The organism is Streptomyces griseomycini (assembly GCF_014203535.1).
Lineage (GTDB): Bacteria > Actinomycetota > Actinomycetes > Streptomycetales > Streptomycetaceae > Streptomyces > Streptomyces griseomycini.
Window position 1 is genome coordinate 1 of record NZ_JACHJI010000014.1, and the last position, 199,307, is coordinate 199,307.

The 199,307-nt window shown below is 73.1% G+C and carries 175 protein-coding genes and 7 pseudogenes; 76 read left to right on the forward strand and 106 right to left on the reverse strand.

All coding sequences use genetic code 11. From position 1 onward, the window contains the following. The 5 genes and pseudogenes from FHS37_RS30210 to FHS37_RS30230 all read right to left on the reverse strand — a co-directional run. Positions 1–276, reverse strand: a pseudogene (locus FHS37_RS30210) (ABC transporter permease); the annotation flags it as partial. Further along, on the reverse strand, positions 273–1,790 hold the full coding sequence (locus tag FHS37_RS30215; RefSeq protein ID WP_184827058.1) for a sugar ABC transporter ATP-binding protein: 1,518 nt from the start codon (positions 1,788–1,790) through the stop codon (positions 273–275). The gene FHS37_RS30215 and the pseudogene FHS37_RS30210, both read right to left, overlap by 4 nt. Before the next feature lie 199 nt (positions 1,791–1,989). Beyond that, positions 1,990–3,171, reverse strand: a complete 1,182-nt coding sequence (locus tag FHS37_RS30220; RefSeq protein ID WP_184827364.1) for an ROK family protein — start codon at positions 3,169–3,171, stop codon at positions 1,990–1,992. A gap of 198 nt (positions 3,172–3,369) precedes the next feature. Continuing rightward, positions 3,370–4,047 carry a GntR family transcriptional regulator gene (locus FHS37_RS30225; protein WP_184827060.1) on the reverse strand — a complete coding sequence of 226 codons (678 nt, stop codon included), beginning with the start codon at positions 4,045–4,047 and terminating at the stop codon, positions 3,370–3,372. Positions 4,048–4,227: 180 nt separating this feature from the next. Then, positions 4,228–5,166 (reverse strand): beta-ketoacyl-ACP synthase III, encoded by a 939-nt coding sequence (locus FHS37_RS30230; protein ID WP_184827062.1) that lies wholly within the window; start codon positions 5,164–5,166, stop codon positions 4,228–4,230. 244 nt (positions 5,167–5,410) lie between these two features. Here FHS37_RS30230 and FHS37_RS40010 point away from each other — a divergent pair. The 3 genes and pseudogenes from FHS37_RS40010 to FHS37_RS30245 all read left to right on the forward strand — a co-directional run. Next, a pseudogene (locus tag FHS37_RS40010) lies at positions 5,411–5,656 on the forward strand (2Fe-2S iron-sulfur cluster-binding protein); the annotation flags it as partial. A gap of 22 nt (positions 5,657–5,678) precedes the next feature. After that, the gene (fdhD, locus tag FHS37_RS30240; RefSeq protein ID WP_184827066.1) at positions 5,679–6,530 is read left to right on the forward strand and encodes a formate dehydrogenase accessory sulfurtransferase FdhD; all 852 of its coding nucleotides are present in this window, start codon (positions 5,679–5,681) and stop codon (positions 6,528–6,530) included. A 218-nt stretch (positions 6,531–6,748) separates the two neighbouring features. Further along, positions 6,749–7,984, forward strand: a complete 1,236-nt coding sequence (locus FHS37_RS30245) for a DUF5005 domain-containing protein (RefSeq protein ID WP_184827068.1) — start codon at positions 6,749–6,751, stop codon at positions 7,982–7,984. Here FHS37_RS30245 and FHS37_RS30250 read toward each other — a convergent pair. Beyond that, positions 7,920–8,930 (reverse strand): bile acid:sodium symporter family protein, encoded by a 1,011-nt coding sequence (locus tag FHS37_RS30250; RefSeq protein ID WP_184827366.1) that lies wholly within the window; start codon positions 8,928–8,930, stop codon positions 7,920–7,922. The genes FHS37_RS30245 and FHS37_RS30250 overlap by 65 nt on opposite strands. A 169-nt stretch (positions 8,931–9,099) precedes the next feature. On the opposite strand from FHS37_RS30250, the gene FHS37_RS30255 reads away from it, so the two are divergent. From FHS37_RS30255 to FHS37_RS30265, 3 genes are all read left to right on the forward strand, one after another. Then, the gene (locus tag FHS37_RS30255) at positions 9,100–9,990 is read left to right on the forward strand and encodes a LysR family transcriptional regulator (protein WP_184827070.1); all 891 of its coding nucleotides are present in this window, start codon (positions 9,100–9,102) and stop codon (positions 9,988–9,990) included. Positions 9,991–10,329: 339 nt separating this feature from the next. Further along, a complete protein-coding gene (locus tag FHS37_RS30260; protein WP_184827072.1) occupies positions 10,330–12,156 on the forward strand; it encodes an AMP-dependent synthetase/ligase in 1,827 nt (608 codons plus the stop codon). A 125-nt stretch (positions 12,157–12,281) separates the two neighbouring features. Further along, complete coding sequence (locus FHS37_RS30265; protein ID WP_184827368.1) at positions 12,282–13,073, forward strand: aldo/keto reductase; 792 nt, start codon at positions 12,282–12,284, stop codon at positions 13,071–13,073. A 74-nt stretch (positions 13,074–13,147) separates the two neighbouring features. Here FHS37_RS30265 and FHS37_RS30270 read toward each other — a convergent pair whose 3' ends face one another. From FHS37_RS30270 to FHS37_RS30280, 3 genes are all read right to left on the reverse strand, one after another. After that, positions 13,148–13,849 (reverse strand): SDR family oxidoreductase, encoded by a 702-nt coding sequence (locus tag FHS37_RS30270; RefSeq protein ID WP_184827074.1) that lies wholly within the window; start codon positions 13,847–13,849, stop codon positions 13,148–13,150. Positions 13,850–13,919: 70 nt separating this feature from the next. Continuing rightward, the gene (locus tag FHS37_RS30275) at positions 13,920–14,825 is read right to left on the reverse strand and encodes a class I SAM-dependent methyltransferase (protein WP_184827076.1); all 906 of its coding nucleotides are present in this window, start codon (positions 14,823–14,825) and stop codon (positions 13,920–13,922) included. A 194-nt stretch (positions 14,826–15,019) separates the two neighbouring features. Beyond that, positions 15,020–16,744, reverse strand: coding sequence for a glycoside hydrolase family 6 protein (locus FHS37_RS30280; RefSeq protein ID WP_184827078.1), 1,725 nt, complete (start codon positions 16,742–16,744; stop codon positions 15,020–15,022). 565 nt (positions 16,745–17,309) lie between these two features. Here FHS37_RS30280 and FHS37_RS30285 point away from each other — a divergent pair. The 4 genes from FHS37_RS30285 to FHS37_RS30300 all read left to right on the forward strand — a co-directional run bounded on the left by FHS37_RS30285 (position 17,310) and on the right by FHS37_RS30300 (position 24,472). Beyond that, positions 17,310–20,225 carry a glycoside hydrolase family 48 protein gene (locus FHS37_RS30285; RefSeq protein WP_184827080.1) on the forward strand — a complete coding sequence of 972 codons (2,916 nt, stop codon included), beginning with the start codon at positions 17,310–17,312 and terminating at the stop codon, positions 20,223–20,225. 141 nt (positions 20,226–20,366) lie between these two features. Beyond that, positions 20,367–23,036, forward strand: coding sequence for a cellulose binding domain-containing protein (locus FHS37_RS30290; protein WP_184827082.1), 2,670 nt, complete (start codon positions 20,367–20,369; stop codon positions 23,034–23,036). 57 nt (positions 23,037–23,093) lie between these two features. Continuing rightward, positions 23,094–23,663: a chloramphenicol phosphotransferase CPT family protein gene (locus FHS37_RS30295; RefSeq protein WP_184827084.1), complete on the forward strand. Its 570-nt coding sequence runs from the start codon at positions 23,094–23,096 to the stop codon at positions 23,661–23,663. Next, positions 23,660–24,472, forward strand: a complete 813-nt coding sequence (locus FHS37_RS30300; protein WP_375372327.1) for a Type 1 glutamine amidotransferase-like domain-containing protein — start codon at positions 23,660–23,662, stop codon at positions 24,470–24,472. Before FHS37_RS30295 ends, FHS37_RS30300 begins: the two co-directional genes overlap by 4 nt. Here the strand turns inward: FHS37_RS30300 and FHS37_RS30305 are convergent. The 4 genes from FHS37_RS30305 to FHS37_RS30320 all read right to left on the reverse strand — a co-directional run bounded on the left by FHS37_RS30305 (position 24,402) and on the right by FHS37_RS30320 (position 28,599). Further along, positions 24,402–25,376 (reverse strand): S41 family peptidase, encoded by a 975-nt coding sequence (locus FHS37_RS30305; protein ID WP_184827086.1) that lies wholly within the window; start codon positions 25,374–25,376, stop codon positions 24,402–24,404. The genes FHS37_RS30300 and FHS37_RS30305 overlap by 71 nt on opposite strands. A 204-nt stretch (positions 25,377–25,580) precedes the next feature. After that, positions 25,581–27,464, reverse strand: coding sequence for a rhamnogalacturonan lyase (locus tag FHS37_RS30310; RefSeq protein WP_184827088.1), 1,884 nt, complete (start codon positions 27,462–27,464; stop codon positions 25,581–25,583). Between the two features lie 80 nt (positions 27,465–27,544). Next, positions 27,545–28,288: a class I SAM-dependent methyltransferase gene (locus FHS37_RS30315; RefSeq protein ID WP_184827090.1), complete on the reverse strand. Its 744-nt coding sequence runs from the start codon at positions 28,286–28,288 to the stop codon at positions 27,545–27,547. A gap of 5 nt (positions 28,289–28,293) precedes the next feature. Then, positions 28,294–28,599: a 4a-hydroxytetrahydrobiopterin dehydratase gene (locus tag FHS37_RS30320; RefSeq protein ID WP_184827092.1), complete on the reverse strand. Its 306-nt coding sequence runs from the start codon at positions 28,597–28,599 to the stop codon at positions 28,294–28,296. A 141-nt stretch (positions 28,600–28,740) separates the two neighbouring features. On the opposite strand from FHS37_RS30320, the gene FHS37_RS30325 reads away from it, so the two are divergent. After that, positions 28,741–29,562, forward strand: coding sequence for a helix-turn-helix domain-containing protein (locus FHS37_RS30325; RefSeq protein WP_184827094.1), 822 nt, complete (start codon positions 28,741–28,743; stop codon positions 29,560–29,562). Here FHS37_RS30325 and FHS37_RS30330 read toward each other — a convergent pair. Continuing rightward, on the reverse strand, positions 29,544–29,969 hold the full coding sequence (locus FHS37_RS30330) for a hypothetical protein (RefSeq protein WP_184827096.1): 426 nt from the start codon (positions 29,967–29,969) through the stop codon (positions 29,544–29,546). The two genes, FHS37_RS30325 and FHS37_RS30330, sit on opposite strands and share 19 nt — an antisense overlap. 222 nt (positions 29,970–30,191) lie before the next feature. Here FHS37_RS30330 and FHS37_RS30335 point away from each other — a divergent pair, with 222 nt between their 5' ends. Next, positions 30,192–31,055 carry a Sco1979 family transcriptional regulator gene (locus FHS37_RS30335; RefSeq protein ID WP_184827098.1) on the forward strand — a complete coding sequence of 288 codons (864 nt, stop codon included), beginning with the start codon at positions 30,192–30,194 and terminating at the stop codon, positions 31,053–31,055. Positions 31,056–31,170: 115 nt separating this feature from the next. Further along, on the forward strand, positions 31,171–31,986 hold the full coding sequence (locus tag FHS37_RS30340) for an SAM-dependent methyltransferase (protein WP_184827100.1): 816 nt from the start codon (positions 31,171–31,173) through the stop codon (positions 31,984–31,986). Between the two features lie 85 nt (positions 31,987–32,071). Here FHS37_RS30340 and dnaK read toward each other — a convergent pair whose 3' ends face one another. The 7 genes from dnaK to FHS37_RS30375 all read right to left on the reverse strand — a co-directional run bounded on the left by dnaK (position 32,072) and on the right by FHS37_RS30375 (position 41,014). Then, positions 32,072–33,946 (reverse strand): molecular chaperone DnaK, encoded by a 1,875-nt coding sequence (dnaK, locus tag FHS37_RS30345; protein ID WP_184827101.1) that lies wholly within the window; start codon positions 33,944–33,946, stop codon positions 32,072–32,074. A 94-nt stretch (positions 33,947–34,040) separates the two neighbouring features. After that, a complete protein-coding gene (locus tag FHS37_RS30350) occupies positions 34,041–34,811 on the reverse strand; it encodes a glycerophosphodiester phosphodiesterase family protein (RefSeq protein ID WP_184827104.1) in 771 nt (256 codons plus the stop codon). 79 nt (positions 34,812–34,890) lie between these two features. Continuing rightward, a complete protein-coding gene (locus FHS37_RS30355) occupies positions 34,891–35,319 on the reverse strand; it encodes an OsmC family peroxiredoxin (RefSeq protein ID WP_184827106.1) in 429 nt (142 codons plus the stop codon). Between the two features lie 97 nt (positions 35,320–35,416). After that, the gene (locus FHS37_RS30360) at positions 35,417–37,219 is read right to left on the reverse strand and encodes a vWA domain-containing protein (protein ID WP_184827108.1); all 1,803 of its coding nucleotides are present in this window, start codon (positions 37,217–37,219) and stop codon (positions 35,417–35,419) included. After that, positions 37,216–38,277, reverse strand: coding sequence for an ATP-binding protein (locus FHS37_RS30365; protein ID WP_184827110.1), 1,062 nt, complete (start codon positions 38,275–38,277; stop codon positions 37,216–37,218). The genes FHS37_RS30360 and FHS37_RS30365 overlap by 4 nt, the downstream gene beginning before the upstream one ends. A gap of 138 nt (positions 38,278–38,415) precedes the next feature. Continuing rightward, on the reverse strand, positions 38,416–40,500 hold the full coding sequence (locus FHS37_RS30370; RefSeq protein WP_184827112.1) for a phage holin family protein: 2,085 nt from the start codon (positions 40,498–40,500) through the stop codon (positions 38,416–38,418). A 112-nt stretch (positions 40,501–40,612) separates the two neighbouring features. Next, positions 40,613–41,014: a hypothetical protein gene (locus FHS37_RS30375; RefSeq protein WP_184827113.1), complete on the reverse strand. Its 402-nt coding sequence runs from the start codon at positions 41,012–41,014 to the stop codon at positions 40,613–40,615. A gap of 82 nt (positions 41,015–41,096) precedes the next feature. Between FHS37_RS30375 and FHS37_RS30380 the strand changes: the two genes are divergently transcribed. After that, positions 41,097–41,870, forward strand: coding sequence for an MBL fold metallo-hydrolase (locus tag FHS37_RS30380; protein WP_184827115.1), 774 nt, complete (start codon positions 41,097–41,099; stop codon positions 41,868–41,870). Between the two features lie 47 nt (positions 41,871–41,917). Next, positions 41,918–42,541 (forward strand): DedA family protein, encoded by a 624-nt coding sequence (locus FHS37_RS30385; protein WP_184827370.1) that lies wholly within the window; start codon positions 41,918–41,920, stop codon positions 42,539–42,541. Between the two features lie 59 nt (positions 42,542–42,600). Here FHS37_RS30385 and FHS37_RS30390 read toward each other — a convergent pair whose 3' ends face one another. The 6 genes from FHS37_RS30390 to FHS37_RS30415 form a co-directional block, all read right to left on the reverse strand. Then, positions 42,601–43,686, reverse strand: coding sequence for an MBL fold metallo-hydrolase (locus FHS37_RS30390; protein WP_184827117.1), 1,086 nt, complete (start codon positions 43,684–43,686; stop codon positions 42,601–42,603). Then, on the reverse strand, positions 43,683–44,930 hold the full coding sequence (locus FHS37_RS30395; protein ID WP_184827119.1) for an aminotransferase class I/II-fold pyridoxal phosphate-dependent enzyme: 1,248 nt from the start codon (positions 44,928–44,930) through the stop codon (positions 43,683–43,685). The genes FHS37_RS30390 and FHS37_RS30395 overlap by 4 nt, the downstream gene beginning before the upstream one ends. Before the next feature lie 168 nt (positions 44,931–45,098). Next, complete coding sequence (locus FHS37_RS30400; RefSeq protein ID WP_184827121.1) at positions 45,099–45,785, reverse strand: hypothetical protein; 687 nt, start codon at positions 45,783–45,785, stop codon at positions 45,099–45,101. A gap of 211 nt (positions 45,786–45,996) precedes the next feature. Continuing rightward, entirely contained in the window at positions 45,997–46,794 is a 798-nt protein-coding gene (locus FHS37_RS30405) for an RNA polymerase sigma factor SigF (protein WP_184827123.1), read from the reverse strand. 257 nt (positions 46,795–47,051) lie between these two features. After that, the gene (locus FHS37_RS30410; RefSeq protein WP_184827125.1) at positions 47,052–47,465 is read right to left on the reverse strand and encodes a VOC family protein; all 414 of its coding nucleotides are present in this window, start codon (positions 47,463–47,465) and stop codon (positions 47,052–47,054) included. A gap of 10 nt (positions 47,466–47,475) precedes the next feature. Further along, positions 47,476–47,904, reverse strand: a complete 429-nt coding sequence (locus FHS37_RS30415; RefSeq protein ID WP_184827127.1) for a helix-turn-helix transcriptional regulator — start codon at positions 47,902–47,904, stop codon at positions 47,476–47,478. 224 nt (positions 47,905–48,128) lie between these two features. On the opposite strand from FHS37_RS30415, the gene FHS37_RS30420 reads away from it, so the two are divergent. Together FHS37_RS30420 and FHS37_RS30425 are read left to right on the forward strand one after the other, a co-directional pair. Then, on the forward strand, positions 48,129–50,522 hold the full coding sequence (locus FHS37_RS30420) for an ATP-binding cassette domain-containing protein (protein ID WP_184827373.1): 2,394 nt from the start codon (positions 48,129–48,131) through the stop codon (positions 50,520–50,522). A gap of 168 nt (positions 50,523–50,690) precedes the next feature. After that, positions 50,691–51,500 (forward strand): thioesterase family protein, encoded by an 810-nt coding sequence (locus FHS37_RS30425; protein WP_184827129.1) that lies wholly within the window; start codon positions 50,691–50,693, stop codon positions 51,498–51,500. 21 nt (positions 51,501–51,521) lie between these two features. On the opposite strand, the gene FHS37_RS40625 is transcribed toward FHS37_RS30425, so the two are convergent. Continuing rightward, positions 51,522–51,656, reverse strand: coding sequence for a hypothetical protein (locus tag FHS37_RS40625; RefSeq protein ID WP_268254598.1), 135 nt, complete (start codon positions 51,654–51,656; stop codon positions 51,522–51,524). A 157-nt stretch (positions 51,657–51,813) separates the two neighbouring features. Between FHS37_RS40625 and FHS37_RS30430 the strand changes: the two genes are divergently transcribed. From FHS37_RS30430 to FHS37_RS30440, 3 genes are all read left to right on the forward strand, one after another. Next, positions 51,814–52,206: a DUF2795 domain-containing protein gene (locus FHS37_RS30430; protein ID WP_184827131.1), complete on the forward strand. Its 393-nt coding sequence runs from the start codon at positions 51,814–51,816 to the stop codon at positions 52,204–52,206. A 93-nt stretch (positions 52,207–52,299) separates the two neighbouring features. After that, complete coding sequence (locus FHS37_RS30435) at positions 52,300–52,725, forward strand: CBS domain-containing protein (protein WP_184827133.1); 426 nt, start codon at positions 52,300–52,302, stop codon at positions 52,723–52,725. A 20-nt stretch (positions 52,726–52,745) separates the two neighbouring features. Further along, the gene (locus tag FHS37_RS30440; RefSeq protein WP_184827135.1) at positions 52,746–53,288 is read left to right on the forward strand and encodes a type 1 glutamine amidotransferase domain-containing protein; all 543 of its coding nucleotides are present in this window, start codon (positions 52,746–52,748) and stop codon (positions 53,286–53,288) included. A 102-nt stretch (positions 53,289–53,390) separates the two neighbouring features. Here FHS37_RS30440 and FHS37_RS30445 read toward each other — a convergent pair whose 3' ends face one another. Continuing rightward, positions 53,391–53,678 (reverse strand): DUF6158 family protein, encoded by a 288-nt coding sequence (locus FHS37_RS30445; protein WP_184827137.1) that lies wholly within the window; start codon positions 53,676–53,678, stop codon positions 53,391–53,393. A gap of 62 nt (positions 53,679–53,740) precedes the next feature. Between FHS37_RS30445 and FHS37_RS30450 the strand changes: the two genes are divergently transcribed. After that, positions 53,741–54,853 (forward strand): baeRF2 domain-containing protein, encoded by a 1,113-nt coding sequence (locus FHS37_RS30450; protein WP_184827139.1) that lies wholly within the window; start codon positions 53,741–53,743, stop codon positions 54,851–54,853. Between the two features lie 97 nt (positions 54,854–54,950). On the opposite strand, the gene FHS37_RS30455 is transcribed toward FHS37_RS30450, so the two are convergent. Continuing rightward, positions 54,951–56,570, reverse strand: coding sequence for an ABC-F family ATP-binding cassette domain-containing protein (locus FHS37_RS30455; protein WP_184827141.1), 1,620 nt, complete (start codon positions 56,568–56,570; stop codon positions 54,951–54,953). Positions 56,571–56,751: 181 nt separating this feature from the next. On the opposite strand from FHS37_RS30455, the gene FHS37_RS30460 reads away from it, so the two are divergent. Both FHS37_RS30460 and FHS37_RS30465 read left to right on the forward strand, forming a co-directional pair. Then, positions 56,752–57,573, forward strand: a complete 822-nt coding sequence (locus tag FHS37_RS30460; protein ID WP_184827143.1) for a methyltransferase domain-containing protein — start codon at positions 56,752–56,754, stop codon at positions 57,571–57,573. Between the two features lie 42 nt (positions 57,574–57,615). After that, entirely contained in the window at positions 57,616–57,786 is a 171-nt protein-coding gene (locus FHS37_RS30465; RefSeq protein WP_184827145.1) for a hydrophobic protein, read from the forward strand. Between the two features lie 22 nt (positions 57,787–57,808). Here FHS37_RS30465 and FHS37_RS30470 read toward each other — a convergent pair whose 3' ends face one another. From FHS37_RS30470 to FHS37_RS30530, 13 genes are all read right to left on the reverse strand, one after another. After that, entirely contained in the window at positions 57,809–58,126 is a 318-nt protein-coding gene (locus FHS37_RS30470; protein WP_184827375.1) for a gas vesicle protein K, read from the reverse strand. Positions 58,127–58,161: 35 nt separating this feature from the next. Beyond that, positions 58,162–58,350: a gas vesicle protein gene (locus FHS37_RS30475; RefSeq protein ID WP_004981027.1), complete on the reverse strand. Its 189-nt coding sequence runs from the start codon at positions 58,348–58,350 to the stop codon at positions 58,162–58,164. Further along, positions 58,347–59,129, reverse strand: a complete 783-nt coding sequence (locus FHS37_RS30480) for a GvpL/GvpF family gas vesicle protein (protein WP_184827147.1) — start codon at positions 59,127–59,129, stop codon at positions 58,347–58,349. The genes FHS37_RS30475 and FHS37_RS30480 overlap by 4 nt, the downstream gene beginning before the upstream one ends. Next, positions 59,126–59,461: a gas vesicle protein gene (locus FHS37_RS30485; RefSeq protein WP_184827149.1), complete on the reverse strand. Its 336-nt coding sequence runs from the start codon at positions 59,459–59,461 to the stop codon at positions 59,126–59,128. The genes FHS37_RS30480 and FHS37_RS30485 overlap by 4 nt, the downstream gene beginning before the upstream one ends. Next, on the reverse strand, positions 59,458–60,672 hold the full coding sequence (locus FHS37_RS30490; protein WP_184827151.1) for an SRPBCC family protein: 1,215 nt from the start codon (positions 60,670–60,672) through the stop codon (positions 59,458–59,460). Before FHS37_RS30490 ends, FHS37_RS30485 begins: the two co-directional genes overlap by 4 nt. Then, positions 60,669–61,271, reverse strand: coding sequence for a DNA primase (locus tag FHS37_RS30495; RefSeq protein WP_184827152.1), 603 nt, complete (start codon positions 61,269–61,271; stop codon positions 60,669–60,671). The genes FHS37_RS30490 and FHS37_RS30495 overlap by 4 nt, the downstream gene beginning before the upstream one ends. Further along, positions 61,268–61,534, reverse strand: a complete 267-nt coding sequence (locus tag FHS37_RS30500) for a gas vesicle protein GvpG (protein WP_184827154.1) — start codon at positions 61,532–61,534, stop codon at positions 61,268–61,270. Before FHS37_RS30500 ends, FHS37_RS30495 begins: the two co-directional genes overlap by 4 nt. Before the next feature lie 4 nt (positions 61,535–61,538). Next, entirely contained in the window at positions 61,539–62,312 is a 774-nt protein-coding gene (locus tag FHS37_RS30505; RefSeq protein WP_184827156.1) for a GvpL/GvpF family gas vesicle protein, read from the reverse strand. After that, positions 62,309–62,743 carry a gas vesicle structural protein GvpA gene (locus tag FHS37_RS30510; protein WP_184827158.1) on the reverse strand — a complete coding sequence of 145 codons (435 nt, stop codon included), beginning with the start codon at positions 62,741–62,743 and terminating at the stop codon, positions 62,309–62,311. Before FHS37_RS30510 ends, FHS37_RS30505 begins: the two co-directional genes overlap by 4 nt. A gap of 46 nt (positions 62,744–62,789) precedes the next feature. Then, positions 62,790–63,170, reverse strand: coding sequence for a gas vesicle protein GvpO (locus FHS37_RS30515; protein WP_184827160.1), 381 nt, complete (start codon positions 63,168–63,170; stop codon positions 62,790–62,792). 102 nt (positions 63,171–63,272) lie between these two features. Beyond that, on the reverse strand, positions 63,273–64,208 hold the full coding sequence (ligD, locus tag FHS37_RS30520; protein ID WP_184827162.1) for a non-homologous end-joining DNA ligase: 936 nt from the start codon (positions 64,206–64,208) through the stop codon (positions 63,273–63,275). Next, a complete protein-coding gene (locus FHS37_RS30525; RefSeq protein WP_184827164.1) occupies positions 64,205–66,067 on the reverse strand; it encodes a transketolase in 1,863 nt (620 codons plus the stop codon). The genes ligD and FHS37_RS30525 overlap by 4 nt, the downstream gene beginning before the upstream one ends. Then, positions 66,064–67,662, reverse strand: coding sequence for an NAD(P)/FAD-dependent oxidoreductase (locus FHS37_RS30530; protein ID WP_184827166.1), 1,599 nt, complete (start codon positions 67,660–67,662; stop codon positions 66,064–66,066). Before FHS37_RS30530 ends, FHS37_RS30525 begins: the two co-directional genes overlap by 4 nt. 142 nt (positions 67,663–67,804) lie before the next feature. On the opposite strand from FHS37_RS30530, the gene FHS37_RS30535 reads away from it, so the two are divergent. Continuing rightward, positions 67,805–68,767 (forward strand): LLM class F420-dependent oxidoreductase, encoded by a 963-nt coding sequence (locus FHS37_RS30535; protein ID WP_184827168.1) that lies wholly within the window; start codon positions 67,805–67,807, stop codon positions 68,765–68,767. Positions 68,768–68,812: 45 nt separating this feature from the next. Then, on the forward strand, positions 68,813–69,904 hold the full coding sequence (locus FHS37_RS30540; protein ID WP_184827170.1) for an enolase C-terminal domain-like protein: 1,092 nt from the start codon (positions 68,813–68,815) through the stop codon (positions 69,902–69,904). A gap of 94 nt (positions 69,905–69,998) precedes the next feature. On the opposite strand, the gene FHS37_RS30545 is transcribed toward FHS37_RS30540, so the two are convergent. After that, on the reverse strand, positions 69,999–70,490 hold the full coding sequence (locus tag FHS37_RS30545) for a phage holin family protein (protein ID WP_184827172.1): 492 nt from the start codon (positions 70,488–70,490) through the stop codon (positions 69,999–70,001). 108 nt (positions 70,491–70,598) lie between these two features. On the opposite strand from FHS37_RS30545, the gene FHS37_RS30550 reads away from it, so the two are divergent. Beyond that, positions 70,599–70,949, forward strand: coding sequence for a VOC family protein (locus FHS37_RS30550; RefSeq protein WP_184827175.1), 351 nt, complete (start codon positions 70,599–70,601; stop codon positions 70,947–70,949). A gap of 25 nt (positions 70,950–70,974) precedes the next feature. Here FHS37_RS30550 and FHS37_RS30555 read toward each other — a convergent pair whose 3' ends face one another. The 9 genes from FHS37_RS30555 to FHS37_RS30595 form a co-directional block, all read right to left on the reverse strand. Then, complete coding sequence (locus FHS37_RS30555) at positions 70,975–72,942, reverse strand: DUF5107 domain-containing protein (protein ID WP_184827177.1); 1,968 nt, start codon at positions 72,940–72,942, stop codon at positions 70,975–70,977. Positions 72,943–72,982: 40 nt separating this feature from the next. Beyond that, complete coding sequence (locus tag FHS37_RS30560; RefSeq protein WP_184827179.1) at positions 72,983–73,882, reverse strand: arginase family protein; 900 nt, start codon at positions 73,880–73,882, stop codon at positions 72,983–72,985. Between the two features lie 78 nt (positions 73,883–73,960). After that, positions 73,961–74,515, reverse strand: a complete 555-nt coding sequence (locus FHS37_RS30565) for a GNAT family N-acetyltransferase (protein ID WP_184827182.1) — start codon at positions 74,513–74,515, stop codon at positions 73,961–73,963. Between the two features lie 119 nt (positions 74,516–74,634). Further along, positions 74,635–75,567: a S66 peptidase family protein gene (locus tag FHS37_RS30570; RefSeq protein ID WP_184827184.1), complete on the reverse strand. Its 933-nt coding sequence runs from the start codon at positions 75,565–75,567 to the stop codon at positions 74,635–74,637. Next, a complete protein-coding gene (locus FHS37_RS30575) occupies positions 75,564–77,516 on the reverse strand; it encodes a prolyl oligopeptidase family serine peptidase (RefSeq protein ID WP_184827186.1) in 1,953 nt (650 codons plus the stop codon). Before FHS37_RS30575 ends, FHS37_RS30570 begins: the two co-directional genes overlap by 4 nt. Positions 77,517–77,531: 15 nt before the next feature. Next, on the reverse strand, positions 77,532–78,836 hold the full coding sequence (locus FHS37_RS30580) for a M20/M25/M40 family metallo-hydrolase (RefSeq protein WP_184827187.1): 1,305 nt from the start codon (positions 78,834–78,836) through the stop codon (positions 77,532–77,534). Further along, positions 78,829–79,662, reverse strand: a complete 834-nt coding sequence (locus FHS37_RS30585; RefSeq protein WP_184827190.1) for a M55 family metallopeptidase — start codon at positions 79,660–79,662, stop codon at positions 78,829–78,831. Before FHS37_RS30585 ends, FHS37_RS30580 begins: the two co-directional genes overlap by 8 nt. A 338-nt stretch (positions 79,663–80,000) precedes the next feature. Next, positions 80,001–82,454 (reverse strand): MFS transporter, encoded by a 2,454-nt coding sequence (locus FHS37_RS30590; protein ID WP_184827192.1) that lies wholly within the window; start codon positions 82,452–82,454, stop codon positions 80,001–80,003. A 155-nt stretch (positions 82,455–82,609) separates the two neighbouring features. Continuing rightward, positions 82,610–83,053, reverse strand: coding sequence for an SRPBCC family protein (locus tag FHS37_RS30595; protein ID WP_184827377.1), 444 nt, complete (start codon positions 83,051–83,053; stop codon positions 82,610–82,612). A 170-nt stretch (positions 83,054–83,223) separates the two neighbouring features. Between FHS37_RS30595 and FHS37_RS30600 the strand changes: the two genes are divergently transcribed. The 4 genes from FHS37_RS30600 (at position 83,224) to FHS37_RS30615 (ending at position 87,035) form a co-directional block, all read left to right on the forward strand. Beyond that, positions 83,224–84,261: an Rv2578c family radical SAM protein gene (locus FHS37_RS30600; RefSeq protein ID WP_184827194.1), complete on the forward strand. Its 1,038-nt coding sequence runs from the start codon at positions 83,224–83,226 to the stop codon at positions 84,259–84,261. Positions 84,262–84,398: 137 nt separating this feature from the next. Further along, positions 84,399–85,997 carry an alpha/beta hydrolase gene (locus tag FHS37_RS30605; protein WP_184827196.1) on the forward strand — a complete coding sequence of 533 codons (1,599 nt, stop codon included), beginning with the start codon at positions 84,399–84,401 and terminating at the stop codon, positions 85,995–85,997. A gap of 56 nt (positions 85,998–86,053) precedes the next feature. Beyond that, positions 86,054–86,452 carry a RidA family protein gene (locus FHS37_RS30610; RefSeq protein WP_184827199.1) on the forward strand — a complete coding sequence of 133 codons (399 nt, stop codon included), beginning with the start codon at positions 86,054–86,056 and terminating at the stop codon, positions 86,450–86,452. Positions 86,453–86,492: 40 nt separating this feature from the next. Then, the gene (locus tag FHS37_RS30615) at positions 86,493–87,035 is read left to right on the forward strand and encodes a GNAT family N-acetyltransferase (protein WP_184827201.1); all 543 of its coding nucleotides are present in this window, start codon (positions 86,493–86,495) and stop codon (positions 87,033–87,035) included. Between the two features lie 5 nt (positions 87,036–87,040). On the opposite strand, the gene FHS37_RS30620 is transcribed toward FHS37_RS30615, so the two are convergent. Next, positions 87,041–87,646, reverse strand: coding sequence for an adenylosuccinate lyase (locus tag FHS37_RS30620; protein ID WP_184827203.1), 606 nt, complete (start codon positions 87,644–87,646; stop codon positions 87,041–87,043). 440 nt (positions 87,647–88,086) lie between these two features. Between FHS37_RS30620 and FHS37_RS30625 the strand changes: the two genes are divergently transcribed. The 9 genes from FHS37_RS30625 to pssA all read left to right on the forward strand — a co-directional run bounded on the left by FHS37_RS30625 (position 88,087) and on the right by pssA (position 99,015). Then, the gene (locus FHS37_RS30625) at positions 88,087–89,892 is read left to right on the forward strand and encodes a 3-hydroxyacyl-CoA dehydrogenase family protein (protein WP_184827205.1); all 1,806 of its coding nucleotides are present in this window, start codon (positions 88,087–88,089) and stop codon (positions 89,890–89,892) included. A gap of 163 nt (positions 89,893–90,055) precedes the next feature. Beyond that, on the forward strand, positions 90,056–90,868 hold the full coding sequence (locus FHS37_RS30630) for a TetR family transcriptional regulator (RefSeq protein ID WP_184827207.1): 813 nt from the start codon (positions 90,056–90,058) through the stop codon (positions 90,866–90,868). Between the two features lie 405 nt (positions 90,869–91,273). Next, entirely contained in the window at positions 91,274–92,617 is a 1,344-nt protein-coding gene (ccrA, locus tag FHS37_RS30635) for a crotonyl-CoA carboxylase/reductase (protein ID WP_184827209.1), read from the forward strand. An 18-nt stretch (positions 92,618–92,635) separates the two neighbouring features. Further along, positions 92,636–94,663, forward strand: a complete 2,028-nt coding sequence (locus FHS37_RS30640) for an ethylmalonyl-CoA mutase (protein WP_184827211.1) — start codon at positions 92,636–92,638, stop codon at positions 94,661–94,663. Next, the gene (locus tag FHS37_RS30645; protein ID WP_184827214.1) at positions 94,660–95,619 is read left to right on the forward strand and encodes an HpcH/HpaI aldolase/citrate lyase family protein; all 960 of its coding nucleotides are present in this window, start codon (positions 94,660–94,662) and stop codon (positions 95,617–95,619) included. The genes FHS37_RS30640 and FHS37_RS30645 overlap by 4 nt, the downstream gene beginning before the upstream one ends. 5 nt (positions 95,620–95,624) lie before the next feature. Next, positions 95,625–96,137, forward strand: a complete 513-nt coding sequence (locus FHS37_RS30650) for a MaoC family dehydratase (protein ID WP_184827216.1) — start codon at positions 95,625–95,627, stop codon at positions 96,135–96,137. A 3-nt stretch (positions 96,138–96,140) separates the two neighbouring features. Then, positions 96,141–97,346, forward strand: coding sequence for an acyl-CoA dehydrogenase family protein (locus FHS37_RS30655; RefSeq protein ID WP_184827218.1), 1,206 nt, complete (start codon positions 96,141–96,143; stop codon positions 97,344–97,346). Positions 97,347–97,517: 171 nt separating this feature from the next. Then, on the forward strand, positions 97,518–98,174 hold the full coding sequence (locus tag FHS37_RS30660; protein ID WP_184827220.1) for a phosphatidylserine decarboxylase: 657 nt from the start codon (positions 97,518–97,520) through the stop codon (positions 98,172–98,174). Between the two features lie 22 nt (positions 98,175–98,196). After that, on the forward strand, positions 98,197–99,015 hold the full coding sequence (pssA, locus tag FHS37_RS30665) for a CDP-diacylglycerol--serine O-phosphatidyltransferase (RefSeq protein WP_184827379.1): 819 nt from the start codon (positions 98,197–98,199) through the stop codon (positions 99,013–99,015). A gap of 250 nt (positions 99,016–99,265) precedes the next feature. On the opposite strand, the gene FHS37_RS30670 is transcribed toward pssA, so the two are convergent. Next, the gene (locus tag FHS37_RS30670) at positions 99,266–100,441 is read right to left on the reverse strand and encodes a glycerate kinase (protein ID WP_184827222.1); all 1,176 of its coding nucleotides are present in this window, start codon (positions 100,439–100,441) and stop codon (positions 99,266–99,268) included. Positions 100,442–100,601: 160 nt separating this feature from the next. Between FHS37_RS30670 and FHS37_RS30675 the strand changes: the two genes are divergently transcribed. From FHS37_RS30675 to FHS37_RS30685, 3 genes are all read left to right on the forward strand, one after another. Continuing rightward, positions 100,602–101,675, forward strand: coding sequence for an ADP-ribosylglycohydrolase family protein (locus FHS37_RS30675; RefSeq protein WP_184827224.1), 1,074 nt, complete (start codon positions 100,602–100,604; stop codon positions 101,673–101,675). Between the two features lie 124 nt (positions 101,676–101,799). After that, a complete protein-coding gene (locus tag FHS37_RS30680) occupies positions 101,800–102,303 on the forward strand; it encodes an NUDIX domain-containing protein (RefSeq protein WP_184827226.1) in 504 nt (167 codons plus the stop codon). Between the two features lie 68 nt (positions 102,304–102,371). Continuing rightward, the gene (locus tag FHS37_RS30685) at positions 102,372–103,109 is read left to right on the forward strand and encodes an SIR2 family NAD-dependent protein deacylase (RefSeq protein ID WP_184827228.1); all 738 of its coding nucleotides are present in this window, start codon (positions 102,372–102,374) and stop codon (positions 103,107–103,109) included. Positions 103,110–103,187: 78 nt separating this feature from the next. Here the strand turns inward: FHS37_RS30685 and FHS37_RS30690 are convergent, their stop codons facing one another. From FHS37_RS30690 to FHS37_RS30700, 3 genes are all read right to left on the reverse strand, one after another. Beyond that, on the reverse strand, positions 103,188–103,670 hold the full coding sequence (locus FHS37_RS30690; protein WP_184827230.1) for a methylated-DNA--[protein]-cysteine S-methyltransferase: 483 nt from the start codon (positions 103,668–103,670) through the stop codon (positions 103,188–103,190). Between the two features lie 31 nt (positions 103,671–103,701). After that, positions 103,702–105,171: a DNA-3-methyladenine glycosylase 2 family protein gene (locus tag FHS37_RS30695; RefSeq protein ID WP_184827381.1), complete on the reverse strand. Its 1,470-nt coding sequence runs from the start codon at positions 105,169–105,171 to the stop codon at positions 103,702–103,704. 62 nt (positions 105,172–105,233) lie between these two features. Beyond that, on the reverse strand, positions 105,234–107,192 hold the full coding sequence (locus FHS37_RS30700; protein ID WP_184827232.1) for a heavy metal translocating P-type ATPase: 1,959 nt from the start codon (positions 107,190–107,192) through the stop codon (positions 105,234–105,236). Positions 107,193–107,226: 34 nt separating this feature from the next. Between FHS37_RS30700 and FHS37_RS30705 the strand changes: the two genes are divergently transcribed. Next, complete coding sequence (locus FHS37_RS30705; RefSeq protein ID WP_184827234.1) at positions 107,227–107,589, forward strand: ArsR/SmtB family transcription factor; 363 nt, start codon at positions 107,227–107,229, stop codon at positions 107,587–107,589. A gap of 33 nt (positions 107,590–107,622) precedes the next feature. On the opposite strand, the gene FHS37_RS30710 is transcribed toward FHS37_RS30705, so the two are convergent. The 3 genes from FHS37_RS30710 to FHS37_RS30720 all read right to left on the reverse strand — a co-directional run bounded on the left by FHS37_RS30710 (position 107,623) and on the right by FHS37_RS30720 (position 113,184). Next, a complete protein-coding gene (locus FHS37_RS30710; RefSeq protein ID WP_184827236.1) occupies positions 107,623–111,552 on the reverse strand; it encodes a glycoside hydrolase family 2 TIM barrel-domain containing protein in 3,930 nt (1,309 codons plus the stop codon). 416 nt (positions 111,553–111,968) lie between these two features. Further along, positions 111,969–112,412: a DUF3093 domain-containing protein gene (locus FHS37_RS30715; protein ID WP_184827238.1), complete on the reverse strand. Its 444-nt coding sequence runs from the start codon at positions 112,410–112,412 to the stop codon at positions 111,969–111,971. Positions 112,413–112,524: 112 nt separating this feature from the next. After that, complete coding sequence (locus tag FHS37_RS30720) at positions 112,525–113,184, reverse strand: ScbR family autoregulator-binding transcription factor (RefSeq protein WP_184827240.1); 660 nt, start codon at positions 113,182–113,184, stop codon at positions 112,525–112,527. A gap of 569 nt (positions 113,185–113,753) precedes the next feature. Between FHS37_RS30720 and FHS37_RS30725 the strand changes: the two genes are divergently transcribed. Next, complete coding sequence (locus FHS37_RS30725) at positions 113,754–114,434, forward strand: HAD family hydrolase (RefSeq protein WP_184827242.1); 681 nt, start codon at positions 113,754–113,756, stop codon at positions 114,432–114,434. Between the two features lie 203 nt (positions 114,435–114,637). Here the strand turns inward: FHS37_RS30725 and dhaL are convergent, their stop codons facing one another. From dhaL to ssuE, 4 genes are all read right to left on the reverse strand, one after another. Continuing rightward, on the reverse strand, positions 114,638–115,300 hold the full coding sequence (gene dhaL, locus FHS37_RS30730; RefSeq protein ID WP_229890042.1) for a dihydroxyacetone kinase subunit DhaL: 663 nt from the start codon (positions 115,298–115,300) through the stop codon (positions 114,638–114,640). 115 nt (positions 115,301–115,415) lie between these two features. Beyond that, positions 115,416–116,414, reverse strand: a complete 999-nt coding sequence (locus FHS37_RS30735) for a dihydroxyacetone kinase subunit DhaK (RefSeq protein ID WP_184827246.1) — start codon at positions 116,412–116,414, stop codon at positions 115,416–115,418. A gap of 152 nt (positions 116,415–116,566) precedes the next feature. Continuing rightward, a complete protein-coding gene (locus FHS37_RS30740) occupies positions 116,567–117,358 on the reverse strand; it encodes a sulfite exporter TauE/SafE family protein (RefSeq protein WP_184827248.1) in 792 nt (263 codons plus the stop codon). A gap of 132 nt (positions 117,359–117,490) precedes the next feature. Next, positions 117,491–118,057 carry an NADPH-dependent FMN reductase gene (ssuE, locus tag FHS37_RS30745; RefSeq protein ID WP_184827251.1) on the reverse strand — a complete coding sequence of 189 codons (567 nt, stop codon included), beginning with the start codon at positions 118,055–118,057 and terminating at the stop codon, positions 117,491–117,493. 918 nt (positions 118,058–118,975) lie between these two features. Here ssuE and FHS37_RS30750 point away from each other — a divergent pair. From FHS37_RS30750 to FHS37_RS30785, 9 genes are all read left to right on the forward strand, one after another. After that, on the forward strand, positions 118,976–120,205 hold the full coding sequence (locus tag FHS37_RS30750; protein WP_184827253.1) for an acyl-CoA dehydrogenase family protein: 1,230 nt from the start codon (positions 118,976–118,978) through the stop codon (positions 120,203–120,205). Positions 120,206–120,753: 548 nt separating this feature from the next. Continuing rightward, the gene (locus tag FHS37_RS30755; protein WP_184827255.1) at positions 120,754–121,797 is read left to right on the forward strand and encodes an ABC transporter substrate-binding protein; all 1,044 of its coding nucleotides are present in this window, start codon (positions 120,754–120,756) and stop codon (positions 121,795–121,797) included. Between the two features lie 4 nt (positions 121,798–121,801). After that, positions 121,802–122,638 carry an ABC transporter ATP-binding protein gene (locus FHS37_RS30760; protein WP_184827257.1) on the forward strand — a complete coding sequence of 279 codons (837 nt, stop codon included), beginning with the start codon at positions 121,802–121,804 and terminating at the stop codon, positions 122,636–122,638. Beyond that, positions 122,635–123,585 (forward strand): ABC transporter permease, encoded by a 951-nt coding sequence (locus FHS37_RS30765; RefSeq protein ID WP_184827259.1) that lies wholly within the window; start codon positions 122,635–122,637, stop codon positions 123,583–123,585. Before FHS37_RS30760 ends, FHS37_RS30765 begins: the two co-directional genes overlap by 4 nt. 131 nt (positions 123,586–123,716) lie before the next feature. Further along, positions 123,717–125,072: an LLM class flavin-dependent oxidoreductase gene (locus FHS37_RS30770; protein WP_184827261.1), complete on the forward strand. Its 1,356-nt coding sequence runs from the start codon at positions 123,717–123,719 to the stop codon at positions 125,070–125,072. Between the two features lie 174 nt (positions 125,073–125,246). After that, positions 125,247–126,146, forward strand: a complete 900-nt coding sequence (locus tag FHS37_RS30775) for a TauD/TfdA dioxygenase family protein (protein ID WP_184827263.1) — start codon at positions 125,247–125,249, stop codon at positions 126,144–126,146. Between the two features lie 93 nt (positions 126,147–126,239). Next, the gene (locus FHS37_RS30780) at positions 126,240–126,698 is read left to right on the forward strand and encodes an RrF2 family transcriptional regulator (protein WP_184827265.1); all 459 of its coding nucleotides are present in this window, start codon (positions 126,240–126,242) and stop codon (positions 126,696–126,698) included. Between the two features lie 141 nt (positions 126,699–126,839). Further along, positions 126,840–126,941 (forward strand): putative leader peptide, encoded by a 102-nt coding sequence (locus tag FHS37_RS40890; protein ID WP_311136959.1) that lies wholly within the window; start codon positions 126,840–126,842, stop codon positions 126,939–126,941. 170 nt (positions 126,942–127,111) lie between these two features. Next, positions 127,112–128,218, forward strand: a complete 1,107-nt coding sequence (locus FHS37_RS30785) for an ABC transporter substrate-binding protein (RefSeq protein ID WP_184827267.1) — start codon at positions 127,112–127,114, stop codon at positions 128,216–128,218. Positions 128,219–128,248: 30 nt separating this feature from the next. Here the strand turns inward: FHS37_RS30785 and FHS37_RS30790 are convergent, their stop codons facing one another. The 11 genes from FHS37_RS30790 to FHS37_RS30840 form a co-directional block, all read right to left on the reverse strand. Beyond that, positions 128,249–128,758, reverse strand: a complete 510-nt coding sequence (locus FHS37_RS30790; RefSeq protein WP_184827269.1) for an O-acetyl-ADP-ribose deacetylase — start codon at positions 128,756–128,758, stop codon at positions 128,249–128,251. Continuing rightward, the gene (locus FHS37_RS30795) at positions 128,755–130,164 is read right to left on the reverse strand and encodes a phytoene desaturase family protein (protein WP_184827271.1); all 1,410 of its coding nucleotides are present in this window, start codon (positions 130,162–130,164) and stop codon (positions 128,755–128,757) included. The genes FHS37_RS30790 and FHS37_RS30795 overlap by 4 nt, the downstream gene beginning before the upstream one ends. A 78-nt stretch (positions 130,165–130,242) precedes the next feature. After that, positions 130,243–131,088 carry an inositol monophosphatase family protein gene (locus FHS37_RS30800; RefSeq protein ID WP_184827273.1) on the reverse strand — a complete coding sequence of 282 codons (846 nt, stop codon included), beginning with the start codon at positions 131,086–131,088 and terminating at the stop codon, positions 130,243–130,245. Positions 131,089–131,188: 100 nt separating this feature from the next. Further along, positions 131,189–133,018 carry a gamma-glutamyltransferase family protein gene (locus FHS37_RS30805; RefSeq protein WP_184827275.1) on the reverse strand — a complete coding sequence of 610 codons (1,830 nt, stop codon included), beginning with the start codon at positions 133,016–133,018 and terminating at the stop codon, positions 131,189–131,191. Between the two features lie 175 nt (positions 133,019–133,193). Next, positions 133,194–133,868, reverse strand: a complete 675-nt coding sequence (locus tag FHS37_RS30810) for an N-acetylmannosamine-6-phosphate 2-epimerase (protein WP_184827277.1) — start codon at positions 133,866–133,868, stop codon at positions 133,194–133,196. After that, complete coding sequence (locus FHS37_RS30815; RefSeq protein WP_184827280.1) at positions 133,865–134,911, reverse strand: ROK family protein; 1,047 nt, start codon at positions 134,909–134,911, stop codon at positions 133,865–133,867. Before FHS37_RS30815 ends, FHS37_RS30810 begins: the two co-directional genes overlap by 4 nt. Then, on the reverse strand, positions 134,908–135,867 hold the full coding sequence (locus FHS37_RS30820; RefSeq protein WP_184827282.1) for a dihydrodipicolinate synthase family protein: 960 nt from the start codon (positions 135,865–135,867) through the stop codon (positions 134,908–134,910). The genes FHS37_RS30815 and FHS37_RS30820 overlap by 4 nt, the downstream gene beginning before the upstream one ends. Positions 135,868–135,961: 94 nt before the next feature. Beyond that, the gene (locus FHS37_RS30825) at positions 135,962–137,446 is read right to left on the reverse strand and encodes an exo-alpha-sialidase (protein WP_184827284.1); all 1,485 of its coding nucleotides are present in this window, start codon (positions 137,444–137,446) and stop codon (positions 135,962–135,964) included. Next, positions 137,436–138,488, reverse strand: a complete 1,053-nt coding sequence (locus FHS37_RS30830) for an acetylxylan esterase (protein ID WP_184827286.1) — start codon at positions 138,486–138,488, stop codon at positions 137,436–137,438. Before FHS37_RS30830 ends, FHS37_RS30825 begins: the two co-directional genes overlap by 11 nt. Before the next feature lie 224 nt (positions 138,489–138,712). Beyond that, positions 138,713–139,432 (reverse strand): FadR/GntR family transcriptional regulator, encoded by a 720-nt coding sequence (locus FHS37_RS30835; RefSeq protein ID WP_184827288.1) that lies wholly within the window; start codon positions 139,430–139,432, stop codon positions 138,713–138,715. 88 nt (positions 139,433–139,520) lie between these two features. Next, a complete protein-coding gene (locus tag FHS37_RS30840) occupies positions 139,521–139,709 on the reverse strand; it encodes a hypothetical protein (RefSeq protein ID WP_184827393.1) in 189 nt (62 codons plus the stop codon). Between FHS37_RS30840 and FHS37_RS30845 the strand changes: the two genes are divergently transcribed. From FHS37_RS30845 to FHS37_RS30880, 8 genes are all read left to right on the forward strand, one after another. Then, positions 139,669–141,222: an ABC transporter substrate-binding protein gene (locus tag FHS37_RS30845; RefSeq protein ID WP_184827383.1), complete on the forward strand. Its 1,554-nt coding sequence runs from the start codon at positions 139,669–139,671 to the stop codon at positions 141,220–141,222. The two genes, FHS37_RS30840 and FHS37_RS30845, sit on opposite strands and share 41 nt — an antisense overlap. Positions 141,223–141,302: 80 nt before the next feature. Beyond that, on the forward strand, positions 141,303–142,253 hold the full coding sequence (locus tag FHS37_RS30850) for an ABC transporter permease (RefSeq protein WP_184827290.1): 951 nt from the start codon (positions 141,303–141,305) through the stop codon (positions 142,251–142,253). Further along, positions 142,253–144,226, forward strand: coding sequence for a dipeptide/oligopeptide/nickel ABC transporter permease/ATP-binding protein (locus tag FHS37_RS30855; RefSeq protein WP_184827292.1), 1,974 nt, complete (start codon positions 142,253–142,255; stop codon positions 144,224–144,226). Before FHS37_RS30850 ends, FHS37_RS30855 begins: the two co-directional genes overlap by 1 nt. Continuing rightward, on the forward strand, positions 144,223–145,281 hold the full coding sequence (locus tag FHS37_RS30860) for an oligopeptide/dipeptide ABC transporter ATP-binding protein (protein ID WP_184827294.1): 1,059 nt from the start codon (positions 144,223–144,225) through the stop codon (positions 145,279–145,281). Before FHS37_RS30855 ends, FHS37_RS30860 begins: the two co-directional genes overlap by 4 nt. A 155-nt stretch (positions 145,282–145,436) precedes the next feature. After that, positions 145,437–145,622: a hypothetical protein gene (locus FHS37_RS30865; protein ID WP_184827296.1), complete on the forward strand. Its 186-nt coding sequence runs from the start codon at positions 145,437–145,439 to the stop codon at positions 145,620–145,622. An 86-nt stretch (positions 145,623–145,708) separates the two neighbouring features. Beyond that, positions 145,709–146,773, forward strand: coding sequence for a lipoate-protein ligase LplAB (lplAB, locus tag FHS37_RS30870; protein WP_184827298.1), 1,065 nt, complete (start codon positions 145,709–145,711; stop codon positions 146,771–146,773). A gap of 2,051 nt (positions 146,774–148,824) precedes the next feature. After that, on the forward strand, positions 148,825–149,493 hold the full coding sequence (locus FHS37_RS30875) for a hypothetical protein (protein ID WP_184827300.1): 669 nt from the start codon (positions 148,825–148,827) through the stop codon (positions 149,491–149,493). Positions 149,494–149,874: 381 nt separating this feature from the next. Further along, entirely contained in the window at positions 149,875–150,762 is an 888-nt protein-coding gene (locus FHS37_RS30880) for a CAP domain-containing protein (protein ID WP_184827302.1), read from the forward strand. A gap of 10 nt (positions 150,763–150,772) precedes the next feature. Here FHS37_RS30880 and FHS37_RS30885 read toward each other — a convergent pair whose 3' ends face one another. From FHS37_RS30885 to FHS37_RS30925, 9 genes are all read right to left on the reverse strand, one after another. Beyond that, complete coding sequence (locus FHS37_RS30885; protein ID WP_184827304.1) at positions 150,773–152,293, reverse strand: NCS1 family nucleobase:cation symporter-1; 1,521 nt, start codon at positions 152,291–152,293, stop codon at positions 150,773–150,775. A 27-nt stretch (positions 152,294–152,320) separates the two neighbouring features. Then, on the reverse strand, positions 152,321–153,322 hold the full coding sequence (locus tag FHS37_RS30890) for a TIGR03842 family LLM class F420-dependent oxidoreductase (protein WP_184827306.1): 1,002 nt from the start codon (positions 153,320–153,322) through the stop codon (positions 152,321–152,323). Between the two features lie 11 nt (positions 153,323–153,333). After that, entirely contained in the window at positions 153,334–154,737 is a 1,404-nt protein-coding gene (gene hydA, locus FHS37_RS30895) for a dihydropyrimidinase (RefSeq protein WP_184827308.1), read from the reverse strand. Positions 154,738–154,768: 31 nt separating this feature from the next. Beyond that, positions 154,769–155,611, reverse strand: coding sequence for a nitrilase-related carbon-nitrogen hydrolase (locus FHS37_RS30900; RefSeq protein ID WP_184827310.1), 843 nt, complete (start codon positions 155,609–155,611; stop codon positions 154,769–154,771). A 155-nt stretch (positions 155,612–155,766) separates the two neighbouring features. Then, positions 155,767–157,326 carry a PucR family transcriptional regulator gene (locus tag FHS37_RS30905; protein ID WP_184827312.1) on the reverse strand — a complete coding sequence of 520 codons (1,560 nt, stop codon included), beginning with the start codon at positions 157,324–157,326 and terminating at the stop codon, positions 155,767–155,769. A gap of 27 nt (positions 157,327–157,353) precedes the next feature. Next, a complete protein-coding gene (locus FHS37_RS30910) occupies positions 157,354–158,640 on the reverse strand; it encodes an aspartate aminotransferase family protein (protein ID WP_184827314.1) in 1,287 nt (428 codons plus the stop codon). Beyond that, on the reverse strand, positions 158,637–159,479 hold the full coding sequence (locus FHS37_RS30915; protein WP_184827316.1) for a nitrilase-related carbon-nitrogen hydrolase: 843 nt from the start codon (positions 159,477–159,479) through the stop codon (positions 158,637–158,639). The genes FHS37_RS30910 and FHS37_RS30915 overlap by 4 nt, the downstream gene beginning before the upstream one ends. A gap of 191 nt (positions 159,480–159,670) precedes the next feature. Next, complete coding sequence (locus FHS37_RS30920) at positions 159,671–161,161, reverse strand: hypothetical protein (protein ID WP_184827318.1); 1,491 nt, start codon at positions 161,159–161,161, stop codon at positions 159,671–159,673. A gap of 114 nt (positions 161,162–161,275) precedes the next feature. Then, positions 161,276–161,545 (reverse strand): helix-turn-helix domain-containing protein, encoded by a 270-nt coding sequence (locus FHS37_RS30925; protein WP_184827320.1) that lies wholly within the window; start codon positions 161,543–161,545, stop codon positions 161,276–161,278. Positions 161,546–161,578: 33 nt separating this feature from the next. On the opposite strand from FHS37_RS30925, the gene map reads away from it, so the two are divergent. The 7 genes from map to FHS37_RS30960 all read left to right on the forward strand — a co-directional run bounded on the left by map (position 161,579) and on the right by FHS37_RS30960 (position 170,321). Beyond that, on the forward strand, positions 161,579–162,355 hold the full coding sequence (map, locus tag FHS37_RS30930; RefSeq protein ID WP_184827321.1) for a type I methionyl aminopeptidase: 777 nt from the start codon (positions 161,579–161,581) through the stop codon (positions 162,353–162,355). Positions 162,356–163,114: 759 nt separating this feature from the next. Continuing rightward, positions 163,115–163,225 carry a keywimysin-related RiPP gene (locus FHS37_RS30935; RefSeq protein WP_107102704.1) on the forward strand — a complete coding sequence of 37 codons (111 nt, stop codon included), beginning with the start codon at positions 163,115–163,117 and terminating at the stop codon, positions 163,223–163,225. A 25-nt stretch (positions 163,226–163,250) separates the two neighbouring features. Beyond that, complete coding sequence (locus FHS37_RS30940) at positions 163,251–165,101, forward strand: lasso peptide isopeptide bond-forming cyclase (RefSeq protein WP_184827323.1); 1,851 nt, start codon at positions 163,251–163,253, stop codon at positions 165,099–165,101. A gap of 48 nt (positions 165,102–165,149) precedes the next feature. Beyond that, the gene (locus FHS37_RS30945) at positions 165,150–165,404 is read left to right on the forward strand and encodes a lasso peptide biosynthesis PqqD family chaperone (RefSeq protein ID WP_159536602.1); all 255 of its coding nucleotides are present in this window, start codon (positions 165,150–165,152) and stop codon (positions 165,402–165,404) included. After that, on the forward strand, positions 165,401–165,826 hold the full coding sequence (locus tag FHS37_RS30950; protein ID WP_184827325.1) for a lasso peptide biosynthesis B2 protein: 426 nt from the start codon (positions 165,401–165,403) through the stop codon (positions 165,824–165,826). The genes FHS37_RS30945 and FHS37_RS30950 overlap by 4 nt, the downstream gene beginning before the upstream one ends. After that, complete coding sequence (locus FHS37_RS30955; RefSeq protein WP_184827327.1) at positions 165,823–167,658, forward strand: ABC transporter ATP-binding protein; 1,836 nt, start codon at positions 165,823–165,825, stop codon at positions 167,656–167,658. The genes FHS37_RS30950 and FHS37_RS30955 overlap by 4 nt, the downstream gene beginning before the upstream one ends. A 137-nt stretch (positions 167,659–167,795) precedes the next feature. Then, positions 167,796–170,321 (forward strand): ATP-dependent Clp protease ATP-binding subunit, encoded by a 2,526-nt coding sequence (locus FHS37_RS30960; protein ID WP_184827385.1) that lies wholly within the window; start codon positions 167,796–167,798, stop codon positions 170,319–170,321. Between the two features lie 84 nt (positions 170,322–170,405). Here the strand turns inward: FHS37_RS30960 and ggt are convergent, their stop codons facing one another. After that, on the reverse strand, positions 170,406–172,214 hold the full coding sequence (gene ggt / locus FHS37_RS30965) for a gamma-glutamyltransferase (RefSeq protein WP_184827329.1): 1,809 nt from the start codon (positions 172,212–172,214) through the stop codon (positions 170,406–170,408). 152 nt (positions 172,215–172,366) lie between these two features. On the opposite strand from ggt, the gene FHS37_RS30970 reads away from it, so the two are divergent. Continuing rightward, a complete protein-coding gene (locus FHS37_RS30970; protein ID WP_184827331.1) occupies positions 172,367–173,122 on the forward strand; it encodes a hypothetical protein in 756 nt (251 codons plus the stop codon). A 551-nt stretch (positions 173,123–173,673) separates the two neighbouring features. On the opposite strand, the gene FHS37_RS30975 is transcribed toward FHS37_RS30970, so the two are convergent. From FHS37_RS30975 to FHS37_RS30995, 5 genes and pseudogenes are all read right to left on the reverse strand, one after another. After that, complete coding sequence (locus tag FHS37_RS30975; protein ID WP_184827333.1) at positions 173,674–174,081, reverse strand: DUF6278 family protein; 408 nt, start codon at positions 174,079–174,081, stop codon at positions 173,674–173,676. A gap of 82 nt (positions 174,082–174,163) precedes the next feature. Beyond that, a complete protein-coding gene (locus FHS37_RS30980; protein ID WP_184827335.1) occupies positions 174,164–174,943 on the reverse strand; it encodes an exodeoxyribonuclease III in 780 nt (259 codons plus the stop codon). Positions 174,944–175,007: 64 nt separating this feature from the next. After that, positions 175,008–175,643 carry an MBL fold metallo-hydrolase gene (locus tag FHS37_RS30985; RefSeq protein WP_184827337.1) on the reverse strand — a complete coding sequence of 212 codons (636 nt, stop codon included), beginning with the start codon at positions 175,641–175,643 and terminating at the stop codon, positions 175,008–175,010. A gap of 67 nt (positions 175,644–175,710) precedes the next feature. Then, positions 175,711–177,009, reverse strand: a complete 1,299-nt coding sequence (pcaDC, locus tag FHS37_RS30990) for a bifunctional 3-oxoadipate enol-lactonase/4-carboxymuconolactone decarboxylase PcaDC (protein ID WP_184827339.1) — start codon at positions 177,007–177,009, stop codon at positions 175,711–175,713. Positions 177,010–177,041: 32 nt separating this feature from the next. Next, a pseudogene (locus FHS37_RS30995) lies at positions 177,042–177,296 on the reverse strand (transposase); the annotation flags it as partial. Between the two features lie 40 nt (positions 177,297–177,336). Between FHS37_RS30995 and FHS37_RS31000 the strand changes: the two are divergent. Further along, entirely contained in the window at positions 177,337–177,525 is a 189-nt protein-coding gene (locus tag FHS37_RS31000) for a hypothetical protein (RefSeq protein ID WP_221500547.1), read from the forward strand. A 138-nt stretch (positions 177,526–177,663) separates the two neighbouring features. After that, positions 177,664–178,233: a DUF6328 family protein gene (locus FHS37_RS31005; protein ID WP_184827341.1), complete on the forward strand. Its 570-nt coding sequence runs from the start codon at positions 177,664–177,666 to the stop codon at positions 178,231–178,233. Positions 178,234–178,521: 288 nt separating this feature from the next. On the opposite strand, the gene FHS37_RS31010 is transcribed toward FHS37_RS31005, so the two are convergent. The 14 genes and pseudogenes from FHS37_RS31010 to FHS37_RS31080 all read right to left on the reverse strand — a co-directional run bounded on the left by FHS37_RS31010 (position 178,522) and on the right by FHS37_RS31080 (position 191,355). Beyond that, positions 178,522–179,214 (reverse strand): SDR family NAD(P)-dependent oxidoreductase, encoded by a 693-nt coding sequence (locus FHS37_RS31010; protein WP_184827343.1) that lies wholly within the window; start codon positions 179,212–179,214, stop codon positions 178,522–178,524. 130 nt (positions 179,215–179,344) lie between these two features. Further along, positions 179,345–179,668 carry a putative quinol monooxygenase gene (locus FHS37_RS31015; RefSeq protein WP_087788960.1) on the reverse strand — a complete coding sequence of 108 codons (324 nt, stop codon included), beginning with the start codon at positions 179,666–179,668 and terminating at the stop codon, positions 179,345–179,347. 66 nt (positions 179,669–179,734) lie between these two features. After that, positions 179,735–180,559: an alpha/beta fold hydrolase gene (locus FHS37_RS31020; RefSeq protein WP_184827345.1), complete on the reverse strand. Its 825-nt coding sequence runs from the start codon at positions 180,557–180,559 to the stop codon at positions 179,735–179,737. A 160-nt stretch (positions 180,560–180,719) separates the two neighbouring features. Then, a complete protein-coding gene (locus tag FHS37_RS31025) occupies positions 180,720–183,479 on the reverse strand; it encodes an ATP-binding protein (protein WP_229890039.1) in 2,760 nt (919 codons plus the stop codon). 174 nt (positions 183,480–183,653) lie between these two features. Next, complete coding sequence (locus FHS37_RS41165; protein ID WP_184827349.1) at positions 183,654–183,953, reverse strand: hypothetical protein; 300 nt, start codon at positions 183,951–183,953, stop codon at positions 183,654–183,656. 66 nt (positions 183,954–184,019) lie between these two features. Then, positions 184,020–185,261 (reverse strand): low temperature requirement protein A, encoded by a 1,242-nt coding sequence (locus FHS37_RS40020; RefSeq protein WP_184827387.1) that lies wholly within the window; start codon positions 185,259–185,261, stop codon positions 184,020–184,022. Beyond that, on the reverse strand, positions 185,258–185,551 hold the full coding sequence (locus FHS37_RS40025) for a putative antibiotic biosynthesis monooxygenase (protein WP_229890040.1): 294 nt from the start codon (positions 185,549–185,551) through the stop codon (positions 185,258–185,260). Before FHS37_RS40025 ends, FHS37_RS40020 begins: the two co-directional genes overlap by 4 nt. Before the next feature lie 79 nt (positions 185,552–185,630). Then, positions 185,631–186,137, reverse strand: a pseudogene (locus FHS37_RS41170) (SDR family NAD(P)-dependent oxidoreductase); the annotation flags it as partial. A gap of 7 nt (positions 186,138–186,144) precedes the next feature. Next, positions 186,145–187,602: an aldehyde dehydrogenase family protein gene (locus FHS37_RS31050; RefSeq protein ID WP_184827351.1), complete on the reverse strand. Its 1,458-nt coding sequence runs from the start codon at positions 187,600–187,602 to the stop codon at positions 186,145–186,147. Positions 187,603–187,762: 160 nt separating this feature from the next. Beyond that, positions 187,763–188,170 carry a hypothetical protein gene (locus FHS37_RS31055; protein WP_229890041.1) on the reverse strand — a complete coding sequence of 136 codons (408 nt, stop codon included), beginning with the start codon at positions 188,168–188,170 and terminating at the stop codon, positions 187,763–187,765. Next, a pseudogene (locus tag FHS37_RS31060) lies at positions 188,167–189,020 on the reverse strand (IS5 family transposase). Before FHS37_RS31060 ends, FHS37_RS31055 begins: the two are co-directional and overlap by 4 nt. Before the next feature lie 101 nt (positions 189,021–189,121). Continuing rightward, positions 189,122–189,517: an STAS domain-containing protein gene (locus tag FHS37_RS31065; RefSeq protein ID WP_184827352.1), complete on the reverse strand. Its 396-nt coding sequence runs from the start codon at positions 189,515–189,517 to the stop codon at positions 189,122–189,124. Between the two features lie 530 nt (positions 189,518–190,047). Then, a pseudogene (locus tag FHS37_RS31070) lies at positions 190,048–190,251 on the reverse strand (four-helix bundle copper-binding protein); the annotation flags it as partial. Positions 190,252–190,884: 633 nt separating this feature from the next. Then, positions 190,885–191,355, reverse strand: coding sequence for a nuclear transport factor 2 family protein (locus tag FHS37_RS31080; RefSeq protein WP_184827356.1), 471 nt, complete (start codon positions 191,353–191,355; stop codon positions 190,885–190,887). 161 nt (positions 191,356–191,516) lie between these two features. On the opposite strand from FHS37_RS31080, the gene FHS37_RS31085 reads away from it, so the two are divergent. Further along, positions 191,517–191,960 (forward strand): Rrf2 family transcriptional regulator, encoded by a 444-nt coding sequence (locus FHS37_RS31085; RefSeq protein ID WP_184827358.1) that lies wholly within the window; start codon positions 191,517–191,519, stop codon positions 191,958–191,960. A gap of 348 nt (positions 191,961–192,308) precedes the next feature. On the opposite strand, the pseudogene FHS37_RS31090 reads toward FHS37_RS31085, so the two are convergent. After that, positions 192,309–192,968, reverse strand: a pseudogene (locus FHS37_RS31090) (monooxygenase); the annotation flags it as partial. On the opposite strand from FHS37_RS31090, the gene FHS37_RS41175 reads away from it, so the two are divergent. The 4 genes from FHS37_RS41175 to FHS37_RS31110 all read left to right on the forward strand — a co-directional run. Then, positions 192,954–193,604, forward strand: coding sequence for an RHS repeat-associated core domain-containing protein (locus tag FHS37_RS41175; protein ID WP_375372328.1), 651 nt, complete (start codon positions 192,954–192,956; stop codon positions 193,602–193,604). The pseudogene FHS37_RS31090 and the gene FHS37_RS41175 sit on opposite strands and share 15 nt — an antisense overlap. 592 nt (positions 193,605–194,196) lie before the next feature. Further along, positions 194,197–194,784, forward strand: coding sequence for an RNA polymerase sigma factor (locus FHS37_RS31100; protein ID WP_184827360.1), 588 nt, complete (start codon positions 194,197–194,199; stop codon positions 194,782–194,784). A 5-nt stretch (positions 194,785–194,789) separates the two neighbouring features. Beyond that, positions 194,790–195,155 (forward strand): hypothetical protein, encoded by a 366-nt coding sequence (locus tag FHS37_RS31105; RefSeq protein ID WP_184827391.1) that lies wholly within the window; start codon positions 194,790–194,792, stop codon positions 195,153–195,155. Positions 195,156–195,582: 427 nt separating this feature from the next. Continuing rightward, a partial coding sequence (locus tag FHS37_RS31110; RefSeq protein WP_184827362.1) for a type I polyketide synthase occupies positions 195,583–199,307 on the forward strand: 3,725 nt, incomplete at its 3' end.

Below are 199,307 nucleotides of genomic sequence, written 5' to 3' on the forward strand. Positions count from 1 at the left end.
CGACAGGTCGATGCCGCCGGAGACGATGACGAAGGTCATGCCGACGGTGACGACACCGATCACGGACGCCTGCGTGAGGACGAGCTGCAGGTTGCGGGTGTCGAGGAACTCGTCCGGTTTGGTGATGCCGCCGATGAGGACCAGCACGGCGAGCACGCCGAGCAGCGACAGGGTGCGGACGTCGGCGCGGAACAACACGGCGCGCCGGGCGGGTGTTCCGCCGGCCGGCGGCACCTTGTCGGTGCCGTCCCGCGGCGGGGAGACGGGCTGCGTCATGACGCCGGGCTTCCTTCCATGACGAGGTCGAGTACACGGTGTTCGTCGAGCTCGCGGGCGGGCGCCGTGTGGACGACCCGGCCCTCGCGCAGCACCAGGACGCGGTCGGCGAGGCCGAGCACCTCGGGCACCTCGCTGGAGACCAGCAGCACGGCGAGGCCTTCGTCCGCCAGCCGGCGGACGACCGCGTACAGTTCGGCGCGGGCGCCGACGTCGACGCCGCGCGTGGGTTCGTCGAGGAGCAGGACCCGGCAGCCCCGCAGCAGCCAGCGCGCGAGCACGGCCTTCTGCTGGTTGCCGCCGGACAGGGTGCGTACGGGCACGTCCGGGTTGTCGGGCCTGAGTGACAGCTCGCGGGTCGCCGCGTGTGCCGCCCCCAGTTCGGCACCGCGGTCGAGCCAGCCGCCCCGCGAGAAGCGGGACATGGAGGAGACCGACACGTTGCGGGTGACGGACTCCAGCATGAGCAGGGCCTGCGCCTTGCGTTCCTCGGGGGCGAGCCCGAGCCCGGCCCGTACGGCCGCCCGCACGCTGCCCGGCTTCAGGGGGCGCCCGTCGACGAGGACCCGGCCGGTGTCCGGCCTGCGGGCGCCGTAGATCGTCTCGAGGATCTCCGAGCGCCCGGAGCCGACGAGTCCGGCGAGCCCGACGATCTCGCCGGGCCGCACCTGGAGGTCGAGGGGGGCGAACTCGCCCTGACGGGACAGTCCTTCGACGGTGAGCACCGGTTCGGCCTCCGGTGCGGAGACGGGCCGCTCGGGGAAGACGTACTCGACGTTGCGTCCCGTCATCAGCGCCACGACCTCGCGGGTCGGTGTCGACTCCGCGGGCAGCCCGCCGGCCACGGCCCGGCCGTCCTTCAGCACCGTCACCCGGTCGCCGATGCGCCGGATCTCCTCGAGCCGGTGCGAGATGTAGACGACGGCCACCCCCTCCGCGGTGAGGTCCGCGACGATGCGGAAGAGGTTGTCGACCTCGTCCGGGTCGAGCGCGGCGGACGGCTCGTCCATCACGATCAGCCGGACCTCGTGGGACAGCGCCCGGGCCATCGACACGATCTGCTGCTGCGCCGCCGACAACTCCCCGACCGGGCGGGCCGGGTCGATCTCCGGGTGCCCGAGTCGCTTCAGCAACTGAGCGGTCGAGGCCCGCGCGGCCCTCCCCCGGACGACGAAGCCGGCGGACGTGGGTTCGTGTCCGAGGAAGACGTTCTCGGCGACCGACAGGTGTTCCACCAGGTCGAGTTCCTGGTAGATGGTGGCGATCCCGAGGCGCATGGCGGCGATCGGCGAGCGCAGGGTGACCGCTTCCCCGCGCCAGCGGATGGTGCCGGTGTCGGGCTGGTGGGCGCCGGCCAGCACCTTGATCAGGGTGGACTTGCCGGCGCCGTTCTGGCCGAGCAGGCAGTGGACTTCGCCGGCCTGGACGTCGAGGTCGACGCCGTCCAGGGCCCGGACTCCGGGGAACGACTTGGTGATGCCGGTCATGCTGAGCAGCGGTGGTTCTGGTGCCATGCGGATTCCCCTCGGCGGGCATGCAGGCCGGATGCAGGGTGATCCCCTTGCGGGGCAAGCGTTTTCAGGCAGGGCAGGGCAGGACGGGGCGCGGTGCCGGTGAGCTGTTCGGGTGCGGTGGGGCCGGTGCGTCGGAGGAGCGGTGGGGCTGTGCGCGGCGGGACGGGCGGGTGCTTGCGCGGACGGGACGGGTGGTCGCTTACGCGGGTGAGAACAGGTGGTCGCTGATGAGCCGGGCCGCGCCGATGACACCGGCGGTGGGGCCCAGCTCTCCCAGGACGATGGGGAGGTTGCCGGTCGCCAGGGGCAGCGACTGGCGGTAGACCTGGGTGCGGATCGCGGCGAGCAGGGTGTGGCCGAGGCCGGTCACCCCGCCGCCGATCACCACCAGGCCGGGGTTGAAGAAGCTGACCAGGCCGGCGATGACCTGGCCGGTGCGGGTGCCGCCCTCGCGGATCAGGTCGAGGGCGGTCGCGTCCCCCGTGGCGGCCGCCGCGGCGACGTCGGCGGCGCTGAGCGTGCCGTTCGCCTCCAGGCGGCTCGCGAGTTCGGCGGAGAGCCCCTGCTGGGCGGCCTCCGTGGCGTCCCGGGCGAGGGCCGCGCCGGAGAAGTGGGCCTCCAGGCAGCCCCGGTTGCCGCAGGCGCACGGGCGGCCGTCGGGCACGGCCTGGATGTGCCCGATGTCGCCGGCGCTGCCCGTCGTACCGCGGTAGACCTCACCGCCGACGACGATGCCGCAGCCGATGCCGGTCCCGATCTTGACGCAGAGGAAGTCGGCGACGGTGCGGGCGACGCCCGCGTGCTGCTCGCCCATCGCCATCAGGTTCACGTCGTTGTCGACCATGACCGGGCAGCCCAGTTCCTGGCTGAGCGCCTCCCGCACCGGGAAGCCGTCCCAGCCGGGCATGATCGGCGGGGCCACCGGGACGCCCTCGGGGAAGCGGACCGGGCCGGGGACGCCGATGCCGGCGCCGTCGAAGCCCTCCGCGACACCGGAGGCCTTCAGCTTGGCGGCCATGGCCAGTGCTTGTTCGAAGACCGCGACGGGTCCCTCGCGGACGTCCATGGGCTGGTTGAGGTGCCCGAGGATCTCCAGCTCGGCGTTGGTCACGGCGACGTCGATCGACGTGGCACCGATGTCGACGCCGAGGAAGCGCAGGTGCGGGTTGAGCCGGATGTTGTGGGAGCGCCGGCCGCCGCGCGAAGCGGCGAGTCCGTCGGCCACGACCAGTTCCGTCTCCAGCAGCCGGTCCACCTCCACGGCCAGCTTCGACCGCGAGAGGTCGACCTGGTCGCCCAGCTGGGCGCGGGAGTTGGGGCCGCCGTCGCGCAACAGCCTGAGCAGCCGGGCCTGGTGGGCGTTCGCGGGTCGCGCCGTCATACGTCTCACGGGCCCCTCCCTGCCTCGATCGGCCTGTGCGCGCCGGATCCCGGTCACGTCCGTGGCGTGCTTTCGGAGGGGAACGTAGCAGTGCCCGCCCGGAGTGGGAAGAAGTCGCGCAGGAATTGCCCCTCACTTTCCCCACTCACAGGACAAAGGTGTTCCGGAGGGTGCCCGGCGCCCTCGCCCGGACGCCCCCTAGGACTCCGCCCGTGCGTGGTGCGAACGCCGGGTGTGCTCGGTGTGCTCGCGCATGAGCCGGGTGGCCAGCTGCTCGTCGTGGTCCGCGATCGCGGCGATCAGATCGCGGTGCTCGGCCCAGGACTGTGCGCCGCGCCGCCGGGCGACCGGTGCGTAGTACCAGCGCACGCGCCGGTCGACCTGGGCGGCGAGCCCGGCGAGCACGGTGTTGCCGGCCAGCTCCATGATCGCGGCGTGGAAGCGGGCGTCGAGGGCGACGGCGGCGTCCACGTCGCCGGAGGCGACGGCCCCGAGGCCCTGCGCCAGGATCTCCTCCAGGCTCTCGACGCCCGCGCTGTCGGCGTTGAGCGCGGCGAGCCGGGCGGCCTCGGCCTCCAGCAGCGTACGGACGGTGAGGAGCTGGTCGGCCTCCTCCTCCGTCGGCTCGTGCACGAACGCGCCCTGCGCCGGCCGCAGGTCGACCCAGCCCTCGGTGTTCAGCCGCTGCAGCGCCTCGCGCACCGGCTGGCGGGAGACCCCGAGGTGGCCGGCGAGTTCGCTCTCGACGAGGTGCTGGCCGGGCTGGAGGGCGCGGGTGGTGATGAGTTCGAGCAGCGCCTCGTAGACGCGGTCGCGCAGCGGGCCGGGCCGTTCGAGTCTGGGCACCGCCCCCTGGGGCAGTCCTGGCGACAGCATCGCGGTCCCCCTCCTCGGCAGGGCGGCCGTGCACCGCCGCAGGGCCGGTGTCACCGCGCGCCGGTGACGATTGTCTTTCGTCTACAGTCTACGGCGCACCGGGGAGGGGAAGGGGAGCGGAGAGTCGGCCTCGTCGCACCGGCACGACCCGCCGCACCCGCACGGGGGACGCGGGGACGCTCAGGGGCAGCGCACGACCTGCCCCGCGTAGGACAGGTTCCCGCCGAAGCCGAACAGCAGGACCGGGTCGCCGGTCGACACCGCGCCCCGCTCGACGAGCTTGGAGAAGGCGAGCGGGATGCTCGCGGCCGAGGTGTTGCCGGACTCGGTGACGTCGCGGGCGACGACGGCGTTGACGGCGCCGATCCTGCGCGCGAGGGGTTCGATGATCCGCAGGTTGGCCTGGTGCAGCACGACGGCCGCGAGGTCCTCGGGCGCCAGCCCCGCCTTCTCGCAGGCCTGGCGCGCGAGGGAGGGCAGCCGCGTGGTCGCCCAGCGGTAGACGCTCTGTCCCTCCTGGGCGAACCGCGGCGGCGTCCCCTCGATCCGCACCGCGTGCCCCATCTCGGGCACCGACCCCCACAGCACCGGACCGATCCCGTTCTCCCCGGCGGCCTCCACCACGGCCGCGCCCGCCCCGTCGCCGACGAGCACGCAGGTGGAGCGGTCGGTCCAGTCGGTCACCTCGGACATCTTGTCGGCGCCGACGACCAGGGCCCGGCCCGCGGAACCGGCCCGCACGGCGTGGTCCGCGGTGGCCAGGGCGTGGGTGAACCCGGCGCACACCACGTTGACGTCCATCGCGGCGGGCGCGGGGACGCCGAGGCGTGCGGCCACCCGGGCGGCCATGTTGGGCGAGCGGTCGATCGCGGTGGACGTGGCGACCAGGACCAGGTCGATGTCGGCGGGCGTCCGGCCGGCCGCCGCGAGCGCCTTGGCGGCGGCGTGCGCGGCCAGTTCGTCGACCGGCTCGTCGGGGCCCGCGATGTGACGGGTGCGGATGCCCACCCGGCTCGTGATCCACTCGTCGCTGGTGTCCACCATGCCTGCCAGGTCCTCGTTGGTGAGCACCCCGGCAGGCTGGTAGTGGCCGACGGCGGCGATGCGCGAGCCGATCATGGGTGGTTCCCCTCGTGGGTCGGGTGCGGGATGCACCAGTCTGATCAGTGACTCACGGGTACGAGGGCAGGTGAAGCGACAGGAAACGGGTGCCGGGCTTGTCGGCTTCCGCCTTCCCCCGCCCTCCCCGGCTCCTCCCCTGCGCGCGGACCCTTGTCACCCCGCTCTCCATACTGTCGACAACATCTCGTCGACATCGTCCGGGCGTCCGGGCGTCCGGCCCCCCGGCACCCGGCGTCCCGGGTGCCCGACGGGCGCGCTGTCGTCCCAGTCGGAGTACGGCATGCGGGCGGCCGGCACCCGGGACGGGTCGCAGCGGACGGAGGCGACGACCGGGTGCGCCCACCGCGGCGTGGGCTGCGACGTCATCCCGCACGTGCAGGACAATGAGATCGTGAAGGTCACCTCGCCGCACGACAACCCGGTGACCCACGGCAACCTGTGCGTCAAGGGCCGCTTCGGCTCCCAGCGCGTACAGAACCGGGACTGAACCGATCGGAACTGATGGGGACATGGGACGAGTCACGGAACGACGCAAGGTGCTCCGGATCCGGGACGGCGCGGTGTCCAGCCGCCCGGACACGCTCGTCGCCGAGGAACCCCTGGAGATCCGGCTGAACGGCAGACCGCTGGCGGTCACCATGCGCACGCCGGGCGACGACTTCGCCCTGGCCGTCGGCTTCCTGGTGAGCGAGGGGGTCCTGGCCACCGCGTCCGACCTGCAGAACATCGTCTACTGCGCCGGGGCGACCGGCGAGGGGGGCTCCAACACCTACAACGTGGTGGACGTGCGGACCTCCCCGGACGTGGTGGTCCCGGACATCACGCTCGAGCGCAACGTGTACACCACCTCGTCCTGCGGTCTGTGCGGCAAGGCCAGTCTGGACGCGGTGCGCACCACGACCCGCCATCCCCTCGCCGACACTCCCCCGCTGCGCCTGACCCCGGAGCTGCTGGCGGGCCTGCCCGACCGGCTGCGCGCGGCCCAGCGGGTCTTCGACCGCACCGGCGGTCTGCACGCGGCGGCCCTGTTCGACGAGGACGGCGAGCTGCTGGACGTACGGGAGGACGTGGGCCGGCACAACGCGGTGGACAAGGTCGTCGGCCGGGCCCTGCAGGGCGGGGGGCTCCCGCTGTCCCGGGCGGTCCTGCTGGTCTCCGGCCGGGCCTCCTTCGAGCTGGCGCAGAAGGCGGTGATGGCCGGCGTCCCGGTCCTGGCGGCGGTCTCCGCACCGTCCTCGCTGGCCGTGGACCTGGCCGTGGAGACGGGCCTGACGCTGGTGGGCTTCCTGCGGGGCGGTTCCATGAACGTGTACGCGGGTGAGGACCGCATCGCCCTGCGGGCCGCGGCCGCCCGGGACTGACCGGTCCGCCGCGACACGCCGGCGGGGCCCCCGCCGGCGGGGAGCGCCCCCTGCGCCGCGGGGTCCCGCCTCAGGACCGGCGGGCCGACGACCGCCCTGCTTCCCTGAGCCGCACCGGCACCCTCGAACCGCGCACCAGGACCCCTGGCCGTACCGAGGCCCCTGGCCTACCGACGCCCCATGGACCGGAGCCACATCGGCCACTAACGTCCCGGAGCGTGCCCGACGACGCCGCACGAGCACGACAGCGCACGGGGACCGGGATCGCGGTGGTGCTGGCCCTGGTCCTCGGAGTCCTGCTGGTCACCGGCCTGCCGGAGGACGGCGACCGGCGGCCGGACGGCGGCGCCTGCCCACCGCGCACCGTCGCCTCCTGGTCCGCCGACTCCGCCCTCACCGCCGAGTTCGCCCGCTACGGCGACGACGCCGGCCGCGCCGACGACTGGACCGGCGGTGACGGCACCCACTCGGTGCGGCTGCCCGACGGCCGGCTGTTGTGGCTGTTCTCCGACACCTACCTGGGCCGGGTGCACCGCCCGCCCAACCCGGTCGGCGAGTCCTCCGCCTGGCGGGACGCCACCGCCCCGCTGGTGCGCAACTCTGCGGTGCTGATGCGCGACGGCCGCCTGGAGCGCACCCTCCCCGCCCCGCTCTTCCCCGACCCCGCCCCGAACCAGTGGCGCTGGCCGGTGGGCGCCCGGGTCGAGCCCCGCTCCCCCGGCTCCGCCGAACAGGTCGTCCGGGTCCTGCTGTGGGTGCGCGCCGCCGGGCAGTCCCCGTGGATCTACGGCGTGCCCGACGCCACCGAGGTCGCCACGCTCTCGCTTCCCGACCTGCGCCTGGAGTCGGTCGTGACGGTGCTCGACCAGCGGCAGGTCCCCGATCCGTCACGGCGGGTGCTGTTCGGCACGACGCTGGTCGAGGAGGACGGCTGGACGTACGTCTTCGGCGGCGACGACGGCCGCCCCGCCTCCCGTCCGGCCTCGTACGCCTACGTGGCGCGCGTCCCGGAGGGCGGGCTGGCGGACCCGGCCGCCTGGGAGTACTGGAACGGTTCGGCGTGGCAGACCCGGGCCCGCCCGCATCCGGTGCTCGGCGACGGACGGCGAAAGGGCGTGGGCAGCGCGTTCTCCGTGGTGCGGGCGGACGGGACGTACGTGCTGTTCACGATGGCCGCGGGCGCCGGGGGACTGACCACGGTGGCGGCGTACTGGGCCTGCTCCCCGACCGGGCCGTGGCACGGGCCGGCGAAGGAGTTCCGCCCCGCGCTGCCGCAGGCCGGCACCGCCGCCTACAACCCGCAGGCGCACCCGGAGCTGAGCGGCGACGGGCGGCTGGTGCTCAGCTACGACGTGAACTGGCTGGAGACGGCCGGGGCCGCGGTGATGCTCAGCCGGAACGTGTCCCTGTACCGGCCTCGGTTCGTGACGATCCGGCTCGGTCCGCCCCGCTGACCTCGACGGGGTCGTGGGAGCGGCGCTTGGCGATCACCGCGCACACCATCAGCTGCATCTGGTGGAAGAGCATCAGCGGCAGCACGGCCAGCGAGGCCTGCGCCCCGAACAGCACGCTCGCCATGGGCAGCCCGGCGGCCAGCGACTTCTTCGAGCCGGCGAACTGGATCGCGATCCGGTCCTCCCGGCCGAACCGCAGCGCCTTGGCGCCGTACCAGGTCAGCAGCAGCATCACGGCGAGCAGCACGGCCTCGACGGCGAGCAGCCCGCCGAGCCGGGCCGGGCTCACCTGCCCCCAGATGCCCTGGACCATGCCCTGGCTGAACGCGGTGTAGACGACGAGCAGGATCGAGCCCCGGTCGACCAGTCCGAGCACCTTCCGGTGGCGGGCGACGAAGGCCCCGACCCAGCGGCGCAGCACCTGTCCGGCGACGAACGGCACCAGCAGCTGCGACACGATCTTCACCACCGAGTCGGCGGAGAACCCGCCCGCGCCGCCGCCGAGCAGGGTCGCCGCGAGCAGCGGGGTGACCACGACGCCGGCCAGCGAGGAGAAGGAGCCTGCGCAGATCGCGGCGGGCACGTTGCCGCGGGCGATCGAGGTGAAGGCGATCGACGACTGGATGGTGGAGGGGACCAGGGTGAGGAAGAGCAGGCCCTGGTACAGGGGGTCGGTCAGGAACACCGGGACGAGTCCGCGGGCGGCCAGGCCCAGCACCGGGAAGACGACGAACGTGCAGGCCAGGACGGTGACGTGGAGGCGCCAGTGCTTCAGGCCGTCCAGGGCCTCACGGGTGGACAGCCGGGCTCCGTAGAGGAAGAAGAGGAAGGCGATCGCGGCCGTGGAGGCGCCCGAGGCGACGTCCGCGCCGGTGCCGCGGGCCGGGAGCAGCGCGGCGAGGCCCACCGTCCCGAGCAGGAGCAGGATGTACGGGTCGATCGGCATCCAGGCCGGCCGTCGCAGGCGTGTCACGGTGCTCCACTTGCTCGGTTCGCTCGGTCGTGCGGGGACGAGACGCCCCCTCCCCATCCTGCTCCTTCCCGTCGTGATCGGGAATCCGGTACACCGCTCTCACTGTCATCACGATCCGTGATGACCGCGGTAGCCTGCCGGGATGACCGGGACGTACGACCCGACACATCTGCGGACCTTCCTGTCCGTGGCGCAGACGCTGAGCTTCACGCAGGCGGCGCGGCGGCTCGGGCTGCGCCAGTCGACCGTCAGCCAGCACGTGCGGCGGCTGGAGGACGCGACCGGGCGGCAGCTGTTCACCCGGGACACGCACGCGGTGGAGCTGACCGAGGACGGCGAGGCGATGCTCGGCTTCGCGCGGCGGATCCTGGCCGCGCACGAGCAGGCGACGCGGTTCTTCACCGGCACCCGGCCGCACGGGCGGCTGCGGTTCGGCGCGTCGGAGGACTTCGTGCTGACCCGGCTGCCGGAGATCCTCGAGCGGTTCCGGCACGAGCACCCGGAGGTCGACCTGGAGCTGACGGTCGAGCTGTCGGGCACGCTGCACGAGCAGCTCGCCGCGGGGAAGCTGGACCTGGTGCTGGCCAAACGGCGGCCCGAGGACCCGCGCGCCGCTCCGCACCGGCTGGTCTGGCACGACGAGCTGGTGTGGATCGGCGCACCGGGGCTGCGTCTGGACCCGAACCGCCCGGTGCCGCTGATCGTCTACCCCCCGCCGGGCATCACCCGGGCCCTGGCCCTGCGGGCGCTGGAGCGGCAGGGCAGACGGTGGCGCGTCGTGTGCACCAGCGGCAGCCTCAGCGGCCTGCTCGCGGCGGCCCGCGCCGGACTGGGGGTGATGGTGCACGCGCGCGGGCTGATCCCGCCGGGGCTGGTGCGGGTGCCGGAGCGGGCGGGCCTGCCGGAGCCGGGCGAGGTGGACTTCGTGGTGGCGCACGGCCGGGTCCGCCCCTCCGCGCAGGGGGCGGCCGACGCCCTGACGGCGGCGATCCTGGCGGGCGGCGACCGGCTGCACCGCAGCGGGCGGGGGTGACGCTTTCGCCCGCGCGTGCGCTGGGACCAGGGGGACCGGTACCGCGCCCCAAGGGGCGGTCATGGGGTCGTACAGATTCCGTGGAGATTACGGCGCCGAAACTTACTCCGCCGTCAGGTTTCTGTCCGACCCTTCCCCATGTGAGCGCATTTTCCTCCGCTGACCAGCACGGACCGGGGTCCCGCCCGGTTCTCGTCCCCTCTCCCGCACCCCGGCCCGGTGGGGTAGCTTTCACGGCGCTGTGCGGGAGGTCACCCTCCCGGACCAGTCCGGCCGGTCCGACCGGGCCGACCGGGCCGACCAGTCCGAGCGCCGAGAAGCGGGGAACGGGGAGCGGGATTGCGCGAGATCACCAGTCCTCCGCCGGCCCTGGCGCCCCCGGTCGGCGGTCTGGCCGACGTGGTCTTCCAGTACGCCGAGGAGGACCCGTCGTACGTCGCGCTGGGCCGCAAGGACGACACCGGCCGGTGGCGGGACGTGACCAGCGCCGAGTTCCGCGACGAGGTGCTCGCCCTCGCCAAGGGCCTGCTCGCGGGCGGGGTCCGCTTCGGCGACCGGGTCGCGATCATGTCCCGCACCCGGTACGAGTGGACGCTCTTCGACTTCGCGCTGTGGACGATCGGCGCGCAGGTCGTGCCGGTGTACCCCACGTCCTCCGCCGAGCAGTGCTCCTGGATGCTGCACGACGCCGAGGTGACGGCCGCGGTCGTGGAGCACGAGGACCACGCGATGACGATCGCCACCGTCATCGACCGGCTGCCGCGGATGCGCCGGCTGTGGCAGCTCGACGCGGGCGCGGTGCAGGAGCTGTACGACGCGGGCGCGCACCTCGACGACGAGGTGGTGCACCGGCACCGGCGGGCGGTCACCCCCGACTCGGTGGCGACGGTCATCTACACCTCGGGCACCACGGGCCGTCCCAAGGGCTGCGTCCTCACGCACGGCAACTTCATGCACGAGGCGGACACCGTCGTCGCGCGCTGGGAGCCGGTGTTCCGCTCCGGGAAGGACGACCGGGCGGCGACGCTGCTGTTCCTGCCGCTCGCGCACGTCTTCGGGCGGATGGTGCAGGTCGCCGGGGTCCGGGGCAAGGTGAAGTTCGGCCATCAGCCGCGGCTGGACGCGGCGGCCCTGATGCCCGACCTGGCCGCGTTCCGGCCGACGTTCATCCTGGCCGTGCCGTACATCTTCGAGAAGGTGTTCCACGCGGCGCGGCGCAGGGCGGAGCTGGAGGGCCGCGCGGGGCCGTTCGAGAGGGCCGTCGAGGTGGCCGTCAGGTACGCGGAGGCCGTCGAGGCGAAGGCCTGGGGCACCGGGCCCGGCCCGTCCGCGGCCCTGCGGGTGCAGCACCAGCTCTTCGACAAGCTCGTCTACTCCAGGATCCGCACCGCGATGGGCGGCCGGATCCGGCACGCCATGTCGGGCGGCTCGGCGATGGACCGCCGGCTCGGGCTGTTCTTCGCGGGCGCAGGCGTCCACGTCTACGAGGGGTACGGCCTCACGGAGTCGACGGCGGCCGCCACCGCCAACCCGCCCGAGCGCACCCGGTACGGCACGGTCGGCCTGCCCGTTCCCGGGGTCACCGTGCACATCGCCGAGGACGGGGAGATCTGGCTGCGGGGCGGCACCGTCTTCCAGGGCTACCTCAACAACCCCGAGGCGACCGGCGAGACCCTGCACGACGGCTGGCTGGCCACCGGCGACCTCGGTTCCCTGGACGGGGACGGCTATCTGACCATCACCGGCCGCAAGAAGGAGGTCCTGGTCACCTCGGGCGGCAAGAGCGTCTCGCCGGGGCTGCTGGAGGAGCGGGTGCGGGACCACCCGCTGGTCAGCCAGTGCATCGTCGTCGGCAACGACCGCCCGTACGTCGCCGCCCTGGTCACACTGGACCCGGAGGCGGTCGAGCACTGGCTGACCATGCGCCGCAAGCCGAAGCCGACACCGGCCGAGCTGGTGCGGGACCCGGACCTGGAGGCGGAGGTGCGGCGGGCGGTGGTCGCGGCCAACACCCTCGTCTCGCAGGCCGAGTCGATCCGCACCTTCCGGATCCTGGCGCAGCCGTTCACCGAGGAGCACGGGCTGCTCACGCCGTCGCTGAAGCTGAAGCGGAGGGCGATCGAGAGGGCGTACGCGGAAGAGGTCGACGCACTCTACCCCGCGTGAATTCTCCCGTCAGGAATGCATCACGGGCCGTGATCGTTGACCATGGGAGTATCACCTGACCACAACCTAAGGATCGAGAGCTCGTGAGCAAGGTCCCCCCGATCATCCTGAACAACGGCGTCGAGATGCCCCAGCTGGGCTTCGGCGTCTGGCAGGTGCCGGACGACGAGGCCGAGACGGCCGTCGCGACGGCGCTGGAGGCGGGCTACCGCAGCATCGACACCGCGGCGATCTACGGCAACGAGGAGGGCACCGGCAAGGCCATCGCGCGGTCGGGCGTCCCCCGCGAGGACCTCTTCGTCACCACCAAGCTCTGGAACAGCGACCAGGGGTACGACGCGACGCTGCGCGCCTTCGACGCCTCCGTGTCGAAGCTGGGCCTGGACTACGTGGACCTGTACCTCATCCACTGGCCGACCCCCGAGCGGGGCCTGTACGTGGACACGTACAAGGCGTTCGAGAAGCTGCACGCCGACGGCCGGATCCGCGCGATCGGCGTGTCCAACTTCCTCCCCGAGCACCTGGAGCGCCTGATCGCCGAGACGTCGGTGGTCCCGGCGGTCAACCAGATCGAGCTGCACCCGCACCTGCAGCAGCACGCCGCGCGCGAGTACCACGCCGAGCAGGGCATCGCCACCGAGGCCTGGTCGCCGCTGGGCCAGGGCAAGGGCCTGCTGGAGGTCCCGGCGATCGTGGCCATCGCGCAGAAGCACGGCCGCACCCCGGCCCAGGTCGTCCTGCGCTGGCACATCCAGCTGGGCAACGTCGTCATCCCGAAGTCGGTGACGCCGTCCCGGATCGAGGAGAACATCGACGTCTTCGGCTTCAGCCTGGACGCCGAGGACCTCGCGGCGATCAGCGCCCTGAACGAGGACCGGCGGCTGGGTCCGGACCCCGCGGAGTTCAACGGGGCCTGACGTCCCGCGCCCGGCGGCCCCCCGCGCCCTTCGGCAGGGTGCGGGGAGGCCTCCGGGCGCCTGTGTGCGGTCGGTCAGTTGGGCTGGCCGACGGGCCGGACGACCACGGTGTTGACGTCCACGCCGGCCGGCTGCCCCAGGGCCCACACGACCGAGTCGGCGATCTGGTCGGCGGTGAGCAGGTGGCCGGGCGGGAGGCTGCCGTAGGTGTCCCAGAACGGGGTCTCCACCCGACCGGGCGCGATCAGGGTCACGCCCACGCCCCACTCGGTGACCTGCCGCCGGGTGTTCTCGGCGAGCCCGGTCACCGCCCACTTGGTCGCGCCGTAGAGGTTGCCGGGGCCCGGTACGAACCCGGCGACGCTCCCCACCAGCACGATCCGTCCCCGGGTCTCCTTCAGGGCCTCGATCGAGGCCCTGACCAGCAGGGCGGGACCGAGGACGTTGGTCAGCACCATCTCGGTCCACCCGGCGGGGTCGCCCTCGGCGACCGAATCGTGGGTGGCGAAACCGGCGTTGGCGACGACGGTGTCCAGCCGGCCGAACTCCGCCAGCACGGTGTCGACCGCCGACCGCACGTCGTCGTACACCGCCGCGTTCCCGGGGAGCGTCAACAGCCCTTCGGGTTCGCCCAGTTCCTTCGCGAAGCCGCGCAGCCGCCCGGCACCGCGCCCGGTGACGGCCACCCGCTGCCCCGCGTCCAGCAACCGCCGCGCGACGGCGGCCCCGATGCCGCTGCCCCCGCCGGTGATGAGCGCGACCTGAGAGTCGGTCATGGTTACCCCCTGGTGTCGTTGTCCGCCGGGGAGTCCATCACTTGGAGAGCTCTCGAAGTCAAGGGCGTGGTCACACGGGCCGTACCGCCGTGTGGACCGTGTGGGCGGCCAGGACGAACACGTCCGGGCGGTGGTGCAGGCTCGCCTCGTCGCCGGGGTCGAGGAGGCGGTCGAGGGTGGCGCGGTCCTCGGCGTCCAGCCTCTCGGCCATGGCCTCGCGGATGCGCCCGAGGGAGGTGACGACGTAGGCGCGGGCGCGGTCCGTGGCCGGTGCGGGGAGGTCGAGGAGGAAGGTGCGCGAGCGGGGGCGGCGCAGGCCGGCCGAGGCCAGCAGGGCCGGCCAGTCCTCGGTGTGCGCCACCGAGCCCGGCAGTTCGGCGCGCATCCGGGCGAACCACTCCTCCTCCACCGCGTCGAGGCGCGCCTGGAGTCCGGGCCGGCCGAAACCGATGTCGCGGGGCAGGAACCGGGCGGGCAGGCCGCCCTCCAACACCGCCAGCGTGCCCCCGGGTGCGAGCCGTGCGGCGAGCGCGGCGAGCGCGGCGCTCTGGTCGCCGAGGTGGTGCACGCTGCGGCTGGCCCACAGCAGGTCGGCCGGGTAGTCCAACGCGTCGAGCACCTCGGGCAGTTCACCGGCGAGGGTGCCGAAGCGGTCGGCGAAGCCCAGGCGGGCGGCCCGGGCGCCGGCCCGCTCCAGCAGTGGTGCGGAGCCGTCGACGGCCACGATCCGCGCGCCCGGGAAGGTCTCGGCGAGGAGGCCGGAGATGACGCCGGGCCCGCTGCCCGCGTCGACGACGAGTCCGGGCTCGGTGACCTCCTTCGCCAGCCAGTTCAGGGCCTGCTCGTACAGCGGGGCGAAGAGTTCCGCCTGGGATTCGAGCAGGGGGGCCATCTCGGCCCAGTCGATGTCGGTGTGGTCGTGGTGGTGCCCGGGACCGTGGTCGCCGTCGTGGTGGTGCTCGTGGTGGTGCGTCATGGTGGTCAGCCTCTCCGCTCGGATGCCGCCAAGGGTGCTCCGACGCACCGGACGGGAGCAACACGTGTTGCCGCTCCCGCAAAAAGGTTCTTCGCGGGAGCGGCCGTGCTGTCGCGGAGGGAGGGAAGGGCGTGTGCGGCCGCCGGGACCGGACCTGGCGGGCCCGGCCCCGGCGGCTCAGCGGAGCCGGCCGGTCAGGACAGCGGCGGGTACGCGTTCTTCATCAGCTCCTGGAACTGGGCGGAGAACCAGTGCCCGGAGATGGGGGCGTCGGGCAGCGCCCCCGACATGTTGTTGTCGTTCCGCGGGTTGCCGGTGTACGTCGGGTCGCACATCCGGTCGAAGCCCTTGCCCTCGTCGTTGTCGATGACCTTGCTCGCCCCGTCGGACTCGCCCGGGGGCTTCATCCACACGTAGGCGTCGATCCCGGGCTCCGGCGAGGCCTGCGGCCGCTCGCCGAGACCCGCGCCCTTCTGGTTGCACCAGTTGCCCGTGTTGAACCGCCGGTCGTAGCGGCCGCCGTCGACGTAGGTGTCCACGCTGGTCGTGGCGCCGGGCCCGGTGGGCCGGTTCGCCCCGCCCCAGCCGTTGCGGGAGGTGTCGATCAGCATGCCGATCTTCGAGTCGAAACCGAGCGAGACCAGCTTCTCGCGCAGGGCCTGGGCGTACGACAGCTCGTCGACGTAGCGGTTCCAGCTGACCCACTTCGACTCGCGCACCGACTTGCCGGCCACGGTCTGGTCGACCGAGAAGTGGTCCTCCTTCAGCGCGCTGTAGTTGGCGGTGTTGGCGATGAAGCCGTGCACGTCGGCCACGGTCGCGCCCTCGGCGGTGGCGGCCTGCTTGAACATCTCCGCCGAGGCGCCGAAGTTGTCGTCCCAGCCGAGCCAGCCGTGGTGTCCGGCGTCCACGTAGTTGTAGACGTTGGGCACGTCGCCGAGCTTGTTCAGGGCGTAGCCGACGCCCTTGACGTAGTTGCCGTTGGCCTTCATCACGTCGCAGTTCGGCGTGGCGGTGGGCCGCGGGGAGACGTTGGTGACCAGGTTCGGCAGGGAGTCGATCTCGACCGTGGTGACGATCCTCAGCGGGGCGTACTTCGGGTCGGCGAGGATGGTCTTGATCGGGTCGATGTACTGGGTCTTGTACTTGTCGATCTCCGTCGGGCCGAGTTCGCCGTTGGAGGCGAGCGCGGCGCAGTCGCGGCCGGGCAGGTTGTAGATGACCAGCTGGACGACGAGTTCGCCGGAGCCCTTCTGCTTCAGGGCCTCGTCCAGGTGGTCGCGCAGGCCCATGCCGCCGTTGACCCCGTTGATGGCGGCGGTGCGGTCCAGCCAGACGCCGGTGGGCTGGTTGGCGATGCGGCTGCCGCCCGGCTCGGCGGCGGCCTTGGCGGACCACTCGGGGTTCACGTACACCTTGGCGCCGTCGTAGGGGTTGTCGACCCGGTTGCCGGGCGGCGGGTCGGTCGGGTCCGGCGGCGGGTCGGTGGGGCCGCCGCCGGAGTCGACGTTGCAGGTCACGCCGTCGAGGGTGAAGGTGGCGGGGATCGCGTTGGTGCCGCTGTAGGTGCCCTGGAAGCCGAAGGTGGCCGAACCGCCGGTGGCCAGCGCGCCGTTGTAGGACTCGTTGGCGGCGGTGACGTTCGCGCCGGACTGGGTGACCTTGGCGTTCCAGCCGCTGGTGATCTTCTGGTTGCCGGCGTACGACCACTTCACCGCCCACGACGACTTGGCGGCGCCGTTGTTGGTGACCGTCACGGACGCGGTGAAGCCGGTGTTCCACTGGTTCTGCACCTTGTAGTCCACGGTGCAGGGGACGGCGGCCGCGCCGACGTCGCCGGGGACGACGGCGAACGCCGTTCCCGTGGCGCCGGCGACCAGCGCCATGGCGGCGAGGAGCGCGGTTCTGGTGCGACTCATGAGTGCGGGTTTCCTATCCGTAGGGGAGCTGTCCTTCGAGGCCGCGCGGGTGACCGCGCGGCCCGGTGCCGTACGGGTGGGAGTGCCGTCGTGACCCGGTTCGGGACGGGCCCGTGGCGCCGCCCGGGGAGTTCTCGGGCAGCGCGGACGACGTGGGGTCCCACGGAAGTGCGCCGGCCCCGCGCCCGGGGTGCGGGTGGTGCCGTCGAGCCGGATCGCCGCCGTCCCGGCGCCGCCCACGGAAGGGGGCGTGGCGGAGGGCTCCGCCGTGCGCGGGGGTGGCTAAAAGTACTGAACGCGGGGGGTGGCGCATGAGCGACTCCTTGCAGTTCGGACGCGCCGTGACGGACGCGCCGACTGGTGGAACCGCTCCCACTGGTGCCCATGAAGCTAGCGCCAAGTGACGGCGAAGAACAGAGGGTGTTGCTGACTTTCCCTCAAGTCGTCCCGTCGAATGTTTTCGACTCCTCACAAGCCTTGACCGCACCCCACCCCGTCCCCACTATGGGAGCGCTCCCACTGGTTCAAGCCTTGACCTCTCCGAGTCGCAGGAGGAACCAGCACCATGCATCCCCCACCCAGAAGACGCAGAGGCGTCCGGCGGTTGTGGACGTCCGCCGCGGCGGCCCTCGCGCTTCCGCTGACGATGCTCTCCTCAGGTTCAACTCCCGCTCAGGCGGCAGCTGTCCAGTGCAGCGTCGACTACAAGGCGAACGACTGGGGCTCCGGCTTCACCGCGGACCTGACCCTCACCAACCGCGGCACCGACACCATCGACGGCTGGACGCTGACGTACGACTACGCGGGCAACCAGAAGCTCGTGAACGGCTGGAACGGCAGCTGGTCGCAGTCCGGGAAGACCGTGACCGTGAAGAACGCCGGGTACAACGCCCGGATCGCCGCCGGCGCCGCCGTCACGACCGGCGCCCAGTTCTCCTACAGCGGCAGCAACGCCGCGCCCACGTCCTTCGCGATCAACGGCACCACCTGCACCGGCGCCCATCAGCCGCCGATCACCGTGCTGACCAGCCCCGAGGCCGGCGCCGTCTACACCCAGGGGGAGACCGTCCCGCTCGCGGCGACCGCGGCGGCCGCCGACGACGCCACGATCACCAAGGTGGAGTTCTACGACGACACCGAACTGCTGGGCACGGACACGAGCGCGCCGTTCACCCTTTCGGTCGCTGGTTTGACCGTGGGCAGTCATTCGCTGGTGGCGAAGGCCCACGACAGCATGGGCGCCTCCGCGACCTCGACCCCGGTCGGCATCACGGTCGCCTCGGGCCCCACCGTGGTGGCCAACCCCGCCCAGCTGGGCGTCCAGCAGGGCGAGTCGGGCACGTACGAGGTGAAGCTGTCGAAGCAGCCGAGCGCGAACGTGACCGTCACCACGGCCCGGGCGAGCGGCAACTCGGGGCTGTCGGTCACCGGTGGCGCCTCGCTCACCTTCACGCCGTCGAACTGGGACACCGCGCAGAAGGTGACCATCAGCGCCGACGACTCCGGCACCGGTTCGGCGGTCTTCGAGTCGACGGCACCGGGGCACGGCAAGGCCGCGGTCACGGTGACGCAGCTGGGCGCGCAGAAGGCGTACGACGCGCGCTTCCTGGAGCTCTACGGCAAGATCACCGATCCGGCGAACGGCTACTTCTCGCCCGAGGGCATTCCCTACCACTCGGTCGAGACGCTGATCGTCGAGGCGCCGGACCACGGCCACGAGACCACCTCGGAGGCGTACAGCTACCTGCTGTGGCTGCAGGCCATGTACGGCAAGGTGACCGGTGACTGGTCGAAGTTCAACGGGGCCTGGGAGATCATGGAGAAGTACATGATCCCGACCCGCGCGGACCAGCCGACCAACTCCTTCTACAACGCCTCCAAGCCGGCGACGTACGCGCCCGAGCACGACACCCCGAACGAGTACCCGTCCGCGCTCGACCCGGGCGTCTCGGTCGGCCCCGACCCGATCGCGGCCGAGCTGAGGTCCGCCTACGGCACGGACGACGTCTACGGCATGCACTGGATCCAGGACGTCGACAACGTCTACGGCTACGGCAACTCGCCCGGCAAGTGCGAGGCGGGCCCGTCGGACACCGGACCGTCGTACATCAACACCTTCCAGCGCGGCCCGCAGGAGTCGGTGTGGGAGACCGTCCCGCAGCCCACCTGCGACGCCTTCAAGTACGGCGGGAAGAACGGCTACCTGGACCTGTTCACCAAGGACGCGTCCTACGCCAAGCAGTGGAAGTTCACCAACGCCCCGGACGCCGACGCGCGCGCCGTGCAGGCCGCGTACTGGGCGGACAAGTGGGCCAAGGAGCAGGGCAAGGGCTCCGACGTCTCCGCGACCGTCGCCAAGGCCGCGAAGATGGGTGACTACCTGCGCTACGCCATGTTCGACAAGTACTTCAAGAAGATCGGCAACTGCACCAGCCCCTCCTGCCCGGCCGGCACCGGCAAGGACTCCTCGCACTACCTGCTGTCCTGGTACTACGCCTGGGGCGGGGCCACCGACTCCTCGGCGGGCTGGGCCTGGCGCATCGGCTCCAGCCACGCGCACGGCGGCTACCAGAACCCGCTCGCCGCGTACGCGCTGAGCAGCTACGCGCCGCTGAAGCCGAAGTCGGCGACCGGCGCGGACGACTGGGCCAAGTCGATGCAGCGGCAGCTGGAGTTCTACCGCTGGCTGCAGTCCGACGAGGGCGGCATCGCGGGCGGCGCGACCAACAGCTGGGCGGGACGGTACACGACCCCGCCGGCCGGCACGCCGACCTTCTACGGCATGCACTACGACGAGAAGCCGGTCTACCACGACCCGCCGTCGAACCAGTGGTTCGGCTTCCAGGCGTGGTCGATGGAGCGGGTCGCCGAGCTGTACCAGCAGACCGGCAACGCGCTCGCCAAGTCGGTCCTCGACAAGTGGGTGGACTGGGCCCTGTCCGAGACCACGGTCAACCCGGACGGCACCTTCCGGATCCCGTCGACGCTCCGCTGGTCGGGCAAGCCCGACACGTGGAACGCCGCGAACCCCGGCGCCAACAGCGGCCTGCACGTCGACGTCGTCGACTACACCAACGACGTGGGCGTCGCGGCGGCGTACGCCAAGACCCTGACGTACTACGCCGACCGCTCCGGCGACACCGAGGCCGCCGCCACCGCGAAGAAGCTCCTCGACGGCATGTGGGCCAACCACCAGGACGACCTGGGCATCGCCGTCCCGGAGACCCGCGCCGACTACGAGCGCTTCGACGACCCGGTGTACGTCCCGAGCGGCTGGACCGGCACCATGCCCAACGGCGACGCGATCAACTCGTCGTCGACGTTCGACTCGATCCGCTCCTTCTACCAGGACGACCCGGCCTGGTCGAAGATCGAGTCCTACCTGGCGGGCGGCGCCGCGCCCACCTTCACGTACCACCGGTTCTGGGCCCAGGCGGACATCGCCACGGCCATGGGCGCGTACGCGGAGCTCCTCGAATAGCCCCCGCCAACGCTCCGCGTACCGGCCCCGGCACCTGACGCCGGGGCCACCCGGCCGGGCGGCCCCCAGCGCACGGGGGGCCGCCCGGCCCTCGCACGCTCCCCGCCCCTGCCCTCCCCCACCATGAGGAAGGAACGCCCCGTGCGAAGAACCCGCACCCTCACGGTCGTGCTCGCGCTGGCGGCCGGTCTGCTCGCGGGCGGCCCGCCCGCCCTCGCGGCCGCGGACGCCCCGGAGCCGGCCGGCGCCGCCCTCGCCGCCGACACCTACACCTGGAAGAACGCCCGCATCGACGGCGGCGGCTTCGTCCCCGGCATCGTCTTCAACCGCAGCGAGAAGGACCTGGCCTACGCCCGCACCGACATCGGCGGCGCCTACCGCTGGCAGGAGGCGACGAAGACCTGGACCCCGCTGCTGGACTCGGTGGGCTGGGACGACTGGGGACACACCGGCGTGGTGAGCCTCGCCTCCGACCCGGTCGACCCCGACCGGGTGTACGCGGCGGTCGGCACGTACACCAACGACTGGGACCCGGGCGACGGCGCGGTGCTGCGCTCCGCCGACCGGGGCGCCACCTGGAAGAAGGCCGACCTGCCGTTCAAGCTGGGCGGCAACATGCCGGGCCGGGGCATGGGGGAACGCCTGGCCGTCGACCCGCACCGCAACAGCGTGCTGTACCTGGGCGCGCCCAGCGGGAAGGGGCTGTGGCGGTCGACCGACTCGGGGGCGAGTTGGTCCCAGGTGACGGACTTCCCCAACGTCGGGAACTACGCGCAGGACCCGAGCGACGCCTCCGGGTACGCCAGTGACAACCAGGGGATCGTCTGGGTCACCTTCGACGAGTCGACGGGCACCCCCGGCAGCGCGACGAAGACGGTCTACGTCGGTGTCGCCGACAAGGACAACGCCGTGTACCGGTCCACGGACGCGGGCGCGACCTGGGAGCGCCTGCCCGGACAGCCGACGGGGTACCTGGCCCACAAGGGCGTCCTCGACGCCGAGAACGGCCACCTCTACCTCGCCTACAGCGACACCGGCGGCCCGTACGACGGCGGCAGGGGCCGCCTGTACCGGTACACCACGGCGACCGGCACCTGGACGGACATCAGCCCCGTCGCCGAGGCCGACACGTACTACGGCTTCAGCGGTCTGACGGTGGACCGGCAGGACCCGGGCACGGTGATGGCCACCGCCTACAGCTCCTGGTGGCCGGACACCCAGATCTTCCGCTCCACGGACAGCGGCGCGACCTGGACCAAGGCGTGGGACTACACGTCGTACCCGAACCGCGAGAACCGTTACACCATGGACGTCTCGTCCGTGCCGTGGCTCACCTGGGGCGCCGACCCCGCCCCGCCCGAGCAGACCCCGAAGCTCGGCTGGATGACCGAGGCGCTGGAGATCGACCCCTTCGACTCGGACCGCATGATGTACGGCACGGGCGCGACGATCTACGGCACCGAGAACCTCACGAACTGGGACTCCGGCTCGAAGTTCGCCATCACGCCCATGGTGCGCGGCCTGGAGGAGACGGCCGTCAACGACCTCGCCTCTCCCCCGTCGGGCGCGCCGCTGCTCAGCGCGCTCGGTGACATCGGCGGCTTCCGGCACACGGACCTGACGAAGGTCCCGTCGATGATGTTCACCCGGCCGAACTTCACCTCGACGACGAGCCTGGACTTCGCCGAGTCGAACCCGGACACGGTGGTCCGGGCCGGCAACGTGGACTCCGGCCCGCACATCGCGTTCTCCACCGACAACGGCGCCAACTGGTTCGCGGGGACGGACCCCTCGGGCGTCAGCGGGGGCGGGACGGTCGCGGCGGCGGCCGACGGCAGCCGGTTCGTGTGGAGCCCCCAGGGCACCGGCGTGCACCACACGACCGGGTTCGGCACGTCCTGGTCGAAGTCGGCCGGCATCCCGGACGGAGCGGTCGTGGAGTCGGACCGGGTGGACCCGGAGACCTTCTACGGCTTCAAGTCCGGGAAGCTCTACGTCAGTACGGACGGCGGGGCGACCTTCGAGGAGTCGTCCGCGACCGGGCTGCCCGGCGGCGACAGCGTGCGGTTCAAGGCACTGCCGGGCGCGAAGGGCGACGTCTGGCTGGCGGGAGGGTCGAGCGACGGGGCGTACGGCCTGTGGCACTCCACGGACGCCGGGGCGACGTTCACCAGGCTGGAGAACGTGGAGGAGGCCGACACCGTCGGCTTCGGCAAGGCGGCGCCCGGGGCCTCGTACCAGACCCTCTACACCAGCGCGAAGATCGACGGGGTGCGCGGCATCTTCCGCTCCACGGACCGCGGCGCCACCTGGACTCGCATCAACGACGACGCCCACCAGTGGGGCTGGACCGGCGCGGCGATCACCGGTGACCCGCGGGTGTACGGCCGGGTGTACGTGGCGACCAACGGACGCGGCGTCGTCTACGGCGACACCTCGGACACCGGGGGCGGGGACGACGGCGGCACGGACCCGGATCCGCAGCCCTCGGGTGCCTGCGCGGTGACGTACACGATCACCAACCAGTGGTCCGACGGCTTCCAGGCCGAGGTCCGGGTGACGAACACGGGCGCCGAAGCCTGGAACGGCTGGACGCTGAACTGGTCCTTCGCGGACGGGCAGAGGATCTCCCAGCTCTGGAACGGAGCCCACACGCAGTCGGGTCCGTCGGTGGCGGTGCGCAACACCGACTGGAACGGCACCGTGGCGGCGGGCTCGTCGGCCGGCTTCGGCTTCACGGCGAGCCGGTCGGCGGCGAACACCGAACCGACGGCCTTCGAGCTGGGTGGGCGGACCTGCACGGTGAGCTGAGGACCGCCGGTGGGGGATGATGACCGGGCCCCCACCGGCGACAGCGAAGGAGCCCCGATGCACGGACGGATCATCTTCCTGAACGGGACGTCCAGTTCGGGGAAGTCCAGCATCGCGAGGGAACTGCTGCAGGTGCTGGACGAGCCGTACTTCCACATGCCCGTGGACGCCTTCCACGCGATGCGGTCGCGCCGGGAGATCGACGCGGACGAGCTCCCCGGCGTGCTGCACCGCACGTGGAAGGGGTTCCACCGGGCGGTCGCCGGCATGGCCGCGGCGGGGAACAACGTGGTGGTGGACCACGTGCTGAGCGAGGAGTGGCGGCTGACGGACTGCCTCGGGCTGTTCGACCCGCGGGAGGTCGTCCTGGTCGGCGTGCGGTGCTCGCCGGAGGAGTTGGAGCGGCGCGAGCGGGCGCGGGGCGACCGCCCGGCGGGCCTCGCGGCCCGGCAGTTCGAGCGGGTCCACGCGCACGGCCTGTACGACGTCGAGTGCGACACGACCACGACCAGTGCCGCGGACTGCGCCCGCCGGATCAGCGCCTTCCTGCCTCACCGCCCCTCCCCCACCGCCTTCGAGCGGCTCGGCCGGAAGGTGGTCCCCGCCCCGGAGGGGGCGGGCCGGTGACCCGGGACACCGCCGTTCCCGCTCGCCGGGTGGCGCTCCTCGGGGGCGGCTTCTCCACCGACGACGACGGACTGCTGGACGACTGGCTGCTCGGTCACGCACGCACGTCGCGTCCCAAGGTGTGCTTCGTCCCCACGGCCGGCGGTGACGCCCCCGCGTACGTCGAGCGGTTCCTGGAGGCGTTCCGGCCGCGCGACTGCGAGCCGTCCGTCCTGCCGCTGTTCCGGCGCGAGCTCGACGACGCGGCGCTGCGGGCCTTCCTGCTCTCCCGGGACGTCGTGTACGTCGGCGGCGGCAACACCGCCAACCTGCTGGCGGTCTGGCGCACCCACGGCGTCGACCGGCTGCTGCACGAGGCGTACGACCGCGGGACGCTGCTGTGCGGGATCAGCGCCGGCGCCAACTGCTGGGGCGAGGGCTCGCACACCGACTCCTTCGGCCCGCTGACGTACCTGCGGGACGGGCTGGGGCTGCTGCCCGGGTCGGTGTGCCCGCACTACGACAGCGAACCCGGCCGCCGGGCCTCCTACCGGGCGGCCGTGGCGAGCGGCGCGCTGTCCGCCGGGTGGGCGGTGGAGGACGGTGCGGGGGCCCTCTTCACGGACGGCCGGCTCACCGAGTCCGTGACCCGCAGGCCGGACGCCCGCCTGTACCGGGTACAGGCGGGCGAGGGGGGGCGAGACCACCGAACGGGCGGTGCCGTGCCGTCCGCTCAGGGCGTGAACACCGTCGAGCTCCTCACCCTGCCCCGCGCCCGGGGGCAGCACCCGAAGCCGCCGGCGACGATCGTCGTCCCTGCTCCGCGGTGAGGTCGGTCCGGCTGTCCACGAGCCGCGTGCGCAGGTGCTCCAGTGCCGCTTTCAGCTCCTCCCCGGCCGCGACGGCCAGGTCCGGTTCGACTCCGACGCCTTCCCAGTTGGTGCCGGTGACCGGGTTGACCGAGCGGGCGGTGGGAACGGTCACGGTGACGTGCGGGGCGACCGGAATACGGGTCGTGGGGTGGGCGCCGCCCCGGGTGGTCCGGCCGATCAGGGTGGCGCGCCCCTGCGCCTTCAGGTTGTACGCCAGTTCCTCCCCGCCCGAGAAGGTGAGGTCACCGGTCAGCACGGCGACCGGGCGATCGAGGTAGCGCGGGGCGGCGAGGTGCCCAAGGGTCCAGTACTGGCGGGTGGAGTCGGTGGCCCGCTCGTAGATGTCGTTGAGGTGCACCCCGTCATCGGCGAAGAAGTAGCTGCACCACAGCTGCACACCCTCCGGTGCGCCGCCCCGGCACTGCCTCAGGTCGATGACCAGTGCCTCGGTGGGAGCGAGCAGTTGCATGGCGGCGGCGATCGCGGGACCGCCCAGGTCGGCGGGGGCGATCATGCGCAGGTCGAGGTAACCGATGTGGTCGTCGAGCTGCTCCACCCGCCGGATGCCGTAGTTGTTCTCCCGGGCGTACCGCGCGAAGCGGGCGCGGGCGACGTCCTCCGGTTCCTCGTCCATCGGCTGCGGCTCCTCGGTCCACAACAGCCGCAGGTGCTTGTCCGCGCAGGCCTTCTGGAGGTCGTCCGTGACCCGCTCGCACAGCTCACGCACCTCCAGGCCGCGGTACGCGCCTTCGGCCAGCCGGCGCCTGATCGCCGCGTCGATGGTGGCCGCCCTCTCGGGGAACACGTAACCGGTGGTGATCCGGGCCAGCGCGGCCTCGAGTATCTCGTGATGGGTCGTCATACGCGTGATGGTAGGTCCGGGGCGAGCGGCTGCCCGGTGTTTTCCACGGTCGCGACCGTCTCTCCCCCGCCTTTGCCGACGGGCCGCCGAGCCGACAGCCGTACGACCGGCGGCTCCTGCCGGAGCCGGCAGGGGCGCGCCGGGAACAGGCCGTGGTTCCCGGCGCGCCCCATGGACGTCACACGGTTCCTCCCCTGCCGGGCGTCAGGGCGTGAACACCACCGGCCTCGGCGGTGTCGGCATGTCGGCGCCGATGAAGAAGCCGGTGTGCGGGGGCTGGTTGTAACCGGTGTTCTGCCAGGCCAGGGACGTGCGGTACAGGGTGTCGTGCAGCAGCGTCGTGATCCTGGTGTCCGTGTCGTGCGGGGTGGAGTAGATGCGCAGCGCCCTGTTGTCACCGGTGCGCCAGACGACCTCCTCGCGCCAGTCGCCGAGGATGTCGCCGGACAGGGCGGGCGTGGACTTGGTGCCGTTGTTGGGCGAGACGCCGGAGCCGGTCAGCAGGCGGGTGTCGGAGGACGTGCCGTACTTGTCGATGCGGGTGCCGTCGAGGAGTTCGCGCACGGGGTCGCCGTCCCACCAGGCGAGGAAGTTGGCGGAGGACGGCTTGCGGCCCTTGGGGGCGCCGCCCTCGTCGCGGACGGAGCCGTCGGACGAGGACCACATCTCCGGGCCCGAGCTGCCCGGCCAGACGTCCGCGGCGACGCCGCGGCCGTTGTCGCAGCAGGCGCCGAGCTTCCAGCGGACCGCGCCGTTCGCGGGGTCGACGTAGAGGGCGGCGGGCTGGCTGGTGGACTCGGAGACCTTGTAGTACTCCAGGCCGGAGGTGGACGGGTCGAGGTCGCCGAGGTGCTGGGCGTCACCGTGGCCGGTCCTCGTGGTCCACAGGGCGTCGCCGTCGTCGTCGACGGCCATCGCCCCGTAGACGATCTCGTCCCGGCCGTCGTTGTCGACGTCCCCGACGGAGAGGCTGTGGGAGCCCTGGCCGTCGTAGCCCTTGCCCTTGTCGGTGGAGGAGTCGGTGTCGAAGGTCCAGCGGCGGGTGAAGGAGCCGTTCCGCCAGTCCCAGGCGGCGATCACCGTGCGGGTGTAGTAGCCGCGGGCCATGATCAGGGAGGGGCGGGCGCCGTCCAGGTAGGCGGTGCCCGCGAGGAAGCGGTCGACGCGGTTGCCGTAGGAGTCGCCCCAGGAGGAGACGGTGCCGCGGGCCGGGACGTAGTCGACGGTGCCCATCGCCCTGCCGGTCCGCCCGTCGAACATGGTGAGGTACTCGGGGCCGGACAGGACGTAGCCCGAGGAGTTGCGGTGGTCGGCGGAAGGGCTGCCGATGACGGCGCCGGTGCCGTCCTTGGTGCCGTCGGCGGTCTTCACGGCGACCTCGGCCCTGCCGTCGCCGTCGTAGTCGTACGCCTGGAACTGCGTGTAGTGCGCGCCCGAGCGGATGTTGCGGCCCAGGTCGATGCGCCACAGCCGGGTGCCGTCGAGCTTGACGCCGTCGACGACGGTGTTGCCGGTGTAGCCGGACTGGGAGTTGTCCTTGGCGTTGGTGGGCTGCCACTTCAGCACGAAGTCCAGGGCGCCGTCGCCGTCCAGGTCGGCGACCGAGGCGTCGTTGGCCTCGTAGGTGTAGGAGACGCCGTCGGGGGTGGTGCCGCCGGCGGGCGGGGACAGGGGCACGTCCTTGTAGCCGGTGCGGAACTGGACGGCGTGGACCGAGTCGCCCTGCTCGACGCCGTTCACGACGGCGCGGACCGTGTAGTCGGCGTGGGCGGGGCCGCCGGAGTGGAAGAAGGTGGTGGAGCGGGTGACCGGATTGGAGTTGACCTTCGTGCCGGCCCGGTAGACGTTGAAGGAGACGTCGTCCGGGTCGGTGCCCAGCCAGCGCCAGCTGACCAGGTTGCCGCTGCCGGTGTGGACGCTGACGACGCCCCGGTCGAGCTTCTCGACCTGCCGCGCGGTGGCGGCTTCGGCGGGGTCGCCGGACAGCGCCGTCAGACCGGCGCCGGCCAGCGTCGCCGCGGCGAGCGCCGCCGGGAGCGCCGCGGGGAGGAAGCCACGGCGTCTGCGGTGCCTGTGGGGGTGGGTCACGGGGCGGACCTCCTGCGAGGACGGATGGGTTCCGTCCCTCGGTCGCCACCGGTGCGCTCCGGGTTGCCGCTGTGTTCGGGTCACAGCGGCTTCCGGAAGGCCCTGAGGGTGAACACGGGGTCCGGGCGGGGCCGGTCCTGGTCGGGAAGCTCGGCCAGCCGGGCGGCGAAGCGTTCGGCGATCGGTTCGCCGGGGGGCAGGGTGACGAACCAGCCGCGGCGCAGGTCGGCGATGGTGCGGCGGGGGCTGCGGCCCTGCCCGTGCCCCCGGAAGCGGGCCTGCCCGGCCGGGAGCAGGCCGTGCTCGGCGGCGCGGGCCGCGACGGCGTCGGCGGCGTCGGGCACCGGGCTGCGCGGGCGGGCGGCGAGGACGGCGTCGATGTCGCTGCCGACGTTGTGGGAGGCGCCCTTGTCGACGGTGGTGACGTAGACCCCGCCGGGCCGCAGGACGCGGGCGCACTCGCCGACGACGGCCCGCACGTCCTCGGGGCCGGGCAGGAGGTGCAGCAGCCACACGCTGACCACGGCGTCGAACCGGGCGTCGGCGAACGGCAGCCGGCGGCTGTCGGCGCGGACCACGGCACCGGGCAGACGGACGGCGGCCATGCGGGTCATCGCCGGGGCGAGGTCGGCGCCGGTCACCCGCAGGCCGCCGCGGGCGGCGGCGAACCGCCGGGTCACGATGCCGGTGCCGCAGGCCACGTCCAGCAGGTCACGCGCCTGCTCCGGCACCAGGTCCAGTACGGCCGCCGCGGCGGCGCCGGCGCGTGGCTCACCGCCGCGCAGGGCGTCGTAGTGTGCCGCTTCCTCGTCGTAGTCCAGCACGCGCCTCAGTGTGCACCGTGTCCGGGGGCCAGGTCCTCCACCTTGCGGGCGAGCTCGATGTCCTTCTCGGTGACGGCACCGCCCGCGCTGTGGGTGTGCACGGACAGCGACACGGTGTCGTACCCGAGGGTGAGGTCGGAGTGGTGGTCGAGCTCCTCCTGCACCTGGGCGATGTGGACGACCATCGCCGTCGCCGCGAAGTGCGACCCCAGCCGGTAGGAGCGGGTGAGGCGGTCCCCGTCGAGCGACCAGCCCGGCAGTTCGGCCAGCCGGTCCTCGACCTCCTTCTGCGACAGCGGTTCGACGGGCATGGGCTGCGCTCCTTCGCCGGTTCGGTCCCCTCGTCGCTCCCGTACGGGGCTCGTCTCTCAGGCTGCCACAGAAGGGCGCCGGGGACCCGGCCAGGAGCGTGCGGCTCCCCGGAACGGCCGTTTCTCGACTACGGTCCGGGCATGACCACTGCCATGTCCTGTACCGCTTCCACCGTCGACGGCGTGGGCCCGCTGCTGCGGGCCTGGCGGGAGCAGCGGCGGGTCAGCCAGCTGGAACTGGCCCTGCGCGCCGACTCCTCCGCCCGGCACATCAGCTTCATCGAGACCGGCCGTTCCCGGCCCAGCGAGGAGATGGTGCTGCGGCTGGCCGAGCACCTGGACGTCCCGGTGCGGGAACGCAACGCGCTGCTGCTGGCGGCGGGTTACGCGCCCCGGTTCCCGCAGACCCCGCTGGACGATCCGGCGCTGAAGGTGCTGCGGGACGGCATCGAGCGGTTGCTCGGGGGCTTCGAGCCGTATCCGGCGCTGGTGGTGGACGCGATGTACGACGTCGTGGCGGCCAACCGGGGTGTCACGATGCTGTTCGACGGGGTGCCCGAGTCGCTGCTGGAGCCGCCGCTGAACGCGGTGCGGCTCACGCTGCACCCGCAGGGGCTGGCGCCGCGCATCCTGAACCTGCGGGAGTGGCGCGGGCACCTGCTGGAGCAGATGGAACGGCAGATCGCGCTGCGCCGGTCCGAGCCGCTGCGGGCGCTGTACGAGGAGGTGGCGGCCTTCCCGGTGCCGGAGTCCGGCGAGGGGATCGGGGAGGAACCGGCGGAGCCGGTGGCGTACTTCGCGCTGCCGATGCTGATCGAGCACGAGGGACGGACGCTGTCGTTCGTGTCGTCGATCTCCACGTTCAACACGCCCATGGACGTGACCGTCGCCGAGCTGGCCGTGGAGACGCTCCTCCCGGCGGACCCGGCGACGGCCAAGTACCTTCAGTCCTGGTTGAGCTGACGTGCCTTCAGCGCCATGTGCTGGAGCAGGGCGAAGCCGGCCACGGTCAGGGCCTGGAGGACCGTCCAGACCGCGCCCGCCGTGGTCGGGGTGAGCCAGAGCGCGAGGGCGGCGAGGCTCACCGCCGTCCAGGCGAGGTTGGCCTCGACGACGATCCGCACGCCGAGGGTCGGCGGGTGCGGCCGGGAGGCCACCAGGCCCACGCCGGCCGCGTACACCGCGAGGAACGCGCCGAGCCCGAGGAGCAGGCCGGAGCCGGCGCCGAGGAAGCGCCCGAGCGGGCCGGAGAGGGCGAGGTAGGCGAGCGCGTTGGCGCCGGTCACCACGGCGTCGAGGGTCAGGAAGCGGCGCAGCGCGGTGTGCGGCTCCGTGGTCCGGGCGAGTGCGGTGAGCTGGGTCGCGGACATGACGAGTAACCCTCCGACGGGATCGGTTGCGGCGGCCGGTGCCGGGTTCCGGGCCGGAGTGCGCCGGCCCGGAACCCGGTGTCCCCACGATCGCCCGGGAGGCGTGGCCCGGTCGATTACCCGCGGGGTAATGCCGCACGGGCCGTTGCCCCGCAACGCGTGAGAGCGGCGGAGGAACATGACAGACTGACCGCAGACCGGGGCGCGTTGGGGAGGCGTGGCGTGAGTGAGCGGCGGGCCGCACCCACCGTGGGCCAGGTGGTGCTGGGAAGGCGGCTGCAGGAGCTGCGGGAGGCGGCGGGCCTCGGACGGGAGGAGGCCGCCCGGATCCTGCGGGTGGCGCCCGCGACCGTCCGCCGGATGGAGACCGCCGAGGTCGCGCTGAAGGTCCCGTACGTCCAGGTCCTGCTGGCCGCGTACGGGGTGCCCGGGGACGAGGCGGAGGCGTTCGTCGCGCTCGTGGAGGAGGCGAACCGGCCGGGCTGGTGGCAGCGGTACCACGACGTGCTGCCGGAGTGGTTCAGCCTGTACGTGAGCCTGGAGGGCGCCGCCCGGATCATCCGGTCCTACGAGCCGCACTTCGTGCCGGGGCTGCTGCAGACCGAGGAGTACGCGCGTGCCGTCCTGGAGGCCGGGACGATCGGGACCGCCGGACCCGCGGCGGTCGAGCGGCACGTGTCGCTGCGCATGGAGCGCCAGCGGCTCCTGGAGCGCCCGGATCCGCCCCACCTGTGGGTGGTCATGGAGGAGACGGTGCTGCGGCGTCCGGTGAGCGTCGACGGCCGGGTGATGCGCGACCAGCTCGACAAGCTCCTGGAGTGGTCCGCGCGGGACCGGATCACGCTCCAGGTCGCCGAGTTCGCCGACGGCCCGCACCCGGGGACGTACGCGCCGTTCTCGCTGTTCCGGTTCGCCGAGCCGGAGCTGCCGGACATGGTGTTCACCGAGTACCTGACGGGCGCCCTGTACCTGGACTCCCGCAAGGAGGTCTCGGCGCACCTGGAGGTCCTGGACCACATGACGGCGCGGGCCGCGTCGACCCAGCGCACGGAGAAACTGCTGCGGGAGCGGCGGGAGAGCCACTGAGCGGGCGGCCCCGCACTCCCCGGCCCGAGTGCGGCGCGCCGTGCACCACCGGGTACGACACGTCCCGCACCACCGAGTACGGCGAGCCTTCGCACCCACCAGGAGGAGACAGCGCATGACCGGACCCGACGCCGCGCACGCCCCCGTCGACACCAGCCGCCCGCACCCGGCCCGCGTCTACGACTGGTGGCTCGGCGGCAAGGACAACTACCCGGTGGACGAGGAGCTGGCGCGGAAGATCCTCGCGGCGGACGACACGGCGGTGCGCGGGGCGCGCGCCAACCGCCGGTTCATGCACCGGGCCGTGCGCACCGTCGCCGAGGCGGGGATACGCCAGTTCCTGGACATCGGCACGGGCATCCCCACGGAGCCCAATCTGCACCAGGTGGCGCAGGGCGTCGCGCCGGAGTCACGCGTGGTGTACGCGGACAACGACCCGATCGTGCTGCGGCACGCCGAGGCGCTGCTGCACGGCACCGCCGAGGGTTCCACGGAGTACGTGCACGCCGACGTCCGGGACGTGGACGCGCTGCTGCGCCGGGCCGGCGAGTCGCTGGACCTGGACCGGCCCGTGGCGCTGTCGCTGGTCGCGCTGACCCACTACCTGGACGACGATCCCGCCGGGGACGACGTGTACGGCCTGCTGGAGCGGTACGTCGCCGCCCTCGCGCCGGGCAGCCACCTGATCCTGTCCCAGGTCACCCCGGACCTGAACCCGGCGGCCGTCGAGCAGGCGGCGAACCTCTTCCGGCGCGGCGGCACCCCCTTCCACCCGCGTTCGCTGGCCGGGTTCTCCCGCTTCTTCACCGGGCTGGAGCTGCTGGGTCCGGGGGTGATCCCGGTGCACGGATGGCGCCCGGAGGAGGAGGACGTGGCGGCCCAGGCGGAGGGAATCGTGCCGGTCTACGCGGGCGTCGCCCGCAAGCCGTGACCGGACGGCCCCGCCCGGGTCGTCCCTGAGCGCCGGGAGCGGCGGGAGCGCCTCCGGGAGTCCGCGGCCCCCCGGAGGCGGCCCGTCAGGCCGCGCCGTTCCGACGGTCCCCGGCGTCCTTGTCGTCGTCGACGATCTCCGCGTCGACGACGCCCTCCTCCTCCTGCGGTGGGGTGTGCTGTGCGGTGCTCTCCGTGGGGGTCTGCTGGGCCTGCGCGTACATCGCCTGGCCCATCTTCTGGCTGACCGTGGCGAGCTTCTCGACGCCGGTCCGCAGCTCGGCCGTGTCGGAGGACTGCCGTTCCAGCAGCTGCTTCAGCTCCGCGACCGCCGACTCGACCTCGGACCGGGTGTCGCCGGGGACCCTGTCGCCGTTCTCCCTCAGGAACTTCTCCGTCTGGTAGACGAGTTGCTCGCCCTGGTTGCGGGTCTCGGCGGCCTCGCGGCGTTCGCGGTCCTCCTCGGCGTACTGCTCGGCCTCGCGCATCATGCGGTCGATGTCGTCCTTGGGCAGCGCCGAGCCGCCGGTGACGGTCATCTTCTGCTCGCGGCCGGTGGCGAGGTCCTTGGCGGAGACGTGCATGATCCCGTTGGCGTCGATGTCGAAGGCCACCTCGATCTGCGGGACGCCGCGCGGGGCGGGCGGCAGGCCGGTGAGGTCGAAGACGCCGAGCTTCTTGTTGTAGGCGGCGATCTCGCGTTCGCCCTGGTAGACCTGGATGCCGACCGAGGGCTGGTTGTCGGTGGCGGTGGTGAAGATCTCCGAACGCCGGGTGGGGATCGTGGTGTTGCGTTCGATCAGCTTGGTCATGATGCCGCCCTTGGTCTCGATGCCCAGGGACAGCGGGGTGACGTCGAGGAGCAGGACGTCCTTCACGTCGCCGCGGAGGACGCCCGCCTGCAGGGCCGCGCCGACGGCGACGACCTCGTCGGGGTTGACGCCCTTGTGCGGGTCCTTGCCGGTGAGTTCGCGGACCAGGTCGGTGACGGCGGGCATCCGGGTGGAGCCGCCGACGAGGATGACGTGGTCGATCGCGGAGAGCTTCACACCGGCGTCCTTGACGGCCTGGTGGAACGGCTTCTTGCAGCGCTCCAGCAGGTCCTCGGTGAGCTCCTGGAACTGGGCGCGGGTGAGCTTCTCGTCCAGGTGCAGGGGCCCTTCGGCGGAGGCCGTGATGTAGGGGAGGTTGATCGTGGTCTCCGACGAGGAGGACAGCTCGATCTTGGCCTTCTCGGCGGCCTCCCGCAGCCGCTGCACGGCCATCTTGTCCTGCGTCAGGTCGATGCCGTACTGGCCCTTGAAACGCTTGGCGAGGTACTCGACGAGGCGCTGGTCCCAGTCGTCGCCGCCGAGGTGGGTGTCGCCGTTGGTGGCCTTCACCTCGATGACGCCCTCGCCCATCTCCAGCAGCGACACGTCGAAGGTGCCGCCGCCCAGGTCGAAGACGAGGACGGTCTGGTCGTTCTCCTTGTCCAGGCCGTAGGCCAGGGCGGCGGCCGTGGGCTCGTTGATGATCCTCAGGACCTTCAGTCCGGCGATCTCCCCGGCCTCCTTGGTGGCCTGCCGCTGGGTGTCGTCGAAGTACGCCGGCACGGTGATCACCGCGTCGGTGACGTCCTCGCCGAGGTAGGACTCCGCGTCCCGCTTCAGCTTCTGCAGCACCCGCGCGGACAGTTCCTGCGCCCGGTAGCGGGTGCCGTCCACCGATCCCTGCTCCGGGAAGCGCCACTGCGCGTCGCCCACGTGGCGCTTGACCGACCGGGCGGTGCGGTCGACGTTCGTCACCGCCTGCCGCTTGGCGACCTCGCCGACCAGCACCTCGCCGTTCTTGGCGAAGGCCACGACCGAGGGGGTGGTCCTGGCGCCCTCCGCGTTGGCGATGACGGTGGGCTCACCGCCCTCCAGCACGGCCACCACCGAGTTCGTGGTCCCCAGGTCGATTCCGACCGCACGTCCCATCGCCGTCCCCTTCCGCCGTTCCGCCAGGGTACCTCTCCGGACTTCCAGCACAAAACTTGAGCGGGCCGTTGTCAATAGTTTGAACGGTCGCTTGTCAACCGGCCAGTCGGCGGAAGCGGCGGGCGCGGGCGGGCCCGGTGGGAGGGGCGGCGCGCAGTTCCACGGCGCGCCGCGGGCGGTCGGTGATCAGCACGTCCACCCGCGGGTCGGTGAGGAAGCCTCGCAGCGCCGCGTCCTCGTTGACCGTCCACACCATGGTGAACAGCCCGCCCCGGGCCGCCTCGCGCAGCACCGTGGCGCGGGCCAGGCGCTGGTGCACGGCGACCCCGTGGGCCCCGCAGGCGCGGACGCGGCGCATCGGCAGCAGTTCGCCGACCCGGGTCGCCACCAGCCGGCCGCGGGCGACCTCCCGGCCGTCCCGGCCGAGCGACAGCGCGGTGCGCACCCGGGGGAAGGCCGCCCTGATCGCGGCGACGGAACGGTCCTCCAGGGTGGTGGCCACGAAGCCGTCCTCGCCGAGCAGGGCGGTCGCGCGGTCGATCAGCTCCCGCTCGTGGCCGGTCTCCTTCAGGTCCAGGTGGCCGACGAGCCTCCCGGCGACCAGCGCCATCACGTCGTCCACGACGGGCACGGGACGGCCGGCGCGCGCGTTCAGCTCCGCGTGGGTGAGCGTGGACAGCAGGGGCCCGGTGCGGCCCACCCGGGGGTCGTGGTGGACGACGAAGACACCGTCCGCGGTGCGCCGGACGTCGAACTCGACGTACTCGGCGCCGGACGCGAGCGCGTCCTCGTACGCCTCCCAGGTGGCCGGGGCGGCGCGTTCGGATCCTCCCCGGTGGGCGGAGACGGCGGGGCGTGGCGTCATGGCGGTCTGCTCCCGGAGGGGACGTGCCGCGGGCCGCCCCGGCTGGAGCGGCCCGCGGTGGCTCGACGCGGCGAGCGGGTCAGGCGAGCTTCGCCGTCAGGGTGATGTTCGTGCCCTTCAGGGCCTGGCTGACCGGGCAGTTCACCTTGGCGTCCTCGGCGGCGGCGGCGAAACCGGCCTCGTCCAGGCCGGGGACGGTGCCCTCGACCGTGAGGTGGATGCCGGTGATGCCCTCACCGGGCACGAAGGTGACGTCGGCGGAGGTGGTCAGCTTGGTCGGCGGGGTGCCGGCCTTGTCGAGGCCGTTGGAGAGGGCCATCGAGAAGCAGCTGGAGTGCGCGGCGGCGATCAGCTCCTCCGGGCTGGTCCTGCCGTTGGCCTCCTCGGCGCGCGACGCCCAGGTGACCGGCTGCTCGCCGATGCTGCCGGAGGAGTCGAAGGTGACGACCCCGCTGCCCTTGAAGAGACTGCCTTCCCAAACGGTGTGTGCGGAGCGCGTGGCTGCCATGACGCATCCTTTCGAAAATGTCCGGCCGTGTGTCCGGCGGTGCTCGGTCCGGGCCCCGTGTCACCGGGTGCCCTCCCCCATCCGATCACATCACGGCTCAACTCACCCGGAAGACGGGCCCTCTCGCGGTGAACGGCAGCCGCGCGCTCTGCGGGACGAGGTACGCGTGCTCGCGCCGGACGCGCAGGACGTCGTCGCACCAGCCGTCGGTGATGACCAGGATCGGCGCGGTGGAGGGGAAGTCGTCGGCGCGCTGGAGGAAGTCGATGCCGGGCTGGAGCACGGTTCCGCCCCGGCCGCGCACCCGCACCCGCCCGGCGATCTCGGTGACCGGCAGGTAGCCGGCGTCGTGGGGTGCCGCGTCGCAGAACACCACGCGGGCGGCGGGTACGTCACGGGCCTCGGCGTAGGAGGCGATGGCGCCGAGCGCCTTGCCGAGCAGGACCCGGTCCATGGAACCGGAGGTGTCCAGCACGACGCCGAAGGTGCAGCGGGCGACCTCCTCGGGCGGGAAGTGGCGCCCCGCGCGCGGGATGCCGGGGGTGGACGCCTGGCGCCGGGAGGGACGCGCGTACGACCGGAGCGGCTCGGGTCGCGGCACGAACTCGTCGAACCAGCGGGCGAGGCGGGCGTCCCAGGGCACCGGGGGGTGGCTGAGCGCGCGGATCTCCTGGACCAGGCCGGCGGGCAGGAAGCCGCGCTCCTGCTGGTCGTGCAGGTCCAGGCCCCGGGCGAGACCGCGGCGGTAGAAGCCGTCGAGGTCGACGTAGTCGCGGGGCGGGCCGAGGGGGCCGCCGAGGACGTCGCCGAGCCCCTTGCCGCGCAGGGTGGAGAAACGCCGCATGCGGCGCAGGTCGCCGGCGATGCGGTCGTAGACCTCCTCGGCGGACAGTCCGGAGAACTCCTTGTCGTACAGCAGGCCCTCGGGCATGGCGCCGACCCGCATCTCCACCAGCCAGCCGTTGATGACGTAGTCGCAGGCGACGTTGAAGAGATACGGGTCGCGTCCGCCGCAGCGGTCGCCGTGGCGCAGGGCCGCGTGCAGCATCTCGTGGGCGAGGACGAACCGCCATTCCTCGTCGTCGAACCGCCGCAACGGGTTGACGTAGATCTCGCCGGCCCCGGCGTCGACGGCGGCGACGGAGATGCCGTGCGCGCGGGCCAGTTCGGCGTCGGCGACGAGGGTGACGCCGGAGGCGACGCCGCCGAGCAGCGGGTAGGACGAGACGAACCAGCCGAGCGCCCGCTCCCAGGGGCGCCGCGGGACCGGCTCGCCGTCCAGGCTGTCGAGACGGCCGCCCGCCATGTCCATCGCGGCGGACACGGTGCGGGTGAGGGCGGTGGCGAACGCCAGCTGGTGGTCCGGCGGCTGCCCGTACCAGCCGTACCACTCCTGGAGGAACAGGTCCGCCTCGCCGCCCGCCGTGCCGCAGCGCTCGTACACGGCCGGGACCCCGTCCCGTCGCCAGCGCGCGGCGAGCCGCTCCTCGTCGCCGTCGGGGTAGGCGGCGGGCAGGTGGTCGGGCGTCCTGCCGACGGGGAAGCCGAGCAGGAAGCGGTTGACGACCACGCATCGGGCGGCGCGCTCGCAGCGGTCCGGCTGCTCGCGCGTGCCCTTGGCGGCCGGGACGTGGCCGAAGCCGAGGTGGAGGACGGCGTGGGCGAGGGCCCACGCCCAGGCGTCCGGGTCGGCCATGCGGTCCGGGTGGACGTGCAGGACGGCCTCGGAGTCGACGCGGACCAGCCCGTCCCGGGGTGCGAGCTCGCAGTTCTCCCGGCGGCAGACGTCGAAGCCGACGGCGGCCAGCGCGGGGTTGGCCCGCACCAGGCGGAGCCCGGCGTCGAACGCCTCCGCCGCGAGGTCCCGCTTCTTCGGCCCCTCGGCGCGGGGGCGGCTCACCGGCGCGCCTCCACCAGCCGGGGCATGTCGCGGGCCGCCTCGACGAGGAACCAGGACGGCAGGACCGGGTTGCCGTCGTGGTCGGAGGCGATGACCGTCTGGGCGACCTCGACGGAGATCTCGGCGAGCTGCACCAGCAGCGACTTGGCGCGGTACGCGGTCTGCCGGCCGTTCGCCGACATGTGCTCCTTGGTCGCCGGGAGTTCCTTGAGGAGGCGTCCGCGGAACGACTCGGCGAGGTAGTAGAGCAGGTCGCGGTCCTCCAGGCGGTGCGGCCAGCGGGCCTCGCCCTTGATGACGGCGTCGATGCCGAAGCGGCTGCGCACGATCTTGACGTAGCCGCAGAAGGCGGTGGCGTGCGCGGGGGTGAGGGTGCCGTGCGCGAGGACCTTCAGGGTGTCCTCGTCGAGGTCGCGGCCGAAGGAGTGCAGCGCGTCGGAGAGCATGTGCCAGGAGCGGGGGGTGGAGAACGGCTCCTCGGTCTTCGGCGGCTTGGACCACAGGTGGTCGGGCCGGTCGGTGAGGTGGTCGGTGATCCACGGGTGGATGCCGTTGTCCGCCGCCCAGGCCAGCCAGTCCCTGGCCGAGACCTCCAGGTGGACGTGGGTGAGGCGGTTGACGAGCGCGGAGGCGATGGGGCGGGCGAGCGCGTTGTCGGTGGCGCGGTTGCCGGCGCCGATGACGAGGGAGCCCTCGGGCAGCTCGTAGTCGCCGATGCGGCGGTCCAGGATGAGCGAGTAGAACGCCTTCTGCACGTCCGGGGTGGCCGCGTTGAGCTCGTCCAGGAAGAGGCAGTAGGGCTCGTCCCGGGCGATCGCCCGGGGCGGGCAGAACACCGAGCGGCCGTCGCGGATCTGCGGCACGCCGATGAGGTCCTCGGGGGCGAGCTGGGTGCCCAGCAGACTCACGCACTCCAGTCCCAGGGACTCGGCGAACTCCCTCACCAGGGAGGACTTTCCGATACCGGGTGCGCCCCAGAGGAAGACCGGCCGCACGGTCGCGAGACCGAGCAGCAGCTCCGGGACGCGGGCGGGGGTGACGGTGACGGCTGCCTGCACGCAGTGGCTCCTGGGGTTCGGGAAGAGGTGGCCGGGACGCGCGGATGTGCGGCGTCCGGTACGCCCAGTCTGGAGGGCGGCGATCACCCGCGCAGCCGAATTTCCGGCGCCCCGGGGCGTCCGGGAGGGACGGGGGGATCAGGCCGCGCGTTCCCCGCGCGACGGCTCCTGGGGTCGTCCCACGCCGCCCGACTCCCTCAGCCAGCGCCGCAGCACGTGGTGGACCTGCTCGGCACCGGTGAGTTCCGCGCCGTCGGCGACCGGTGGGGACAGCTCGAGGGGGGACAGCAGGAAGGGGCGGGACTGGGCGCCGCCGAGGCCGCCGTGGGATCCGATCTGCTCCTCGAACGCGAGGACCTCGCCGTCGGCCGGGTCGTGGAAGGAGTTGACCATGATGTCGGCGGTGTGCGGGAACGTGTGGGTGCGGCGCACGGCGTCCGCGGCGCCGGGGCCGAAGGCCGCCAGGGGCCCGGGGTTGTCGTCCAGCTCCGCCAGCGGGATCTGGGCCCCGTAGGCGCCGAGCACGACCCCGTCGTGGGCCTCGCTGCGCACCAGCAGGAAGCCGATGCCGGGGTGGTTGGCGAGGGTCGGCAGCAGCGCGGGGTGGCGGGCGTCGATCTCCTCCTTGGTCATCCGGTGCAGCACGTCCGGGAAGGACACCAGGCCGAGGTTGCCGGAGGCGAGCACGACGGGTTCCGAGCCGCGGGTGGGCCGGTAGTGCTCGGCCCCCTCCTCGACCGGCCGGCGCAGCGCCGCCCGGACGGCCGCGCGGGCCTCCGCGCCGCTGTGGGTGCGGCGCGCCCGGCGCGGCACGGGCAGTCCGCAGCCGGCCCGCACCAGGTCGCCGAGGGTGAGGCCGTAGCGGGAGCGGAAGGTCTCGCCGGGGCTCTGCCCGTGGTCGGACAGGACGACGATCCGGTAGGGGCGCGGGGCGTGCTCGGTCACCTTCTCGATCAGGGCGAGGGCGCGGTCGAGGCGCTGGAGGACCTTCTCGGCGTCCCGGCTCACCGGTCCCGAGTGGTGGGCGACCTCGTCGTAGGCGACCAGGTCGGCGTAGACGGCGGTGCGGCCGGCGAGCAGGTCGCCCATGACGGCGGCGACGACGACGTCCCGCTCGACGACGGTGGCGAAGGCCCGCACGAACGGGTACAGCCCGCCGCGGGAGACGCGCGGGCGCTGTTTCCCGAACCGGGCCCGGGTGGACTGGCCGATCTCCCGGCCGACCTCGGCGACGAAGGACAGGGCGGTGCGCACGGCGTTGGCGGGGTCGGAGAAGTACGCGAAGTAGCCCGAGCGGGAACGGGCCCCCGGGCCGCGGCGGCGGGTGGCGATGGACAGCACCAGGGCCTGCTCGTCGGCGCCGCCGCCGAAGAGGTTGCCGCGGCTGGCGCCGTCCTCGGCGAGCAGGCCGGCGTGGCCGGAGTACTCGATGGCGCGGGCCTGGAGTTCGGCGGCGCTGGTGGGACGGTTGCAGACCATCACCTCGCGGCGGGCCTTCTCGTACCAGCGGAAGGCGGGCACGTCGTGGTTGCTGCCGTGCAGGATGCCGAGCTGGCTGGCGCCGGTCTGGCTGGACCAGTCGGTGCGCCAGGGGGTGAGCCGGTGGGTGGGGCCGTCGTCGGTGCCGGTGCCGAGCCAGCGGGCGACGGTGGGCATCAGGCCCTTGCCGACGGCGTCCAGCAGGACGTCGTGGCCGACGCCGTCGAGTTGCAGGAAGACGGTGCCGGGCGTGTCCGGGCAGGGCGGGGTGGAGCGCCGTCTGCGGTCGGCGAGGCGGTAGAGGCGGCGGCGGTAGGCGTCGTCGTCGCGTACGGCGAGGGCGGCGCCGGTGGCGGAGGCGACGGCGGACATCACGGCGGCCACCACGACCGCCGTCTCCGGGGCGGCGGCACCGCGTTCGACGGGGTTCAGGTACAGGGCCAGCCACAGCAGCGCGCCGTTGAGGAAGAACACCAGCAGGCCGAGGACGAGCGCCGGCACGAGCAGCAGCAGGCGCACCAGCAGCGGCCAGACGAGGGCGGACAGCAGACCGAAGGCACCGGCGCCGAGGGCGGCGGTGACCGCGATGTCGGTGGCGCTGTCGCCGTCGGCCGAGCGCAGCCGGAAGTCGGGCAGGATCCCGGCGAGCAGCAGCATGGTGAGCGTGGAGACCACCCACACGGCGACGCTCCGCCCGATCTGACTGGCGACCCGTCGCCACCGCCCGCCGCCCACGCCCAGCACACCTCACGTCCCGGCCCGCCGTCGCCGTGACGGACGGGCCCTAGCTCCTACCCACCCTGTCACAACGGCCGGAAGAGGTGTTCCGTCCCCGGCCGCCCGTGCCGTCGGCGTCTCAGCGGCCGTCGTAGCCGGCGGTCGGCATGGACAGCCGGCGGTGCACGCGGGCCTTCATCGCCGCGTCGTACGACGGTTCGGCACGGCCCGCCGTCTCCACGCGCACCCCGCGCCGCGCGCACTCCGCGGCGAACTCCTCGACGGAGGACAGGGCGCGCTCCAGGACCCGTCGGCTGGGCGCCACGAACACGTCCGCGCCGGGCCGTACGCCCTCCCACAGGGCGCCGTGGTCGGGGCGCAGTCCCCGTACGAGCAGTTCCCGGGTCACCACGTAGCCGCGTTCGGCGGCCCAGCGGGCGCACATGGCGTGCTGGCTGCGGGCGTCCACCAGGAAGGGATCGGCGTCCAGTTCCTCCAGCGGTGTCAGACTCGCGATCGCCGTCACCCGGACCGGCCCCATGGCGCCCCCTCACCTCCGGTCTTCGCCGCCGACCCTACTCCTGCGCGTAGGCTTCGGGGAGGCGTGCGAAGGAGGCGGGGCGGTGCCGGTGGAGATCACCTGGTGGGGGCACGCCACCTGCACGGTCGAGGACTCGCGCACCCGCGTGCTCACCGACCCCCTGTTCGCCCGCCGGCTCGCGCACCTGCGGCGCCGGCGCGGTGCGGTGCCGCCGGCCGAGGCCCGGCACGCGGACGTGGCCCTGGTCTCCCATCTGCACGCCGACCACCTGCACCTGCCCTCGCTCGCGCGGCTCGCCCCGGGCACGCGCCTGCTCGTGCCCCGGGGCGCACGACGTGCCGTGCCGGGGCTGCGCCGGCTCACGCACCTCGACGTGAGCGAGGTGGCGCCCGGCGACGTGACGACGGTCGGCGCCCTGGCCGTGCGGGCCGTTCCCGCGCGGCACGACGGGCGGCGGCTGCCGGTCGGACCGCACCGCTCCCCCGCCCTCGGCTACGTCCTGGAGGGCGAGGCGCGCACCTATTTCGCCGGGGACACCGGGCTGTTCGACGCGATGGCCAAGGAGGTCGGGCCGGTCGACGTGGCGCTGCTCCCGGTGGGCGGCTGGGGGCCGTACCTCGGCGAGGGGCACCTGGACGCGGGGCGGGCGGCCGAGGCGCTGGCCCGGCTGGGGGCGCGCAGTGCGGTGCCGGTGCACTACGGCACGTACTGGCCGATCGGGATGGACGCCGTGCGTCCGCACGAGTTCCACGCGCCGGGCGACGAGTTCGTGCGGCTGGCCGCCGCGCGGGTGCCCGGGGCGGCGGTGCACCGGCTCGGACACGGGGAGAGCGTGCGCCCGGAGGTCGCGTGGTGACTCCGTCCGCGGCCCTGGCCCAGGCGGCCGGTGCGCCGTTGTCCGCGGTGGCCGCGCTGGCGGCCGTTCCGGTGACCGTGGTGCCGGAGTCCACCCAGCAGGCGGTCGGGTACCCGTCGCTGTTCCTGCTGGTGCTGATCGGGGCACTGGTGCCGGTGGTGCCGACGGGGGCGCTGGTCAGTTCGGCGGCCGTGGTGGCCGTCCACCAGGCGGCGCCGTTGTCGCTGGCGCTGGTGTTCGTGACGGCGTCGCTGGCCGCGTTCCTCGGGGACGTGGCGCTGTACTGGCTGGGGCGGCGCGGGATGAAGTCGAGGAACGGCTCGCGCTGGCTGGAGGCGATCCGGGCGCGCGCGCCGGAGGACCGGCTGGCGCAGGCGCAGACGAAGCTCGCCGACCACGGGGTGGCGGTGCTGGTGCTGTCCCGGCTGATGCCGGCCGGGCGGCTGCCGGTGATGCTGGCCTGCCTGCTCGCGAAGTGGCCGGTGCGCCGCTTCGTCCGCGGCAATCTGCCGGCCTGTCTGGCCTGGGCGGTGACGTACCAGCTGATCGGCGTCCTGGGCGGCTCGCTGTTCGAGGAGCCGTGGGAGGGCGTGGTCGCGGCGATCGTGCTGACCGTGCTGGTCAGCGCGGTGCCGGGGATGTGGCGGCGGCTGCGGGGGACGGCGCGGTAGCGCGCCGCCCGGTCGCCGCAGGACCGCCGCACCGGCTCACCGGAGGAGCGCGACTCCGGTCACCGGAGGATCCGGGACCCTCCCACCGGGAGGTCCCACAGGCGCTCGCGGGGCAGGCCCGCCTTCTCCCAGGCGGCGCGGACGCGGGTGAGGGGTTCCAGGACCGGTTCGGCGGAGAGGACGAAGGTCGCCCAGTGCATGGGGGCCATGTGGCGTGCGCCCAGGTCCTGCGCGGCGCGCACCGCCTCCTCGGGGTCGCAGTGGACGTCGCTGAGCCACCAGCGGGGGGCGTAGGCGCCGATGGGCAGCAGGGCGAGGTCGATGCCGGGGTGGCGGCGGCCGATCCGGGAGAACCAGTGGCCGTAGCCGGTGTCGCCGGCGAAGTACACGCGCCGCCCGTCGCGGTCGGTGAGCACCCAGCCGCCCCACAGGGAGCGGCAGGTGTCGGTGAGGGTGCGCTTGGACCAGTGGTGGGCCGGTACGAAGTCGAAGCGGACCCCGTCCAGTTCGGCCGCCTCCCACCAGTCCAGCTCGGTGACGCGGGTGAACCTGCGGCGGTGGAACCAGCGGGCGAGCCCGGCCGGTACGAACACCGGGGTGTCGCGCGGGAGCCGGCGCAGGGTGGGGGCGTCGAGGTGGTCGTAGTGGTTGTGGCTGATGACGACCGCGTCGACGCGCGGCAGCGCCTCCCAGGCGACGCCGACGGGGGTGAGGCGGGCCGGGGTGCCGAGGATCCGGCGGGACCAGACCGGGTCGGTGAGCACGGTGAGGCCGCCGATCCGCACGACCCAGCTGGCGTGCCCCGCCCAGGTGACGGCGACCGTGCGGGCGTCGACGCGGGGCAGCGGGCCGGGGGCGTACGGCAGCCCGGGGACGCCGGCGAGGCCCTCGGGCCCCGGTCGTACGGCGCCCTCGCGGGCGAAGCGGGCCAGGGCCTTCAGGCCGGGCAGCGGGGCGGTCAGCCGGTCGTGGAAGGTACGCGGCCACACCCGGCGTTCGGCGAGCGGGCGGGGTTCGGTCGGCGGGGGGCACGGCGACGCGGGAGAAGAGGGGCCGGCCGGATCGCGGTCGTCGGTCTCCGGAGCGGTCGGGCCGGCGGCCGTTCTCGGGGGCGTGCTCGCGGTCGACTCGGACTGCTGCGTCATCGAGGCGGCTCCCATCGCTGAGCGTCGTCGCGGAGATCGTCGAAGACCGACTTCAGGTGGATCAACGCACGGTCCACGTGCGGCAGTTCCAACGGCTCGGGGGCGTCGAGGCATTCCGCGCGCCGTTCGGGGGTGCCGCCGAGCAGGGGCGCGGTGGACAGCCGCACGCGCGGGGCCTCGAGGTCGTCGCCGAAGCGGTGGCCGCCCGGTGCGGGCATGCCGAGCCGGCCGGTGAGGAAGTCCTCCAGTTCCTGGGCGTCGCCGATGTCGTGCGCGGCGAGCGCGGGGGCCAGGGGCGTGAGGTCGACGTACAGGTGCCGTCCGCACTGCGGGGGCCGGGCCACGGCCCCGGCGGCGACGACGGCGTGGTGTGCGGCGGCGGCCACGCGCGCGTGCAGGCGCACGGCGCCGGCGACGCGCGCGGTGACCGGCTCCGGTTCGGACAGCGCGTACACCGCCGCGGCGGCCACGGGGGCGGCGACACGGGCGTCGAGGGCGGTGAGCACGTCCAGCACGCGCGCGTGGAGGGCGTTCCCGTCCTCGCCCGCCGGGAAGCGGGCGACGGCGGCCGGCCAGCCCGGCGGGAGCAGGGCGCCCGCCAGGTCGGTGACGACGGTGACCCGTTCGGGCAGCATCTCGGCGGGGCTGAGCAGCACGGTGTCGTGCGGGTCGTGCAGGGTGTCCCGCCAGGTCTCGTCGCTGACCAGGTGCAGCCCCTGGCCGACGGCGGCCTCGATGGTCTCGTGCAGCAGTTCGGGCGGGGCGACGGTGGCGGTGGGGTCGTCGGCGACGGAGAGCACCAGCAGGCGCGGGTCGCCGCCCTCGGCCCGGAGCCGGCGCACGGTCTCCAGCAGGGCGTACGGATCGGGCACGCCGCCGCTCTCGGCCGGGGTCGGCACGTGGAAGGCGGGTCTGCCGAGCAGGCGGGCGTAGGGGGCCCACCAGGCGGCGCAGGGCCGGGGCACCAGTACGTCGCCGCCGATGGCGGCGGTCAGGGCCACCAGCAGGGCGGGCGCCCCCGGGGCGACGGCCACCCGGTCGGGGGCGGCGGGCAGGCCGCGCCGGTCGCCGTAGCCGCAGGCGGCGTCCAGCAGGGCGGGGCCGCCGCCCACCGGCTCGGCACCGGCGCGGGACGCCGCCGCGGCGAGGACGGCGGACAGCTCGGGCAGGACGGCAAGCCCGTCCTCGGGGATCGGCGGCCCGAAGCGGACGGGGCCGTGGCCTTCCGGGTCCGTCCGCCGCATCCGTACCTCCGCGCAGTCCGTGGTGTCCCGCAGTCCGTGGTGCCGTGTGCCGGTGCCCGCCCGTGCCTCGGCCTGTGAGTACCCGGCGTGCCGCCGGACATGGGCGCCTGCCCGGGTCGTACAGCTCACGGCATGGGGCGCGGCGGCCGGGGAAGGGGCGGCCGGACGTCAGCCGTCCGTGTGGACGGTCCGGCCGCGGTACAGCCGGTGTGCGGCGGCACCGAACGCGCCCGCGATCAGCAGCCCGCCGGCGACCAGGGCGGGCACGGAGTCGGTGAACGCCCCGCCCCCGCCGGCGTGGACGCCCCACTGCACGGTCCCGTCCTCGCAGCGGCCGTCCCTCGCCCCGGCGTCCCCCGGTCCGGCCTCCTCGGCCCCGGTGTGCTCGGGCCCGGTGCCCGCGGGACCGGAGGCGTCCGGTTCGATCGCCTCCGACCGGGATTCCTCCGACCCGAGTTCATCGGACCCGAATTCCTCCGACCCGAATTCCTCCGAGCGGGTTCCCTCCGACCCGGATTCCTCCGAGCGGGTTCCCTCCGCCCCGAAGGTGTCCGCATCCGCTCCCCCGGGCGCGACGGCGTCCGGCGCGGTGTCCTCCGGTTCGGCGGCGTACGGTACGGCGGCACCCGGTTCGGCCCCCCGGGGCTCGTGCTCCTCCCACTCCCGCCCTTCCGGTTCGGGACACGGCGGGGGGGAGGCGGCGCCGGGGCCGGAGCGGGGGGAGGCCGTCCGGGCGACGGTGCCCCCCGGGACTCCGTCGCCCGGACCGGCCTCCGCGGACGCGACCGGTGCGAGCGCGCCGAGGACGGTGCCGGTGACGGCGGCGAGGGACAGGGCACGGACGGTGCGGCGCATGGTGCGGGCTCCTTCGGGCGACGGCGGGGGCACGGCGATCGCGCCCGACGGCCGCGCGGGCGTGACCCACGTCGGCGGGGCACGGGGGTCGCGCCCCACAGCCATCACAGCCCGGCCACCGCCGCACCGCGCGCGGCCGGGCGCCATTGGCGGGACGGGCGCGCCCGAGAGGGTGAAGGACCCCGCCGGGCCGCGCCCCGCCCGGCCGTTCCTACGCGCCGTCGTCCTGCATGACCTGCTCCCGGACCCGGCCGCAGCAGCGGCTGATCAGACGGGAGACGTGCATCTGGGAGATGCCCAGCTCCTCGGCGATGCTGCTCTGGGTCATGTCGCCGAAGAACCGCATGTAGAGGATGGTCCGCTCCCGTTCCGGCAGGGCGGCCAGGCGTTCCCTGACGGCCTCGCGGTCGACCACCGTGTCCAGCGCCGGGTCGGGCGCGCCGAGGGAGTCGCCGAGCGAGTAGCCGTCGTCGCTGCCGGGCAGCTCGGCGTCCAGGGACAGCGCGGTGAAGCTCTCCAGCGCCTCCTGGCCCGTGCGGACGTCCTCCTCGCTCAGGTCGGCGTGCTCGGCGATCTGGGCCACGGTCGGCCGGCGGCCGGAGGTGGTCCGGGACAGGTCCTGCGCGGCGGACCGGACACGGTTGCGCAGGTCCTGCACCCGGCGCGGCACGTGCAGGGTCCACATGTGGTCGCGGAAGTGCCGCTTGATCTCTCCGGTGACGGTCGGCACCGCGTAGCTCTCGAAGGCGTTGCCGAGCCCGGGGTCGTACCGGTCGACGGCCTTGACCAGGCCGAGCGCGGCGACCTGGCGCAGGTCGTCGAAGCTCTCGCCGCGGCTGCGGAACCGCCCGGCGAGGCGGTCGGCCATGGGCAGCCACGCCTCGACGATCTCGTCGCGGAGGGCGTCGCGTTCCGCGCCCGGGGGCAGTGCGGCCAGTCTGCGGAAGGCGTCCGCGGTGTCGGGGGCGTCGTCGTGCGGGTGGTGCCTCGCGCTCGCTCGGGTCGGCATGGTGCGTCGCAACTCCCTCGGAGTGCTCGGGGACGGACGGTCACCGTGGAGAGCGCACCTGCGTTCGGGACGGCCGGGACAGGCGTCCCGGAGCGGGGTGCCGCCGCCCACGGGAGTGCCTGCTGTCCGAAGCACTGGGGGTGCCCCTGCCCGGGCCCTCCGCCCTCAAACCCCGGCGCGGACTTTCCGCCGGTGCCCCGGCCGGCCGTACGACCGCCGCGCCCGGCCCGCACGTCTCAGGTCCGGGCGGGCCGGTGTCAGCCGAGGGACTGGGTGAAGCGCAACAGGTTGCCGGCGGGGTCGCGGAACGCGCAGTCGCGGACGCCGTAGGGCTGGTCCATCGGCTCCTGCAGCACCTCGCCGCCCGCGGCGCTGACGCGCTCGAAGACGGCGTCGCAGTCGTCCGTCGCGAAGATGACGCCGCGCAGCAGGCCCTTGGCCATCAGTTCCGCCATGGTCCGCCGGTCGGCCGGTGAGACGTTGGGGTCGGCCACGGGTGGTTCCAGGACGATGTCCACGTCCGGCTGCGAGGGGGGTCCGACGGTCACCCAGCGCATCCCCTCGAACCCGACGTCGTCGCGTACCTCGAGGCCGAGTACGTCGCGGTAGAAGACGATCGCCTCGTCGTGGTCGTCGACGGCGATGAAGCACTGGGAGAGCCTGATGTCCATGCCGCTCACGTTAGGACCGCGCGGCGCGGCCGGCTTCTCCGTTCCTGACCGGTCGTGTGTGGATCTTGGCCATGCACGCCGGGATGGCGGCGCCGTCGTCGTGGTTCCGGGCCCGGTAGGCGCTCGGGCTCTCGCCGACGAGTTCGGTGAAGCGCGAGCTGAACGACCCCAGCGACGTACAGCCGACCGCCATGCAGACCTCGGTCACCGTGAGGTCGCCGCGCCGCAGCAGCGCCTTGGCCCGCTCGATGCGACGGGTCATCAGGTAGCTGTAGGGCGTCTCGCCGAAGGCGGCGCGGAAGCTGCGGGAGAAGTGGCCCGGCGACATCAGGGCGTCACGCGCCAGCGCCGGGACGTCCAACGGCTCGGTGTAGTCACGGTCCATCCGGTCGCGGGCCCGCCGCAGCCGCACCAGGTCGTCGAGGTCCTGCCGTCTCATCCCGTCAGTTTCCCACGGTGACCGCGGCCGGGGGGCGCGCGTGACCGGACCGCCGGAAGGACCGGGAGACCACCGGGAGGATCAGGAATCGAGAAGCGCGCGTCACCGGGCGGCGGCTAGCGTGACCGCCGTGGACGTCCGGGCGGCCCGTGCCCCGCCCGGGCTTCCCGCGAGGTGAACGAGACGCCCGACGAAGACGGTTCCACCCGACGGATGGGGACATGATGAGCAAGACCACGAGGACGGACACGCAGTCGCCCGCGCCGCATGCGGCCGACAGCCACGATCTGATCCGCGTGCTCGGCGCGCGCGAGAACAATCTCAAGGACGTCAGCGTCGAGATACCGAAGCGTCGGCTGACCGTGTTCACCGGCGTGTCCGGCTCGGGCAAGAGTTCGTTGGTGTTCGACACGATCGCCGCGGAGTCGCAGCGGCTGATCAACGAGACCTACAGCGCCTTCCTGCAGGGCTTCATGCCGACGCTGGCGCGGCCCGAGGTCGACGTGCTCGACGGGCTGACCACCGCGATCACCGTCGACCAGCAGCGGATCGGCTCCGACCCCCGCTCCACGGTCGGCACCGCCACCGACGTCAACGCGATGCTGCGCATCCTCTTCAGCCGGCTCGGAAAGCCGCACATCGGTCCGCCCGCCGCGTACTCCTTCAACGTGGCCTCGGTGAGCGCGAGCGGCGGGTTCACGGTCGACCGCGGTGCCGAGAGGACCAGGACCGAGAAGGTGTCCTTCAGCCGCACCGGCGGCATGTGCACGCGCTGCGAGGGCCGGGGCACGGTCTCCGACATCGACCTCACCCAGCTCTACGACGACTCCAAGTCGCTCTCCGAGGACCCGTTCACCATCCCCACCTACACCGGGGGCGGCTGGGTGGTGCGGGTCATCGCCGAGTCGGGCTTCTTCGACCCGGACAAGCCGATCCGCGAGTACACCGAGAAGGAGCGGTACGACTTCCTCCACCGCGAACCGACCAAGGTGAAGATCAACGGTGTCAACCTCACCTACGAGGGGCTGATCCCGAAGATCCAGAAGTCGTTCCTCTCCAAGGACCGGGAGTCGATGCAGCCGCACATCCGGGCGTTCGTGGACCGGGCGGTGACCTTCACCGCGTGTCCCGGATGCGACGGCACCCGGCTCAGCGAGCTGGCCCGGTCCTCGCGGATCGACGGGGTCAACATCGCCGACGCCTGTGCGATGGAGATCCGCGACCTGGCCGAGTGGGTCCGCGGCCTCGACGAGCCGTCGGTCGCCCCGTTGCTCACCGCGCTGCAGCACGCCCTCGACTCGTTCGTGGAGATCGGCCTCGGCTATCTCTCGCTCGACCGGGCCGCGGGCACGCTCTCCGGCGGGGAGGCGCAGCGCGTGAAGATGATCCGCCACCTCGGTTCCTCCCTCACCGACGTCACCTACGTCTTCGACGAGCCCACGATCGGTCTGCACCCGCACGACATCCAGCGGATGAACGACCTGCTGCTGCGGCTGCGGGACAAGGGCAACACGGTGCTCGTGGTGGAGCACAAGCCGGAGACGATCGCCATCGCCGACCACGTCGTCGACCTCGGCCCGGGCGCCGGTACGGCGGGCGGCACCGTCTGCTTCGAGGGCACCGTCGAGGGGCTGCGGGCCAGTGACACCGTCACCGGCCGCCACCTCGACGACCGGGCCGTGCTCAAGGAGACGGTGCGCAAGCCCACCGGGACGCTTCAGGTCCGCGGTGCGACGGCGAACAACCTGCGCGGCGTCGACGTCGACATCCCGCTCGGCGTGCTCTGCGTCGTCACCGGCGTCGCCGGCTCCGGCAAGAGCTCGCTCGTCCACGGGTCCATCCCGGCCTCGGAGGGGGTGGTGTCGGTGGACCAGGCGCCGATCCGCGGCTCGCGCCGGAGCAACCCGGCGACCTACACCGGCCTGCTCGACCCGATCCGCAAGGCGTTCGCGAAGGCCAACGGCGTGAAGCCGGCGCTGTTCAGCGCCAACTCCGAGGGCGCCTGCCCCACCTGCAACGGCGCCGGCGTCGTCTACACCGACCTGGGGATGATGGCCGGCACCGCCACCACCTGCGAGGAGTGCGAGGGGAAGCGGTTCCAGGCGTCCGTGCTGGAGTACACCCTCGGCGGCAAGGACATCAGCGAGGTGCTGGCGATGCCGGTGACCGAGGCCGAGGAGTTCTTCGGCTCCGGCGAGGCCCGCACCCCGGCCGCCCACCGGATCCTCGACCGGCTCACCGACGTGGGGCTCGGTTACCTCACCCTCGGCCAGCCGCTCACCACGCTGTCCGGCGGCGAGCGGCAGCGGCTCAAGCTGGCGACCCACATGGGCGACAAGGGCGGCGTCTACGTCCTCGACGAGCCGACCACCGGCCTCCACCTCGCCGACGTCGAGCAGCTGCTCGGCCTGCTCGACCGGCTCGTCGACTCCGGCAGGACGGTCATCGTCATCGAGCACCACCAGGCGGTCATGGCGCACGCCGACTGGATCATCGACCTCGGTCCCGGCGCCGGTCACGACGGCGGCCGGATCGTCTTCGAGGGCACGCCCGCCGACCTCGTCGCCGCCCGCTCCACCCTCACCGGCGAGCATCTCGCGGCCTACGTCGGCGCCTGAGGCGGGGCGGTTCCGCTCCTCGTGGGCGGGCCGGTCCGCCAGGGGACCAGGGCGTGGTGGCCGCTGATCACTCCGCGGCCACCGGCTCGGGCATGATGGCCGGATAGATGCCGTGTACATCATCCTGCTCGGCATCCCGTGACCCGCGCGCCCGAGGAGAGACGTCCGTTGAATCCCCGCACCCCGGCCCCCGGCAGCTACTACGAGCGCATCGACGAGCACCGCTTCAAGCCGACGCCCCATGCGGGCGGCGCCTGGAACCAGGACGAGCAGCACTTCAGCCCGCTCGGCGGGCTCGTCGCCCACGTCCTGGACCGCCACCTGGCCGGGCGCGCCGACGAGGGCCTCCTCGTGTCCCGGATCAGCTACGACATCCTGGGGCGGCTCGCGCTGGACGAGTGCGAGGTCCTGGTGGAGACCGTCCGTCCCGGTCGCACCATCGAGCTGCTGGAGGCCGTCGTGCGGATAGCGGGCCGTCCGGTGGTCCGGGCCCGCGCCTGGCTGCTCGCCTCCCTCGACACGGCCGCCGTCGCGGGCGGTGCCGGGGAGCGGCTGCCCCGTCCGGAGACCCTCGCGCCGTGGGCGATGTCCGAGCAGTGGCCCGGTGGCTACATCGCCTCGCTGGACGTCCGCCCGGTCGCGCCGCCCGCGCCCGGCCGCACGACCGCGTGGGTCTCCAGCCGTCTCGACCTGGTCGCCGGTGAGGCAGCCGGCCCGCTCGCGTCCTACCTGGCCCTGGTGGACACGGCCAACGGCATCGCGGTGCGCCGACCGCCCACCGAGTGGATGTTCCCCAACGTCGACCTCACCGTGCACCTGCACCGCCGGCCCGGGGGCGGCTGGACGGGCCTGGACACCACCGTCGTCTTCGGCCCCACCGGCCAGGGCCTCACCAGCACCGTCCTGCACGACCTCGACGGCCCGGTGGGGACCGCCCAGCAGATCCTCACGGTCCGTCCGCAGCCGGGACGGCGGTGAACCGGCCCTGACCTCCTCCGGTCAGGCCGTCGGGGCGCGGCCGGCGGGATCCCCGGCGTCCGGCCGCCGGGGCGGCAGCACCAGGTCCTCGTAGCGTCCCAGCACCAGGACCACGCCGAGCATGAGCAGGGGGACGAGCACGGCGAGCACCACCATGGCCGGACCTTTCCGGGAGCCATGTGGGGGGCGGGTGATCCGGGTCCCCCGCCCCCCGGCGGTCAAACCGGGGCGGTGCCGATCCGCCGCCCCGACCCCGTGTCGGCCTCCGCTGGCCGGGTACGCGGTGCGGACCCCCGAAGGTCTGGAGGGAGACATGCAGCGAGGCAGTGACCGGCTGAGCGTCCACCGCGACGACGAGATGAAGCACGAATTGCAGGGGCTGCTCAGGTCCGGGCACCCCACCCGAACCGAGGAGTGGCACGACCCGGAGCCGTTCGCCGACGACGACCCGGAGGTCGTGCGCGGTCCGGTGACGCCGGGCCGCGGGCCGACGTCGATGGAGTCGGTGCGGCTGGAACTGGCCAGGATCCTGGGCCGCGGGGCCTTCCCCGCGGGTCCGCGTGAGCTGATGCGCACGCTGAACCGGCGGTACGCGCCCGACACGCTGGTCGAGGCGCTGGAGCGGCTGCCGCGCGAGGCCCGCTACCAGAACGTGCAGGAGCTGGCCGAGGCGCTGACCCGGTCCCGGGAGACGGAGAACGCCTAGTCGGCCGTTCGGGGCACCACGTCCGGGCCGCCCCTAGGGGGCGGACCGTCCGCGGTGCCCGTTCGGCCGGGAAGCGGAGAGAAGGCCTCAGTCATGGCCGAGTTCGTCAAGGACGTGATGACTCCGGGCGTGGTCGCCGTGCGCCCGGACGCCTCGCTCGTCGAGGCGGCGCAGCTCATGCGCACCCAGAACATCGGCGACGTGGTGGTGGCCGACGGGCAGCGGGTGGTCGGCGTGCTGACCGACCGCGACATCACGGTCCGGGCGGTCGCGGAGGGCGCGGACCCGCTCGGTGTGAGCGTCGGGTCGGTGTGCACCCCGGATCCGTTGACGCTCGCCCCGGGCGATCCGGTGTCCTCGGCCGTCGCGCTGATGCGTGAGCACGCCGTGCGCCGGATCCCGGTCGTCGAGAACGGTCTGCCCGTCGGGCTGGTGAGCCTCGGCGACCTGGCCCGGGCGCAGGACCCCGGGTCCGCGCTGGCCGGCATCAGCCGCGCGAAGCCGGACGAGAACAGCTGAACGAAAGGACGTGGGACCCCATGCGCATCGCATTCCTGACCGCGCCCGAGGGCGTCGAGCAGGTCGAGCTGACCGAGCCGTGGCAGGCGGCCGTGGACGCCGGTCACGAACCCGTGCTCGTCTCGACGCAGTCGGGCAAGATCCAGGCGTTCGACCACCTCGACAAGGCGGACACCTTCCCCGTGCAGGAGGTCGTCGGCGAGACGTCGGCCGACTCCTTCGGCGGGCTGGTGCTGCCGGGCGGGGTGGCCAACCCGGACTTCCTGCGCACGGACGAGAAGGCCGTGGCGTTCGTGCGGGACTTCTTCGAGCAGGGCCGGCCGGTCGCCGCGATCTGTCACGCCCCCTGGACCCTCGTCGAGGCGGACGTGGTCCGGGGGCGGGTGCTGACCAGCTGGCCGAGCCTGCGGACCGACCTCCGCAACGCCGGTGCCACGTGGGTCGACGAGCAGGTGCAGATCTGCGACCACGGGCCCAACAAGCTGGTCACCAGCCGCAAGCCGGACGATCTCAAGGCGTTCTGCGAGGCGTACCTGGAGGTGTTCGGGTCGGAAGGGGGCTGAGGAGTCCCGGACCGCCTGCTTCGGGCCCGCCTTCGTGCGGGCCCGAAGCAGGCGGCCGGACGGGCGCGGACGCGTTCGGGCGCGCCGCGGACCCGGGTGCGTTCAGGTGCCCGGGGTCGTGGGGGCCGCCGTGTCCGCGCCGCCCCGTTCCCGGGCCCCTTCGCGGGTGCGGCCGGCCGCCACCGGGCGGCGCGGGTTGCGGCGCAGGTACTCGCCCTCCAGCTGCGCCATCCGCTCGTTGTGGGCCCGCAGCGCGTCGTTGGAGCCGTACAGCAGCGTGTCGTGACGCGTGCGGTGGATGGTCTCCAGCTCCTTCATGAGCTGCTGGTCGTCCAGACGGCTCGGCTCGACTCCGGTCATCGTGGTGCCCCGCTCGTCGTGTGCGTTCATGCGGTCCGGGTACCCGCCCGGTCGGCACAAGCACTACCCCGAACGGCAACCGGGAGGGAGCCATGGAACTCGCTTTCCTGCAGCCACTCTACGAACGTCCCGGCCCCTGGGCCTCCGTCTACTTCGACACCTCCCGGCACACGGAGAACACCCCCCACGAGCGGGAGCTGACGGCCCGGGCGATGGCCCGGGAGCTGGCCGACCAGGGCGCGGACGAGGCGACCTGCGACGCGGTGCGACGCGCGCTCGAGGACCTGCGGCACTCCTCCGAACCGCACGGTCGCGCCCTGTTCGCCCAGGGTGGCGAGGTGGTTCTCGACCCGCCCCTGGCCAAAGCCCCGCAGAGCGACTGGGCGGAGTGGGCACCGCTGCCCAGGGTCGCGCCGCTGCTGGAGCTGGCCGGTGAGGATCCCGTGTGCGTGGTGGCCTACGTCGACCGCAAGGGCGCGGACTTCGAGCTGCGCAGCGCGCTCGGCCGGGAGGACGCCGGCGGCGTCACCGGGCGTCAGTGGCCGGTGCACCGGACCAGCTCCGTCGACTGGTCGGAGCGCCACTTCCAGCTGCGGGTGGAGAACACCTGGGAGCACAACGCCGCGGAGATCGCCGACGCGCTCGCCGTGTGCCAGGAGGAGACCGGGGCCGATCTGCTGATCCTCGTCGGTGACGACCGCGAGCAGCGCTCCGTGCACGAGCGGCTGCCGCAGCGGTTGCACGACCTGGTGGTCGAGGCCTCGCGCGGCACCGGCAGCAGGCTGCTCGACGAGGACGTGGAGCGGGCCCGGGCGGAGCACGTCCGCAACCGGGCGGCGGCGGAGCTGGAGCGGTTCCTGGCCGCCCGCACCCCCGACGACGAGGGCCGCGCGGGTGCGGTGGAGGGCGTGCCGGCGCTGGTGGAGGCGGCGCGCGAGCACCGGATCGACGAGCTGCTGATCCGGCCGGACGGGCCGGACGCGCACCGTGAGGTGTGGATCGGTGAGGATCCGGACCAGTTGGCGGTGCGGCGCACCGATCTGAAGATCCTCGGTGAGCAGCAGTCGTGGTCGGCCCGCGCGGACGACGCGCTGATCCGTTCGGCGGTCGCGACGGACGCGCCCGCGCTGTCGGTGACGGCGGCGCCCCAGACGCAGGAGGACGCGCCGGTGGGCGGACTGGGGGCGTTGCTGCGCTGGAAGTGAACCGCGGCGGCGCGTGGGGAAGTCTCCCGGTGCGGGTCACCGGGGGCCTTCGCCCGCCGGCGCCGCCCGCTGCGGCCGCGACCGCGGCCGCGTCGGTCTACCGCGCTCGTTCCACCCGGCGTTCGTCCCACACCGGTTCCGGGGTCTCCCTGACCCTGCCGTCGCTGCCGAAGACCAGGAAGCGGTCGAAGGAGCGGGCGAACCAGCGGTCGTGCGTGACCGCGAGGACCGTGCCCTCGAAGGCTTCCAGGCCCTCCTGCAACGCCTCCGCGGACTCCAGGTCGAGGTTGTCCGTCGGCTCGTCGAGCAGCAGGGCCGTGACGCCCTGGAGCTCCAGCAGCAGGATCTGGAAGCGGGCCTGCTGGCCGCCGGACAGCCGCTCGAAGGTCCGCTCGGCCTGGCCGGTCAGCTCGTAGCGGCGCAGCCGGGACATGGCGGCGCCCCGGTCCTGGGCGTGTTCCTCCCACAGGATGTCCAGGAGCGTGCGGCCCTCCAGTTCGGGGTGCGCGTGCGTCTGTGCGAAGTGTCCGGGGACGACGCGTGCGCCGAGGCGCCACCCGCCCGTGTGGGCCACGTCGTCACCGGCCAGCAGGCGCAGGAAGTGCGACTTGCCGGAGCCGTTGGAGCCGAGCACGGCGACGCGTTCGCCGTAGAACACCTCCAGGTCGAAGGGTTTCATCAGGCCGGTGAGTTCGAGCCGCTCGCAGGTGACCGCGCGCACTCCGGTGCGGCCGCCCTTCAGGCGCATCGTGATGTTCTGCTCGCGCGGCGGCTCCGGCGGGGGTCCCGCCTCCTCGAACTTGCGCAGCCGGGTCTGGGCGGCCTGGTAGCGGGAGGCCATCTCGTGGCTGATCGACGCGGCCTGGCGGAGGTTCAGGACGAGTTTCTTGAGCTGGGCGTGCTTCTCGTCCCAGCGCCTGCGCAGCTCCTCGAAGCGGGCGAAGCGTTCGCGGCGGGCCTCGTGGTACGTGGCGAAGCCGTCGCCGTGCACCCAGGCGTCGGCGCCGGCGGGACCGGGTTCGAGGGAGACGATGCGCCGGGCGGCGCGGGCGAGGAGTTCGCGGTCGTGGGAGACGAGCAGCACGGTCTTGCGGGTACGGTCGAGCTGCTCCTCCAGCCAGCGCTTGCCGGGTACGTCGAGGTAGTTGTCGGGCTCGTCGAGGAGGAGGACCTCGTCGGTGCCGCGCAGCAGGGCCTCGAGGACCAGGCGTTTCTGTTCGCCGCCGGAGAGGGTGCGGACCTGGCGCCACTGCGCCTTCTCGTACGGGACGCCCAGCGCGGCCGTGGTGCACACGTCCCACAGCGTCTCCGCCTCGTAGCCGCGGGCCTCGGCCCAGTCGGCGAGGGCCTGCGCGTAGCGGAGCTGGGCGGCCTCGTCGTCGACTGTCATGACGGCGTGCTCGGCCTCGTCGACGGCGCGGGCCGCCTCGCGGATGCGGGGCGTGGCCACGGAGACGAGGAGGTCGCGCACGGTCGTCTCGTCCCGCACGGAGCCGACGAACTGGCGCATGACGCCGAGGCCGCCGGTGACGGTGACGGATCCGCCGTGCGGCTTCAGCTCGCCGGAGAGGAGGCGGAGCAGGGTCGTCTTGCCCGCGCCGTTCGGGCCGACCAGGGCCGTGACGGTCCCCTCTCCCACCCGGAAGGACACGTCGCCCAGGAGCGCCCTCCCGTCGGGGAGGTAGTACTCCAGGTGCGCGGCTTCCAGGTGACCCATGACAGGAGATTGTGCAGACCGTCGGTGCAGGTCTCAAACGGTTTTCCGGGCACCTCCCGCCCCCGTCCCTTCTCCGCTTCCCGGAGCCGCTGACCATGATGTGAGACACGGATCTCATCATGCGGCCGCATTGCGTACGGTGACGGCCGTCCCGACGAGAAGAGAAGGGGTGGGATCGACCATGCCGGAAGCGCGGGAGACCGCCGTCTACACGCACGGGCACCACGAGTCGGTGCTCCGGTCGCACACCTGGCGGACCGCCGCCAACTCCGCGGCGTACCTCCTGGGGGCGCTGGAGCCCCACATGCGGATCCTGGACATCGGCTGCGGGCCCGGCACCATCACCGCCGACCTGGCCGGGCTCGTTCCCGACGGGCACGTCACCGGTCTCGACCGGGAGCCGGGGATCCTGGAGCGGGCCCGGGCGGTGGCCGGCGAGCGGGAGCTGACGAACGTCGACTTCGCGGTGGGCGACGTGCACGCGCTGGACTTCCCGGACGACACGTTCTGCGTGGTCCACGCCCATCAGGTGCTCCAGCACGTGGGTGATCCGGTCCGGGCGCTGCGGGAGATGAAGCGGGTGACGAAGCCGGGCGGGTTCGTCGCCGTCCGGGACTCGGACTACGCGGCGATGACCTGGTACCCCCCGTCGCCCGGCCTGGACGACTGGCTGGAGCTGTACCGGCGGGTGGCGCGGGCCAACGGGGGCGAGCCGGACGCCGGGCGGCGGCTGAAGTCCTGGGCGCTCGCGGCGGGACTCACGGACGTCACCGCGACCTCGGCGACCTGGACCTTCTCGGCCCCCGGGGAGCGAGCCTGGTGGAGCGGCCTGTGGGCGGACCGCACCGTGGCGTCGGTCTACGCCGACCGGGCCGTCGAGGGCGGCCACGCCACCCGCGAGCAGCTGCGGGCGGTGGCCGGGGCCTGGCGGGAGTGGGGTGGGCGGGAGGACGGCTGGTTCAGCGTGCTGCACGGAGAAATTCTCTGCCGCAAGGAAGCCTGAATCGCAATTTCCGGGCAATCAGGAAGTCAGGAGGTTGACATTATGGTTCCCATTCTGCTCGTTCTGCTCCTGGCCCTGATCCTTTTCGGTGCCGGATTCGCGGTAAAGGTGCTCTGGTGGATCGCCCTGGCCGTTCTGGTCCTGTGGCTGCTGGGATTCTTCATGCGCAGCACGACGGCGAGCGGTGGCCGGGGCCGCTGGTACCGGTGGTGAGGTGACGGGAATTCCCCGGGACTCAGTCCCGGGGAAGCAGCGGTCCGAGCGGCCCGAGGTCCAGGTTGAGGTCCTCGGGCCGCAGCCCGTATCGGTCGCGCAGTTCCGCCATCCGGTCCTCGAGCAGCATCAGCGTGAGCCCGACCCGCTCCTCCTGCTCCTCGGTCAGGTCCCCCTCGTCGAACCGGCGCAGCGCCTGGCGCTCCATGAGCTGGCGCAGCAGTTCGACGACCGTGAGCACCAGCTTGACCAGGTCGCGCTCGACCGTGTCCGGCTCCAGGTCGAGCCGCCGGCGCCGGCTGCCGTGCGGTTCGACGGGCGGGGCGTCGTGCGGCTCGATCTGCGGGGCTGTGGGCCGGTCGTCCTGGTGGGCCGTCAACGCGACTCCTCGAAGGGGGAGGGAACCTGCGCGTTCACCGAGCTGATGAGCGCATTGAGGTCGATGCGGACCAGGTCGACGTCCGCGATGCGCAGCGTGATGTCGCCCGTGATGACGACACCGCCGGCCAGAAGCCGGTCGAGCAGGTCCACCAGAGCTATTTCCCGGCGTTCGACGACGGTCACGGCCCCTCCCCCGAGGACGCCGTTTCCTCGCCGGCGAACGAATAGGCGGCCCAGGGACCGGTGAGTTCGACCCGTATTCCGGGAACCCCGTCCTTGGTCCGGTCCACCATTTCCACGAATTCCTCGGATTCCGTGCGCGGCACGAGATAGGCGGCATTGAGCACGTTCCGCCCGGAGGCACCGGACAGCGCGGGGTTCTGCGGTGCGTGCAGCCGGGAATCCTCGGCGCGCGCGGAAAGCGTCTCGTGCAGCCGGGTCGCGAAGGTCTCGGCCCGCTGCCACAGTTCCTCGTGCGTTTTCGTGCGCGTGCGCCGTTGCCGCAGGTAGTCCCGGCCCGACATCGGCTTCCGTTCGGGCACGGCGACGGCCTCCGGCTCCGGTTCCGGCTCGAGGTAGACCTTGACGCCCCACTCCACCCGTCCCGCCAGCCGGTCCAGGGTCCGCAGGAAGCTCTCCTCGCGCGCCTCCATCATCGTCCGCACACCGCTGTCGTCCCGGAACACGGTGCCGAGCCGCAGCGGCAGCGGGGTGGTGACGGTGGTGAGCGCGTCGATCACGCCCTGGTGGGCACGGGCGACCGCGGTCAGCCAGTCGAGGTCCTCCAGATGCGCGCGGAGCGGTTCCTCGGCGAAGTCCGCCTCCGGCACGTGGCTGACCACGGCCACCAGGCCGTGGTGGGGCAGCAGCCGGGGCGGATCGCCTCCGACGCCCGTCAACTGGGCCTGGAGCGGCGTGCCGAAAGGACGGCAGACGGCGTAGACGTACCGCAGTCCGGTCACGGTGCCTCCTCTTGCGCGCGGCGGGGTTCCAGTTCCTCCAGCCGGGCCAGCCGCTCGCGCAACTCGGCGTTCTCCCTGGCCAGTTCGTCCCTACGGGCACGCGAGGACAGGGCCGGGTCGGACTCCCACCAGTCGATCCCCATCTCCTTCGCCTTGTCGACGGAGGCGACGATGAGCCGCAGCTTGATGGTGAGCAGTTCGATGTCGAGCAGGTTGATGCGGATGTCGCCCGCGATGACGACGCCCTTGTCGAGCACCCGTTCCAGGATGTCGGCGAGGTTGGCGCCACCGCCCTGACCGTAGGGCTCGGGCAACCGGCTGGGCGTCGTCATCGGCGGCTCCCGCTCTCCGGGTACTCGTCCTCGTACTCGTCACCCTCGTCGTACTCGGCCTCGTCCTCCTCCTCGGCCTCGGGCTCGTACTCAGCCTCGGCCTCGGGCTCCGTTCCGGGCTCGTCCTCGTACTCGTCGTCGTAGGAGTCCTCGGCCGGCTCCTCACCGGTGTCCTCCTCCGCTTCCTCCTCCTCGTCGTACGCGCCCTCGTCCTCCTCCTCGGCCTCGGGTTCGGTGTCCTCGTCCTCGGCCTCGGGTTCGGTGTCCTCGTCCTCGGCCTCGGGTTCGGTGTCTTCCTCCTCGGCCTCGGGCTCCGTGCCCTCCTCCTCCTCGGCCAGGGCGTCCTCGTGGCTGCGGACCACCTCGCCGTCGCGGATCTCACCGCGCCAGCTGTCCTCGGCCTCGCCCTTCAGGGTGATGAAGCGGGCGAAGTTCTTCAGGTCGAGCCGGGCCCGGCGGCCCTGGGCGCGCCAGATGTTGCCGGTCTTCTCGAAGAGGCCCGTGGGGTAGTACTCGATGACCAGCAGGACCCGGGTGAGGTTGTCGGCGAGGCGGTGGAAGGAGACGACGCCCTTGGTCGTGCCCTTGGCTCCCTCGGAGGACCAGGCGATCCGGTCGTCGGGGATCTGCTCGGTGGTCTTCGCCTTCCAGCTGCGGTTGGACCAGAACACCTTCAGCTGCCAGTCCGAGGTGGTGTCGTCGGCCTTGCCGGCGCTCTTCACCCCCTTGGCGAAGGTGCTGAAGTCCTGGTACTGGGTCCACTGGTCGTAGGCCGTGCGCAGCGGGACCCCGACGTCGATGTGCTCGATGATGACGGTGGGCTTCTTGCCCGCGGAGCGCTTGCGCTTGCCCTTGCCGCCGCCCAGCCCCTTCAACGCGCCGACCACGTTGTCCTTGGCGCGGGAGGCACCGAGCTCGACGGCGGTGCGCAGGGGGCCCTTGCCCTCGGCGATCTTGCGGCCGCCGTCGAGGGCGAGCCTGGCGAGGCCCGGACTGTTGCCCTCGGCCATGTCGTTGAGCTTGTTCGTGGTCTCGCCGAGCTTGCGGCCGACGCCGGTCAGCAGGCGGGTGGCCTGGGCGGCGAGGTAGTCCTGCAGCTCGGCCTTGAGCCGGTCGGCGGCCTCGCTGTGGGCCACGTCGGCGAGCGGATTCCCCTTTTCGCGCGCGCCGTCGCGCGCGGCGGAGGTGGCCGATCCGAGTGTCTCGGTCATCCCTCACCGCCTCCCTTCTGCGTGCGGGAGCGGGTGCCCCGGGACGCGGCGGTCTTCTTGGCGGCCGTCTTCTTGGCCGCGGCCTTCTTCGCCGGGGCGGCCTTCTTCGCCGGGGCGGTCTTCTTCCCGGCGGTCCTCTTGGCGGCCTGCTTCGCCGGGGCCTTCTTGGCGGCCTTCTTCGCCGCCGGCTCCTCGTCCTCCCGCTCGTCCCGCTCGTCCCGCTCGTCCCGCGGTGCGCGGTCCTCCTCCTCGGCGTCCTCGTCGGCGCGCTCCTGCCGGACCGCGCCCGACAGCCGGTCGCGCACCTCGGCGGTACGGCCGTGCAGGCGGTCGGCGAAGGCGTCGAGCTGCCGCTCGACCAGGGCACCGGAGGCCGCCTTGCCGACGCCGCGCAGATCACCGCGCAGCTGGTCGCCCAGCTCCTTGAACTGCGGGTTGTCCCGCAGCTGCTGGGACACCAGGTCCGCGACCATCCGCGGGCTGAGGTTCAGCTTCTTGCCGGCCACCAGGCCGCCGACGGCGAGCGCCATCTTCAGCTTCTTGGTCCGTCCGAGGAGGTATCCGGCCCCGATAGCGAGGCCCAGTCCCGTTCGATTCACTGTCGTGCCGTCCCATCCCCTGTACCCGCGCTCGTGCGCGTCGCGGTCTCCAACCGGTCGAGGAGTTCGTCCTCCTGCCGGTCGAACTCCTCCTCGGTGATCTCTCCGGCCTCCAGCTGCTCCTCCAGCCGTGCCAGTTCGGCACGGATGGTGGCGGGGTCGTAATAGATCCGCTCCGCCTCCTGGAGCACCTGCCGGATGGCCCAGGCGCTGCCGCGCACCGGGGCGAACGGCAGCAGCAGCACCTCCGAGATCAGGCCCATGTCGTCACCCCGCTCCGGTGTCCGCCCCACCGGCCGTGGCGCCCGCCGGCTCGGCCGGACCGGGCTCGACGAAGCTGTACGGCGGCAGCGGGCCGTTCAGGCGCACCTCCAGATGGGGCATGTCCTTGCGGACCTGCTCCACGGCCGCCAGGAACTCCTCCGCCGTCTCGCGCTTGACCAGGTAGGACACATTGGCGAGCCAGCCCGTGGACTCGGGGCCCACGCTCACGGCGTCGGCGGCCGGTGCCAGCGCGCGCTCCAACGCGGCGCCGTCCTCGGCCTCCCTGTCCTTGACCGCGGCGGCGACCATCTCGCCGAGCCGGATCTTGTCCTCGTAACTTCCGCCGCCCGCCTGCCGGTTGGACTCCGCGAGGGCGCGGATCTCCGGGTTTCCGGCCATCACGTGGTGCAGGACGGCTTCCTCGATGTGGTTGGCCTTGACGTTGTACTCGACCCGGCCGTCCAGCGCCCGCAGCCGCTCCCCGTAGTGCTCGGCGCGTTCGGCGAGGACCCCGGTGACGGCGTCGTCGTCCGGGGCGACGCTGCCGAAGCGCATGGGCAGCACGCAGCCGGCCGCGCCGGCCTCACTGAGCACGTTCTGGTGGGCGAGCAGTTCCCTGCGCTTGGGACGCAGCCCCTCGGGGGCGTCGCTGACGACGGCCGCCAGCTCCCCCACCCGCAGGACGCGCACCGGGCGCGGCGGGTCGCCGACGCCCCCCATGCCCTCGGGGAGTGCGGGGTGCGAGGCCGCCGTGATGCCGTAGACGTAGGTGCTCACTCCTGCTCCTCCTTCCGGCGGGCCGACGCGGCCTTGCGGGGCCGCGGACGGGACTCGGCCTCGCGCTCGGAACCGCCGTCACGCCCCTGCTTGAACGCCTCCGAAATGGTCTCGGCGGCACCCGACAGCGCCCCCTTGGACTTGCCGCGGGCGCCGGACTCGGTGACCTCGCCGACGATCTCGGGCAGGCCCGGGCTCTTGCGCGGCCCGGCCTCGAGGTCGAGGCGGTTGCACGCCTCGGCGAAGCGGAGATAGGTGTCGACGCTGGCGACGACGACCCGTACGTCGATCTTGAGGATCTCGATGCCGACCAGGGACACGCGCACGAAGGCGTCGATGACGAGCCCCCTGTCCAGAACAAGCTCAAGCACGTCGTAGAGACCGCTGCTGCCGCCTCCACCTCCGGTCTGCTGTGCCGGTACGACTGTCATTCCGGCAGTCCCTCCTTGTCTGTGGGTGTGGGTCCGGTCGGGCGGCCTACCGGCCGCCGGGCCTGTGTGCGTCGGCCCGTCCCCGCTCGTAGCGGCGGACACGCCGGTAGCCGGTGAGCTGACCGTCGGGGTCCAGCTCCACCTGGTAACTCGCCATCAGGCTCATCGTGTCCGGGACGCGCTCGAGTTCGAGCACCTCGACCTCGAGCGCCCAGCCCTCCTCCGTCTGCTCGAAGGACGACACGGACTCGGCTTCCATACCGGTGAGCTCCGCGAGCTGCCCGCGCGCCTGGCGCAGCACCTCCATGGGGCTCGGCCGCTTGGATCGTCTGGTGTTTTCCGTGCTGTTCGCGGTCTTGTGGGTTTCGGGAGCGTCCTGGGATTCCTGTGAATCCTGTGGCTCTTCGGTGTTCTTTGCGTTCGACATGGCCACCTCCCCCTTCGTGTGGCCGCAAGCCTGTTCGCCAAACCTCCACGGACTCACCCGTTCGCCGCGGTCCGGCTCCGGGACGGGCGCGCGGGCCGCCGTTCAGCCGCGCAGCGCCCGCAGCCGGCGGCGCGCGGGCCCCAGGGCGCGGCCCCGGCTCAGCAGCCCGGCCCACGGGTCGGTGCGCGCCTGTTCGACGGCGTCGGCGACGGTCCAGCGGCGGGCGTGCAGGTCCGGATCGTCCAGCTGGTCCCAGGAGACGGGGGTGGCGACGGGGGCGCCGGGCAGGGCCCGGACGGTGTAGGGGGCGACCGCGGTCTGCGCGTAGGCGTTGCGCTGGATGTCGAGGTACAGCCGGTCGCCGCGGTCCTTCTTGCGGGCGGCGGTGGTGAGCCGGTCGGGGTGGGCGGCGGCGAGGACGTCGGCGACCTCGCGGGCGAAGGCGCGCACGTCGTCGAAGTCGTGGTGGCCGCTCAGCGGCACGATCACGTGCAGGCCGCGGGAGCCGGTGGTCATCAGCGCCGAGGGCAGGTTCAGCTCGTCGAGCAGTTCCCCCAGCAGCCGCGCCGCCTCCCGCACCGCCGCGAAGTCGTCGTCCGGGGGGTCGAGGTCGAACACCAGCCGGTCGGGCCGGTCGACGCCACCGGGGCCGTCGGCACGGGACAGCCAGCGGTGCAGGGTGATGCTCGCCTGGTCGACGAGGTACAGAAGGGTGGCGGTGTCGTCGCACACCGTGTGCCGGACGGTGCCGCCCTCCTTGGCGACCTCGACCCGGGTGATCCACTCCGGGTAGCCGTCCGGCGTGTTCTTCTGCATGAACGTGGGCCCTCCGATGCCGTCCGGGCGCCGGTCCAGCATCAGCGGGCGGCCCCGCAGGTGCGGCAGCATGAACGGGGCGACGGCCCGGTGGTAGTCGGCGAGGTCGCCCTTGGTGTACTCCCCGGCGCCTCCGGCGCCGGGGAAGAGCACCTTGTCCGGCCGGTGGATCTCCACCGTGCGACGGCCGGCCCGCACCGTCCGCGCACCGTCGTCGGTCACGACACGATCGCCTCTCCCACCAGCAGCCGGCCGGCCGCCGCGATCGACTCGGCGTCGATGCCGGCGGCGTGCAGCTGCTCGTCCGGGGAGGCGGAACCCGGCATGTTGCGCACGGCGAGCCGCACCAGGCGCGGGACGGGGCGCCCGTCGGCGAAGGCGTCGAGGACCGCGTCCCCGAGGCCGCCCTCGGGGTGGTGGTCCTCCACGGTCACCAGGCAGCCGGTCTCCTCGGCCGCCGTGCGCAGGGTGTCCCGGTCGACGGGCTTGACCGAGTACAGGTCGATCACCCGCACGGCGATGCCCTCCCCCTCCAGGGCGTCCGCGGCGGCCAGTGCCTCGGGCACGGTGACGCCCGCCGCGACGAGGGTGAGCCGGTCCCGGCCGGAGGAGCGCAGCACCTTGCTGCCGCCGACGGGGAACTCCTCGTCGGGGCCGTAGATCACCGGGCTCTCGCCGCGCGAGGTGCGCAGGTAGCGGATGCCGTCGAGGCCGGCCATCGCGGCGACCAGTCGCGCCGTCTGGTTGGCGTCGCACGGGTACAGCACGGTCGAGCCGTGCACCGCCCGCATCATCGCCAGGTCCTCCAGGCCCATCTGGCTGGGCCCGTCCTGGCCGATCGCGACCCCCGCGTGCGAGCCGACGAGGTTGAGGCCGGAGCCGCTGATCGAGGCCATGCGGACGAAGTCGTGGGCGCGGGTGAGGAAGGCCGCGAAGGTGGAGGCGTACGGCACCCAGCCGCGCGCCGCCATGCCGACCGCCGCGGCGACCATCTGCTGCTCGGCGATGTAGCACTCGAAGTAGCGCTCCGGGTGCTCCTTGGCGAAGAACTCCGCGCGCGTGGAGTCGCCGACCTCTCCGTCGAGGGCGACGACGTCGCCGCGCGCGGCGCCGAGGGCGGCCAGCGCCTCGCCGAAGGCGTTCCGGGTGGCCACCTCCTCCCCCTTGTCCCAGCGGGGGAGTTCGAGGGCGGTGGTGTTCCCGGCGGGCGGCGCCCCCGCCCCGGACGTGCCGGAGCCGGACGGCGCCTGTACGCGGATCCGCAGGTCCCGCGGACCGCCGAGTTCGGCGATCGCGTCCTCGGCCTCCGGCAGCGGCTTGCCGTGCAGGCCCTCGCGGTCCTGGACGGCCTCGACGCCCTTGCCCTTGAGGGTGCGGGCGAGGATCGCGGTGGGCTGGCCCTTGGTGGAGAGGGCCTCCCCGTAGGCGCGGTCGACGGCGTCCACGTCGTGGCCGTCCACCTCGACGGTGTGCCAGCCGAAGGCCTGGAAGCGGCGGGCGTAGGCGTCGAGGTCGTGGCCGTGCCGGGTGGGGCCGCGCTGGCCGAGCCGGTTGACGTCCACGATCGCGGTGAGGTTGTCCAGGTGCTCGTACGCGGCCTGCTCGGCGGCCTCCCAGACCGATCCCTCGGCCAGCTCGCTGTCGCCGCACAGCACCCACACCCGGTGGTCGGCGCTCTCCGGCCGCTTCCCGGCCAGCGCGATGCCGACGCCGACCGGGAGGCCCTGGCCGAGCGAACCGGTGGCCGTCTCGACCCACGGCAGCCGCCGGGGCGTGGGGTGCCCTTCGAGACGGCTGCCGTTCTTGCGGAAGGTGAGCAGTTCCTCGTCGCCGATGGCGCCGACCGCCTTGTAGACCGCGTACATCAGGGGCGAGGCGTGGCCCTTGGAGAGGATGAAGCGGTCGTTGCCCGGGTGGTCGGGGTGGTCGAAGTCGTAGCGGAGGTGGCGGGCGAACAGGACGGCCATCAGGTCCGCCGCCGACATCGACGACGTGGGGTGCCCGGAGCCCGCGGCGGCCGCGGCACGGACGCTGTCCACGCGCAACTGCTGTCCGAGCTCCACGAGTTCACCTGTGTTCATGAGTCTCCTTCGGCGGGGTCTGCGGGATCGGCGGGGGTGTCGGTGCGCTTGACGGGGCCCGGGGCGGCACCGGAGCCCGGGGGCGGCTGATCGGCGGGCGGCGCGGGAACGGGCCGGCTCTTCGCGGGTTCACCGCCGGGCCGGCTCTTCGCGGGCTCACCGCCCGGCTGGTTCCTCGCGGGCTCACCGCCCGGCTGGTTCCTCGCCGGTTCACCACCGGGTTGGTTCTTCGCGGGTTCGCCACCGAGCCGGCTCTTCACGGGTTCACCGCCGCCCTGTCCCCGCTCCTGCCCGCCCGGTACCCGTGCCAGTTCCGGGGACGCCGTGTCCAGGGGCACCGACCACGACCGTACGAGCCCCAACTGCACGGCCTGGCGCGGCAGTACGGCGTCCAGGAGCCAGTCGGCGGCGACGCGCACCCGGTTGCCCGGCATCGCCGCGAGGTGGTAGCCGCGGGTGACCGCTCCCGCGGCCGGCCCGGACAGGTGCACGCCGAGCGGGTTGGCGGCGGCCTTGACGCCGCCCAGGTCCACCACGAACCCCATGTCCTTGTGACGGTAGGCGCGCCGCTCGCCGTCACCGCACGACGCGGCGACGTTGTGCGCGCAGAGCTTGCCCTGCCGCCAGGCGTGCTGCGCGGTCATCGGGGTGTACTCCCCGGGCTTCTCCAGATCGGGCACCGCGGCCGCGTCACCGCAGGCGAACACCTCCGGCCGGCCCGGCACCTGCAGGTGCGGGTCGACGAGCAGCCGGCCCCGTTCCATGGGCAGCCCGAGGGACTCGGCGAGCGGATCGGGCCGTACGCCGACGCACCACACCAGCGTGCGGGTGTCGACGAACTCCCCGTCGGTCAGCAGCACTCCCTCGTGCGTGGCCTCCTTCACCGAGGTGCCCATGCGGACGTCCACGCCCCGCCCCCGCAGCACCTTGTCGGCGGTGCGCGAGAGCCGTTCGCCCAGCTCGGGCAGGACCCGGTCGGCGACGTCCAGCAGCAGCCAGCGCGGCCGCATACCGGCCCGCAAGGGGTGCCTGCTGACCTGCGCGTCGGTGAACAGCTGTCCGTGCGCGGCGACTTCGGTGCCGGTGTAGCCGGCGCCCACCACGACGAAGGTGCACCGGGCGGCGCAGCTCTCGGGGTCGTCGGCGGCCGCCGCCAGCTCCACCTGCCGGGTCACGTGGTCGCGCAGGTACAGCGCCTCGGGCAGGCTGCGGAAGCCGTGCGCGTGCTCGGCGACGCCGGGGATGGGCAGCAGCTTGTTGACACTGCCGGCCGCGAGCACCAGCCGGTCGTAGGCGAGGGTGCCGCCGTCACCCTCGGGGCCGGTGTAGTGCACGGTCCGCCCGTCGAGGTCGATGCGGTCGGCCTCCCCCAGCACCAGCCGCACGTGCGGCAGGGTGCCGGACAGGGAGATCGTGACCCGGCGCGGTTCCAGGACGCCGGCGGCGACCTGGGGCAGCAGGGGCAGGTACAGGAAGTAGTCGGTCGGGTTCAGCAGGACGATCTCGGCCCGGCCCCGGGCCAGCCGGGACAGGGTCCGGGCCGTGCGGTACCCGGCGAAACCGGCACCGACGATCACTATGCGGGGTCGACTCACGGTTCGCCTCCGGCGCTGTCGCGTACCTCGGGAGACTTCCGCGTCCCCCCGGCCGGGGCCGCCAAACGTCCGCCGGTTGCCGCCCGGCCCCCCGGGTACCCGGGCCCGGACCCGGACCGCCCACGTCACGGAGGCGCCTCCCATGCCCGAGTACGGCTACTTCCTCTCGTGCGAGCAGTACGGTCCCGCCGAGCTGATCGAGCAGGCGCGGATGGCCGAGCAGGCCGGATTCCGGAGCCTGTGGATCTCGGACCACTACCACCCGTGGACCGACGAGCAGGGACAGAGCCCCTTCGTGTGGTCGGTGATCGGCGCGCTGTCCGAGGCGGTGTCCCTGCCGGTGGAGACGGCGGTGACCTGCCCGACCGTGCGGATGCACCCGGCGGTGGTGGCCCAGGCGGCGGCCACGAGCGCGGTGATGTCGCAGGGCCGGTTCCGGCTCGGCGTGGGCACGGGCGAGGCGCTGAACGAGCACATCCTCGGCGACGCCTGGCCGCCCGCGCGCGTGCGGCTGGAGATGCTGGAGGAGGCCATCCGGGTGATGCGCCGGCTGTTCACCGGCGAGGAGGTCAACCACCACGGCACGCACTACACGGTGGAGAACGCCCGGCTGTACACCGTGCCGGACGAGCCCGTCCCGATCGACGTCTCCGGCTTCGGCCCGGCGGCGACCGAGCTCGCGGCCCGGGTCGGCGACGGCTACGTCACGACGATGCCGGACGCCTCGATGGTGGAGCAGTACCGCGAGGGCGGAGGCGGCGGCAAGCCGGTGAGCGGCGGCACCAAGGTCTGCTACGGCACCGACCGGGACGAGTGCGTGCGCACCGTGCACCGCCTGTGGGCGAACGAGCTGCTGCCCGGCGAACTGGGCCAGGTGCTGCCCTCGCCGAAACACTTCGAGCAGGCGCAGTCCCTGGTCACCGAGGACATGGTGGCCGAGAGCCGGGTGTGCGGCGACGACGTGGACGAGCACGTCGCCGAGCTCAAGCAGTTCTCCGACGCCGGCTTCGACCTGGTCTACGTCAACCAGATCGGCCCCGACCTGCGCGGCTTCTTCGACTTCTACCGCACGAAGGTGCTGCCGCAGCTCCAGCAGGCCGGGTGACCCGGACGAAGGGGAGCCGACGACGAGGCGGAGGAGCGGCCGACGATGGAACTGCACCGACCGGGCGTCTCCGTGTACACCGTGCCGACCGACGCACCGGAGGCGGACGGAACGCTGGCCTGGGAGGCCACGACGGTGGTGATCGCCGAGGTGTCGGCGGGCGGCGCGACCGGCACCGGCTGGACGTACGGCCCGCCCGCGGTCGGCGACTTCCTCGCGGGGCACCTCGCCCCGCTGGTGGAGGGCCGGAGCGCGCTGGACATCCCGGCCGTGCACGACGTGATGTGCCGCTCGGTCCGCGACATCGGGCGTCCGGGCATCGCGTCCTGCGCCATCTCGGCGCTGGACATCGCCCTGTGGGACCTCAAGGCACGCCTACTGGAGCTCCCCCTGGTACGGCTGCTGGGGGCGCGCAGGGAACGGGTGCCGGTGTACGGCAGCGGCGGGTTCACGACGTACCACGACACGCACATGGCCGCGCAGCTCAACGGCTGGGTGCACGGGCAGCACATCCCGCGGGTGAAGATCATGGTCGGTGAGGGCTGGGGCCGGGACGTGGCCCGTGATCTGCACCGGGTGCGGGCCGCCCGGCACGTCGTCGGCGAGCACGCCGAGCTCTACGTCGACGCGGGCGGGGCGTACACCCGCAAGCAGGCGGTGCGGGTCGGCCACGCCCTGGCCGAGCAGGGGGTGGGCTGGTTCGAGGAGCCGGTGTCCTCGGACGACCTGACCGGGCTGCGGCTGGTCCGCGACGCGGTGGTGAGCGACGTGGCCGCCGGGGAGTACGGGTTCGACCTGCCGTACTTCGCGCGCATGATCACGGCCGGGGCGGTGGACTGCCTCCAGGTGGACGCGACGCGCTGCGGCGGCGTGACGGAGTTCCTGCGCGCGGCGGCCCTGGCCGAGGCCCACGGCCTGGAGGTCTCCGCGCACTGCGCCCCGCACGTCCACGCGGCGGTCGCGGCGGCCGTCCCGAACCTGCGGCACATCGAGTGGTTCCACGACCACGTCCGCGTCGAGGACATGTTCTTCGACGGCGCCCTGGACCCCGCGGGCGGCACGGTCACGCCCACCCGGGGCCTCGGCCACGGTCTGACGCTGCGCGCGCAGGACGTGGCGGACTACCGGGTGGGCTAGGGTCTCTCGTTCGGATCCGGCCTGATCCAGACGAGAGGCCCCAGGAGGGAAGCGGACCGGGAAGCGTCAGTCGCGGGCTCCGCGCTCCCGGTGGTCACGCCCGCGGTGCTCCGGGGCCGCCACCGCCGTCAGCGCCGTCGTCGTCCGGCCGTCGCTGCGGTACGGCGCCCGTGGCGGGCGGGACGGACGGCATCGGCGGAACGGGCGCCGCGGTGCCGCCGGACGCCGCGCCGGCTCCGGGGACCGCGTGCCGCTGCCCGGGGACGGCGGCCCGCCCCTGGGCGGGCCGGGAGGGCGAGGGCCGGGCGGCGTTCCGCAGGACGAGGGCCAGAACGCCCAGGATCAGGGCCGTGATCAGCGCGGCGGCCCAGTCCGGCAGGACCAGGGCGAGCGCGAGCCCCGCGGCCAGGGCGACGGCCGCGCCCGCGTACAGGGCCACGGCACCGGACGCGGCGTACAACGCGGCCTTGCGGCGCTGCCGGCGCGTCTGTTCGCGCAGCTCGTCGCGTACGGTCTCGCGCGCCACCTGAGCCAGCTCGTCGATCAGGTGCTTGTCCAGATGCTCCAAGTGCTCCAAGCGCTGCATGGCCGCCGGGTACCCGGGGCCCGGGGCGGGTAACGCCGCCGGGTGCGGTGTGTGGAGATCGTCCGGGAGCGGTCCCCGGCCCGGTCCGGCCCAACTAGGCTCGTGTACATGGAGATTCTGGGTGCCACACTGCGCGTCTGCGTCGACGACATCGAGGCCGCCATCCCCTTCTACGAGCGGCTGGCGAACGGCCCGGCCCTCCGGTTCGAGCGGGGCGGCGTCCAGGTCGCCGCGGTGGGCTGCTTCCTGCTGATGAGCGGCCCCGCGACCGAACTGGAGGTGCTGCGCCGGGTCGCGGCGACGATCGCGGTGAAGGACGTGGAGGAGGCCCACCGGGTGCTGACCGAGCTGGGCGCCGACATCGTCGCGGGCCCGGTCCCCACCCCGGCGGGCCGCAACCTGATCGCGCGGCATCCGGACGGGGCGGTCTACGAGTACGTGGACCGCCACCACCCGTAGCCGGTCCGGTCACGATGCGGGCCGGTCACGGTGCGGGCCGCATGCGGAAGTCGTGGCGCTCCGGCAGCGGTTCACCGGTGAGTCCCGCCCACAGCCGTCCGATGGCCTCGTCCCCCTCCCGCAGGTCGGCGACCTCGAAGCCCGCGTCGAACACGGCGCGGGCCTCCTCGCGCCGCCCCTCGGCGAGCAGCAGCCCCGCCTCGATCAGCCGGAACCGTCCGCGCGCCCGGGTCCCGGAGTCCAGTCGCGTCCACACGGACCGCGCGTCCGCCGTGCGCCCCGCGGCGAGCAGCGCCTCGACCGCCTCCCGCCCGAGCGCGGCGGTGGCGGCGGTCCACGAACCGTCCGCGTCGTCGGCCTCGCCGCGCTGCCGCCACAGGTCGTCGAAGGCCTGCGCGTAGCGCTCCGCGGCCCGTTCGTGGTGGCGGGCCTCCTGGTCGGCGACCGCGAGGCAGCGCAGCACCGGCCACGCCGCCGGGGCCTGCCGCAGTCCCCGCTCCCAACTGCGCACCGCCTGGGCGAGGTCACCGGCGTGCCACTGGGCGACGCCGAGGTGGTACTCGGTGAGCGGGGTGGCGGGTGCCGTCTCGAGCATGTCCCGCCAGTGCCGGGCGACCAGCGTCCCGCCCGGCGGCCGACTGTCCGGCGGCTCGGGGAAGGAACCGGCGCGCAGCAGGTGCAGCCAGGGTTCCTGTTCCTCGCCCAGGGTGGTCTCGTCGAAGGGCGTGCCGGGCAGCTTCCAGCCGGCCCGCAGCACTTCCAGCGCGCCCCAGCCGGAACCGGTGGCGAGCCGCTCGCCGGGTCCGGTGTCGGCGCACGGCCGCCAGGCGGTGTGGGCGGCGTCGACGTCGGCACGGGGCAGGACCGCTTCGAGCCGGTCCTCCGCCTCGCGCAGCACACCGGTCCACTCCCCGTCCGGCCGCGTCTCGAAGGGGCCGTACGCCTCCAGCCAGGACACCTCGCTCTCGGCCTCCAGCCGCACGTGTTCCAACTGGGTGCGGGTGAGCCCGGCCTGGATCTCGCAGTAGCCGCCGGTGCCGGGCTCGGTGAGCCACTCCTGCCAGCGCCGTCCGCCGGGTCCCCTCCCCCACACGAACAGCTTCCGGCCGCGCAGCGCGTCGGTCGAGGTCTGCACGAGACCGTGGCCGTCGGCGTCCAGGGCGGCGATCCAGCGCCTGCGCCCCGCGGGCACCTCGTAGAAGTAGTCGGCCGCGTAGGTGCTGTTGGGCGGGTAGGTGCGGTCGGTCCCGTCGTACTCCGGGACGGGCACCCGGCGCAGTCGCCGCTCGTAGCCGAAGTGCCAGGCCTCCTCGGCGGGAGCGAGGACGCGGCACTCCTCGGGGACGGCGGTGTTGGACCACCAGTAGGTCGGCACCGGCTTCTCGTGCGGATTGCGGATCCGGACGCCGGCGTACAGGAAGTCCGAGCCCTCCGGGAGCCACAGGTCGACCTGGAAGGGCAGGTCGCGCAGCCGCTCCCATTCCCACAGGCGCAGCATCTGACCGCCGTCGGGGGCGGGGACGCGGGCGGCGTGCACGGGTGCGCAGGACAGGGTGGTGTGGCCGGTGGCGCCGATGTTCCACTCGATGCCGCCGGAGAACCAGGCGCCGTTGAGGGCGAAGTTGGCGGGCTGGAACACCGGGTTGCGGTAGAGGAGTTCACGACCGGTGGGCTTGTGGACGAGGGAGCCGATCCGGCCGCCGAGGGCGGGCAGCACGGTGGCGCGCAGCCGGTCGTTCTCGATCACGAGGGCGTCGACGGAGCGGGGTTCGCGCCGGCGGTCGTAGCCGTCGCGGACGGGGACGGGCAGCAGACTGTGCAGGGGGGCGTAGCCGATCTGCCGGGCCATGTCGCGCGGCAGGTCCTCCTTGTCGCGGTCCTCGATCCGGTGCGTCTCGTCGAGGGGCCGCAGCGGGGGCAGCGGGTTGTCGGGGCCCAGGGGCGCGGCGGGCAGCGTCAGTACCTCACGTCGGATCGTCGTCACGATCTCCATGGAAGCCGCCGCCGGCCCGCCTGAACAGGGGCGCCACGGGTCAGGATTGCGCAAAGGCGGACACCACCGTGTCGGCGAGGAGCGCGCCGGCCGTCGCGTCCGGGTCGAGGTCGGGGTCGTAGATGGTGACGGTGAGGCCGACGCAGTGCGGTGAGGCGAGCAGCGGGCGCAGCAGGGCGACGAGTTCGTCGGGGTCGAGACCGTCCGGGTCGGGGCTGTCGACGGCGGGCATGACGGACGGGTCGAGAACGTCGGCGTCCAGGTGCACCCAGAAGCCGTCGAGCCGGGGCGCGGCGTACGACAGGGCGGTGGCGCGGGCGAGCGCGTCGGCGCCCCATGCGCGCAGGTCGCCGACGGTGACGACGGGGATCTTCAGGGCGGCGAGTTCGGCGCGCTCCTCCTCGAAGTAGTCGCGGATGCCGAAGAACCGCACGTCCTCGTCGCGCAGGTAGGGCCTGAGCCCCTCCAGGTCGGTGAGGTCCTCCTGGCCTCGTCCGGTGGCCAGTGCGACCTCCTCGCCGCCGGCCGCGCCGACGCGGTCGGAGTTGCCGGGGTGCCGGAAGTCCGGGGAGGCGTCGACCGCGACCAGGCCGTACCGGCCGATGCGGCGCAGGGCGAGCGAGGCGCCGAGCTGGACGGAGCAGTCGCCGCCGAGGACGACGGTCAGGTCACCGGCGCGGACGTGGTGCTCGACGCGGTCGGCGAGCTTGCGGGTGTAGGCGGCGAGGGCGGCCGCGTTGAAGACGCCGTCGCCCTCCTGCCAGTCGCCCCGGTCGTAGCGCGGCGGCACCACCACCCCGCCCTCCGTGGCCTTCAGCCGCTGCACGATCCGCTGCTCGCGCAGTGCGCCGGCGAGCTTGTGGCAGCCGGGCACGGTGCCGGGGGCGGGCGGCCGCAGGCCCAGGTTGGAGGGGGCGTCCACGACGACGATGTTCCGCATGTCGATCATCCTCGCCGACGGCGGTCCCGTCTTCAACGGCGTTGCGCGGTCCGGCGGACGGCACCCGGTCGTGTGCCGTCAGTCCGGGATCGTCATCTCGCTGGTGATCGCCCAGCGTTCGTGGTCGCGCCAGGCCCCGTCGATGAAGAGCATCTTCGGCGAGAAGCCCTCGAGGCGGAACCCGCAGGCGCGGGCCAGGGCGATGGACGCGGCGTTGCCGGGCTGCACGTTGATCTCCAGCCGGTGCAGCCGCATCGGGCCGAAGGCGTGGCGCACGACGAGGCCCAGCCCCTCGCGCATCAGCCCGCGCCCCGCCGCGTGCGCGAAGGCGCCGTAGCCGAGCGCACCGCACAGGAAGCCGCCCTCGACGATGTTGTTGATGTTGATGAACCCGGCGAGGGCGCCGTCCGCCTCCTTCTCGCAGACCAGGAACCCCGCCTTGGTGGGGTCCTCGATCAGCCGCCCCGCGTACGCGGAGTACGCCCCGGCGCTGTCCGGCGGGAACAGCCACGGGTGGTGCAGGTCCTTGCTCTCCCGGACGCGGGCGGTGAACTCGGCGCCGTCCGCGTGGGTGAAGTGGCGTATGCCCACGCGGGGGCCCTCGGCGAGGTAGCGTGAAGCGGTGTGCGGCATCCTGCCACCCTACGACGGGCCCGCCGGACCCGCGCGGGACTCCGGTGTCCCCGCCCCCGCGCGACGCGGCGCGACCGGCGCGGCGCGGCACGGCAACGACCCGGCGCCGTGCGGGCCGTTCAGACCAGCGCCGGCTCGTCCAGCGTGAGCGTCCCCGCGTCCGCGTCGAGTTCCGCCGCGACGCCGAAGGGCACGGTGAGCGCGTCGTCGCAGTGCCCGAACCCGAACTGCTCGGCCACCGGTACGCCGAGGCCGCCGAGCCGGTCGGCGAGCAGCGCCCGCACCCCGTCGTACGGCTCGCACTGTGCCCAGGACCCGAGCAGCAGCCCCGCGACCCCGTCCAGCCAACCGGCCCGCAGCAGCTGGGTGAGGTAGCGGTCCAGCCGGTACGTCTCCTCCCCGACGTCCTCCAGGCACAGCAGCCCGCCCCGCGCGGAGGGTCTGGCGTGCGGGGTGCCGAGGTCGGCGGCGAGGAGGGAGAGGCACCCCCCGAGCGTGACCCCGCGCGCCCGCCCGGGGACGAGCGCGGTGCCGCCGGAGCGGATGGCGCGGACGGTCTCGGGGGCGAAGAGGGTGGCCCTGAGGTGGTCCTGCGCCCGCGCGTTCTTGACGAAGTCGACGCCCGCGGCCATCGGGCCGTGCAGCGTGACCAGGCCGAGCCGGACCGCGAACGCCTCGTGCAGCGCGGTGATGTCGCTGAAGCCGACGAACACCTTCGGTCCGGCCGCCCGCATCGCGGTCCAGTCGAGCAGGTCGACCATGCGCTGCACGCCGTAGCCGCCGCGGGCGCAGACCACCGCGTCGACGGCCGGGTCGCACCACGCGGACTGCAGGTCGGCGGCCCGGTCGGCGTCGGCGCCCGCCAGGTAGCCGAACTCGCCGTGCCGGTCCAGGACGTGGGGTGCCACCACCGGGTCGAGGCCCCAGCCGCGCAGCACGTCGAGCCCGGCCCGGAGCCGCTCCTCGGGCACCGGACCGCTGGGCGCGACGACGGCCACCCGGGCGCCGGGGGCGAGCCGGGCCGGCCGCCGCAGCGGTTCCACCCGGCTCATTCCGCGAGCTCCAGGGTCGGGATCCCGGGCACCTTCAGCCCGAACACCTGGGCGTACAGGGACAGTTCCGCCTCGAGTGCGCGCACCATGGTCTCCGCGCGGCGGAATCCGTGCCCCTCCCCCTCGAAGGTGAGGTAGGCGTGCGGTACCCGCTTGCCGGCCAGCCGGGCCAGGAACCGCTCGCACTGCACGGGCGGGCAGATCACGTCGTCCAGGCCCTGGAGCAGCACGAACGGCGCGGTGAGCCGGTCGGCGTGGGTGCCGGGCGAGCGTTCCTCGTACCGCTCGGGGACCTCGGCGCGCGGACCGATCAGGGTCTCCAGGTACTGGGACTCGAAGTCGTGGGTCTCCCCCGTGCCCCAGCCGGTGAGGTCGAGCACCGGGTAGATGATGGTGCCGCAGGCGTAGACGTCGGTCGTGGTGAGGGAGGCGGCCGTGGTCCATCCGCCGGCGCTGCCGCCCCGGACGGCGAGCCGCTCGCGGTCGGCGGTGCCCTCGTCGGCGAGGGCCAGCGCGACGGCGGCGCAGTCCTCGACGTCGACCACGCCCCACTGCCCGCGCAGCCGGTTGCGGTAGGCGCGCCCGTACCCGGTCGAGCCGCCGTAGTTGACCTCGGCGACGCCGATGCCGCGCGAGGTGAAGTAGGCGATCTCCAGGTCGAGCACGAGCGGGACCCGGCCGGTGGGGCCGCCGTGCGCCCAGATCACGTACGGGGGCTTCTCGTCCGCGGGCCCGGCGTACCCGGGGTTGTGCGGCGGGTAGACGTGGGCGTGGATCTCGCGGCCGTCCGGCCCGGTGAACGTGCGGCTGTGCGGCTCGGGGTAGTACGCGGGGTCCACGGCGTCCTCGTGCGCGGAGCCGATCACCCGGGCCCGGCCCGTCCTGGTGTCCAGCTCCACCACCTCGTGGGCGCTGCGCGGGCCGGCCCCGACGGCGACGACCCGCTCGCCGTGCGCCGCGACGGTGGGCGCGAACTCGGTCCAGGGACCGACGGCGTCGACGACCTCGCCGGTCTCGGGGTCGAGCACGCCGAGGGCGGCGGCGCCCCGGCCGTGCAGGACGGCGATCAGGCCGCCGTCCAGCGGGGCGAACCAGCGGTGCCCCAGTTTCCACAGCGGTCCGCCGAACTCCTCCTCGCGCGGGCAGACCGCCTCCCCGTCCCGGTAGAGGTTCCACCAGCCGGTGCGGTCGCTCGCGTACAGCAGCCGGCCGTCGTGGGTCCAGTCGGCCTGGGCGACGGACTCCTCCGGTCCGCCGGCGACCGTCCGGGCGCCCCGGAGGGTGCCGTCGGGAGCGACGTCGGCGAGGAGCAGTTCGGTGCCGTCCCACGGCATGCGCGGGTGGTCCCAGGCGATCCAGGCGGCGCGCCGCCCGTCCGGCGAGAGGCGCGGCCCGGTGACGAACCGGTGCCGGTCGTCGGTCAGTTCGCGCACGGCGTCCCGGTCCTCGGCGGCGGAGCCGTCCAGCGGTACGGCGGCCAGGACGCGGCGCACGTCGCTGGGGCCGTCCCCGGTGAACTCCTCCAGGACGCACCACACCTCGCCGCGCTCCGGCAGCAGCACCGGCTCGGCCCAGCGCAGTCCCAGCCCGACCGGGGACACCGGGGTGAGCGGGCGCGGTTCACCGCCCGGCCCGTACCGGTACAGGCGCTGGTCGGCGAAGTTCACGAACACCACGAGCGGGCCGTCGTCGCGCACGGTCCCGGCCCAGGGGAGGCCGCCGTACTCGATGACCCGGCTGCGCACGTTCCACGGCGCGGGCAGCACGGACTCCTCCGTGCCGTCGTCGCGCCGCCGCACCAGGGTGCGCCGGCCGCCCTCGGCGGGCCGGGGTTCGGTCCACCACACCTCGTCCCCGACGAAGCCCGCGAACTCCGGGCTGCCGTCGTGCGCCGCGGCGGTGGCCGCGTCGATGGGCGAGGGCCACTCGCCGTACGTCAGGGTCTGCACCGTCTCCCCCACTGCTCAGGCCGTCCGCAGGAACCGGTCGAGGACGCGGACGCCGAAGTGGAGCGCCTCGACCGGGACGCGCTCGTCGACCCCGTGGAACAGGGCCTGGTAGTCGAGGTCCTCCGGCAGCTTCAGCGGCGCGAACCCGTAGCCGGTGATGCCGAGCCGCGAGAACTGCTTCGCGTCGGTGCCGCCGGACATGCAGTACGGCACCACGTGCCCCTCGGGCGCGAACTCCTCCACGGCCGCCCGCATCCGGGCGAACGTCGGCGAGTCCACCGGTGCCTGGAGGGCCACCTCGCGGTGGTGGAACTCCCAGTCCACGTCCGGCCCGGTGAGCCGGTCCAGGGTGGCGCGGAACTCGTCCTCGGCGCCGGCCAGGAAGCGGCCGTCGACGTACGCGACGGCCTGCCCGGGGATCACGTTGACCTTGTAACCGGCGTCCAGCATCGTCGGGTTGGCGCTGTTGCGGACGGTGGCCTCGACGAGCTTCCCGGCGGTGCCGAGCTTGTCCAGCAGCGCGTCCACGTCGGTCAGGTCCGTCTCGATGCCGTACACGGCGGCGAGTTCGGTGAGCGCGGCCCGTACGGTCGGGGTGAGCCGCAGCGGCCAGTCGTGCTCGCCGATGCGGGTGACGGCGGCGGCCAGGCGGGTCACCGCGTTCTCCCGGTTGACCTTGGAGCCGTGCCCGGCCCGGCCGCGCGCGGTGAGCTTCAGCCAGCCCGTGCCGCGCTCGCCGGCCGCGATCGGGTACAGCTGCCGCCCGTCGCCGTCGTGGAAGGTGAACGCGCCCGACTCGCTGACGCCCTCGGTGCAGCCCTCGAAGAGGTGGGCGTGCCGGTCGGCGAGGAACCCGGAGCCGTCCTCGGCGCTGTCCTCCTCGTCGGCGGTGAAGGCGATGACGACGTCCCGCCGGGGCCGCACGCCGTTGCGCGCCCAGTCCCGCACCACGGCGAGGATCATCGCGTCCATGTTCTTCATGTCGACCGCGCCGCGCCCCCAGACGACCCCGTCGCGGACCTCCCCGGAGAACGGGTCGACGCTCCAGTCGGCGGCCTCGGCCGGCACGACGTCCAGGTGGCCGTGGAGGAGCAGCGCGTCGGCCGACGGGTCGCTGCCCTCCAGCCGCGCGACGACGTTGGTCCGGCCCGGGGTGCGTTCGAGGAGCACCGGTTCCAGTCCCGCCTCGGCGAGCCGCGCGGCGGCGTACTCGGCGGCGGGCCGCTCCCGGCAGTCACCGCCGCCCCGGTTGGTGGTGTCGATCCGGATCAGGTCGGACGTGAACGCCACGACCTCGTCCAGGGCCCGCTCGTCAGCCATACTGCTCCTCCACCGCGGCCGAGGCGATCGTGGTGACCGCCTTGAAGGTGCGGATTCCGTCGTACATGGTCGCGCTCGTGTACGCGACCTTCCGCTCACCGGTCCGGGCCACGCCCGGCACGACGGTCGCGGCCATCGCCAGGTGCTCGGCGTCGAACTCCACCGCGACGGTGAACGGCCCGCCGTCGACCGGTTCCCGGCGCACCGCCAGCGCGGCCGCCTCCTTCGCCGCCGCGCGGATGTCGGCGGCCGTCCGGGACGGTGTGCGGCAGACCGCGGCGTACCGCGACACGTGGTCCTTGACGGCGACCTTCAGCGCCTCGGGCGCGTAACCGAGCGCGTCCTCGCACGCGACGTCGTCGCCGGTGACCAGCACCACCGGCACCCCGTACTCGGCGACCACGTGCGCGTTGAGCAGCCCCTCGCTGGCCCGTACGTCGTTCACCCACACGCCGGTGATGGAGTTGGCGAGGAAGGTGTGGGCGAGGACGCCCTCCATGCCCGCGCCGGCGTGGTAGCCGACGAACGCGATGCCGTCGACGTCGCCGTGCTGCACGCCCTCGACCATGGACAGGGACTTGTGCCGCCCGGTGAGCATCTGCGCCCGCTCGTCCAGCTGCTCCAGCAGCAGGTTGCGCATGGTCCAGTGGGCCTCGTTGATCAGCACCTCGTCGGCGCCGCCGTCGAAGAAGCCCTGCACGGCCGCGTTGACGTCCGAGGTGAACATCGACCGGCACCGCTCCCACTGGGGAGTCCCCGGCAGCACGTCGGCCGGCCAGGTGACGCCGGTGGCGCCCTCCATGTCGGCGCTGATGAGGATCTTCATGCGGCACACGCTACGTGGTCCGGCCGAATCCCTGCCAGCCTGCGGATGACTCCCCACTGGTCCAGACCTGTGACGGCCCGGCCCGGCGGGGATCCGGGCCCGTCCACCGTGCACACCCTACGCGGCGCCTCCCGCCACGTACCAGGTGGACGGCGGTTCGACGCGGGCGCCGTCCGGCGACGCCCGGGCCGGGCGGGATCCCGGGGAGCCGACGGGCCGGGTCCCCGGAGCCGGGGAGGTCGGTGTGCAGCGCGTCCGCGTCGGCGGCCGGCGCCCCGGGAACCGCCCGCGGGGCCCGCACCGGCGTGTACGCGTGTGCCCCCGCGCGGGCGGCCGGCTCAGTCCTCGTGCCCCAGCTGGAGGTCGCGTTCCGTACGGCCGCCGCCGGCGACCTGGAGCACGGTCGCGACCGGAGGGTAACCGGCGGCGATGACGGTGTACTCGCCCGAGGAGAGGTCGACGAACCGGAAGGTCCCGTCGGGACCGGTGGTGAGGGTGTCGACGACGTTGCCCGCCGCGTCCAACAGGGTCACGCGCGCCTCCTCCACGGGCCGTCCGCCGCCGGCCCGCACCGTGCCGCGCAGCACCGCGCCGCCGGCGAGCTCGACGTCCTGGCGGGTCTCGCGGGCCGCCTGGACGGTGACGGGGAGGGCGGCCGGGCGGAAGGCGGGCGCGCTCGCGGCGAGGGTGTACTCGCCGGCCACCAGCTCGGTGATGACGTAGCCGCCCTCCCGGCCGCTGCGGGTACTGGCGACGACCTCCCCGTGGACGTTGGTGAGCGTGACGGCGGCGTCCCGCACCGGGGTGCCGTCGGCGGTGAGGACGCTGCCGGCGAGACGGCCCGCGCCGCCGAGGACGACGTCGAGCTCGACGGGCCGCTCGCCGACGGTCACGGAGACCGCCTGCGGCTGGTGGCCGCCCGCGGCGGCGATCAGGACGTACGATCCGGGGCCGGGCGTGGCCAGCGCGTACCGCCCGTCCTCGCCGCTGGCGCCCCGCCCGGTCTGCTGTCCGGTGACGTCGATGAGGGTGAGCGCCGCGCGCGGCACGGCGGTCCCGTCGGGATGCTGCACGGTGCCGCAGACGGGGATGCCGCCGGCGTACGGCGGGCGGGGCGGGGTGGGGGTCCCCCCGCCCGCGGGGCGGGGGACGGACGGTGACCCGTACGCCGTGAGGTGCGGGGCTTCCTGTACCGGGTCGACGGCGGGGGCGTTGTGGGACACCAGTGGTTTCTCCTTGAGGAAGAAGGCGATGAGCAGGCCGAGGACGAGCACCGGCACCAGGTAGAGGAAGATGCGCGGCATGGCGTCGGCGTACGCCCGGATGTAGGCGTCGCGCAGCTCGGGCGGCAGCGCGTGCACGAGCTGCGGGGTGATCGATTCGGCGTCGGGCGGCGCGGCGCCCGCGTGGGCGGGCAGGTGTGCGTCGAGCGCGTCGGTGAGCCGGCCGGCGAAGAGGGTGCCGAAGACGGCGGCGCCGACGCTGCCGCCGATCTGCCGGAAGTAGTTGTTGGCGCTGGTGGCGGTGCCCAGGTCGGAGGGGCGCACGGAGTTCTGCACGGCGAGGACCAGCACCGGCATCACCATGCCGATCCCGGTGCCGAGCACGGCCGTCCAGATGCTGTAGTGCAGTCGCGGCGTGCCGGTCTCGAGGCGGGACAGCAGCCACATGCCGACGACGGAGAGGGCGGAGCCGAGGATGGGGTGGAGCCGGTAGCGGCCGGTGCGGCTGATGAGGTGTCCGGAGACGATCGAGGCGCCGACGATTCCGGCCATCATGGGCAGCATCAGCAGCCCCGACTCGGTGGCGGTGGCCCCGTCGACCATCTGCAGGTACGTCGGCAGGTAGCCGGCCGCGCCGAACAGGGCGACGCCGACCACCAGGCCCACCAGACCGGTGACGTTGAAGACGGAGTCCCGGAACAGCCGGAGCGGGATGAGGGGTTCGACGGCGAAGCGCTCGACGACCAGGAAGAGGACGGTGGCCGCCGCGGCGCCCGCGCCGAGGCCGAGGACGACGCGGGAGTCCCACGCGTACTCGGTGCCGCCCCAACTGGTCAGCAGCACCAGGCAGGTGGAGGCGGCGGCCAGCAGCAGGCAGCCGAGGACGTCGAGACGGGGCCGCGCGGCCGGCTTCGGGAGCTTGAGCACGACGGCGACGACGGCCAGGGTGACGATCCCGAAGGGCACGTTGATGTAGAAGCACCAGCGCCAGGAGAGGTGGTCGGTGAAGTAGCCGCCGAGCAGCGGTCCGGCGACCGACGCGAGGCCGAAGGCGGCGCCGATCAGTCCCATGAAACGGGCGCGCTCCCGCGCGGGCACGATGTCCGCGATGATCGCCTGGACGCCGATCATCAGGCCGCCCGCGCCGACGCCCTGCACCGCGCGGTAGGCGATCAGCTGGTCCATGGTCGACGCGCGGCCGGCCAGCGCGGAGCCGACGACGAAGACGACGATCGCGAACTGGAAGACGCCCTTGCGGCCGAGCAGGTCGCCGAGCTTGCCGTAGATCGGCAGGCCGATGGTGGCGGTGAGCAGGTAGGCGGTGATCGCCCAGGACATCCTGTCCAGCCCGTGCAGCTCACCGACGATCTCCGGGAGCGCGGTGGCGACGATCATCTGCTCCAGGGCGGCGAGCAGCAGCGCCAGCATCAGGGCGAGGAAGACCAGCCGCACGCGGCGGGGACCCAGCCCCGGGCCCGTGACCGGTTCCGGGGCCGGTGGCGGGCCCCCGGCCGGCGGTGCCGTGACCGCCGTGGCCGGTTCGTCCTGCGTCAGAGTGGTCCCGCCCACGTGCCGCTCCCCTCGTCGCACTGCCGCACAATTCCCGCGCGAAGGCGACAACTACGAGCAAGCACGACGAGTTACGGGACGCGGAAGGAACAAGAAGGGATCACCCGAACCGGTGAGAAGCCGACTTCCGCCCGGTTCCCGGGACCTGGCGTGCCCTACTTCTCGACCTCGGCGGCCAGCCGGGCCAGCACGGCGTCGTGGATGCGGGCGAGGCCCTTGGGCGCGAAGGTCTTCTCGAAGAAGCCGCCGATGCCGCCGGCGCCCTGCCAGGTGGTGGTCACGACGACCCGGGACCTGCCCTCGCCGGCCGGGGTGACCCGCCAGGTGGTGACCATGGTGGAGTTGCGGTCCTTCTCGACCAGTTCGCCGTCGCTCGGCTCGGTGACCTCCAGGAGGCAGTCGCGGACGCGCTTGCTGGTGGCCTGGAGCTTCCAGTGGACGAGGGTGCCCTCGCCGTCGCCGCCCTCGCGGACCTCGTACTCGCTGTACTGCTCGGGCAGCACCTTCGCGCGCGTGCCGCTGTAGTCGGCGAGGGCGTCGAACACCGTTTCCGCGTCCGCCGCGACGATCCGCTCCGTAGTGGACTCGACCTGCGCCATCGCTTTCCTCCAGGGCATGGGTTCTCAGGGTCGGGGCAAGCCAACCACCCCTCGTCCGGCCGCCCAAATCGGGGGTCCGTTTGTGATCGGAAGGGTGACCGAAGATGTCGTTCGCACGATCAAGGGAACATTTGTTCTATTCTGTGGCCCAGTGCTACCGAGGAGGCGTCATGCGCTGGGAGAACCTCGCCGCGGGCTCCGAACACAGCCGGGCCGACGCCGCGCTGTTCGGCGCGGAGGCGGTGACCACCCGCACCATCGACACGCCGGAGTTCCGCGGCGTCACCTTCCACGAGATCCGGGCCCGCTCGATCGTCAACCGGGTGCCCGGGGCCTCCCGCATGCCGTTCGAGTGGACGGTCAACCCCTACCGGGGCTGCACGCACGCGTGCGTGTACTGCTTCGCCAGGAAGACGCACGGCTACCTGGACCTCGACACCGGCCTCGGCTTCGACAGCCAGATCGTGGTCAAGGTGAACGCCCCCGAACTGCTGCGCCACCGGCTCGCCTCCCGCCACTGGCAGGGCGAGCACATAGCGATGGGCACGAACGTCGACTGCTACCAGCGCGCGGAGGGCCGCTACCGGCTGATGCCGGGCATCCTCGCCGCCCTGCGCGACCACGCGAACCCCTTCTCGATCCTCACCAAGGGCACCCTGCTCCTGCGCGACCTGGAACTGCTGGAACAGGCCGCCGAGGTGACCGACGTCGGCGTCTCGGTCTCCGTGGGCTTCACCGACGAGCGGCTGTGGCGCACGGTCGAGCCGGGCGCGCCCGCGCCGGAGCGCCGGCTGGAGGTCGTCCGGACGCTCGCCGAGCACGGCCTCGACTGCGGGGTCCTGATGGCGCCGGTGATCCCGTTCCTGAGCGACGGGCCGGACCAACTGCGGGCCACCGTACGGGCGGTCGCCGCCGCCGGCGCCACCTCCGTCACCCCCCTGGTCCTGCATCTGCGGCCCGGCGCCCGCGAGTGGTTCACCTCCTGGCTCGGACAGCACCACCCGTACCTGGTGGACCGCTACGAGCGGCTGTACGCGGAAGGCGCCTACGCCCCGAAGTGGTACCAGCGCCGGATCACCCGTCAGGTCCACGAGCTGGCCCGGGAGTACGGCATCGGTCCCGCGCGCGGGGGGACGCCGCGGCGGACCGGGACGCCCGGTCCGGCCGAGGCCCCGCTGTCCGGGCCGACCCAACTCTCGCTCACCTAGGAGCATTCGAGCGCATTCGGCAGCGCAATCGGGTCAAGAACCGATCGAATGCGTTCGCCCGGTGCCCTCTCCCCGGGACGATGCGGCGTGGACCGCGAGCCTCGCGGTCGCAGCCCCTCCGTCCCCGGGAGGACCCCATGAGGAAACGCGCAGCCGTGCTGTGCGGTGCCGTCGTCGTCATGGCCGCGGGTCTCACGGCCGTGCCCGCCGAGGCGGGCGCTCCGCGGACCGCGGACACCGCTGACACCACGGACGCCTTCCGTGCCGCGGAACCCGTGTGGAAGAAGTGCGCCACCGAGAACCACCCGACCCTGCAGTGCGCGTCCGTCGAGGTGCCGCTCGACCACGCCGACCCCGACGGGCGGAGGATCACGCTCGCGCTGTCCCGTGTCCCGCACACCGCGAAGGAGTACCAGGGTCCCCTGCTGGTGAATCCGGGCGGCCCCGGCGGCAGCGGTCTGCGGCTCGCCGGGTTCGTCGCCGCCTCGCTGCCCGAGAAGGTGGCCGCCCAGTACGACGTCATCGGCTTCGACCCGCGCGGGGTGGGCGCGAGCGAGCCCGCGCTGGACTGCGCGCCGGACCACTTCGCCCCGGTGCGCCCGGACCCGGTGCCGACCTCGCCCGCGGTGGAGCGGGCCAACCTCGCGCGCGTGAAGTCCTTCGCCGAGGCCTGCGGCAGGAAGCACGCGGATCTGCTGCCGCACATCGACACGGTCAGTGCGGCGCGCGACCTGGACGTGATCCGGCGGGCCCTGGGCGCGAAGGAGATCAATTACTTCGGTTACTCCTACGGCACCTACCTGGGCGCCGTCTACGCCAAGCTGTTCCCGGAGCGGGTGCGGCGCCTGGTCCTGGACTCGGTGGTCGACCCCACCGAGGTGTGGTACGACGCCAACCTGAGTCAGGACCGCGCCTTCAACGACCGCCACCGCGCGTTCCTGGCCTGGGTCGCGAAGCACGACGCGCGGTACCGGCTCGGCATCGACCCGGAGGAGGTCGAGGCCGAGTGGTACGCGATGCGCGCGGCCCTGAAGGAGGAGCCGGCCGGCGGCACGGTGGGCCCCGCCGAACTGGAGGACACCTACGTCCCGGCCGGCTACTACAACGGCTACTGGCCCTACCTCGCGGAGGCGTTCGCGGCGTACGTGAACGACGACGACGCCGAGCCGCTGGTCGAGGCGTACGAGGACTTCGGTGCCGTCGACGCCTCCGGCGACAACGGCTACAGCGTCTACACCGCCGTGGAGTGCCGGGACGCCGCCTGGCCGCGCGACTGGCGGCAGTGGCACAAGGACAACTGGGAGACGTACGAGCGGGCGCCGTTCATGACCTGGAACAACGCCTGGTACAACGCGCCGTGCGCGTTCTGGCCGACCGGGTCCCTGCGGCCGGTGCGCATCGTCAACGGCGAGCTGCCGCCGGCGCTGCTGTTCCAGGCGACGCACGACGCGGCGACCCCGTACCGGGGCGCCGTCACCGTCCACCACCTGCTGGCGCGGTCCCGCCTGGTGGTCGAGCAGGGCGGCGGCAACCACGGCGTCACGCTGAGCGGGAACGACTGCCTGGACGAGCACCTGGCGGCCTACCTGAAGGACGGGACCGTGCCGCGCGGCGGTCGCGGTGAGGCCGACGCGGTGTGCGCGGCGCTGCCGGACCCGAAGCCGCCGACGTCGAAGGCGGCACCGCCGACCGCACGCGGCGCGGCCCTGCACGGCCTGCTGGGCTTCCGCGGCTGAGCAGTCGTCCGGCCGTCGGGAGCGGGCGCGTCGGACCCGTGATCCATCATGGGGCCATGAGCGAACCGATCAGGATCCCCGCCCCCGACGGGGTGTTCCCCGCCTCCCAGTACTCCCACGTCGTCACGGGCACCGGCCGGGTGGTCGCCGTCTCCGGCCAGTTGGCCCTCGACGAGGAGGGCAAGGTGGTCGGCGAGGGCGACGCCGGGGCCCAGGCCCGTCAGGTGTTCGAGAATCTGAGGCGCTGTCTGGCAGCCGCCGGTGCGACCTTCGACGACGTCGTGAAGCTCACCTTCTTCGTCACGGACATGGCGCACATGCCCGCCGTCCGCGCCGCCCGCGCCGAGCACATACCCGACGACCGGCTGCCCGCCGCGTCCGCCGTCCAGGTGGCGGCCCTGGTCCGCCCGGAGTTCCTGATGGAGATCGAGGCGCTCGCGGTCGTCCCCGGATAATCCCGGGCCGATCGCGGCCGCGGTCGCCTAGAGTCCCGCCATGAACGGCGACCGTCTCGACATCCGTGCCATGACCGTGGCCGACTGCGACCGCGTGGCGGAGATCCGCGTGCGCGGCTGGCAGCACGCCTATCGCGGGCTCGTCCCGCAGCCGTACCTGGACGGCCTCGACGTGGCGGCGGACGCCGAACGCCACCGTGAACGCCTCCTGAGCGGCGACGGCAGCGCGGTGAACCTGGTCGCCGAGGCCGACGGCGGCGAGCTCGCCGGGTGGGCCGCGTTCGGGCCGTACCGGGACGGCGACACGCGCACCGAGGACGCCGAGCTGTACGCCCTGTACCTGCTCCCCGAGCGCATCGGCCGGGGTGTGGGACGGGCGCTGCTCGGCGAGGCGGTCCGCCGCTGCTCCGCCGCCGGCCACGCCCGCATGTACCTGTGGGTCCTCAGGGGCAACACCCGCGCCCGCCGCTTCTACGCGTGCGCGGGGTTCTGTGCGGACGGCGCCGAGGAGCCCTTCGAGGTGGGCGGGGTCTCGGTGCCCGAGGTGCGGTACGCGAAGGATCTGGCCGCGGTCCGCGGCTGACGGGGCTATCGCCGTCCGGGCGTCCGCCGCCGGGAGGACTTCCGCCCCGGGATCCGGGCCAGCGCGCGTACCGCCGCCTCGGCCAGCGCCGGGTGGGCCAGGGACTCGTTCAGCACCGGTTCGGCGCGGGCGTCGCCGAGCTCGCCCAGTCCCTCCACGCAGGCGAGGGCCACCCGGCGGTACGGGTCGTGCGGGTGCAGACGCCGCTGCAGCGTGGTGATCAGGGCGGGCACGGCCTCGGGGGCGCGGAGCCGGACCAGGAGGCGCACCGGGTGCAGGGCGTAGGCGACCCGCAGTTCGTTGGTGGCGAGGGCGGCGGCGGCCCGGGCGGTGCGCGGGTCGCCGAGGCGGGCGAGGGCGTGGGCGGCGGCCGCGCAGCGGGGCGGGTCGCGGTGGTTGAGGAGGAGCACCAGGGCCTCGAAGGCCCGTCGGTCACCCGCGAGTCCCAGCCGGAACGCGGCCAGTTCCCGGGCCCACAGCGGCTGTCCCGGTTCGGTGAGGACGGCGGCCAGGGTGTCGAGGTCCCCGGTCGCCACGAGACGCTCGTACGTCTCCGACGCGCCCGCCTCCGCCCGTAAGCGTTCCGTGAGCGATCGCAACTCTTCGTCCATGCACCAGAGATTAGGCGTCCGGTGGGCCGCCCGGGACGTACATCACACACACGGGGGCTGGCGCGCTCGTTACCCGCGAGTTAAGCTCAGACGAGCGAGTTACCCACTCGCGCCCCTCCTCACGGCGGTCTGGTGACGCGGCCGCCGGTGGGGGCACCTCCCACGCCCTCGAGGCAGTGGGGGACGCAGTCGGTTCGGTACCGCCGTGTACCGCAGTACGACTCGGTCCCGGGACAGGGCCGGTCGGACCCGCCGTCGTTCCAGGGCGTGTGCACGCCCTCCCCGCTCCCGGCCCCGCCGGGCCCGGGGACCCTCCGACGGCACCGGGCGTGTGCGCTCGCAGCCCGGCAACACCCGCACTTCGCACGCACGCACCCGGTGCGCCCCTCGGCGCACCCGGGTGTGTTTCCCGTCGTCACCCTCATTCCTGGAGTCCCGCGATGGCCACTCCCCTGTCCGACACCCCTCTGTCCCCGCTCCGGACCGTCGCCGTCGTCGGCCTCGGCACGATGGGCACCGGCATCGCCGAGGTCCTGGCCAAGGCCGGCCGCACGGTCGTCGGCATCGACATCATCGAGGCCCAGGCCGCGCAGTGCGTCGCCGCCCTGGAGGCCTCGACCGCCCGTGCCGTGGAGCGCGGGCGGCTGACCGAGCAGGAGCGCGCCGACGCCCTCGCCCGCGTGACCACCTCCACCGACCTCACGGCGGCGGCCGACGCCGATCTGGTGATCGAGGTGGCGCCGGAGTCGTACGAGGTCAAGCAGCAGCTCTTCCGCGAACTGGACGGGATCGTGCGGCCGGAGGCCATCCTGGCGACCGGCACCAACGCCCTGTCCGTCACCCGTCTCGCCGCCGACTCGGCCCGCCCCGAGCGGGTGCTGGGCATGCACTTCTTCAACCCCGCCCCGGCGATGAAGCTGGTGGAGATCGTCTCCTCCGTGCTGACCGCCCCGGCGGCCGTCACCGCGGTCACCGACCTCGCCCTGGACCTCGGCAAGGAGCCCGTCGCGGTCGGCGACCGGCCCGGATTCGTCGCCGACGGGCTGCTGTTCGGCTACCTCAACCAGGCCGCCGCGATGTACGAGGCCAACTACGCCTCCCGCGAGGACATCGACGCCGCGATGCGGCTCGGCTGCGGCCTGCCCATGGGCCCGCTGGCGCTGCTCGACCTGATCGGCATCGACACCGCGCGCACGGTGCTGGAGGCCATGTACGCCGCGTCCCACGACCGGCTGCACGCCCCGGCCCCGATCCTCGGGCAGCTCAGCGAGGCGGGCCTGACGGGCCGCAAGGCGGGGCGCGGCTTCTACACCTACGAGGCACCGGGCAGCGGGACCGTCGTGCGCGACGCCCTGACCCCGCCGGAGGGCGGTTCCCCCACCGCCGGCCGTCCGGTGCGCTCGGTGGGTGTCGCGGGTTCCGGCACCATGGCCTCCGGCATCGCCGAGGTCTTCGCCAAGGCCGGCTACGAGGTGGTCCTGGCCGCCCGCAGCGAGGAGAAGGCGCAGGCGGCCAAGGCCCGCATCGGCAAGTCCCTCGCGCGCTCCGTCGACAAGGGCCGGACGACCGCCGGGGCCGCGGCCGAGACCCTCGAGCGGATCCGCCCGACCGGCACCTACGACGACTTCGCCGACGTCGACCTCGCGGTCGAGGCGATCGCCGAGGACCTGGAGGTCAAGCAGCAGCTGTTCGCGACGCTGGACAAGGTCTGCAAGCCGGGCGCGGTGCTCGCCACCACCACCTCCTCCCTCCCGGTCGTCGCCTGCGCCCGCGCCACCTCGCGCCCGCAGGACGTGATCGGCATGCACTTCTTCAACCCGGCGCCGGCCATGAAGCTGGTCGAGGTCGTGCGCACGGTGCTGACCGCCGACGACGTGCACGCGACGGTGCGCGAGGTCTGCCGGAAGATCCGCAAGCACGCCGTGGACTGCGGTGACCGGGCCGGGTTCATCGTCAACGCGCTGCTGTTCCCGTACCTCAACAACGCGGTCAAGATGGTGCAGGACCACTACGCGTCCCTGGACGACATCGACGCCGCGATGAAGCTGGGCGGCGGCTATCCGATGGGCCCCTTCGAGCTGCTGGACGTCGTCGGGCTGGACGTCTCGCTCGCCATCGAGAAGGTCCTGCACCGCGAGTTCCGCGACCCGGGTCTGGCCCCGGCGCCGCTGCTGGAGCACCTGGTGGCCGCGGGCTGCCTCGGCCGCAAGACCGGCCGTGGCTTCCGCGAATATGCCAAGCGCTGAGCGGCCTCCCGGCGAGCGGTTCCAGGACGGCGTCCAGTGGGGCGGGCTGCTCGATCCCGACCGGCTCCCGCCGTCCGCCCGCACCGGGTCTCCCCCGCCCGCCGGGGGCGGGGGGACCCGTGGTCATGCGCATCGAGCTGCGCACATGCAGTACGTTCGGGGCATGTCCCAGCCCGCCAAGTCCGTACGTACACCCGCCACGACCGAGCCGCCGGAGAGCGCCGCAGGCTCTCGCGCCGCCGCCCAGCGGCTGAAGATGCGCCGGGAACTGGCGGCCGCCGCGATGGAGCTGTTCGCGACCAAGGGGTACGAGGCGACCACCGTCGACGAGATCGCGGCCGCCGCCGGCGTCGCCCGCCGCACCTTCTTCCGCCACTTCCGGTCCAAGGAAGAGGCGATCTTCCCCGACCACGACGACACCCTGGTCCGCGCGGAGGCGGTGCTCAACGCCGCACCCGCGCACGAGCATCCGCTCGACACGGTGTGCCGCGGCATCAAAGAGGTCATGAAGATGTACGCGGCGCGGCCGGAGATCTCGGTCGCCCGCTACAAGCTGACGCGCGAGGTGCCCACCCTGCGCGAGGCGGAGATCGCGTCGGTGGCGCGCTACGAGCGCCTGTTCACCCGCTACCTGCTCGGCCACTTCGACGAGCACGCGCACGACGACGACGCCAACGACGACCCGCTGCTGGCGGAGGTCGCCGCGTCCGCCGTGGTCACCGCCCACAACCACGTGCTGCGGCGCTGGTTGCGGGCCGGCGGCCAGGGGGACGTGGAGGCCCAGCTCGACCACGCCTTCGCGATCGTCCGCAAGACCTTCGGGAGCGGCATCATGGCGGGCCGCCGCACCGCGGCACCGCAGCCGCCCGCGGCCCCGGGGCCGGCGCACGGCGAGGTGCTGGTCACCGTCGCCCGCACCGACGCCCCGCTGGACGAGGTGATGCGGGCCATCGAGCAGGCCCTGAAGGAGCGCTGAACGCACCTTCGGCCCGTGTTCCAGGGCACTTCACCACTGTGATGACGGCCACCCCACCGGGTGGCCGTTTTGCCATGTCAGGGCCCCTTTTCGCACGCCCTCCGCGGCCCGTTCGATCGATCATCGCTCATCTGTTGCGTAAAGATTTCATCTGAGAGCAAGTTCTGGCACGCAGTGCCTTGTCCAATGACACGGCGTGCCATACGTTGAAGGAGTCCGGGCGGCTGTCCCGGCGGGCCCACCGCCCGCACGTCCGGACGCCTGCGTCACAGGCACCCTCCCGCGCACACCAAGCGCTGCCGAAGCACCACCGCCGGACCGACGGCAGACCCCGAACCCTCAGCAGCACACCGACGTAACCCTCAGCGCCCCTCCCTCAGGGCGCTCATCGCCGGAGGCAACACCGTGACCATCAAGGACATCCTGGACGCGATCCAGTCGCCCGACTCCACGTCGGAGGACTTCGCCGCCCTGCCGCTCCCCGAGTCGTACCGCGCGATCACCGTGCACAAGGACGAGACGGAGATGTTCGCGGGCCTCGAGACCCGCGACAAGGACCCGCGCAAGTCGATCCACCTCGACGACGTGCCGCTGCCCGAACTCGGCCCGGGCGAGGCCCTGGTGGCCGTCATGGCCTCCTCGGTCAACTACAACTCGGTGTGGACCTCGATCTTCGAGCCGCTTTCGACGTTCGGCTTCCTGGAGCGCTACGGCCGCACCAGCGAGCTGGCCAAGCGCCACGACCTGCCGTACCACATCATCGGCTCCGACCTCGCGGGCGTCGTGCTGCGCACCGGCCCCGGCGTCAACTCCTGGAGGCCCGGCGACGAGGTCGTCGCGCACTGCCTGTCCGTCGAGCTGGAGTCGTCGGACGGCCACAACGACACGATGCTCGACCCCGAGCAGCGCATCTGGGGCTTCGAGACCAACTTCGGCGGTCTCGCCGAGATCGCGCTGGTCAAGTCCAACCAGCTGATGCCCAAGCCGGACCACCTGAGCTGGGAGGAGGCCGCCGCTCCCGGCCTGGTCAACTCCACCGCCTACCGGCAGCTGGTCTCCCGCAACGGCGCCGGCATGAAGCAGGGCGACAACGTCCTCATCTGGGGCGCGAGCGGCGGACTCGGCTCCTACGCCACCCAGTTCGCGCTGGCCGGCGGCGCCAACCCGATCTGCGTCGTCTCCAGCGAGCAGAAGGCCGCCATCTGCCGGTCGATGGGCGCCGAGGCGATCATCGACCGCAGCGCCGAGGGCTACAAGTTCTGGAAGGACGAGAACACCCAGGACCCGAAGGAGTGGAAGCGCTTCGGCAAGCGCATCCGCGAACTCACCGGCGGCGAGGACATCGACATCGTCTTCGAGCACCCCGGCCGCGAGACCTTCGGCGCCTCGGTCTACGTCACCCGCAAGGGCGGCACCATCACCACCTGTGCCTCGACCTCGGGCTACATGCACCAGTACGACAACCGCTACCTGTGGATGTCGCTGAAGCGCATCATCGGCTCGCACTTCGCCAACTACCGCGAGGCCTGGGAGGCCAACCGGCTCATCGCCAAGGGCAGGATCCACCCGACCCTGTCGAAGGTGTACGCGCTCGAGGACACCGGCCAGGCCGCCTACGACGTGCACCGCAACCTCCACCAGGGCAAGGTCGGCGTGCTCTGCATGGCGCCGGAGGAGGGCCTCGGCGTGCGCGACCACGAGAAGCGCGCGAAGCACATCGACGCCATCAACCGCTTCCGGAACATCTGAGGACACCGGAGGTCACAGATGACTGAGCGTCAGAAGGACCGGCCGTGGCTCATGCGCACGTACGCCGGTCACTCCACGGCCGAGGCGTCCAACGAGCTGTACCGGCGCAACCTCGCCAAGGGCCAGACCGGTCTGTCGGTCGCGTTCGACCTGCCGACGCAGACCGGCTACGACCCCGACCACGTCCTCGCCCGCGGCGAGGTCGGCCGGGTCGGGGTGCCGGTCTCGCACCTCGGTGACATGCGCCGGCTGTTCCAGGACATCCCCCTGGAGCAGATGAACACCTCGATGACGATCAACGCCACCGCCATGTGGCTGCTGGCGCTCTACCAGGTCGTCGCGGAGGAGCAGGGCGCGGACATCACCAAGCTCCAGGGGACGACCCAGAACGACATCGTGAAGGAGTACCTGTCCCGGGGGACCCACGTCTTCCCGCCGGGGCCGTCGCTCCGCCTCACGACGGACATGATCGCGTACACGGTCTCCCACATCCCGAAGTGGAACCCGATCAACATCTGCAGCTACCACCTGCAGGAGGCCGGGGCCACGCCGGTGCAGGAGATCGCGTACGCGATGTCCACCGCCATCGCCGTGCTCGACGCCGTGCGCGACAGCGGCCAGGTGCCGCAGGAGCGCATGGGCGACGTGGTCGGCCGCATCTCCTTCTTCGTCAACGCGGGCGTCCGGTTCGTCGAGGAGATGTGCAAGATGCGGGCGTTCGGCCGCATCTGGGACCAGGTCACCCGCGAGCGGTACGGCATCGAGAACCCCAAGCACCGCCGCTTCCGCTACGGCGTCCAGGTCAACTCCCTCGGTCTGACCGAGGCGCAGCCGGAGAACAACGTCCAGCGGATCGTCCTCGAGATGCTGGCCGTCACCCTCTCCAAGGACGCACGCGCGCGCGCCGTGCAGCTGCCGGCCTGGAACGAGGCCCTGGGCCTGCCCCGCCCCTGGGACCAGCAGTGGTCGCTGCGCATCCAGCAGGTGCTCGCCTACGAGAGCGATCTGCTGGAGTACGACGACATCTTCGAGGGCTCGAAGGTGGTCGAGGCGAAGGTGGAGCAGCTGGTCCGGGACGCGCTCGCGGAGATGGGACGGATCGAGGAGATGGGCGGCGCGATGGCCGCCGTCGAGTCCGGCTACCTCAAGTCGCAGCTGGTCTCCTCGCACGCCGAACGCCGGGCGCGGATCGAGTCCGGCCGGGAGAAGATCGTCGGCGTCAACATCTTCGAGGGCACCGAGCCCAACCCGCTCACCGCCGACCTGGACACCGCGATCCAGACGGTCGACCCGGCGGTCGAGGCCCGTGTCGTCGCGGCGCTGCAGAACTGGCGGGACACCCGCTACCAGCCGCCCTTCAACCACCCGCGCCCCTGCAAGGCGCTGGAGAAGCTGAAGGAGGCCGCGCGCGGCACCGACAACCTCATGGAGGCCACCCTGGAGTGCGCCCGCGCCGGGGTCACGACCGGCGAGTGGGCCGGGGCGCTGCGCGAGGTGTTCGGCGAGTTCCGGGCACCGACCGGTGTCTCCTCCGCCCCGGTGGCGGTGGCCGCCGAGGAGGGCTCGGCCCTGTCCGAGGTGCGCCGCAAGGTGGACCTGACGGCCAGGGACCTGGGCGTCGGCAAACTGCGCTTCCTGGTCGGCAAGCCGGGCCTGGACGGCCACTCCAACGGCGCCGAGCAGATCGCCGTGCGGGCCCGCGACGCCGGGTTCGAGGTGGTCTACCAGGGCATCCGGCTCACCCCGGAGCAGATCGTGGACGCCGCCCTCGCGGAGGACGTGCACGCGGTGGGCCTGTCCATCCTCTCCGGCTCGCACGCCCAGCTGGTGCCGGACGTACTCGAACGGCTCCGTGTGGCCGGTGCCACAGATATACCGGTGATCGCCGGTGGCATCATCCCGAACGGTGACGCCGAACAGCTGCGGGCCGCCGGAGTGGCCGCGGTCTTCACCCCGAAGGACTTCGACATCACCGGGATCATCGGCCGCATCGTCGACGAGATCCGCACAGCGAACAAGCTCGACCCCCTGGAGGTCCCCGCATGACGGTCAACCGCCTTCGCCCCCGGCGTTCCTGCCTGGCGGTGCCGGGCTCGAACCCGCGCTTCCTGGAGAAGGCCCAGGGCCTCCCGGCTGACCAGGTCTTCCTGGACCTGGAGGACGCGTGCGCGCCGCTCGCCAAGCCCGAGGCGCGGCACACCATCGTCAAGTTCCTCAACGAGGGCGACTGGACCGGCAAGACCCGCGTCGTGCGCGTCAACGACTGGACCACCGAGTGGACGTACCGCGACGTCGTCACGGTCGTCGAGGGCGCCGGCCAGAACCTCGACTGCATCATGCTGCCGAAGGTGCAGAACGCCCAGCAGGTCGTCGCCCTGGACCTGCTGCTGACCCAGATCGAGAAGACGATGGGCTTCGAGGTCGGCCGGATCGGCATCGAGGCGCAGATCGAGAACGCGCAGGGCCTGAACAACGTCAACGAGATCGCCCAGGCCTCCCCGCGCATCGAGACCATCATCTTCGGCCCGGCCGACTTCATGGCGTCCATCAACATGAAGTCGCTGGTGGTCGGCGAGCAGCCGCCCGGCTACCCGGCGGACGCCTACCACTACATCCTGATGAAGATCCTGATGGCCGCCCGCGCCAACGACCTCCAGGCGATCGACGGCCCCTACCTGCAGATCCGCAACGTCGACGGCTTCCGCGAGGTGGCCGGCCGCGCCGCCGCGCTCGGTTTCGACGGCAAGTGGGTGCTGCACCCCGGTCAGGTCGACGCCGCCAACGAGGTGTTCTCCCCCTCGCAGGAGGACTACGACCACGCCGAGCTGATCCTGGACGCGTACGACTACTACACGTCCGAGGCGGGCGGCAAGAAGGGCTCGGCGATGCTCGGCGACGAGATGATCGACGAGGCCAGCCGCAAGATGGCCCTGGTCATCTCCGGCAAGGGACGCGCCGCCGGCATGCAGCGCACCAGCAAGTTCGAGATCCCGGAGGGCTGAGCGCGATGCAGTTCGGACGGACCTACGAGGAGTTCGAGGTCGGGGCGACGTACAAGCACTGGCCGGGCAAGACGGTCACCGAGTACGACGACCACCTGTTCTGCCTCCTCACCATGAACCACCACCCGCTCCACATGGACACGAACTATGCGGAGAGGACGACGGACTTCGGCAGGAACGTCGTCGTCGGGAACTACGTCTACTCGCTGCTGCTCGGCATGAGCGTGCCGGACATCTCCGGCAAGGCGATCGCGAACCTGGAGATCGAGTCGCTCAAGCACGTGGCGCCGACCTTCCACGGCGACACGATCTACGGCGAGACGACCGTGCTCGACAAGTGGCCGTCGAAGTCGAAGAACGACCGCGGCATCGTGCACGTCGAGACCAAGGGCTACAAGCAGGACGGCACCCTGGTCTGCGTGTTCCGCCGCAAGGTGATGGTGCCGACCGAGACGTACATCAAGGAGCGCGGCGGCGAGCAGCCGGGCCGCCCCGAGCTGAAGGAACAGGGGAAGTAAGCGATGGCCCGTCTCGCCCAGACCGCCGGTCTGACCGACGTCCAGCAGGAGATCCTCTCCACCGTCCGCGACTTCGTGGACAAGGAGATCATCCCGGTCGCGACCGAGCTGGAGCACCGCGACGAGTACCCGCAGCAGATCGTCGACGGGCTGAGGGAACTCGGCCTGTTCGGTCTGATGATCCCCGAGGAGTACGGGGGCCTGGGCGAGTCGTTGCTCACCTACGCGCTGTGCGTGGAGGAGATCGCCCGCGGGTGGATGTCGGTGTCCGGCATCATCAACACCCACTTCATCGTGGCGTACATGCTCAAGCAGCACGGCACGCAGGAGCAGAAGGACCACTTCCTGCCCCGTATGGCGGCCGGCGACGTCCGCGGCGCCTTCTCGATGTCGGAGCCGGGCCTGGGCTCCGACGTGTCGGCGATCACGTCCAAGGCGGTGCGGGACGGCGACGAGTACGTCCTGACCGGCCAGAAGATGTGGCTGACGAACGGCGGCACGTCGTCCCTGGTGGCCGTCCTGGTCAGGAGTGACGAGGGTCACCCCGAGGGCACCGCCCCGCACAAGTCGATGACGACGTTCCTGGTGGAGAAGGAGCCGGGCTTCGGCGAGGTCCGCCCCGGCCTCACGATCCCCGGCAAGATCGACAAGATGGGCTACAAGGGCGTCGACACCACCGAGCTCATCATGGACGGCCTGCGCGTTCCCGCCGACCGGGTGCTCGGCGGGGTCACCGGCCGAGGTTTTTACCAAATGATGGACGGTGTCGAGGTCGGCCGGGTCAACGTGGCGGCGCGTGGCTGCGGTGTCGCCCAGCGTGCCTTCGAGCTCGGCGTCCGGTACGCCCAGCAGCGTCACACTTTCGGCAGGCCGATCGCCCAGCACCAGGCCATCCAGTTCAAGCTCGCCGAGATGGCTACCAAGGTGGAGGCCGCGCATGCGATGATGGTGAACGCAGCACGCAAAAAGGACTCCGGGGAGCGAAACGACCTCGAAGCAGGGATGGCGAAGTACCTCGCCTCCGAATACTGCAAGGAGGTCGTGGAGGACGCCTTCCGGATCCACGGCGGCTACGGCTTCTCCAAGGAGTACGAGATCGAGCGCCTCTACCGGGAGGCCCCGATGCTGCTGATCGGTGAAGGCACCGCCGAGATCCAGAAAATGATCATCGGTCGGCGACTGCTCGAAGAGTATCGATTCCAGGGCTGACTTGTCCGGATACGGGGTGTTTTCTTGGAGAAGAGGATCACACCCCGTATGCACTCTTCGGTCATCGACTCGGCTGCCTGGCTTACCCAGTTGCGGCCGAGAGCCGCTACGATCGCCGGAAAGCCGCCGTCCCCCGCAAGTGCGCGGCATCATCCGCTACGAAGGTCATCCATGCCCCACAGCCAAACCTCTGCACCTCGCGACAGCCTCGCCGGCGTACGCCTCGCGCGCGGGGCATCGCCGTGGCTCCTGCCGACCGTCGCCACCGCAGCCGTCAGCCTTCTGCGCGCCCGCCGCTCGGGTGCCGCCAAGGCCGTCGCCGTCCCCGCCACCGCCCTGGCGGCGGGGATGCTGTGGTTCTTCCGCGACCCCGAGCGCGAGATCGCCCAGGGCCGGGTCATCTCGCCCGCCGACGGTGTGGTGCAGAGCATCATGCCGTGGAAGGACGGCCGCACCCGCGTCGCGATCTTCATGAGCCCGCTCAACGTCCACGTGAACCGGGCCCCGCTGTCCGGCACGGTGACGTCGGTCGAGCACGTCCCCGGTGGCTTCGTTCCCGCCTTCAACAAGGAGAGCGAGAACAACGAGCGCGTCGTGTGGCACTTCGACACCGAACTCGGCGACATCGAGATGATCCAGATCGCCGGTGCGGTGGCCCGCCGCATCGTCCCCTACGTGCCCCAGGGCACCAAGGTCGAGCAGGGCGAGCGGATCGGTCTCATCCGGTTCGGCTCGCGCGTCGACCTCTACCTGCCCGAGGGCGTGGAGGTCGCCGTCGAGGTCGGTCAGAAGACCGTGGCTGGGGTGACTCGCATTGACCGTGGTTGATCCCGACACGCAGGCGGGCTGGGTGCCCGAGGCCGACGAGGCGGACGACGAGGAGGAGATGCCCCTCTCGCTCCGCCTGTCGATAGCGGACACCCTCACCCTCGGCAACGCCACCTGCGGCTTCATGGCGGTGTACTTCACCACCACCGGCATCCTGATCCCGCACCTGCAGGGCAGCCAGGAGACCGGGATGGCCCGCCACAGCGCGGCCACCGCCGTCATCCTGATGCTGTGCGCGGCGGTCTTCGACCTGTTCGACGGCCTGGTGGCGCGCAAGCTGCGCTCCTCGCCGATGGGCGCGGAGCTGGACAACCTGTCCGACCTGATCAGCTTCGGCCTGGCGCCGGCGTACTTCGTCCTCGTCTACGGCATGGTCGCGGACGACGCGCACCAGAGAGTGGCCGCGGTCGGGGCGATCGTGGTGCTGCTGGCGGTGGTGCTGAGGCTGGCGAGATTCTCCTGCGTCACGGTGAAGGACGGCACCTTCCAGGGCATGCCGTCGCCGTTCGGCGCGCTGACCGTCGTCTCGATCGTGCTGCTGGAGCTCCCGTTCGCGGCGACGCTGCTGGCGATCCTGGGCACGGCGTGGCTGATGGTGAGCCGGGTGGAGTACCCCAAGCCGCGGGGTCGCCTCGCGGTGGCGATGCTCTCCTGGATCGTGCTCAGCATGGGCCTGCTGGCGGCCTGGGCGTTCGACGCCCCGAGCGGTCAGCTGCTGCTGCAGACCGGTTGCGCGCTGCAGCTGGTGATGGGCGCGGTGATCCCGCTGTTCGCCACGGCGCGCCGGGTGAACAACTTCCGCGACAACCGCCGTGAGGCGCGGGCGGCGCAGTTGCCGTAGCGGTGCTCGAACGGGCGGAAGGGCCCGGACCCGACATCGGGTCCGGGCCCTTCGCTTGCCTGCGTGCCCGGTGCCGGTGCGGGCCTCGCCCGCCCGTCACCCGGCCCGGTCGGCTGAAAGGACGCCGTCGGGCCCGACCGGCCCGTCCGGCGGTCGAGGAGCACGCCCGTTCGGGGCCGGGAGCGGGGTCCGGGACGGCAGCCCCGGGGACGGGAAGGGAGAGGGCGGCAGGGCGAAGACCCCTCCCGCCTCAGCCCAGGAAGTCCCGCGCGATCCGCTCGGCCGTACGCTCCAGGATCGGCCCCGCGTCAGCGATGCACTTCGCCACGTCCGGCTCCAGGTCCGTCAGCGCGTACGCCCGCCGGATCCCCGCCCGCCCCAGTTCCTCCGGCGGCAGGGCGAGCCGCCCGCACACCGCGACGACCTCCTTGCCCGCCGCCCGGGCGGCCGCGGCGACGCCCGCCGGCGCCTTGCCGTGCAGGGTCTGCTGGTCCAGGGACCCCTCGCCGGTGATGACGAGATCGGCCCGCTCGAGCGCGGGCGCGAAGCCGAGCACGTCCAGCATGACCGCGATCCCGGGCCGGAAACCGGCCCCGAGCAGCAGCGCGCCGTAGCCGATGCCGCCCGCCGCGCCCGCACCCGACGAGACGGCGTACTCGGCGGCCACCGGCCCGACCGCCCCCTCCAGCACCTTCGCGAAGTGCGTGAGGGCCGCGTCCAGCCGCTCCACGTCCTGGGGGGAGGCGCCCTTCTGCGGGCCGTAGACCGCCGGGGCCCCCTTCGGGCCGGTCAGCGGATTGTCGACGTCGCTCGCGAGGATCAGCTCGACCTCGCCGAGGCGCGGGTCCAGACCGGACAGGTCGGCCGAGGCCAGCTCGGCGAGCCCGCCGCCGCCCGGGGCCACCGGCTCGCCGTCGGCCTTCAGGAACCGGGCGCCCAGCGCCGCCAGCATGCCCGCGCCGCCGTCCGTGGTGGCGCTGCCGCCGACCCCGAAGACGAGGGTGCGCGCGCCCGCGTCCAGCGCGGCCCGCAGCAGCTCACCGGAGCCGTACGTGGACGCCGTGAGCGGCGCGAGGACGCCGTCCGGCAGCCGTTGCAACCCGCTGGCCTCCGCCATCTCCACGACGGCGGTGTCACCGCGCAGCGCGTACGCCGCCGTCACCTCGTCGCCGAGCGGGCCCGCGACCCGCACCTCCCGCCGTTCGAACCCGGCCGCGACGGCCGCGGCCACGGTGCCGTCACCGCCGTCGGCCACCGGCAGCGCCTCGACCACCAGGCCCGGTACGATCCGGCGCAGCCCGGCCGACACCCGGTCGGCGACCTCCACGGCCGTCAGCGACCCCTTGAACTTGTCCGCGGCGACGAGCACCCGCCGTGCCGACTGCGTCGTACGAGTGCCGCCCACTGCAGCGTCCGCCACTTGCATTCCCCTCGTTCTCCGGGCCTCGCGCGTGTCAAGGCCAGTCGCGCCGCTGCGACCTTAACCGGCGGGCGCCGTCGCCGTCATGCCCCGCCCAGCCCGTGGAACGGCCGTGCGCCCGGTGCGGGGACGCGCGGTCGCGCCGGGATTCGGGTACACCGGATCCATGACCGCTGTGGGCACGGAGTCGCGACTGGCCGACCGCATCCTCGGGGGCTGGACCGGCCGGATCGCGGGCAACATGCTCGGCAAGCCGGTGGAGCAGGGCGAGGTGTGGACGCGCGAGCGCATCGACCGCTACCTGCGGCGGGCGAACGCCCTGCCCCTCACCGACTACCTCCCCGAGCCGCTGAGCGAGAGCGAGGGCCTCGAGCTGCGCCCCGAGTGGCGGGCCTGCGTGCGGGGCCGCGTCCGCGGCAGCTGCCGCGACGACGACGTCGACTACGCGATCCTCGGCCTGGACCTGCTGGAGACCCACGGCTTCGGCTTCAGCACCGAGCAGGTGGGCGACCTGTGGCTGCTGCGGCTGCCGTACCTGCAGACCTTCACCGCGGAGCGGGCGGCGTACCGGAACCTCGCGAACGGCCTCAGGCCGCCGCTCACGGCCACCTACGACAACCCCTACCAGGAGTGGATCGGTGCCCTGATCCGGGCCGACATCCACGGCTGGACCTCGCCGGGCGCCCCGCGCCGCGCCGCCTCGCTGGCCCGCCGGGACGCGGTGCTGTCGCACACCGGGAACGGCGTGTACGGCGCGATGTGGGCGGCGGCGCTGATCTCGGCGGCGTTCACGGCGCCCACGGTGCGCCACGCGGTGGACGAGGCGCTGGCGGTGATCCCGGCGAGCAGCCGCCTCGCCCGCACCGTGCGCCGGGTGGCCTCCCTGCACGAGACCGGGCTGGCCTGGGAGGACACGCTCACGACGCTCACCGGGGAGACGGCGGGCCTCGGCTGGATCCACACGGTCCCGAACGCCGCCGTCCTCACCGCCGGGCTGCTGTACGGCGACGGCGACTTCACCCGCACCATCGCCCTGACCGTGCGCGGCGGCCTGGACACCGACTCCAACGGGGCGACGGCGGGCTCGGTGGCGGGCGTCCTGTGCGGCGCCCCGGCCATCCCGGGGCAGTGGAAGGACCCCCTGGCGGACACGGTGCGCAGCGCGGTCTTCGGCTTCGACGGGGTACGGATCAGCGAGCTGGCGGAGCGGACGCTGCGGCTGGCGCAGGCGGAGGTCTGAGGTCCGAGCCCCCCGGCGTGTGCGCCGTCCGGTGCCGGTCACGGGACGGCGCGTGCCGCCGTGCGCCCTGGGTGCCGGGTTCCGTCCCCCCGGCGGCGCCCGGCGCCGCCGTTACCCTTCCCGCATGACCACCACCCAGGACGCCCAGGACTTCGCCGCCTACCTCGCCTCCCTCCCCCGGGTCCTCGCCGGGGCCGCCGTGCTCCTCCGGGACGGAGAGGGGCGGGTGCTGCTCGTCGAGCCGAACTACCGGGAGGGGTGGGCGCTGCCCGGCGGCACGATCGAGTCGGACGACGGGGAGAGCCCGCGCGAGGGCGCCCGGCGCGAGACGGCCGAGGAGATCGGGCTGGACCGGGAGCCGGGCCGGCTGCTGGCGGTGGACTGGGTGCGCGGGCCGGGGCGACCTCCGCTGGTGGCGTACCTGTACGACGGCGGGGTGCTCGGCGAGGAGGACCTCGCGGCGATCCGGCTGCAGGAGTCGGAGCTGCTGTCCTGGCGGCTGGTGCCGCGCGAGGAGCTGACCGAGTACCTTCCGGACTCCCTGGGCCGCCGGGTGCTGGCCGCGCTGGACGTCCTCGCCGACGGCTCGGGCACCGCGGAGCTGGAGGACGGCCACCGGGTGCACTGACCCCGCGTCGGCCCCGTCCGCCGATATCCGCTCGCCGGGCCGGGGCCCGGCGGCCTACCCTCGGCCACATGAGCAAGCCCCTCGTCGCCCTCCTCAGCGGCGCCGGCGTCAGCACGGACTCCGGCATCCCGGACTACCGCGGGCCGAACGGACTGTGGCGCCGCGACCCCGAGGCCGAGAAGCTCGTGACGTACGAGTACTACATGGGCGACCCGGAGATCCGCCGCCGCTCCTGGCGGATGCGGCGCGAGAACCACGCGCTCGCCGCCGAGCCGAACGCCGCGCACCGGGCCGTGGCCGAGCTGGAGCGGTCCGGCGTGCCGGTGCGGGTGATCACGCAGAACGTGGACGGGCTGCACCAGCTCGCCGGGATGCCGGCCCGCAAGGTGATCGAACTGCACGGCACGGCACGGAGCGTGGTGTGCACGAGGTGCAGCGCGCGCAGCCCGATGGAGGACGCCCTCGCCCGCGTCGAGGCCGGCGAGGACGACCCGCCGTGCCGGGACTGCGGCGGCATCCTCAAGTCGGCGACGGTGATGTTCGGTGAGCGGCTGGACCCCGTGGTGCTCGGCGAGGCGCTGGCGATCAGCAAGGCCTGCACCGTGTTCGTCGCCGTCGGCACCAGCCTCCAGGTCCACCCCGCCGCCGGGCTCGCGGGCGTCGCCGCCGACCACGGCGCCCGGCTGATCGTCGTCAACGCCGAGCCGACCCCGTACGACGACCGCGCCGACGAGGTCGTCCGCGAGCCGATCGGCACGGCGCTGCCCGGGCTGCTGCGCCGGCTGGCCGCCGAGGGCGCCTCCTGACCCCGCTCTCCGCGGGGTCCCGGCACCCGGCCGGACGACCGGCGCGTACCCGCCCCGGGGCCCCACGGGCCGGCGGTCTCAGAACAGGGCCGTGCCCCGTTCGAAGTCCAGCAGGCGCCGCTTGCGGTCCAGGCCGCCGCCGTAGCCGGTGAGGCCGCCGGTCGCGCCGACGACGCGGTGGCAGGGGACGACGATGCCGATCGGGTTGCGGCCGTTGGCCAGGCCGACCGCGCGGGAGGCCCTGGGGTTGCCGAGGGCGTCGGCGAGCTGGCCGTAGGAGCGGGTCTCGCCGTAGGGGATGCGCGTCAGCCGGTCCCAGACGCGGCGCTGGAACGGGGTGCCGTGCAGGCGCAGCTCGAGGGTGAACTCCTTCAGCTCGCCCGCGAAGTAGGCCTCCAGTTGTTCCCGCGCCTCGGCGAAGGGGGTGTCGTCGCGGTCGCCGAAGGTCTCCTCCGGGGGGCGGTGGCGCTGGTCGGTCATGTAGAGGCCGCACAGGACGCCGTCGTCGGCGACGAGCGTCAGCGGGCCGTAGGGGCTGTCGGTCACGGTGTGCTGTTTCATCGGCTGGCTCCCTGTGCTCGTACGGGTTTCCTCACACCGGCAGGAAGTTGATCGGGTGGTTGTCCGTCGCCCACAGGTACTGGACCGCGTACGCCCGCCAGGGCCGCCAGGCCGCGGCACGGGCGGTGAGCGCGGCCGGGGTGGACGGCAGGCCCAGTTCCCGGGCGGCGCGGCGGACGCCGAGGTCGGTCGGGAGGAAGGCGTCGGGGTCGCCCAGGGCACGCATGGCGATGACGTCGGCCGTCCAGGGACCGAAGCCGGGGAGGGCGAGGAGCCGCGCGCGGGCCTCGGGCCAGTCGCTCTCGACGCCCAGGTGGAGGTCGCCGTCGGCCAGCCGGCGGACGAGGGTCGTGAAGGTGGCGCGGCGGGTGCGGGGCATGGCCAGGGTCTCGGGGTCCACGGCGGCCAGGGCCCCGGGGGACGGGAACAGGTGGGTGAGGCCGCCCTCGGGGTCGTCCACGGACTCGCCGTGCGCGGTGACCAGGCGGGCCGCGTGGGTGCGGGCGGCGGCCGTGGAGACCTGTTGGCCCAGGACGGCCCGTACGGCGAACTCCGCCTCGTCGACCGTGCGCGGGACGCGGCGGCCGGGTGCCTTGTCGACCAGGGGCGCGAGGACCGGGTCCGTGCGCAGCTGGTCGTCGACCGCGACCGGGTCGGCGTCCAGGTCGAGCAGGCGGCGGCAGCGGCTGATGGCGACGGGGAGGTCGCGCAGGTCGCTGAGGGTGAGGCGGCAGGCGATGTGGTCGGGGCGTGGGGTCAGCGCCACGATGCCGTGCCCGTACGGCAGCCGCAGGGTGCGCCGGTAGGCGCCGTCCCGCCATTCCTCCACCCCGGGTACGGCGGTCGCCGCGAGGTGGCCGAAGAGGTTGTCGGGGTTGAGCGGGGCGCGGAACGGCAGGCGGAGCGACAGCGCGCCGGGCGTGGGGCGGGGGTTCTTCTTCGGCGCGCGGGCGCGCAGGTCGCTCGGGGAGAGCGCGAAGACCTCGCGCACCGTGTCGTTGAAGGTGCGGATGGAGGAGAAGCCGGCCGCGAAGGCGATCTGCGCCATGGGGAGCCCCGTCGTCTCGACGAGCAGGCGCGCGGTCTGGGCGCGCTGGGCGCGGGCGAGTGCGAGGGGACCCGCGCCCAGCTCGGCGAGCAGCTGGCGTTCGACCTGCCGGGTGCTGTAGCCGAGCCGGGTCGCGAGGCCGGGTACGCCCTCGCGGTCCACGACGCCGTCGGCGATCAGCCGCATGGCGCGGGCCACGAGGTCGGCGCGCCGGTTCCACTCCGGCGAGCCGGGGCTGGTGTCGGGGCGGCAGCGCTTGCAGGCCCGGAACCCGGCCTGCTGGCAGGCCGCCGCGCTCGGGTGGAAGACCATGTTCTCCGGCTTCGGCGGCACCACCGGGCAACTGGGCCGGCAGTAGATGCCGGTGGTGAGGACGGCGGTGAAGAACCAGCCGTCGAACCGCGCGTCCTTGGACCGCACGGCGCGCACGCAGCGCTCCGTGTCGGTGTGCATCCCCTTCTGCATGCCTCAAGGATCGGGCACGGGACCGCACCCGGTCCGGCGGGAATCCGACATCAACCCCGCGCGTCCTGCGGCTGCCCGGATCGCCACGCCGACTCGCGCAGCAGCCGCAGCCCGTTCAGGCCGACCAGCACCGTCGAGCCCTCGTGGCCGGCGACGCCGAGCGGGAGCGGGAGGTGGCCGATCAGGTCCCACAGGACGAGGCCGGTGATGGCCGTGCCGGCGATGACGAGGTTCTGCAGCACCAGCCGGCGGGCGGTGCGGGACAGCCGTACGACCGCGGGGACGGCCGCGAGCTCGTCGCGCACGACGACCGCGTCCGCCGTCTCCAGGGCCAGGTCGGAGCCCGCGCGGCCCATGGCGACACCGGCGTGGGCGGCGGCGAGGGCGGGCGCGTCGTTGACGCCGTCGCCGACGAACAGCACCTTGCGGCCGGCCGTCTGGAGGTCGCGTACGGCGTTCACCTTGTCCTCGGGCAGGAGGCCGGCGCGGACGTCGGTGAGGCCGGTCGCGTCGGCCACGCGGGTGGCGGCGTGGGCGTTGTCGCCGGTGAGGAGGACGGGCGCGGTGCCGGTGAGGGCCGTCAGGGCGGCGGTGGCGGCCGGGGCGCCGGTGCGGAGGCGGTCGGTCAGGGCGAGGGTGCCCACGGGGGTGCCGTCGCGGGTGACCCGGACGACGGTCGCGCCGCCCGCCGCTTCCGCCGGCTCCGCGCGCCCCACCGTCACCACGCGTCCGTCCACCGTGGCGGTGACGCCGCGGCCGGGCAGGGCGGTGAAGTCCGCGGCGGGGGCGAGGGGCAGGTCGCGGGCGCGGGCCGCGGCCACCACGGCCCGGGCCAGCGGGTGCTCGCTGGGGTGCTCGGCCGAGGCCGCGAGGGCGAGGAGGGCGTCCTCGTCGAGGCCGGAGCCGGGCAGCGGGCGCACCGCAGTGACCTCGGGGGTGCCCTCGGTGAGCGTGCCGGTCTTGTCGAGGGCCGTCGCGTCGATCTCGCCGAGGCGTTCCATCGCGACGGCCGACTTCACCAGGACGCCGTGCCGGCCGGCGTTGGCGATGGCGGACAGCAGGGGCGGCATGGTGGCGAGGACGACCGCGCACGGCGAGGCGACGATCATGAAGGTCATCGCCCGCAGCAGGGCGTCGGTGAGGTCCTCGCCGAAGGCGAGCGGAACGCCGAACACGGCGAGGGTGGCCACGACCACGCCGACCGCGTACCGCTGCTCGATCTTCTCGATGAAGAGCTGGGTCGGCGCCTTGGTGCGGGAGGCCTCCTCGACCAGGGCGACGATGCGGGCGATCACCGAGTCCTTCGGGTCGCGCTCGACCCGGACGCGCAGGGCGCCGGTGCCGTTGAGGGTGCCGGCGAAGACCTCGTCGCCGGGACGCTTGACGACCGGCAGCGACTCGCCGGTGATGGTGGCCTGGTCGACCTCGCCGACGCCGTCCAGGACCGCGCCGTCGGCGCCGATGCGCTCGCCCGGGCGGACCAGCAGGACGTCGCCGACGGTGAGTTCGGCGGTGGACACGGTCTCCTCGCCGCCCTCGGTCACGCGGGTCGCGGTGGTGGGTGCGAGGTCCAGCAGGCCGCGCACCGAGTCGGCGGTGCGGGCGGTGGCCAGGGCCTCCAGGGCACCGGAGGTGGCGAAGATGACGATGAGGAGGGCGCCGTCGAGCACCTGGCCGATCGCGGCGGCGCCCAGCGCCGCGACGATCATCAGCAGGTCGACGTCGAGGGTCTTCTCGCGCAGTGCGCGGAGCCCCTCGAGGGCCGGTTCCCAACCGCCGGACGCGTAGGCGACGGCGTACAGGGTCCCGCTGATCCAGGGTGGCGCACCGCCGAGATCCGCGGCGAGTCCGGCCAGGAAGGCCACGAGCGCGGCAAGTGCCCACCGGGCTTCGGGGAGGGCGAGGACACGGGTGCGTCGGCGGGCCGCCTCGATGCCGGCGGGCGACGGGGACGCGGGAGCGAGAGTCACGGACACGGGGCCACCATACAGGAACACATGAAGAGTCATTCATTCGTTCATGTGTGATGAGTAGGATGTCCGCATGGGTCATGGAGCCGTCATCCCCGCGCAGGACGACACCGAGCGCGTGCGTCTGGACGCGGACAACGTCGCGAAGGTCGCCACCACGCTCCAGGCCCTGTCCACGCCCTCCCGGCTGCTGATCCTCGCCCGGCTGCGCGAAGGGCCCCTGCCGGCCACGGAGTTGGCGGCGGAGGTGGGCATGGAGCAGTCGGCCTGCTCGCACCAGCTGCGGCTGCTGCGCAACCTGGGCCTGGTGGTGGGCGAACGCCGGGGCCGCAGCGTCGTGTACGCGCTCCACGACCACCATGTCGCCGAGCTGCTCGACCAGGCCGTGTACCACGTGGAGCACCTGCGGCTGGGGATCAGCGACGCCGCCGGGTGAGGCCCCGGCGGCGCCGCTCGCGGACCTCCCGGGTCACTCCCCCGCGGTGGGCCGCCGCGAGAGCTCCGTCGCCCTGCGGACGTCCGCCAGCGGACGCAGCCGGTAGGTGTAGGAGTACGTCCGGTCGGCGAACAGCTTGAACTCGTCGTGGGTGTGGGCGCCCCAGCTGTTGTCGCCGCCCACGCCCATCTGCCGGTGGTTCACCCGCAGCACGACCTCGTCGCGCGGGGTGAGCTGGTAGTCGTGGCGCACCCCGCGGGACAGGTCCTCGGGCGTGAAGCGGGAGGCGTTGACCTCCAGCAGCGGCTCGCCGGAGACGAGCAGGCCGGCCCCGTCGCGGTCGGTGAGGGCGGCCCAGCGGACGTCGGTCTTGTTGCCGTTCTCCTGCGGCCGGATGTACGGCGTCCACTGTTCGGCGACGGTCCCGGAGTAGAGGCCCACGTCGGTCCCGGTGTGGCGATCCCAGTGGTTCTCCTCGGGGCCGCGGCCGTACCAGTGCAGCCGGTCCAGGCCGCGCGGCAGGAACAGCATCGTCCCGACCTCGGGGATGTACGGCAGGTCCGCGGCGCCCGGCCGCAGGGTGTTGTCGACCTTGATCTCGCCGTTGCCGAACACGGTGTACGTGGTGGTGTACGCCGACTGCACGGTGGTCGGCAGGGTGCCGCTGACCTTGATCTCGACGGCCCGGTCGTCCAGGGTCCGCACGGTGACGTCCGTGACCTCGCGCCGGGCGCCCGCGTCGCGCCAGGTCTGGTTGCGGGTGTGCTGGCCGTTGCCGTGGTCGTTGTCGGTGGGCGCCCGCCAGAAGTTGGGCACGGGACCTGAGGTGATCAGCCGCCTGCCCCCGGCCTCGTACGAGGTGATGGTGCCCGTGCGCTTGCCGAAGGTGACCGAGAAGCCCCGGCCCTCGACCTCGACCTCGTCGTCGCCGTCCCGGTGGCGCAGGGACGGCACCCGGTCCAGGGGCACCGGGGTCACGGCGGGGGCGTCCGTGTCGAGGGCGAGCTGCTGCCGGGCGACCTCGAAGCCCGCCTTCGCCCAGGGCGTGTCGTCCTTGGTGGTGAAGGACAGTTCGAGGAAGTACTCGGTGCCCGGCGCCGGATCGTCCGGCAGCCGTACGGGCACGGTGACGTCCTTGCGGGACAGCGGCTCCACGTCCAGCTGGTCCCGGGTGAGCCGCCCGCGCCCCACGGTCCTGCCGTCGGCGACGAGTTCCCAGTGGGCGTCGAACTCGCGGAGGTTGGTGAACAGGTACTCGTTGACGAGGGTGACCGCCCCCGGGCCGCCGGACCGCCGCCTTGCGTCGACCGCCTGGTAGACGCGCTTGACCTCGGCGGCCTTGCCGGTGTGGCCGCGGTCGGCGAGGACGACGCCGTCGGCGACGAAGCAGCCGTCGTTGGGGTTGTCGCCCCAGTCGCCGCCGTACGCGAAGAAGGTCCTCTCCCTCGTCCGCTTCCTCTCCACCTTCACGGTCGCCGCGTCGAACCAGAACCGCACGCCGTCGTCGCCGGGGCCGCGCCCGTCCTCGCCCAGTTCACCGGCGGTCAGGGCACGGGCGTAGACGCGGGCCCGGCGGATGGTGCCGCTGAACTCGCGGACCTGGTTGTCGGCGTCGGTGGCGAGGGCCAGGGAGGCCGTGTTGTTGGCGGGCCGGCGGTCGGTGGTGCGGGTCGCCCGCTGCTCGCCGTCGACGTACAGGGTGAGGGTGCCGGCGTCCGCGTCGAAGACGCCCGCGATGTGGTGCTCGCGGCCGGTCCAGTCCTCGGGCACGGTCCAGGTGGCGGTGATCCACCGGCCGCCGGAGTGGATGAAGAACTCCAGGGTCCGGTCGTTCTGCTTCAGCGCGTACTGGGTGTCGCCCTTGGTGATGATCGGCTGGTGGTAGCCGGTCACGTCCGGGGTGACCCAGGCCTCCAGGGTCAGCGAGCCGGTGAGGTCCAGGCCCTCGTCGCGGGCGAAGACCGTGCCGCCGGACAGGCCCGCGCCGCGCTCGAAGGTGCCGGAGGCGGCGAGGATCTCACCGCGCAGCCCGGCGGGGCCCTCTTCGGTCAGCAGGGTGCGCCGCGGGACGGGCCAGGCCAGCGACTGGTCGGCGAAGTCCCAGATCCAGCCGCCCTGAAGGACGTCGTAGCGGCGGATCAGATCCCAGTACTTGGAGAAGTTGCCGGTCGAGTTCCCCATCGAGTGGGCGTACTCGATCATCACGTACGGCCGGGTGTCGGAGGTGTCCTCGGCCCGCTGCTCGACGCGCTGCGGGGTGTCGTACATCTCGGAGCGGATGTCGCTGATCCCCGGCCGGTCGTCGCCCTCGTACTGGATGACGCGGGTGGGGTCGTAGGAGCGGATCCAGTCGTGCATGGCGGTGAAGGTGCTGCCGCCGCCGGCCTCGTTGCCCAGTGACCAGATGACCACCGAGGCGTGGTTCTTGTCGCGGTGGACCATGTTCTGCGCGCGGGCCACGCACGCCTCGGTCCACTCCGGGTGGTCGCCCGGGTACTCGGAACGGATGCCGTGCGTCTCGAGGTTGGTCTCGTCGACGAGGTAGAAGCCGTACTCGTCGGCGAGTTCGTACCACACCGGGTTGTTCGGGTAGTGCGAGGTACGGACCGAGTTCATGTTCAGCCGCTTGATGAGCGTGATGTCCTCGATCATGTCCTCGCGGGTGAGCGCGGTGCCGCGGGCCGGGTGCATCTCGTGCCGGTTGGTGCCGCGGAAGGAGACGGGCCGGCCGTTGATGCGCATCAGCCCGTCCCGGAGCGCGAACTCGCGCAGGCCGACCCGGTGCGAGAGGGTCTCGACGACCCTGCCCGCCGGGTCGCGGAGCCGGAGCACGGCGGTGTAGAGGTAGGGGTGTTCGGCCGACCACAGCTTCGGCTCGGGGACGGCTCTCGACGCCTCGACGGTCACGTCCTCGCCGGCCGGCACGGAGCCGAGGTCGGCGGTCCGCTCCAGCGGCCGGGCCCAGACGGCGTGCCCGCGGGCGTCGTAGAGCTGGGTCTCGACGGTGTACCGGCCCTCCCCCTCCCCGCCGTAGGCCCGTACCTGGGCCGTGACCTCGAGCGCGGCGGCGGTGTGGCCGTCGCTCAGCGGGGTGTCCAGCTTGAAGTCGCGCAGGTGCACGGCCGGGGTGGAGTACAGGTAGACCGAGCGGAAGATGCCGCTCAGCCGGATCATGTCCTGGTCCTCCAGCCAGTCGCCGTCGGAGTAGCGGTAGACCTCCACGGCGATCTGGTTGGTGCCGGGCTTCAGGTGCTCGGTGATGTCGTACTCGGCGGGGGTGTAGGAGTCCTCGTGGTAGCCCACGAGTTCGCCGTTGATCCACACGTAGTGGGCGGACTTGACACCCTCGAAGTGCAGGAAGGTCCGCCGGCCCGCCCAGTTCCGGGGGACGGTGAAGGTGCGCCGGTACTGGCCCACCGGGTTGTAGCGGGTCGGGGCGGCGGGCGGCTGCGGGTCCTCGCCCCGGCCGTTGGGGCCCCAGTAGGGGTAGGTGATGTTGAGGTAGATCGGCCGGTCGTGGCCGTGGAGCTGCCAGACGGACGGCACCGGGACGGTGTCCCAGGAACCGTCGTCGAGGTCGGTGCGGTGGAAGTCGGGGTCCCGGTCGTCGGGCCGGTCTGCGTGGGCGAACTTCCACCGGCCGTCGAGACTCAGCCGGTACGGCGAACGGGTGCGGTCGGCGGCCAGCGCCTGCTTCAGGTCCGCGTACGGCATGAGGGTGGTGTGCGGGGGCTCGGTGCCGAGCCGGAAGACGGGGATGCGGCCGTTCCACTCCGGGGAGCCGTCGGCGGCGCGCCGGGCGGCGGGCAGCGCCGCGGCCGGGGAGGCGGAGAGGGCGAGGGCGCCGAGGAGGGCCGTTCCCCCCTCCAGCAGACGGCGGCGGCTGACGACCGGCCGTTCGGGGTGTGCGGGACGTGCGGGCTGTGCTGGGCGGTCGGCGGGGGACACGTGCGGGTGCGGCATGACCGTGGCCTTCCTCGGTTCGACAGGGCACTGCACGGACTGAGGGCGAGGGGCGTTGCTGCGGGTGCGTGGGGTGACTCCTGGTGACGGAGCACCTACTGGGCCAGGCACACCCTAGGACTCGAACACAAACGAAGCAATCATCCCGTCGGACTCTGTGCGGTACTGATGGTTCTGCAAGCCGACGGAGCAGTCCGCGGGCACGGTGCGCGCCCGTGCGGCCGGGGCGGCGCACCGGACGCGGTCCGCCGCCCCGCCGGACCGGACGGAGCGAACACCGGGGGTTCGGTCCTCTTCCTCGTCGGTGCCGATCGCGGCGGGGCGTGCGGCGGCGGGAGCGTCTCCCGCGGTTCACCGGCCGCCCGGGGACACCGTCGTGCACGGATCGGCGGCGGCGCCACCGCGGGTCGGTCCGGTCAGCGGCGGGCGAAGGACAGCACGGCGACGAGCGTGGCGGGTTGACGGGTGGAGACGTAGAGGTAGGGCGCCGGGAACTCCGGGTCGTCGATCTCGATGCGCAGGGCCGTCGGGACGTAACTGCGCAGCAGCATCAGCGCGTTCGCGTCCGCCCTCCGGGTACGCCACAGGAGCGCCTCCTCGGCGTCCAGGATCTCGGCCATCCCGAGGGAGGCGAGGGGGAGGCGGGTCGGGCCCGCCGTGAGGTGGCCTCCCGTCACGACGATGCGGGCGGCGCCGTAGGCGTGCAGCCCCAGTGCGGTGAGGGCGGCGACCACCGCCAGTCCGCAGGCGGCGACCGCGGGCCCCCAGGGCAGCAGGACGGCTGCGGCCATCACACCCGGCAGGGCGGCGAGCCAGAACCACGTCCGGGGCACGCCGAGTCGTTCTTCGTACAGACGCATGCCCTCACGATGTCAGCCCCGGCCGGACCGGCCGCCGGAGGGGGCACCATGTCCCGGAAAGGTTCTCCGACTTGCCCGGCGGCGAACACGTCCGCGGGGCGGACGTGCCCCGTCAGGCACGGAACGGAGCCGCGTCCCCCGGCCGCGCGGGGCCCCCCACCCGCACGCGGGCGAGCAGGGCGGCCGGGTCCGGGTCCGCCTGCAGGGACCGCAGCACCAGCGTCCACCACTGTTCCAGCCGCTCCCTCCAGCCCCGCCCGCCCGGCATCTCGTCGGTCAGGGTGCAGAGCCCGAAGAACGCGCTCACGAGCGTCACGGCCGCGGCCGACGGGCCGACTCCTTCCGCGAGTTCGCCCCTCGCGCGGGCCTGGGTGAGGAGCCGGGTGGCGGCCACCGCCCAGGCGTCGAACGGCGTGGGTACGACGGCCTCGATGGTGTGGCGTTCGGCCCACAGCCGTGCGCCGGCGCGCGCCACGACGTCCTCGCTGAGGGACTGCGCGACGCGGAAGCTGAGTCCGACCAGTTTCTCCAGCGGGGGGACACCGGGCGCGGCGTAGGCGGCGGCGAGCTGCGGCCAGGTGGCGAACCGCTCGCGCACCACGGCCAGCGCCAGCTTCTCCTTGCTGGAGTAGTGGAAATAGATCGCCCCGCTGGTTTTCCCCGAGTGATCGCTTATGTCGTTGACGCTCGTTCCCGCATACCCCCGTTCGACGAACAGATGTGCCGCCGATTCCAGCAGCGCTTTGCGGGTCGCACGCGCCCTGTCCTGCATTCCTGTTCCACCTTCGGTCGAACGCGCCAACGCCACGGCGGGAAAGTCCGGGCGCTTCCCCGCGGAGACACGGCCGCGGCGCGCGAAGATCTTATTATTCTTCGGTCATGCGCGGGGGCGGGCGCCTGCGCCCCGTGTGCCGCCCCACCGAGCAGAATCGTTTCGGACGGCGCGACGACTCCGCCCCCGACCGGCGCGGTGACTGATCCGAGTCCCCGCCCACCAGGCCCTTCCAGCGCATTCCGGGAGCCGTGGCCTTTCCCTCCCGCCCCGCGCACAGAATTCAGCCGCCCCCTCCGCATACACCCGAATTGGTGATTGCGGACATCGGAGAGGCGAAATTAACGTAATGGTCACGATGTTTTCGGCTCGGCCGAAAGCGGCGGCCCGCGTCCGCCACGGCGCGCCCACGGCGCGCCCAGCCACGTCCCCGTGGCCGCAGCGGCCGTGCGACATCGCCCGTCCCCGCTCGCCTTCGCCCGCCTCCGCGAGTGGATCACCCGCATCCCGTCACCCGCCTGCGCCCGCGCACCGAACCGGTCGGCGCAGCCATCGAGAACGGCAGGTACATGTCAACTCATCGCATCCTCTCCTGGTCCCCGTCCGCCATCGTCTTCGACTGCGACGGAACCCTGATGGACACGGAACGACACTGGCAGGAGGCCCGGAACATCACCTTCCGGGCATTCGGCCTCAAACCACCGACCGGGTTCGCCGACCGCGCCAAGGGCATGCACTACACCGAGTGCGGCGCGCTCATGGCCGAGGAGACCGGAAAACCGGACCTCGTGGGCGACCTGACCGACGCGCTCCTCGACACCTTCACCGCGCTGGTCGAGCAGGACCCCGTCACCATGCCGGGAGCCGCCGCGCTGGTCCGGCTGGTCGCTCCCCACCGCCCTCTCGCGGTGGCGAGCAACTGCCCTCGGGAGGTGGTGGAGTCGTGCCTCGACCGGGCCGGACTCCTCGGCTGCTTCGGTCACGTCGTGGTCGCCGGCGGGGACGTGCGGCCGAAACCGGAGCCCGACGTCTACCGGGTGGCGGCCCGCCTCTGCGGCGTACCGCCCGAGGAGGCCCTGGCGGTGGAGGACTCGCTCACCGGCATGGAGTCGGCCCGCAGGGCGGGCCTCCGCGTCCTCGGCGTCGGGCCGCGCCCGCCGGACCCGGAGGCGGGGAAGGCCGACCTGTGGGTCGCGAGCCTCGCCGACGGTGAACTGCTGTCGTGGGCCCGGGGCCTGACCGGCGCGTAGGACGCACCGGGCCCCGCACGAGCGGACGCCGTCGGCGGATCCCGCGGGACCGGCGGGACCGGGGCGCGAGCCCGCGGGCCGTGACGCCTTCCGGGAACGTGTCACGGTTCCGGCCGGAGGGCTCACCGGCGCGGGCCGCGGACTCCAAAGCGGCCGGGCCGGACGCGGGCGGGGACGGGAGTCCGGCGTGGACGGGCCGGCGGTCAGCCGGTGGACAGACGGGGCGCCAGGGAGTGCACGGTTCCGGCGGCGGAGTCGAAGAACAGCGCGACGCCCACCGCCCCGGGGTCCGGAATGCCCGTGGCCCGTTCCCCCAGGTAGCTCGCCCGGCCCCTGCGCGCCGTCAGGGACGCGGTGTCCCGCACCCCCCGCCACGCACCGTCCGCCGCCGCTGCCAGGGCCGCCGCGGTCGGCGTGCCCTGTGCCGCCCGCAACGCCGCGGCGGCCGGGGCCAGCGCGTCGACCAGCGTCTTGTCCCCGGGGGAGGCGTCCCCCACCCGGCGGATGGCGGCCAGGCCGCGGGCGGATCCCTCGGCGAGCGCGGCCGTCGTCAGGCCGGGGCCGGAACCGGCGGCCCTGCTCAAGGCCTGGAACAGCAGACCGAACAGGGGCCCGCTGGTGCCACCGATCTCGTCGAGGAAGGCGTCGGCCATGATCCCCAGGGTCTCCGCGGGGCCGGCCGGCGCCTCCCGCCGGTCCAGCAGCAGCCCGGCGGCCCGGACCCCGGCGGCGAGATTGGTCCCGAAGTCGCCGTCCCCCGCCTGCTGGTCGAGCGCGGTCAGTTCGGCCTCGGTGGCGTACACCGAGTCGGCGAAGCGACGTGTCCAGTCGCGGGTCCGCGCGCCGTCGAAAACGTCGGTCGTCACGGGATCGGTCGTCACGGGATCGGTCGTCACGGGATCGGTCGTCACGGGGTCGGTCGTCATGGTGCCGTCCTCCTGCTCCTGCCGCGGGCCGCCGGGAACGGGCCCGTCGGCCCGCTCACCAGCGCAACGCCGGGGTGCGGACCGGCGCGTCGTAGAAATCCAGCACGACCTGGTCGGCGACCATGAGGGTGAGGGAGAAGCCCCGCATGTCGAGCGCAGTGACGTAGTCGCCGACGAGGTGCCGGGCGAGCCGCACCCGCCGGGCGTCGAGGACCCGGCACAGCTCGCCGAAGACGCCGTACAGCTCGAGCGACGTGACCGAACCCAGGCCGTTGACCAGGGCGACGACCGGCTCGCCGGATCCGGGGCGCAGATCGTCCAGCAGCGCGTCCGTCATCTCCTCCACCAGCGCACCCACGCGCCCCTGGCCCCGGGTGCGGCCGGCGCGTTCACCGTGGATCCCGACGCCGTACTCCAGTTCGCCGGACGGCAGCGCGAACGCCGGTTCGCCCGTGGTCGGCGCGTGGTGGGCGGCGGAGGCGACGGCGAGCGTCCGGCACCGGCCTGCCACGGCGGTGCCGAACTCCACCAGCTTGTCGAGCCCCGTTCCGGCGTCCGCGGCGCCGCCCAGGACCTTCTCCACCAGCACGGTGGCGCCCGTGCCGCGGCGTCCGGCGGCGATCTCCTCGGAGTCGGAGGCGAGGTCGTCGTCGACGAGGACCCGCGCGCAGGCGATCCCCTCGTCGGCGAGCCGCTCGGCGGCGATGCCGAAGTTGATCCGGTCCCCCGTGTAGTTCTTGACGATGTGCAGCACGCCTTCCGGCCCCGCCACCGCGCGGGAGGCCCGGAAGACCTGCCGGTTGTGCGGAGAGGTGAAGATCCTGCCGGGACAGGCGGCGTCGAGCATGCCCGCGCCGACGTACCCGGCGTGCAGGGGTTCGTGCCCCGAACCGCCGCCCGAGAGGAGGCCCACCCGCCGGGTCGGCGCGGTGTGCCGGGCGGTGACGTACCCGTCGGCGGCGTCGTACTCCACGAGGTCCGCGTGTGCGCGGGCGAAGCCGGACAGCGCGTCGGGGACGAGTTCGCCGACGCCGTTCTCGAAGTACCCGGTCATGTGCGGCACCCCTTCCGTCCCCGGCGGCGAGGCCGGACGAGCCGGCCTCCGGACGAGATCTCCATGGTCGGGTGACGTCATGCGTACGGCAACTCGCGCAGTGTGCGGCCGGCCCGGCTTCCTTCCGGAATCCGGCGCCGGGGCCCGTTGCGTCATCGCGGTGACGGGAGTGACGGAACGGCGTAGAGCACCCCGAAGACCGCGGCCAGGGCGCCGAGCAGCAGGCGCAGGGCGGTCTCGGGCAGACGGCGCTGCAGGTGCGCCCCGAGGTAGCCGCCGATCAGCCCGCCCGAACCGCAGGCCAGCCCCAGGGACCAGTCGGGGGCGACGTCACCGGAGCCGGTCAGGGACAGCAGCGCGAAGGCCGCCGCACCGGCCACGGAAGTGACGAAGGTGGAGGCCAGGGCCGCCGGGGCGACCTGGCCCACGGGCATGCCTCGGCCGACCAGGACGGGGCCGAGGACGGAGCCGCCGCCGATCCCGTAGACGCCTCCGACGACGCCGACGGCCAGGGCCAGGCCCGTGATGCCGCAGGCCGAGGGATCCGTCACCGGCGCGGGACGGGCGGGCCGTAGGGTGCGGGCGATCAGCCACAGGCCCAGCGGCATCAGCAGACCGGCGACGAGCAGCCGGAAGGCGGTGGGGCCGGGGACGGCGAAGACCCGCACCACCGCGCCGACGGCCACGCCGGGCAGGGTGCCGGCCACCAGACGCCGGGTCAGCGGGCTGTCCAGCAGGCCCGCACGGTGGTGGCGCAGCAGGGCACCGGGCCCGGCCACCACGTTGAACAACAGGTTGGTGGGGGTGACCGCCGGACCGGGCACGCCGAACACGCTCAGCTGGACGGGCAGCAGGAACACCGCGCCCGAGACCCCCACGGGTGTGGTCGCCACCGCGATCACCAGGCCGGCGACCAGCCCGCACAGCTCTGCCGCCCCCGCCACCTCAGCCCTCCGGTCGTCCGGACGTCCACCCGGTGCCGCCCTCGCCCACCGGCACCGTCGGCAGCCCGGTCCCCGGGGGCCGTGCGCTCCGGACGGCCGGAGTCGTTCTCCGCCGGTCGGCGGTGGTCACGGTCACGCCGCCCGTCCGGCGGCCGCCACCGGGGCCGTACGGCCGTCGAGGGCGTCGGAGAACCGGTCGACGACCTGCGCGAGGGCCTCGGCCGCGCCCCGGGCGACGGTCAGGGTGCCGTCGTCGTCCACCGCGATGTCCTTGTCGAGGGTGAACCAGCCCTGGACGATGTGCGCGGCCCCCATGGAACTGAGCACCGGGCGCAGCGCGTAGTCGATCGCCAGGACGTGCGCCGTGGTCCCGCCGGTCGCCAGCGGCAGGACGGTCTTGCCGACCAGCCCGTACTGCGGCAGCAGGTCCAGCAGGGACTTCAACAGCCCCGAGTAGGCGGCCTTGTACACGGGGGTGCCGATCACCACCCCGTCGGCGCGGGCGAACAGTTCGGTCGCCTCGACGATCGCCGGGTGCCGGACGTCGGCGCCGAGCAGTGCCTCGGCGGGTACGGTGCGGACGTCGAGCGGGATCACCTCGTGCCCCTGGGCGGTGAGCCGCCGGTCCAGGTGGCGCAGCAGCCGGGCGGTTCGGGAGGCGGCGGAGGGGCTTCCGGAGACGGACAGGACGGTGGCCATGGCGGATCCTTCGGGAGCGAGGGGTTTTCGTGGGATCGGTGCGGGACGGCGTACCGCGGCGGACTGCGACTGCGCACCCCGCGATGACCACTTGTCGGTCCTGGGCGGCGCAGGGGTACGGCGGAGCAGCTCCCCGGAGCCGAACGTGACGGCGTTTCAGGTGGCCGGAGGTTCCAGGTGGCCGGAACCGGTGGCGAGCAGATGTGGCGACGCCGGGACGTGGGCCCCCGGCGAGGTCGGGCAGCGGTGGAGCCCGTCAGGTCCCGCAGCCCCGTCCGTAGACGGGTTCAGCGCGTGTCCGGCGCGTGCGTACGGCGGTGCCGCGAGGGGGGGACCAGGCCCGCGGCGGGGTCACCGAGGGAGGGGAGGGCCGAACGGACGGCCCGCTGCCGCGTCAGGCGCGACACGCGGCCGACCACACCAGACCGAAGTCGATGTGGTCGCGGGTGACCAGGCGCTGCTCGGCGTTCATGCGGTCAATTGAGCAGCACGCCCGGCCTCTCGTCAACCACGGCCCGCATGCCGGACCGGCGGTCGGCGGTGCTCGGCGGCCACCCTCGCCGACGTCTTCCCTATATTTCCCATCGATTTACTAGGGAAGCGTTGACGACCCGGCCGACGGGTGCGCAGGATGATGCACATGTCCCCCACGCAGCAGCGACTCGTTCGTCGCCGGCATGTCGACTCCTGTCACGTCGTCAGCGCCGCCTGCCCTCGTGGGTGAGGCGTGCGGCCCGCACGTCGCGCACGCCACTCCCCTCCTTCCCCCTCCTCCACATCGCGCGCCCGCGCCGCAGGCTCGGCACGGCTCACCGGCACCGGACCGTCACCGTACGGCGCGTGGGCCACACGTACGCGCCCGGCGGCAGGAGAGTCCCGACACCGCACCCTGCCGACGACCCCGAGGAGACCACGACCATGGGTGTTGCCACCGCGCCGTCCGGCCCCGCGGCGGAACCCGACCGGACCGGGCCCGGCCGCGCGCACTGGCTGCGCGTGGCGCGCGAGACGGCGGACGACCTGGCCACGGACGCGGTCGCCAGGGAGCAGGCGGGCAAGGCCCCGTTCGACGAGGTGTCCCGGCTGCGCGAGTCGGGGCTGCTGACGCTCCTCGTACCGGCGGAACTGGGAGGAGGCGGCGCGGACTGGCCCACGGCGTACGCCGTCGTCCGGGACATCGCCGCGGCCGACGGTGCGATCGGCCAACTGCTGGGCTGCCACTACTTCCTGTCATGGAGTGCCCGGTTCCTCACCGGGTCCCCTGCCGCCGCCCGGCTCCAGCGGGAGTCCGCGACGGAGCAGTGGTGCTGGGGCGGCGGTCTCGCCCGTCAGGAACCGCCCCTGACGCTGGCCAGGACCTCCGCCGGCCATCTGCTCGACGGCCGGCAGAGTTATGCCACCGGGGTCCTGGTCGCCGACCGCCTGGCCGTGCGGGCCGTGCGGGACGACACCGGCGAGCCGCTCGCCGTCATCGTCGATCCCGCCCGTCACGGCGTGGGGGTCGACGGTGACGACGACACCTTCGGCCAGCGCCTCGCGGCCGGCGGCAGCGTGGAGTTCGACCGCGTACCGGTCGCCGCCGACGACGTACTGGGGTCCCTGTCCGTGGACGAGGACGTCCTGTCGCCCCCGGCCGCCCTGGCCTCGCCGATAGGGCGCCTCCTCTCCGTCCAGCTCCGGCTGGGCATGGCCGAGGGAGTGCTCGCCGAGGCCCGTGAGTACAGCAGGGCGGGCCGCTCGCCCCGGCACCCCTCCTGGCAGGCCGGCCCTTCCCCGGACCCGCAGGTGCTGAGCGCCTACGGCGAACTCACCGTCCTGACCCGCTCCGCGTCCGCGCTCGCCGACCAGGCGCAGGAAGCCGTGCGCGGCGGACTGGCGCGAGGCGAGGACCTCACGTACGACGAGTACGCCGAGACCTCGGTCCTCGTGTCCATGGCCGAAGCCGCGGCCACCAGGGCCGTGCAGGAGTCCACCGCCCGCGCCCTCGACGTCATCGGCACCCGTTCCGCTTCCTCACGGCTGGGGTTCGACCGCTTCTGGCGCAATGCCCGGACCCACACCCTGTACGAACCCGTCGCCCACCGGCTCCGCGATGTCGGGGACTACTTCCTCAACGGCACGCACCCTCCGTTCGTCCTGCCCGTCTGACGTTCGTCCGGCCCGTCCGACCGTACGACGCCGCTCGGACTTTCCGACCGAACCGGCATGAGCGCCATTCCCCCCGCCGCACGGCCCCGCATCCGGATGATTGTGAACGCCGCACTTCATCCCCATGTCGAGCGGTTCAGGATATGAGATGTCCGCGCGGAATGCATTGACTCGACCAGGCCCCGCTGCAACCCTTATGAATGTGAGCAATTTCGAGAAACTCGCCGCGCGCCTGCACGTCGACCTTCGACGCCAGGCCAGCGCCATCTGTGCCGTCGGCCGCTGAACGCGCTGACGGGCGTCGCTCTCCCGCTCCGTTCTCCCAGCCGGCCGGCACGGCGGTTCCCGGCGTCGCAGGCCTATTTCCGGCACAGCGGGCCTTTTCCCGGCACAGCGGGCCGATTTCCGGCAGAAACACCTGACCGGCTCTCTTCCCTTTCGGGCTCCGCTTTCCTCGCGCACGGTTTCCGGGCGCTCTCGTCTTTCATTCCCTCTGCCGTTCCCTCTGTCATTCCACCGACCCCATTCGTGCGAACAGGATCTCTCCCATGGCCGCTACGGCATCGACCCGACGCCAGTTCCTCTCCCTGCTCGGTCTCTCCGCGGTGGCCGTGAGCTGCGGCACGACCGCCGGAGCCGCTTCCGGCAAGGGCCAGACCAAGACGCTCCGGTACCAGGGCTGGGCGGGTCAGGTGACCCTGCCGGAACTGGCCGAGGACCTGGGTTATCTGGAGGACGTGAGGCTGGAGTGGGTCGGCAACACCATCAGCGGGCCGCAGGACATCCAGTCCGCGGCCACGGGCCAGGTCGACTTCGGCGGCGCGTTCAACGGCGCGGTCGTCAAACTGGCGGCGAACAAGGCCCCCGTCAAGGCCGTCATCAGCTACTACGGGTCCGACAGGTACGCCTACAACGGCTTCTACGTCCTCGAGGACAGTCCCATCCGCTCGGCCGGGGACCTGATCGGCAAGAAGATCGGGATGAACACGCTCGGAGGCCACTCCGAAGCCATGCTCGACCTCCATCTGCGGCGTGGCGGACTGTCCCGGGCGGAGATCGGCGAAGCCGAGCCCCTCGTGGTTCCACCGGTCAACACCGAGCAGACGCTGCGGCAGGGACAGATCGACGTGGCCGTGCTCAGCGGCATTCTGCGCGACAAGGCACTGGCGGCCGGGGGCATCCGTCCGCTGTTCACCGACTACGAACTGCTCGGCGCGTTCAGCGCGGGCACCTACGTGATGACGGACCGCTTCCTGAGGCGGAACCCGGACACGACCCGGACCTTCGTCACCGCCGTGGGACGGGCCATCGAGTGGTCCCGTTCCACGCCGCGCGAGGAGGTCGTCGCCCGGATGACGGACATCGTGAGGAAGCGCGGCCGCAACGAGGACACCGCGCCCCTGAAGTACTGGCGGTCCTACGGCGTCGCCACCGAGGCGGGCCTGATCACCGGCGAGGAACTCCAGCTGTGGATCGACTGGCTGGCCGACCGCGGTGACATCCGGAAGGGCCAGGTCACGTTGCCGGACCTCTACACGAACGAATTCAACGGCGCCAAGAAGTCCTCCTCCACCGCGAAGGGCGGGAGCTGATCCCATGCCGGAGTCCACCACACCCAAGATCCTGTTCGAGGACGTACGGAAGGAGTTCACCGTCCGGGACCGGGCGGGGACCCGGCAGGCCACCCGGTTCACCGCCCTCGACGGCATCGACCTGGAGATCGCGGCCGGCGAGTTCGTCGTCCTGGTCGGCCCCAGCGGCTGCGGGAAGTCGACGCTGCTGGACCTGCTCGGCGGCCTCACCCGGCCCACCGGCGGACGGATCCTGCTGGACGGCGAACCCGTCACCGGACCGGGCCTGGACCGGAGCATCGTGTTCCAGCAGTACGCGCTGCTGCCGTGGCGCACCGCGCAGGGCAACGTCGAGTTCGGTCTGGAGGCCAGGGGCGTCCCACGACGTCGACGTGCCTCTCGGGCCAGGGAGTTCCTGGACCTGGTCGGCCTCTCCGGCTTCGAGGACCGCCATCCGCACGAACTGTCGGGCGGGATGCGGCAGCGGGTGGCGATCGCCCGCAGCCTCGCCTACGACCCCGACGTGCTCCTGATGGACGAGCCGTTCGCCGCGCTGGACGCCCAGACCCGGGAGTCGCTGCAGGACGAACTGCTCCGCGTCTGGCAGCGCACCGGCAAGACCGTCGTCTTCATCACGCACGGCATCGACGAGGCCGTCCACCTGGGACAGCGCGTCGCCGTCATGACGTCCAGGCCGGGCCGCATCAAGCAGATCGTGCCGGTCGCCCTCGGCTCCCGCACGGCGACGGACGACCTCCGCTCCAGCCCCGAGTTCGCGCGACACCGGCACGAGATCTGGTCACTGCTGCACGACGAGGTGGCCAGGGCCCAGCAGTCGGAGAAGGAGGAGACCGCCGTATGAGTCCCGCAACCGGCACGGCCGCGGAGAAGACCACCGCACCGGGCTCCGTGAACACCGCCGTACCCGCCCCGGCCGCTCCCCCCGCCGCGTCCGCCGGATCCGCGCCGCGTGAGACGGCGCCGGCGGACGTGCGCCGGGTTCCCTCCCGGGCGGCCCGGGTCCGTCCGGCGATCCGCCGACTGCCGTACCTGCTGGTCAAGGGGGCCGCCAAGTCCGTCGCGCTCGTGGCCCTGCTCCTGCTGTGGGAGACCGCACCGCGGCTCGCCCTGGTCGACCGGACGTTCCTGCCGCCGTTCAGCGAGGTCGCCCAGGCCTGGTGGGGGCTGGCAGCCGACGGTCAGCTCGCCGACAACGCGCGTGCCAGCCTGGTGCGTTCGTTCAGCGGGTTCGGGCTCGCCGTGGTCGTCGCCCTGCCGCTCGGCCTGCTGATCGGCTGGTACCGGCCGGTCGCCGACCTCCTCGGACCGCTGCTGGAGGTGTTCCGCAACACCGCCGCCCTGGCCCTGCTGCCGGTGTTCGTGCTGCTGCTGGGCATCGGCGAGACCTCGAAGATCTCCATCGTGGTGTACGCGTGCACCTGGCCGATCCTGCTCAACACCATCAGCGCGGTCCGCACCGTCGATCCGACCCTGCTGAAGCTGGCGAAGTCGATGGGCCTCTCCGCGCCCCGGCTGTTCCAGAAGGTCGTCCTGCCGGCCTCGGTGCCGGTGATGTTCACCGGCATCCGGCTGGCCGGAGCGGTGTCGATCCTGGTGCTGGTCGCCGCCGAGATGATCGGCGCCAAGGCGGGACTCGGCTACCTGATCAACTCCTCGCAGTACAACTTCGCGATCCCCCAGATGTACGCGGGCATCATCACGATCTCCGCCGTCGGCGTGGCCTTCAACCAGTGCCTGGTGGCCGTGGAGCGGCGGCTCAGCTCCTGGCGCGTACCGGCCGGCGGCTGACCCGGCCGACGGCTCGTCCCCTCCCCGTCACCCCGCTCCCCCGTCACCCCGCTCCCCCGTCACCCCGCTCCCCCGTCGCCCCGCTCCCCCGTCACCCCGATCGCCTCACCACCCCGATCCGAGGAACCCCCATGACCGCGACCAGCCCCCGACGCCTGCACCTCAACGCCTTCCTGATGAACGCCGGCCACCACGACGCCGCCTGGCGCCACCCCCGTGCCCAGCCCGAAAGGGTCACCGATCTCCGCTACTTCCAGCAGCTCGCGCAGACCGCCGAGCGCGGTCTGCTCGACTCGGTCTTCCTCGCCGACGGCCTCGCCCTGGGAGGCAGGGTCCGGCACAACGCCCTCGGCGGCTTCGAACCCCTCACCCTGCTGTCCGCCCTGGCCGCGGTCACCGAGCGCGTCGGCCTGATCGCCACCGTCTCCACCACCTTCAACGAGCCCTTCCACACCGCCCGCAAGTTCGCCTCCCTGGACCACATCAGCGGCGGCCGGGCCGGCTGGAACATCGTCACCTCCGGCACCGTGGACGAGGCCCGCAACTTCGGCCGGGACCAGCACCTGGAGCACCGGCTGCGCTACGAGCGGGCACGGGAGTTCCTCGAGGTCGCCACCAAGCTGTGGGACAGCTGGGAGGACGACGCGATCCTGCTCGACCGTGAGCGAGGCGTCTACGCCGACACCGACAAGGTGCGGGAGATCGGCCACCGCGGAGAGCACTTCGGGGTGCGGGGGCCCCTGAACGTCCCCCGTCCCCCACAGGGACACCCCCTGCTGGTGCAGGCCGGTTCGTCGGAGGACGGCAAGGAGTTCGCCGCCCGGTACGCCGAGGCCGTCTTCACCGCCCAGCAGACCCTCGCCGACGGCCAGTCCTTCTACAAGGACCTCAAGTCCCGGCTCGCCCGTCACGGCCGCGCCGAGGACCAGTTGCTGGTGCTTCCCGGCATCGCCCCCGTCATCGGTTCGACGGAGGCGGAGGCCCTGGCGCTGGAACGGGAACTGACGGAACTCCAGGTGCCCGAGTACGGGATCGCCCAGCTGTCCGGGATGCTCGGTACCGATCTGACCGGTCTGCCGCTGGACGGGCCGCTTCCCGAGCTGCCCGGGGAACGGGACATCAACGGCAACAAGAGCCGTTTCACGCTCGTCGCCGAACTCGCCCGCCGCGACGGCCTCACCCTGCGCGAACTCATCGCCCGCCTCGGTGCCGGCCGCGGTCACCGGGTGTTCGCCGGCACCCCCGACCAGGTCGCCGACCAGCTCGAGGAGTGGTTCACCCAGGGCGCCGCCGACGGCTTCACCATCATGCCGCCCCATCTGCCGGGTGGCCTGGAGGACTTCGTCGACCACGTCGTGCCGATCCTGCAGCGGCGCGGCCTGTTCCGCACCGAGTACACCGGGCGCACCCTGCGCGAGCACTACGGCCTGCCCCGCCCCGCCAACCGGCTGGCCCCGGCGGTCGCGGCGGAAGGCAGGCCCGCCTGACCGGGCCGGGCCCCCACGGACGTCCCGGTGGCCGGCGGCCACAGCGCCGCCCGCACCGAGGAGCGCCCGGACCCGCGGGCGCCTCCCGCCCGTCACCTCCCGACGGCTTCCCGACCGATCACCTCTCCACCGATCACCCCTTCACCGATCGCCTCCCGGAAGGAACACCCGCACATGACCACCAGCACCGGCTTCGACATCCGCAGGATCGGCGGCCGCATCGGCGCCGAGGTCCTCGGCGTGGACCTGTCCACCGACCTCGGCCCCGCCGTCGTCACCGAGATCGGCTCCGCGCTCCTGGAACACAAGGCGCTCGTCTTCCGCGACCAGAACCTGGACGACGCGGGCCAGCTCCGCTTCGCCTCCCTCTTCGGTGAGCTGACCACCGCGCACCCGACGGTCCCCTCCGTCGACGGCCAGCCGAACATCCTGCCGGTCGACGGCGACGAGGGGATCCGCGCCAACCACTGGCACACCGACGTCACCTTCGTCCGCACGCCCCCGAAGGCGTCCACGCTGCGCGGCATCGTGATCCCGCCCTACGGCGGCAACACCCTCATCGCCAACGCGGCCGCCGCCTACCGGGACCTGCCCGAGCCGCTGCGCGAGCTGGCCGACCGGCTGTGGGCGGTGCACACCAACGACCACGACTACGCGGCCCCGAGGACCGAGAAGGCGGCCGAACACCGCAGGCGCTTCGTCTCCCGCACGTACCGCACCGCCCACCCGGTCGTGCGCGTCCACCCCGAGACCGGGGAGCGCGGACTGTTCATCGGCGGCTTCGCCCAGAGCATCGTCGGCCTCGGCCCCTCCGACTCCCGCGACCTGCTGCGCGTCCTCCAGTCGTACGTCACCCGCCCGGAGAACATCGTGCGGGTGGCCTGGGCACCGGGCGACCTCGTCCTCTTCGACAACCGCATCACCCAGCACTACGCCCCCGACGACTACGGCGACCTGCCGCGCCTGCTGCACCGGGTGACCGTCGCGGGCGACGTCCCCGCCGGGATCGACGGCACCCTCAGCCACGTCGTCGAGGGCGACGACGCCTCCCACTACACCCCCGCCGCGGCCTGACCGCCGCGGGCCGCCCGGGCAGGGGCGGGTGTCCCTGCCCGGGCGGCCCACCCGCGGCGGACAACGGCGGAAGCCGTACGGGATAATGTGCCCATGCGGATCTCAGCCAGGGCGGACTACGCGGTACGCGCCGCGCTGCAGCTCGCCGCGTCCCGGGAGGACGTGCCGCTGAAGGCCGAGGCCATCGCCGACGCCCAGGACATTCCGCACAAGTTCCTCGAGAGCATCCTGAACGACATGCGCCGGGGCGGTCTCGTGCTCAGCCAGCGCGGCGGCAACGGCGGCTACCGGCTGGCCAGGCCCGCCGAGTCCATCAGCATCGCCGACGTCATCCGCACCGTGGACGGACCGCTGGTCTCGGTGCGCGGCGTCCGCCCCCCGGAGCTGTCCTACACCGGCCCCGCCGAGTCGCTGCTCCCGCTGTGGATCGCGTTGCGGTCCAACGTGCGCGAGATCCTCGAGGGCGTGTCGCTCGCCGACGTCGCATCGGCCCGGCTGCCCGCCGCCGTCTCCGCGTTGACCGACGCCCCGGGAGCCTGGGCAAACCCCTGACCCACCGGCCGACCGCCACCGATCCCACATGGTGAGTAGACGGCATCCACCATGTGAACACCCCCTTGGGACGGGCGCCGTCTTCTGCCACGATCCCTACCAACCAGGTAGGAAAACCAGGGATCTACGGGAGGGGTGGCCGTGGGAACGCTCGACCGCGCAGCCCGGTCCCTGCCCCTCCTGACCTCGCGTCGCCACGTCGACCTCGCCCGTACCTCCAGTGCCATCTGTCGGCCCCTCTGACGCCGCAGGACCCGACGCCCTCCGAACCGGCACCGCCTCCCGCCGCCCCGGCTCCGCCGGCGGCCGAGGAGCGGAGTGCCGGTGCGTGGCCAGAGGCCGTGCGCCCCGCGTCCGCGCACCCTCCCCGATCGCCCGTTCCCTGATCGCCCGTTCCCCGAGAGGACACCTCCGTGTCTGCCGCAAGACCGCTCACCGCCCTGCGTACCCTCGCCGTCACGGCCACGCTCCCCCTCCTGCTCACCGCCTGCGGCTACGGTTCCGCGTCCACCGACGACGACAAGCGGACCGGGGTCGCGGCGGGCGCCGAGAAGCTCTCCGCCGGCGAGGTGCGGATCGGCTACTTCCCCAACCTCACCCACGCCACGGCCCTGGTGGGCGTGCAGGAGGGCCTGTTCCAGAAGGAGCTCGGCGGCACCACGATCAAGGCGTCCACCTTCAACGCGGGCCCCTCCGAGATCGAGGCGCTGAACGCCGGTTCCATCGACATCGGCTGGATCGGGCCCTCCCCCGCCGTCAACGGCTACACCAGGTCGAACGGCAAGAACCTGCGCATCATCGGCGGATCCGCCTCCGGCGGTGTGAAGCTCGTCGTCAACCCGGAGAAGATCAAGTCCCTGGACGACCTCGAGGGCAAGAGGATCGCCACGCCGCAGCTCGGCAACACCCAGGACGTCGCGTTCCTCAACTGGGCCGCGGAGAAGGGCTGGAAGGTCGACGCGCAGAGCGGCAAGGGCGACGTCTCCGTCGTCCGCACCGACAACAAGGTCACCCCGGACGCCTACAAGTCCGGTTCCGTCGACGGCGCGTGGGTACCGGAGCCGACCGCGTCCAAGCTGGTCGCCGAGGGCGCGGAGGTCCTCCTGGACGAGGCCGACCTGTGGCCCGGAAAGAAGTTCGTCATCACGAACGTCATCGTCCGGCAGGCGTTCCTCGAGGAGCACCCGGACGTCGTCGAGGCCGTGCTGCGGGGCTCGGTGAAGACCAACGAGTGGATCAACACCAACCCGGAGGAGGCGAAGGCCTCCGCCAACGAGGCGCTGGAGGAGCTGTCGGGCAAGGCGCTGCCCGCCGAGGTCATCGACCCGGCGTGGAAGTCCATCACCTTCCTCGACGACCCGCTGGCCTCCACCCTCAACTCCCAAGCGGAGCACGCGGTGAAGGCCGGTCTGCTGAAGGAGCCCCGCCTGAAGGGCATCTACGACCTCGCACCGCTCAACAAGGTCCTCGAGGCCGAGGGCAGGGAAGGGGTCGACGACGCCGGCCTCGGCGCCGGGTGACGGCGGCCGGTCCGCCCCACCGCGGTCCCGTCAGCGAAGCCGCGCGGCGAACGCCTCGTACGCCCGCTCGTCGAAGAGCACGAACCTGACCTCCTCGACCGACGTCTCCGCCGCCCGCACCGTCTCCACCGCGATCCGGGCGGCGTCCTCCAGCGGCCAGCCGTAGATGCCGGCGGAGACCGCCGGAAAGGCGACCGTACGTGCGCCCAGTTCGTCCGCCACCCGCAACGACTCCCGGTAGCACGAGGCCAGCAGCTCGGACCGGTCCGCCTCGGGGGTGAAGCGCGGGCCGACGGTGTGGATCACCCAGCGGGCGTCCAGGTCGCCGGCGGTGGTGGCGACGGCCTGCCCGGTGGGCAGGCCTCTGCCGTAGTGGGAGGCGCGGAGCCTGCGGCAGTCCTCCAGGATCGCCGGGCCGCCGCGGCGGTGGATGGCGCCGTCGACGCCGCCTCCGCCGAGCAGGGACGAGTTCGCCGCGTTGACGATCGCGTCGGCGCTCTGGCGGGTGATGTCGCCCCGGACGAGGGTGAGGGTGGTCATGTCTGTCGCAGCCTCCTCCAGACGGCCTTCGCCGCGTTGTGTCCCGACATGCCGTGCACCCCGGGGCCGGGCGGGGTGGCCGAGGAGCAGATGAAGACCGCCGGGTGCGGGGTGGTGTACGGGAACAGGGACAGTCCGGGGCGCAGCAGGAGCTGGAGTCCGGAGGCCGCGCCGGTGGCGATGTCGCCGCCCACGTAGTTGGCGTTGCGGGTGGCGAGCTCGGGCGGTCCCGCGGTGGCGCGGGCCAGGACGCGGTCGCGGAACCCGGGTGCGTAGCGCTCCAGTTGGCGCTCGATCGCGTCGGTGAGGTCACCGGTCCAGCCGTGGGGGACGTGCCCGTAGGCCCAGAAGACGTGCTTGCCCTCCGGGGCCCGGGTGGGGTCGGCGACTCCGGGCTGCACGGTGATGAGGAACGGCGCGTCGGGGGCCCGGCCCTCCCGGGACGCGGCGCGCAGGGCGGCGGAGATCTCGCCGCTGTCCGCGCCGATCTGCACGGTGCCGGCGACGCGGGCCTCGGGCGCGGTCCACGGCACCGGGCCGTCCAGCGCGTAGTCGATCTTGAAGACACCGGGGCCGTACCGGTAGCGCGCGTAGTGGCCGCCGAAGCCGGCGATGCGGGCCAGGGCGGTGGGCGAGGTGTCGAAGACGTAGGCGCGGGCGGGCGGCAGGTCGTCGAGGCGCTTGACCTCGTAGTCGGTGTGGACGCCGCCGCCGAGGTCCTTCAGGTACGCGGCGAGGGCGTCGGAGAGGGCCTGGGAGCCGCCGCGGGCGACGGGCCAGCCGCGGGCGTGCGCGGCGAGGGCGAAGACGAGGCCGACGGCGCCGGTGGCGAGGCCGCCGAGGGGGGCCATCACATGGGCGACGAGCCCCGCGAACAGGGTCCTGGCCCGCTCGTCGCGGAAGCGGCGCATGAGCCAGGTCGACGGCGGCAGGCCGACCAGGCCGAAACGGGCGAGGGTGACCGGGTCGCGGGGCAGCGCGGTCAGGGGCAGCGACATGAAGTCGCGGGCCAGGGTGTCCCACTTGGGCAGGAAGGGTTCGACGAGGCGGCGGTACGGGCCGGCGTCGCGCGGTCCGAAGGAGGCGGCCGTCTCGCCGACCGACCGGGACAGCACGGCCGCCGTGCCGTCCGGGAAGGGGTGCGCCATGGGGAGCTTCGCGTGCAGCCATTCCAGGCCGTAGCGCTCCAGCGGGAGGGCGCGGAACGCGGGTGAGTTGATGCCGAGGGGGTGCGCGGCGGCGCACGGGTCGTGCCGGAAGCCGGGCAGGGTGAGCTCCTCGGTGCGGGCGCCGCCGCCCACGGTGCCCTTCGCCTCGAACAGGGCCACCGAGAAACCGCGTCGGGCCAGCTCCACGGCAGCGGTCAGCCCGTTCGGCCCCGCCCCCACCACGACCGCATCGAGCATCGACGGCACCTTCGGACTCCTTCGTCAGCCGACGGCCACTGGAGGATCAGGATATGCCGGGGCGCTGACGCCGGGAGATCAGGCTCCGTCCGACAGCAGCCCCGCCACCCGGCGCGCCGTGGCCGCGTCGCGGGCCGCGGTGAAGGGGAGGGTGTTGCCGCCCGTGATGCGGAAGGGCTCGCCCGCCCGGGTCAGGTGGGTGCCGCCGGCCTCCTCGACGAGGAGCAGGCCGGCCGCGTGGTCCCAGGCCGCTTCCCAGGAGAAGGCCGTGGCGTCCGACTCGCCGCGGGCGACGGCGAGGTACTCCAGTCCGGCCGAGCCACAGGGGCGGGGCGCCACGCCCTCGGTCCGCAGGCCGAGCAGGGCGCGCTTCTGTTCGTCCGTGGTGTAGTCCGGGTGGGAGGTGGCCACGCGCAGGTCGCGGCCGGGTTCCGGGGAACCGGCGTGGAGCCGCTCGCCGTCGAGGTACGCGCCCCGTCCCCGTACGGCCGTGGCGAATCGGTGACGGGCGGGGGCGAAGGTCCAGGAGGCGTACAGGACTCCGCGTCGGGCGAGGGCGACCAGGGTGCAGAATCCGGTATCGCCGTGCACGAACTGCCGGGTGCCGTCGACGGGATCGACGATCCAGACCGGCGCCTCGCCGCGTATCGCCTCGTACGACGCCGGGTTGGCGTGCACGGCCTCCTCGCCCACCACGACCGAGCCGGGCAGCAGGGCGACGAGCGCCTCCGTGAGGTACAGCTCCGCCTTGCGGTCGGCGTCGGTCACGAGGTCGTGCGGGCCGGCCTTCAGGTCCACCTCGTGTTCGGCGAGTCGGCGCCAGCGCGGCATGATCTCCTGCGCGGCGGCCCTGCGGACGGTCTCCTCCACGTCGGAGGCGTGCCGGGCGAGAAACTCTTCGATGGTTTCGCTGTCCTTGATCATGCCCCCATGAGACCACGTGCCGCTGACAATCCTCACTGATCCGGTGCACTCCGGGTGGAATCGGCATGAAAATGGGGTGCCGTCCCGAGGGGGCGTGGGTTCAGCGGCCCACCGCGTAGCCCTGCATGCCGCGCGGGTTCGCCGCCGCCGAGAGGACGCCCGTCCCCGGGTCCCGGGCGACCGCGCACAGCCGGCCCTCCGACCAGGCGCCGCCGACCGTCACGTCGTGGCCGCGGCGCCGCAGCTCCGCCACCACCGCGGGGTCCGTGCGGGACTCGACGGTGACGCTGCCGGGACGCATGCCGCGCGGGTAGAAGGAGCCGGGGAAGCCGTCGTTGTGCCAGTTCGGCGCGTCGATCGCGCCCTGCAGGTCGAGGCCGCCGCGCACCCGCTCGCGCAGCGCGACCGCGAGGAAGAAGTGCAGTTGCCACTGGTCCTGCTGGTCCCCGCCCGGGGTGCCGAACGCCATCACCGGGACTCCGCCGCGCAGCGCGAGGGACGGCGTGAGGGTCGTCCGGGGGCGGCGGCCCGGGGTGAGCGTGCCCGGCAGGCCCTCCTCCAGCCAGGTCATCTGGAGCCGGGTGCCGAGCGGGAAGCCCAGCTCGGGGACGACGGGGTTGGACTGGAGCCAGCCTCCGCTGGGCGTGGCCGCGATCATGTTGCCCCAGCGGTCCACGACGTCCAGGTGGCAGGTGTCGCCCCGGGTGGAGCCGTCGGCGGAGACGACCGGTTCGCCCGGCACGGGGGACGTCGGCAGCTTGGCGACCGTCGGCTCACCGACGCCCATCGGGTTGGAGCCGGGCTCCTCGGTGGCCACCCCGCGCGCGTGGGCGCTCAGCCGCGGGGTGCGTCCGCCCGGGTTGCCGGGTCGCAGCTCGTGGGAGGCGCGCGGGCCGATCCGGGTCCGCCGCTCGGCGTTGTACTCCGCCGACAGCAGGTCGTCGAGCGGCACCTCGGCCGCGTCGCCGTACCAGGCCTCGCGGTCGGCCATGGCGAGCTTGCAGCCCTCTATCAGCAGGTGGACGTAGTCGGCGGAGCCGTAGGGAGGCAGTTCCGGAGGGAGCAGGGCGAGTTGCTGGAGCAGGACCGGACCCTGGCTCCAGGGGCCGGCCTTGCACACGGTCCAGCCGTCGAAGTCGTACGTCACCGGGGTCTCGTAGGTCGCGGACCAGGCGGCGAGGTCGGCGGCCGTCAGCGTGCCGGTGTGGTGCTCGCCGCTGGTGTCCAGGGTGGGGCGGGCGGCCTGCCGGACCAGGGCCTCGGCGATGAATCCGGTCCGCCACACCTCCCGCGCGGCGTCGATCTGCGCCTCCCTGTCCCCCGCCCCGGCGACCTCGGCCAGCAGCCGCTTCCAGGTGGCGGCGAGGGCGGGGTTGCGGAAGAGCTCGCCGGGGCGCGGCGCCCGGCCGCCGGGCAGGTACACCTCGGCCGAGGAGGTCCACTCCGTCTCGAACAGCTCCCGTACGGTCTCGACGGTCGCGCCGACGTTCTCCACGGGCGCGTGCCCGTGTTCGGCGTAGCCGACGGCGTACTTCAGGACGTCGGCGAGGGACTTGGTTCCGTGGTCGCGCAGCAGGAGCATCCAGGCGTCGAAGGCGCCGGGGACGGCGGCGGCGAGCGGTCCGGTGCCGGGGACGAGGTCCAGGCCGAGCCCCCGGTAGTGGGCGACGGTCGCACCGGCGGGGGCGACGCCCTGCCCGCACAGCACCCGCACCTCGCCGCCGGCCGGGGCGAGGAGGATGGGCACCTCGCCGGCCGGTCCGTTGAGGTGCGGCTCGACGACGTGCAGCACGAAGGCCCCGGCCACGGCCGCGTCGTAGGCGTTGCCGCCGTCCTCCAGCACGGCCATCGCCGACTGCGAGGCCAGCCAGTGGGTGGAGGACACCATGCCGAAGGTGCCCTGGAGGGTGGGGCGGGTGGTGAACCGCATCTCTCACCTCGGTGTTCGCGTACGCCTGCCGGTCCCGCCCGGACCCGCCCCGCTCCGGGGGTCCGGGGAGTTCCGGCTCGACTCCGGTCGGCCTGATCAGGCAGCAGGCTACCGATCCCCCGGACGTCCCCGCGTACGGGGCGACGGGGTTCGACGACGGCCCCGGCGCGGCCCGTCAGGAGGTGAGCCCGGCCACGAACGCCCGGGTCAGCGCGGTCGGTGCCGTGATGGCGGTGCCCACGACGACGCTCAGCGCGCCCGCCGCCAGCGCCTCGGCGGCCTGCTCCGGGGTCGCGATCCGGCCCTCGGCGATCACCGGGGTGGGGATCGCGGCGGCGAGGTCGGCGACGAGGGCCAGGTCCGGGGCGGTCCGGCGGGGGGAACCCGGCACGTAGCCGGACAGCGTCGTCCCCACGAAGTCGGCGCCCTGCCCGGCGGCCGCACGGCCCTCGTCGAAGGTCGACACGTCGGCCATGACCAGGGCGCCCGCCGCGTGGACGGCCTCGACGAGCTCCGCGAAGGTGCTGCCGTCGGGGCGCGGGCGCGCGGTGGCGTCGGCCGCGACGACCGCGGCCCCCGCCTCCACGAGGGCGAGCGCGTGGCGCACGGTCGGGGTGATGTAGACGCCCGTGTCGCCGTCCTTCCACAGGCCGATCACCGGGAGGCCGACGGCCGCGACGGTGGCCGCGACGACCTCCGGTTCGTTGACGCGCACGGCCGCCGCGCCGCCGTCCCGCGCCGCGAGGGCCATGCGGACCAGGGTGTCGGTGTGGCGCATCGGGTCGCCGGGCGGAGCCTGGCAGGACACGATCAGTCGGCCCTTCAGGGAGTCGGCCAGGGGCAGGGTCATCGCGGGGCTCCGGTGGTGTGGGGGTGGTGCAGGGGCAGCGTGCGGGGCAGGGCGGCGGCGCCCAGGACCGCGGCGTCGGCTCCGCCGCGCGGCGGGACGGGGCGCAGTTTCCGCAGCGGGGGCATGAGTTCGGCGGCGAAGGCCGCCTCCAGGGCGTCCGTGTACAGCGCGCCGATGCGGGGCACCCCGCCGCCGACGACGACCCGGTCGGCCCCCAGCGTGTTGGCGAGGCCGCCCAGGGTGCGGCCGACGGCCTCGGCGCCCAGGACGATGGCCGCGGTGGCGTGCGGGTCGCCCTCGGCCGCGCGGGCGGCCACGGTCTCCAGGCGGTCGGCCGGGACTCCGCTCGTCCGCGTGTAGTGGGCGGTGATGCCGGGTCCCGCCGCGATCGCCTCGAGGTGGCCGGTGGCGCCGCAGGTGCAGGGCAGCCCGTCGGCCTCGGGGCTCGGCAGGTGGCCGAGGTGCCCGGCGATGCCGGCCGTGCCGTGCAGCACGCGTCCGGCCGCGGCGACGGCGCCGCCCACACCGGTGCCGACGGCCGCGTAGATCAGCGTGAGGCCGCCGTCGCGGTCCGCGCCGCCGTCGTGGGCGGCCCCACCGTCACGGGCTCCACCGGCGGCCGGCACGGCGGAGCCGGGTCCAGCCCCTCCTCCGCGAGGATCGGACAGTTCGGAAAGTTCCGTGGCCGCGGCGGCGCGTACGTCGTTGTCGCAGGCCACCGGGAGTCCGGTGCGGTCGGCGAGGCCGGCGGCCAGGGCGGTGCCGGCCCAGCCGCGGAGGGTGCCGGTGGCGCTGGTGACGGTCCCGGTGGCGGGGTCGATCACTCCGGCGGCGGCGACGCCGATCGCCGTGGTGCCCGGCGCCCGGACCGCCCGGGCGGCCTCGGCCAGCGCGTCGAGCACCGCCTCGGCGCCCTCGGTCGCCGGGGTGGGCAGCCGGTGCCGGGCCAGGACGGCGCCGTCGCCCGCGACCAGGGCGGCGGCGATCTTCGTGCCGCCCAGGTCGAGGCCGATCACGGGTGCGTGCGGGTGCCGTGCCGTCATCGGACCGGGAGCAGTCCGGCGCCGCGCAGCCGCTCCTCGACGAGGGCGATCGACGCGTCGCTCAGCTGGATCTGCGGGGCGGCGGTGGTGCCGTGCGCGAAGACGCCGAGCAGCCGCAGCGCGTGCTTGAAGGCGCCGATGGCGGAGGAGTTGCGGCCCATCTCGTCCTCGGGGCCGGCGTCGACCATCCCGAACAGCTCGACGAGCCGCTCCTGTTCCTTGACGGCACGGTCGAGGTCGCCGCCGCGCACGGCGTCGTAGAGGCGTACGTATCCGGCGGGGTCGACGTTGCCCAGGCCGGGGACGACGCCGTCGGCGCCCGCCAGCAGGGCGGCGTCCACGGTGAGCTCGGATCCGGTGAGGACGCTGAAGGAGGGGGCCGGGCCGTCGGCGCGGCCGTGGCGGCCGCCGAGTCCGACGATGAGCCGGCGCAGGCCTCCCTCGTCGCCGCTGCTGTCCTTGAGGCCGGCCAGCGTGCCGTCCGCGGCGAGTTCGCGCACCAGGGCGACGGAGAGCTTGCTGTGCACGGAGACCGGGATGTCGTAGGCGTACAGGGGCAGGTCGACGCGGGAGCGGACGGTGCGGAAGTGGCGGGCGATCTCGACGGGGTGGGTCCGGGCGTAGAAGGGCGCGGTCACGACCAGGGCGTCGGCGCCGGCCGCGCGGGCGGCCTCCGCGTGGGCGAGCACGCGGGGGGTGGTCGTGTCGATGGCGCCGGCGAGCACGGGGACGCGGCCGGCGACGGCCTCGACGACCGTCTCCAGGGCGACCGCCCGCTGCCGGTCGGTGAGGAAGGCGACCTCGCTGCTGGAGCCGAGGGCGAACAGGCCGTGGACGCCCCCGCTCACGAGGTGCTCGACGTGCCGGGCGAGCGAGGCGGTGTCGACCTCGCCCGATGTGTCCAGAGGGGTGCAGACGGGCGGCACGACGCCGCGCAGCGGCTGGGACGAGGACATGGGAGGGGCTCCTGGGTTGTGCGGTGAGGCGCGGGTGGTACGGGAAGGGAACGGGCCGCCCCCGCGAGAGGTCACGCGGGCGGCCCGGGTCGGGTCAGGGTGCGGTGACGGTGAGCGTGCCGTCACCGTGGGACCGCTGCCAGCCGCGCACGAGGTACGTGGCGGTCGTCGGCACGGTGCCCGCGGTGGCGTTCGCGGGGACCGTGACGGGGATCCTCATGTTCGCGCCCTGACCGGGCTCGAGCGCGGGCACGGCCACGGCCGGGGCGCTCCAGCCCGGGGGCAGCCCGAGGGAGACCGTGCCGGAGGGCAGGTCCTTGTCGTTCTGGCTGACGACGCGGACGGTGACCTCGGTGGTCCTCCCGGCGGGCAGGGAGGCGGGCGGGGTGACCGTGACGGGCGCGCAGACCCCGCCGAGCCACTGCAGGTCGAAGGAGGAGTAGGTGACGTGCCGGTGGTCGGCGCGTTCCCACAGCAGGCCCACCCGGGGGTTGGGGGCGGTGCCGTCGCCGAGCGGGGTGAGCGTCGAGTAGGCGGCCGAGCCGGCCTCGACGGTCTTGCGCACCGGCCAGTTCTGCCCGTTGTCGCAGGAGAGCCGGACGGTGAGGTTGCTGCGGCTGTCGGTGGTCGCCGTGTTGCTGAACATCAGCCAGGAGGCGCGCGGGTGGGTGGCCGGCACGTCCGGGGCGAAGCGCATGACCGAGCCGTTGTTGGCGGGGTCGGGCAGTTCCTTGTCCTGCTGGAACGGCGTGTAGGTGACGCCGCCGTCGGTGGAGTGGGCCACCGTGCGGTACGGGGCGGAGCGGTTGTTGAGCATGACGCGGCCGTCGGACAGTTCGACGGTCTTGTTCTCGTCGCCGCCGGGACCGACCGGGGTGCCCGTCTTCCAGGTGGCGCCGTGGTCGTCGCTGTAGGCGCTGACCGCGTAGTTGGCGCCGTTGTGGCGGACGGCGTACTGCTGGATCAGGCGGCCCGCGTACTTGCCGTGGCGCAGCTGGACGCCCTCGCCCGAGGAGGCGAACATGCCGGCCCAGGCCGGGTTCTTGATCTCGGCGGTGATCCGCTCGTGCTTCCAGGTCAGGCCGTCGTCGTCGGAGTAGCTGTAGTCGGCCTGCAGGACGTTCGGGTCGCTCTCGTCGTTGCCGGTCGCGGAGCCGAAGAATCCCTGGTTCACGGAGGCCGCGTAGAAGACGAAGATCCGCCCGGTCTCCCGGTCGACGAGGAGACTGGGGTCGCCGTAGCCCTTGGGCGCGGGGTCCTTGCGCACGACCTGCTGCGTCTGCCAGGTGGCGCCGTCGTCGGTGCTGCGCCGCATCACGACCCCGAGGTTGCCGGGCAGGTCGGCGAGGGTGGGGCGGGCGTCGTACGCGGCGATCAGCGTGCCCTTGGTCGTCTTGGTCAGCGCGGGGATGCGGTAGTACGGGGAGCCGGTGCCCGCGGTGGCGATGTCCTGCGAGGTGAGGGTGCCGGGAGCGAAGGCGGCCTGCCGGCCGGCCGTGTGCGCGGCGGGCGTGCCGGCGGCCAGCAGGGCCAGGGCGGCGCCCGCGGTGACGGTGGCCAGGGTGGCTCTACGCTGCATGGACGGGCCTCTTCTCGGGTGGGGTTTCAGGCGAGTCGGGGGTCGTGCGGGGTGGAGGGACCGGGGTCGTCCGGGGAGCGGCGAACAGCTCCCGGACCCAGGCGAGCTGCTCGCGGCGGTGGTGGCCGCCGCCGCCCTCGTGGCCGTTGAACTCGTAGACCCGCAGGTCCTTGGCGCCGCCGTAGCGGTGGTAGGCGGCGAAGCAGGTGGAGGGCGGGCAGATGTCGTCCATCATGGCGATGGAGAACAGCGACGGGGCCGTGGCGCGGGCGGCCAGCAGGGCGGCGTCGACGTAGGACAGGGTGGTGAGGACGGTCTCGGTGCGGTCGCGGTGCAGGCTCAGGTACTCCGCGATCTCGGTGTAGGGGGGCGCGCCGGCGATCAGTGCCCCGCGGCGGATGTCGCACAGGAACGGGGTGTCGGGCATGACGCCCGCCAGGCCCGGGACGAGCCCGGCGACCGCGAGCGAGATGCCGCCGCCCTGGCTGTGTCCGGTCACGACGACCCGGTCCGGGTCGACCGCCGGGTGGGCGCGGGCGGCCTCGACGAAGCGCACGGCGTCGGTGTAGACGCGCCGGTAGTAGTGGTGGTCGGGGCTGTCCACGCCCCGGGTCAGGAAGCCGGGGACGTCGCCGTTCAGGGAGACCGTGTCGGGGGTGTCGCCCCCGGCGGTGGACCAGCCCTGGCCACGGGTGTCCATGACGAGGTGCGCGTGGCCGGCGTTGGCCCAGAGCACCTGCTCGTGCGGCAGGCCGCGGCCGCGGCCGTAGCCGAGGAACTCCACGACGCAGCCGAGCGGGCCCTCGGCCCCGGCGGGCAGGTGCAGCCAGCCCCGGACGGGCTCGCCCGCGAAGCCGGGCACGGCCACGTCGTAGGTCGTGATCTGGGTCAGGCCCGTGTCCACGGGTGTGAAGCGGGGGGTTCCGTCGGCCGCTCGGGCCGTTCGCAGGGTCCGGTCCCAGAACGCGTCGAGGTCGGCGGGTTCGTCGAGGTCGGGCCGGAGGGCGAGGCACTCGGCGAGGGTGAGGTCCGTCAGTGGCATGGAGAGGGCCCCGGTGGGTGAGGCGTGCGCGCGGCGCAGCGCGGTGAGGTCCGGCTTGAGAACAGACGTCTGATGTCTGCTGTCCTGGGACCCTAGGGATCCGGAAGACGCCCGTCAAGTACCCCGCCCCACGGCCCGGCCCCGCCCTCGCGACGGCCGGACCCCCGTACGACACGGCGGAGGCGGCCCCGCACCGGGACCGCCTCCGCCGTGGAAGGACCGGTTCAGCGGCGGGCGCGGGCCTCCGCGATGCGCTGCCGCACCGGCGCGTAGTGGTCGGCCAGCGCGGCCGCGAACTCCACGGGGTCCCGGTCCCGCACGGCGTCCACGATGCGCTGGTGATGGGCGATGGTGGCGGCCTCGTGCTCGTGCGTGAAGACGTCGAGGTGCGGCGCGACGATGACGTAGACGTCCCAGAAGGCCGTGGAGAGCTGCCCGATGAGGTCGTTGCCGAGGGGGGCGAGGAGCAGGGTGTGGAAGGCGCGGTCGGCCTCGACGAAGCCGTGCCCCTCCCCGGCGCCCGCCCTGCGCATCTCGTCGACGAGCGCCGCCAGGCGGCCGATCTGCTCGTCGTCGAGGGACCGCACGAGTCGTTCCGCCATGCCGCGCTCGAACAGCTCGCGCACCTCGATGAGGTCGCTCATCACCTGGAAGTCGTCGTCGGGACTGAGCAGACCGCGGAAGGCCAGGCTCTCCACCAGGGCGGACAGGCTCAGCCGGCCGACATAGGTGCCGTGACCGTGGCGCACCTCGACGATGTCGAGCGCGGTGAGGATCCGGATGGCCTCCCGCACGCTGGAGCGGCTGGCGCCGAGCGCCTCGCACAGGGCGGGCTCGGTCGGCAGCGGGTCCCCGGGGCGCAACTGGTTGCGCAGAATGTACGACTTGATGCCGTCCACGACCTCCTGTCGCAACGGCTGCCGTGCCGTCTTGGGCTCCGGCACGGCATGCCGGATCGCCCTTTGTCCCACCGCCACCTCTTGACCCCTCTCCCTCGTCCGACTACGTTCCCACGCTATCAAGCATCAGACATCAGACGTCTGATGCATCCTCGGCGAGATACGTTCGCGCCGGCCCGTCGCACAGAATCAGCCATTCCGCTTCCTTGCCCGTCACGTCTCCCCGCCAGGAGGGTTCCTTGTCCCCGCGCAGCGCAGCCGGCGTCGACCGCCGCACCTTCATGAGATACACCAGCGCCATCGGTGTGGCGACCGCGATCACCGCGGGACTGTCCGCCTGCGGCGGCCCGGGCAGCACCGGTGACGGCTCCGGCGGTTCCGGCGGCGACACCGGCACCATCGAAGCCGGGCTCTCCTACCCCCTCTCCACGGGCTTCGACCCCATGATCACCTCCGGCGCGACCCCGTTCGCCGCCAACATGCACATCTTCGAGGGCCTGGTGGACCTCGACCCGGCCACGCTCGTCGCCCGGCCGGCGCTGGCCACCGGGATGCCGAAGAAGATCAACGCGACCACCTACCGCGCCACCCTGCGCAAGGGGGCCACCTTCCACGACGGCTCGGCGGTCACGGCGGACGACGTGGTGTTCAGCTTCGAGCGGGTCCTCGACCCGAGGAACGCCTCGCTGATGGCACAGTTCGTGCCGTTCATCGACCGGGTGGAGGCGGTCGACGCGTCGACGGTCGAGTTCAGGCTGAAGCACGCCTTCGCCCTCTTCCCGTCGCGCATATCCGTGGTGCGCATCGTGCCGAAGAAGATCGCCGGCGCCGACGCCAAGGCCTTCGACGCCCAGCCGGTCGGCTCGGGTCCGTACCGCTTCGTCTCGGCGGTCCGCGAGGACAAGATCGTGATGGAGGCGTACGACGAGTACAACGGGCCGCACCCGGCCAGGGCCGAGAAGATGGTCTGGCACCTGATGTCCGACCCGTCGGCCCGGGTCAGCGCGCTCAAGTCCGGCCGGGTGCAGGCCATCGAGGACGTGCCCTACATCGACATCGAGGGCTTCACGGGCAAGGACAAGGTGGAGTCCGTCCAGTCCTTCGGCCTGCTCTTCCTGATGTTCAACTGCAAGGACGAGCGCTTCGCGGACAAGCGGGTGCGCCAGGCCCTGCACTACGCGCTCGACACCGAGAAGCTCATCTCCACGGCCCTGCTGGGCAACGCCGAGCCGGCCACCGGATACGTGCCGGCCACGCACCCCGACTACCGCGAGGCCGCCACCGTGTACGGCCACGACCTCGCCAGGGCCAAGAAGCTGCTCGACGAGGCGGGCGTGGGCAGGCTCTCCTTCACCCTGCTGGTCACGGACACCGGCTGGGTCAAGGACATCGCGCCGCTGATCAAGGAGAGCTGGGCGGCGGCCGGCATCGAGGCCAGGCTGGACATCGCCCAGTCCCCCGCCCAGTACGCCAAGGTCGACAAGGGCGACTTCGAGGTGCTGGCGGCGCCGGGCGACCCGTCCGTCTTCGGCAACGACGCCGACCTGCTGCTGCGCTGGTTCTACTACGGCTTCTGGCCGGAGAAGCGGTACGGCTGGACGGGCGCCCCCGCCTACAAGCAGGTCAGGTCGCTGCTGGACAAGGCCGCTTCGGAGGCCGACGCGGCCAAGCGCAAGGAGCTGTGGGGCCAGGTCACCGACCTGGTCGCCGAGGAGGCGGCCCTGTACCCGGTGCTGCACCGCAAGCTGCCCACCGCCTGGAAGGACGGAGCGCTGCCGGGCTTCAAGCCGCTGCCCACCACCGGCCTGTCCTTCGTCGACGTCGGCCGCGCCTGAGCCCCGTCCGCACAGGCCGTCGGGCCGCCGCCGCGCCACGGGCCGGCGGCGACCCGGCCCCAACCCCTAGGAACCTCACGATGGTTGCATTCCTCCGGCTCGCGCTGCGCCGCGTCGCGATGATGCCGGTGATGGTGCTCGGCATCGCGCTGCTGGTCTTCGTGGTGCTGCAGTTCTCACCGGTCGACCCCGCGTACAACGCGCTCGGGGACAGCGCGAGCCCCGAGGCACGTGCCGCGTTCGCCGAGGCGCACGGTCTCGACGACCCGCTCCCGGTGCGCTACTTCGCCTTCCTGGCCGATCTGGTGCAGGGGGACCTCGGTGTCACCGTGCCGCCCAGCCAGCCCGTCGCCGACCGGATCGCCACCGCGTTCCCGCTCACCCTGCAGCTGACGCTGCTCGGCCTCGCGCTGGCCGTCCTGCTGGCCCTGGTCCTCGGCGTCACCAGCGCCATGTACCGGGACCGCTGGCCCGACCAGGTCTTCCGCGTCCTGTCGATGGCCGGCATCGCCCTGCCCTCGTTCTGGCTCGGTGTGCTGCTCATCCAGCAGTTCGCGCTGAACGTGCCGCTCTTCCCGACGGGCGGCTACGTCAATCCCGCCGACTCCCTCGGCGGCTGGCTGGAGAGCATGACCCTGCCCGCGGTCGCCCTCGCCCTGCCGGTCGCCTCCTCGCTGGCCCGGCTGATCCGCACCGCGATGGTCGCCGAACTCGACCGCGACTACGTGCGCACCGCCCGGGGCAGCGGCCTGCCGCCGTTCCTGATCGTCCGGTCGGTGCTGCGCAACGCCCTGGTCACCCCGCTGACCGTGCTCGGCGTCAAGGTCGGCTACATGCTCAGCGGCGCCGTCGTCATCGAGGCGATCTTCGACCTGCCCGGCATGGGCAAGCTGATCCTCGAGGGCGTCAACGGAGGCGACGTCGGGCTGGTCCAGGGCACGGTGCTCACCATCGCCATCGCCTTCCTCGTGGTCAACGTCGTCGTCGACCTGCTCTACCTGCTCGTCAACCCGCGCATCAGGACGGTGTGATGTTCGCCCCACGCTCCCTCGCCGAGCGGCTGAAGCCCGGCACCCGCCTGCGCCGCCTGCCCGTGACCTCGCGGGTCGCCCTCGGAATCCTCGTCGTCGTCGTGCTCGGCGCGGTCTTCGCACCGCTGCTCACCCAGGACCCGCTCACCACCGGCACCCCCGCCCTGCCGCCGGGCGCCGACCACTGGTTCGGCACCGACCGGGCGGGCCGCGACGTGTTCGCGCGGGTCGTGCACGGTGCGCGCTACTCCCTCGTGATCGGCCTCGGCGCGACGCTGCTCGCGCTGGTGATCGGCTCGGTGCTGGGCGCCCTGGCGGCCACCTCCCGCAGGCTCGCCGACGAGTCGGTGATGCGCACGCTCGACGTCGTCATGTCGTTCCCGCCGATCGCGCTGGCCGCGGTCCTCGTCGCCGTGTTCGGGCCCAGTGTCCCGGTCATCATCTCCACGATCGCCTTCGTCTACTCGCCCTCGCTCGCCCGTGTCGTACGGGCCAACGTGCTGGAACAGTACGGCGAGGACTACGTCGCCGCCGAGCAGGTCGTCGGCGCCCGCCGCCACCACATCGTGGCCCGGCACGTCGCCGTCAACTGCGCGGCGCCGGTGCTGGTGTTCGCGACCGTCATGGTCGCCGACTCGATCATCTTCGAGGCGAGCCTGTCCTTCATCGGCGCCGGCGTGCAGGACCCCGACCCGAGCTGGGGCAGCGTGCTGGCCTACGGCCGGCAGATCCTGCTCTCGGGCGGCTGGTGGGCGACCCTCTTCCCCGGTCTGTGCCTGCTGGTCACGGTGCTCGCGCTGAACGTCCTGTCCGAGGGCATGACGGACGCCGCCGCGTCCCCCGACAAGGCCCGTGCCGGCGACGACTCCGGCGAGAAGGCGGCCGCCGAGGTCGCTCCCGCCGTCGACCGGGCCGAGGTGGACGCCGCGCTCGCCGAGCTGGCCACCCGGCTCGAGGCCACCGAGCCCGCCGTGCCGCCGCTGCCCGACGACGCGCCCGACCTGCTCGTCGTCCGCGACCTGGCGATCCGCTTCCCCGACCGCTACGGCGACATCCGCGTCGTCGACGGCATCTCGTTCACCGTCCGCGAGGGCGAGACCCTCGGCCTGGTCGGCGAGTCGGGCTGCGGCAAGTCGATCACCAGTCTCGCGATCATGGGCCTGCTGGCGCGCAACGCCGAGGCCGAGGGCGAGATCCTCTACCGGGGCCGCGACCTGCTGAAGCTGTCGCCGAAGGAGCGCCGGGCGCTCATGGGCCCTCAGATCGCGATGGTCTACCAGGACGCCATGTCGTCGCTCAACCCGTCGGTGCTGATCGGCACCCAGCTCAAGCGGCTCACCTCGCGCGGCGGCACCCGCACCCCCGCCGAGCTGCTGGAACTGGTCGGCCTGTCCCCCGAGCGCACCCTGCGCAGCTACCCGCACGAGCTCTCCGGCGGCCAGCGCCAGCGCGTGCTCATCGCCATGGCGCTCTCCCGCAGCCCGCGCCTGCTGATCGCCGACGAGCCGACGACCGCGCTCGACGTCACCGTGCAGGCGCAGGTCGTCGAACTGCTGGTGAGGCTGCGCGACGAGCTCGGCTTCGCGATGGTGCTCGTCTCGCACGACCTGGCGCTGGTCGGCGACCTCGCCCACCGGGTCGCGGTGATGTACGCCGGTCAGGTCGCCGAGGCCGGCGCCACCCGCTCCCTGCTGACGGACCCGGCGCACCACTACAGCCGGGGGCTGCTCGGCTCCGTCGTCTCGCTGGAGGCGGGCGCGGAGCGGCTGCACCAGATCCGCGGTGTGGTGCCCGCGCCCAGGGCGTTCGGCGCCGGCTGCCGGTTCGCCTCCCGCTGCGCCGCCGCGACCGGGCTGTGCGCCACCACCCCGCCGCCCGCCGCCGACCGCGCCGGTGCGCAGGACCACCTGTTCGCCTGCCACCACCCCGCGCCCGTGCACCCGTCGGCCAAGTCGCTGGAGGGTGCCCGATGACCGCCCCGAAGGACACCACGATGGACCCGCTGGACACCACGACGGAACCGCTCGTCCGACTCGACCGCGTCCACGTCCGGCACAAGGCGCGCAGCGGCGGCATCCTGCGCCGGGACGCCGTGCACGCCCTGACCGACGCCTCCCTGGAGGTCCGGCGCGGCGAGATCCTCGGCCTGGTCGGCGAGTCGGGCTGCGGCAAGTCCACCCTGGCGCGGGTGGTCACCGGGCTCCGGCGTCCGACCGAGGGCCGGGTGTACTTCAAGGGCCAGGACCTGTGGCGGATGCCGGCCGCGGAACGCCGCAGCCGCTTCGGGGCCGGTGTCGGCGTGGTCTTCCAGGACCCGTCCACCGCGCTGAACCCGCGGCTGCCGGTGCGACGGATCCTGCGCGACCCGCTGGACGTGCACGATCGCGGCACCCGTGCCGAGCGCGAGCGACGCGTCGAGGAGCTCCTGGACCTGGTCGGCCTGCCGGGACACACCCTGGGGGCGCTGCCGGGCCAGCTCTCCGGCGGCCAGCGCCAGCGGGTGGCCATCGCCCGCGCCCTGGCCCTGGAGCCGGAGCTGATCGTCGCCGACGAACCCACCAGCGCCCTGGACGTGTCCGTGCGCGCCCAGATCCTCAACCTCCTGGTGGACCTGCGCGCCCGCCTCGGCCTCGCCATGGTGTTCATCTCCCACGACGTGCAGACCGTGCGTTACCTGTCCGACCGCATCGCCGTGCTGTACCTCGGCCGCGTCGTCGAGGAGGGCGGGGCCGCGCGGGTCACCGGCGACTCCCGGCACCCGTACACCGAGGCGCTGCTGTCGGCCACGCCCAGCCTGCTGGAGCGGCCCGAGCGCATCGTGCTGCACGGCCCGGTGCCCTCGGCGACCAACCCGCCCTCCGGCTGCCCGTTCCGCACCCGCTGCTGGAAGGCGGACGACGCCTGCGCCACCGCGTTCCCGGCCGCCTCGGACGGCCCGGACGGTCACCGCTGGCACTGCGTGCACCCGCAGCCGGGGGCGGACGCCGCCGTGCCGTCCCCGTCCGGAGGCGTCGCACGCGACGACTGACGGACGCCGGGCGGTGCGCCGCTCCGGCGCGCCGCCCGGCGAGCGGGCCGCCGTCCCGCGGTCTCCCGGCGGCCGGACGAATCACCGGGGCCGGAGGCGTTCGATCGGGGCGGGAGGGGAACCCGGGACCGGGTGTGATACGGAGGGAGCCCGAGATGGCGGACGACGACTTCTACACACGTGACCGCCCGGACCACCCGGAACTCCCGGAGGACCGGCCCAGGGGCGGCGGCCCGGAGGACGCACCGGCGCGGAGCGGGAGCCGGCGGGGCAAGCCCGTATGGGCCGTCATCGCGCTCGTCGCCCTCGTGATCATCCTCCTGGCGCTCTTCATGCCCTGAGCGGCCTCCGGCCGTGCCGGGCCACCGCGGGAACACCGCGGCCGCCTCCGCTGTTGACTCCCAGCGGTACAGCGAAAGGCGGGACCGTGCACGGTGAGTACAAGGTTCCCGGCGGCAAGCTCGTCGTCGTGGACGTGGACGTGGAGGACGGCGTGCTGCGCCGCGCGCGCGTGGCGGGCGACTTCTTCCTCGAACCGGACGAGGCGCTGGACGCCGTGAACCGCGCCCTGGACGGCGCCCCCGCCGACACCGACGCCGCCGGGCTCGCCGCACGGATCGACGCGGCCCTGCCCGAGGGGACCGTGATGTACGGGCTGACCTCGGAGGGCGTCGGCGTCGCGGTGCGCCGCGCGCTCGCGCACGCCACCGACTGGACCGACTACGACTGGCAGTTGGTCCACGAGGGCCCGCAGGCCCCGGCGCTGCACATGGCGCTGGACGAGGTGCTCACCGCCGAGGTCGCCGCCGGACGCCGGCCGCCGACGCTCAGGGTGTGGGAGTGGGGCGCCCCGGCGGTGATCATCGGCAGTTTCCAGTCCCTGCGCAACGAGGTCGATCCCGAGGGCGCGAAGCGGCACGGCATCGAGGTCGTGCGCCGCATCTCCGGCGGCGGCGCGATGTTCGTGGAGCCCGGCAACACCATCACGTACTCGCTGTCGGTGCCGGAGGCGCTGGTGCAGGGGCTGTCCTTCCAGGACAGCTACGCCTACCTCGACGAGTGGGTGCTCGGCGCGCTCGGCGACATGGGGATCAGGGCCTGGTACCAGCCGCTGAACGACATCGCCACCGACCAGGGCAAGATCGCAGGCGCCGCCCAGAAGCGGATCGTGGGACCGCACGGCGGCCCCGGCGCCGTGCTGCACCACGTGACCATGGCCTACGACATCGACGCCGACAAGATGGTCGAGGTGCTGCGCATCGGGCGGGAGAAGCTGTCCGACAAGGGCACGAAGAGCGCGAAGAAGCGGGTGGACCCGCTGCGCCGGCAGACCGGTCTGCCGCGCGAGGCCGTCATCGAGCGGATGACCGACTCCTTCCGCGCCCGGTACGGACTGGCCGACGGCAAGGTGACGGACGAGGAGCTGGCCCGCGCCCAGGAGCTCGCACGGACGAAGTTCGCCTCCCCGGAGTGGACCGCCCGCGTGCCGTGACCGTCCGCACCGCACGCCGGCGCGGCCCGGACGGGTACGGCCGGGGACGTGTCGCGGCGGTGCTCCTCGACTGAGCGGAGCCCCCCGGGCGGTCCGGCGACGCGACGTGGTGTCCGTGCGCGGACGACGCCTCGCACGGCCCTGCCGTATCCGCCGTCCCGTTCCGGTGCCGACAGCACTTTCATGGCGCGCAGCAGGGCGTTCGCGGCCTGGAAGCCGCTGGTGGCGGCCCGCTCCATGAGGGCCACCGGCGGGTCGACGCGGACCAGGCCGCCGGCGAGGACGAGGCGGGGGTCCGGTGTCGTCGCCGTCGGACGGTCGCCGAATCCGCCGACGGGGAACAGCGGGCAGTCCGCGTGGAGTTCGTGACGCTCGTCGACCACCTCGGCGTCCGCCGCCTCCGGGCAGACGCGTCGCGTCCCCTGTGCCACCCGGGTGCGCACCCGGTCCGGATCGGCGTCGTCGGGCAGGGCGTGGGCGTGCAGTTCCACGACACAGCCACCGGTCCGCCGCGCCCACGTCCGCGCCTCCTCCTCGTAGCGGCCGAGCACGCTGTTGTTGTCCAGCGGGCCGAATCCGCCGGTGCCCAGGAAGACGGGCCGGTCGGCGTGCAGCGGCCGGCCGAGCCACAGGCGGGAGACCAGGAAGGGGGCGCGCGCTGCGCAGGCGCGCGATCCGTCGGCGCCGCTCCGGCCCCCCAGGTCCGGTGAGGCCGCGACGACGCGCTGCAGGCCCCGGGTGTCCGCGGCGAGCACCACGGCGTCGGCGGCGTGCTCCCCGGCCGTCGCCCCTCCCTCGGTCACGACGGTGAACGCACGGTGCCGCCCGGACGCGACCGCGGTCACGGCGGTACCGGTGTGGACCGTCGCCCCGAGCCCGCGCGGACGGGCGTGCAGGGGGTGCCGCACGGCGGCGTCGAAGGACTTCCGGGGCACGTCGCAGAGCAGCCCCTCGCTGGATCCGAGGAAGTAGACGTGGAACATGAGGGCCGGTTCGGCGGCCGAGAGCTCGGCGGGGTCGGCGAAGAAGCTGCGGGAGAGGACCTCGAAGGCGAGACGGTGGGCGTTCGGCGGGAAGCGGATCCGCCGCAGGAAGGGCGCGGGCGTCGAGGTGGTCGAGCCTGTGGTGGACCCGGGGCACGTCCACGTCGAGGAGCTCGAGGTCTCGACCGCCACGGCGGCGGCCGCCGCGAGCGGCCCCGCCGAGAGGAGGTCGGGCGGCAGGGCACGCACCACGCGCGTGCCGGCGCAGCGCCGCACCAGCACCACCCACGTCGACGCCAGGACGCTCCCGGAGGGGTCGTACCCTCCGTGGAGCCCGGCCCGCCGGGCCAGGGTGGCGGCCCGGTCGCGCCTCCCCGGTGCTCCGGGCCCCCGCGTCCCGTCCGCGCGGAGAACCCCCGGGCACGGGATCGGGACGTCGGTCCCCGGGCAGTACGGTATTCCACGGGCGGCGCGTCCTCGTGCACGTCCCCGTCCACCGGGCCGACGGGACGCCGGACGGCGGAGCGGACCGCCGCACGGCGGGGTGTGCCACGGGCCGGGGGCGGCGGCATCCGCGACCGGGGCGGCCGGAGCACGGCGGACGCGTGCGGAACCGTCCCGGACTCGTCCCCGACGGGGACTGCGGCTTCCGCACCAGGGCGGTGCGGGTCACCGGAGGGGGAATCCGCCCCCGCCGTGCGGCCGTCCCCCCGGCAGCGGGCCGGCCCCGCGGCGTCCGGCGTGCCCCGGGAACGCGCACCGCGCGCAGTCGTGCGGGACCGTGATCCGGTGTCAGCCGCCGGAGGTGCGCCCGGACCCGCGAGCACCCGCCCGGCAGCCGACGCGGGCGCAGTCCGTCTCCCGGAGCGGGTCGGCCGCGTGCCCCGGCGCACCCACCTCACCTGTGCGCGCGGGGGGTTGGGGCGGACGTCCGCCCCGGACGGCGCTCTCCCGTCACCGCCCGCCTACGGAGCGAGTTGGCCCTTCCGCACCACAACGATGCGTGTGACACTGGCGTCCCGTCCGCAGTGCGGACCCCTTCCGCACCGTCCCCCACGAGAAGTCGCCGTGCGCTCCTTTCCCCTGCCGCTCGCCCTGACCGCGCGTCTGTCCCCGGTGGTCGTCCTCGCCACGGCGGGTTGGGCGCTGTCCTCCGGCCCTCTGGCCGCACCGGAGGCCGCCGAGAAGAAGCCCACGGAACGGACGACGGAGAACCGGTCCGCCTCCGCCCCGTCGGCGACGCAGGTGGCGAAGACGTACACCGCCGCGCCCGCGCCGTGCACCGCACTGGCGGAAAAGACCGTCAAGTCCCTCGTGCCGGGCGCCAAGACGGCCGGCAAGGAGATACCGTCCACGGACACCGAGCTGCGCCGCACCTGCTCCTGGAACGCGCTCAAGGGCTACGAGTACCGCTGGCTCGACGTGTCCTTCGAGGTGCTGGAGTCGGACGAGGCGGCGGAGCGGTCGTACGAGGGGCGCCTGGAGGAGAAGAGCGGCGGGGGCGCGGTTCCCGGACTCGGTGACGCCGCGTACTCGGTGGTGAACCTCGCCACCGAGGACAAGCAGCAGACCCGGGAGGGCGTGGTGGTGGCCCGCGCCTCCAACGCGCTGGTGATCGTGACGTACAACGGCAGCGACTTCGAGTCGAAGAAGGCGCCGGGCACGGACGAGATCAACAAGGGCGCCATCAAGGCCGCCAAGGAGGCGGTGGCGGCCCTGGCGGACGGGCGGGACTGAGCCCGTCCGTCCCCTCCGGCACCGGCCGGAATTCGGTATTCCGTGACATCCGTCACGCCGCGTCTCGATCTACGCAAGCCGCTTAGTAGAACCCGCCCCGGTGACATATGGGATTTGTCCGTCTTGCCGTGATCGTGGGGCGGGCCGCGGCGGGCGGCACTCCGACGGGAAGCCGAGAGTCGCGGCTCTTTGGTGGTGCAAAGGGTTCTGACGAATCGGCAGGCACCCCGAAGGACGGGCGACGGCCAGGTCAGCACGGTCTCCCGTTCACCGCAATACCCCCGCAGACCTACGAAGCGCAATAGTGCAAAGGCCCTTTGCGCCCGGCGCCGGAGCATCCGAAGAATGACCAGCCTCCGGACAGCAGGGGTGAGATCACGCATGGGAAAGCACCGCCATCAGCAGAAGTACCGGCGGACGGTCGTCACGGCAGTCGCCTTGGGGGTCATAGGCATCCCCTCTGCCGCCATGGCCTGTGCCGACTGGTCCGACGACGGACAGCGGCAGCACCGGGACACCGCCGCGCCGGCCGCGGCCGAGGACAGGTGGGGCGACGCCGACCGGTACAGCCGGTGGAGCGGCCGGCAGCACGGTGAGCCCGCGGCGGCACCGTCGAGCACGCCGACCGCCACCGCGGACGCCTCGAAGAGCGGCGCACCGGAGCCCGGCAGCGCCGAGCCGTCCTCCGAGCCGTCGCACAAGGAGTCGCACAAGCCGTCGCGCAAGCCGTCGTCCGAGCCGAAGAAGACGGCCCCCGAGGCGTCCGCCTCCAAGCCGGCCACCACGGCTCCGAAGCCCACCACCGCGGCCCCGAAGCCCACAACCGCGGCCCCGAAGCCCACCACCGCCGCCCCGAAGCCCACCACCGCCGCCCCGAGTCCCGCCGAGGCATCCGGCGCCGTCGCCCGGGTCCTGGAACTCGTCAACGCCGAGCGCGGCAAGGCCGGTTGCTCCCCGGTGAAGGTGAACACCGCCCTGACCGAGGCCGCGCAGGACCACAGCGAGGACATGGCGGCGAGCGGCACCATGTCGCACACCGGCTCGGACGGCTCCTCGCCCGCCGACCGCATCACCCGCGCCGGCTACAGCTGGAGCACCTACGGCGAGAACGTCGCCTACGGCTACTCCACCCCCGAGCAGGTGATGCAGGGCTGGATGAACAGCCCCGGCCACAAGAAGAACATCCTCAACTGCGCGTTCGAGGAGATCGGCGTCGGTCTCGCGCAGCCCGGCTCCTACTGGACCCAGGACTTCGGCACGGCCCGGTAGGCCCGTACGCTCACCCGCGCCCGCGACCTGCCATCAGCGCGACGTACACGACCAGCGACGCCGCCAGCCCGACCGCCCAGCCGTAGTCGGCGAGGGGCTCGAGGAAGGGGATCAGCCCGTCCTCGGGGAAGGGTCCCTTGCCCGGGGCCGAGTGCGAGCCGCCCACCGCGAGCACCCCGCCGACCAGGAAGGCGACGACGGCGCGCAGGTTCCAGCCGGACGTGTACCAGTAGCGTCCGCCCGGTGTGTACAGGGCGGGCAGGTCCAGGGCGGTGCGGCGCACGAGCCAGTAGTCGGCGATGAGGATCCCGGCGACGGTGCCCAGCAGCCCGCCGACCAGGCCGAGCCAGGTGAAGATGTACAGCTCGGGTGTCTCGGTGAGCTTCCACGGCATGATCAGCACGCCGACGACGCCGGTGATCAGCGCGCCGGTGCGGAAGCTGATGAGGCGCGGCGCCAGGTTCGCCAGGTCGTACGCCGGTGAGACCACGTTCGCCGCGATGTTCACCGAGATGGTGGCGACGAGCACCGTCACCAGGGCGAAGAGCAGCCCGAAGACGTTGTCGGTCTCGGCGGCCAGCGCCACGGGGTCCCAGATCGGGGCCCCGTGGACCGCCTGCGAGCCGGAGGTGACGAACACCGACAGCAGCGCGAACAGCGTCATGGTGGTGGGCAGCCCGAGCGTCTGCCCCCAGACCTGGGCGCGCTGTCCCGCGCCGAAGCGGGTGAAGTCGGGGATGTTCAGGCTCAGGGTCGACCAGAAGGCGATCATGCCCATGAGGGACGGGAAGAACACCGGCCAGAAGTCGGCGCCCCAGCCGAGCCGCGACGGCTGGTCGAGCAGCGGCCCGAGGCCGCCGGCCTTGTTCGCGATCCAGACCAGCAGCACCAGCGCGCCCACGATGACGAACGGCGCGGCCCAGTTCTCGAACCGGCGCAGTGCCTCCATCCCCCGGTGGATGATGGCCAGTTCCAGCGCCCAGAACAGGACGAAACACACCCAGAGCGTCCACGGCTGGCCGCCGACCTCCGACGCCCCGGCCCAGCCGCCGAACACCTTGTCGAGCAGGACGAAGATCCCCTGACCGCCGATCCAGGTCTGGATGCCGAACCAGGCGCACGCCACCCCGGCCCGGATCATCGCCGGCAGGTTGGCGCCGCGCAGCCCGAAGGAGGCCCGGGCCAGCACCGGGAACGGAATGCCGTACTTGGGGCCGGCGTGACCGGTCAGCAGCATCGGCGCGAGCACGATGACGTTGGCGAGCGCGATGGTGAACACGGCCTGCTTCCAGTCCATGCCCAGCGCGACGAGACCGGAGGCGAGGAGCCAGGAGGGGATGTTGTGCGCCATCCCCACCCACAGGGCCGCGAAGTTGTACGTCGTCCAGCGGCGGCGGGCCAGCGGCACGGGCAGCAGGTCGTCGTTGACGAAGCGGTCGTCGGTGAGGGTGACGCCCGGCGGGAGCTCGACGCGTCCCGCCGGGTCGGGTACGGGTCGGTCGGAGGGCGTCGGCGGGACGGTCGCGGTCATGGGCGTGCCCTTCGGCGGAGGGACCGTTCAGTGGTCGAGTGCCGGGATGATCTCCGCGCCGTACGCGTCGATCGTCGTCTCCTGCGCGTCGTGCATGTCGTACACGGCGAACTGGTCCACACCCAGTTCGCGCAGCGCCTGCAGCTTCTCGATGTGCGCCCCGGCCGGGCCGAGCAGGCAGAACCGGTCGACGATCTCGTCGGGGACGAAGTCCGTGGACGGGTTGCCGGCCCGCCCGTGGTGGCTGTAGTCGTAGCCGTGCCGCTCCTTGATGTACGACGTCAGCGCCTCGGGGACCAGGTCCGAGTGCTCGCCGTAGCGGGCGACCAGGTCGGCGACGTGGTTGCCGACCATGCCGCCGAACCAGCGGCACTGCTCACGGGCGTGCGCCAGGTCGTCACCGACGTACGCCGGGGCGGCGACGCAGACGGTGACGGAGGCGGGGTCGCGCCCCGCCTCCACGGCCGCGGCGCGCACGGCCTTGACCATCCACTCGGTCAGGTACGGGTCGGCGAGCTGGAGGATGAAGCCGTCGGCCTTCCGTCCGGCGAGGGCGAGCGCCTTCGGCCCGTACGCCGCCATCCAGACGGGCAGCTTCCCGTCCCGCACCCACGGGATCCGCAGCGGCTGCCCGCCGACCTCGGTCTCGCGTCCCTCGGCGAGGTCGCGGATCACGTCGATCGCCTCGCCCAGGCGGGCCAGGGTGTTGGGTCTGCGTCCGGCGACGCGCATCGCGGAGTCGCCGCGGCCGATGCCGCAGACGGTGCGGTTGCCGAACATGTCGTTGAGGGTGGCGAAGGTGGAGGCGGTGACCTCCCAGGCGCGGGTGCCGGGGTTGGTGACCATCGGGCCGACCTTCAGCTTCGTGGTGCGGGCCAGGATCTGGCTGTAGATCACGAAGGGTTCCTGCCACAGCACGGTGGAGTCGAAGGTCCAGCCGTGGGTGAAGCCGTTGCGTTCGGCGCGCTTCATCAGGCTGACGACCCGCGAGGCCGGCGGGTCGGTCTGCAGGACGAGTCCGAAGTCCATGGGCGGCGCTCCTAGGTGAGGTACTGGCAGGTGGACCGCGGGGTGTAGGCGCCGTGACCGGCGCGCCCGGTGTACTCCCGCTCGGTGATGACGGGGACTCCGCGCGAGAGGACGGTCTCGACGCGGCCGGTGACCCGCTTGCCCTCGTAGGCCGAGTAGTCGACGTTCATGTGGTGGGTCTCGGCGGACATGACCTGCTCGGCGTGCGGGTCGTAGATCACGACGTCGGCGTCGGCACCCGGCGCGATCGTCCCCTTCTTGGGGTAGAGACCGAACATCCGGGCCGGGGTGGCGCAGGCGATCTCGATCCAGCGGCGGCGGGAGATGTGCCCGTCGAGCACGGCCTGGTGCAGCAGGTCCATGCGGTTCTCCACGCCCGGCAGACCGTTGGGGATCTTGGAGAAGTCGCCCCGGCCCAGCTCCTTCTGGCCGGTGAAGCAGAAGGGGCAGTGGTCGGTGGAGACCACCTGGAGGTCGTTGGTGCGCAGGCCCTTCCACAGGTGCGCCTGGTGTTCGCGCGGCCTCAGCGGCGTGCTGCACACGTACTTGGCGCCCTCGAAGTCCGGCTCGGCGAGGTTGTCGGTGGACAGGAACAGGTACTGCGGGCAGGTCTCGCCGAAGACCGGGAGCCCCTCGTCGCGGGCCCGGGCCAGCTCGGCGACGGCCTCCGTGGCGGAGACGTGCACGACGTACAGCGGGGCGCCGGCGACCTGGGCGAGCCGGATGGCGCGGTGGGTGGCCTCGGCCTCCAGCAGGGTCTTGCGGACCTCGCCGTGATGGCGCGGGTCGGTCTCCCCCCGGGCGAGGGCCTGCTCCACGAGCACGTCGATCGCGATGCCGTTCTCGGCGTGCATCATGATCAGCCCGCCGTTCTCGGCGGAGCGCTGCATGGCGCGCAGGATCTGGCCGTCGTCGGAGTAGAAGACGCCCGGGTAGGCCATGAACTGCTTGAAGGAGGTGACGCCCTCCTCGACCAGCAGGTCCATCTCCTTCAGCGTCTCCTCGTTCACATCGGAGACGATCATGTGGAAGCCGTAGTCGATCGCGCAGTTGCCCTCGGCCTTGGCGTGCCAGGCGTCCAGGCCGGCGCGCAGCGACCGGCCCACGCTCTGCACGGCGAAGTCGACGACGGTGGTGGTGCCGCCCCAGGCGGCGGCCCGGGTGCCCGTCTCGAAGGTGTCGGAGGCGAAGGTGCCGCCGAACGGCAGCTCCATGTGGGTGTGGGCGTCGACCCCGCCCGGAATGACGTACTTCCCGGTGGCGTCGATGGTCCGCCCGGCGGTGAAGGCCTCGGCGGCGGGGGTGCCGGAGGCGGCGAGGGCGGCGATGCGGCCGTCCTCGATCAGGACGTCGGCGTGCATCTCGTCGGCGGCGGTGACGACGAGGCCACCCCGGATGACGGTACGGCTGCTCATGGTGCTCCCTCTCCTCGCGTGCTCGGTGCGGTCAGGGCGCGGTCAGCGGCCCGTAGGCGCCCGGTGCGCGGTCGCGGTAGAACTGCCAGCGGTCGCGGACCTCGCGCAGCTTCGCCGTGTCCAGGTCCCGCACGACCAGTTCGGTCTCCTTGTCGCTCGCCGGCTCGCCGACGAACCGGGCCTCCGGGTCGACGAAGTAGCTCGTGCCGTAGAAGTCGTTGTCGCCGTACTCCTCCACGCCGACCCGGTTGATCGCGCCGACGAAGTACTCGTTGGCGACGGCCGCCGCCGGCTGCTCCAGCTGCCACAGGTAGCCGGAGAGTCCTCGCGAGGTGGCCGACGGGTTGAAGACGATCTCGGCGCCCGCGAGGCCGAGCGCCCGCCAGCCCTCCGGGAAGTGCCGGTCGTAGCAGATGTAGACGCCGATCCGGCCGGCCCTGGTGTCGAAGACGGGCCAGCCGCTGTTGCCGGGCCGGAAGTAGAACTTCTCCCAGAAGCCCTTCACCTGGGGGATGTGCGTCTTGCGGTACTTGCCGAGGTAGGAGCCGTCCGCGTCGATCACGGCGGCCGTGTTGTAGAGGACCCCGGGCTGCTCCTCCTCGTACATCGGCAGCACCAGGACGATGCCCAGCTCCCTGGCGAGGGCCTGGAAGCGCTTGACGACCGGGCCGTCCGGGACGCGTTCGGCGTACGCGTAGAACGCCGGGTCCTGCACCTGGCAGAAGTACGGCCCGTAGAACAGCTCCTGGAAGCAGAGCACGTGAGCGCCCTGGGCGGCGGCGTCGCGGGCGGCCTGCTCGTGGACCTGGATCATCGACTCCTTGTCGCCGGTCCAGGCGGTCTGGAAGACGGCGGCACGGATCACTGGGCTCATCGGGACCTCCGGTCGCTCGGTGTGCGCAGAGCGTAGGGAGCGGACGAGCCCTCTTTGAGGTGCACCGTGTCACGTCTGCGGGGGCGTGACGTGTCACCGTGTCACCCTTCGGTGCGCCCATTCTTCACCGCCGTTGTCGCACGTGGCTTCGGATGTCACTGCTGTTGCGCGTCGTGCGCGAGGAGCGCTATGTGCACCGAGGCGGCCTGCTCGAAGTCGTCGAGGTCCACCCCGAGGCGGGCCTGTATCGCCTCCAGGCGCCGGTACAGCGCGGGCCGGGAGACGTGGTGCAGCTGCGCGGTGCGGGACTTGTTGCGGCCGGTGGCGAGGTAGGTGCGCAGCACGGACAGCAGGTCCTCGTCGGGCTCGCACAGCAGCCCGTCCAGCTCCCGTTCCGCGAAGGACTGCACCTGGGGGTCGTCCCGCAGCAGCCGGATCAGCCCGCGCAGGTGGACGTCCCCGAGGCGGACCACGGCCGGCAGGTCCAGCGCGGCGGCGGAGCCGGCGACGGCGTCCACCACGTGCCGGGCCTCGCGCAGTCCGGCGGGCACGTCGTCGAAGGCGGTGCGCTCGTCGGCCGCCGCCACCACGACCGGGGCCGCCCCCGGCCCGGAGCGCAGCCGGGCCGCGAAGTGCGCGGTGAGTGCCTCGGCGTCCTGGTCCCGGGCGAGGCTGAGCAGCACGGTGGTCACCCCGCCGGCCAGCTCGGCGACGACCCCGGAGAGCCCCAGCAGGCGCAGGACCCGGTCGAGCCGGTGCGCCTCCCGGCCGTGTACGGCGAGGGGCACGAAGGTGCGCCGGTTGACCGGCAGCCCGGCCGCGCGGGCCCGGGGCAGCAGCTGCCGGGCCGGTACGACCCCGCTGACCAGGTCGGTCAGCAGGCTCTGCGCGGACTGCTCCTCCCAGGAACGGGCGGCGCCGCCGAGCATGCGGTGCAGGACGAGGGCCTCGGCGGCGCGGTCGGCGAGCAGCCGTCCGGTGGCCCTGTCGCCGCGGTAGCCGCACAGCACGATCCGGCCCCACCGCTCGCCGCGTCCGCCCAGTTCGGCGCGGATCCAGCCGTCCCCCTCACCGCCGCCGGCCTGGCGGGCGACGCGCTCCCAGTCGCGCAGCACGTCGTCCACGGCCGGCCGCTCCCCCGCCGTGCCGAGGACCCGGTGGGCGAGGTTGGTGACGACGACGGGACAGCCGCTGTGCCGGGCGACCTCGTCGAGCAGGCGCTGCAGCGGGGCGCCCGCGGTGATCAGTGCGGTGAGTTCGCCGCGCACGGCCTCGGAGAGGCTGACGGCGGCGAACTTCCGCCGCACCAGCCGGGACTGGACCTCCTCGGTCAGCTGGGCGAACGGGAACGGCCGGTGGAGCACCACCAGGGGCAGTCCGCAGCGCTCGGCCACGCGCCGCATCACGTCCGGCGGGGACGGGAAGGCGCGGCCCAGCCCGAGGACCAGGGCGGCGGCCTCCGCGCGGTGCAGGGAGCGGACGTACTCGGCCTGCTTGTCCTCGTCGCCGGCGAGCAGCACCCCGGTGGTCAGCACCATCTCGCCGCCGCTGAGCATCACCCCGACGTCGGCCGCCTCCGCGACGTGCACCCAGCGCACCGGCCGGTCCAGCCGGCGCGCGCCGGCCACCACCTCGGGCTCCCCGGCGAGCACCCGCTCCAGCGCGAGGACCTGCCGGACCGACAGCGCCGGCGCCGATGGCTCCCAGGTGGTCATGGCGGGGTCCTTCTGGTCGGTGTGCTGCTACTGGACGCTCCTCAGAGCGCGCTCGAGGATCGCGGCGCCCTCCTCGGCCTCCGCGACGTTGAGGGTGAGCGGCGGGGCGATGCGCAGGGCGCTGGTGTCGTGTCCGCCGCCCTTGCCGATGAGCAGCCCGCCCGCGCGGGCCTCCTCGAGGACGGCGGACACGGCCGCGGGATCGGCCTCGTCGGTGCCGGGCTTCGTCAGTTCGACGCCGATCATCAGTCCGCGCCCGCGCACCTCCCGTACCGCCGGCACCTGGGCGGCGACGGCCCGCAGCCGTTCGATGAGCATGCCGCCGACCCGGCGGGCGTTGCCCTGGAGGTCGTGCTCCAGCAGGTAGGTGAGGTTGGCCAGGCCCGCCGCCATGGTGATCTGGGTGCCGCCGAACGTCGAGATGCTGTTGGCGTCCAGGCAGTTCATGATCTCGGCACGGGCGACGACGCCGCCGATGGACATGCCGTTGCCGATGCCCTTGGCGAAGGTCACGATGTCGGGCGGGCCGCTGCGGCCGTGCGCCTGCCAGCCCCAGAAGTGTTCGCCGGTGCGGCCCCAGCCGGTCTGCACCTCGTCGGCGATCCACAGGACGCCGCGCTCGTGCAGCACCTCGCGGAAGGCCGCGTACAGTCCGTCGGGCGGCGAGGTGAAGCCGCCGACGCCCTGGATCGGCTCGGCGATCAGCGCGGCGGGCGGGCGGGTGTGGCCGAGCAGGTCCTTCAGGTCGTCGACGCAGGCCGCGACGAAGTCGCGGTCGTCGAGGGCGGCGTACGGGCCGCGGGTGCGGACGCCGCCGTGGACGTACAGCGTCTGCAGCGGGGACAGGGAGGTCGGGGACCAGCCGCGGTTGCCGGTGATGCCGACGGCGCTGAAGGAGCGTCCGTGGTAGCTGTTGCGCATCGCCAGGATCGTGTTGCTGCGCCGGTAGGTGGTGGCGAGCAGCAGGGCGGTGTCGTTGGCCTCGGTGCCGGAGGTGGTGAAGAACACCCGGGCGTCCGGGATGCCGCTCAACTGGGCGATGCGCTCCGCGAGTTCCACCATCGGCCGGTTGAGGTAGAGGGTGGAGGAGTGCAGGATCCGCCCGGCCTGCTCGCTGACCGCCTTGGTCACCTCGGGCAGGGCGTGGGCGGTCATGGTGGTGAGGATGCCGCCGAAGAAGTCGAGGTAGCGGTTGCCCCGTGAGTCCCAGACGTGGCGGCCCTCGCCGTGGGTGATCTCGATGGGCTCCTCGTAGTAGAAGGCGAGCCAGTCCGGGAGCACGGAGCGGTGGCGGCCCAGGAGGTCGTCGGTCACGGCTGCACCAGCCCTTCGTAGGCGTCGGGGCGGCGGTCGCGGTAGAAGGCCCACGTCTGCCGCACTTCCTCGATGAGGTCGAAGTCCAGGTCGCGGACCACGAGTTCCTCCTTGGTGTCGCTGGCGACGTCGCCGACGAACTGTCCGCGCGGGTCGACGAAGTACGAGGTCCCGTAGAAGTCGTTGTCCCCGTACTCCTCCCTGCCCACGCGGTTGATCGCGGCGACGAAGTACTCGTTGGCGACGGCCGCCGCCGGCTGCTCCAGCCGCCACAGGTGGGACGACAGGCCGCGGTGCGTGGCGGACGGGTTGTACACCAGCTGGGCTCCGTTGATCCCGAGTTGCCGCCACCCTTCCGGGAAGTGGCGGTCGTAGCAGATGTAGACGCCGACCTTGCCGACGGCGGTGTCGAAGACCGGCCAGCCGAGGTTGCCGGGCCGGAAGTAGAACTTCTCCCAGAAGCCCTTGACCTGCGGGATGTGGTGCTTGCGGTACTTGCCGAGGACGGTGCCGTCGGCGTCGATCACGGCGGCGGTGTTGTAGTAGTAGCCCGACTGCTCGACCTCGAACACCGGCACGACGATCACCATGCCGGTCTCGCGGGCCAGCTCCCGCATCCGGCGGGTGGTCGGGCCGTCGGGCACGGGCTCGGCCCAGCGGTAGTGCTCGGCGTCCTGGACCTGGCAGAAGTAGGGAGAGTTGAAGACTTCCTGGAACCCGATGATCCGTGCGCCCCGCCGGGCCGCCTCGCGGGCGTGCTCCTCGTGCTTCGCCAGCATGGACTCGGTGTCGCCGGTCCAGGTGGCCTGGACCAGGGCGGCACGTACGACGTTGGGCATGAGCTGCTCCTTCGACGCGACGTCAGCGCCTCTACGCCCGTAGAAACGGTCGTAGAGGGACGAACGTAAGCCTCTCGGACGGGCTTGCCAAGACCATCGTCGCCGAGGCCGTGGAGTCGGTCGCGTTTCGCACCCCGGTGGGTGAGTCGCGGGGCAGGTGGGAGGGCGCGCGGCCGCCCGGCCGGGCCCGGTCAGGCGGCGAACCCCGCGACGCGGAGGGCGTGCAGCACGTCCCGGTACCGCTCGTCCGAGACGCCCCGGGCGGCGGCGAGGAGCAGGGGGACGAGCCGCTGCGGATCCACGGCGGCCGTGCGGGCCGCCTCCTGCGGGGTGCGTGCCCGGACGCAGGCGTCGAGCAGCGCGCGCACCGCGCGGTGCCGCTCCTCGGCGGCGAGCGCCAGGACCGCCCGCCCGATCTCGTCGGCCGGCCGGACCACGCCCTGCCGCAGGAGCCGCTCCCCGTCCGCCGCGCGGCCCGCCGCGGTGAGCGCGTCGGCGACGGCGACCAGCCGGCCGGCGGGCAGCGAGGCGGCCTCCCACAGCAGGGTCGCCCAGTCGGCCCCGAGTCCGGCCCGCTCCAGCCCGGCCGCGAGCAGCGGAAGGCGGGCGGCGGGCCAGTGCGCGGCGTCGATCAGCAGGGCGTGCGCCTCCCCGCCGCGCCCCTCGCCGCGCAGCCGCGCGAGTGCCTCCACGACGCGGCCGACCTCGTGCCGGCCGGCCGCGTCGACGGGCGGTTCGGGGCGTGGTCCCACCCGCTGCTCCGTCCCTCCGGCGGCCCCGGCGAACCGGGCTCCGCGCGGGGTGCGGCGCGGGCCGGGGACGGGAAGGGGCAGAGCGTCCGCCGGAGGGGCGACGAGGGGTGCCGGGGGCTCCTCGTCGGCCGTCCCGGCGAAGCGGGCGCCGCCACGACGGCGCTTGCGCGGAGCCCGAGCGGTGACGGGCTGCTCGGCGGCCCCGTCCGGGAACGCCGACGCGACGCGCCGCCCCGGCGCTACCGCACCGCTCCCGCCGACGCCGGGCCCGGCCGGTCCCGCACCGTCGCGGACACCGCCCCGGGCGGGGACCGCACCACCGTCCGACGGCACACCGGGGGCGCCGCCCGGCGCCGTGTCCTCCCGCGGGTGCGGCCGCCGCGGCCCGCCGGACGGGTGACGGGCGGGGGCCGTGTCCCCTGCCCGTCCGTCCAGGCCGGCCAGTCGCGCCCGGAGTTCCGCGCAGCGCGCGGTGGCGCGTTCGTGGTCGTCCCGGGCCCAGGCGAGGTCGACGCGCAGGGCGTCGGCCTGCTCGCGGGTGGTGGCCGAGGCGAGTGCCCGGTCCAGTCCCGCCCGCCGTTCCGCCGCGTGCTTCTGCTCCCGGAGCATGACGTCCAGCCGGTCGCCGACGGCGTCCCGGGCGCCGGGACGGGCGTCGTGGGCGGCGAGGGCCGCGGCCCGCAGGACGCGGGCCCTGCGGGTCTCGGCCTCGGCGGCCGGGCGACCGTGCGCGACGGCCAGGTCCTGGAGCAGTGCCTCCAGCACGTCCCAGGGCGGCAGCTCACGCCCGTCGAGGCAGGCCCGCATGCCGTCGGGGTCCCGTTGCCAGAACACCGCGCACCAGCCGCCGGACCGGTCCAGGCGTGCCAGCAGACCCCGCAGGTAGTCCGTGAACTCCCGGATCTCGTCCGGGAGTCGCTCCATCGCCATAGCCAACTCCCGCCAGAACCGGAGCACTTCGTCCCGTAGACAACACCAGCCGTGTTACGGCGGCGCTACGGGGAGTTTTCCGGCAGGACGCGAGGGGCGCTCCGGCGACCCGTCTCAGGCGGCGACCGGCTCGCCCGGTGCACCGGGCGAGCAGCGCCCCACCAGCTCGTCCATCGACAGGCCGAGCACGTCGGCCAGCGCGGCCACGGTGAAGAACGCCGGGGTCGGGGCCCGCCCGGTCTCGATCTTGCGGAGGGTCTCCGCGGAGATGCCGGCGCTCGCCGCGATCTCGGTCATGCTGCGGCCGCCGCGCGCCTCGCGCAGCAGCCGGCCGAGCCGCTCGCCGCGTTCGCGCTCTTCGGGGGTCAAGGGGGTGCGCACCATGGCACCCATTCTAATACCGGTATAGTAATTGGCATGGTGGAACTGAAGACCGACACATCGATCGACGCCATGCACGAGGCGGGCCAGGTCGTCGCGAGCGCGCTGACGGCCGTGCGGAAGGCCGCCGGCGTGGGCGTCTCCCTGCTGGAGCTGGACGAGGTGGCGCGGGACGTGCTGCGCGCGGCGGGTGCGACCTCGCCCTTCCTGGGCTACCGTCCCTCCTTCGCTCCGACCCCGTTCCCCGCGGTGATCTGCGCCTCCGTGAACGACGCGATCGTGCACGGCATCCCGGACGACTACCGGCTGCGCGACGGGGACCTCGTCTCCGTCGACTGCGGCGCCGAACTGGGCGGCTGGGCCGGAGACTCGGCGATCAGCTTCACCGTGGGCACCGCGCGCCCGGCCGACGTACGGCTGATCGAGACCACCGAGCGGGCGCTCGCGGCGGGGATCGAGGCGGCCGTCGTCGGCAACCGCATCGGCGACATCGCCCATGCGATCGGCACGGTGTGCCGCGCCGCGGGGTACGGCATCATGGACGGCTTCGGGGGCCACGGCATCGGCCGCCGCATGCACGAGGACCCGTCCGTGCCGAACGAGGGCCGGCCGGGCCGGGGCATGCCCCTGCGGCACGGCATGGTCCTCGCCATCGAGCCCATGCTCATCGACGGCGGCACCGACACGTGGTACGCCGCCCCCGACGGCTGGACCCTCCGCACGGACGACGGCTCCCGCGCGGCCCACGCGGAACACACCGTGGCGATCACCCGGGCGGGACCGCGCGTCCTCACGGCCCGCGAGCCCGCCTGAGAACGTCCGCGGCCCTCCGGTCCCCGGTCTCGGGGAACCTCGGCGCGGCAGCCGTTCCGGCGGCGTCGGCGGCGAGCACACGGACCCCCGGCCGGCCGGAACTCCCGGCCCACCGCCACCGCGTGCGCGGCGCGGTCCACGACGCCGGAGGCCTCGCGGCGGGAGTCCTCCCGCGCGGCGCCCGTACGAGGCGTTCGAAGGCCGGGCGCCCCCGCGCACGCGGCTCCGCCGGATCGCCACCCCCGGCCGTCCGCCCCACCGCACTCCGGCACCGGAAGCGCCGGCCGCCGTCGGAGCTCGGCGACGGGGCCGGCGTCGTCGCCACGCGGTGGAGCCGACCGGGCCCGCGCGACTGCGCAGGAGGAAGCGGAAGGGACATGGTGCACGTCGACGGGTCACGGATGCGCCCCGGCGGCTCCCTCCCGCCCGCCGCGGAACGAACGGCGCGACGGCGAGGACGCCCGGGCCGATGCGCACGTGAGAACGTTTCTTCACTCATGCACGCGGGTGGCCGGCGATCACCCGGTCCGCGGCTCCGGACGGAACCGGGCCGACGGTCGACCGGAGCCGTCCGCTATTGACGCACGATCATACTTTTTTGCATCTCCTTGTCAGGCCGCACGGTTCTGCCGCTAGCTGGGTGCCGCGCCGCCCCTCGCCCCGGCTCCCGATGAGCCAGGGGCACGTCCGACGGCCCGCCGGAGACGGCGACGCCGCCGACGGGGGGAGGGGGCACGAACCCAGCACGCGAGGAGAGTCATGAAGAAGGCATACGAAGCTCCGACGCTCGTCCGTCTCGGTACGTTCCGCAAGGAGACCGGGCTCCTGGGCCGCTCCGGCAACGACCGGCTGATCCTGAGCAAGAACTGACGACCGAAGGTACCGACCCGACGTCATGACACCACTGCACGCACGTGCGGGGACGGGCCCCGGCGACGCGCACTTCGCGGTCTTCACCGACCGCGCGGACGCGGCCGCCGTGGCCCGCTCCTTCGTCCGGCCCGGCTGCCGGATCGTGAACCATCCGTCGGGCCGGCCCTGGCTGGTCGGCCACTGGCACGACGACGAGGCCGTCACGGCACGGGCCGGTGACACCGCCCTGGCCGTCATCGGCTGCTGCCCCGTCGAGGCGGACGAACTGCGGCGCAGGGCGGCGCGGTTGCGCGACCTCGGCGAGATCGACGCGCTGGCCCGTTCCCTCACCGGCAGCTTCCACCTGGTCGCCGTCGTCGACGGACGGGTCCGGGTGCAGGGCACCGCCTCCGGCCTCCGGCTCGTCTTCCACGCGGAGATCGCCGGCGCCCGGGTGGCCGCCACCCGGGCCGATCTGCTCGCCGACGCCCTCGGTCTCGATCCCGATCCCGGGGAGCTGGCCGTCCGGCTGCTGTGGCCCGCCCCCTATCCGCTCTACGAGACGTCGCCATGGCCGGCGGTGACCGCCGTACCCCCGCAGGACGCCGTGGTCGTCGCCGCGGACGGGCGCACCGCCCGGCACACCCGCTGGTGGACGCCGCCGGAGCCGGTCGTGCCGCTGGCCGTGGCGGCGGACCCGGTCCGCGCGGCGCTCCAGGAGGCCGTCGACGCGCGGACCCGGCGGGGCGGCGTGGTCAGCTGCGACCTGTCCGGCGGGCTGGACTCCACCTCCGTCTGCTTCCTCGCCGACCGCTCCCCCGCGCGCGTGGTGGCCGGCACCTGGCCGGGGCGCGACCCGGCGGACACCGACCTGTACTGGGCCGAGCAGGCGGCGCGGCACCTCCCGGGCGTCGAGCACGTCGTCTGGGACGCCGACGCCTCGCCGCTCGTCTACGACGATCTGCTCGGCGTCGACGACCTCCTGGACGAGCCCACCATCGGCGTCATGGACCGCTCCCGCGCGCTGCACCACCTGCCGGAGCTCGCCGCGCGCGGCAGCCGCGTGCATCTGACCGGGATCGGCGGCGACCACGTGGCCTGGTGCTCCGAGGCGTACTACCACCGGCTGCTGCGCACCCGTCCGCTGCACGCCCTGCGGCACCTGCGCGGGTTCCGGGCGCTGTGGCAGTGGCCGCTCGGCGGCACGGTCCGCGCTCTGGCCGACACGCGGCCGTACGGGAAGTGGCTCGCCGACACCGCCGGTCGGCTGCGTGCGCCGGCCGCGCCCTCCGTCGCCGCGGGACTCGGCTGGGGCATGGCCCCCCGCCTGTTCGACTGGGTGACCGCGGACGCCGAACGGCTGGCGCGGCGGGCGCTGCTCGACGCCGCCGCCACGGCCACGCCGCTGCACCCCGACCGGGGCATGCACGCGGACCTGGAGCAGATCCGCTCGACCACGCGGGTCATCCGGCAGTGGGACCACATGGCGGCCCGCGCCGGCCTCCCGCTGGCCTCGCCCTTCCTCGACGACCGGGTCATCGAGGCGTGCCTCGCCGTGCGCCCGGCCGAGCGCGTCACGCCGTTCCGGTACAAACCGGTGCTGACCGCCGCGATGAGCGGGGTGGTCCCCGAACCCTGTCTGCGCAGGACGTCCAAGGCCACGGCCTCCATGGACGCCTCCAACGGACTGCGCGAGAACCGTGCCGACCTGCTGGCCCTGTGGGAGGACTCCCGGCTGGAGCGGCTGGGCCTGGTGGACGGGGCCGAGTTGCGCCGCCTCGCCCGGCGGCCGGCCTCCCCCGGGCTGTCCGACGCCATCCTCTACTCGACGATCGCCGCCGAGGTGTGGCTGCGCGGGCTGTCCCGCGGCCGCAGCAGTATCCGTATCCCGTAGCCCTCCGCGGCCGCGAGGTCCCGCCCCGCGCCGCAGAAAGGCGATGCCATGCCCCTGCGCTTCGACGCACACGTCTCCACCGCCGAGACCGACTACGGCACCGTGCTCCTGGACGAACGGGCCGGGACCTACTGGGAGCTGAACCCCACCGCCACCCTGGTGGTGCGGACCCTGCTGGACGGTGGCGAGGCCGCCGACGCGGCCGCCGCCCTGGTCCGCGAGTTCGACATCGAGCGGGCGCAGGCGCTGCGGGACGTCGAGGCACTCGTCGGCGACCTGCGCGAGGCGGGGCTGGCCTCATGACGACGCCCAGCGCGCTGGAACGCCCCACCGGAGTGCCGCTGGGGCGGCGCCTGGCGGCCCGCCTGGTCCTGCTGCCCGCCGTCGGGCTCGCCCTGCTGCCGCCCCGCCGCATCCGCGCCGTGCTCCGTGTGCTGCGGCGCGGCGCGGCGCCCGCCACCGCCGTCCAGGCGCAGGCCGCGCGCGACGCCCTGTGCGCCGTCAGTCTGCGCTGCACCGGGCCGAAGGGGTGCCTGCCGCGTTCCCTGGGGGCCGCGCTGCTGTGCCGGCTGCGGGGGACGTGGCCGACCTGGTGCGCCGGGGTCCGGGTCGTCCCGCCCTTCACCGCGCACGCCTGGATCGAGGCGGAGGGCCGCCCGGTCGGCGAAGGGGTGCCCGAGGGCTACTTCGCCCGGCTGGTCTCCGTCGAGCCGCCGACCCGATGACCGCCGGCCCTCCGGCCGAGGCCGTGGACCGGTCGACGCGGGCCGCGGTGGTCACGCTCTACCGGCTCACCGCAGGGCACCGCGGGGCCATCGCCGTGGCCGCCGTGCTGACGCTCGCGGGTTCCGCCCTCGGCCTGGCCCAGCCGCTCGTGGCCCGGCACGCCGTGGACGCGAGCGGCCGCGGTCAGGCCGTGTGGCCGCTGCTGGGGCTGCTCGGCGCGCTGTTCGTGGCCGAGGCCGCGACCGGCTCGGTGGGGCGCTTCCTCCTGGAGCGCATGGGCGAGGGCGTCGTACGGCAGCTCCGGCTGGGCCTGGTGGACCGGCTGCTGCGGCTGGAGATGCGGGAGTACGACCGCCACCGCGGCGCCGACCTCGTCTCCCGGGTCACCGCCGACACCACCCTGCTGCGCGAGGTCGTCTCCCAGTCCCTGGTCGACCTGGTGACCGGAGGCATCGTCGCCGTCGGGGCCGTCGTCCTGATGGCGTGGATCGACCCGCTGCTGCTGCTTCTGGTCACGCTCACCGTGGCCGTCGCGGCCGGTGTCGTCACCTCCCTGCTCAAGGGCATCCGCTGTGCCTCGGAACACATGCAGCACGCGGTCGGCGCCATCGCCGCCGATCTGGAACGGGCCCTGGGCGCCCTGCCCATGGTGCGGGTGCACCGCGCCGAGGCGCGCGAGACGGCCCGGGTGGGCGCCCGCGTGCAGGAGGCCCACGACGCGGGCGTGCGCACCGCGAAGCTCGCCTCCGTGATGAGCCCCGCCGTCGAACTGGCCGTCCAGGGCTCGTTCCTCGTCGTCCTCGTCGTGGGCGGCCTGCGCGTGGGCGGCCGGACCGGGTCCCTCGGCGACCTGGTCGCCTTCCTGCTGTACGCCTCCTACCTCGTCCTGCCGCTGTCCTCGGTCTTCCGCGCGGTGGGCCTCGTCCAGCGCGGCATGGGCGCCCACCAGCGCGTCGAACAGGCGCTGCGCCTGCCCGTCGAGCACACCGGGCCGTCCGTCCCCGCCGCCCGCGCACGCGCCCGGACCCGGACCCGGCCCGAGGCGCCGGCCGCGGCCGGGCGGGCCGCGCTCGCCCTGCGCGACGTCCGCTTCGGCTACGCCCCGGACCGGCCGGTGCTGCGCGGTGTGTCCTTCACGGTCGCCCCCCGCCGGCAGGTCGCCCTCGTCGGCCCCTCGGGCGCCGGCAAGAGCACGGTCTTCGCGCTGGTGGCGGGCTTCTACGAGCCGGACGCGGGCACCGTGCTCTTCGACGGCCGCCCGGCCGCCGAGCTCGGCCGTGACGCGTGCCGGCGCCGCATCGCCGTGGTGGACCAGAACACCCACGTCGTGCACGGCACCCTGCGGGAGAACATCGCCTACGCGGTGCCCGACGCCCCGGACGCGGAGATCCGGCGGGTGGTGGAGCTGGCCCGGCTGGAGGAGGTCGTCGACCGGCTGCCCGGCGGCCTGGACGCCGTCCTCGGCGAACGCGGGAGCACCCTGTCGGGCGGTGAACGCCAGCGCGTCGCGCTGGCCCGCGCCCTGCTCGCCCGCCCTGCGCTGCTGCTGCTGGACGAGCCCACCTCGCACCTGGACGCGATCAACGAGGCGGCGCTGACCACGGTGATGAAGGACGTCGCCCGGGAGTGCGCCCTGCTGGTGATCGCCCATCGCCTGTCCACGGTGCGGCACGCCGACCACATCGTCGTCCTGGACCGGGGGCGCACCACCGGTCAGGGGCGGCACGAGGAGTTGCTGGCCACCAGCCCCCTCTACCGCGAGCTGGCCTCGGGCCAGATGCTCCGGCCGGGCGGCGGCCGGTCCGCGGGCCGTGCTCCGTCGCCTTCCTGAACACGCCCGGCACACGGGCCGTGCTCCGCCGCCTTCCTGGACATGCCCGACACAACGGAACGTGTCATCGTGGCATGAGCGAGCCCGGACCGGGTTACCCGGCCCCGGCACGTCCACCAGCGAAGGAACGGATGACGATGACGAGTGGCTTCATCGGCCCGGAGGGTGACCCTTTCGCAGAATTCCTCGCGCGCTTCTTCGGCGGACCGCGCCCCCGCCAGATCGACATCGGCAGGCTGCTCAGCCAGCCGGCCCGGGAACTGGTCCGCGGCGCCGCCCAGTACGCCGCGGAACACGGCAGCCGGGACCTGGACACCCAGCACCTGCTGCGCGCCGCCCTCGCCGCCGAGCCGACCCGGAGTCTGCTCAGCCGGGCGGGCGCGGACCCCGACTCGCTGGCGTCGCAGATCGACGACCGTTCGGGGCCGGTCCAGTACGGGCCCGGTGACGCCCCGCCGCCGACCTCGCTGTCCCTGACCCCCGCCGTCAAGCGGGCCCTGCTGGACGCGCACGAGCTGGCCCGGGCGAGCGGCGTCGGCTACATCGGCCCGGAGCACGTGCTCAGCGCCCTGGCCAACAACCCCGACTCGGCCGCCGGGCACATCCTCAACGCGGCCCGGTTCGCCCCCTCCGGCCCGCCGGAGGCGCCGGAGGCCCCGCAGGCCCGTGCCGAACGGCCGCGTCCCGCGACGGGCACGCCGACCCTGGACAAGTACGGCCGTGACCTCACCGCGCTGGCCCGCGAGGGCCGTGTCGACCCGGTGATCGGACGGGACCAGGAGATCGAGCAGACCGTCGAGGTGCTCTCCCGGCGCGGCAAGAACAACCCGGTGCTGATCGGTGACGCGGGCGTGGGCAAGACCGCCGTCGTGGAGGGGCTGGCCCAGCGGATCGCCGAGGGGGACGTGCCGGACATCCTCCTCGGACGGCGCGTGGTCGCCCTGGACCTGACGGGCGTCGTCGCCGGGACCCGCTACCGGGGCGACTTCGAGGAGCGGATGAACAACATCGTCGAGGAGATCCGCTCCCACTCCGACCGGCTGATCATCTTCATCGACGAGCTGCACACCGTCGTCGGCGCCGGGGGCGGCGGCGAGGGCGGTTCGCTGGACGCGGGCAACATCCTCAAACCGGCCCTGGCCCGCGGTGAACTGCACATCGTGGGCGCGACCACCCTGGGTGAGTACCGCCGGATCGAGAAGGACGCGGCGCTGGCCCGCCGTTTCCAGCCGATCATGGTGCCGGAGCCGACCCCCGCGGACGCGATCGAGATCCTGCGCGGTCTGGTGGACCGGTACGAGGCCCACCACCAGGTCCGCTACACCGACGGGGCGCTGGTGGCGGCCGTGGAGCTGTCCGACCGCTACCTGAGCGACCGCCGGCTGCCGGACAAGGCCATCGACCTCGTCGACCAGGCCGGCGCCCGGGTACGGCTGCGGGCCCGCACCAAGGGCACCGACGTACGGGCCCTGGAGCGCGAGGTCGAGCAGCTGACCTGCGACAAGGACCAGGCGGTCGCCGACGAGCAGTACGAGCAGGCCACCCAGTTGCGCGACCGCATCGTGGAGCTGAAGCAGCGCATCGCCCAGGCCGGCGACGGCGAGGTCGACGAGGGGCAGAGCCTGTGGGTGGACGCCGAGGCGATCGCCGAGGTGGTGTCCCGGCAGACCGGCATCCCGGTCAGCCGCCTCACCGAGGAGGAGAAGGACCGTCTGCTGGGCCTGGAGCAGCACCTGCACCAGCGGGTCGTCGGCCAGGAGGAGGCGGTGCGCGTCGTCTCGGACGCGGTGATGCGCTCCCGCGCGGGGCTCGCCAGCCCCGACCGGCCGATCGGCAGCTTCCTGTTCCTCGGGCCGACGGGCGTCGGCAAGACGGAGCTGGCGCGGGCGCTCGCCGAGGCGCTGTTCGGCAGCGAGGACCGGATGGTGCGCCTCGACATGAGCGAGTACCAGGAGCGGCACACGGTCAGCCGGCTGGTCGGCGCCCCGCCCGGGTACGTGGGTCACGAGGAGGCCGGTCAGCTGACCGAGGTGGTGCGCCGGCACCCGTACTCGCTGCTCCTCCTCGACGAGGTGGAGAAGGCGCACCCGGACGTCTTCAACATCCTGCTCCAGGTCCTCGACGACGGCCGGCTGACCGACTCCCAGGGCCGGACGGTGGACTTCACCAACACCGTCATCGTGATGACCAGCAACCTCGGGTCCGAGATCATCACCCGGCGCGGGGCGACGCTGGGTTTCGCGTCCGGCGGCACGGACGCGGACGAGGAGGCGCGGCGCGAGCAGGTCCTGCGGCCGCTGCGGGAGCACTTCCGGCCCGAGTTCCTCAACCGGATCGACGAGATCGTGGTCTTCCGCCAGCTGACCGCCCAGGAGCTGCGGCAGATCACCGACCTGCTGCTGGAGGGCACCCGGCGCGGGCTGAAGGGCCAGGGGATCTCGGTCGAGTTCACCGACGCGGCCGTGGACTGGCTGGCCGAGCGCGGCTACCAGCCCGAGTACGGCGCCCGGCCGCTGCGCCGCACCATCCAGCGGGAGGTCGACAACCGGCTCTCCCGGCTGCTCCTGGACGGCCGGGTCAAGGAGGGCGGCCGGGTGACGGTGGACGCGGAGGACGGCAGGCTCGCCCTCCGCACGCAGGAGACGCCGGCCGCCGAGCTGTGAACGGGCGAGTGCCTGCGGGCGCCCCGGCGTGTTCGCCGGGGCGCCCGCACGCGTGCCCGCCGGACCGCCGGACCGCCGGGCCGCCTACCGCGCCGGACGCACGACCATCGCCGAGCCGCCGCCCCGGCGGACCTTCTCCGCCGCCGCGAGCCACGCGCCGCCCGGCAGGCGCTGGACGCCCGTGACCGCGCCGATCTCCGGGTTCTCCCGGAACGCGTGCCCGATGGCCTCCAGACGCCGCCGCGGCTCGCCGTCGTACAGGCCGGGTTCGAGGTCCGTGAGCGCCGTGTTGCGCTGGCTGGCGCGCGGTGCGGCGATCGCGTCGACCAGGGGCAGCCCGCGGTCGAGGAAGCCGGTGAGGGTCTGCAGCACGGTGGTGATGATGGTCGAGCCGCCGGGCGAGCCGAGCGCCACCACCGGCCGGTCGTGCCGGTCGAGCACGATCGTCGGGGAGATGGACGACCGGGGCCGCTTGCCGGGACCGGGCAGGTTCGGGTCGTGCACGGCCGGGTTCGCCGGGGCGAAGGAGAAGTCGGTCAGCTCGTTGTTGAGCAGGAACCCGCGGCCGGGCACGGTGATGCCGCTGCCGCCGGTCTGCTCGATGGTGAGGGTGTAGGCGACGACGTTGCCCCACCGGTCGGCGGTGGTGAGGTGCGTGGTGCTCTCGCCCTCGTACGTCGTCGGGGCCGCCGTGCCACCGGTCGCGCAGGGCCGCGGGTCGCGCGGGTCGCCGGGGGCGAGCGGGCTGGTGAGGACGGCGTCGTCCGCGATGAGGCACTCGCGGGAGTCGGCGAACCGCTGCGAGAGCAGTTCCTTCGTCGGTACGTCCTCGAAGGCGGGGTCGCCGACCCAGCGGCCGCGGTCCGCGAACGCGATGCGGCTCGCCTCGATGAGGCGGTGCAGGTACCGGACGTCGCCCGCCTTCGACAGGTCGGTCCGCTCCAGGATGTTGAGGGCCTCGCCGACCGTGGTGCCGCCGGAGGAGGACGGCGCGACGGAGTAGACGTCCAGGCCGCGGTACGAGGTCCTGGTGGGCGGCTGGAGCTTGGCGCGGTAGGCGGCCAGGTCGCGGGCGGACAGGTCGCCGGGGCGGGCGTTCCAGCCGGAACCGGGGTCCACCGGCGGCTTGTTGACCGTGTTGACGACGTCCCGGCCGATGTCGCCCCGGTACAGCGCGTCGACGCCCTTGCGGCGCAGTTCGGCGTAGGTGCGGGCGAGGTCGGGGTTCTTGAAGGTGGAGCCGACGGCCGGGAGTCCGCCGCCCGGCAGGAACAGCTCGGCGGTGTCGGGGAAGTGGCGGAACCGGGTCTCGTTGGCGGCGGTCTGCGCGCGGAAGGTCTCGTCGACGGTGAAGCCGTCGCGGGCGAGCCGCTCGGCGGGTTTCAGGACCGTGGCGAGTTTCTCGCTGCCCCATGCGTCGAGCGCGCGCTGCCAGGTGGCGGGGGTCCCCGGGGTGCCGACGCCGAGGCCGCTGCTGACGGCCTCGGCGAAGGGGATCGGCTCGCCGTTCTCCAGGAACAGGCCGGAGTCGGCGGTCAGCGGGGCGGTCTCGCGGCCGTCGAGGGTGTGCACGGTGCGGGAGCGGGCGTCGTAATAGACGAAGTAGCCGCCTCCGCCGATGCCGGCCGAGTAGGGCTCGGTGACGCCGAGCGCGGCGGCGGTGGCGACGGCCGCGTCGACGGCGTTGCCGCCCTTGCGCAGGACCTCGATCCCGGCGGCGGAGGCGTCGGCGTCGACGCTGGAGACCGCGCCGCCGTACCCGACGGCGACCGGGACCTTGGGAGGCCGGTCGCCGGGCGTGCCGTGCTGGGCGGGGGGCGCTGCCGCCCCGACCGAGACCACGGCGGCGCAGACCGCCGGGACCACCAGTTTCCGAGTGACAGGACGACGCATCCGCACCTCCGGTGACAGGCCGTCCGCGCAGCTTAATTCAGGCGGCATGGTCCCGTCAGGAACCCCGCGGGGCGTGCCGTCACGAATCCCCGGGCGTACCCCGGGCCGAGTGTCGAACACGGGTTTGTGTGAGCCCGCTACCATGCGCGCCCATGACTGACGACGTGCGCAACATCGTTCTGGGCGTGGTGGCCGCCGGCATCAGCGCCGCGCTGGGCTGGATCGCCCGTACGTACCTGTGGAAGCGGAAGCTCCGGCGCAAGCAGGCCTTCTTCGGACTGCCGGAGAACTCCGCGTCGCTGCTCGTCGTCAACCGCGATCCGGCCGCGGCGGAGCCCGCGGTGCACCGCTTCGACGTGTTCGCGCTGCTGGAGCTGTCCGCGCTGATCAAGGACTGCGGGGCCCACGTCCAGGTGGTGACGCAGGACGCGGCGCACCAGGGTTTCGGCGAGCGGACCGAGTTCTGCGTGGGCGGCCCGGGATCGAACCGGCGGATGGTGGCCCACATGGCGGCGATGCTGCCGGGCGTGCGGGTCAACGTCGATCCGGAGCCGGGCCCGGACCGGGGCGCCTTCCAGATCGGTACCGAGCGCTACCGCATGGACCCGGGCGTCACCGAGTACGTCCTGCTGGCCCGGCTGACCGCCGGTGAACGGCGCGACACCCGGCCGGTGTTCCTGTTCTGCGGTCAGCGCGCGATCACCAACCAGGCCGCCACCCGCTATCTCGCCCGCAACCACGAGCGGCTGGCCCGCAAGCACGGCTCCGGCTCCTTCGTCCTGCTGCTGAAGGTGGTCAACTCGCAGGCGTACGGCCCCGATGTGGTCGAACTGGTCGGGGACGTGACCCGGGCGGCGCAGACCCCGCTGCCGGCCGCCGCTCCCCGCACGTCGCACCGGGCGCCCTGAGACGGGCCGTGCGCTCTTGTCGTCGACACAACCCGTCCGGCGCGCAGCTGACCTTCTCCTCGTCGGCGGACGACCCGTCGTCCGGGTCGGTTCCGCCCCGCGAGCAGTGATCTCCGGCTGCCGCCGGACGGGACTGGCCGATGTGAACCGCCGCTCCCCGCGGACCGGTGGCCCCCTCCCGGCGGCGGTGCCCCCGCCCCTGCGGCGAAGCCCCCTCCCCCACCGGGACGGAGGGAACATCCTAGTCGAGGTCCGGACGGGCGGGACCGCGGGCGTCATCCCGCTCAGTGCTCGGGGGCCTGGAGGGGAGGCCGCCGCCCGGGGCGGTGGGGAACCCGCCGGACGTGCGGTCCCCGGCGACCCGGCGGTCGGCCGCGAACGGGACGTGCGGGTCCCCGAAGTGCTCGCCGGCGTCACGCGGTTCGCCCGGCGGACCGACGGCCGTGCCCACCCCCGCTCACCCGTGGCCGCCGCGACGCGTCCGGGCAGGACCGCCGGGACGGCGCGACACGCACGCTCCGGTCATCAGCCGTATCGGCCATCGGCCGCACTCACGTCTCCGCGACCTCGGCGTACAGCTGCGACAGCTCGGGCACGCCGCAGGCGGCCCAGGTGTGCCCGGAGTCCACGACGTCGAACTCCCGGCCGGAGGCGAGCCGTACGACGGGCTGTCCGTCGGACCGGATCTCCCAGGCGGCCCCCGGCACGGTGCGCACGATGACGGTGCCCAGATACAGCCCGGCGTCGTTGCCCAGCCAGGTCAGGGTCTCCTCGTCGTCCCGCCAGCCCGGCACCAGTTGGTCCAGCGCCTCCAACGAGGCCGGGGAGTCGTCCAGTCGGACACCCGCCCGGAAGGCCTGGGAGCGCAGCAGCTCACACTCCGCGAGGAGGTCCGCGATGCCCTCGGGATCGGGAAACCCGACCTTCCGGCGCCGATTGCCCAGGAAAGGGATGTTCATACCGCCAGCCTGTCATTCGTACCGTGCTCTGCACCACAGGCGCGCGGGGCCCACCGGGGCGGCGGGAGGTGCGGCCGGAGGACTACACGTCCAGGTCCACCACGACCGGCGCGTGGTCCGAGGCGCCCTTGCCCTTGCGCTCCTCGCGGTCGACGTAGGAGTCCGTGACCGCCTCGGCGAACGGCGCGTTGCCGTACACCAGGTCGATGCGCATGCCGCGGTTCTTCGGGAAGGCGAGCTGGCGGTAGTCCCAGTACGTGAACGGGTGGTCGTACTTGAGCGGGCGCGGGACGACGTCGGACAGGCCGGTCTCGCGCAGGGAGGCCAGGGCGGCGCGCTCGGCGGGGGTGACGTGGGTCAGGCCCTCGAAGGCGGCCCGGTCGTAGACGTCGTCGTCGGTCGGGGCCACGTTGTAGTCGCCCATGACCGCGAACGGGCGGCCGCCCGCCGCGTCGCCGGCCACGGCCGCCTTCAGGGCCTCGAACCACTGGAGCTTGTACGCGTAGTGGGGGTGGTCCACCTCCCTGCCGTTCGGCACGTAGACCGACCAGACGCGGACCGGGCCGCAGGTCGCGCAGACGGCGCGCGGCTCGACGGAGCCCTCGTAACCGGGGTCGCCGGGCAGGCCCTTGACGACGTCCTCCAGGCCGACGCGGGAGAGCACCGCCACGCCGTTCCACCGGCCGGTGGCGTGCACCGCCGACTCGTAGCCCAGCTCGCGCAGCTCCTCCACCGGGAACCTGTCCTCGGCGACCTTGGCCTCCTGGAGGCACAGCACGTCCGTGCCGCTGCTCTCCAGCCAGGCCAGGAGCCTCGGCAGGCGGGCGGTGATCGAGTTCACGTTCCAGGTCGCGATGCGCATGGGCCCCAACCTACCCGGCCCCTGTGACAACCCCCTGTGACGACCCCGGGCGCCGCCCGCCGGCTCACACGTCGGCCGACGTCCCCGGTGCGAGCCGCAGGTGTTCGGAACCGCCGAGCGCGCCGATCTGGCGGTCGTAGACCGGGCGGGCGAGGTCGGTGAGCAGGGCGTCGTGGATGTCGTAGGCGCGCCGCGGCTTGACCTCGCGGACGTAGTCGATGACCTCCGAGATCTTGTTCCAGGGGGCCATGACGGGCAGCATCAGCGTCTCGACCGGGTGGTCGGGGACGGTGAGCGCGTCCCCGGGGTGGAAGAGCTTCCCGCCGTCGACGAGGTAGCCGACGTTGGTGACGCGCGGGATGTCCGGGTGGATCACCGCGTGCAGTTCGCCGTGCACCTGGACGTCGAAGCCCGCGGCGGTGAAGGCGTCGCCGTGGCCGACGGTGTGCACCCGGCCCGGGAACGCCGCCGAGATCTGCTCCGCGACCGATTTCAGCGTCCAGATCTCGGCGGCCGGGTTGGCCTCCAGGGCGGTGCGCAGCCGGCCCTCGTCGAAGTGGTCGGGGTGCTCGTGCGTGACCAGGACGGCGTCCGCGCCGAGAGCGGCGTCCTCCTCGCTGAACCCGCCGGGGTCGAGGACGAGGATGCGGCCGTCCTTCTCCAGGCGGACGCAGGAGTGCGACTTCTTCGTGAGCTTCATGCGTCCATCCTGCCCCCGTGCCCGCCGCCGCGCGGGCGCCGGGGCATCCGGGGACCACCCGGGGTGGTCACTCCTGGGGTGTGGTCTCCTCGCGGACGACCTGCTGGGCCACCCGGAACGCGCTGCTCGCCGCCGGGACGCCGCAGTACACGGCCGCCTGGAGCAGCACCTCCTTGATCTCGTCCGGGGTGAGGCCGTTGCGCAGGGCGGCCCGGGTGTGGGAGGCGAGGTCCTCCAGGTGGCCGCCGGCGACCAGGGCGGTGAGGGCGACGCAGCTGCGGGTGCGCCGGTCGAGTACGGGCCGGTCCCAGACCTCGCCCCAGGCGTAGCGGGTGACGAACTCCTGGAAGTCGCCCGAGAACGCGTCGGCCCGCGCCAGCTCCCCGTCGACGTGCGCGTCGCCCAGCACCTCCCGGCGGACCTTGATCCCGGTGTCGTACGGGTCGGGCCTGCCCTGTGCCTGCGGCACCGGGGCGGGCGGGGCGATCTCGGCGACGGGGGCGGGCTGCGGCGGGACGGCGGCCAGGACCGGTGCGGTCGCCGCGGCGGGCAGGGCGGTCTGGCCGGTGGCGGTCTCGAAGACGGGCTGCCAGGCCGTGGAGAAGTGCCGCACCAGCAGATCGGTGACGGCGGCGGGCTGCTCCACCGGCACCAGGTGGGAGGCGCCCGGTACGACGGCGAGCCGGGCGTCCGGGATCCCGGCGACCAGGGTGCGCGCCTCGGCGGGGCCGGTGACCTGGTCCTCGGAGCCGACCAGCACCAGGGTCGGCACGCCGACGCTGCCGAGTTCGGCGCGCACGTCGAAGGAGGCGAGCGCCTCGCAGGCGGCGATGTAGCAGCCGGGGTCGGTGGTGCGCACCATCTGCACGGCCCACTCGGTGATCGCGGGCTGGGCGGCGGCGAACCCGCCGGTGAACCACCGGTCCGGCGCGGAGCGGGCGATGGGGTCGAGGCCGTTGGTGCGCACGACGACACCGCGCTGGCGGAACTCGTCCGCCGTGCCGAACCGGGGGGAGGCGGCGATCAGCGCGAGGGAGGCGAGGCGCTCGGGGTGGCGCAGGGCCAGCTCGATGCCGACGGCGCCGCCGAGCGCGCAGCCCGCGTAGCCGAAGCGCTGCACGCCGAGGCCCTCGAGGGTGGTGAGCAGCCGCGCGGTGAGCTCGGCGGCCGAGCCCGCGGGGTACGCGGGGGCGCCCCCGTGTCCCGGCAGATCGAACCGGAACACGCGCCACTGCTTGATCAGCTCGGGGACCTGCCGGTCCCACATGTGCCATGTGGTGCCCAGTGAGGGACCCAGGATCAGGACCGGAGCGTCTTCTGGCCCGTCAAAGCGGTATTGCAGGGTGTTCGGTGGTGTCTCACTCACGCCCCAGACCCTCTCACGTCTCACGGACGCCCCTATAACGCGGGGGCGCGGGAAATCGGTCTGACCAGGTTGAAGACCTCACGGGCTGCGTATCGCTTGAGGCATCGGATGATCTCGCGTCGGGTCTTGCCCTCCTGGATGCGGCGTTGGTAGTACGCCTGGGTGCGGGGGTCGTGGCGCAGGCGGGTGAACACGATGCGGTGCAGGGCGGCGTTGGCCTGGCGGTCGCCGCCGTGGTTGAGCCGGCGTGTGCGCCGCCGCCCCGACGAGTACTCGACGGGGCTGACTTGGCCGAGGCCCTCGACACGGGAAGCGCGCGGGGCGATGATGCGCGACCACCGAGAGCACCGCGACGAGGTCCGGGGCAGCCCGCACTTCTTCCTCCCGGACGGCTCGGACGTCCACAACCCGGGCATCGGCCTGCGCTGGGAGGGTGATCCCGGCGCAGGTCATCCCGTGGTCGGGGACGACGATCCTGGAGCCTACGACGCGCTCGTCCGCCGCGCGCTGGCATGACGCCTCGTCCCTGCCACGAAGTCGTCGTGCGTGGCGTCCTCGTCGGCCGCAGTCGTCGGATCAGCCTTATCGTGCCCATGACCTGCATGAAGGCGGCGGAGACGGGGCAGACGGTCGTCCTGTGACGGGGAGGGTGCCATGACGATGACGGAACAGTCGGCCGAGCCGGCGGAGGAGGAGACCGCTCGCTGCGCCCACCACGACGCCCACGGCCCGGGGACCGGTGCCGAGGCGCCGGAGTCCCCGCGTGAACGGGTCAACCGCCGCTGGAACGAGGTCCTGCAGGAGACGCGGGTCACCCAGGCCGGTGTACAGATCCTCTTCGGCTTCCTGCTGAGCGTGGCCTTCACCCCGCTGTTCCGGGAACTGGGGACGGTGGACCACGTCATCTACGTCCTCACCGTGGTCCTGGGCGCGTCGGCCACGGGATCGCTCATAGCACCCGTCTCCATCCACCGTTTCCTGTCCGGCCAGCGCATGAAGGACGAGGTGGTGGAGGCAGCCTGCCGCCTGATGATGTGCGGCATGGTCCTGCTCGCGCTGACCATCGGCTGCACGCTGCTGCTCATCCTGCGTTTCGTGGTCCCCGGCGTCCTCGCCGAAGTGCTCGTCGGCGGGGTCATGCTGTGGTTCGGCCTCTGCTGGTACGTGCTGCCGCTGCGCCTGCGCCGCCGCGCCGCCCGCCGCTCCCCCACCGACGACGCGTAGGCGCCCGGGGCGCGAGGCGGGCAGGGCGTCGTGACCGGATGCCGGAGCAACGGGCAACACGGTCCGCCTCAGGTGCGCGGCCTGAAGGCCAGCGGGTTGCGCTGATTCTCATGGTGCGTGACGATCCCGGCATCAGCGGGCCAGTCCTGTCTGAAAGAAGCGGACTCAACGTCCATTCAGGGGCTTGGCGACTGAGTCCTGATTCCCTCGGTGAGGGCCCGTCGGCCCTTACCGGTGCGCCGGGTGGGTGTGGTTGCCAGGACTGTCGCGGGGTCGGGCCTGCCGCCGTCACCAGGGGAGTGCGCCGGCGCGGTCGGTCACCGTGCCGGTGGGCGTGTCGGGCCCCAGGGTGGCGATACGCACCGCCGCCTCCGCGCCCTCCTCGACGCTCTGCCCGATGTGGCCGGTGAACTCGGTCGCGGTCTGGCCGGGGTCCACCGCGTTGAAGCGGACGTCGGGGATCGTCCTGGCGTACTGCATGGTCAGCATGGTGACCGCGCTCTTCGACGAGCCGTAGGCGGCGAGCGGATACTGCGACTCGACCCGCTCCGGGTCGTGGGTCAGCGTGAACGACCCCAGACCGCTGGTGACGTTGACGACGGACGGGGCAGTTGCCTTACGCAGCAGGGGCAGGAACGCGTGCGTGACGCGCACCAGGCCGAAGACGTTGGTTTCGTAGACGTGGCGGATCTGGTCGGCCGTCATGTCCTCGGGCGTGGTCACTTCGCCGAGGATCCCGGCGTTGTTGACGAGAATGTCCAGGTGGCCCGCCCGGGCGCGCAGCGTCTCGACCGCCGCGCCGACCGACGCGTCGTCGGTCACGTCCAGCTGGACGAAGCCGGCGCCGAGCCGGTCGGCGGCCTTGCGTCCGTTCCCGGCGTCCCGGGCGCCGATCCAGACCGTCTGGCCCGCCTGTACGAGTCGGCGCGCGATCTCGTGGCCGAGGCCCCTGTTGCCGCCGGTGATCAATGTGGTGGTCACGTCGTGTCTCTCCTGTGCGTGTCGTCGGAGCGGGTGCTCCCGGAAAGCGGTCACCGGGAGCACCCGGGGGATTGGTTCCGCGGCGGTGTGCTCCGTCGGCGTCGACCCCGACGTCGGCGGGCGCCCTGCTCTAGTGGGCGGGGCGGAACGGACGCAGCAGGCGGATGCCGTCCTCGATGGATCCGTCGATCAGTTCGAGCATCTGCGGGACGAGTTCCCGCATCCGGGGCGCGGCGAGGTGTGCGTCGAGGTGGGCGCGTGTCTCCCAGCGTTCGTAGATGACGAACTCGCCGGGTCGGCCCTCGACTTCGTGGGACTCGTAGTCGATGTTGCCGGGGTCGTTGCGCGAGGGGGTGACGGCGGCGGTGATGAACGCCTTGAGGTCGTCCTCCCTGCCCGCCTTCGCCTTCGCGTCCCAGACGACGGTCACGTAGCCGGTGGGTGTTGCGGTCATGGTGATTCCTTCTCTGTTCCGTGTTGTGTTCCGTGCTGACGGGCTGTGTGTCGGTACCGAGCCGGGTCAGCTCTTGATGAAGTCGAGGAGGTCTGCGTTGACGGTGTCGGCGTTGACGGTGCACATGCCGTGCGACAGGCCCGGGTAGACCTTCAGGGTCACGTGCTCGACCAACGTGACCGCCGACCGGGCGGAGTTGGCGATCGGGACGATCTGGTCGTCGTCGCCGTGCAGGAGGAGCGTGGGCACGTCGATTGCCCGGAGGTCGTCGGTGAAGTCCGTCTCCGAGAACGCTCTGATCCCCTCGTGGTGCGCCTGCGCGCTGCCGGCCATCCCCTGGCGCCACCAGTTCTGGATGACGCCCTGGGAGACGTCCGCGCCCGGACGGTTGAACCCGTAGAACGGCCCGGAGGCGATGTCGAGGTAGAACTGGGAGCGGTCGGTGGCCACGCCCTCGCGGAAGCCGTCGAAGACCTCCACCGGCAGCCCTGCGGGGTTGGATGTCGTTCGGACCATGAGCGGCGGGACCGCTGCGATGAGGACGGCCTTGGCAACCCGGCCGGCACCGTGCCTGGCGACGTACCGGGCGACCTCTCCGCCACCGGCGCAGTGGCCGACGTGGACGACGTCGCGCAGGCCGAGGTGCGCCACCACGGCGGCGGCGTCCGCCGCGTAGCGGTCCATGTCGTGTCCGTGGCCGACCTGGGCGGAGCGCCCGTGCCCGCGGCGGTCGTGGGCGACGACGCGGTAGCCCCGCCGGACGAGGAACAGCAACTGGGCGTCCCAGTCGTCCGAGCTCAGCGGCCAGCCGTGGTGGAACATGACCGGTCGGCCCGAGCCCCAGTCCTTGTAGAAGATCTCGACTCCGTCGCCGGTGGTGACGAACGGCATGGTCCGCTCCTCGTGGTCTCGCCCGGGTACCGGGCGGATTCGATGTCTCCACGAGAATGGCTCGGCCGCCGTGCCGACAGCCTCCGTCAGCTGACTGACATCCGGCCGACGGCTCGCTCACGTCAGTACCGGGGCGGTGCTGAGACCCGACCGGTGGCTCTCACAGCCGGGTGGCCGGAGGCTCGGGAGGCAGCGCCTCCAGAGCGTCGCGGAGCCCGGCCCGCGACGTGATCCCCAGCTTCGGGAACACACGGTAGAGATGCGACGACACGGTCCGCGGCGAAAGGAACAGACGCGACGCGATCTGCGGGTTCGACAGCCCCGTCGCCGCCAGCCTGGCGACCTCCAGCTCCTGCGGGGTGAGGGCGTCGCCGGCCTTGCCCCGGCCGGTCCGCGTCATCCCGGTGGCGCGGAGCTCCGCCGCGGCCCGGGCCTCCCACGAACGGGCCCCGAGCTCCTCGAAGCGGCCGCGGGCGGCGGCCAGCTGCACCCGGGCCTCGCGGTTGAGCCCCTGACGGCGCAGCCTCTCGCCGTACGCCAGATGAGCACGGCCGACCTCGAAGGGCCACTGCTCGACGCCCGGCAGCCCGAGTGCCTCCTCGAAGCACCGGACCATGTCCTCGGCAGCCGATGTCATCGCCGTGACCGTGGCCGCGCTCAGCGCGAACCGCGACGAGAGGTGACCGACACCGGCGTCGCGCAGCGCGTCCGCGTGCCGTCGCGCCTCCGCGTGCCGCCCGGAGCGCACGGCGGCCTCGACGAGGTCCGGCGCGGACCACACGGCCTCGGGGTTGAACGCCGGCAGCACACCCGGAGCGCAGATCGCCGTGGCGTGCCGGAACGCCGTCTCGAAGTCGGCGGCGCCGAGGGCCGCCCGGGCCGCCGCCTGGTGGGCGCAGTTCTCCAGCCGCCGCAGGCCCCTGGGACCCGACCACCCCCAGATGTCCTCGCAGTGCTCCCGGCACGCGTCGAGGGCGCCGCGCTGGGCCGCGGCCATTGCAGCGACGTAATGCCCCACCTGGGCGAACAGGTGGTACCCCGTCTCCTCGGACAGGGCGATGAGCTCGTCCGCGGCGCCGGCCGACGCCTGCCACCGGCCGGCGTACAGGTCGTCCAGGGCGACGAACATCAGGGCCGGCATGCTCGATCCCACCGCGCCGCCGTCGCGTATGACCCGGGACACGGCCTCGCGACAGCCCGGAAGCCGGTCGAGGTACGAGGCGGTCAGGGCGGTGCGGATGACCACGTCGGCGTCACTCTGGTCCCTCAGCCGCGCGATCTCCTCGTCCAGGCGGCGCAGCATGCCGTCGGTGACGGAGCCGAGGTCGTGGTGGACGCGCCCCAGCGACGCCGCGGCGGCGGGCGCCGCCTCGGGGACCCGGGCGAGCACGTCGACCAGAGGTTGCCAGTGCTCGGGCCGGCCCGAGTACTGGCTGACGAGGGTGAGGGTGAACAGCGCGGTCTCCAGTTCCTCATGCGGCGGTCCGGGCATCACCGGGGCCTGCTCGACCGCCTCCATCAGGAGTGCATGGGCCGTATCGGCGTCGCCTTCCGTGACGAGCACCAGGAAGCCGGCCGTCGCGGCCGCCGAGAGCGACCGGGCCGCCGGATTGCCCTCGACCTCACGCATGATCTCGTGGCTGACCTCCAGATGGCCTGTGACCCAGGCGGCGGCATAGGCGGCCTGCGACAGGCGGCGCCTGCGGTCCGCTCGGTCGGTGCTCAGCTCGGCCGCGCGCCGCAATCTCGCGATCGCGCCGTCGGCGTCACCGCGCCGCAGGCTGCTCCGGGCCGCCGACTCCACCACGGCGGCGACCGCCTCGTCGGGCGCCGTCGTGGCTCTCGCGAGGTGATCACCGCGCCGCTCGGGCTGGTCGGCCAGCGCGTCGGCCAGCCGGCGGTGGGCGCCGCGCCGCTGTTCACCGGTGGAACCGTCGACTACCGCGGACCTGACCAGCGGATGCCTGAAGCGCACCGCGCGGCCGTTCTCCGTGACCATGACCAGGTGGTCACGCTCCGCGGGAGCGAGTTCCTCAAGGCTGCCCGGCCCGCCGGCCGCCTCGAGGACGCCGATGTCGCCGGAGCCCTCAAGCGCCGCGAGCAGCAGTACCTCACGCGTTCCCCGCGGCAGTCGTCCGACGCGGGCGCCGTACAGAGCGCGGACATCCCGCCCCGGGCCGCTCGCCCACCCCGTCCCTCGGCCGTGCCGGTCGCCGGACACCCCGGTGGACCCGGCGAACTCGAGCAGCGCCAGGGGATTTCCCTGCGCCTCGTGGGCCACGGCCGAAAGAACCCGGCGGGGAAGGTGAGCGAAGCGTCGGGACAGCAGCCGCAGGGCGTCCGCGTCACCCAGCGGCGCGACCTCGAGCTCCGGCAGACCGGTGGACCGGAAGGATTCGCCGGACTCCGCCCGCTGCGCTCCGAGCAGCCCGATGCGGCGGCCCCCCAGTCTTCTGGCGACGAAACCCACCGCGGCCCGGCTCGCCTGGTCGACGACATGAAGGTCATCGACCACGAGGAGCAACGGCCGCTCCTTCGCGGCCTCGTCGAACAGGGACAGCGCCGCGTTCAGGACGGCGATCCGGCTCGGCGCGGGACCGGCGCCGAGACCGAGGGCGACCTCGAGGGCCTCCCGCACGGAACGCGGCAGACGACCGAGCTCGTCCGGCAGCGAGCCGACGAGCTGATGGAGCCCCGCGAAGCTGATGTCCGTCTCGTACTCGACACCGCTCCCGCGGACGACCCGCACCCCCTTCGCCACCGCCAGCTCGGCGGTCGCGTCCAGGAGTGCCGTCTTCCCCACGCCCGGATCACCGGTGAGCAGCAGGACAGCTCCGTCCGTCCCGGCCATGTCCAGGAACGCCGCAAGCTCGGCGAGCTCGCCCTCCCGCCCGACCAGCCCGGTCGGGCCGACGCCCATGCCTGTCCCTGGCTTCGCCCACATCCGCCGCGTCCCTCGTCCTGCCTCGCGAAGCAGTCGAAACACTAGCCACGCACCTGACCGGGAAGTATTGCACCCACCGGCAAACGGAGCCTGAAGCCATCTGCTTCGCCGACACCCGCAGCCCCACCGCAACGACAGCACCAAGGGCAGTCAGCCTTCCCGGGAAGCGCAGTCAGCCTTCCCGGGAAGCCCTTCGAGTCGGCTGATGACGGTGATGTGGATGGCGTCGACGTTGGCGGCCCGAGCGGCGTTGAGGACCTTGGTGGTCTCGGCTCCGTCGATGAGTGCGCGACCCACTCGGCGGTGCCCACAGCGCGTACGGTCGCGTGGGTCACCGCGTCCGCGCCCCGCCGTGAGGACGTCGTCCAGGGGCGGCGGGTTCGCGGTGCCGAGCGGGTGCGTCCCCGTCGTCGCCGTGAACAACGTGTCGCCGTCGTCGAGCAGGTGCACCGGGCGCACGGCACGGGCGCCGTCGTACGCCGTGCCGGCCAGGTTCCCGCGGTGGCGGGGGTTTCCTCACAGAACCGGCACCGCGGCGCCTTCCTCGCCCCTCCCGCGCTCCGGGCTCGCCCCGAGCGCCGTCAGCGTCACCCCGGCTGCCACCGCCAGCGCCGCCACCAGTCCCGCCGCGAGCACCGCCCAGTGACCCAGGAACGTACAGACGACCACCAGCAGCGCCGTGGCCGGCAGCACCGACTGCTGGGCGATCCCCACCTTGTAGAAGCGCGAGTGCAGCGCCCATACCGTGAGCAGGAACAGCGCTGTCGGCAGCGTCACCGCCGCCGACGCCGACAGCGCCGAAAGGTGCGTCCTGCCCACCGCCTGCTCCACCGCCACCTCCAGGCCGGCCCCGATCGCGGCACCCGAGACGAAGATCAGGTAATGGCCGTAGCCCCAGAGGAAGGACTGCCGGTTGGACCGGAGGTGCCCGTGGATGGGGACCGCGAAGTACACCCACCAGGCGGCGAAGATGATCAGCAGTCCGCCGGCGGCGATGGGCAGCAACTCACCCAGGGCCTCGTGCTCGTCGATCCCCGACTTCACGGCGACGGTGGCCGCCGCGATGGTCTCGCCGAGCACGATGAGCGTGAGCAGCCCGTATCGTTCGGCGATGTGCTGGGGGTGCCACGGCGTGGGGTGGGCCCGCTCCGCATACAGCGGTACGGCCATCTCCAGTGGCGCCATCACCAGGAAGACCCACGGGCGGCCGGCCTCCGGCAGGGCCAGTAGCCCCAGCCAGCCGATCTGGCACAGCCCGGTGGCGTACCGCAGCGCCATCGTCCGCTCGGGGCCCTGGCTCGACCGCGCCACGCGCAGCCACTGCGCCGTCATGGCGAGCCGCATGATCACATAGCCCAGGACGACGGCCAGGTACGCGTGTTCCTCGAACGCCCGGGAGACGCCTGCCGTCAGGACGAGCACGCCGGCTATCTGGATCAGCGTGACGATCCGGTACAGCACGTCGTCGTTGTCGTAAGCCGAGGCGAACCACGTGAAGTTCATCCACGCCCACCAGATGGCGAAGAAGATCATCAGGTAGTCGAGGATCCCCTCGCCCGTGTGTCCCCCGACCATGGCGTGCACCAGCTGGGCGCCTGCCTGGGCTATGGCCACGATGAAGCACAGGTCGAAGAAGAGCTCCAGCGAGGAGACGCCGCGGTGGGTCTCGTCGCGGCCTCGCGCCGTGAGCCTGCGCAGTGGTCTGTGGTGTGCGGGCGCCGCGGAGCACACCGGCGGCGGAGCCGGGCTGCTTGTCATCTGGTGAGCCAAGCTCCGAAGTACCGCTGCAGTCGGGGATTGATCTGCCAGACCATCGCTGCTGCCGCCGCCGGGACGAGTACGGCGAGTCGCACCGGCAGGTACAGATCCTCCAGAACAGGGTTCGTGGCCAGGCCCAGCAGGACGATGGTGGGGTAGATACCGCACACGGTGAGGAGCCACAGCTTCCAACGCCGGACGGCGGCCGGAACGGTGGGGCCGAGCCGGGGTTCGGCGTTCGCGAACGCGTTCCGGCTCTGCTCCCGGAGCGTGTGCCGGATGTCCGTCACTGCCGGTGGACTTGGCGGTCCAGGATCGTCGGCACCGTAGGCATGGGAAACAAGTCTCTCGTTCATGGACCACTCCAGATCGACATGCTGCGTATCGTTTTGATTCCATCGGCTCCTGCGCGACCGAGGCGGTGTCGGCGCTGCGTGATGGGCTGCCCGCGCGCAACGGCGGCAGCAGTTGCCGGGTGAGCAGCACAGGGCCCAGATGGTCCACCGCCGGCCGCTGCTGGTGCCCGTCCGCTGACATGCTTCGGCTGGTGCCGTTCCAGGTGAAGCCCGCACCTGCGTCGTTGACCAGCACGTCGAGGCGATCGTGCCGTGCCGCCACTTCGGCCGCGAGTCGCTGGGTCTCGGCCAGAGCGGACCGGTCGGCGATGTAATGCTCGGCCCCGAAACGCTGCGCGATCGGCACCGGCCGCTGCGGGGCACGACCGTGCGGAAGCAACTGGTGCACGACTTCCGCAAGCTCCTCGGCCAGAGCGAGACCGGGACCGTTCGTCGCTCCGGTGATCGGAATCGACGCCTGGCGTGACCTTCCCGTGCAGGAGGACGGCCCGGCGCCCAGGTGGGCGCTGGGCCAGGTCATGATCTGATCAGTGAGCGGACCGGGTGTGGTCCTGCTCCACGTACACCTTGAGGGCCTGGAACTCCTCGATCGCGCGCGGGCCGCACAGGTAGCCGTAACCGCTTCCCTTGACGCCGCCCTCCTCGAAGTCCTCGCTGATGGCTCCCCAGGTGTTGATCCATACCGTGCCGGTGCGGATGCGCCGGGCGATCCGGCGGGCCTTCATCGAGTCCGAACTGAACACCGAGGCGGCCAGGCCGTAGATGGTGGCGTTCGCCTTGGTCACGGCGTCGTCCTCGTCATCGAAGATCTCGAACGTCTGGACCGGACCGAAGACCTCTTCCTGCACGATCCGGACGTCGGTGCGGTCCACCTCGATCAGGCTCGGCCGGTAGAACGCGCCGGCGGCCAGCGGGCCGTCGGTGACCACACCGCCGCGCAGAAGTACCGTGCCGTACGAGGTGGCTTCCTCGACGATCGCGTCCACCCGCTGGGCGGACGCCCGGTCGATCACCGGGCCGAGCTGGGCCTTCTCGTCGTCGCCCGACCCGAGCCGCACCTGCGCGAGCGCGGCGGTGAGCCGAGTGCGCACCTGGTCGGCGATGTCCCGGTGAACCAGTACACGGGAGCCGGTGCAGCAGAACTGCCCGTTCATCAGCACCAGCGACTGCACCACGGTGGGGATCACCATGTCCAGATCGGCGTCGGGAAAGATCACCATGGGCGCCTTGCCGCCCAGTTCCAGACCGAGCCGCTTGAGTGTGGTGGAGGCCGCGGCCGCGATACGGCGCCCGACCGGCGTACTGCCGGTGTAGTTGATCACGTCGACCTTGTCCGAGGAGACCAGGAACGGGGCCCCGGTGTTGCCGGACTCGGTGAACACGCTGACCACGCCCGCCGGGATCTCCGGGACCGAGGCCAGGACCTGCGCGAAAAGCTCATTGGTCAGTGCCGTCTGAGCCGGAAGCTTGACCACGACGGTGCAGCCGGCGGCCAGCGCCGGGCCCAGTGCCCGCACGGTCAGCATGATGGGGGAGTTCCAGGGAGAAATGATCCCGGCGACACCGAGCGGCTCGGGCACCGAGTGGGTGTACTGGCCGGGTGCCGTCTCGGCGGCGCGCCCGGCGGTCTGGGTGCGCGCAGAGGCCGCCGCGTACCGCAGCCACCCGACTGCACCGCTGACCTCCCACGTGGTCTCACCCAGCAGCTTGCCGTTCTCCCGGGACAACATGGCCGCAACCTCGGGTACCCGGGCCTCGAGGGCGTCGGCCAGCCGGCTGAGCGCGGTCGCCCGGAGCGAGGGAGTGCGCGCCCATTCGGTGGTCTCGAACGCGGCGGCGGCTGCGTCCACGGCGGCCGAGGCCTCCGCCTCGCCACCGTCGTGGAACGAGCCGACGACGGTGCCGTCGGCCGGGTTGACCGATTCCAGAACCGAGCCGGAGCCGGTCCACTGTCCGTTGATCCAGTGCTGCGCGATGGTGTTCATGGTCCGCTCCTCGTGGTCTCACCCGGGTACCGGGCGGATTCGATGTCTCCACGAGAATGGCTCGGCCACCGTGCCGACAGCCTCCGTCAGCTGACTGACATCCGGCCGACGGCTCGCTCACGTCAGTACCGGGGCAGTGCTGAGACCCGACCGGTGGCTCTCAGTGGACGTTGAGTCCGCTTCTGGTAGCGGCCTCGTCCGGGTTGAGTGAGGAAGCCTTGGCGGTGAGGTGTCCGAGGCGGCTGCGGGTGAGGTCGACGGATGCCTCGTCGGTGGGCATGCCGAGGCGTTCGTGCAGTTCACGGGCTCGGAACTCTTGATCGGGATGCTGGTTGAAGGTGTTCACGATGGCCTGGTAGGCGGTGTTCGTCTCGGGCGGTGCGGGGTGGCCTGAAGCCGGTGCGAGTTCGGCGATGGCCTTCCGGGTGGTGACCAGGTTCGCGAGTCGCGCTTCGGTCTTGGTCAGGGCGGCGGTCAAGTGCTGGACCTGATCACGCAGTTCGTCGGCACGGGCTGCGGTCCTGTCGTGCTGGGCCTGGAGGCCGGCCAGGAGCTCGATGACGTTCACGCGGCCGGTCCGAGGGTGTCGCGCCAGGCCGGACTCGGTGTGGTGAGGCGCCGGGTCATGTTCGCGATCGAGGCCCAGTGGACGCGCGAGGCGGACGTGTCGGACCGGTGATCGTACTCGCGGGCCAGTCTGCGGTGCAGCGTCAACGTGCCGTTGACCTGCTCCACGATCCACCTCTTCGGTTGCAGGACGAAGCCTTCGCCCCGGTCGGCCGGGTTGCGGCGGACGACTGCGACGTCGATGTCCGACAATGCGCCATGGATGAGGACTTCGTCCTTGAAGCCCTGGTCCACCAGAGCCTTCTCCAGACGCATCCCGCACCGCTCGGCGGCCTGGTCGGGCAGGGCGGTGCCGGCCGCGTCGTCGTGGGCGGATGCGGCCGGCACGACGACGCCGATGATCAGCCCCAGCACGTCGACGGCCAGTCCCCGCTTGCGGCCCGACACCTTCTTGTTGGCGTCCAGTCCCGTCGTGGTCCTCGGGACACCCGCGGCCGCGCGCACGGACGGGGTGTCGAGGATCACGAGGACGGGTCCTCTAACCGCCGGCCCTTCTCCCGTACCTGGCAGCGCAGTAGTTCCTGAATCCGCTGGTCAAGGCCGTCCTGGCGCCACAGGCCGAAGGAGTGGAACACCGCCGACCAGGAAGGCAGATCATGCGGCAGGTAGCGCCACCGGCAGCCCGTCCGGTTCTGGTAGAAGATCGCGTTCACGACCTCCCGCAGATCGCAGGATCCGGGATCTCCGGTCGCTGGCCGTGCCACCCGCTCCTGTTTCCAGGCCGTGATCATCGGCTCGGTCAACGCCCACTGCTCGTCCGCCGAGTCGCTGGGGTACGACTCTCGCTCCATGCCCGCATCTCGACATGCACATGCCCAGCAGATGGCCCGCCCGACGATCAGCACCTCGATCGAGCGATCACGAACCGAGGAAGACCGGACTCAACGTCCACTCATGTCAGGGCACCGTCACCCTGCCGGGTCGGCGGTTCCGGGAGGGACCGGCATCCGCGGGTGAGTCTCACGGCGCCGGGCAGTGTGGCTGCCACGCGCAGGTATCGGCAGACACCGGTTGCGCGGAGGACCCTGCGGGCCGGCGATCGACGCGCCACCGCACACAGCACGGCTCCACGGCCATGGGCGAATCGCCGGGTACGCAGCAGGACACTGACAGCCGTGGCGGTGACCAAGGGCGTTTGCACATCGATGATCACGGTGCGGGCGGCCGACCGCGGGATCTCCCCGCAGAGATGCCCGTGGGCAACGTCCTCCGTGTTGAAATCGATGGCGTCGTCGATCTCAATCACGATCTGGTCTTCGGTGAGGCGGTGGCACGGAAACAGCAACACGGACTCCTCGGATACGTGCCTGGCTAGCGGGCTGCCGCTTCCTGACGCCGTATCCGTCCGTACCCCTGCCCCGGCGGCTGACGCCGAAGATCGGCGTGGTCCTGCCCGCCCGGCCCCGCAGACTGGACGCGGGCACGGATCGCGGATCCGACGTACCCCCGCCCTGCCGGCCAGAATGTCTGCGGTGATGTCGGAAAGCGTCCGACCCGACCCGGACGCTCCGGTGCGGAAAAGCGCCAGGGCATCCTCGAACACAGGCGCACTCCGCCGCGCCGGCCCCTGGCTGAGATCACCGCGTGCGCCGACGTCCTCTCGCTCACGGACATGCAATGCCTCCTCGCGGCATAGCCGGCCCGCTGCGTGCCCCGGAGTTGCACCGAGCATTCCTTCAAGATCATCCGGCCGCTTGGGACCGGCTCGCGTGCGGTCCGCGCGGATGCGACCGGGCGGAACCGGGGACCCGCGGGCTGCCGCCCTCCGAAGTCGGCCCCCGTCCGCCCGGTGCAGCGGCGGAGCGGACGGGGAGTAGGTCAGCCCAGGGAATCAGTCAGGTCGTTGCACGCCTGTTCGCAGCGGCGGCAGGCTTCGGCGCACACGCGGCAGTGGTCGTGCTGGCCGGCGTGGCGCCCGCACTCGTCGGCACAGGCTCTGCAGACGGTGGCGCATGCCTGGAGGATCGCGCGGGTGATGTTGGCGTCGTGGCCGGTGTGGCGGGACAGCACCGCGGCGGTGGCGTCGCGGCCGAGCCGCTTCATCTCGTACACGGTAAAGACGACGCGGCAGTGCGGGGCGTGGGCCTTGACCTCCCGCGCCGTACGAGCGCCTCCTCGAACTGGGCCCTCCGCGGACGCGGGTGCTGATCTTCTCGCTGAAGATCTTGTCCCTCGGGATGCCGTGGCCCGCAAGGCGTCGAGCTGGGAGTCGTCGTCCTGCCCAAGGGCGGAGCGAGGGGGCGCGGGTGGTGCCGTCTCTTACGCCGGCCTCCGCGCCGGTTCTCGTGATCGTCACGGACTCATGGCAGGCCGAGCCCTCCACGGTCCGCGCACGCGTGGAACTCGTCCGCGGTCAGCGTCGGATGCGCAGGGCTTGGCGGCACGGGGAAGGGCAGTCCGGCCCCGCGTACCTCGATGATCTTTGGGGTGGGGTCTCGTCGCAGCCGTGTGTCTCGTGGAGGCGGGCCCGGAGAACGTCACTCGATGCGGGTCGTTGCCCTACCTGCCGGCCAGGGCTGCCGATACTCGATGAGTCGGCCTGCCGGGTCGTGTCGGCGGTTGGGTGCGAACAGCAACCTTGTTCAAGAAGCAGCGCCGGGTATGCGGCCCGAAGAAGGGAGTGTCTTGTCGCATACTCGGCGCTGACCGGCGGAGTTACGCCGTCGTGGCTGCTGTCCCGGTGGCTTCGACTGCGGACCTGAAGTCGGGGTGGACCCCGATTTGATCAAGCCACACGCTCATCGAGTTGTAGCAATTGAACCTTTCGATCTTTCCGTCACGGAGGTACCAGAGGTCCGCCGCCGGCACGTCGATCCGGTTCCCGGTCGGTGGGATCTCGCCGACCGGAGTCGGAAACCCTCCGAGATGCGTGCCCTGGATCCGCAACTCGACGGCGACGACATCGCCGAACGCATGCACCTCGAGCAGCTCACGGTGCACATCGGGGAACGAGCGGGCGAGGCCCGCGATCACCTGGGGAATCTGCTCTCCGCGGAAACTCCGCGAGGTCGACATGTCGTTGAACGACCCGTCCTCGGTGAACAAGGCCAGGAAACCGTCACCGTCGAGAACGTTCCCTTCCGCGAGCCGGTAAGCCTCGCGAATGGTCTTTTCGTTACTTTCCATCCCTGTTCTCCTCTGAGTTCGCAACACGCTCACGGTCCGCGCTTGCCTTTGATCGACCCTTCCCGGCTGTCGTAACGATAATTGTTACGGCAGATTGTCGCAACCTTCACTGTTGCGACTGCGCTGTCGTAACATGGAGCGTTGCGACCGGAGGAGGGATCATGAGCGCCAACAGCAGGCTGACCATTGCCGCCCATGCGCTGGCCTGGATCGGTCTCTACCAGCGCCAGGGCCACGAGGTCGCCACCTCCGAGCAGATCGCAGCCAGCGCGAACACCAACCCCGTGGTGATCAGGCGGCTGCTCGGCGAGCTGCGCAGGGCCGGCCTCGTGGAGTCCCGGCGGGGCGCGGGCGCGGGCTGGTCGCTGGCGCGCGAGCTGGGGTCGATCACCCTGCTCGACGTGTACGAGGCAGTGGAACCCGGCCCGCTGTTCGCGATGCACCGCACCACCCCGGACCAGGGATGCGTGGTGGGTCACGGCATCCAGCCGGCAATGCGGGGCATCTACCAGGACATCGAGGAGACCCTGAGACACGAACTGGCCCGCGTCACGCTCGAGAAGGTACTCAGGGACGTACTCGCGGCACCTCGCCAGCCTCTCTGATCAGCTGGGCGACCCCGTGCGAACCGTAGGGTTCGGCGTGGGTTCTGCCCACCGGGGCGGAGTGACGTGAGCGTGGAGATGGAATCCCGCGCCGAAGGCGTCGGATCCGCCGCCGGAACAGACGGCGGGCGCAGGCCGAGCTCACCGCGGACCAGGCCGTGCTCGTCCAGCGGCTCCACGACGACGAGCGGGAGAAGACCGTCCAGCAGGTCCCCGACAGATTCGGCGTGCCCCGTTTCACGGTGCACGGGCACCTCGACAAGCCCAGACCGTCCCCCGCCAGGCCCAGAAGGCTGCGACCGCCCACCCGGCCGGACAGCCGGACAGACCATCAGCTGCCGCCCTTCCTCAGGCCCCGGGTTCCTCCGGTGAGGTCGGCGGCTCGGCCGGCGTCGGCATGGGCGGCCGGAGGAGGACGGCACGGGCCACGGAGGGGGCGAACAGGCTGGTGACGGGTGCGCAGAGGCCCAGTACGGAGCGGAAGGCGGTCCCCACCACCGGGTCACCGGGGTAGCGCTCCAGGACGCGCCGCAGGTACCAGCCGGCGACGCGGTCCGCCGGCCCGGAGGCCAGGGCACTGCCCACCGCGCCCGGCATCGAGCGGTCCGACCCGGCGGAGATGCCCCATGCCTGCCGGGACGCCGCGGGGAGCGCTTTCTGCACGCACCGCGTCGTGGGGATCCGGCGCGGACCGGACAGGGTCTCACGCAGGACGACCGCGCTCATCGCGGCGACAGCCATGCCCTGCCCGTGGATCGGGTTGAACGTGCACAGGGCGTCGCCGGCGGCAAGGAACCCCGCCCGGCGGCGGCCGGGCAGGTCGTAGCGGCGGCGGATGTTCGCGGTCCGCCGGTAGCCGAACGCCGACGAGAGGGGCTCGGCCTCGTCCGGCCACCGACGCAGGAGCGGATGCGGCAGCCTCTTCCTGACGTACGTCACGAACCCGTCGTCCGTGGGCGGTTCGTCATCGCGCAGCCCCGACACGATGACCAGATGGGTGCCGCCCTCGGCGTCGCCTTCTGCGGCGTCAGCCCGCCCTTGCGCTCCAGCACCGGCACCCTCTACCAGCGCTGGGCCTACAACCCGTTCGGCACCCGGGTCCTGGGCACCGTCACCGGCGGTGCCCCCGCCAGCCCTCCCTCCTGCACCGGCGCCCGCTACGAAACCACCACCGGCGATCCCGACCTCCACGCCCGTCAGTACGACACCACCACCGGCCGCTTCACCCGGCCCGACCCGGCCACCCGCGCCCAGACCACGCCGTACATATCGCCCTACGCCTACGCCGACAACGCCCCCACCCTGCTCACCGACCCCAGCGGACTGACCCCCGACGACCCGAACGACGGGGAGTCCGAAGTGCGTCGAACCCGGTTCCCCGTAGTAACGTCCCCCGCCCGGCCCGACCGCGGCTCCGCGCCATCCCGTCAGGCCGCCGATTCCGACGAGGGCGATCTGCTGGGTCAGTCCTTCGGCGGCTTCGGCGTACAGTTCGTCTCGTGGCTCCGGACAGAGGCCCGCCAAGGATGCTCCCCGGCGGAGCCTCGGTCTGTCACCGGCGCTGTCACGCGTCTGTCACCGACTACGCCGACGTCCCCGGACCGCCACGCCCTGACCCGCTGCAACGCACCCACGACGGACTGACGTGGACGCCCGTGGACGGTCTCTACGACCTGTGCCATGTGGTGCCCAGTGAGGGAGCCGGGATCAGGACCGGGGCGTCTTCCGGTCCGTCGAAGCGGTATTGCAGGGTGTTCGATGGTGTCTCGCTCACCCGTCAGGCCCTCTCGTGTGTCACGGGATCCCACATGGACGGGTCGAACCCATCGGCTCCTGTCCCCCTTGCGACGACAGGACCGGCGCTGACGGAACCTCCGGGTCCGGGTACGTGTTCCCCGGCGTGCCCGCGCGGCCGCGCCGACCGTGGGGCCTCCGGGCGCGCGCCCCCTCCCGGTCCCCGCGCGGACCGCGTGCCGCGGCCGCGCGAGCGGGGCCGCGGCACGGTCCGAAAAAAACTTCGGCGGGAGGCGAATCCTTTCCGGGCCTCCCCGTCTCTTATGCGTGTACCGGCCGAACGGGCCGACAGAACCGGGAGGAAACACCAATGATGGTCACTAGTCTCGTAGTGATCGGAGTCCTGCTCGTGGGCGCGTGCAGCTGGCACCTGATGCGGCGTTACAAGAGCCGGGGCTGACCGACGCCTGCGCGCGGGGCGCCTCACGGGTATGAGTAGCACATGAACCGACGCTTCTCCTGGCCGGACGAGCGGCTGATCAAGGCCGCTCAGGACGGCGACGTCACTTCGCTCACCACCGTCGTCATGGAATCGCAGCCTCATGTGCGCAAGTTCGCCATATCTCTGTGCGCCTCGCCGCAGGACGCGGAGGACGCGGCGCAGGAGGCGCTGATCATCCTCTACCGGAAGATCGGCACCTTACGGGCCACCGGCGCGCTTGCCTCATGGATGTTCCGGATCGTGCGCAACGAATGCCTCCGGCACGTACGGCTGCTCGTCTCGCGGAACAACGAGACGCCGGCCGAACCGGAACCGTCCGCCGAGGACGCGGTGCTGCAGCGACTGGAGGTGGAGCGGATCGCGGCCGCGGTCAGTGCCCTCCCCCGTGACCAGCGGCAGGTCCTGATCATGCGGGACGTACAGGGCCTGCCCGGCAAGACCGTCGCCCGTTCGCTCGGTCTGAGCAACGCCGCGATGAAGTCGCGGCTGCACAGAGCACGCGCCGCGCTGCGCCACTCGCTCGCGGCGACCGACCAGACACCCGATCAAGCCATCGACCGACCAGTCGGAGGAGACCCACGACCGTGAACACCATGAATCCCGCGCAGGGCGTGAAGGACCGGGCCACCGCGCCGTCCGCGGCGCCCGAGCCGGACTACGCCAGCAAGTCCCTCCCGCGTCACCTGGCGCGCGGCGCCATCGGCTTCGGGCTGATCATCGGCTCGATCGCCCTGGTGCCCGTCGCCGGCCCGGCCACCCTGCTGGCGGCCCCCTTGGCCCTGGTCGCCTTCCGCGGCTGCCCCACCTGCTGGATGGTCGGCCTGGCGCAGACCGTCTCCCGCGGCCGCCTGGAGCGTCAGTGCGTGGACGGCGTCTGCACCCTCACCAAGGCGCACCCGGCGGCGGACGCCGCGGAGGAACCGGCACGACACCACGCCTCGGCCGCCGCTTCCCGGTGACCGGGCCGCGGCCCGCGAGCGCCCGTCCCGTCGGCTCCTCCGTGGCGTCGGTCCCGGGCCTGCGGGCCCCTGGCCCGGCTTGACCTCCGCCCTCCTGCCGACCGGCACCCTGGGGCGGTGTCACCGGACGGGGAGGCATCGGCCGACCGTCGGCACGGGCGCGCTCCGCGCCACGTGGTCCCGGCGGCCGATGCCACGCGGAGACCGGTCCACCGCGAGTACGCGCTGTTTCCGCGCGGTTGACGGGAACCTTACAAGGGACGCCGGTCCCCCCGATTACTCGGCATATTGATTTCGCATACCGACTCCACGCCATGGCCTTTGGTTTACGGAGCGCCAGCGCGATGCTAGGCTCCAAAACGAATCAGGCTGGGCCGACGAGTCGGCAGCGCCGTTGATTATGCTTCACGGGGGGAGTAAGAAAACCATGATCCGCCATGCCCGGATTAAGGTGACAGCGCCTTCGCCGGACAGCACGGTACGAACGCCCGACCAGTTCGACGACCGCACAGTCGCCGTCGTCGGGCTTTCCTGTCGCTTTCCCGGTGGGGCGAACCCCGCCGAATTCTGGGATCTCCTCAGGAACGGCCGCGACGCCATAGCAGAGCCACCCGAGGATCGCGCACACCTCGCCGATTTAGGCGAGAAGGCACCGCGCCCTGGCGGTTTCCTGCCCCATGTCGACACCTTCGATGCCGAGTTCTTCGGCATATCCCCGCGCGAAGCCGCCGCGATGGACCCGCAGCAGCGGCTCGCGCTCGAACTCGCCTGGGAGGCGCTGGAGGACGCCGGCATCGTCCCGGCCACCCTCGCCGACACCGCCACCGGCGTCTTCGTCGGCGCGATCGCCGACGACTACACGACCCTCACCCACGCGGCCGGTCCCGGCGCCACCTCCGCGCACACGGTGACCGGATTGCACCGCGGCATCATCGCCAACCGGATCTCCTACGTCCTCGGCCTGCGGGGCCCCAGCATGGTGGTCGACACCGCACAGTCGTCGTCGCTGGTCGCGGTGCACCTGGCCTGCGAGAGCCTGCGCCGCGGCGAGTCCGTCGTGGCGCTGGCCGGCGGCGTCAACCTCAACCTCGCGCCGGAGAGCACCCACGCCCTGGCAGCCTTCGGCAGCCTCTCGCCCGACCACCGGTGCTTCGCGCTCGACGCCCGGGCGAACGGCTACGTCCGGGGCGAGGGCGGCGGTGTGGTGGCGCTGAAACTCCTCAGCCGGGCCGTGGCCGACGGGGACCGCATCCACTGCCTGCTGCGCGGCGGCGCCGTCGGCAACGACGGCGCGAGCGACACCCTTCCCACTCCCCGCGGAAAGGCCCAGGAACGCGTCATACGCGACGCCTGGGAAAACGCGCTCATCCCGCTGGAACAAGCGCAGTACGTCGAAATCCACGGATCGGGAACCAGGGTCGGCGACCCCATAGAGGCATCGGCCCTGGGGGCTGTTTTCGCCTCGTCCCGCACCCCGGAGAATCCGCTCAGACTCGGTTCTGTCAAGACGAACATCGGCCACCTCGAAGGGGCCGCAGGCATAGCGGGACTCATCAAGGCCATTCTCTGCGTCAAAGAGCGGGAACTCGTCCCGACCCTGAACTACCGGACCCCGAATCCGCAGATACCGTTCGACGAGCTGCGGCTCGCCGCCGTCACCGAAACCGGACCGTGGCCGAATCCCGACGGGCCGCTCGTCGCGGGTGTGACATCGGTCGGAATGGGGGGCACCAACTGTCATCTGGTGCTCAGCGAGTGGCCGGGCGACGTCGCCGCGGCCGTGGCCGCCGAGAACGAGCCAGAACAGCCGAAGGAATCGGACGCATACGATTCCGTCGCCTGGGTCCTGTCCGGACGCGGCGACAAGGCGCTGCGCGCCCAGGCGGCCCGGCTGCGCGAACACCTCGCCGCCCACCCGGACCTCGGTGCCGCCGAGATCGCCCGGGCCCTCGCTCACGACCGCACCGCCTTCACCCACCGGGCCGTTCTGGTCGGCTCCGACCGGAACGGCCTGCTGACCGCCCTCGACTCGGTCGCCGACGCCCGGGTCACCCAGGCCGCGGTCGAGGGCGTCAGCCACCGGGCCGTCCGTGAGGCGGTGTTCGTCTTCCCCGGCCAGGGCTCGCAGTGGGCCGGCATGGCGGCGGAACTCCTCGACAGCGCCCCCGTCTTCGCCCGGGTCGTCGAGGACTGCGAGCGCGCGCTGCGCCCGTACCGCGACTGGTCGCTGACCGATGTGCTGCGCGGACGCCCCGGCGCGCCCGCACTCGACCGCGACGACGTCGTGCAGCCCGCCCTGTGGGCCGTGATGGTCGGGCTGGCCGCGCTGTGGCGGGCGGCAGGTGTCGAACCGGCCGCGGTCGTCGGTCACTCACAGGGCGAGATCGCCGCCGCCACCGTCAGCGGCGCCCTCACCCTGGACGACGCGGCCCTGCTGATCGCCGTGCGGAGCGCCGCCCTCGGCGCGCTGGCCGAGCGCGGCGGCGGCATGCTCACCGTGTCGCTGCCCGCCGACCGGGTACGCGACACCCTCGCCGCGTACCCGCGGTTGAGCGTGGCCGCCGTCAACTCGCCCGGCATGACGGTGGTGGCCGGTGACGGGGACGCCCTGGACGCACTGGCCGCGCACTACGGCGAGGACGTCCGTACCCGGCGCGTCCCGGTCGCCTACGCCTCGCACAGCCCGCACGTCGACGCCGTACGCGACACGCTGTCGGCCGAGCTCGCCGGTATCGCACCGCGCACCGGGAACGTGCCGCTGCACTCCACCGTGACCGCCGAGGCGCTGGACGGCTCCGAGCTGGACGCCGACTACTGGTACCGCAACCTGCGGGAGCCCGTGCGGTTCGAGCCCGTCGTACGGGCGCTGCTCGACGCGGGGCACGAGCTGTTCCTCGAGATGAGCCCGCACCCCGTGCTGGCGCTCGCCGTCCAGCAGACCGCGGAGGCCGCGGACCTGCCGGTCGCCGCGCTGGGCACGCTGCGCCGCGGGGAGGGCGGCCCGCAGCGCCTGCTGCTCGCGTTCGGCGAGGCGTTCTGCCACGGCGCGGAGGTGGACTGGTCCGCCGTCCTGCCCGCCGGCACCGCCCGTGCCGAGCTGCCGACGTACGCCTTCCAGCGGCGCCGCCACTGGATCTCCGGACAGCCCCGCACCGCCCGGGCCCTGCCGCCGGCAGGCACCGCGCCGACGCCGCCGGCCGCGGCGCTCCCGGAGGACGCCGCGGACGGACACCGGACCGAACCCGGCCGCTCGCTGACCGGCCCGGCCGCCCTGGAACTGGTACGGGCGCACACCGCCGCCGTTCTCGGCCACGACTCCGCCGCCGAGATCGAACCACGGCGGACGTTCAAGGAGCTGGGCATCGACTCGGCGATGGTCGTCGAGCTGCGCAACCGGCTGGTCACCGCCACCGGGCGCAAGCTCCCCACCACGGTGGTGTACGACCACCCCAGCCCCGCCGGGCTGGCCGCGCTGCTCGCCGACGCGCGGCACGACGCGGCGGTCCCCGAGGCCCGTTCCGATCAGGACGATCCGATCGTGATCGTCGGTATGGGGTGCCGTTTCCCGGGCGGGGTGGACTCGCCCGAGGCGCTGTGGCGGGTGGTCGCCGAGCAGCGCGACGTGATCTCGGGTTTCCCGGCCGACCGGGGCTGGGACCTGGACGGCCTCTACCACCCCGACCCGGACCACGTGGGCACCGCCTACGTGCGCAACGGCGGATTCCTCGACGGCGCCGCGGAGTTCGACGCCGAACTGTTCGGGATCTCGCCGCGCGAGGCGCTGGCGATGGACCCGCAGCAGCGCGCCTTCCTCGAAGTGTGCTGGGAGGCCCTGGAGCGGGCCGCGATCGCCCCGGACTCCCTGCGCGGCACCCGGACGGGGGTGTTCGCCGGTGTCATGGCCCAGGAGTACGGTCCGCGGTTGGGTGAGGCGGGTGCGGGTGCCGCCGGGTTCGGACTGACGGGGACCACACCGAGCGTGGCCTCCGGCCGGGTGGCGTACACGCTCGGGCTGCAGGGCCCGGCGCTGACCGTGGACACGGCGTGCTCGTCGTCGCTGGTCGCCCTGCACCTGGCGGTACGCGCCCTGCGCTCGGGCGAGTGCTCCCTGGCCCTGGCCGGCGGCGTGACGGTCATGTCCACCCCCGGCAT

Bases quoted from the DNA above. Each gene is read 5' to 3' on its own strand.
- FHS37_RS30215 (WP_184827058.1), bottom strand. From the start codon at position 1,790: ATGGCACCAGAACCACCGCTGCTCAGCATGACCGGCATCACCAAGTCG.
- FHS37_RS30220 (WP_184827364.1), bottom strand. From the start codon at position 3,171: ATGACGGCGCGACCCGCGAACGCCCACCAGGCCCGGCTGCTCAGGCTG.
- FHS37_RS30225 (WP_184827060.1), bottom strand. From the start codon at position 4,047: ATGCTGTCGCCAGGACTGCCCCAGGGGGCGGTGCCCAGACTCGAACGG.
- FHS37_RS30230 (WP_184827062.1), bottom strand. From the start codon at position 5,166: ATGATCGGCTCGCGCATCGCCGCCGTCGGCCACTACCAGCCTGCCGGG.
- fdhD (WP_184827066.1), top strand. From the start codon at position 5,679: ATGGGACGAGTCACGGAACGACGCAAGGTGCTCCGGATCCGGGACGGC.
- FHS37_RS30250 (WP_184827366.1), bottom strand. From the start codon at position 8,930: ATGCCGATCGACCCGTACATCCTGCTCCTGCTCGGGACGGTGGGCCTC.
- FHS37_RS30255 (WP_184827070.1), top strand. From the start codon at position 9,100: ATGACCGGGACGTACGACCCGACACATCTGCGGACCTTCCTGTCCGTG.
- FHS37_RS30265 (WP_184827368.1), top strand. From the start codon at position 12,282: ATGCCCCAGCTGGGCTTCGGCGTCTGGCAGGTGCCGGACGACGAGGCC.
- FHS37_RS30270 (WP_184827074.1), bottom strand. From the start codon at position 13,849: ATGACCGACTCTCAGGTCGCGCTCATCACCGGCGGGGGCAGCGGCATC.
- FHS37_RS30275 (WP_184827076.1), bottom strand. From the start codon at position 14,825: ATGACGCACCACCACGAGCACCACCACGACGGCGACCACGGTCCCGGG.
- FHS37_RS30280 (WP_184827078.1), bottom strand. From the start codon at position 16,744: ATGAGTCGCACCAGAACCGCGCTCCTCGCCGCCATGGCGCTGGTCGCC.
- FHS37_RS30285 (WP_184827080.1), top strand. From the start codon at position 17,310: ATGCATCCCCCACCCAGAAGACGCAGAGGCGTCCGGCGGTTGTGGACG.
- FHS37_RS30295 (WP_184827084.1), top strand. From the start codon at position 23,094: ATGCACGGACGGATCATCTTCCTGAACGGGACGTCCAGTTCGGGGAAG.
- FHS37_RS30305 (WP_184827086.1), bottom strand. From the start codon at position 25,376: ATGACGACCCATCACGAGATACTCGAGGCCGCGCTGGCCCGGATCACC.
- FHS37_RS30320 (WP_184827092.1), bottom strand. From the start codon at position 28,599: ATGCCCGTCGAACCGCTGTCGCAGAAGGAGGTCGAGGACCGGCTGGCC.
- FHS37_RS30325 (WP_184827094.1), top strand. From the start codon at position 28,741: ATGACCACTGCCATGTCCTGTACCGCTTCCACCGTCGACGGCGTGGGC.
- FHS37_RS30330 (WP_184827096.1), bottom strand. From the start codon at position 29,969: ATGTCCGCGACCCAGCTCACCGCACTCGCCCGGACCACGGAGCCGCAC.
- FHS37_RS30340 (WP_184827100.1), top strand. From the start codon at position 31,171: ATGACCGGACCCGACGCCGCGCACGCCCCCGTCGACACCAGCCGCCCG.
- dnaK (WP_184827101.1), bottom strand. From the start codon at position 33,946: ATGGGACGTGCGGTCGGAATCGACCTGGGGACCACGAACTCGGTGGTG.
- FHS37_RS30350 (WP_184827104.1), bottom strand. From the start codon at position 34,811: ATGACGCCACGCCCCGCCGTCTCCGCCCACCGGGGAGGATCCGAACGC.
- FHS37_RS30355 (WP_184827106.1), bottom strand. From the start codon at position 35,319: ATGGCAGCCACGCGCTCCGCACACACCGTTTGGGAAGGCAGTCTCTTC.
- FHS37_RS30375 (WP_184827113.1), bottom strand. From the start codon at position 41,014: ATGGGGCCGGTCCGGGTGACGGCGATCGCGAGTCTGACACCGCTGGAG.
- FHS37_RS30390 (WP_184827117.1), bottom strand. From the start codon at position 43,686: ATGACGCAGCAGTCCGAGTCGACCGCGAGCACGCCCCCGAGAACGGCC.
- FHS37_RS30395 (WP_184827119.1), bottom strand. From the start codon at position 44,930: ATGCGGCGGACGGACCCGGAAGGCCACGGCCCCGTCCGCTTCGGGCCG.
- FHS37_RS30400 (WP_184827121.1), bottom strand. From the start codon at position 45,785: ATGCGCCGCACCGTCCGTGCCCTGTCCCTCGCCGCCGTCACCGGCACC.
- FHS37_RS30405 (WP_184827123.1), bottom strand. From the start codon at position 46,794: ATGCCGACCCGAGCGAGCGCGAGGCACCACCCGCACGACGACGCCCCC.
- FHS37_RS30410 (WP_184827125.1), bottom strand. From the start codon at position 47,465: ATGGACATCAGGCTCTCCCAGTGCTTCATCGCCGTCGACGACCACGAC.
- FHS37_RS30415 (WP_184827127.1), bottom strand. From the start codon at position 47,904: ATGAGACGGCAGGACCTCGACGACCTGGTGCGGCTGCGGCGGGCCCGC.
- FHS37_RS30420 (WP_184827373.1), top strand. From the start codon at position 48,129: ATGAGCAAGACCACGAGGACGGACACGCAGTCGCCCGCGCCGCATGCG.
- FHS37_RS40625 (WP_268254598.1), bottom strand. From the start codon at position 51,656: ATGGTGGTGCTCGCCGTGCTCGTCCCCCTGCTCATGCTCGGCGTGGTC.
- FHS37_RS30430 (WP_184827131.1), top strand. From the start codon at position 51,814: ATGCAGCGAGGCAGTGACCGGCTGAGCGTCCACCGCGACGACGAGATG.
- FHS37_RS30435 (WP_184827133.1), top strand. From the start codon at position 52,300: ATGGCCGAGTTCGTCAAGGACGTGATGACTCCGGGCGTGGTCGCCGTG.
- FHS37_RS30440 (WP_184827135.1), top strand. From the start codon at position 52,746: ATGCGCATCGCATTCCTGACCGCGCCCGAGGGCGTCGAGCAGGTCGAG.
- FHS37_RS30445 (WP_184827137.1), bottom strand. From the start codon at position 53,678: ATGAACGCACACGACGAGCGGGGCACCACGATGACCGGAGTCGAGCCG.
- FHS37_RS30450 (WP_184827139.1), top strand. From the start codon at position 53,741: ATGGAACTCGCTTTCCTGCAGCCACTCTACGAACGTCCCGGCCCCTGG.
- FHS37_RS30455 (WP_184827141.1), bottom strand. From the start codon at position 56,570: ATGGGTCACCTGGAAGCCGCGCACCTGGAGTACTACCTCCCCGACGGG.
- FHS37_RS30460 (WP_184827143.1), top strand. From the start codon at position 56,752: ATGCCGGAAGCGCGGGAGACCGCCGTCTACACGCACGGGCACCACGAG.
- FHS37_RS30465 (WP_184827145.1), top strand. From the start codon at position 57,616: ATGGTTCCCATTCTGCTCGTTCTGCTCCTGGCCCTGATCCTTTTCGGT.
- FHS37_RS30485 (WP_184827149.1), bottom strand. From the start codon at position 59,461: ATGACGACGCCCAGCCGGTTGCCCGAGCCCTACGGTCAGGGCGGTGGC.
- FHS37_RS30490 (WP_184827151.1), bottom strand. From the start codon at position 60,672: ATGACCGAGACACTCGGATCGGCCACCTCCGCCGCGCGCGACGGCGCG.
- FHS37_RS30500 (WP_184827154.1), bottom strand. From the start codon at position 61,534: ATGGGCCTGATCTCGGAGGTGCTGCTGCTGCCGTTCGCCCCGGTGCGC.
- FHS37_RS30510 (WP_184827158.1), bottom strand. From the start codon at position 62,743: ATGACAGTCGTACCGGCACAGCAGACCGGAGGTGGAGGCGGCAGCAGC.
- FHS37_RS30515 (WP_184827160.1), bottom strand. From the start codon at position 63,170: ATGTCGAACGCAAAGAACACCGAAGAGCCACAGGATTCACAGGAATCC.
- FHS37_RS30525 (WP_184827164.1), bottom strand. From the start codon at position 66,067: ATGAACACAGGTGAACTCGTGGAGCTCGGACAGCAGTTGCGCGTGGAC.
- FHS37_RS30535 (WP_184827168.1), top strand. From the start codon at position 67,805: ATGCCCGAGTACGGCTACTTCCTCTCGTGCGAGCAGTACGGTCCCGCC.
- FHS37_RS30540 (WP_184827170.1), top strand. From the start codon at position 68,813: ATGGAACTGCACCGACCGGGCGTCTCCGTGTACACCGTGCCGACCGAC.
- FHS37_RS30545 (WP_184827172.1), bottom strand. From the start codon at position 70,490: ATGCAGCGCTTGGAGCACTTGGAGCATCTGGACAAGCACCTGATCGAC.
- FHS37_RS30550 (WP_184827175.1), top strand. From the start codon at position 70,599: ATGGAGATTCTGGGTGCCACACTGCGCGTCTGCGTCGACGACATCGAG.
- FHS37_RS30555 (WP_184827177.1), bottom strand. From the start codon at position 72,942: ATGGAGATCGTGACGACGATCCGACGTGAGGTACTGACGCTGCCCGCC.
- FHS37_RS30560 (WP_184827179.1), bottom strand. From the start codon at position 73,882: ATGCGGAACATCGTCGTCGTGGACGCCCCCTCCAACCTGGGCCTGCGG.
- FHS37_RS30565 (WP_184827182.1), bottom strand. From the start codon at position 74,515: ATGCCGCACACCGCTTCACGCTACCTCGCCGAGGGCCCCCGCGTGGGC.
- FHS37_RS30570 (WP_184827184.1), bottom strand. From the start codon at position 75,567: ATGAGCCGGGTGGAACCGCTGCGGCGGCCGGCCCGGCTCGCCCCCGGC.
- FHS37_RS30580 (WP_184827187.1), bottom strand. From the start codon at position 78,836: ATGGCTGACGAGCGGGCCCTGGACGAGGTCGTGGCGTTCACGTCCGAC.
- FHS37_RS30585 (WP_184827190.1), bottom strand. From the start codon at position 79,662: ATGAAGATCCTCATCAGCGCCGACATGGAGGGCGCCACCGGCGTCACC.
- FHS37_RS30595 (WP_184827377.1), bottom strand. From the start codon at position 83,053: ATGGCGCAGGTCGAGTCCACTACGGAGCGGATCGTCGCGGCGGACGCG.
- FHS37_RS30600 (WP_184827194.1), top strand. From the start codon at position 83,224: ATGCGCTGGGAGAACCTCGCCGCGGGCTCCGAACACAGCCGGGCCGAC.
- FHS37_RS30605 (WP_184827196.1), top strand. From the start codon at position 84,399: ATGAGGAAACGCGCAGCCGTGCTGTGCGGTGCCGTCGTCGTCATGGCC.
- FHS37_RS30610 (WP_184827199.1), top strand. From the start codon at position 86,054: ATGAGCGAACCGATCAGGATCCCCGCCCCCGACGGGGTGTTCCCCGCC.
- FHS37_RS30615 (WP_184827201.1), top strand. From the start codon at position 86,493: ATGAACGGCGACCGTCTCGACATCCGTGCCATGACCGTGGCCGACTGC.
- FHS37_RS30620 (WP_184827203.1), bottom strand. From the start codon at position 87,646: ATGGACGAAGAGTTGCGATCGCTCACGGAACGCTTACGGGCGGAGGCG.
- FHS37_RS30625 (WP_184827205.1), top strand. From the start codon at position 88,087: ATGGCCACTCCCCTGTCCGACACCCCTCTGTCCCCGCTCCGGACCGTC.
- FHS37_RS30630 (WP_184827207.1), top strand. From the start codon at position 90,056: ATGTCCCAGCCCGCCAAGTCCGTACGTACACCCGCCACGACCGAGCCG.
- FHS37_RS30640 (WP_184827211.1), top strand. From the start codon at position 92,636: ATGACTGAGCGTCAGAAGGACCGGCCGTGGCTCATGCGCACGTACGCC.
- FHS37_RS30645 (WP_184827214.1), top strand. From the start codon at position 94,660: ATGACGGTCAACCGCCTTCGCCCCCGGCGTTCCTGCCTGGCGGTGCCG.
- FHS37_RS30650 (WP_184827216.1), top strand. From the start codon at position 95,625: ATGCAGTTCGGACGGACCTACGAGGAGTTCGAGGTCGGGGCGACGTAC.
- FHS37_RS30655 (WP_184827218.1), top strand. From the start codon at position 96,141: ATGGCCCGTCTCGCCCAGACCGCCGGTCTGACCGACGTCCAGCAGGAG.
- FHS37_RS30660 (WP_184827220.1), top strand. From the start codon at position 97,518: ATGCCCCACAGCCAAACCTCTGCACCTCGCGACAGCCTCGCCGGCGTA.
- FHS37_RS30670 (WP_184827222.1), bottom strand. From the start codon at position 100,441: ATGCAAGTGGCGGACGCTGCAGTGGGCGGCACTCGTACGACGCAGTCG.
- FHS37_RS30675 (WP_184827224.1), top strand. From the start codon at position 100,602: ATGACCGCTGTGGGCACGGAGTCGCGACTGGCCGACCGCATCCTCGGG.
- FHS37_RS30680 (WP_184827226.1), top strand. From the start codon at position 101,800: ATGACCACCACCCAGGACGCCCAGGACTTCGCCGCCTACCTCGCCTCC.
- FHS37_RS30685 (WP_184827228.1), top strand. From the start codon at position 102,372: ATGAGCAAGCCCCTCGTCGCCCTCCTCAGCGGCGCCGGCGTCAGCACG.
- FHS37_RS30690 (WP_184827230.1), bottom strand. From the start codon at position 103,670: ATGAAACAGCACACCGTGACCGACAGCCCCTACGGCCCGCTGACGCTC.
- FHS37_RS30695 (WP_184827381.1), bottom strand. From the start codon at position 105,171: ATGCACACCGACACGGAGCGCTGCGTGCGCGCCGTGCGGTCCAAGGAC.
- FHS37_RS30700 (WP_184827232.1), bottom strand. From the start codon at position 107,192: ATGACTCTTCATGTGTTCCTGTATGGTGGCCCCGTGTCCGTGACTCTC.
- FHS37_RS30705 (WP_184827234.1), top strand. From the start codon at position 107,227: ATGGGTCATGGAGCCGTCATCCCCGCGCAGGACGACACCGAGCGCGTG.
- FHS37_RS30710 (WP_184827236.1), bottom strand. From the start codon at position 111,552: ATGCCGCACCCGCACGTGTCCCCCGCCGACCGCCCAGCACAGCCCGCA.
- FHS37_RS30715 (WP_184827238.1), bottom strand. From the start codon at position 112,412: ATGCGTCTGTACGAAGAACGACTCGGCGTGCCCCGGACGTGGTTCTGG.
- FHS37_RS30720 (WP_184827240.1), bottom strand. From the start codon at position 113,184: ATGCAGGACAGGGCGCGTGCGACCCGCAAAGCGCTGCTGGAATCGGCG.
- FHS37_RS30725 (WP_184827242.1), top strand. From the start codon at position 113,754: ATGTCAACTCATCGCATCCTCTCCTGGTCCCCGTCCGCCATCGTCTTC.
- FHS37_RS30735 (WP_184827246.1), bottom strand. From the start codon at position 116,414: ATGACCGGGTACTTCGAGAACGGCGTCGGCGAACTCGTCCCCGACGCG.
- ssuE (WP_184827251.1), bottom strand. From the start codon at position 118,057: ATGGCCACCGTCCTGTCCGTCTCCGGAAGCCCCTCCGCCGCCTCCCGA.
- FHS37_RS30750 (WP_184827253.1), top strand. From the start codon at position 118,976: ATGGGTGTTGCCACCGCGCCGTCCGGCCCCGCGGCGGAACCCGACCGG.
- FHS37_RS30755 (WP_184827255.1), top strand. From the start codon at position 120,754: ATGGCCGCTACGGCATCGACCCGACGCCAGTTCCTCTCCCTGCTCGGT.
- FHS37_RS30760 (WP_184827257.1), top strand. From the start codon at position 121,802: ATGCCGGAGTCCACCACACCCAAGATCCTGTTCGAGGACGTACGGAAG.
- FHS37_RS30765 (WP_184827259.1), top strand. From the start codon at position 122,635: ATGAGTCCCGCAACCGGCACGGCCGCGGAGAAGACCACCGCACCGGGC.
- FHS37_RS30770 (WP_184827261.1), top strand. From the start codon at position 123,717: ATGACCGCGACCAGCCCCCGACGCCTGCACCTCAACGCCTTCCTGATG.
- FHS37_RS30775 (WP_184827263.1), top strand. From the start codon at position 125,247: ATGACCACCAGCACCGGCTTCGACATCCGCAGGATCGGCGGCCGCATC.
- FHS37_RS30780 (WP_184827265.1), top strand. From the start codon at position 126,240: ATGCGGATCTCAGCCAGGGCGGACTACGCGGTACGCGCCGCGCTGCAG.
- FHS37_RS30790 (WP_184827269.1), bottom strand. From the start codon at position 128,758: ATGACCACCCTCACCCTCGTCCGGGGCGACATCACCCGCCAGAGCGCC.
- FHS37_RS30795 (WP_184827271.1), bottom strand. From the start codon at position 130,164: ATGCTCGATGCGGTCGTGGTGGGGGCGGGGCCGAACGGGCTGACCGCT.
- FHS37_RS30800 (WP_184827273.1), bottom strand. From the start codon at position 131,088: ATGATCAAGGACAGCGAAACCATCGAAGAGTTTCTCGCCCGGCACGCC.
- FHS37_RS30805 (WP_184827275.1), bottom strand. From the start codon at position 133,018: ATGCGGTTCACCACCCGCCCCACCCTCCAGGGCACCTTCGGCATGGTG.
- FHS37_RS30810 (WP_184827277.1), bottom strand. From the start codon at position 133,868: ATGACCCTGCCCCTGGCCGACTCCCTGAAGGGCCGACTGATCGTGTCC.
- FHS37_RS30815 (WP_184827280.1), bottom strand. From the start codon at position 134,911: ATGACGGCACGGCACCCGCACGCACCCGTGATCGGCCTCGACCTGGGC.
- FHS37_RS30820 (WP_184827282.1), bottom strand. From the start codon at position 135,867: ATGTCCTCGTCCCAGCCGCTGCGCGGCGTCGTGCCGCCCGTCTGCACC.
- FHS37_RS30825 (WP_184827284.1), bottom strand. From the start codon at position 137,446: ATGCAGCGTAGAGCCACCCTGGCCACCGTCACCGCGGGCGCCGCCCTG.
- FHS37_RS30830 (WP_184827286.1), bottom strand. From the start codon at position 138,488: ATGCCACTGACGGACCTCACCCTCGCCGAGTGCCTCGCCCTCCGGCCC.
- FHS37_RS30845 (WP_184827383.1), top strand. From the start codon at position 139,669: ATGAGATACACCAGCGCCATCGGTGTGGCGACCGCGATCACCGCGGGA.
- FHS37_RS30850 (WP_184827290.1), top strand. From the start codon at position 141,303: ATGGTTGCATTCCTCCGGCTCGCGCTGCGCCGCGTCGCGATGATGCCG.
- FHS37_RS30855 (WP_184827292.1), top strand. From the start codon at position 142,253: ATGTTCGCCCCACGCTCCCTCGCCGAGCGGCTGAAGCCCGGCACCCGC.
- FHS37_RS30860 (WP_184827294.1), top strand. From the start codon at position 144,223: ATGACCGCCCCGAAGGACACCACGATGGACCCGCTGGACACCACGACG.
- FHS37_RS30865 (WP_184827296.1), top strand. From the start codon at position 145,437: ATGGCGGACGACGACTTCTACACACGTGACCGCCCGGACCACCCGGAA.
- FHS37_RS30880 (WP_184827302.1), top strand. From the start codon at position 149,875: ATGGGAAAGCACCGCCATCAGCAGAAGTACCGGCGGACGGTCGTCACG.
- FHS37_RS30885 (WP_184827304.1), bottom strand. From the start codon at position 152,293: ATGACCGCGACCGTCCCGCCGACGCCCTCCGACCGACCCGTACCCGAC.
- FHS37_RS30890 (WP_184827306.1), bottom strand. From the start codon at position 153,322: ATGGACTTCGGACTCGTCCTGCAGACCGACCCGCCGGCCTCGCGGGTC.
- hydA (WP_184827308.1), bottom strand. From the start codon at position 154,737: ATGAGCAGCCGTACCGTCATCCGGGGTGGCCTCGTCGTCACCGCCGCC.
- FHS37_RS30900 (WP_184827310.1), bottom strand. From the start codon at position 155,611: ATGAGCCCAGTGATCCGTGCCGCCGTCTTCCAGACCGCCTGGACCGGC.
- FHS37_RS30905 (WP_184827312.1), bottom strand. From the start codon at position 157,326: ATGACCACCTGGGAGCCATCGGCGCCGGCGCTGTCGGTCCGGCAGGTC.
- FHS37_RS30915 (WP_184827316.1), bottom strand. From the start codon at position 159,479: ATGCCCAACGTCGTACGTGCCGCCCTGGTCCAGGCCACCTGGACCGGC.
- FHS37_RS30920 (WP_184827318.1), bottom strand. From the start codon at position 161,161: ATGGCGATGGAGCGACTCCCGGACGAGATCCGGGAGTTCACGGACTAC.
- FHS37_RS30925 (WP_184827320.1), bottom strand. From the start codon at position 161,545: ATGGTGCGCACCCCCTTGACCCCCGAAGAGCGCGAACGCGGCGAGCGG.
- map (WP_184827321.1), top strand. From the start codon at position 161,579: ATGGTGGAACTGAAGACCGACACATCGATCGACGCCATGCACGAGGCG.
- FHS37_RS30935 (WP_107102704.1), top strand. From the start codon at position 163,115: ATGAAGAAGGCATACGAAGCTCCGACGCTCGTCCGTCTCGGTACGTTC.
- FHS37_RS30940 (WP_184827323.1), top strand. From the start codon at position 163,251: ATGACACCACTGCACGCACGTGCGGGGACGGGCCCCGGCGACGCGCAC.
- FHS37_RS30945 (WP_159536602.1), top strand. From the start codon at position 165,150: ATGCCCCTGCGCTTCGACGCACACGTCTCCACCGCCGAGACCGACTAC.
- FHS37_RS30950 (WP_184827325.1), top strand. From the start codon at position 165,401: ATGACGACGCCCAGCGCGCTGGAACGCCCCACCGGAGTGCCGCTGGGG.
- FHS37_RS30955 (WP_184827327.1), top strand. From the start codon at position 165,823: ATGACCGCCGGCCCTCCGGCCGAGGCCGTGGACCGGTCGACGCGGGCC.
- FHS37_RS30960 (WP_184827385.1), top strand. From the start codon at position 167,796: ATGACGAGTGGCTTCATCGGCCCGGAGGGTGACCCTTTCGCAGAATTC.
- ggt (WP_184827329.1), bottom strand. From the start codon at position 172,214: ATGCGTCGTCCTGTCACTCGGAAACTGGTGGTCCCGGCGGTCTGCGCC.
- FHS37_RS30970 (WP_184827331.1), top strand. From the start codon at position 172,367: ATGACTGACGACGTGCGCAACATCGTTCTGGGCGTGGTGGCCGCCGGC.
- FHS37_RS30975 (WP_184827333.1), bottom strand. From the start codon at position 174,081: ATGAACATCCCTTTCCTGGGCAATCGGCGCCGGAAGGTCGGGTTTCCC.
- FHS37_RS30980 (WP_184827335.1), bottom strand. From the start codon at position 174,943: ATGCGCATCGCGACCTGGAACGTGAACTCGATCACCGCCCGCCTGCCG.
- FHS37_RS30985 (WP_184827337.1), bottom strand. From the start codon at position 175,643: ATGAAGCTCACGAAGAAGTCGCACTCCTGCGTCCGCCTGGAGAAGGAC.
- FHS37_RS31000 (WP_221500547.1), top strand. From the start codon at position 177,337: ATGCGCGACCACCGAGAGCACCGCGACGAGGTCCGGGGCAGCCCGCAC.
- FHS37_RS31005 (WP_184827341.1), top strand. From the start codon at position 177,664: ATGACGATGACGGAACAGTCGGCCGAGCCGGCGGAGGAGGAGACCGCT.
- FHS37_RS31015 (WP_087788960.1), bottom strand. From the start codon at position 179,668: ATGACCGCAACACCCACCGGCTACGTGACCGTCGTCTGGGACGCGAAG.
- FHS37_RS31020 (WP_184827345.1), bottom strand. From the start codon at position 180,559: ATGCCGTTCGTCACCACCGGCGACGGAGTCGAGATCTTCTACAAGGAC.
- FHS37_RS31025 (WP_229890039.1), bottom strand. From the start codon at position 183,479: ATGGGCGTCGGCCCGACCGGGCTGGTCGGGCGGGAGGGCGAGCTCGCC.
- FHS37_RS40020 (WP_184827387.1), bottom strand. From the start codon at position 185,261: ATGACAAGCAGCCCGGCTCCGCCGCCGGTGTGCTCCGCGGCGCCCGCA.
- FHS37_RS31050 (WP_184827351.1), bottom strand. From the start codon at position 187,602: ATGAACACCATCGCGCAGCACTGGATCAACGGACAGTGGACCGGCTCC.
- FHS37_RS31080 (WP_184827356.1), bottom strand. From the start codon at position 191,355: ATGGAAAGTAACGAAAAGACCATTCGCGAGGCTTACCGGCTCGCGGAA.
- FHS37_RS31085 (WP_184827358.1), top strand. From the start codon at position 191,517: ATGAGCGCCAACAGCAGGCTGACCATTGCCGCCCATGCGCTGGCCTGG.
- FHS37_RS41175 (WP_375372328.1), top strand. From the start codon at position 192,954: ATGGGTGCCGCCCTCGGCGTCGCCTTCTGCGGCGTCAGCCCGCCCTTG.
- FHS37_RS31100 (WP_184827360.1), top strand. From the start codon at position 194,197: ATGAACCGACGCTTCTCCTGGCCGGACGAGCGGCTGATCAAGGCCGCT.
- FHS37_RS31105 (WP_184827391.1), top strand. From the start codon at position 194,790: ATGAATCCCGCGCAGGGCGTGAAGGACCGGGCCACCGCGCCGTCCGCG.